The 225,718-nt window shown below is 63.8% G+C and carries 203 protein-coding genes (2 of these 203 only partly in view); 108 read left to right on the forward strand and 95 right to left on the reverse strand.

Annotated elements, in window-relative coordinates; genetic code table 11:
* A protein-coding gene (locus PCE31107_RS03385; protein ID WP_150606503.1) for an MFS transporter crosses the window boundary here: on the forward strand, positions 1-1,286 show its 3' portion. The gene continues 106 nt to the left of window position 1, outside the view; only the last 1,286 of its 1,392 coding nucleotides appear in the window; its start codon lies off the left edge, out of view; its stop codon occupies positions 1,284-1,286.
* Between the two features lie 20 nt (positions 1,287-1,306).
* Here PCE31107_RS03385 and PCE31107_RS03390 read toward each other — a convergent pair whose 3' ends face one another.
* The 3 genes from PCE31107_RS03390 to PCE31107_RS03400 are packed head-to-tail and all read right to left on the reverse strand — an operon-like array spanning position 1,307 to position 3,096.
* The gene (locus tag PCE31107_RS03390; RefSeq protein ID WP_150606504.1) at positions 1,307-1,903 is read right to left on the reverse strand and encodes a DUF2878 domain-containing protein; all 597 of its coding nucleotides are present in this window, start codon (positions 1,901-1,903) and stop codon (positions 1,307-1,309) included.
* A 6-nt stretch (positions 1,904-1,909) separates the two neighbouring features.
* Positions 1,910-2,440, reverse strand: a complete 531-nt coding sequence (locus PCE31107_RS03395) for a chalcone isomerase family protein (RefSeq protein ID WP_150606506.1) — start codon at positions 2,438-2,440, stop codon at positions 1,910-1,912.
* Positions 2,437-3,096, reverse strand: a complete 660-nt coding sequence (locus tag PCE31107_RS03400; protein WP_150606508.1) for a lipocalin family protein — start codon at positions 3,094-3,096, stop codon at positions 2,437-2,439. Before PCE31107_RS03400 ends, PCE31107_RS03395 begins: the two co-directional genes overlap by 4 nt.
* Positions 3,097-3,291: 195 nt before the next feature.
* On the opposite strand from PCE31107_RS03400, the gene PCE31107_RS03405 reads away from it, so the two are divergent.
* Entirely contained in the window at positions 3,292-4,185 is an 894-nt protein-coding gene (locus PCE31107_RS03405) for an alpha/beta hydrolase (RefSeq protein WP_150606510.1), read from the forward strand.
* 46 nt (positions 4,186-4,231) lie between these two features.
* Positions 4,232-4,816, forward strand: coding sequence for a fasciclin domain-containing protein (locus tag PCE31107_RS03410; protein WP_130024809.1), 585 nt, complete (start codon positions 4,232-4,234; stop codon positions 4,814-4,816).
* Positions 4,817-4,961: 145 nt separating this feature from the next.
* Here the strand turns inward: PCE31107_RS03410 and PCE31107_RS03415 are convergent, their stop codons facing one another.
* On the reverse strand, positions 4,962-5,435 hold the full coding sequence (locus PCE31107_RS03415) for an Lrp/AsnC family transcriptional regulator (protein WP_150606512.1): 474 nt from the start codon (positions 5,433-5,435) through the stop codon (positions 4,962-4,964).
* A gap of 180 nt (positions 5,436-5,615) precedes the next feature.
* On the opposite strand from PCE31107_RS03415, the gene PCE31107_RS03420 reads away from it, so the two are divergent.
* The 3 genes from PCE31107_RS03420 to PCE31107_RS03430 are packed head-to-tail and all read left to right on the forward strand — an operon-like array spanning position 5,616 to position 9,383.
* On the forward strand, positions 5,616-6,887 hold the full coding sequence (locus PCE31107_RS03420) for a Zn-dependent hydrolase (protein ID WP_150606514.1): 1,272 nt from the start codon (positions 5,616-5,618) through the stop codon (positions 6,885-6,887).
* A gap of 59 nt (positions 6,888-6,946) precedes the next feature.
* The gene (locus PCE31107_RS03425) at positions 6,947-8,179 is read left to right on the forward strand and encodes a diaminopropionate ammonia-lyase (RefSeq protein WP_150606516.1); all 1,233 of its coding nucleotides are present in this window, start codon (positions 6,947-6,949) and stop codon (positions 8,177-8,179) included.
* Between the two features lie 37 nt (positions 8,180-8,216).
* Positions 8,217-9,383: a M20 aminoacylase family protein gene (locus tag PCE31107_RS03430; protein ID WP_150606518.1), complete on the forward strand. Its 1,167-nt coding sequence runs from the start codon at positions 8,217-8,219 to the stop codon at positions 9,381-9,383.
* Here PCE31107_RS03430 and PCE31107_RS03435 read toward each other — a convergent pair whose 3' ends face one another.
* The 3 genes from PCE31107_RS03435 to PCE31107_RS03445 form a co-directional block, all read right to left on the reverse strand.
* Positions 9,384-10,586: an aminotransferase-like domain-containing protein gene (locus PCE31107_RS03435; RefSeq protein ID WP_150606520.1), complete on the reverse strand. Its 1,203-nt coding sequence runs from the start codon at positions 10,584-10,586 to the stop codon at positions 9,384-9,386.
* 162 nt (positions 10,587-10,748) lie between these two features.
* Positions 10,749-12,248 (reverse strand): L-piperidine-6-carboxylate dehydrogenase, encoded by a 1,500-nt coding sequence (gene amaB, locus PCE31107_RS03440; protein WP_130024815.1) that lies wholly within the window; start codon positions 12,246-12,248, stop codon positions 10,749-10,751.
* Positions 12,249-12,364: 116 nt separating this feature from the next.
* Positions 12,365-13,390, reverse strand: coding sequence for a DUF1338 domain-containing protein (locus tag PCE31107_RS03445; protein ID WP_150606522.1), 1,026 nt, complete (start codon positions 13,388-13,390; stop codon positions 12,365-12,367).
* 167 nt (positions 13,391-13,557) lie between these two features.
* On the opposite strand from PCE31107_RS03445, the gene PCE31107_RS03450 reads away from it, so the two are divergent.
* Positions 13,558-14,466, forward strand: a complete 909-nt coding sequence (locus PCE31107_RS03450; protein ID WP_150606524.1) for a LysR substrate-binding domain-containing protein — start codon at positions 13,558-13,560, stop codon at positions 14,464-14,466.
* A 6-nt stretch (positions 14,467-14,472) separates the two neighbouring features.
* On the opposite strand, the gene PCE31107_RS03455 is transcribed toward PCE31107_RS03450, so the two are convergent.
* The 3 genes from PCE31107_RS03455 to PCE31107_RS03465 all read right to left on the reverse strand — a co-directional run bounded on the left by PCE31107_RS03455 (position 14,473) and on the right by PCE31107_RS03465 (position 17,663).
* Positions 14,473-15,132 (reverse strand): YitT family protein, encoded by a 660-nt coding sequence (locus PCE31107_RS03455; RefSeq protein ID WP_246181693.1) that lies wholly within the window; start codon positions 15,130-15,132, stop codon positions 14,473-14,475.
* Between the two features lie 134 nt (positions 15,133-15,266).
* Positions 15,267-16,364 carry a branched-chain amino acid aminotransferase gene (locus PCE31107_RS03460; protein ID WP_150606526.1) on the reverse strand — a complete coding sequence of 366 codons (1,098 nt, stop codon included), beginning with the start codon at positions 16,362-16,364 and terminating at the stop codon, positions 15,267-15,269.
* 249 nt (positions 16,365-16,613) lie between these two features.
* Entirely contained in the window at positions 16,614-17,663 is a 1,050-nt protein-coding gene (locus tag PCE31107_RS03465; protein WP_130024820.1) for an aldo/keto reductase, read from the reverse strand.
* A gap of 247 nt (positions 17,664-17,910) precedes the next feature.
* Here PCE31107_RS03465 and PCE31107_RS03470 point away from each other — a divergent pair, with 247 nt between their 5' ends.
* Entirely contained in the window at positions 17,911-18,882 is a 972-nt protein-coding gene (locus PCE31107_RS03470; protein ID WP_246181719.1) for an AraC family transcriptional regulator, read from the forward strand.
* Here PCE31107_RS03470 and PCE31107_RS03475 read toward each other — a convergent pair.
* Both PCE31107_RS03475 and PCE31107_RS03480 read right to left on the reverse strand, forming a co-directional pair.
* Entirely contained in the window at positions 18,879-19,181 is a 303-nt protein-coding gene (locus PCE31107_RS03475) for a type II toxin-antitoxin system RelE/ParE family toxin (RefSeq protein ID WP_150606528.1), read from the reverse strand. The two genes, PCE31107_RS03470 and PCE31107_RS03475, sit on opposite strands and share 4 nt — an antisense overlap.
* A complete protein-coding gene (locus tag PCE31107_RS03480; protein WP_150606530.1) occupies positions 19,178-19,489 on the reverse strand; it encodes a type II toxin-antitoxin system RelB/DinJ family antitoxin in 312 nt (103 codons plus the stop codon). The genes PCE31107_RS03475 and PCE31107_RS03480 overlap by 4 nt, the downstream gene beginning before the upstream one ends.
* Before the next feature lie 282 nt (positions 19,490-19,771).
* On the opposite strand from PCE31107_RS03480, the gene PCE31107_RS03485 reads away from it, so the two are divergent.
* Positions 19,772-20,023, forward strand: coding sequence for an MJ0042-type zinc finger domain-containing protein (locus PCE31107_RS03485; RefSeq protein ID WP_017232582.1), 252 nt, complete (start codon positions 19,772-19,774; stop codon positions 20,021-20,023).
* Positions 20,024-20,036: 13 nt separating this feature from the next.
* Here PCE31107_RS03485 and PCE31107_RS03490 read toward each other — a convergent pair whose 3' ends face one another.
* The 6 genes from PCE31107_RS03490 to gtdA form a co-directional block, all read right to left on the reverse strand.
* Positions 20,037-20,945: a 2-hydroxyacid dehydrogenase gene (locus tag PCE31107_RS03490; RefSeq protein ID WP_174966547.1), complete on the reverse strand. Its 909-nt coding sequence runs from the start codon at positions 20,943-20,945 to the stop codon at positions 20,037-20,039.
* A gap of 303 nt (positions 20,946-21,248) precedes the next feature.
* Positions 21,249-22,592, reverse strand: a complete 1,344-nt coding sequence (locus PCE31107_RS03495) for an MFS transporter (protein WP_150606535.1) — start codon at positions 22,590-22,592, stop codon at positions 21,249-21,251.
* A 209-nt stretch (positions 22,593-22,801) separates the two neighbouring features.
* Complete coding sequence (locus PCE31107_RS03500) at positions 22,802-24,019, reverse strand: 3-hydroxybenzoate 6-monooxygenase (protein WP_150606537.1); 1,218 nt, start codon at positions 24,017-24,019, stop codon at positions 22,802-22,804.
* A gap of 40 nt (positions 24,020-24,059) precedes the next feature.
* Complete coding sequence (maiA, locus tag PCE31107_RS03505) at positions 24,060-24,701, reverse strand: maleylacetoacetate isomerase (RefSeq protein WP_150606539.1); 642 nt, start codon at positions 24,699-24,701, stop codon at positions 24,060-24,062.
* Positions 24,702-24,710: 9 nt separating this feature from the next.
* Positions 24,711-25,409 (reverse strand): fumarylacetoacetate hydrolase family protein, encoded by a 699-nt coding sequence (locus tag PCE31107_RS03510; RefSeq protein WP_150606541.1) that lies wholly within the window; start codon positions 25,407-25,409, stop codon positions 24,711-24,713.
* Positions 25,410-25,508: 99 nt separating this feature from the next.
* The gene (gene gtdA, locus PCE31107_RS03515; RefSeq protein ID WP_130024828.1) at positions 25,509-26,546 is read right to left on the reverse strand and encodes a gentisate 1,2-dioxygenase; all 1,038 of its coding nucleotides are present in this window, start codon (positions 26,544-26,546) and stop codon (positions 25,509-25,511) included.
* A gap of 193 nt (positions 26,547-26,739) precedes the next feature.
* Between gtdA and PCE31107_RS03520 the strand changes: the two genes are divergently transcribed.
* The 3 genes from PCE31107_RS03520 (at position 26,740) to PCE31107_RS03530 (ending at position 29,307) form a co-directional block, all read left to right on the forward strand.
* Entirely contained in the window at positions 26,740-27,690 is a 951-nt protein-coding gene (locus PCE31107_RS03520) for a LysR family transcriptional regulator (protein WP_150606543.1), read from the forward strand.
* 73 nt (positions 27,691-27,763) lie between these two features.
* Positions 27,764-28,345: a Holliday junction branch migration protein RuvA gene (gene ruvA, locus PCE31107_RS03525; protein ID WP_150588353.1), complete on the forward strand. Its 582-nt coding sequence runs from the start codon at positions 27,764-27,766 to the stop codon at positions 28,343-28,345.
* Between the two features lie 53 nt (positions 28,346-28,398).
* The gene (locus tag PCE31107_RS03530; RefSeq protein ID WP_150606545.1) at positions 28,399-29,307 is read left to right on the forward strand and encodes a LysR family transcriptional regulator; all 909 of its coding nucleotides are present in this window, start codon (positions 28,399-28,401) and stop codon (positions 29,305-29,307) included.
* Positions 29,308-29,335: 28 nt separating this feature from the next.
* Here the strand turns inward: PCE31107_RS03530 and PCE31107_RS03535 are convergent, their stop codons facing one another.
* Positions 29,336-30,625 carry an MFS family transporter gene (locus tag PCE31107_RS03535; RefSeq protein ID WP_150606547.1) on the reverse strand — a complete coding sequence of 430 codons (1,290 nt, stop codon included), beginning with the start codon at positions 30,623-30,625 and terminating at the stop codon, positions 29,336-29,338.
* Between the two features lie 394 nt (positions 30,626-31,019).
* Positions 31,020-31,892: a LysR family transcriptional regulator gene (locus tag PCE31107_RS03540; RefSeq protein ID WP_150606549.1), complete on the reverse strand. Its 873-nt coding sequence runs from the start codon at positions 31,890-31,892 to the stop codon at positions 31,020-31,022.
* A 200-nt stretch (positions 31,893-32,092) separates the two neighbouring features.
* Here PCE31107_RS03540 and PCE31107_RS03545 point away from each other — a divergent pair, with 200 nt between their 5' ends.
* Genes PCE31107_RS03545 through PCE31107_RS03570 form a run of 6 tightly spaced genes read left to right on the forward strand, consistent with a single transcriptional unit; the run spans position 32,093 to position 36,531 of the window.
* The gene (locus tag PCE31107_RS03545; protein WP_150606551.1) at positions 32,093-32,953 is read left to right on the forward strand and encodes a transporter substrate-binding domain-containing protein; all 861 of its coding nucleotides are present in this window, start codon (positions 32,093-32,095) and stop codon (positions 32,951-32,953) included.
* A 29-nt stretch (positions 32,954-32,982) separates the two neighbouring features.
* On the forward strand, positions 32,983-33,645 hold the full coding sequence (locus PCE31107_RS03550; RefSeq protein WP_150606888.1) for an amino acid ABC transporter permease: 663 nt from the start codon (positions 32,983-32,985) through the stop codon (positions 33,643-33,645).
* Positions 33,635-34,297, forward strand: a complete 663-nt coding sequence (locus PCE31107_RS03555; RefSeq protein ID WP_130024832.1) for an amino acid ABC transporter permease — start codon at positions 33,635-33,637, stop codon at positions 34,295-34,297. The genes PCE31107_RS03550 and PCE31107_RS03555 overlap by 11 nt, the downstream gene beginning before the upstream one ends.
* Positions 34,298-34,329: 32 nt before the next feature.
* A complete protein-coding gene (locus tag PCE31107_RS03560; protein WP_150606553.1) occupies positions 34,330-35,289 on the forward strand; it encodes an agmatinase in 960 nt (319 codons plus the stop codon).
* 14 nt (positions 35,290-35,303) lie between these two features.
* On the forward strand, positions 35,304-36,032 hold the full coding sequence (locus PCE31107_RS03565) for an amino acid ABC transporter ATP-binding protein (protein ID WP_150606890.1): 729 nt from the start codon (positions 35,304-35,306) through the stop codon (positions 36,030-36,032).
* Between the two features lie 58 nt (positions 36,033-36,090).
* The gene (locus tag PCE31107_RS03570; RefSeq protein WP_130024835.1) at positions 36,091-36,531 is read left to right on the forward strand and encodes a RidA family protein; all 441 of its coding nucleotides are present in this window, start codon (positions 36,091-36,093) and stop codon (positions 36,529-36,531) included.
* 108 nt (positions 36,532-36,639) lie between these two features.
* Here the strand turns inward: PCE31107_RS03570 and PCE31107_RS03575 are convergent, their stop codons facing one another.
* A complete protein-coding gene (locus PCE31107_RS03575; RefSeq protein ID WP_150606555.1) occupies positions 36,640-37,203 on the reverse strand; it encodes a hypothetical protein in 564 nt (187 codons plus the stop codon).
* Positions 37,204-37,624: 421 nt separating this feature from the next.
* Here PCE31107_RS03575 and PCE31107_RS03580 point away from each other — a divergent pair, with 421 nt between their 5' ends.
* Positions 37,625-37,942 carry a DUF190 domain-containing protein gene (locus tag PCE31107_RS03580; protein ID WP_130024837.1) on the forward strand — a complete coding sequence of 106 codons (318 nt, stop codon included), beginning with the start codon at positions 37,625-37,627 and terminating at the stop codon, positions 37,940-37,942.
* Positions 37,943-38,000: 58 nt separating this feature from the next.
* On the opposite strand, the gene PCE31107_RS03585 is transcribed toward PCE31107_RS03580, so the two are convergent.
* Both PCE31107_RS03585 and PCE31107_RS03590 read right to left on the reverse strand, forming a co-directional pair.
* Positions 38,001-39,317: an MFS transporter gene (locus PCE31107_RS03585; protein ID WP_150606557.1), complete on the reverse strand. Its 1,317-nt coding sequence runs from the start codon at positions 39,315-39,317 to the stop codon at positions 38,001-38,003.
* A 40-nt stretch (positions 39,318-39,357) separates the two neighbouring features.
* On the reverse strand, positions 39,358-40,512 hold the full coding sequence (locus tag PCE31107_RS03590; RefSeq protein WP_246181694.1) for a M20 aminoacylase family protein: 1,155 nt from the start codon (positions 40,510-40,512) through the stop codon (positions 39,358-39,360).
* A gap of 235 nt (positions 40,513-40,747) precedes the next feature.
* Between PCE31107_RS03590 and PCE31107_RS03595 the strand changes: the two genes are divergently transcribed.
* The 4 genes from PCE31107_RS03595 (at position 40,748) to PCE31107_RS03610 (ending at position 45,169) form a co-directional block, all read left to right on the forward strand.
* The gene (locus PCE31107_RS03595; protein ID WP_246181695.1) at positions 40,748-41,281 is read left to right on the forward strand and encodes a MarR family winged helix-turn-helix transcriptional regulator; all 534 of its coding nucleotides are present in this window, start codon (positions 40,748-40,750) and stop codon (positions 41,279-41,281) included.
* A 231-nt stretch (positions 41,282-41,512) separates the two neighbouring features.
* Complete coding sequence (locus PCE31107_RS03600; protein ID WP_150606559.1) at positions 41,513-42,433, forward strand: alpha/beta fold hydrolase; 921 nt, start codon at positions 41,513-41,515, stop codon at positions 42,431-42,433.
* Between the two features lie 291 nt (positions 42,434-42,724).
* A complete protein-coding gene (locus PCE31107_RS03605; RefSeq protein WP_150606561.1) occupies positions 42,725-44,044 on the forward strand; it encodes an MFS transporter in 1,320 nt (439 codons plus the stop codon).
* A 141-nt stretch (positions 44,045-44,185) separates the two neighbouring features.
* Positions 44,186-45,169 carry a M14 family metallopeptidase gene (locus tag PCE31107_RS03610; protein WP_150606563.1) on the forward strand — a complete coding sequence of 328 codons (984 nt, stop codon included), beginning with the start codon at positions 44,186-44,188 and terminating at the stop codon, positions 45,167-45,169.
* Between the two features lie 3 nt (positions 45,170-45,172).
* On the opposite strand, the gene PCE31107_RS03615 is transcribed toward PCE31107_RS03610, so the two are convergent.
* Entirely contained in the window at positions 45,173-45,589 is a 417-nt protein-coding gene (locus tag PCE31107_RS03615; protein WP_130024842.1) for a winged helix-turn-helix transcriptional regulator, read from the reverse strand.
* 162 nt (positions 45,590-45,751) lie between these two features.
* Between PCE31107_RS03615 and PCE31107_RS03620 the strand changes: the two genes are divergently transcribed.
* A complete protein-coding gene (locus PCE31107_RS03620; protein WP_150562338.1) occupies positions 45,752-46,753 on the forward strand; it encodes an LLM class flavin-dependent oxidoreductase in 1,002 nt (333 codons plus the stop codon).
* A gap of 82 nt (positions 46,754-46,835) precedes the next feature.
* Here PCE31107_RS03620 and PCE31107_RS03625 read toward each other — a convergent pair whose 3' ends face one another.
* Together PCE31107_RS03625 and PCE31107_RS03630 are read right to left on the reverse strand one after the other, a co-directional pair.
* Positions 46,836-48,104, reverse strand: a complete 1,269-nt coding sequence (locus PCE31107_RS03625; protein ID WP_130024844.1) for an NAD(P)/FAD-dependent oxidoreductase — start codon at positions 48,102-48,104, stop codon at positions 46,836-46,838.
* 85 nt (positions 48,105-48,189) lie between these two features.
* A complete protein-coding gene (locus PCE31107_RS03630) occupies positions 48,190-49,023 on the reverse strand; it encodes an aldo/keto reductase (protein WP_150606565.1) in 834 nt (277 codons plus the stop codon).
* 590 nt (positions 49,024-49,613) lie between these two features.
* Here PCE31107_RS03630 and PCE31107_RS03635 point away from each other — a divergent pair.
* Positions 49,614-50,186, forward strand: a complete 573-nt coding sequence (locus PCE31107_RS03635; RefSeq protein WP_130024846.1) for a cytochrome b — start codon at positions 49,614-49,616, stop codon at positions 50,184-50,186.
* Positions 50,187-50,361: 175 nt separating this feature from the next.
* Here PCE31107_RS03635 and PCE31107_RS03640 read toward each other — a convergent pair whose 3' ends face one another.
* The 5 genes from PCE31107_RS03640 to PCE31107_RS03660 all read right to left on the reverse strand — a co-directional run bounded on the left by PCE31107_RS03640 (position 50,362) and on the right by PCE31107_RS03660 (position 55,810).
* The gene (locus tag PCE31107_RS03640) at positions 50,362-51,069 is read right to left on the reverse strand and encodes an OmpW/AlkL family protein (RefSeq protein WP_246181696.1); all 708 of its coding nucleotides are present in this window, start codon (positions 51,067-51,069) and stop codon (positions 50,362-50,364) included.
* 140 nt (positions 51,070-51,209) lie between these two features.
* Positions 51,210-51,839 carry a LutC/YkgG family protein gene (locus PCE31107_RS03645; RefSeq protein ID WP_150606569.1) on the reverse strand — a complete coding sequence of 210 codons (630 nt, stop codon included), beginning with the start codon at positions 51,837-51,839 and terminating at the stop codon, positions 51,210-51,212.
* The gene (locus PCE31107_RS03650) at positions 51,836-53,245 is read right to left on the reverse strand and encodes a lactate utilization protein B (protein ID WP_150606571.1); all 1,410 of its coding nucleotides are present in this window, start codon (positions 53,243-53,245) and stop codon (positions 51,836-51,838) included. Before PCE31107_RS03650 ends, PCE31107_RS03645 begins: the two co-directional genes overlap by 4 nt.
* Positions 53,242-54,024: a (Fe-S)-binding protein gene (locus tag PCE31107_RS03655; protein WP_017232548.1), complete on the reverse strand. Its 783-nt coding sequence runs from the start codon at positions 54,022-54,024 to the stop codon at positions 53,242-53,244. The genes PCE31107_RS03650 and PCE31107_RS03655 overlap by 4 nt, the downstream gene beginning before the upstream one ends.
* 79 nt (positions 54,025-54,103) lie before the next feature.
* Complete coding sequence (locus tag PCE31107_RS03660) at positions 54,104-55,810, reverse strand: lactate permease LctP family transporter (RefSeq protein ID WP_150606573.1); 1,707 nt, start codon at positions 55,808-55,810, stop codon at positions 54,104-54,106.
* Positions 55,811-56,133: 323 nt separating this feature from the next.
* Here PCE31107_RS03660 and PCE31107_RS03665 point away from each other — a divergent pair, with 323 nt between their 5' ends.
* Both PCE31107_RS03665 and PCE31107_RS03670 read left to right on the forward strand, forming a co-directional pair.
* The gene (locus PCE31107_RS03665) at positions 56,134-56,850 is read left to right on the forward strand and encodes a FadR/GntR family transcriptional regulator (protein ID WP_150606574.1); all 717 of its coding nucleotides are present in this window, start codon (positions 56,134-56,136) and stop codon (positions 56,848-56,850) included.
* Between the two features lie 97 nt (positions 56,851-56,947).
* Positions 56,948-59,470, forward strand: coding sequence for a penicillin-binding protein 1A (locus PCE31107_RS03670; RefSeq protein ID WP_425494710.1), 2,523 nt, complete (start codon positions 56,948-56,950; stop codon positions 59,468-59,470).
* Between the two features lie 126 nt (positions 59,471-59,596).
* Here the strand turns inward: PCE31107_RS03670 and PCE31107_RS03675 are convergent, their stop codons facing one another.
* Positions 59,597-60,316: a glutathione binding-like protein gene (locus PCE31107_RS03675; protein WP_130024853.1), complete on the reverse strand. Its 720-nt coding sequence runs from the start codon at positions 60,314-60,316 to the stop codon at positions 59,597-59,599.
* Positions 60,317-60,499: 183 nt separating this feature from the next.
* On the opposite strand from PCE31107_RS03675, the gene PCE31107_RS03680 reads away from it, so the two are divergent.
* The 4 genes from PCE31107_RS03680 (at position 60,500) to PCE31107_RS03695 (ending at position 64,937) form a co-directional block, all read left to right on the forward strand.
* A complete protein-coding gene (locus PCE31107_RS03680; protein WP_150606576.1) occupies positions 60,500-61,393 on the forward strand; it encodes a LysR family transcriptional regulator in 894 nt (297 codons plus the stop codon).
* 156 nt (positions 61,394-61,549) lie between these two features.
* Positions 61,550-62,566 carry a succinylglutamate desuccinylase/aspartoacylase family protein gene (locus PCE31107_RS03685; RefSeq protein WP_150606578.1) on the forward strand — a complete coding sequence of 339 codons (1,017 nt, stop codon included), beginning with the start codon at positions 61,550-61,552 and terminating at the stop codon, positions 62,564-62,566.
* 64 nt (positions 62,567-62,630) lie between these two features.
* Positions 62,631-63,989: an MFS transporter gene (locus PCE31107_RS03690; protein ID WP_150606580.1), complete on the forward strand. Its 1,359-nt coding sequence runs from the start codon at positions 62,631-62,633 to the stop codon at positions 63,987-63,989.
* A gap of 57 nt (positions 63,990-64,046) precedes the next feature.
* A complete protein-coding gene (locus PCE31107_RS03695; protein ID WP_150606582.1) occupies positions 64,047-64,937 on the forward strand; it encodes an MBL fold metallo-hydrolase in 891 nt (296 codons plus the stop codon).
* Between the two features lie 113 nt (positions 64,938-65,050).
* Here the strand turns inward: PCE31107_RS03695 and PCE31107_RS03700 are convergent, their stop codons facing one another.
* From PCE31107_RS03700 to hppD, 3 genes are all read right to left on the reverse strand, one after another.
* Positions 65,051-66,250, reverse strand: coding sequence for an amino acid aminotransferase (locus PCE31107_RS03700; protein WP_130024858.1), 1,200 nt, complete (start codon positions 66,248-66,250; stop codon positions 65,051-65,053).
* 204 nt (positions 66,251-66,454) lie between these two features.
* A complete protein-coding gene (locus PCE31107_RS03705; protein ID WP_130024859.1) occupies positions 66,455-67,843 on the reverse strand; it encodes an amino acid permease in 1,389 nt (462 codons plus the stop codon).
* A 164-nt stretch (positions 67,844-68,007) separates the two neighbouring features.
* The gene (gene hppD, locus PCE31107_RS03710) at positions 68,008-69,081 is read right to left on the reverse strand and encodes a 4-hydroxyphenylpyruvate dioxygenase (protein ID WP_130024860.1); all 1,074 of its coding nucleotides are present in this window, start codon (positions 69,079-69,081) and stop codon (positions 68,008-68,010) included.
* A 290-nt stretch (positions 69,082-69,371) separates the two neighbouring features.
* On the opposite strand from hppD, the gene PCE31107_RS03715 reads away from it, so the two are divergent.
* The gene (locus tag PCE31107_RS03715; protein WP_130024861.1) at positions 69,372-69,845 is read left to right on the forward strand and encodes an Lrp/AsnC family transcriptional regulator; all 474 of its coding nucleotides are present in this window, start codon (positions 69,372-69,374) and stop codon (positions 69,843-69,845) included.
* Between the two features lie 342 nt (positions 69,846-70,187).
* Complete coding sequence (gene leuA, locus PCE31107_RS03720) at positions 70,188-71,900, forward strand: 2-isopropylmalate synthase (RefSeq protein WP_150606584.1); 1,713 nt, start codon at positions 70,188-70,190, stop codon at positions 71,898-71,900.
* A gap of 155 nt (positions 71,901-72,055) precedes the next feature.
* Here leuA and pcaF read toward each other — a convergent pair whose 3' ends face one another.
* From pcaF to PCE31107_RS03735, 3 genes are all read right to left on the reverse strand, one after another.
* A complete protein-coding gene (gene pcaF, locus PCE31107_RS03725; RefSeq protein ID WP_150606586.1) occupies positions 72,056-73,258 on the reverse strand; it encodes a 3-oxoadipyl-CoA thiolase in 1,203 nt (400 codons plus the stop codon).
* Between the two features lie 102 nt (positions 73,259-73,360).
* Positions 73,361-74,011, reverse strand: coding sequence for a CoA transferase subunit B (locus tag PCE31107_RS03730; protein WP_150606588.1), 651 nt, complete (start codon positions 74,009-74,011; stop codon positions 73,361-73,363).
* Positions 74,012-74,036: 25 nt separating this feature from the next.
* The gene (locus tag PCE31107_RS03735; RefSeq protein ID WP_150606590.1) at positions 74,037-74,714 is read right to left on the reverse strand and encodes a 3-oxoacid CoA-transferase subunit A; all 678 of its coding nucleotides are present in this window, start codon (positions 74,712-74,714) and stop codon (positions 74,037-74,039) included.
* 302 nt (positions 74,715-75,016) lie between these two features.
* Between PCE31107_RS03735 and PCE31107_RS03740 the strand changes: the two genes are divergently transcribed.
* A complete protein-coding gene (locus PCE31107_RS03740; protein WP_130024866.1) occupies positions 75,017-75,817 on the forward strand; it encodes an IclR family transcriptional regulator in 801 nt (266 codons plus the stop codon).
* Positions 75,818-75,899: 82 nt separating this feature from the next.
* Here the strand turns inward: PCE31107_RS03740 and PCE31107_RS03745 are convergent, their stop codons facing one another.
* The 3 genes from PCE31107_RS03745 to PCE31107_RS03755 form a co-directional block, all read right to left on the reverse strand.
* The gene (locus PCE31107_RS03745) at positions 75,900-76,133 is read right to left on the reverse strand and encodes a DUF2783 domain-containing protein (RefSeq protein ID WP_150562356.1); all 234 of its coding nucleotides are present in this window, start codon (positions 76,131-76,133) and stop codon (positions 75,900-75,902) included.
* 67 nt (positions 76,134-76,200) lie between these two features.
* Positions 76,201-77,937: an FAD-dependent oxidoreductase gene (locus tag PCE31107_RS03750; protein WP_150606592.1), complete on the reverse strand. Its 1,737-nt coding sequence runs from the start codon at positions 77,935-77,937 to the stop codon at positions 76,201-76,203.
* A 125-nt stretch (positions 77,938-78,062) separates the two neighbouring features.
* Positions 78,063-79,022 (reverse strand): MBL fold metallo-hydrolase, encoded by a 960-nt coding sequence (locus PCE31107_RS03755; protein WP_150606594.1) that lies wholly within the window; start codon positions 79,020-79,022, stop codon positions 78,063-78,065.
* 251 nt (positions 79,023-79,273) lie between these two features.
* Between PCE31107_RS03755 and PCE31107_RS03760 the strand changes: the two genes are divergently transcribed.
* Both PCE31107_RS03760 and PCE31107_RS03765 read left to right on the forward strand, forming a co-directional pair.
* Positions 79,274-80,095, forward strand: a complete 822-nt coding sequence (locus PCE31107_RS03760; RefSeq protein WP_246181697.1) for an IclR family transcriptional regulator — start codon at positions 79,274-79,276, stop codon at positions 80,093-80,095.
* The gene (locus PCE31107_RS03765; RefSeq protein ID WP_246181698.1) at positions 80,092-80,979 is read left to right on the forward strand and encodes an IclR family transcriptional regulator; all 888 of its coding nucleotides are present in this window, start codon (positions 80,092-80,094) and stop codon (positions 80,977-80,979) included. Before PCE31107_RS03760 ends, PCE31107_RS03765 begins: the two co-directional genes overlap by 4 nt.
* A gap of 97 nt (positions 80,980-81,076) precedes the next feature.
* Here PCE31107_RS03765 and PCE31107_RS03770 read toward each other — a convergent pair whose 3' ends face one another.
* The 3 genes from PCE31107_RS03770 to PCE31107_RS03780 all read right to left on the reverse strand — a co-directional run bounded on the left by PCE31107_RS03770 (position 81,077) and on the right by PCE31107_RS03780 (position 85,029).
* On the reverse strand, positions 81,077-81,502 hold the full coding sequence (locus PCE31107_RS03770) for a hypothetical protein (RefSeq protein WP_130024870.1): 426 nt from the start codon (positions 81,500-81,502) through the stop codon (positions 81,077-81,079).
* 257 nt (positions 81,503-81,759) lie between these two features.
* On the reverse strand, positions 81,760-83,139 hold the full coding sequence (locus PCE31107_RS03775; protein WP_130024871.1) for an MFS transporter: 1,380 nt from the start codon (positions 83,137-83,139) through the stop codon (positions 81,760-81,762).
* A 345-nt stretch (positions 83,140-83,484) separates the two neighbouring features.
* Positions 83,485-85,029, reverse strand: coding sequence for a glucan biosynthesis protein G (locus tag PCE31107_RS03780; protein WP_150606900.1), 1,545 nt, complete (start codon positions 85,027-85,029; stop codon positions 83,485-83,487).
* Positions 85,030-85,328: 299 nt separating this feature from the next.
* Between PCE31107_RS03780 and bglX the strand changes: the two genes are divergently transcribed.
* Complete coding sequence (gene bglX, locus PCE31107_RS03785) at positions 85,329-87,659, forward strand: beta-glucosidase BglX (protein WP_174966548.1); 2,331 nt, start codon at positions 85,329-85,331, stop codon at positions 87,657-87,659.
* Between the two features lie 42 nt (positions 87,660-87,701).
* Here bglX and PCE31107_RS03790 read toward each other — a convergent pair whose 3' ends face one another.
* Complete coding sequence (locus tag PCE31107_RS03790) at positions 87,702-88,601, reverse strand: LysR family transcriptional regulator (protein WP_150606902.1); 900 nt, start codon at positions 88,599-88,601, stop codon at positions 87,702-87,704.
* Positions 88,602-88,708: 107 nt separating this feature from the next.
* Here PCE31107_RS03790 and PCE31107_RS03795 point away from each other — a divergent pair, with 107 nt between their 5' ends.
* Positions 88,709-89,818, forward strand: coding sequence for a tartrate dehydrogenase (locus tag PCE31107_RS03795; protein WP_150606598.1), 1,110 nt, complete (start codon positions 88,709-88,711; stop codon positions 89,816-89,818).
* A 107-nt stretch (positions 89,819-89,925) separates the two neighbouring features.
* Here PCE31107_RS03795 and PCE31107_RS03800 read toward each other — a convergent pair whose 3' ends face one another.
* Positions 89,926-90,693, reverse strand: coding sequence for a GntR family transcriptional regulator (locus tag PCE31107_RS03800; protein WP_130024874.1), 768 nt, complete (start codon positions 90,691-90,693; stop codon positions 89,926-89,928).
* 170 nt (positions 90,694-90,863) lie between these two features.
* On the opposite strand from PCE31107_RS03800, the gene PCE31107_RS03805 reads away from it, so the two are divergent.
* From PCE31107_RS03805 to PCE31107_RS03820, 4 genes are all read left to right on the forward strand, one after another.
* On the forward strand, positions 90,864-91,205 hold the full coding sequence (locus PCE31107_RS03805; protein WP_217425179.1) for a UxaA family hydrolase: 342 nt from the start codon (positions 90,864-90,866) through the stop codon (positions 91,203-91,205).
* 49 nt (positions 91,206-91,254) lie between these two features.
* Entirely contained in the window at positions 91,255-92,430 is a 1,176-nt protein-coding gene (locus tag PCE31107_RS03810) for a UxaA family hydrolase (RefSeq protein WP_150562363.1), read from the forward strand.
* A 183-nt stretch (positions 92,431-92,613) separates the two neighbouring features.
* Positions 92,614-93,936: a C4-dicarboxylate transporter DctA gene (dctA, locus tag PCE31107_RS03815; protein WP_130024876.1), complete on the forward strand. Its 1,323-nt coding sequence runs from the start codon at positions 92,614-92,616 to the stop codon at positions 93,934-93,936.
* Positions 93,933-94,964 carry an Ldh family oxidoreductase gene (locus PCE31107_RS03820; RefSeq protein ID WP_150606600.1) on the forward strand — a complete coding sequence of 344 codons (1,032 nt, stop codon included), beginning with the start codon at positions 93,933-93,935 and terminating at the stop codon, positions 94,962-94,964. Before dctA ends, PCE31107_RS03820 begins: the two co-directional genes overlap by 4 nt.
* Before the next feature lie 90 nt (positions 94,965-95,054).
* Here PCE31107_RS03820 and PCE31107_RS03825 read toward each other — a convergent pair whose 3' ends face one another.
* Complete coding sequence (locus tag PCE31107_RS03825) at positions 95,055-95,978, reverse strand: LysR family transcriptional regulator (protein ID WP_150606602.1); 924 nt, start codon at positions 95,976-95,978, stop codon at positions 95,055-95,057.
* Between the two features lie 176 nt (positions 95,979-96,154).
* Between PCE31107_RS03825 and PCE31107_RS03830 the strand changes: the two genes are divergently transcribed.
* Positions 96,155-97,261, forward strand: coding sequence for an NADH:flavin oxidoreductase/NADH oxidase (locus tag PCE31107_RS03830; protein WP_150606604.1), 1,107 nt, complete (start codon positions 96,155-96,157; stop codon positions 97,259-97,261).
* Between the two features lie 88 nt (positions 97,262-97,349).
* On the opposite strand, the gene PCE31107_RS03835 is transcribed toward PCE31107_RS03830, so the two are convergent.
* The 3 genes from PCE31107_RS03835 to PCE31107_RS03845 form a co-directional block, all read right to left on the reverse strand.
* Positions 97,350-98,600 (reverse strand): EAL domain-containing protein, encoded by a 1,251-nt coding sequence (locus tag PCE31107_RS03835; protein WP_017231497.1) that lies wholly within the window; start codon positions 98,598-98,600, stop codon positions 97,350-97,352.
* A gap of 238 nt (positions 98,601-98,838) precedes the next feature.
* On the reverse strand, positions 98,839-100,167 hold the full coding sequence (locus tag PCE31107_RS03840) for an MFS transporter (protein WP_130024879.1): 1,329 nt from the start codon (positions 100,165-100,167) through the stop codon (positions 98,839-98,841).
* Between the two features lie 43 nt (positions 100,168-100,210).
* Complete coding sequence (locus PCE31107_RS03845; protein ID WP_130024880.1) at positions 100,211-101,881, reverse strand: GMC family oxidoreductase; 1,671 nt, start codon at positions 101,879-101,881, stop codon at positions 100,211-100,213.
* Between the two features lie 341 nt (positions 101,882-102,222).
* Here PCE31107_RS03845 and PCE31107_RS03850 point away from each other — a divergent pair, with 341 nt between their 5' ends.
* Positions 102,223-103,095, forward strand: a complete 873-nt coding sequence (locus tag PCE31107_RS03850; RefSeq protein ID WP_150606606.1) for an IclR family transcriptional regulator — start codon at positions 102,223-102,225, stop codon at positions 103,093-103,095.
* Between the two features lie 4 nt (positions 103,096-103,099).
* Here PCE31107_RS03850 and PCE31107_RS03855 read toward each other — a convergent pair whose 3' ends face one another.
* Positions 103,100-103,888 (reverse strand): IclR family transcriptional regulator, encoded by a 789-nt coding sequence (locus PCE31107_RS03855; protein WP_130024881.1) that lies wholly within the window; start codon positions 103,886-103,888, stop codon positions 103,100-103,102.
* Positions 103,889-104,107: 219 nt separating this feature from the next.
* On the opposite strand from PCE31107_RS03855, the gene PCE31107_RS03860 reads away from it, so the two are divergent.
* Positions 104,108-105,094: an AAA family ATPase gene (locus PCE31107_RS03860; RefSeq protein ID WP_150606608.1), complete on the forward strand. Its 987-nt coding sequence runs from the start codon at positions 104,108-104,110 to the stop codon at positions 105,092-105,094.
* The gene (locus PCE31107_RS03865; protein ID WP_150606609.1) at positions 105,091-106,833 is read left to right on the forward strand and encodes a cobaltochelatase CobT-related protein; all 1,743 of its coding nucleotides are present in this window, start codon (positions 105,091-105,093) and stop codon (positions 106,831-106,833) included. The genes PCE31107_RS03860 and PCE31107_RS03865 overlap by 4 nt, the downstream gene beginning before the upstream one ends.
* Before the next feature lie 21 nt (positions 106,834-106,854).
* Here the strand turns inward: PCE31107_RS03865 and PCE31107_RS03870 are convergent, their stop codons facing one another.
* The 5 genes from PCE31107_RS03870 to PCE31107_RS03890 form a co-directional block, all read right to left on the reverse strand.
* On the reverse strand, positions 106,855-107,622 hold the full coding sequence (locus PCE31107_RS03870; protein WP_150606611.1) for a sulfite exporter TauE/SafE family protein: 768 nt from the start codon (positions 107,620-107,622) through the stop codon (positions 106,855-106,857).
* Positions 107,619-108,659 carry a phosphate acetyltransferase gene (pta, locus tag PCE31107_RS03875; RefSeq protein ID WP_150606613.1) on the reverse strand — a complete coding sequence of 347 codons (1,041 nt, stop codon included), beginning with the start codon at positions 108,657-108,659 and terminating at the stop codon, positions 107,619-107,621. Before pta ends, PCE31107_RS03870 begins: the two co-directional genes overlap by 4 nt.
* A gap of 80 nt (positions 108,660-108,739) precedes the next feature.
* Positions 108,740-110,572: a sulfoacetaldehyde acetyltransferase gene (xsc, locus tag PCE31107_RS03880; protein WP_174966534.1), complete on the reverse strand. Its 1,833-nt coding sequence runs from the start codon at positions 110,570-110,572 to the stop codon at positions 108,740-108,742.
* A gap of 177 nt (positions 110,573-110,749) precedes the next feature.
* Positions 110,750-111,139, reverse strand: coding sequence for a nuclear transport factor 2 family protein (locus PCE31107_RS03885; RefSeq protein WP_130024886.1), 390 nt, complete (start codon positions 111,137-111,139; stop codon positions 110,750-110,752).
* A 34-nt stretch (positions 111,140-111,173) separates the two neighbouring features.
* The gene (locus PCE31107_RS03890) at positions 111,174-112,607 is read right to left on the reverse strand and encodes an NAD(P)/FAD-dependent oxidoreductase (RefSeq protein WP_174966535.1); all 1,434 of its coding nucleotides are present in this window, start codon (positions 112,605-112,607) and stop codon (positions 111,174-111,176) included.
* A 300-nt stretch (positions 112,608-112,907) separates the two neighbouring features.
* On the opposite strand from PCE31107_RS03890, the gene PCE31107_RS03895 reads away from it, so the two are divergent.
* The 4 genes from PCE31107_RS03895 (at position 112,908) to PCE31107_RS03910 (ending at position 117,310) form a co-directional block, all read left to right on the forward strand.
* The gene (locus PCE31107_RS03895) at positions 112,908-113,108 is read left to right on the forward strand and encodes a DUF3311 domain-containing protein (RefSeq protein WP_130024887.1); all 201 of its coding nucleotides are present in this window, start codon (positions 112,908-112,910) and stop codon (positions 113,106-113,108) included.
* 130 nt (positions 113,109-113,238) lie between these two features.
* Positions 113,239-114,660 carry a sodium:solute symporter family protein gene (locus tag PCE31107_RS03900; protein ID WP_130024888.1) on the forward strand — a complete coding sequence of 474 codons (1,422 nt, stop codon included), beginning with the start codon at positions 113,239-113,241 and terminating at the stop codon, positions 114,658-114,660.
* Positions 114,660-116,327 carry an amidohydrolase gene (locus PCE31107_RS03905; RefSeq protein ID WP_150606615.1) on the forward strand — a complete coding sequence of 556 codons (1,668 nt, stop codon included), beginning with the start codon at positions 114,660-114,662 and terminating at the stop codon, positions 116,325-116,327. The genes PCE31107_RS03900 and PCE31107_RS03905 overlap by 1 nt, the downstream gene beginning before the upstream one ends.
* Before the next feature lie 5 nt (positions 116,328-116,332).
* Positions 116,333-117,310 carry a CobW family GTP-binding protein gene (locus tag PCE31107_RS03910; protein ID WP_246181699.1) on the forward strand — a complete coding sequence of 326 codons (978 nt, stop codon included), beginning with the start codon at positions 116,333-116,335 and terminating at the stop codon, positions 117,308-117,310.
* A gap of 66 nt (positions 117,311-117,376) precedes the next feature.
* Here the strand turns inward: PCE31107_RS03910 and gabT are convergent, their stop codons facing one another.
* Both gabT and pdxR (PCE31107_RS03920) read right to left on the reverse strand, forming a co-directional pair.
* Positions 117,377-118,660, reverse strand: a complete 1,284-nt coding sequence (gene gabT, locus PCE31107_RS03915; RefSeq protein ID WP_150606617.1) for a 4-aminobutyrate--2-oxoglutarate transaminase — start codon at positions 118,658-118,660, stop codon at positions 117,377-117,379.
* Positions 118,661-118,893: 233 nt separating this feature from the next.
* On the reverse strand, positions 118,894-120,402 hold the full coding sequence (gene pdxR / locus PCE31107_RS03920) for a MocR-like pyridoxine biosynthesis transcription factor PdxR (RefSeq protein ID WP_130024891.1): 1,509 nt from the start codon (positions 120,400-120,402) through the stop codon (positions 118,894-118,896).
* A 171-nt stretch (positions 120,403-120,573) separates the two neighbouring features.
* On the opposite strand from pdxR (PCE31107_RS03920), the gene PCE31107_RS03925 reads away from it, so the two are divergent.
* The 4 genes from PCE31107_RS03925 (at position 120,574) to PCE31107_RS03940 (ending at position 125,057) form a co-directional block, all read left to right on the forward strand.
* Positions 120,574-121,707: an ABC transporter ATP-binding protein gene (locus tag PCE31107_RS03925; protein WP_150606906.1), complete on the forward strand. Its 1,134-nt coding sequence runs from the start codon at positions 120,574-120,576 to the stop codon at positions 121,705-121,707.
* Positions 121,708-121,764: 57 nt separating this feature from the next.
* Entirely contained in the window at positions 121,765-122,799 is a 1,035-nt protein-coding gene (locus PCE31107_RS03930) for an ABC transporter substrate-binding protein (protein WP_130024892.1), read from the forward strand.
* 104 nt (positions 122,800-122,903) lie between these two features.
* Positions 122,904-124,166: an ABC transporter permease gene (locus PCE31107_RS03935; RefSeq protein ID WP_150606619.1), complete on the forward strand. Its 1,263-nt coding sequence runs from the start codon at positions 122,904-122,906 to the stop codon at positions 124,164-124,166.
* A 3-nt stretch (positions 124,167-124,169) separates the two neighbouring features.
* Positions 124,170-125,057, forward strand: a complete 888-nt coding sequence (locus PCE31107_RS03940) for an ABC transporter permease (RefSeq protein WP_246181700.1) — start codon at positions 124,170-124,172, stop codon at positions 125,055-125,057.
* Positions 125,058-125,341: 284 nt separating this feature from the next.
* On the opposite strand, the gene PCE31107_RS03945 is transcribed toward PCE31107_RS03940, so the two are convergent.
* The 4 genes from PCE31107_RS03945 to tauA form a co-directional block, all read right to left on the reverse strand.
* The gene (locus PCE31107_RS03945) at positions 125,342-126,745 is read right to left on the reverse strand and encodes an amino acid permease (protein WP_130024894.1); all 1,404 of its coding nucleotides are present in this window, start codon (positions 126,743-126,745) and stop codon (positions 125,342-125,344) included.
* Between the two features lie 243 nt (positions 126,746-126,988).
* The gene (locus PCE31107_RS03950) at positions 126,989-127,804 is read right to left on the reverse strand and encodes an ABC transporter permease subunit (protein ID WP_130027702.1); all 816 of its coding nucleotides are present in this window, start codon (positions 127,802-127,804) and stop codon (positions 126,989-126,991) included.
* 140 nt (positions 127,805-127,944) lie between these two features.
* The gene (locus tag PCE31107_RS03955; protein ID WP_130024895.1) at positions 127,945-128,769 is read right to left on the reverse strand and encodes a taurine ABC transporter ATP-binding protein; all 825 of its coding nucleotides are present in this window, start codon (positions 128,767-128,769) and stop codon (positions 127,945-127,947) included.
* A 79-nt stretch (positions 128,770-128,848) separates the two neighbouring features.
* The gene (gene tauA, locus PCE31107_RS03960) at positions 128,849-129,907 is read right to left on the reverse strand and encodes a taurine ABC transporter substrate-binding protein (protein WP_150606620.1); all 1,059 of its coding nucleotides are present in this window, start codon (positions 129,905-129,907) and stop codon (positions 128,849-128,851) included.
* A gap of 297 nt (positions 129,908-130,204) precedes the next feature.
* On the opposite strand from tauA, the gene pdxR (PCE31107_RS03965) reads away from it, so the two are divergent.
* Together pdxR (PCE31107_RS03965) and yddG are read left to right on the forward strand one after the other, a co-directional pair.
* The gene (pdxR, locus tag PCE31107_RS03965) at positions 130,205-131,740 is read left to right on the forward strand and encodes a MocR-like pyridoxine biosynthesis transcription factor PdxR (protein ID WP_150606622.1); all 1,536 of its coding nucleotides are present in this window, start codon (positions 130,205-130,207) and stop codon (positions 131,738-131,740) included.
* 83 nt (positions 131,741-131,823) lie between these two features.
* Entirely contained in the window at positions 131,824-132,756 is a 933-nt protein-coding gene (yddG, locus tag PCE31107_RS03970; RefSeq protein WP_150606624.1) for an aromatic amino acid DMT transporter YddG, read from the forward strand.
* Positions 132,757-132,876: 120 nt separating this feature from the next.
* Here the strand turns inward: yddG and mdcH are convergent, their stop codons facing one another.
* The 9 genes from mdcH to mdcA form a co-directional block, all read right to left on the reverse strand.
* Positions 132,877-133,815 carry a malonate decarboxylase subunit epsilon gene (gene mdcH, locus PCE31107_RS03975; protein WP_150606626.1) on the reverse strand — a complete coding sequence of 313 codons (939 nt, stop codon included), beginning with the start codon at positions 133,813-133,815 and terminating at the stop codon, positions 132,877-132,879.
* The gene (locus tag PCE31107_RS03980) at positions 133,812-134,471 is read right to left on the reverse strand and encodes a malonate decarboxylase holo-ACP synthase (RefSeq protein WP_174966536.1); all 660 of its coding nucleotides are present in this window, start codon (positions 134,469-134,471) and stop codon (positions 133,812-133,814) included. Before PCE31107_RS03980 ends, mdcH begins: the two co-directional genes overlap by 4 nt.
* Entirely contained in the window at positions 134,468-135,232 is a 765-nt protein-coding gene (madM, locus tag PCE31107_RS03985) for a malonate transporter subunit MadM (RefSeq protein WP_026132280.1), read from the reverse strand. The genes PCE31107_RS03980 and madM overlap by 4 nt, the downstream gene beginning before the upstream one ends.
* A gap of 13 nt (positions 135,233-135,245) precedes the next feature.
* A complete protein-coding gene (madL, locus tag PCE31107_RS03990; RefSeq protein WP_017235504.1) occupies positions 135,246-135,641 on the reverse strand; it encodes a malonate transporter subunit MadL in 396 nt (131 codons plus the stop codon).
* A 179-nt stretch (positions 135,642-135,820) separates the two neighbouring features.
* Positions 135,821-136,642, reverse strand: coding sequence for a biotin-independent malonate decarboxylase subunit gamma (gene mdcE / locus PCE31107_RS03995; RefSeq protein WP_130024899.1), 822 nt, complete (start codon positions 136,640-136,642; stop codon positions 135,821-135,823).
* Positions 136,639-137,496, reverse strand: a complete 858-nt coding sequence (locus PCE31107_RS04000; protein ID WP_150606628.1) for a biotin-independent malonate decarboxylase subunit beta — start codon at positions 137,494-137,496, stop codon at positions 136,639-136,641. The genes mdcE and PCE31107_RS04000 overlap by 4 nt, the downstream gene beginning before the upstream one ends.
* Before the next feature lie 12 nt (positions 137,497-137,508).
* Entirely contained in the window at positions 137,509-137,811 is a 303-nt protein-coding gene (locus PCE31107_RS04005) for a malonate decarboxylase subunit delta (protein ID WP_130024901.1), read from the reverse strand.
* Between the two features lie 11 nt (positions 137,812-137,822).
* Entirely contained in the window at positions 137,823-138,731 is a 909-nt protein-coding gene (locus PCE31107_RS04010; protein WP_150606630.1) for a triphosphoribosyl-dephospho-CoA synthase, read from the reverse strand.
* Positions 138,731-140,392 carry a malonate decarboxylase subunit alpha gene (mdcA, locus tag PCE31107_RS04015; RefSeq protein ID WP_150606632.1) on the reverse strand — a complete coding sequence of 554 codons (1,662 nt, stop codon included), beginning with the start codon at positions 140,390-140,392 and terminating at the stop codon, positions 138,731-138,733. Before mdcA ends, PCE31107_RS04010 begins: the two co-directional genes overlap by 1 nt.
* Before the next feature lie 150 nt (positions 140,393-140,542).
* Here mdcA and PCE31107_RS04020 point away from each other — a divergent pair, with 150 nt between their 5' ends.
* The gene (locus PCE31107_RS04020) at positions 140,543-141,445 is read left to right on the forward strand and encodes a LysR family transcriptional regulator (protein WP_150606634.1); all 903 of its coding nucleotides are present in this window, start codon (positions 140,543-140,545) and stop codon (positions 141,443-141,445) included.
* A 16-nt stretch (positions 141,446-141,461) separates the two neighbouring features.
* On the opposite strand, the gene PCE31107_RS04025 is transcribed toward PCE31107_RS04020, so the two are convergent.
* From PCE31107_RS04025 to PCE31107_RS04035, 3 genes are read right to left on the reverse strand one after another with little or no spacing between them, the layout of a single operon-like run.
* Complete coding sequence (locus tag PCE31107_RS04025) at positions 141,462-142,526, reverse strand: ABC transporter substrate-binding protein (protein ID WP_150606636.1); 1,065 nt, start codon at positions 142,524-142,526, stop codon at positions 141,462-141,464.
* A gap of 53 nt (positions 142,527-142,579) precedes the next feature.
* Positions 142,580-143,359: an enoyl-CoA hydratase/isomerase family protein gene (locus PCE31107_RS04030; protein ID WP_150606637.1), complete on the reverse strand. Its 780-nt coding sequence runs from the start codon at positions 143,357-143,359 to the stop codon at positions 142,580-142,582.
* Complete coding sequence (locus PCE31107_RS04035; RefSeq protein ID WP_150606640.1) at positions 143,352-144,980, reverse strand: AMP-binding protein; 1,629 nt, start codon at positions 144,978-144,980, stop codon at positions 143,352-143,354. Before PCE31107_RS04035 ends, PCE31107_RS04030 begins: the two co-directional genes overlap by 8 nt.
* 288 nt (positions 144,981-145,268) lie before the next feature.
* Here PCE31107_RS04035 and PCE31107_RS04040 point away from each other — a divergent pair, with 288 nt between their 5' ends.
* On the forward strand, positions 145,269-146,054 hold the full coding sequence (locus PCE31107_RS04040) for an IclR family transcriptional regulator (RefSeq protein WP_130024907.1): 786 nt from the start codon (positions 145,269-145,271) through the stop codon (positions 146,052-146,054).
* A gap of 168 nt (positions 146,055-146,222) precedes the next feature.
* On the opposite strand, the gene PCE31107_RS04045 is transcribed toward PCE31107_RS04040, so the two are convergent.
* On the reverse strand, positions 146,223-147,095 hold the full coding sequence (locus PCE31107_RS04045; protein ID WP_130024908.1) for a LysR family transcriptional regulator: 873 nt from the start codon (positions 147,093-147,095) through the stop codon (positions 146,223-146,225).
* Positions 147,096-147,208: 113 nt separating this feature from the next.
* Between PCE31107_RS04045 and PCE31107_RS04050 the strand changes: the two genes are divergently transcribed.
* On the forward strand, positions 147,209-148,606 hold the full coding sequence (locus PCE31107_RS04050) for an MFS transporter (protein WP_246181701.1): 1,398 nt from the start codon (positions 147,209-147,211) through the stop codon (positions 148,604-148,606).
* Positions 148,607-148,812: 206 nt separating this feature from the next.
* On the opposite strand, the gene PCE31107_RS04055 is transcribed toward PCE31107_RS04050, so the two are convergent.
* Positions 148,813-150,378 (reverse strand): sulfatase-like hydrolase/transferase, encoded by a 1,566-nt coding sequence (locus PCE31107_RS04055; protein WP_150606644.1) that lies wholly within the window; start codon positions 150,376-150,378, stop codon positions 148,813-148,815.
* Positions 150,379-150,412: 34 nt separating this feature from the next.
* Entirely contained in the window at positions 150,413-151,753 is a 1,341-nt protein-coding gene (locus PCE31107_RS04060) for an MFS transporter (RefSeq protein WP_150606646.1), read from the reverse strand.
* Positions 151,754-151,942: 189 nt separating this feature from the next.
* Between PCE31107_RS04060 and PCE31107_RS04065 the strand changes: the two genes are divergently transcribed.
* Positions 151,943-152,926, forward strand: coding sequence for a LysR substrate-binding domain-containing protein (locus PCE31107_RS04065; protein WP_130024910.1), 984 nt, complete (start codon positions 151,943-151,945; stop codon positions 152,924-152,926).
* Positions 152,927-153,200: 274 nt separating this feature from the next.
* Here PCE31107_RS04065 and PCE31107_RS04070 read toward each other — a convergent pair whose 3' ends face one another.
* Positions 153,201-154,166 (reverse strand): LysR family transcriptional regulator, encoded by a 966-nt coding sequence (locus tag PCE31107_RS04070; RefSeq protein WP_150606648.1) that lies wholly within the window; start codon positions 154,164-154,166, stop codon positions 153,201-153,203.
* 343 nt (positions 154,167-154,509) lie between these two features.
* Between PCE31107_RS04070 and PCE31107_RS04075 the strand changes: the two genes are divergently transcribed.
* Genes PCE31107_RS04075 through PCE31107_RS04085 form a run of 3 tightly spaced genes read left to right on the forward strand, consistent with a single transcriptional unit; the run spans position 154,510 to position 157,302 of the window.
* Positions 154,510-155,946, forward strand: a complete 1,437-nt coding sequence (locus PCE31107_RS04075) for an NAD-dependent succinate-semialdehyde dehydrogenase (protein ID WP_130027705.1) — start codon at positions 154,510-154,512, stop codon at positions 155,944-155,946.
* Between the two features lie 13 nt (positions 155,947-155,959).
* Entirely contained in the window at positions 155,960-156,307 is a 348-nt protein-coding gene (locus tag PCE31107_RS04080) for a carboxymuconolactone decarboxylase family protein (protein ID WP_150606649.1), read from the forward strand.
* On the forward strand, positions 156,304-157,302 hold the full coding sequence (locus tag PCE31107_RS04085) for an NAD(P)H-quinone oxidoreductase (protein WP_130024913.1): 999 nt from the start codon (positions 156,304-156,306) through the stop codon (positions 157,300-157,302). Before PCE31107_RS04080 ends, PCE31107_RS04085 begins: the two co-directional genes overlap by 4 nt.
* Before the next feature lie 361 nt (positions 157,303-157,663).
* Here PCE31107_RS04085 and PCE31107_RS04090 read toward each other — a convergent pair whose 3' ends face one another.
* Positions 157,664-159,376 (reverse strand): SulP family inorganic anion transporter, encoded by a 1,713-nt coding sequence (locus tag PCE31107_RS04090; RefSeq protein WP_174966537.1) that lies wholly within the window; start codon positions 159,374-159,376, stop codon positions 157,664-157,666.
* A gap of 280 nt (positions 159,377-159,656) precedes the next feature.
* Between PCE31107_RS04090 and PCE31107_RS04095 the strand changes: the two genes are divergently transcribed.
* The gene (locus PCE31107_RS04095; RefSeq protein ID WP_246181702.1) at positions 159,657-160,268 is read left to right on the forward strand and encodes a TetR/AcrR family transcriptional regulator; all 612 of its coding nucleotides are present in this window, start codon (positions 159,657-159,659) and stop codon (positions 160,266-160,268) included.
* A gap of 176 nt (positions 160,269-160,444) precedes the next feature.
* A complete protein-coding gene (locus PCE31107_RS04100; protein WP_150606651.1) occupies positions 160,445-161,335 on the forward strand; it encodes an alpha/beta fold hydrolase in 891 nt (296 codons plus the stop codon).
* Positions 161,336-161,839: 504 nt separating this feature from the next.
* Here PCE31107_RS04100 and PCE31107_RS04110 read toward each other — a convergent pair.
* Positions 161,840-162,208: a MerR family transcriptional regulator gene (locus PCE31107_RS04110; RefSeq protein WP_130024915.1), complete on the reverse strand. Its 369-nt coding sequence runs from the start codon at positions 162,206-162,208 to the stop codon at positions 161,840-161,842.
* Between the two features lie 104 nt (positions 162,209-162,312).
* Here PCE31107_RS04110 and PCE31107_RS04115 point away from each other — a divergent pair, with 104 nt between their 5' ends.
* A complete protein-coding gene (locus PCE31107_RS04115; protein ID WP_150606653.1) occupies positions 162,313-163,233 on the forward strand; it encodes an alpha/beta fold hydrolase in 921 nt (306 codons plus the stop codon).
* 158 nt (positions 163,234-163,391) lie between these two features.
* Here the strand turns inward: PCE31107_RS04115 and PCE31107_RS04120 are convergent, their stop codons facing one another.
* Together PCE31107_RS04120 and PCE31107_RS04125 are read right to left on the reverse strand one after the other, a co-directional pair.
* Positions 163,392-163,829, reverse strand: coding sequence for a GNAT family N-acetyltransferase (locus tag PCE31107_RS04120; RefSeq protein WP_150606655.1), 438 nt, complete (start codon positions 163,827-163,829; stop codon positions 163,392-163,394).
* Between the two features lie 52 nt (positions 163,830-163,881).
* Entirely contained in the window at positions 163,882-164,766 is an 885-nt protein-coding gene (locus PCE31107_RS04125; RefSeq protein ID WP_150606657.1) for a LysR family transcriptional regulator, read from the reverse strand.
* Between the two features lie 136 nt (positions 164,767-164,902).
* Here PCE31107_RS04125 and argC point away from each other — a divergent pair, with 136 nt between their 5' ends.
* A complete protein-coding gene (gene argC, locus PCE31107_RS04130) occupies positions 164,903-165,832 on the forward strand; it encodes an N-acetyl-gamma-glutamyl-phosphate reductase (protein ID WP_150606914.1) in 930 nt (309 codons plus the stop codon).
* 286 nt (positions 165,833-166,118) lie between these two features.
* Here the strand turns inward: argC and PCE31107_RS04135 are convergent, their stop codons facing one another.
* The 3 genes from PCE31107_RS04135 to PCE31107_RS04145 form a co-directional block, all read right to left on the reverse strand.
* Complete coding sequence (locus PCE31107_RS04135) at positions 166,119-166,532, reverse strand: VOC family protein (protein ID WP_150606659.1); 414 nt, start codon at positions 166,530-166,532, stop codon at positions 166,119-166,121.
* A 284-nt stretch (positions 166,533-166,816) separates the two neighbouring features.
* Positions 166,817-167,740 carry a LysR family transcriptional regulator gene (locus PCE31107_RS04140; RefSeq protein ID WP_246181703.1) on the reverse strand — a complete coding sequence of 308 codons (924 nt, stop codon included), beginning with the start codon at positions 167,738-167,740 and terminating at the stop codon, positions 166,817-166,819.
* Positions 167,741-168,150: 410 nt separating this feature from the next.
* Positions 168,151-169,044 (reverse strand): LysR substrate-binding domain-containing protein, encoded by an 894-nt coding sequence (locus tag PCE31107_RS04145; RefSeq protein ID WP_150606916.1) that lies wholly within the window; start codon positions 169,042-169,044, stop codon positions 168,151-168,153.
* A 166-nt stretch (positions 169,045-169,210) separates the two neighbouring features.
* On the opposite strand from PCE31107_RS04145, the gene PCE31107_RS04150 reads away from it, so the two are divergent.
* The 6 genes from PCE31107_RS04150 to PCE31107_RS04175 all read left to right on the forward strand — a co-directional run bounded on the left by PCE31107_RS04150 (position 169,211) and on the right by PCE31107_RS04175 (position 174,446).
* Positions 169,211-169,756, forward strand: a complete 546-nt coding sequence (locus tag PCE31107_RS04150) for a sugar ABC transporter (RefSeq protein WP_150606918.1) — start codon at positions 169,211-169,213, stop codon at positions 169,754-169,756.
* Positions 169,757-169,763: 7 nt separating this feature from the next.
* Complete coding sequence (locus tag PCE31107_RS23595; protein ID WP_150606662.1) at positions 169,764-170,090, forward strand: hypothetical protein; 327 nt, start codon at positions 169,764-169,766, stop codon at positions 170,088-170,090.
* 21 nt (positions 170,091-170,111) lie between these two features.
* Entirely contained in the window at positions 170,112-170,957 is an 846-nt protein-coding gene (locus PCE31107_RS04160) for an MBL fold metallo-hydrolase (RefSeq protein ID WP_150606664.1), read from the forward strand.
* Positions 170,958-171,461: 504 nt separating this feature from the next.
* Complete coding sequence (locus PCE31107_RS04165; protein ID WP_150606666.1) at positions 171,462-172,031, forward strand: YdeI/OmpD-associated family protein; 570 nt, start codon at positions 171,462-171,464, stop codon at positions 172,029-172,031.
* A gap of 263 nt (positions 172,032-172,294) precedes the next feature.
* Positions 172,295-173,890, forward strand: coding sequence for an MDR family MFS transporter (locus PCE31107_RS04170; protein ID WP_150606668.1), 1,596 nt, complete (start codon positions 172,295-172,297; stop codon positions 173,888-173,890).
* Positions 173,891-173,894: 4 nt separating this feature from the next.
* Positions 173,895-174,446: a MarR family winged helix-turn-helix transcriptional regulator gene (locus PCE31107_RS04175; protein WP_150606670.1), complete on the forward strand. Its 552-nt coding sequence runs from the start codon at positions 173,895-173,897 to the stop codon at positions 174,444-174,446.
* A 190-nt stretch (positions 174,447-174,636) separates the two neighbouring features.
* Here the strand turns inward: PCE31107_RS04175 and PCE31107_RS04180 are convergent, their stop codons facing one another.
* On the reverse strand, positions 174,637-175,908 hold the full coding sequence (locus tag PCE31107_RS04180) for an amino acid deaminase (RefSeq protein ID WP_150606672.1): 1,272 nt from the start codon (positions 175,906-175,908) through the stop codon (positions 174,637-174,639).
* 164 nt (positions 175,909-176,072) lie between these two features.
* On the opposite strand from PCE31107_RS04180, the gene PCE31107_RS04185 reads away from it, so the two are divergent.
* The 5 genes from PCE31107_RS04185 (at position 176,073) to PCE31107_RS04205 (ending at position 180,012) form a co-directional block, all read left to right on the forward strand.
* Positions 176,073-176,954, forward strand: a complete 882-nt coding sequence (locus PCE31107_RS04185) for a MurR/RpiR family transcriptional regulator (RefSeq protein ID WP_150606674.1) — start codon at positions 176,073-176,075, stop codon at positions 176,952-176,954.
* 1 nt (position 176,955) lies between these two features.
* Positions 176,956-178,446 carry an N-acyl-D-amino-acid deacylase family protein gene (locus tag PCE31107_RS04190; RefSeq protein ID WP_150606676.1) on the forward strand — a complete coding sequence of 497 codons (1,491 nt, stop codon included), beginning with the start codon at positions 176,956-176,958 and terminating at the stop codon, positions 178,444-178,446.
* Positions 178,447-178,491: 45 nt separating this feature from the next.
* A complete protein-coding gene (locus PCE31107_RS04195) occupies positions 178,492-178,878 on the forward strand; it encodes a RidA family protein (protein WP_150588797.1) in 387 nt (128 codons plus the stop codon).
* Between the two features lie 193 nt (positions 178,879-179,071).
* Positions 179,072-179,494, forward strand: coding sequence for a hypothetical protein (locus PCE31107_RS04200; RefSeq protein ID WP_150606678.1), 423 nt, complete (start codon positions 179,072-179,074; stop codon positions 179,492-179,494).
* Positions 179,491-180,012 (forward strand): hypothetical protein, encoded by a 522-nt coding sequence (locus tag PCE31107_RS04205; RefSeq protein ID WP_150606680.1) that lies wholly within the window; start codon positions 179,491-179,493, stop codon positions 180,010-180,012. The genes PCE31107_RS04200 and PCE31107_RS04205 overlap by 4 nt, the downstream gene beginning before the upstream one ends.
* A gap of 68 nt (positions 180,013-180,080) precedes the next feature.
* Here the strand turns inward: PCE31107_RS04205 and queF are convergent, their stop codons facing one another.
* The 4 genes from queF to PCE31107_RS04225 all read right to left on the reverse strand — a co-directional run bounded on the left by queF (position 180,081) and on the right by PCE31107_RS04225 (position 184,161).
* Positions 180,081-180,908, reverse strand: coding sequence for an NADPH-dependent 7-cyano-7-deazaguanine reductase QueF (gene queF / locus PCE31107_RS04210; protein WP_150606682.1), 828 nt, complete (start codon positions 180,906-180,908; stop codon positions 180,081-180,083).
* The gene (locus PCE31107_RS04215) at positions 180,895-181,827 is read right to left on the reverse strand and encodes a 5'-nucleotidase (RefSeq protein ID WP_130024935.1); all 933 of its coding nucleotides are present in this window, start codon (positions 181,825-181,827) and stop codon (positions 180,895-180,897) included. Before PCE31107_RS04215 ends, queF begins: the two co-directional genes overlap by 14 nt.
* A 64-nt stretch (positions 181,828-181,891) precedes the next feature.
* Positions 181,892-183,421 (reverse strand): threonine ammonia-lyase, biosynthetic, encoded by a 1,530-nt coding sequence (gene ilvA / locus PCE31107_RS04220; RefSeq protein WP_130024936.1) that lies wholly within the window; start codon positions 183,419-183,421, stop codon positions 181,892-181,894.
* A gap of 119 nt (positions 183,422-183,540) precedes the next feature.
* On the reverse strand, positions 183,541-184,161 hold the full coding sequence (locus PCE31107_RS04225) for a nucleotidyltransferase family protein (protein ID WP_017235558.1): 621 nt from the start codon (positions 184,159-184,161) through the stop codon (positions 183,541-183,543).
* Between the two features lie 142 nt (positions 184,162-184,303).
* Between PCE31107_RS04225 and PCE31107_RS04230 the strand changes: the two genes are divergently transcribed.
* Positions 184,304-184,903: a YqaA family protein gene (locus PCE31107_RS04230; RefSeq protein ID WP_150606684.1), complete on the forward strand. Its 600-nt coding sequence runs from the start codon at positions 184,304-184,306 to the stop codon at positions 184,901-184,903.
* A gap of 217 nt (positions 184,904-185,120) precedes the next feature.
* On the opposite strand, the gene PCE31107_RS04235 is transcribed toward PCE31107_RS04230, so the two are convergent.
* A complete protein-coding gene (locus PCE31107_RS04235; protein ID WP_246181704.1) occupies positions 185,121-187,343 on the reverse strand; it encodes a xanthine dehydrogenase family protein molybdopterin-binding subunit in 2,223 nt (740 codons plus the stop codon).
* A gap of 15 nt (positions 187,344-187,358) precedes the next feature.
* Positions 187,359-187,817, reverse strand: coding sequence for a (2Fe-2S)-binding protein (locus PCE31107_RS04240; RefSeq protein ID WP_150606686.1), 459 nt, complete (start codon positions 187,815-187,817; stop codon positions 187,359-187,361).
* 574 nt (positions 187,818-188,391) lie between these two features.
* On the opposite strand from PCE31107_RS04240, the gene PCE31107_RS04245 reads away from it, so the two are divergent.
* The 9 genes from PCE31107_RS04245 to PCE31107_RS04285 all read left to right on the forward strand — a co-directional run bounded on the left by PCE31107_RS04245 (position 188,392) and on the right by PCE31107_RS04285 (position 200,184).
* On the forward strand, positions 188,392-192,387 hold the full coding sequence (locus PCE31107_RS04245) for a DUF3683 domain-containing protein (protein WP_150606688.1): 3,996 nt from the start codon (positions 188,392-188,394) through the stop codon (positions 192,385-192,387).
* A gap of 52 nt (positions 192,388-192,439) precedes the next feature.
* Positions 192,440-194,131: a Na+/H+ antiporter gene (locus tag PCE31107_RS04250; protein WP_150606690.1), complete on the forward strand. Its 1,692-nt coding sequence runs from the start codon at positions 192,440-192,442 to the stop codon at positions 194,129-194,131.
* A gap of 74 nt (positions 194,132-194,205) precedes the next feature.
* Positions 194,206-194,643 carry an HIT family protein gene (locus PCE31107_RS04255; RefSeq protein ID WP_130027711.1) on the forward strand — a complete coding sequence of 146 codons (438 nt, stop codon included), beginning with the start codon at positions 194,206-194,208 and terminating at the stop codon, positions 194,641-194,643.
* Positions 194,644-194,722: 79 nt separating this feature from the next.
* On the forward strand, positions 194,723-195,136 hold the full coding sequence (locus tag PCE31107_RS04260) for a gamma-butyrobetaine hydroxylase family protein (RefSeq protein ID WP_150606692.1): 414 nt from the start codon (positions 194,723-194,725) through the stop codon (positions 195,134-195,136).
* 59 nt (positions 195,137-195,195) lie between these two features.
* Positions 195,196-195,930, forward strand: a complete 735-nt coding sequence (ubiE, locus tag PCE31107_RS04265) for a bifunctional demethylmenaquinone methyltransferase/2-methoxy-6-polyprenyl-1,4-benzoquinol methylase UbiE (RefSeq protein ID WP_130024941.1) — start codon at positions 195,196-195,198, stop codon at positions 195,928-195,930.
* A 208-nt stretch (positions 195,931-196,138) separates the two neighbouring features.
* On the forward strand, positions 196,139-197,122 hold the full coding sequence (locus PCE31107_RS04270; RefSeq protein WP_150606694.1) for a Tim44 domain-containing protein: 984 nt from the start codon (positions 196,139-196,141) through the stop codon (positions 197,120-197,122).
* Positions 197,123-197,266: 144 nt separating this feature from the next.
* Entirely contained in the window at positions 197,267-197,902 is a 636-nt protein-coding gene (locus PCE31107_RS04275) for a ubiquinone biosynthesis accessory factor UbiJ (RefSeq protein WP_039830728.1), read from the forward strand.
* 3 nt (positions 197,903-197,905) lie between these two features.
* Positions 197,906-199,471 (forward strand): ubiquinone biosynthesis regulatory protein kinase UbiB, encoded by a 1,566-nt coding sequence (ubiB, locus tag PCE31107_RS04280; RefSeq protein WP_130024943.1) that lies wholly within the window; start codon positions 197,906-197,908, stop codon positions 199,469-199,471.
* 14 nt (positions 199,472-199,485) lie between these two features.
* Positions 199,486-200,184, forward strand: a complete 699-nt coding sequence (locus PCE31107_RS04285; protein WP_150606696.1) for a methyltransferase domain-containing protein — start codon at positions 199,486-199,488, stop codon at positions 200,182-200,184.
* Between the two features lie 50 nt (positions 200,185-200,234).
* Here the strand turns inward: PCE31107_RS04285 and PCE31107_RS04290 are convergent, their stop codons facing one another.
* Positions 200,235-200,504: a hypothetical protein gene (locus PCE31107_RS04290; protein WP_150606698.1), complete on the reverse strand. Its 270-nt coding sequence runs from the start codon at positions 200,502-200,504 to the stop codon at positions 200,235-200,237.
* A 54-nt stretch (positions 200,505-200,558) separates the two neighbouring features.
* On the opposite strand from PCE31107_RS04290, the gene PCE31107_RS04295 reads away from it, so the two are divergent.
* The 11 genes from PCE31107_RS04295 to PCE31107_RS04345 all read left to right on the forward strand — a co-directional run bounded on the left by PCE31107_RS04295 (position 200,559) and on the right by PCE31107_RS04345 (position 214,237).
* Entirely contained in the window at positions 200,559-202,004 is a 1,446-nt protein-coding gene (locus tag PCE31107_RS04295) for a high affinity choline transporter 1 (protein WP_150606922.1), read from the forward strand.
* A gap of 220 nt (positions 202,005-202,224) precedes the next feature.
* Positions 202,225-202,566, forward strand: coding sequence for an FmdB family zinc ribbon protein (locus PCE31107_RS04300; RefSeq protein WP_130024946.1), 342 nt, complete (start codon positions 202,225-202,227; stop codon positions 202,564-202,566).
* 103 nt (positions 202,567-202,669) lie between these two features.
* Positions 202,670-203,314, forward strand: a complete 645-nt coding sequence (locus PCE31107_RS04305; RefSeq protein ID WP_017235625.1) for a DUF502 domain-containing protein — start codon at positions 202,670-202,672, stop codon at positions 203,312-203,314.
* Between the two features lie 47 nt (positions 203,315-203,361).
* On the forward strand, positions 203,362-205,164 hold the full coding sequence (gene aspS / locus PCE31107_RS04310; protein WP_130024947.1) for an aspartate--tRNA ligase: 1,803 nt from the start codon (positions 203,362-203,364) through the stop codon (positions 205,162-205,164).
* 176 nt (positions 205,165-205,340) lie between these two features.
* Positions 205,341-205,805: a dihydroneopterin triphosphate diphosphatase gene (nudB, locus tag PCE31107_RS04315; protein WP_130024948.1), complete on the forward strand. Its 465-nt coding sequence runs from the start codon at positions 205,341-205,343 to the stop codon at positions 205,803-205,805.
* Between the two features lie 18 nt (positions 205,806-205,823).
* Entirely contained in the window at positions 205,824-206,981 is a 1,158-nt protein-coding gene (gene clsB / locus PCE31107_RS04320) for a cardiolipin synthase ClsB (RefSeq protein ID WP_130024949.1), read from the forward strand.
* A gap of 209 nt (positions 206,982-207,190) precedes the next feature.
* Positions 207,191-207,784, forward strand: a complete 594-nt coding sequence (locus PCE31107_RS04325; protein WP_130024950.1) for a TetR/AcrR family transcriptional regulator — start codon at positions 207,191-207,193, stop codon at positions 207,782-207,784.
* A 48-nt stretch (positions 207,785-207,832) separates the two neighbouring features.
* Positions 207,833-209,620, forward strand: a complete 1,788-nt coding sequence (locus PCE31107_RS04330) for an acyl-CoA dehydrogenase C-terminal domain-containing protein (RefSeq protein ID WP_130024951.1) — start codon at positions 207,833-207,835, stop codon at positions 209,618-209,620.
* Between the two features lie 17 nt (positions 209,621-209,637).
* Positions 209,638-212,082 (forward strand): 3-hydroxyacyl-CoA dehydrogenase/enoyl-CoA hydratase family protein, encoded by a 2,445-nt coding sequence (locus PCE31107_RS04335; protein WP_150606700.1) that lies wholly within the window; start codon positions 209,638-209,640, stop codon positions 212,080-212,082.
* Positions 212,083-212,099: 17 nt separating this feature from the next.
* Positions 212,100-213,299 (forward strand): acetyl-CoA C-acyltransferase, encoded by a 1,200-nt coding sequence (locus PCE31107_RS04340; RefSeq protein WP_130024952.1) that lies wholly within the window; start codon positions 212,100-212,102, stop codon positions 213,297-213,299.
* A gap of 170 nt (positions 213,300-213,469) precedes the next feature.
* Positions 213,470-214,237: an enoyl-CoA hydratase gene (locus tag PCE31107_RS04345; protein WP_150606702.1), complete on the forward strand. Its 768-nt coding sequence runs from the start codon at positions 213,470-213,472 to the stop codon at positions 214,235-214,237.
* A gap of 100 nt (positions 214,238-214,337) precedes the next feature.
* Here PCE31107_RS04345 and PCE31107_RS04350 read toward each other — a convergent pair whose 3' ends face one another.
* Positions 214,338-214,757 carry an acyl-CoA thioesterase gene (locus PCE31107_RS04350; protein ID WP_017235634.1) on the reverse strand — a complete coding sequence of 140 codons (420 nt, stop codon included), beginning with the start codon at positions 214,755-214,757 and terminating at the stop codon, positions 214,338-214,340.
* A gap of 212 nt (positions 214,758-214,969) precedes the next feature.
* Here PCE31107_RS04350 and PCE31107_RS04355 point away from each other — a divergent pair, with 212 nt between their 5' ends.
* The 7 genes from PCE31107_RS04355 to PCE31107_RS04385 all read left to right on the forward strand — a co-directional run bounded on the left by PCE31107_RS04355 (position 214,970) and on the right by PCE31107_RS04385 (position 222,812).
* The gene (locus PCE31107_RS04355; RefSeq protein WP_150606704.1) at positions 214,970-216,874 is read left to right on the forward strand and encodes an ABCB family ABC transporter ATP-binding protein/permease; all 1,905 of its coding nucleotides are present in this window, start codon (positions 214,970-214,972) and stop codon (positions 216,872-216,874) included.
* Positions 216,875-217,034: 160 nt separating this feature from the next.
* Positions 217,035-217,991, forward strand: a complete 957-nt coding sequence (locus PCE31107_RS04360; protein WP_150606706.1) for a LysR family transcriptional regulator — start codon at positions 217,035-217,037, stop codon at positions 217,989-217,991.
* Between the two features lie 209 nt (positions 217,992-218,200).
* Positions 218,201-219,487: a Glu/Leu/Phe/Val family dehydrogenase gene (locus PCE31107_RS04365; RefSeq protein WP_017235637.1), complete on the forward strand. Its 1,287-nt coding sequence runs from the start codon at positions 218,201-218,203 to the stop codon at positions 219,485-219,487.
* Between the two features lie 164 nt (positions 219,488-219,651).
* A complete protein-coding gene (locus tag PCE31107_RS04370) occupies positions 219,652-220,560 on the forward strand; it encodes a glutamate/aspartate ABC transporter substrate-binding protein (RefSeq protein ID WP_017235638.1) in 909 nt (302 codons plus the stop codon).
* Between the two features lie 109 nt (positions 220,561-220,669).
* Entirely contained in the window at positions 220,670-221,410 is a 741-nt protein-coding gene (locus PCE31107_RS04375; protein WP_130024955.1) for an amino acid ABC transporter permease, read from the forward strand.
* A complete protein-coding gene (gltK, locus tag PCE31107_RS04380) occupies positions 221,410-222,090 on the forward strand; it encodes a glutamate/aspartate ABC transporter permease GltK (protein ID WP_130024956.1) in 681 nt (226 codons plus the stop codon). The genes PCE31107_RS04375 and gltK overlap by 1 nt, the downstream gene beginning before the upstream one ends.
* Positions 222,087-222,812 carry an amino acid ABC transporter ATP-binding protein gene (locus PCE31107_RS04385; protein WP_017235642.1) on the forward strand — a complete coding sequence of 242 codons (726 nt, stop codon included), beginning with the start codon at positions 222,087-222,089 and terminating at the stop codon, positions 222,810-222,812. Before gltK ends, PCE31107_RS04385 begins: the two co-directional genes overlap by 4 nt.
* A 75-nt stretch (positions 222,813-222,887) precedes the next feature.
* Here PCE31107_RS04385 and PCE31107_RS04390 read toward each other — a convergent pair whose 3' ends face one another.
* On the reverse strand, positions 222,888-223,718 hold the full coding sequence (locus tag PCE31107_RS04390; protein ID WP_017235643.1) for a class II glutamine amidotransferase: 831 nt from the start codon (positions 223,716-223,718) through the stop codon (positions 222,888-222,890).
* Positions 223,719-223,912: 194 nt separating this feature from the next.
* On the opposite strand from PCE31107_RS04390, the gene pyrC reads away from it, so the two are divergent.
* Both pyrC and PCE31107_RS04400 read left to right on the forward strand, forming a co-directional pair.
* Positions 223,913-224,950 carry a dihydroorotase gene (gene pyrC / locus PCE31107_RS04395; protein ID WP_150606708.1) on the forward strand — a complete coding sequence of 346 codons (1,038 nt, stop codon included), beginning with the start codon at positions 223,913-223,915 and terminating at the stop codon, positions 224,948-224,950.
* 44 nt (positions 224,951-224,994) lie between these two features.
* Positions 224,995-225,718, forward strand: partial view of a DUF3025 domain-containing protein gene (locus PCE31107_RS04400; RefSeq protein ID WP_150606710.1) — the 5' portion only. It continues 59 nt past the right edge of the window; the window shows 724 of its 783 coding nt (coding positions 1-724); its start codon is at positions 224,995-224,997; its stop codon lies off the right edge, out of view.

The raw sequence follows: 225,718 nt of genomic DNA on the forward strand, positions 1-225,718 counted from the left end.
ACGATCTGTTCAATGCCGCGTACGTCATTCCACTGGTGCGCAAGACGTGGCACCCGTCGCCCGGCATGATCGGCTTCATGCTCTCAAGCGGCATCATCGGCCTGTCGATCGGCTCGGTGCTTCAAGGCCTGCTGTCCGACCGGTTCGGACGCCGCCGTGTCATGCTGCTGGCACTGTGGATGCTGACCATCTCGAGCGGCCTTCTCGCCACCGTCGTGCACGGGCCGCTGGGGTTTGCGATCTTCCGCCTCATCATGGGCACGGCGCTGGGCATGGTGACGCCGCTGGCGCTGACCTGCATCAACGAGTGGGCACCCGCGAAGAACGCGAACACGTTTGCGACGTGGGTGTTCCAACTGGGCTTCTCCGCAGGCGGGATCTTCGCAGGCATCGCGGGGCTCTCGATGACGGCGCACTTCGGTTGGGAGTCGCTGTACTACATCGGTGCCGCATCGCTGTTGGTGGTGATTGCCGCGACACTGTGGTTGCCTGAATCGATTCAGTACCTGATGCTGCGCGGACGGGAATCGGAAGTGCGCGTACTGCTCGCCAAGCTGCGTCCTGAGCGTGAGGCGGTGTATCGCACGGCGACGTTTGCGCCGATGCACAAGCCCCAGACGATCGGCTCGATCGCGGCACTGCTCTCGCCGATGTATCGCCGCAACACGATTGTTCACTGGATCGTTGGGTTCCTCAGTCTGTTCTGCATCCACGGTCTGACGGGCTGGCTGCCGACGCTGGTCGTCGCGAGCGGCGGCGGTGTGTCATCGGCGTTCGCCTACGGCACGCTGGTGATGCTGGCGTCGGTGTTTGGTGGAATCGGCATGGGTTGGCTGGCGGACAGGCTGCGCAGCCGCATCAAGGCGATGATCATTGGCTACACGTTGGCATCGATCTCCATGATCTCGGTCGGCATTGCGCTGGGCAATCTGTGGGCACCGCCGTTCGTCGCAGCGCTGGGCTTCTTCATCTTCGGTGCGCAGGCCGTGCTCAACAACTACCAGGTGATGTGCTATCGCACGGAAGTGCGTGGCACGGGGATGGGGGTGGCCGTGGGGCTGAATCGCGTGGGCGGCATCATGGGACCGATGATCATCGGTATCGTCGCCACGTTCAACCCGTCGCCGAGCTACACGTTCGGTATCTTCGCCGTGGCACTGGCGCTCGCCGCCGCGATCATCTCGCTGGGACGCCAGGAGATCGCATCGGTCGGGCTGGTGCCGGCACCGGAAGCGCGCAGCAATGAGGTCAGTGGCGCGGCCAGCGTGCCGGCCGGACAACGTTGAGGGGCATGACTACCGGATGACTACCGATCGCCATCCCGCATGGCGTCGGTAGGCTTGCCGGAGGCGATCGGCCCCGAACCGATCGCCACCCCCAGCGCGATCAGCCCGGGCAGCATGACTGCCCATCCCGCGCCAATCAGGGCGAGAGCTCGCCAGATATCGATGAACTGGACGGCCCCCAAAGCCGCGCCCGCGCGAAACGACAGTGGACCGCCCACCGCGCCAAGCATGGCGCACAGAAGCCGGCGACGGTGAAGCGACGCGAAGACCGGATTGATCTGCAACGCGAAGAGGGCCCATAGCCCGGCCATCCAATACGGCGCGAATCCGGGGACGAGCACGCCATTCGGGTAGGCGATCCAGCCGGTGCGATAAACGCAGGACTCCCATCCGAAACCCAGCACTGTGACGACGACGAGAAACCCGGCTTCTCGAAGCGGTCGCCGGTCCAGGTACAGATGACCCGCCGCCATGGCGGCCACGAGCGCGACGCCTATCCATCCGTCTCCCTGGGCGGCGCTGAGCACGCACGTGAACCACCCCACCTGGCCGAGTACAACGTAGACCAGGCCGAGGCAACGTCCTGGGTGCGGTGGGTTACATCGTCGCGATGCCACGGCCGGTCACGGGCTTTCGCCCAACAGATGTCTGCGAAGCGAAGGCGCCCGCGTGTTCGGGTCGAGCCAGATGCCGAAGAAGGCCCGCGCGAACGCGATGTCGGGAACGTCGGCCGTCAATGCCCCGTTCGTATAGAACCGTGCGCCGCGCCCAGGCAGATAGACGCCACAGAGCTCGTCTCCGCGCGACACGTCGCCGAACGCACGCCGCATGTCGTCGCGCCAGGCGTTGAGCGTCTCGTTCGCGATCGGACGCGGGGCCAATCGTTGAATCTCGTCGAGGCCCGTCGAGACCATGCGCGCCCCGCTCACGCTTCGTTCGTACTTGAGCACAAGCGCGAAGGGCGCGTCGGCCGAGAGGGGCGTGTGCGGCGACCAAAGCTCAGCCTTGTAGAGACAGAAGCCCAACACGCAAAATTCGCCCGCGCCAATGCGATGGGCCGTTGTCAATGCATCGCGGCATCCCGACCACGCCGCCGCTGTTGTCAGCGCGCCGGCCAGACACACGATCACGCTTGCCAGACGACGCGCTTTCATTCGCTTTTCCCCGGGGTGGCAAATCCCGGCTGACCGAGTTGCTCGGGCACCTGGGGGACGCGCCGGAAGCGCGTGGTGTCGTAGCCCATGGCATCGAAACGCGACAGCAGTGCGCGGTAAGTCGCGTCATCCATCGTCGGCTCGCGGGAAAAGATCCAGCCCAATGACTTGTCGGGATAAGCGAGCAATGTGTACTGATACGCCGGATCGACGTACACGGTGAGCTGCGAGACATAGATGGGCCAGAACAGGCGAACACGCCACTCCCCGCCACCGCTGCCAGGCACCACAGTATCGAGGAACTGGTAATGACGCTCGGGTTGGTCGAACCCGTCCTTGCGGCCATAGAAGTGATCGTCGATCTTGCCGTCGTCGCGCAACTTCCACTCGGCGCGGCTGCCGACGAAGTCGCGTTCGGCGAAGTAGGGGATGTTGGCGATCACATACCACTTGCCCATGTATCGCGGCAGGTCGACCGGCACCGTGTGAAGCGGAACGTCTGCTCGAGGGTTGGGGTTGGGCGGCGCGCCCGTACAACCCGCCAGCAGCACGCTCGCACCGGCGAACACGCCAACCGCAACGTGGCGCCATCGAGAAAGCCACGCGGCATACAGCGCGAGATTCAGTCCGACGAATGCAATGGCGGCGGCAGGCATGATGCAAGCTCCGTAGCGGGTTCAAGACGCGTGTCACGGGTATACGGACGTCGCGATCCCTCGGATGCAGCGGAAACAAAAAAATCCGCCGATTTCCGCTCGGACGTGCATCCGGGCGATCGCCATCCCCGTACTGACGAAGGCAAGCCCGGGGGGCATCGGCCCACCCCGGCCTCTATTCGACAGGAAGGAAACATGACGAATGTCTCGCTCGGCGGCGCGTTGGCCGTGGCGCTCATCAGCGTCGCACTGTGTGCGTGCAGTCCCGTCACACTCGTGAATGCGCTAACGCCGCGGACCACGTATCGTGAAGTCACAAACCTCGCTTATGGCACGTTCGAGCGGCAGCGACTCGACGTCTATGTGCCAACACACCCCGACGCGGGTGCGAGCGGCATGCCGGTGGTCGTGTTCTTCTACGGAGGGAGTTGGCAGAACGGCCAACGAGAGGATTACCGATTTGTCGGCGAGGCGCTCGCCTCGCGCGGCTTCCTGGTAGTCGTGCCTGATTATCGGACCTATCCGGAGGTGACTTTCCCGGGCTTCATGGACGACGCCGCGATCGCGGTGCGCTGGGCGAGCGACCGTGCACAAGCGTTTGGCGGCGACCCCGAACGCCTGTTTCTCATGGGCCATTCGGCGGGCGCGCAAATGGTGGCGCTACTCGCGACCGATGCCCGCTACCTGCATGCCAATGGCATGCGCGAGTGCGATATCGCGGGCGTCATCGGCCTGGCCGGTCCCTACGATTTCCTGCCGCTCAAGAGCGATGTGCTTCGCCGGATATTTCCCGAGCCGGTGCGACTCGCCAGCCAGCCGATTCATTTCGTGACGGGCAGGGAACCGCCGATGTGGTTGGCCGTGGGCGACGCGGACACGGTCGTCGATCCGGGCAACACAACGCGGTTTGCTCGCCGGTTGCAACGGATGAACGATGAGGTGGAAGTGCGTCACTATGATCTTGGGCACGCGATGCTTCTGGGAACCCTTAGCGCACCGCTTCGAGGCTATGCACCCGTGCTGGACGACATTGCCGCCTTCGTGAATTCCGCTCCCGAACGTGCATCCGTTCACCCGGCTTGCTCGTAAGTAGAAGGGCTTCCGTTTTGCGAAGCGCCATCAATGGGGTGAGAAAATGAAGACTCGTTACTCGACCGGATTTCTGCCGGTGCTTGTGGCAACCTGCTGTGTGTTCGGATCGTCGCTCAGCGCATGCGCGGCGTCGATGGACAGCGGTGAGAAGACGGTCATGGTCGGCGGGGCGGCGATGTACCCCTCGAAGAACATCATCGAAAACGCGGTGAACTCAAAGGACCATACCACGCTCGTCGCCGCCGTGAAGGCCGGCGGATTGGTCGACACACTCTCCGGCCCCGGGCCATTCACGGTCTTCGCGCCGACCAACGAAGCGTTCGCGGCACTGCCGGCGGGGACTGTCGATACCCTGCTCAAGCCCGAGAACAAGGCAACCCTCGACAAGGTGCTCACGTATCACGTGGTGCCGGGCCGGCTCTCCGCGCAGGATCTGATGAAGGCTGTCAAGGACGGGGGCGGCAAGGCCATGTTGAAAACGGTCGAAGGCAATTCGCTGACCGTCACGCAGAAGGGCGGGCATCTGATGGTGACGGATGACAAAGGCGGGGTGGCTAAAATCGCCATCAGCAACGTCATGCAATCGAATGGGGTGATTCATGTCGTGGACAAAGTACTGATGCCGTAACATTTCCCCGATCGTTCGCCAGGGCGCAACGCTCTGGCGAACGATCGGGCGTGCGCCGCGTGCCGGCAACACACCACGATCCGACGCGTGCCTTCGCGTCGCCCACACGCGCTTCAGCGCCACCGCGATTGCCTGACTGCTGCGCTCAGCGGCCGACCGCGTCCAGCGGCACTTCCAGTCCGACCTTGACGTTGCTCATCGACACGAGCGTCTTGAAGCGTTTGACGTTGTTGCTCTCGAAGAACAGCGCGCGCGTGAGTTCGGTGTATTGCGCCATGTTCTGTACGACCATGATCACCACGAAGTCGCATTCGCCCGCCACGTAATAACATTGCTGCACCTGCGGGCACGCGAGAAAGCTGCGTCGCATCGCATCGAGCAGATCGAGCCGCTCGTTCTCGACTTCGACCTCGGTAATGATCGTCAACGCATAACCGACGCTCGCCGGATCCACCAGCGAGACGGTCTTGCTTGTCACACCTTCGTCGGCCAGCTTTCTGAGCCGCCGATTCACCGCGGCAGATGACAGATTGATTTGCGCGCCAAGCGCATGCTGAGGCGTCGTCGCGTCTTGCTGGATCGCGGCGAGCAGGGCGACGTCGTAACTGTCCAGGCTCATGTGGCGAAATAAAAATTCGATTTTTCGGTTTAAAACGGGTTAATCGTACGCCCGCCACGGAATATTATTCAGGCAGGCCGATGATACTCCGCTAGCGGTGACGCGAATAACCCGTCGCTGAAAGGGCTTGCGCGAGCGGCTGTCCCATCGACCTCTCCGCCGAAACGACCGAATTTCCCTATGTCCGATACGAACGCCCCCACCGTCCTTCGCCTGGACGGCGCTGTCCTGTTGCAACAGTTGCGTGAACTCGGTGAGATCGGCGCCGATCCCGTTGCGGGCGGCCGCACTCGCGTCGCGCTCACCGACGCCGAGAAAGCCGGGCGAGATCAGGTCGTCGCGTGGATGCGCGAACTCGATCTCGACGTGCGGATCGATCGCATCGGCAATATCTTCGGCACGCTGGCGTCGGCCGCTAACGATGCGTCGGGCGAGATTCCGCGCCCGCTCATGATGGGGTCGCACATCGACACCGTCGTCAACGCGGGTGCGCTCGACGGTTGCTATGGCGTGCTTGGTGGCCTGGCCGTCGTGAGGGCATTTCGCGAAGCGGGCGTGGTGCCGTCGCGGCCGATCACGGTCGCGGCATTCACCAACGAGGAAGGCGCGCGGTTTCATCCGGACATGATGGGCTCGCTGGTTCACGCGGGTGGTTTGCCGCTGGCCGAGGCGCTCGATGCCATCGGCACCGATGGCGCGCGTCTGGGCGATGAACTCGTGCGTATCGGATACGCTGGCGAGATGATGCCGGGCACCCTCGTGCCCCACGAGTATCTCGAACTGCACATCGAACAAGGTCCGATTCTCGAAGCGCAAGGGCTGCAGATCGGCGTCGTCGAGAATCTACAGGGCATTTCGTGGCAGCAGATCACCGTGCAGGGCAACGCCAATCACGCGGGCACCACGCCGACGCGTCTGCGCCACGATGCCGGCTATGCCGCCGCCGCCGCAGTCGCCGAGCTGCGGCGCATCGCCGTCGACTCCGGCACGACGCTCGCGACCGTTGGCACGCTGCGGGTCGAGCCGGGCGTCATCAACGTGATTCCCCGCAAGGCGGTATTCACGGTCGATATGCGCGACCCGAACGAACAACGTCTGGCAGCGAGCGAAGCGCATTTTTCGGCATTCCTGACGAAGCTCGCACAAGACGAGGGCGTGCGCATTTCGGCTGAGCGCCTGGCGCGCTTCTCTCCGGTCGTTTTCGATGCCGAGTTGGCCGACGTCATTGAAGCGAGCGCCAGTCGGTTAGGGCTGTCGTCCATGCGCATGACGTCGGGCGCGGGCCACGACGCACAGATGATCGCGCGCATCGCCCCGGCGGCGATGATCTTCGTGCCGAGCCGGGGCGGCATCAGCCACAACCCGCGCGAGCACACCGACGACGAGCAACTGGTGAACGGCGCGAAAGTGCTGCTCGATGTCGTTGCAAGGCGCCTCAGCGTACGTCGATAGAGCCGTTCGGACATCCCGACATCCCGAAATATCGCAATACCGCAATACCGGAGCCCCCCATGCTGTACGTCAACCCCCACGCCGCTCGCGCGCCATACCCGGCGCACCTTCAGGACATCATGAGCATCGCTCGCGCGCAAGAGAGCCGCGCGTGGCTCGCCCATTGGGATGGGCTGACGCGCGGGAGCACACCGCTGCGCGCGCTGCCCGATCTGGCCGCATCGCTGGGCGTTCGCAGCGTGCTCGTGAAAGACGAAGCGCTGCGCTCGGCGCTGGGCAGTTTCAAGGCCCTGGGCGCGCCGATAGCGCTCGTCCGCCTTCTGTTGCGCGAGTGCGAGACACTCGGCTTCACTGCGCGGACGCTTCTGCGAGGTGAGCATCGCGACGCGCTCGCCACGGTCACGGTCGTCAGCGCGACGGACGGCAACCACGGCCGCGCGCTCGCCGCGGCGGCGCAGAGCATGGGTTGCTGCTGCGTCATCGTGCTGCACGCGCAGGTGAGCGAGGAGCGCGAACAGGCGATCGCCGCGTACGGTGCCGAGATCGTGCGCGTCGAGGGCAATTACGATGCGTCGGTGGACGCGGCGGCGGCGCTTGCCGCGCGTCACGGCTGGCATGTCGTTTCGGACACGTCTTACGAGGGTTACGAGGCCATTCCACGCGACGTCATGCAGGGGTACGGGACGGTGGCGGCCGAAGTCGATGAAGCGCTCTGCGGCGTAGACGCTCCCACGGACGCCGCATGCCCGCTCACGCACGTCTTCCTGCAAGGGGGCGTGGGTGGACTGGCGGCGGGTATCGTGAGCTATCTTTGGGAGCGCTGGGGCGTGTGGCGTCCAACATTCGTTCTCGTGGAGCCGATGCAGGCCGATTGCCTCTACCAGAGCGCCATTGCGGGTAAGGCCGCCTCGGCGTCGGGGTCGGTCGATTCCGTAATGGCCGGGCTGGCGTGCGGCGAGACGTCGCCGCTGGCGTGGCGGTTCCTGCAACCGTCGGTCGACGCGTTCATGACCGTCACCGATGCCGAGGCGTTGGAGGCGATGCGGCGTCTGGCACGCGGCAGCGACAACGACGTGCCGTTTGTCGCAGGAGAGTCGGGGGTGGCGGGTCTGGCGGGCTTGATGCAGGCGGCCGCAACGCCTGCGCTGGCATCGGCCATCGGTCTGAACGCGGATTCCCACGTCCTGCTGATCAACACGGAAGGGGCAACCGCGCCGCTCGTATATGCGCAACTCGTGGGCGAGCCGGACGCGTCGGTGACGCAACGCCAGCACGCTTGGCTGGCCCGCTGACGTTGCCTCGGATCAACAGCATTCACAGGAGTCGGCCATGACGCAGGACCTCTATTTTGCCAAGGCGTTGACCGGGTGGCGGCACGCCTTCCACCGTCAACCGGAAACCGGGTTCGAGGAAGTCGGCACGTCGCAGACGGTCGCGACGATTCTGGAAAGCCTTGGGCTGGACGTGCATCGCGGCATCGGCGGTACGGGGATTGTCGCGAACCTGCGGGTGGGCGACGGGCGCGGCGCGATCGGCATTCGGGCCGACATGGATGCGTTACAGATCGCCGAGCAGGCGCCGGGGCGCGACTATGCGTCGCAAGTACCGGGCAAGATGCACGCCTGCGGGCACGACGGTCATATGTCGATGGTGCTCGGCGCGGCGAAGCTGCTGGCGGCGTCGCGCGATTTCAACGGCACGGTGCGCTTCATCTTCCAGCCCGCCGAGGAGCATGGCCGCGGCGCGAAGGCGATGATTGCGGACGGGTTGCTGGAACGCTTCCCGATCGATGCGATTTACGGCGTGCACAACATGCCGGGCATCGCGGCAGGTCGCTTCGCCACGCGCATCGGCGGCATCATGGCGAGCGAAGACAACTTCGTCATCCGCATTCGCGGCAAGGGAACCCACGCGGCGCGCCCGCACATGGGCATCGATCCGCTCGTGATCGGCGCGCAGATCGTTGTGGCGCTTCAGACCGTGGTGTCGCGCAGTGTCGATCCGGGGCTGTCGGCGGTGGTGTCTTGCACGGAATTCATGACGGATGGCATTCGCAACGCCATTCCGACGAACGTCGTCATCAAGGGCGACACGCGAAGCTATTCGCCGGACGTGCAGTCACTGATCGAGACACGCATGCGTGAGATCTGCCTGGGCGTTTGTGCGATGCACGGCGCGCATGGCGAGTTCGAGTACACGCACGAGTTCGCGCCGACGATGAACTGGGCGGACAATACGGCGCTCGCCGTTCGCGCGGCGCAGGCGGTGGTGGGCGAAGCGCGCGTCGACGCGGACGTTGCGCCGATGATGGCTTCGGAGGACTTCGGGGTGTTCCTTCAGCACGTGCCGGGCAACTTCGCGTTCATCGGCAACGGCAGCGGTAACGCGCCAGGCGCCATCCCGCTGCACAACGCTTGTTACGACTTCAACGACGCGATTCTGCCGCTCGGCGCGCGCTACTTCGCCCGGATCGTGCGCGACAGCCTGCCGCGTTGATCATCGCGTGGCGCCGGTCGCGTGCATTGCACGGGCAAGTCGTGCCACGCCTTGCTCGATCGCCGATACGGCCGGCGCCGCGAACGACAACCGCAGCGAAGCCTCGTCGGCCTGTTCTGCGAAGAACGCCGTGCCTGGCACGAACAACACCTTCTCGGCGATCGCGTGCGGCAGCAGATCGCTCGTCTTCACTGCGGCGAGACGCGCCCACACGAACATGCCGCCCTGCGGGGCATGGAACGCGATGGCGTCGCCCAGCGTCTCGCGCAACGCGTCGCACAGCGCGTCGCATTTGCGACGATAAGCTTCCGTGATTTTCGGCAGATGGCGTGCCAACGCGCCGTCGGCGAGATACTCCGCCGCCACCGCTTGCGTCCACGGCACGCTGCACAGATCGACCGTCTGTTTCGCGACGACGCATCGGCGCGCAATCTCCGGCGGCGCGACCGTCCAACCCACGCGCAACCCCGGGGCGACGATCTTCGACAGGCTCGAGAAGTGCACGACCCAGTCGCGCGATCCCGGTACTTCCGCCGTCAGGCCGAGCAAGGTCGGCACCGCGTCGCCCGCGAATCGCAAGTCGCCATACGGATCGTCCTCGACGATGATGAACCGGTACTCGACCGCCAACTGCAGCAGCGCGATACGACGCTCGCGCGAGAGCGTTGCGCCGGTCGGATTGGCGAACGTCGGCACGGTGTACAGCAGCTTCGGCACGGCAATCTTGCCCTCGCGCAGCAGCACGCCCAGATGGGCGACGTCAAGACCGTGTGCGTCGACAGGCACCGTCACGATCGTCGCTTGCTGCAGTCGCAATGCCTGCAACGTCGCCGGATACGCGGGCTGTTCGGTCACCACGACATCGCCCGGCGCGATCATCACGCGCAGCAACAGGTCCAGACCTTGTTGCGAGCCGGTCGTCACCAGCAGCTCATCGGCGGCGCAAGGCGCGCCACGCGAGGCCATTAGCGCGACAAGCTGCGCCTTGAGTTCGGCCAGGCCGTCGGTCGGGCCGTATTGCAGGCAGCGCGTCGGCTGCGCGAAGGCGCGGGCCTGCGCCGCGGCGAGACCGTCGACGTCGAACAGGTCGCTTGCGGGATAGCCGCCCGCGAACGAAATCATGCCCGGCTCGGACAAGTATTTGAACAGTTCGCGAATCGGCGAGCCGGCCGGGTTGGCGAACACGGAAGTGAAGGCGTACATGGGGGCCTCGCTAAACAAAGCGTGACGGAATTCGGCTATCGGGGAGGGGCGTCGGACGCGCCTGCCGAGGGGGCAAGGCACGTCCGGCATTGGCCAGATGCGTAACCCGTTGCATGACGTCGCGCATGGGCATGGGCGACGTCGGGGCGGGTTATCGCGACTTCACTCGATCGAGAAGTCGATGCCTTGCGCGAGCGGCAGGGCGGACGAGTAGTTGACGGTGTTGGTGGCACGGCGCATATAGCCCTTCCACGCGTCCGAGCCCGACTCGCGTCCGCCGCCCGTTTCCTTCTCACCGCCGAAGGCGCCGCCGATCTCCGCGCCGCTCGGGCCGATGTTGACGTTGGCGATGCCGCAGTCGCTACCCGCCGACGACGTGAAGCGCTCGGCTTCGCGCAGATCGGTCGTGAACACGCACGACGACAGGCCGTGCGAGGCGGCGTTGTTGGCGTCGATGGCTTGTGAGAAATCGCTGTACTTGAGCACGTACAGGATCGGTGCGAACGTTTCGGTGAGCACGATCTCCGTCTGCGACGGCATCTCGACGATGGCCGGCTTCACATAGAACGCGTTCTCCGCGCCCGCGACCGCGTAACGCTCGCCACCCGTGACCTTGCCGCCTTGCGCGCGTGCCTTGTCCAGGGCGTCCTGCATGCGATGGAAGGCACCTTCGTCGATCAGCGGGCCCATGAGCGTGCCGCGCTCCAGCGGGTTGCCGATGGCAACCTTGCCATACAGTGTCTTCAGACGCTCGACGGTCTTGTCGTACACGCTCTCGTGCACGAACAGGCGGCGCAGCGTGGTGCAACGCTGACCGGCCGTACCCACCGCCGAGAACAGGATGCCGCGCGGGGCGAGTTCCATGTCGGCGCTGCCGGTCACGATACCCGCGTTGTTGCCACCGAGTTCCAGGATCGAGCGGCCAAAGCGGCGCGCGACTTCCACGCCGACCTTGCGGCCCATTTCCGTGCTGCCCGTCGCGCTCACGATGGCCGAGCGCGGATCGGCGACGAGTGCTTCGCCCACGTCGCGACCGCCGACGATGAGCGCGGTCAGGCCTTCCGGCGCATCGCCGAATTCGGCGATGACCTCGTTCATCAAGTGGTTGACGGCCAGTGCGGTCAGCGGCGTCTTCTCAGACGGCTTCCACACCACGGCGTTGCCGCACACGAGCGCGAGCGCCGCGTTCCAGGCCCACACCGCGACCGGGAAGTTGAAGGCGGAGATGACCGTGCACACGCCCATCGGATGCCACGTCTCGGCCATGCGGTGGCCCGGACGCTCCGACGCGATGGTCAGGCCGTACAACTGACGCGACAGGCCGACGGCGAAGTCGCAGATGTCGATCATTTCCTGCACTTCGCCCAACCCTTCTTGCAGGATCTTGCCGGCTTCGAGCGTGACGAGCGCACCCAGCGCCTGCTTGCGCTCGCGCAGCTTTTCGCCGAGCAGACGCACCAGTTCACCGCGACGCGGTGCGGGCACGTCGCGCCAGGCGGTGAACGCGGTGTGCGCGCGGGCGAGGGTGGCTTGGGCGTCGGCGACCGAGGCGCTGGCCACGCGGCCGATCAATGCGCCGTCGATGGGTGAATGCACAGCGATGTCGCCCGCTTCGGCCAGTTTGGCAATGCCCAGTTCGTTGAGGATGGAAGTTGCGTTCACGTGGATACCCCTATGGAATTCAGTGTTGGCCGCCGGTGCTGTTCACCGGTGTCGGCGGATTGAGGCGCAGCATCGACGCACGGACCTATTGTGCGCCGGACGCCGAGAACCCTCGATTACTTTGCGTTGGCCGTCATCTTGAAAATACCCTGCGCATTGCCCGCGTCGAAGCGCAGGTCGATCTTCCAGCAACGCTTCTCGGTGTCGTATTCGCGATGCCGCGTAATGAATTCGTAGAACGAACCCGGCACTTCGCGCGTCACGATCTCGCCGTCCTTGTCACGGAATTCGCGACGCACGATGTCGGCGCGATAGGCCGTCTGGAACACGCGGCCCGAGCGCGAGCGTTCGACGTCGGGCTTCATCGGGCGGCCCTTGGCCTTCTCTGCGTCGGACAACGCGAAGACATCGTCGACACGGTCGGTCGCATGATTGAACGCATTGCCTTCGGTCGCGATCCAGGCCATTTCGGCGGACTCCGCCAACAGCAGTTCGTAATCGGCTTCGCTCGGCACATCGTGCTGACGAGCAAACGCGCCAACGATCACCGGCAGCAGCGCTTGTGCGCTTTCGAGCGGCAGCGTGCCGTCGCGCTCCAGTTCCCAAAGCTGGCCGACGGATGCCGGTGTGAGCGGATCCTTCGACGTGCCGACCACACGCGACACGGCTTGCTGGAACGTCTCGGAGAAACGCTCGGGATGCAGCTCGCTCACGAAGAACTGCGAAATCTCTTCGGGGGCGTCTGCGTGCGCATAGGCGCGGCCGGTCATGCCGAGGCGGTCGAGCGGATAGCGACCGTTCAGACGGAAGCCCAGCGGGCGCAAAATGCGCGTGAAGGCCGCTTCGCCCGGCGGCAGCGCGCCGTTCGCGGCCCAGCGCACGGTGCGCAGCGCACCGTGATCGAAGTAGACGCTGCCACCGCCCGCAATCGCTTCTTCAGTGTAGGTGCGGCCGTTCGGCGAACGCGCCAGCAGCCCTTCGAACAGGGCCATGTTCATGGCCTGCGCGAGTTCGGCTCGCGTCACGCATCCCGGCTCGGCATCCGCCAGGATCGATGGCGAATTGAGTGTCGCAAAGAGCGCGTCGGTACGCGCTTGCCCGATCAGGGAAACCAGCAGGGACTGCACATTGGCATTGCGCATCGGATTGTCTCAAAGGGGGACCGCCGTCTCTGGCGGTATCGCAGGGTGTCAGGGCATGGCACGGAACGCCTTACCCCATGCCATCTTGCATTGACAGCATTATTGGAATGGATGCCTCGCTCGTAAAGCGAGATAAAATTGCCACTTGATGCGTTTTTGGAATCAATATGCGCAAATTCAAGACCCCCGGCACAGCGGCGCTGCTGGCATTCGAGGCCGCGGCCCGGCACGAAAGCTTTACGCACGCGGCGCGCGAGCTGTTTCTGACGGAGAGCGCCGTGTCACGTCAGATCGCCACGCTGGAGGCGCAACTGGGGGTGCGTCTGTTCGTTCGCGCCAAGCAGCGCGTGGTGCTCACCCGCGCCGGACGCCTGTACGGCATGCAAGTGCGCCGCACGTTGGAACAACTTGATCGAGACACGCTCTCGATCATGGCGCACGGCAGCGGGGGCGGGTATTTGGAACTGGCGGTGCTGCCGACGTTCGCGTCCGAGTGGTTGATTCCGAGAATGAAGGATTTCGACGAGCGCCACCCCGAGGTTCGGGTGAACATGGGGGTGCACACCGACCTGTTCACGTTCGACGAGACGCACTTCGAAGCGGCCATCCATTTCGGGCAGCCAACCTGGCCGGGCACGTCGTCGGATTATCTGTTCGGTGAGGAGGTGGTGCCGGTATGCCGGCCGTCATTGCTCAAGGGGCCGGTTCGCACGGCCGCCGATCTGCTCGCGTATCCGCTACTGCACTCGACGACGCGCCCCAGTGCCTGGACCCAATGGTTTGCGGAGCAACGCATCGAGGACCATCGGGCGCTCCAGGGAGTGCGCTATGAGCTGCACACGATGCTCATCGCGGGCGCGGCCGCCGGGCTCGGCGTCGCGCTGGTGCCGAAATTCTTCGTCGAGGGACAATTGGCCAACTTCGGCCTGACAGTTCCGGTCGACGTGAAAAGCGTGGCCGAGTCGGCCTACTACCTCGTCTATCCGACCGAACTCACGCACGGGCAGCCACTCAGCGTGTTCCGCGAGTGGCTGTTGACACAGGCCAGTGCCTACCGCCCGGACGCGCCCGTCTGACGCGGCTCAGCGTCCGGTGTAACGGCCCGGCCGGTGCCAGGCGACCACCATGGCGCTCATGGCGAGCGCCGACAGTGCCGACCAGGCAACGCGTCCCGCGGGGATCGTGGTGAGCGAGGTGAGCAGAATCGTCGTGTCGATGCACGCCTGGGTAATGCCCGCGTTGATGCCGCGCTCGCGTTGCAGCCACAGCGTGACGATGCCTGTGCCGCCCACGCCCGCCCCGTGACGCGCAAGCGCCAGAATCCCCATGCCGCACAGCGTGCCGCCGACGAATGCGGCGAACAACGGATTGACGAAGGCGACGTTGAACGTCTGCGGCATGGCCGCGAGGGCAAACGTGATGCCGACGCTCGCGACGGTGGACTTGAGCGCAAAGCGCGGGCCCATCGTGACGTACGCGAAAAGGAAGAACGGAATGTTCACCAGCGTGAAGATGGTGCCCACCGGTAGGGGAAAGACGTAAGAGGCGAGCAGTGCAATGCCGGCCACGCCGCCGGTGACCAACCCGGCTGCCTTGAGCAGCACCAACCCGACCACCACGAATGCCATGCCGATGACGATCGCATAGATGTCTTCGAGCACGGAGTGCGGAACGCCGATTGTGTCGGCTGCCGCGAGGGCGCTGCGGGGGCTGCCCGCCATGGCGCCTGGATTCTGTTCCATGATCTGCAAGTCAAATACAACAAGACGGCGCGCCCGACTCTCCTGGTGTCGTGGCGCGCCGCCGATGATTTCCCGCATCGCTGTCTCGGGCGATGCGCAACTTCACAACTTGTTATATGGACAACGTCCGTCGATCAGGCGACGTGATGTACCCAGCCGAACGGATCAGCCACCTTGCCGCGCTGAATGCCCGTGAGCTGATCGCGAATGCGCTTGGTGACCGGGCCTTCGCCGCCGTCGCCAATATTGAACTCGCCCTTGGCGTGACGCACCTGACCGATGGCGGTGACGACCGCTGCCGTGCCGCACGCGAACGTTTCCTTCACACGGCCGCTGGCCGCGTCGGCTTGCCACTGGGCAAACTCGTACGGCGTTTCGTTGACCGTCATGCCGTCGCGCTTGGCCATTTCGATGATCGACGCGCGCGTGATGCCCGGCAGGATCGTGCCGGCGAGCGGCGGGGTCTGGAGCGAGCCGTCGTCCATCACGAAGAAGACGTTCATGCCGCCCAGCTCTTCGATCCAGCGATGTTGCGCGGCGTCGAGGAACACGACCTGATCGCAGCCCTTGCCGCTGGCTTCGGTCTGCGCGATCAGGCTCGCGGCGTAGTTGCCGCCGCACTTGGCGGCGCCCGTGCCGCCCGGGGCGGCGCGCGTGTATTGATCGGACACCCACACGGTCACGGCCGACTTGCCGGGCTTGAAGTAGGGGCCGACCGGGCAGGCGATCACGCAGAAGATGTACTCATGCGCGGCACGCACGCCGAGGAAGCTTTCCGAGGCGAACATGAACGGGCGGATGTAGAGGCTGCTGCCTTCCGCGCCCGGAATCCATGCGCGATCGATGTCGACCAGCTTTTCCACCGCTTCGAGGAACACGGCTTCCGGCAGTTCGGCCATCGACATGCGCTGGGCCGATTCACGGAAACGCTTGGCATTGGCTTGCGGGCGGAACAGCGAGATCTTGCCGTCTTCGCTGCGATAGGCCTTCATCCCTTCGAAAATTTCCTGCGCGTAGTGCAGCACGGCGCAGGCCGGATCGATCTCGAACGGACGGCGGGCCTCTACCTTCGCGTCATGCCAGCCCGTGCCCTCGGTCCAGCGAATCGTGACCATGTGATCCGTGAATACGCGGCCAAACACCGGGTTCGCCAGCTTGGCGGCGATCTGGTCGGCAGGGGTGGGGTTGGCGTGCGGCTCCACGACAAAACGCAATTGATTATCGGCGCTCATGTTTCTTGAATGTCTCGGCAGAGGGGGCTTCAGTCGTCAGTGCCGTTAACGTAAACGGCAAGGTCGCCATATTTTCCTCCTTTCGCCCCCTGCCTGTCGACTGAATTCACCACCCGCGCCGTCACAACATCATTCAGCGGGCGATGGCGCCGATAAAAATCGGAATTTGGCAGATTTTTAGAAGAAAAGTGCGAAATTTGCCGACATTTCCCGTGGATGGCGTTTGGCGCGGCTCCCTTTCCCGGACGTTTACAGCAGACCGGCCTCGGCGAGTTGGGCGCGGCGCGGGTCGCCCTGGCGCGAGAGCATCCAGCCGGGATACTCGCTCGGCAGTGCGCTAGCCCCATCGATAGCCGACAGTTCGCGCGCGCTCAGGGTGACGCGCGTTGCCGCGATGTTGTCGTCGAGCTGATCGGCCCGCTTGGCGCCGATGATGACCGTCGAGACGACCGGCTGGGCGAGCAGCCAGGCAAGCGCGATCTGCGCGACCGACACGCCTTTCTCGGCGGCGATGCCGCGCATGACGTCGATGGCGTCGTAGGCGCGCTCCACGTTGACCGGCGGAAAATCGAAGCTTTGGCGGCGGCTGCCCGCTTCGACCTGACCGTCGCGGGTGTACTTGCCCGAGAGCAGGCCACCGGCGAGCGGGCTCCACACCATCAGGCCTACGTTCTCGCTGCGCAGCATCGGCACGATTTCGCGTTCCAGATCGCGTCCGGCGACCGTGTAGTACGCCTGCAGCGAAGCGAAGCTCGCGAGGTTCAGCCGCGCCGAAATACCCAGCGCCTTGGTGATTTGCCAGGCTGCCCAGTTCGAGACACCGATGTAGCGCACGTGCCCTTGACGCACCAGCGTGTCGAGCGCGCCGAGTGTCTCTTCGATGGGCGTGACCGGATCGAAGCCGTGCACCTGATACAGGTCGATGTGATCGAGTTGCAGGCGTTGGAGGCTGGCCTTGATGCCGTCCATGATGTGGTAGCGGGACAGGCCGCGCGAATTGGACCCCTGCGCGCCGGTAGCACCGAAGACCTTGGTAGCGACCACGACGTTATCGCGCGGTACCTTGAGGTTGCGCAGGGCCTGGCCGGTGAGGATTTCCGACTGCCCTTCCGAATAGACATCGGCGGTGTCGATGAAGTTGATGCCGGCATCGAGCGCGCGACCCACGAGTGTGTCGACATCATGTTGCTGCAAATGGCCGATCTTGCTCCACAGTTCGCCCTGTCCGCCGAAGGTCATCGTGCCGAGGCACAGTTCCGAGACGAAGAGGCCGGTATTGCCGAGTTTTCTTTGTCGCATTGCATCACTCCGTTGAAATGGCTGCCCGTCGCAGGGGACCGTCAGGGGGAGGGGCGACGGTTTGCACGGGATGGGAGAATTATGCGTCGCTCGGCATCGGGCGAGCAGTACCTGTTCCTGCACATTTCCTGCCTGATCGTGTGAATCCCCGGTCGGAGGATCGGGCAAGCGAATGTGACGAGGGTATGCTGTGCAGCATTGCGGCCGTGACGTGGGGATCGGCCGCCTCTGGAGTGAGGGCATGGTCATGCATTTGGTCAAGACTGAGCCGCGCGAGGCCTCGCTGCGCGGGTTCGAGGGGGATCCGTCGCGCGCCGCGCGTACCGAACTGGTGCATCTGCTGGAGCGTGCGGCGCACGGCTTGGAGGGCACGACGCCGACGGCGGTGGAGGGCCTGTTCGTCCATCGGATCCTTCATCCGGGCGGCCCGAAGCCGGCGCTTCAACAACCGGCGTTCGCCGTCATCGCCCAGGGCGAGAAGCGCTTGCGGATCGGCGACGAGGATTACGCGTATGACCCGATGCACTACCTGGTGTCGTCGGTGCATTTGCCGGTGGTGGCGCAGGTGTCGGGGGCGAGCGAGCAATCGCCGTATCTGGGCATGCGCCTTGACCTGGTGGCCGAGGATGTGACGTCGCTCATCGGCGACGAGCATTTGCCGCCGCCGGCGCCTTCAGAGAGTGGGCGTGGCATGTACGTCAATCGGCTGGACGCGGCGTTGCTCGACGCGGTGTTGCGATTGTTGCGCTTGCTGGACACGCCGCGCGACATTCCGATCCTGGCGCCGATGATCAAGCGAGAGATCGTCTATCGATTGCTGATGAACGGTCAGGGGGTGTTGCTGCGGCAGATGGCGTTGCAGGACAGCCAGATGAATCGCATTGCGCGCGCCGTGCGATGGTTGCGCGAGCATTACGCAAAACCGCTGCGGGTGGAGGCGTTGGCGCAGGAGGTGCACATGAGCGTGTCTTCGCTGCACCACCACTTCAAGCTGGTGACGGCCATGAGTCCGGTGCAGTACCAGAAGCAGTTGCGCTTGCAGGAGGCGCGGCGCTTGATCTTCGCGGCGGACATCACCGTGGCGGCGGCAGCGCAGACGGTGGGATATGAAAGCGCGTCGCAGTTCAGCCGTGAATATGCGCGCGTGTTTGGCGAAGCGCCGCTGCGCGACAAACGCCGTTGGTTGCAGGAGGGAGAGGCCGGGGCGCCGAGAAATTAATGTGGCGACGTTGTTCCCGCAGTGTCGGGCCACATTTGCGCGTTATGCAGAATGCGAAGCACGCGCACACGTGTGGGTAGCGGACGATACGCCGCGATGTATGGGGTGCGCGTGATGACGAGTTCGCGCGTGCCGCGCAATCGCCCGAGGCGACCTGCGGCGGGATACCGCAACAACGTGGTGAGTTGTTGATGAACGCGTGTATCTATCCAGATGGCGGCGTTTGGACTGAATCGCTCGACGTATTCGAAGATATCGCTGCGATCTTGAATCGCGTGTTGGGACCACTCTAATTTCACGGCTTACCTTTTGGGGAGCTGCGTTTGCGTGCGGCGGCACGGCGTGCTACGAAATGGGATTCGACGTCTTCATCCGGAATGGCTGGACGTGTGTCTTCCAGCGCTTCCAGCACCTTTCGCTTGAACCATGCATCGTGAGCGTCAGGATCCGCGACGAAACCAAAAGGTAGCGCACCTTCGTTGGCAATGCGCGTGAGTAAAATCCGAACTACATCGGAGACGGTCAACCCCATCCTGTCGAGGACGTCGGTGGCGCGTTCCTTCAGTTCGGGATCGATGCGGGCTTGCACAAGTGCGCTAGTGGCCATGGTCGGACTCGTTGGCGATTGCAATGTCATTCATTGTATTTCAAATGAATGACAAATGCACCGTGCCACGGCACACTTCCGTCCGATGCCCAGGGGCGTATCGTCAAGCGGGCCGCCGGTTAACGGCGCTGCGCATACCGGCTAAGCGCCCGTCAAATCGGACGAATCCTCCGCGCACAAGAGGATTGATTCCATAGTGAACCCCTCCCGGCTCGCGCCACACTCCGAACCGGCGGGTTGTAAAATCGAGGACGTTGCCGACTTGCCTACAGGAGGCTTGCCATGCTGTCGATCCACACCGGTTTCGTCGTTTGTCCCACCTGTAAAGCCCGCTTTCCCGTCGCGGCGAGCGAGCCGACCGTCCAGGCGATGTATGACTATCTCCATTCGGATGCCGAAGTGAAGTGTCCGACGTGCGAGACCGCCTTCACCACGGGCAGCGCCAACAGCAGCATCGAGTTCGAGCCGGTCAACGACGGCGTCACGCTCTCGCCGTCGCCCGTGCGAAGCATCGACGGGCTCGACAATCACTGACGCCATTCGCCACTCACAGCGGCGTCAACACCGGCTCCCCCGCCTGGAAGCGACGCGTATTTTCGAGGAACAGGGCGAGCGTGGCGGCTTCCGCTTCGGGCGAGCGGCCAGCGACGTGCGGACTGAGCACCACATTCTGCAAATCGATCAGTGCCGCAGGCGGTGACGGCTCGCCTTCGTAGACGTCCAACCCGGCACCGGCGATGGTGCCATCGCGCAATGCGTCCGCCAGGGCGGCTGTGTCGACGACGCTGCCACGCCCCAGATTGACGAGAAAGCCATGCTTGCCCAGCGCGCGCAGCACCTCGGCATTCACTAGGTGGTGCGACTGCGCGCCGCCCGGAGCGGTCACGACGAGGTAGTCCGCCCATTCGGCCAATGCCAGCACGCTGTCGAAATATTGATAGTGCGCGGGCGCATCGTCGCGACGGTTCCGATTCCGGTAGCCGATCTGCATATCGAAGCCCTCACCGCGTTTGGCGAACTGGCGTCCGACCGCCCCCAGCCCCACGATTCCCAACTTCTTGCCCGACACGCCGGGCTGCATCGGCAGCGCGTCGCGCCACACGCCCTTGCGACAGGCGGCGTCGTATGCCGGAATACGACGTACGGCAGCAAGCAGCAGGGCGAAGCCCTGATCCGCTACCGTCGGCGCATTCGCACCGGCGCCGTTCACGGCCACGATATTGCGCGAACGCATGGCGGCGACGTCCAGATTCTCGTAGCCGGCGCCCAGCGCGCTGACCAACACCACGTTCGGCAGATGCGACAGCTCGGCGGCGCTCAGACCACGCGCGCCGTGGGTCAGCACGAAGCGCGCCCGCTCGCCGTCGGGCCCCCAGCCTTGCGGCGCGGGGTGATAGCTCGGGTGGTAAGCCACATCGAAATGGGTTTGCAGTGCGGACAACTGCTCGGGTTGCATCGGGATCAGGACCAGCAATGAGGGCAACGACACCTTCAATCTCCACAGGGGAATGGGGGCTCGCGGCGCAGCGTCGCAATGACGCGGGTGCCGAATGGACACCTCGAATTCGCCGCCAGTCGACACTGTATGCCTATCCGCCACGATTTGCGCGATGCAGCACGCCGCGCGACTTCTTTGCTGTCGGGACTCCCCGGCCGGAAACGCACGCGGGCGCCATCGCCCAATGCGAATGGCGCCCGCTCAAGCCCGAGACCCGCGGCAGTGTGCGTTACGTATGCCTTGTTGCGTGGGCCGAAACGCTTAGGCCGTGGCTTGCACCGCGCGCGCGGCCTGATGGTGACGCAGGCGACCCAGCGTGAGCATCGTCAGACCGGCGAGCACGGCCGGCACGCCGATGGCGGCGAAGAGGGCCGGCATCGACCATCCCATGGCGAGCATCGACGCGCCGCCGACCGAGCCAACCACCGACCCCAGTCGCCCGACGCCGTTGGCCCAGCTCACGCCCGTGGCGCGGCAGTCGGTGGGGTAAAACCCGGCGGACAGCGCATTCGCGCCGACCTGACCGCCCGACACGCAGAACCCGGCCCAGAACACGGCCACCGAGGCGAGCACGGGCGAGCTGGCGACAGGGCCGACAGCGGCGACACATACGCCCGCAAGCACGTAGGCCGCGGCAAGCACGTAGTGCGGGTTGACGCGGTCCATCAACCAGCCGAGCACGATCGCACCGAGCGTGCCGCCCACCTGGAACATCGAGGTGACGATGGCGGCGTTGCGCAGCGTCAGGCCGTTGGTGCGAAGCAGCGTGGGCAACCAGCTCGAGAGCAGATAGATCACGAGCAGGCTCATGAAGAACGTGACCCAGAAAAGCAGCGTGCCGCGCAGCAACTCGGGTTTGAACAGATGCTTCACCGGCGATGTGGTCGACGGCTTCGTCGCGACATTGAATGTCGCGCCACGCAGGTCTTCGTGCGGCGCAATGCGCTGCAACGATGCCGCGATGCGCTCCGGCGACTTGCCCGCCATCACGAGATAGCGCACCGACTCGGGCAGCGCGCGCATCAGGACCACACCGAGCACGAGCGGCATGACGCCGCCCACGATCAGCACGGAGCGCCAACCGAAGGCGTCGATCAACCCGGCCGATGCGAGACCGCCCAGCGCCGAGCCGAGCGTGAAGCCGCAGAACATGGTCGTCACGAGGAACGAGCGGCGCGACTCAGGGCAGTACTCCGACGTCAGCGTGATCGCGTTTGGCATGGCGCCGCCGAGGCCGAGGCCCGTCAGAAAGCGCAACGCGATCAGTTGCCACAATTCCATCGACCCAGCGGACGCGAGACTCGCCAAACCGAAGAACACCACGGAGAAGATGAGAATGGTCTTGCGGCCATATTTGTCGGCGAGCGGCCCGAACAGGAATGCGCCGGCCATCAGGCCCGCGAGCCCGGCGCCGAAAAGGGGCGCGAGCAACGCCGGAGTGAGCGACCATTCGGCGCGAATGGCAGGGGCGATGAAGCCGATGGCGGCCGTGTCGAAACCGTCGATGGCGACGATCAGGAAGCACAGCACGACGATCATCACCTGGAACGGCGAAATGCGATGGCGGTCGATGAACGCCGTCACGTTGATGGGGGTGGCTGGCATGGGTTGTCTCCTCAGGGTTGCCAGAAGCGGCGCGGCAAGTCGGCCGTCGTCGCCAAAACGTGTTGCAGTGATTGTTGTTATTAGTGCTGCCGAGCCCTCGCCTCGCGAGACGCGAGGCGAGGGGGTGCAGCGCGACCGTGTTGGTCCGTCGCGCGGCGGGATGCCCGGATGCCGGGCGGTGAATCCAGGGGTGGAGGTGTGGTTAGGGCTCAGGCCTCAGCCAGCCATGGGGTTTGCGACAGGCAATGCTCGGCGCGCCAGCCGTGCAGCCATTGCAGAGCGTCGTAGAACTGCGTTTGCGTGCGGCCCGTCCATAGCGAGTTGCGCACCCAGCGATCCACCCCCTTGGCGTGGTAGACCCGGCCCATGTCGCGCGCGCCGTAGAGCACGCGGGCGGTGCGGGGAATGCGGGCGTGCTCGTAGCGGCGGAAGGCGTCGACGAAATCGCCGTTCGCGGCCGCATACGCGGCACCGAGCGTGACGGCGTCTTCGAGCGCCTGGCAGGCGCCTTGCGCGATGTACTGCGTCATCGGGTGGGCGGCGTCGCCCAGGATCGTGGCGCGGCCGAAGCTCCACTGCGCGACCGGATCGCGGTCGGCGGTGGCCCAGCGTCGCCACGAGGTCGGACGGTCGAGCATCTGGTGCGGCAGCGCATCGATGCCTTCGAAGTACGACAGCACTTCTTCCTTGCTGCCGTCGCGTACGCCCCAGACTTCCTGCTCGCGGCTGTGGAACGTGACCACGAGGTTGTATTGCGTGCCGCCGCGCAACGGGTAATGCACGAGGTGGCAGTTTGGTCCTGCCCAGACGACCGGCGCGTTGACCTGCAAGTCCTTCGGCATGTGCTCGACGTCGACGACCGCGCGATACACCACGTGACCGGTTACGCGCGGTTCGTCGCCGATCAGCACGGCGCGCACGGCGGACTTCACGCCGTCGCAGCCGATCACGGCGTCGGCCGTATGGCGCTCGCCGTGCTGGTCGACGACGGTGACGTGCTTGTCGTCTTGCGCCAGCGAGACGACACGCGTCGCGGTGCGGAACTGAATCAGGGGATTGCGCTGTACCGCTTCGAGAATCGACAGATGGATGTCGGCGCGGTGGATCACGGCGTACGGATTGCCGAAGCGCTCGCGATACGGCGCGCCAACGTCGACTTGCGCGATGATGCTGCGGTCGATGGCGTCGCGCAGGGTGATGTGGTCGGTGAAGACCGAACGGCCGCGCGCCGCTTCGCCAACGCCGAGGGCGTCGAGTGCCGCGAACGCATTGGCGGCGAGCTGAATGCCAGCGCCGATCTCGCCGATGGTCTCGGCCTGCTCCAGCAGTTCGATTTGCACGCCCTGATTGGCGAGCGCGAGTGCAGCCGCCAGGCCGCCGATGCCACCGCCAACGACCAGCGCTTTGGGTTGAGAGGTTTGATTCATGGTTGTCTCCTGCGGCCTGTCCAGCCGTTCTGGATGGAAATCAGGCCGTGTAATCCGGCTGACGATCGGGCGCTGCCGCGAGGAAGGCCGGATGTGTCTGCGCCTGCGCATAGACCGCTATCGCTCGCGGATACGCCGACAAATCGCAACCCATGCGCCGGGCGTTGGCGATTTGCGGAATCAGGCAGACGTCGGCGAGCGTCGGTGCATCGCCAAAGCACCACGCACCGTGTCCATACTTGACGAGCAATCGCTCCGCGCCAGCCATGCCCTCGTCGACCCAGTGGCGGTACCACGCATTCTTCTGCTCGACGCTCAGGCCCAGCGGGCCTTGCAGATACTTCAGAATGCGCAGGTTATTCACCGGGTGCATGTCGCAACTGACGAGCATCGCCAATTCGAGCACGCGGGCGCGTGCCTCGATGTCCTGCGGCACCAGACGCGGCTCGGGATACTTCGCGTCGAGATAGTCGAGGATGGCGAGCGACTGGCCCAGCGCGATCTCGCCGTCGATCAGGGCGGGCACGCTGGCCGACGGATTGACCTCGTCGACATACGCGCCGGCGCGATGCTCGCCGGCGCGGATATTCACCGGAATAGTGTCGAATTCCAGCCCCTTGAGCGCGAGCGCAATGCGCACGCGATACGACGTCGAGCTGTTGAAGAAGCTATAGAGCTGCATGACGATGCCTCACACCACGCGCACGGTGATCTCGCCGAGCCCTTCTACGGCGGTGACCATCGTCTGCCCGGCCTTGACCGGGCCCACGCCTTCGGGCGTGCCGGTGTAGATCAGATCGCCCGGCTCCAGACGGAAGAACTGCGACAGGTACGAGACCGTTTCCGCCACCGACCAGATCAGATGCGTGATGTCGCTCTTCTGCTTTTGCACGCCGTCGACCGTCAGCGAAATCGCGGCCTTCTCGATATGGCCGACGCTCGACACCGGATGAATCGGGCCGATCGGGGCCGAGGCATCGAACGCCTTGCCGATTTCCCACGGACGCCCCATTTCGCGCATCTTCATTTGCAGATCGCGGCGCGTCATGTCGAGACCCACGGCGTAACCCCAGACATGGTCGAGCGCCTGCTCGAGCGGAATATCCGAACCCGCCTTGCCAATCACGGCGACCAGCTCGGCTTCGTAGTGGTAGTTGGTTGTCTGCGCGGGATACGTCAGCGTGAGCGTCTCGCCATAGGCCACCGGCAGCACCGCATCGGCCGGCTTGCAGAAGAAGAACGGCGGTTCGCGGTCTGGATCGAAGCCCATTTCGCGGGCGTGCGCGGCGTAGTTGCGGCCAACGCAGTACACGCGGCGCACGGCGAACTGGTCGGCGCTGCCGACAACGGGAATGGCAACGGTAGCGGGCGGAGCGAAGACGAAGGACATAGGGTTTGACTCAACGAATAAAGGATAGGTCAGAGGCTGCGCGCGCCGCTCGTGCGGGTGTTCTGCGCGCGGGGCCGACAAGTGAGCGTTGGGGCGGCCTCAGGCGCGCGACTCTCGCAGCAGGTTCAGGGCGGCGAGCACGGGGCGATCCGAGTAGCTGAACAGTACGGCGTCTTCAAGCGCGGCGAGCTGCACCGGTGCCCACGAAGGCACGACGAAGTGATCGCGCGGCTCGAACTGGAAGACCTCGTCGCCAATGCGCACCGTGCCGCGACCCTCGACCACCGAGAAGACCGTTGCATCGGTGCTGCGATAGGTCTTGCCCTGGAAGCCGGCGGGCAGGTATTGCATGAACGTCGCCATCGTCGGCATCGGCCAGCCGCCGGTCGCCGGATTCACATAGCGCAGCTTGATGCCGTCCCACGGATCGAGTTCGCCGTTGCGGTACAGCGTGTCGAGCGCCTCACGCGAGCGGTCGTACGGATAGCTGAAGATCGGCGAGGTCGGATCGCTGACCTTGTGATGCACCGGCAGCATGTTGTGGCCGTAACGCGCGAAGCTGTCGCCTTCGGGGCGCTGCACCGGCTGTTGCGACTCGGGGTAGTTCTCGGCAAAGCCCGCGTCGAAGTACTGCACGAGCGGAATGTCGAGGCCGTCGAGCCACACGACCGGCTCGCCGTCCGCCGGGTTGCCGTGGTCATGCCACGTCCACGACGGCGTGATGATGAAGTCGCCGGGGTGCATCGTGGTGCGCTCGCCGTTCACGGCCGTCCACGCGCCGCGACCTTCCACGATGAAGCGCAGGGCCGATTGCGTATGGCGATGGCTCGGTGCGATCTCGCCCGGCAGAATGAGTTGTAGCCCGGCGTAAAGTGAACCGGTAATGCTCGACGAGCCCGGCGTTCCCGGATTCTGCAAGACCAGCACGCGACGCACGGCCTCTGCGGCGCTGATGACGCGTCCCGCTTCCATCACGAGCGGGCGCACTTCGTTGTACTTCCAGATGGCGGGCACCACACGCGGGCGCGGCTGAGGGGGGACGAGACTGTGCAGCGATTCCCACAGCGGGGCCATGTGGTTGTGCCCGATGTGTTCGTAATAGGCAGCGCGATCGGCGCTGGGGGCGCGTTCGGACATGCGTGTCTCCGTGACGGTATGGGGCCCGGTCAACTCGTCTGACAAGCTCGGCCGACGAGGGCTTGCGGGTCTATGAGTAGCGTTATACTCGGCGAGACATATTATTTGAAATGAATAAATCATCGGATCCATACGAAAAATAGTATGGATTGGGTGATTTTGGGGACGCCCCGAGGGGGCCCGGAGACTTCGTATGGACTGGACCCATCGACTGCGTCTGCGCAATCTGCAAATGCTGCTGACCCTTGCGGAGACCGGCAACATGAGCCAGTCCGCGACATTGCTCAACACGACGCAACCCGGTTTGTCGAAGTGGCTCAAGGATTTGGAGGAGGACATTGGCCTGCCGCTGTTCGAGCGTCAGGCGCGGGGATTGCGTCCGACGGCCTACGGGGAATCCCTGATCCAGCATGCGCGGCGAATCGAGGCGCAGCTCGACACGGCACGCGACGATCTCGATGCCATGCGCGAGGGCGGCAGCGGGTTGGTGGCCATCGGCACTTCGGGGGCATCGTCGGCGGACACGGTGCCGCTCGCGATGTTGTTGCTCCTGCAGCGCATGCCCCGCGTGCAGGCCCGCGTGATCGAGAACACGATGGACCGGCTGATGAATCAGCTCGCGCACAGCGAGATCGATATCGTTGTTGGGCGCTCGGCCCCCGAACTGCAGGATCGCAACGTTCGCGCCGAGGCGCTATATCTGGAGCCGCTGCATTTCGTTGCGCGCGCGCGCCATCCGGTCTTTTCGCTGGACATGGTCGACTGGCCCGATATGCAGCGTTACCGCTGGGTGGTCTGGCCGCGTGGCACACCGATCCGCAACGCGTTGGAGGCGGCGCTCGCGGAGGCCGGTTATCCGTTGCCGAACGACACCATCGAGTCGAACTCCACGATCCTCAATCTCACGTTGCTCAATAACAGCGACATGATCGGCCTGGCGTCGCACCGCACGGCGAGCCGCTTGCAGGCGCTCGGCGCGTTGCGGATCGTGCCGCTGCGGCTGGCGGGGTTTGGGGCGATCTCGATGTACTGGCGCGACGACGGCGCGAATCGGGCCGCGGTGGCGGCGACGCTCGAGTGTTTGCGCAGCGCGGCAAGACGCTCGACGGGCGACGCGGTCGCGGGCATTGAAGGCGACGGATGAGCTTGCCGAGTCCGTTGCCGAGCTGGCGGCTGCTACACTTGCCGCCTGTCGAAGTCACTCTCCCGAGGCGTCAATGATTGGCCGCATCTCCGGCACGTTGCTGGAAAAGAATCCGCCGCACATCCTGGTCGATTGCCAGGGCGTAGGCTATGAAATCTCGGTGCCGATGAGCACCTTCTTCAACCTGCCGAATCTCGGCGAACGCGTGACGCTGCTCACCCAGTTCATTGTGCGCGAAGACGCCCAACTGCTCTTCGGCTTCGGCTCGCCTGACGAGCGCAATACCTTTCGCGAACTGCTCAAGATCTCCGGCGTGGGCGCACGCACGGCACTTGCGATTCTTTCGGGCATGAGCGTCGCGGACATCGCGCAGGCCGTCACGCTGCAGGAGTCGGGACGTCTGACGAAGATCCCCGGCATCGGCAAGAAGACGGCCGAGCGTCTGCTGCTCGAACTCAAGGGCAAGCTCGGCGCGCAACTGGGCACGGTGCCCGGCGCGGTCACACCGCACGACCACAAGAGCGACGTCGTCAATGCATTGCTCGCGCTGGGCTACTCCGACAAGGAGGCACTTGCCGCCGTCAAGAGCGTGCCCGACGGCACAAGTGTGTCCGACGGCATCAAGCACGCGCTCAAGTCGCTCTCCAAGGCCTGAGCGCAACACGAATCGGCCTCGTCGAGGCCGCGGGGACGCCGTGAGGAGACGGTATGCAACTGCGATGGCTTGAAGACTTCGTCGAACTGGCACGCACGCGCAGTTTCACGCGAGCGGCGGAAAACCGTTTCGTCACGCACCCGGCATTCGGGCGACGCATCCGCGCCTTGGAAGAGTGGGTGGGCACACAACTGGTCGAGCGGAGCAAACCGCTTGAACTGACCGCTGCCGGCACCGTTTTTCTCGATGCGGCCACCAATGCGCTCGACATTCTTCACGGCGCTCGCACGCAGTTGCAGGACGCCGCGCCCACACTCGAAAACAATCTGAAGATCGCCACGGGCCGCACCCTGGCGGCGACATTTTTCCCGGATTGGTACGACGACGCGGTCTCGCGCATCGGCTTCTTCACCGCGACGCTGTCCACGGGGGGGGCCGAGGAGGCCATTCTGCGGCTCGCGGCCGGTGAGGTCGATCTGCTTATCGTATATTCGAGCGCGCACACGCGTCTGCTGATCGATCAGGAGCGTTACGACTGGTTGAGTGTCGCGCGTGAAGTGCTGGTGCCGGTGAGTGCGCTCGACGCCAAGGGACGCGCCTCCTATCGGCTTGCCGCCGGGCCGTCGCCGATTCCCTGGCTGGCGTTTTCCCGCACACTGACGTTGCGGGCCGTGCTGGCCCGCCATCTTGCCGAGATGGCAAACCGTCCCACGCTCAAGCCGGTGTATCAGGCCGATTCGTACGAAGCGATTCTGGCGATGGCGCGACGCGGTGCCGGTATCGCGTGGTTGCCGCAACGCCTGGTGGCCGACGACATTGCGCGCGGCACGCTCGCGATCGTGGGTGGCAAGGAATGGCAGATCGGCTTCGATATTGCGCTCTACCGGCGGCGGCACCAACCGCACCCGGTGCTCGACGCGATCTGGCAAAGCGCTCGTCAGGCCTCGGGGGACGACGCCTGAACCGCGCGCCAACCCCCGACGTGCCCGATCAGTGCTCGTGCTGCAGGTACTTCGCCTGACGCGGCAGGCGCAGGCTGACGAGGAACGCCAGCACCATCATGCCGGTCACGTACCAGTAGAACGTGGGTTCCATGCCGGCCTTCTTGAGGCCGAGCGCCACATATTCGGCCGAGCCGCCGAAGATGGCATTGGCCACGGCGTAGGCCAGACCCACGCCGAGCGCACGCACTTCGATCGGGAACATCTCGGCCTTCACGATGCCGCTGATCGACGTGTAGAAGCTGACGATGGCGAGCGCCAGGCAAATGAGCACAAACGCCGCGGTCGGGCTTTGCACCGTCTTGAGCGTCGTGAGGATGGGTACCGTGGCAATGGCGCCGAGCGCGCTGAAGAGCAGCATGTTGGTGCGACGGCCGATCTTGTCCGACAGCATGCCGAAGATCGGCTGCATGCACATGTAGACGAACAGGCAGCCCGTCATGATGTAGCTGGCCGTCTTGATCGGCATGCCGGCTGTGTTCACCAGGTACTTCTGCATGTACGTGGTGAAGGTGTAGAAGATCAGCGAGCCGCCGGCCGTGTAGCCGAGCACCGTGAAAAACGCAGCCTTGTGGTGGCGGAACAACCCGGCGATCGAGCCGGCGTCGCGGCTGTTGCGGCTCGCGCTCGTCGACGTCTCGTGCAGCGTGCGACGCAGCAGCAAGGCAACGACCGCAGTGATCGCGCCGACCACGAACGGAATGCGCCAGCCCCAGGCCTTGAGTTCGGCCTCGCTGAGCAATTGCTGGAGAATCACGACCACGAGCACGGCAAGCAGCTGACCGCCGATGAGCGTCACGTACTGGAACGACGAGAAGAAGCCGCGACGGCCCTTGAGCGCCACTTCACTCATGTACGTCGCCGTCGTGCCGTATTCGCCACCCACCGACAGACCTTGCAACAGACGCGCCACCAGCAACAATGCCGGGGCCCAGTTGCCGATGCTGGCGTGCGTCGGGAGCGCGGCGATCATCAGCGAGCCGAAGCACATCATCATCACCGAGATGACCATCGAGTTCTTGCGGCCGTTGCGATCGGCGATGCGGCCGAAGATCCAGCCGCCGATGGGGCGCATCAGGAAGCCTGCGGCAAACACGCCCGCGGTGTTGAGCAACTGTGCGGTGGGATTGGCACTCGGGAAGAACGCCGGCGCGAAGTAGATCGCGCAAAACGCATAGATATAGAAGTCGAACCACTCGACCAGATTCCCGGACGATGCCGCAACAATCGCGAAAATGCGCTTGCGGATTTCTTCCGGCGTGGGCGGCTTGGTGGCCATGGCGGCGTCGGTAGTAGCTGTGTCTCTCATTTCTACGGGCGATGGTGACATCGCATTAATAACTACGTTTGCAACATGACGCTGATGCGCTCGCCTCACAGGGATCACCTGTCCGGAGGCACAACCCGGCATCGCGTCCCGGGGGCGGGCCAACTATAGCGGGTGTGGGCATGCGCAGACAATGCCCGAGTGCTGAATCGATTATTGTGAATATCGAAACAATTGGCTGGATTGTTGCGTTGCAGCATGGTGATCGGCCCCGTCGGACGGCGATTTGCGGGCAGGTTACGAGCGTTTTGATGGGTGGGACGAGGCGCGGAAAATCGAGAAAATATTTTTCGGATGGCTTGTGCACCGCATCGGCTAGCGCGCCGCGCGGCCGAACCCTCACGCCTCATTCGCGCGGGTGACACTGCGCCAGCAGATCGAGAAACAGCTCCAGCGCGCGCGTCCTGGGCCGCGAGGCCTCGGTGATGGCGCTGATGGCATTCTCATACTCAGGGCCTGTCGGAACCTGCACCAACGCGTGGCGCTTACCAAACAACGCGGCGTAATACTGCGGCAACAGTCCGACGTAATGCCCGGAGAGGACCAGCATGGCGACGGCCTCCAGTCCTGACGCCGTTGGCCCTCGCGTGAGTCCGAGAGAATTGAGCGCTTCATGGACAAACGGCTGGCTCCGGTAGACGAGGGGGAGCGTCGACGCGTCCTTGATCCGATGCCGTGCAACGTATAGGCGGTGACGCTCGATAAACAGCGGCTGGTAGTGAAACCCGGCTTCGCGACGATACATCCCGCGAATTGCGATCTGTACCCGGCGCTCGCGCAACGCGAGGTCGAGCTCGTTGAACGTCATGACCGTGAGTTCGACCTTCACGTCGGGCGCCTGCGCTTTGAGCGCGGCAAGCGCCTCGGGTATGTGGCAGCCGATGTCGGACACGACGTGCTCGACCATGCCGATGGACAACGTGCCCGAGAGCACACCGCGCACCGCATCGATTTCGGGACGTATGCGCTCCAGCGACTTCAGCGCGTCGCGGGCAAGGTCCAGCGCGACCTTGCCCGCGTGCGTGAGAACAAAACCGGACGGTCCACGCTCGCACAAACGAGTACCCAAGGTTTCCTCGACCTCGCGAATGTGCCGGCTGATCGACGCCTTCGACATGTTCAGTTGCTTCTCCGCCGCCGCAAAGCCGCTGGCCTGAGCGACTGCACAGAAGATGCGCAACGAACGCAGATCTCGCTCACTGAAGTCACGACTCGCCACCGCCTCACTCCCGGAAATAGCGCCAAATCCGCTGCGGATGGCGCGTGTCAGAAGGTTTCATTTTTTGGAACCATACCAATAAAAAAATCATTTTTCATGATCTTTTTGCCCGCATACATTGGATTTCACTCGCACCGGGCCGGACCCGACCGAACCGATGCGCCAGCGCAATCCCCTACCCACACCCCGCGAGGCAAGCGATGAAGACCTGGTCCAGACGATCTTTTGTAAAGGCGACGCTCGCATCGAGCGCCGCATTGGCCCTGCCGACCCTGCCGACGATGGCGTATGCCGAAGGCGGCACCCTGGCCGACATCAAGAAGCGCGGCAAGCTGACGGTCGGCACCGAGGCGGCCTACGAGCCGTTCGAGTTCGTGGAAAACGGTCAGGTGGTTGGATATGGGCACGATGTGCTTGAACTGATGGCGGCAAAGCTCGGCGTGAAGCTCGAGCAGATGAACCTGCCGTTCCAGGGCTTGCTGCCAGGCCTGATGTCGCACAAGTTCGACTTTGTCGCCACCAGTGTGGGCATTACGCCGGAGCGCGCCAAGCGCTTCGCCTTCAGCCAGCCGGTCGGCGTGGTGCGTTCGGTTCTGATGGTGCGCGCCGACGACGTAGCGATCAAGCAGGACATGGACATCGCCGGGAAGACCATCGGTACCCAGATGGGGTCGTCTTCGCAGCCGGTGGCCGACGAATTCGAGAAGGAACTGAAGGAGAAGACCGGCAAGGGATACGCCGGCACGCGCCTGTTCCAGGCCTATCCGGATGTGTCGAACGCGCTCGCGAACAAGACGATCGACGTGGCACTGATGCCGTCCAATATCGCCGCCGTCCAGATGCGCAAGCAGCCCAACGTGTTCCGCATTGCCGGGACCATCGGCCAGCCGAAGCTGCTGGCATGGGTCGCCAATCCCAACGATCTGGAGATCCGCAAGTTCATCAACGATTCGCTCGATGAATTCCGCGCGAACGGCAAGCTCGCCGCCTTGCAGAAAAAGTGGTTCGGCGCGTCGATGGACACGCCGCACGCGAACTACCTGCCGCAAGGTGCCATTTGACGCCCGCGACCACGGTCGGCGGGCTAGACATGGGTGGCGTGATCGCACCGTTTCTCGAAGGTGTCGTCTCGGGAACGGCGATCACGCTGGCCGCGTCGGCCGTCGCCTTCGCCATCGGTCTGGCGCTCGGTGTCGTGCTGCTGCTCGCCCGCATCTCGCCGCTCGCGCCATTGCGCTCGCTCGTCGTGCTGTGGGTGAGCCTGATTCGCGGCACGCCGGCGCTCATTCACATGCTGATCGCGTACTACATGGTGCCGGCGCTGTTCGACATCTCGATCTCGCCCATCGCCGCCGGAATTGCGGCGCTGGCGTGTAACACGAGCGCTTATATCGTCGAGATCCTGCGCGGTGCGCTCGGCACGATCTCGCGTGGGCAACGCGCCGCCGCCTACGCCATGGGCATGCGCGTCTCGCAGGTCTGGCGGCACGTACTCCTGCCACAGGTGATCTATCGCGCCATTCCGCCGCTCACCAGCGAGTTCACGATCCTGCTCAAGGCGTCGTCGCTGATGTCGATCATCGCCGTGCCGGAACTGGCGACAGTCGCCCGCAATGCCACGCTGCAGACCGACCTGCCATTACAGGTGTTCGCGATCACCGCGGCCGTGTACTTCGTCCTTCTGTTCTGCATTTCGGCCGCCTCGCGTCTGTGCGAGCGCCGCGTTTCCAGGATGTTGCCCCATGGCCATTGATGTCTCCATCGTCAGGGAAGCGATTCCCGTGCTGCTCGAAGGCCTGCGCGTCACGGCACTGGTCAGCGTCATCGGCATTCCGCTCGGCGTGGCGATCGGCATCGTCGCCGCCTATGCGGCGCAGTCGCGCACGGTCTTGCGACCTGTCGCGCTGGGCTACGTGGAGCTGGTGCGCAACATCCCGTATCTGATCCTCGTTTATCTGTCGTTTTTCGGCTTGCCCAAGCTCGGCGTCGGTGCATCGGCCATGACCGTCGCGGTGGGGTGCACGGCGTTCTACACGGGCGGCTACTTCTGCGAAATCTTGCGCGCGGCACTGCGCAGCGTCGCCCGCGGACAAACGCATGCCGCGCTCTCGCTCGGCATGAGCTATTGGCAGACGCAACGGCACATCATCGCACCGCAGCTCTTCGGCTTCCTGATTCCGCCGACGACGAGCCTCGTGATCATGATGTTCAAGGACTCGGCCATCTTTTCGGTCATGAGCCTGCCGGAGATGACCTATCAGAGCAATCTGCTCACGGCCAACACATTCGCCTACGTTGAAGTGCTTGGCACGACAGCGTTGATCTACTGGGTCAGCAGCGTGTTGCTGGCCAGCGTGGGGCGACGACTGGAAACCGTTGTCGGGCGACGTACCCGGCACGCCTGACGCCCCCGAAACTCCCACCCGAGGACACTCTCATGACGACCTACACCGTGGCGCCCCGTACCGGCCATCCGACCCTGTTGTACTCAGCGCTGGATCTCGACATCGACAACCTCAAGGCCGATATCGCGGTGTTGGGCATGCCGTATGGCGCCCCGTACGCGCCGTCGGATTTCAGCAACGACCAGACGAATGCGCCGTCCGCCATCCGCCAGGCGACGGATCGCGTCGCGCGTCGCCCGAACCACTACGACTTCGATATCGACGGGCCGCTGCTCCAGGGCCGCACGGATATTCGCTTCGTCGATTGTGGTGACATCATCCCGGATCTGACGAAGCCCGGCGAGCACTACGCCCGCGCCGAGGCGGCGGTGCGTCGCATCGTGGCCGGCGGCGCGATGCCCATCGTGCTTGGCGGCGACCACGGCATTACGACGCCCGTGCTGCGCGGCCTGGACCAGAAGGGGCCCATCACGCTCGTGCACATCGATGCCCACCTGGATTGGCGTGACGAGGTGAACGGCGTGCGCGAAGGCCTCTCAAGCCCGATTCGCCGCGCCTCGGAGATGGCGCACGTGGAGCGCATCGTGCAGATCGGCCTGCGCGCGCAGGGGAGCGGCCGTTACGAGGAACTCGTCGCGGCGCGCGCCTACGGTGCCGAACTGGTGACCGCGTACGAACTGCATGACATCGGCATGGACGCCGTGCTCGATCGCATCCCTGACGGCGGCAACTACTACCTCACCATCGACGCGGACGGCCTCGATCCCTCAACGATGCCGGCCGTTGCCGGTCCGGCGCCAGGCGGGGTGACGTTCGTACAGGCGCGCAAGCTGATTCACGGCCTGGTGCGCAAGGGGCGCGTGGTCGGCATGGACATCGTGGAGATTCAGCCCGAGAAGGACGACGCCAACATGATCTCGTGCGTGACGGCCGGTCGTCTGATTCTCAACCTGATCGGCGCATCGATTCGCGCGGGGTACTTCGACAAATGAGCACCGCACAGCCCATCATCGACATCCGGAACGTCGACAAATGGTACGGCGCGCATCACGTGCTCAAGCAGTGCTCAACGCAGGTGGGCGCGGGCGAGATCGTGGTGGTGTGCGGACCGTCCGGGTCCGGGAAGTCGACCCTGATCAAGACGGTCAATGCACTGGAGCCTTTCCAGAAAGGCGATGTCGTCGTCGACGGCACGTCGCTCACGGCCAGGACGACCGACCTGCCAAAGCTGCGCAGCAAGGTCGGCATGGTCTTCCAGCATTTCGAGCTGTTCCCGCATCTGGATCTCACGCGCAATCTCACGCTCGCGCAGCAGATCGTGCTGGGCCGCGGCGTCGACGCGGCCCGCACCAAGGCGCGCGCGCTACTCGATCGCGTCGGTCTGTCGGCGCATGCGCACAAGTATCCCGGGCAGTTGTCGGGCGGTCAGCAGCAACGCGTGGCGATTGCGCGCGCGTTGTCGATGGACCCGATGGCCATGCTGTTCGATGAGCCGACCTCGGCGCTGGACCCGGAGATGGTCAACGAGGTGCTCGACGTGATGGTCGAACTGGCCCGCGAAGGCATGACGATGATGGTCGTCACGCACGAAATGGGTTTCGCGCGACGCGTGGCCCATCGCGTGGTGTTCATGGAAGACGGCGCCATCGTCGAGGACAGTCCGACCGACATGTTCTTCAACGACGCCGCCAGTGCCGCCGCCAAACGCTTTCTCTCGAAGATCCTCACGCATTGAGTGCGTGACGCCATCGCGCGCCGTGCCCACCCACCTCAAGACTCCATACCGAGACATCATGACGCACACCCGAATCCGCAAATTCAACACCCGCGACACTTACCCGGAGCAGAAGCTCGACAATGACCTCTGTCAGGCGGTCGTCGCCGGCAACACCATTTATCTGCGTGGTCAGATCGGCCAGGATCTCGATACGCGCGAATCCGTTGGCATTGGCGATGTTGCCGCGCAAGCCGAAAAGGCCATGGCCAACGTTGCAATGCTGCTCGACGAGTGCGGCAGCCAGCTCGCGGATATCTGCAAGGTCACGGTGTATCTCGTCGATCCGCGCTATCGCGAGGCGGTCTACAACGTCATGGGACGCTGGCTCAAGGGCGTGTTTCCGGTGTCGACCGGCATCGTCGTGCAGGCGCTCGCGCGCCCGGAGTGGCTGGTCGAAATCGATGTGACGGCGGTGAAGCCGACGGCGTCGCTGGCAGAAGCGGCACGGGCGGCATAAGCCGCATAAGTGAAGCAACAACAACGTCGGGCCGGCGTGCAAGCGCCGGCCAGATATCGCGCTGCGCCAAGCGCGGTCAAGCGCACAGAAGCGCACTCAGAAGCCCACTCAGAAGCGGCGTTTGACGTAAATCGTTGCACCGAAGTCGTGTGAGCGCAGCAGCGGCACACGGGCACTTGCCGAAAACGTCCAGTCCTCCGTCTTGAGCGACAGTCCGCGCTTTGGGTCGGAGCCCAGCTTGTCGTCGGTGTTGGCCCACTGCACGAGGGACAACTGCGGCGCCGTGGAAGGTCCGATCTTCAGGTAGCTGTGAGTTGGCCGCGCGGCCGGTTCCGAGGTCGAGGTGTCGATCCAGTCCACATGTCCGTTGTCCGCCGTCGGCGGGGCACTGTTGATCGCTTCGATGCGCGTGTAGAGGAATGCGTTGTCGTCGGCCTGCGCGGTCGGCTCCGGACCCTCGCGACCAAACGGATAAAGGGTGACCCGAACGGCCGGAACGGCAGCGACGGAGACCGGTGGAGGCGGTTGCGGCACTTGTATGGGGAGCGGCCCGGGGCCAACGTTGGCCAGCATCATCTGTTCGGATGAGCCCGAGTTGGCGCCCTCTGCGATCGCCACGCCGCTTAGCGTGACAACACACGCGCCGATCATCCATTTGCCTAGGCACGTCATGGACATGCCTCCCGTGAAGGAATGGAAACGCTACGTCGCCAGCCCCAATTTGTCTTACGTACAACGACCTTCGTATAACGAACCGTCTTGCGTGGTCTCTTCGCGTCGTACGCACTTAGGAAGTGTAGTCAGTCATTTGCGTCCCGCCACCCCAATTTGTACCAAGGTTGATCGTCGTCAGACCGGGACTGGCCGCCCAAGCCCGTCAGACCTGACGCTGGCGTGGGGAGCAACGACGCGGCTCGGGGTTTGTCCCGAGATCGTGACAGCGGTTGCCGACGCAGCGGACCGGAGATCGGTCGGCCCATTGAACGAGTCGCGTTCCCGGCGAAGCGCGATGTGCTAGATTTAAATCAACGGGCGAGGGTATGCCAGTCAGGGGCGCGCGAACGTCGCGAACGCCGCGCCTGGGGAGGTCGTCATGCATGGATGTCAACTCACCTTCTATACGCAGCAGAATCACCGCCATGGCCATCAGCCGGTCGCTCAATGGATCATGAGCGAAGTGCGGCAGCTGGGGATTCGCGGGGCCACCCTGTTCGTGGGCACGGAAGGGATCGATCATGTCGGAAAGCGCCATGCCGCCCGATTCTTCGAACTCGCCGAACAACCGATCGAGGTCGTGTTGGCGATCACGGACGAGGAAGCCGAACGTCTGCTCGACGTGATTCGTGCGCAACGCGTCCACGTCTTCTATACGCGCTTCCCGATTGAATTCGGCATGCTTGGCGATCGTTAGCGCAGGGCGGAGGCGCGACGCCGCCGACCGCCCTGTTCGCGCGTGCGTTGTACGCGGCTCAGGTCGCAAGCGCCGCTGAGGCGCGACGCCCGGCCGACGGCAACACCAACACACCGGCCAGCCCGATGACCACGCTCGTCAGCACGTAGTAGATCGGTGCGAGATTGCTGCCGGTGACATGCACGAGCCACGTATTCAGGAACGGCGCGAGGCCGCCGAACACCAGCACCGCGAGGTTGTAGGTGACGGCGGCGCCGGTCGAGCGCACGCTGACCGGAAAGACCTCGGTCAGCACGATCGGCGTCGGACCCCAGAAGAAGCTCATGAAGAACGACACGCCGATCTGCACCGCCAGCAGCGAGCCCAGGCTCGGCAGGGTGACGAAGTGCTTGAACAGCACGTACGACGCCACGCCATACGCGATGATCGCCGGCAGCAGGACCGCCTTGCGGCCGTAGCGATCCGACAAATAGCCGGCAAGCGGGCAGAACACGAGGATGACCAGGGTGGCGATGAACGTGCTCAGGTTGACGTCGGCGGCCGACATGCCCAGTTGCTTCTTCGCGAAGATCGGCAGGAAGAACACGAACACATAGGCCGACACGGTGCCGACCACCGAGACGCCGAGCGTGCCGAGCACCGCGCGCGGATAGTCGCGGAACACGGTGCGCAGCGGCGTGTTCACGCGCTGAATCTTGCCGCGTTTCACATCGTTCGCGTAATTGAGAAATTCCGGCGATTCGTCGACGTTCGAGCGGATCAGCCAGCCGACCGGCCCGATCAGAATGCCGAGCAGGAACGGCAGACGCCAGCCCCACGACTCGAGATCGTGCGGCGCGAGATTGACCGTGAGCAGATACGCCACCAATGCACCGAGAGAAAACGCCAGCGCCTGCGAGCACATCTGGAAGCTGCCGAAAAAGCCGCGGCGATTCGCGGGGGCGAACTCCACCAGCATCGTGGTCGCGCCACTGAACTCGCCGCCGACCGAGAAGCCCTGGATCAGCCGCGCAAGCACCATCAGCATCGGCGCCGCAATGCCGATAGCCTCATGCGTCGGCAAGATGCCGATCATGCCGGTGCCGACCGCCATCAGCACGATCGTCAGCGACAGCGCTTTCTTGCGGCCGACCCGGTCGCCATAGAGGCCGAGCAGTACGCCGCCGAGCGGCCGTACCGCGAAGCCGACGCCGAACGTCGCGAGTGTGAGCAGCATTGACGCGAACTCGTTACCGCTCGGGAAGAACAGCTTTGCGATCATCACGGCGAACAGGCCGTAGATCGCGAAGTCGAACCATTCGAAGGCATTGCCGAGTACCGAGGCGATGACGACTTTGCGCACCATCGCCGGCGACGGCGTCGGGTTTTCGTTCATTGCGGTTTCTCTCTGATCGTTTGTTGGGAATGAGGCAGGCTTAGCCAAGCCGTTGCCGGACAATTTCGAGGAACACGGCCACGCCAGTGGGCGCCGTATCGTCGTCGAAATCGAATTCGGGGTGGTGACAGGTGAGGCCGTCGTGACCGAGGAAGAAGTACGAGCCCGGGCGCTGTTGCAACATGAAGGCGAAGTCTTCCGAGGCCATCAGCGGGGCGACGTCGACGATCACGTTGTCCGCACCGAGCACGCGCTCGGCCGCACGTCGCACATGATCGGTTTCGGTGGGCGTGTTGACGGTCGGCGGCGAGGTCTGCAGATGCTCGAAGGTGACTTCACAGCCATACATCGTCGCGGCGCCCTCGCAGATCGTGCGCAGTCGCGCCAGCGTGATGTCCTGGGCTTTGACTGACAGCGTGCGTACGGTGCCTTCGAGCACGGCGGTGTCGGGGATGACGTTGATCGCCGTACCCGACAGGAACTTGCACACACTCACCACGGCGGTGTCGAGCGGGTCGATGTTGCGACTCGCGATGCTCTGGATAGACTGCACAAGCGTGGTGCCGACGATCAGTGGATCGATCGACTTGTGCGGCATCGCCGCGTGACTGCCGATGCCCTGGATGGTGATGCGGAACAGGTCGCATGCCGACAGAATGGCGCCGCGGCGCACGCCGACCTTGCCGGCCGGCAGGGCATTGTTGTTGTGCAATGCGTAGATTTCGTCGCAATGGAAGCGCTCGAACAGGCCCTCGTCGATCATGGCCGAGCCGCCGCGCAGCGTTTCCTCGGCCGGCTGGAAGATCAAATGGACGGTGCCCCGGAAATCGCGATTCCGGGACAAGTGTCTGGCGACGCCGAGCAGGATGGCGGTGTGGCCGTCGTGGCCACAGCCGTGGAACACGTTGTCGTGCGTCGAGCGGTGCGCGGCGGTGCCTTTTTCGCTCATCGGCAGCGCGTCCATGTCGGCGCGCAGGCCGATCGACGGCCCTTCGCCGCGCGTGCCGCGGATCGTGCCGACAACGCCGGTGCCGGCGATACCGGTCTCGATGTCGATGGCCCAGTCGGCGAGCAGTCTTGCCACCAGGCCGGCCGTGCGATGCTCGTGAAAGCCCAACTCCGGATGCTGGTGGATGTCCCTGCGCCACGTGCGCATCTGTTCACCAAGATTGCTCAATTCGTCATCCGTCTGCATTGCGCCGACCTCTTTTCCATGAGTGAGTGTGGGGGGTGTCCAGGGGCAGCCCGGACGAATGCTTCTGGTCGAAGGGTAATTCATTAGTTGAATATTTCAACTAATGAATTACCCGGATGTTGTCGGCCATCGATCCGGCTGAGCTATCATCGTCCGTGGCGAAGCGGCTGCGGGCGAGGCTAGGCCGGCGCAACGCGCTTCGATGGGATGCAGACTTCAGACAGGGCGGCAGCACATGCGAGCAGGAACGTCACCGGTGGGGCATGACGAAGGACCGGAGGGCCGTGGCAAAGACGACAAGGCCAAAGCCGAAGGCGGCACGGCCGGTGGCGTGGCCTATTATTTGACGTTCAAGCTGGACCTGATCAAAAGCGAGATGATCAGCCGTGCCAACGCCGAGTACCGCCCCGCGTTCGGGCTCGATGTGCGTTCATTGCGCGTGCTGCGCGTGATCTGCGACGCACCCGGGATTACCGCGAGCGCGCTCAATGCGCAGACGCTCATCGAGAAGACGTTGCTCTCGAAGCTGATTGCGGACCTGATTCAACGCAAGCTGATTCGGCGCTCGATCCATCCCGACGACGCGCGTCACTTTCAACTGTGGCCGACGGCGGCCGGCAAGCGCTTGCGCGTGTCCAGCGACGAGCTCGGGCAGTCGATGGAGACGGAAATGCTGTCGATGCTCAGTGCCGACGAGCGTGGGCAACTCAATAGCATTGTCGACAAGCTGGTCGATGCGTTTCAGAAGGCAGGAAAGGCGCCGGGGTGAACGTCGCGGACGCGCGGGCGAGGTCGTCGGTTCGGCGCGACACGACAGCCCATGAACGTTCTAGAGCGTAGCGCGTCATGGGGATAGAGGGTGTTCGCATCGGCGCCGATTCTTTCATGGAGACAACCAGCACGGGTACGACGCGGTAACGAAGCACGTGGTTCGCGGTAGCGATCGATGGCGCCAACGGTGGCGTTGTGGATCGGTTTTCTCAACCCTCGGAGGTTAGAAATGCGAAAGATGCTCTCTTTTCTGTTGTTGCTTGCCTCGCTGTACGTCTTGCCTGTCGTCCCCGCCTTCTCCGCAGTCGTGCCATTTCCGGCGAGTTTCAAGACGCGGACCATTACGACCAACGGCGCAAGGATTTACGTTCGCGTTGGCGGCCATGGGCCTGCCGTGGTGTTGCTGCATGGCTACGGTGAGACCGGCGACATGTGGGCGCCGCTCGCCGCGAAGCTGGCTGCCACTCACACGGTGGTGGTGCCGGATCTGCGGGGCATGGGGCTTTCCGACCACCCCGCGACCGGCTATGACAAGAAGAATGAAGCGCGCGATATCGCCGGTGTTCTGGACACGCTCCAGATTGGCAAGGTCGACGTGGTCGCCCATGACATCGGCAACATGGTCGCTTACGCCTTCGCGGCCGAGCAGCCCGAGCGCGTGTCCAAGCTCGTGTTGATGGATGCCCCGATACCCGGCGTCGGCCCGTGGGAGGAAATCCTGAAGAGTCCGCTGCTGTGGCACTTCCGATTTGGTGGGCCCGACATGGAGCGGCTGGTGAAAGGCCGCGAGCGCATCTACCTGGATCGCTTCTGGAACGATTTCTCGGCGAATCCGAAAAACTTCGACGAGGCATCGCGGCGGCACTACGCCAAGTTGTACGCCTTGCCAGGTGCCATGCATTCCGGCTTCGAGCAGTTCCACGCTTTCGACCAGGACGCCATCGATAACAAGGCCTTCCTCGCCAAAGGTCCGTTGCCGATGCCGGTACTCGCTATCGGTGGCGAGAAATCCTTCGGCCCCATGATGGAAACGGTGGCGCGTGGGGCCGCCGGCAATGTGCAGGGGGTCGTGATCCCGGGCGCGGGCCACTGGCTCATGGAAGAGCAGCCGAACGCGACGGTGGCGGCCATCGTTCAGTTCCTCCAGTGATGGCGATGCCCACGGCCTGTTGATCGATGGGGCGGCAACGCCGGATCCGGTGCGACGTTGACGTTACCCCGGCCGTTGGGGTCCAGCGGCGGGGCGGCCGGTGTCGTGTCACAAGCGCACCCCCCGATTCCTCAATCAGCACCCGTGCGTGCCGAATCGGCACGAAGCCTTTTTTTCTGCCGCCTACACTCCGCTTCCTGAGACTGGCTGGTGGCCTTGGCGCGCCTTCGTGGCGTGGTGCACGGTCGCCGCACACCTATCCCCAACGCCAGCGATCCAGAGGAGCCGGGCATGACCCACAACGCCAAACCCCACAACCCGTGGCGCGAAATTTGCGCCGCGAGCATCGGTAATGCACTTGAGTTTTACGATCTGCTGATCTATGGCTACTTCGCCATCGTGATCGGGCAGTTGTTCTTCCCCTCGCACGACCCGACGACCTCGCTGCTGCTCTCCGTCGGCACCTTCGGCATCTCCTTCGTGACGCGTCCCCTGGGCTCGATCGTTCTGGGCAGCTACGCTGACCGTGCCGGCCGCAAAGCGTCGCTCACGGTATCCATCGCCCTGATGATGCTCGGCACTGCCATGATCGCATTCGCCCCGACGTATGCGCAGATCGGCATCTTCTCGCCGCTCCTGATCATCGTCGCCCGCATGTTGCAAGGCTTCTCGACGGGCGGCGAGTTCGGCGCCGCCACGGCCTTCATGGTCGAACATGCCGACGCGAAGCGTCGTGGCTTCTTTGCGAGCTGGCAGATGTCGACGCAAGGTCTTGCCACCGTGCTCGCCGCCGGCGTGTCCGCGCTGCTGAGCCTACTGCTCACGGCCGACCAACTGAGCGCATGGGGATGGCGTATCGCTTTCGCCGTGGGCCTGCTCATCGGCCCGGTCGGTCTCTACATCCGCCGCAACATCGACGAGACCGCCGACTTCAAGAAGCTCGGTCAAAAGCAACGCGAAACGTCGCCGCTGCGCGAAGTCTTCGGTCGTGATCGCGCCAACATGTTGCTCGGCGCGGGGGTTGTCGCGGCCGCCACGGCGTTCAACTACGTCCACAAGCTTTACATGCCGACGTATGCCGTCAAGCAACTGCATATTCCGGCGACGTCGTCGTTCATCGGCGCGGTCGTCACCGGCGTGATGTTGATGATCGCCGCCCCGGTCGTGGGCCACCTTTCGGATCGCTTCGGCCGCATTCGCGTAATGCTCTGGGCACTCATTCTCGTGGGCCTCACGACGTACCCCTTGTTCGTGTTGCTCAACAAGTATCCGACCTTCCAGACGCTGCTCATGGTGCAGGCGCTCGTGGGTCTGCTCATCGCCGTGAGTCTCGCGCCGCTGCCCGCCCTGCTGGCGGACATCTTCCCGACGAGCACGCGCGGCACGGGGTTGGCGCTGTCGTATAACTTCTCGGTGACGTTGTTCGGCGGGTTTGCGCCGCTCATCGTGACCTGGCTCATCGATGCCACGCATAACAAGCTTGCGCCGAGTTTCTATGTGATGGCGACCGCCGTACTCAGCGTTACCGCAGTGATATCGCTTGGCCGCCGAGTGCGCGCCGGCAAGATCGCCGGCATGATGCACGGCTCGCCCCGCGTATCCAAGATTTGATCGACGCCCCGGACGATCGGCATGCGATGCACCTTCTGCACCGGCGCCATCGTCCGATGAACTGAATCCCGCCGCAACGACGTCGTTCGCCATTCCCTGCCGAGACGTCGTCGTTCGCGGCATCCTCTGTGGAGCATTTTCATGACCACGCTTGAAGCGATCCGCGCCGCCCTGCCGGCGTACCCCATCGAAGTCTCGTTCCCCGACATCGCCCGCTGGCGCGAGGGCAACACTGGCATCGACTACCTACATTCGTTCGACAGCGGCAAGCCCGGCAAGCACGTGATGATTCTCGCGCTCACGCACGGCAACGAAGTGAGCGGCGCCATCGCGGTCGATACGTTGCTTGCCGCCGGTGTGCGTCCCACGGCGGGCCGTCTGTCGCTCGGCTTCGGCAATATCGGTGCGTACGAGCTATTCAGCGCGGAGAACGCCGACGCCACCCGCTTCCTCGACGAAGACATGAACCGCGTCTGGACCGCATCGACGCTCGACGGAGCGCGTCAGAGCCGCGAGCTCGCGCGTGCCCGTGCGATGCGTCCGTTCATCGACACGGTCGATCTGCTGCTCGACATCCACTCGATGCATGAGGCGTCCGCGCCGTTGATGATGACTGGCCCGCTGGAAAAGGCGATTGCCCTTGCTGCAGAACTCGGCACGCCCGAGCACGTCATCGTCGACAAGGGGCACGCCAATGGCACGCGCATGCGCGATTACGGCGGCTTCGGCGACCCGGCCAGCCCGAAGAACGCACTGCTGATCGAAACCGGTCAGCATTTCGCGGGGAGCGCCCGCGATGTCGCGCTCGATTGCGCGGCGCGTTTCCTGATTCACGCGGGCGTCGTGGCCGAGGCCGATATGGCGCCGTACCTGACGCAGATGCGTCCCGGTCGCCAGAAGTTCGTGGAGATCACACAGCCAGTCGTGGCACGCTCGATGGACTTCCGCTTCTCGCAGCCGTTCACGGGGCTCGAGGTGATCGAGAAGGCCGGCACCGAGATCGCCCGCGATGGCGACGAGGTGATCGTCACCCCCTATGACAACTGCGTCATCGTGCAACCGTCGATGCGGCACCTTGGTGTGAATGTCACGATGATGCGTCTGGGACGGTTACTGGATCGTTGATGCCTATGGGATCGTCGTGTCGGTAGCGAAGCCGGAATCGCCGGAATCGCCAGCCTGCGCCCGCTTGCCGCGGCGCAGGCTCAGTTGGGCGAGTACGTCGGCGTGCTGATTGCCCCAGCGGTAGAGCATCTCGATGGGCTCGATGAACAATTCACCCAGCGGCGTCAGCGAATACTCCACCTTGGGCGGCACGACGGCAAACACCTCGCGGTGAATCAGACCGTCGCGTTCGAGTTCGCGCAACGTCTGCGTGAGCATCTTCTTGGAAATCCCCGGCAAGCGGCGCTGGAGTTCCCCCGTGCGTGTCGTGCCGCACTGCAACGCGTATAACACCATGCTCGTCCACTTCACGCTGAAGAGCTCCAGCACGCGGCGCGGCACGCAGGTTTCCTCGAAAACGAACGGGGCTGGTTTGTTCATGGTTACCAATGGGTGACTATTCAACTGAAAGGTGCCTACTGGGGATTTGGGACCTTCGTCACTATACTTTGTGGCGATAGTGCGCGTCATCCGGTGTGAGGAAGCCAGGAAGCTTGCGGATCGACATGCGGGGTGGGCGCGCGCAGGAACCTGGAGACTCCCATGAGCAGTTTGTCGAAGACGGCCCTCTCGATGCTGGACCTGGTGCCGGTGCGTGCCGGCGGCACGGTGGCCGATGCCCTGAAACAATCCACGGAACTGGCGCAGCACGTTGAACGCTTGGGCTTCACGCGGTTCTGGCTGGCCGAACACCACAACATGGACGGCATCGCGAGTTCGGCGACGGCGCTGTTGATCGGTCACGTTGCGGGCAAGACGTCGCGTATTAGGGTGGGGTCGGGCGGTGTGATGTTGCCGAACCACCCGCCGTTGGTCGTTGCCGAGAACTTTGGCACGCTCGCCGCGCTGTATCCGGGACGTGTCGATCTGGGCTTGGGGCGCGCACCTGGTGCAGACCAGGCCACCATGCGCGCGCTGCGTCGCGACCGATTGTCCGATGGCGACGATTTCCCCGAGCAGGTCGCCGAATTGCGCGCGCTGCTTGCGCCCGCGCAGCCCGGACAGCGACTTGTCGCAACGCCCGGCGCGGGCAGCGATATTCCGGTGTGGTTGCTGGGCTCGTCGTTGTTTTCCGCGCAACTCGCGGCGCATTTGGGGCTACCGTATGCGTTCGCGTCGCACTTCGCCCCGCGGTTTTTGTTCGACGCACTTCGGCTTTACCGCGAGCGATTCCGTCCCTCGGCAGCGTTGGATAAGCCCTACGTGATGGTGGGCGTGCCAGTCGTGGCCGCGCCCACGGACGAGGAAGCGGCATTTCTCGCAACGTCCGCGCAGCAGAAGATTTTGGCGCTCATGCGCGGGCAAAGCCTGAAATTACAGCCGCCCGTGAACGATATGGACGCGCGCTGGGATCCGGCCGAACGGCACTCGGTGGAAGCGTTCCTCGGCGTGGCCGTGGTGGGTGGCCCCGAGCGGGTGCGGGCTGGTCTGTCCGATCTGGTCGAGCGCACGCAGGCCGACGAGCTGATGCTCGTCACCGACATCTACGATCCCGCGCTGCGCCTGCGCTCGTGCGATATCGTCGCGTCCGTCTGCAAGTCATGACGATACGCAGCGCGTCGTGAGGATTGGCGAAGGAGGGGGGGGCAACGATCACGCCCGCTGTCCTCCGCCTGATCCTGCCCCGTCAGCGAAAGCGGCCGATGGAGAAGGGCGAGAGGTCGATGGCGGGCCGCTCGCCGGACACCAGCGCTGCAATCGTGCGTCCCGTCGAGGCGGCGGCGGTCAGACCTACGTGGCCATGGCCGAATGCATAGAAAGCGTTCGGCACCTTCGACGCCGCGCCCAGTACCGGCAGCGAATCGGGCGTGCTCGGTCGGAATCCTTGCCAGCGCGCACCGTCGACCGATTGTGTCGGCTTCGTCCCGTTCACTGCGCCGGGGAACATCTTGTGCAACTGATTGAGCAGCAGATCGGCGCGCCGCCAGTTCGGTGAGGCTTGCAGACCGGCCAGTTCGACCGTGCCCGCACCGCGAAGACGGCCGTTCATCGGTGTGGCGAACAGCTTGCCTTCAGCCCACATGACGGGACGTGAGGGCATCTCGTGCGGCGTCGGAATTTCCACGTGATAGCCGCGCTCGGTGTCGAAGACAACGGTGTCGCCCAATTGGCGCACGAGCGGTGCGGACCATGCACCGGCCGCGATCACCACGGCGCTTGCGCCTTCGCGGCCCCGGTCGGTGTGCACGGCCACGGCCTGCGCGCCATTGGTCTCGATGGCGGTGGCGGCAGCATCGACAACGCGCCCGCCCCGCGCGACCACTTGCGCCGTCAAGCGCGCCAACAGCGCGCCGGGATCAGGCGTGTGGCCGGTCTCGCCGATGTAGCGGGCACCGACGAAGTCATGCGATAGCGTGGGCTCGAACTCGCGCAATGCGCTCGCATCCAGCGTTTCGATGTGCACGCCGTTGTCGCGGCGCAGCGCCATTCCGCCTTCGTCGCCCGTCATACCCTTCTGACTGGAATAGGCGATGAGATAGCCGCGACGCGTGACGAGATCGTTTGCGCCCGCATCGTCAAGCAACGGTTGATAGGCGTCGAGCGCAGGGCCGAGCAGTGCGCGCAACGCGCGCGCCTGCGCGGTGACACGTGCGGGCTGACTGGCGGCGACGAAGCGCATCAGCCATGGCACCATGCGCGGAAGGTACCCCCAACGCAGCACCAACGGACCATCCGGTTGCATCAACCAGCCGGGTACCTGCCACAGCACGCCGGGCATGGCGATGGGCACGACCGACGAGCCATTGATGCAGCCCGCATTGCCAAGCGACGCCGCCTGGCGTGCCGATTGCCGGTCGACGATCACCACCGCGTGTCCGGCGCGTTGAAGATACGCGGCCGTACATACGCCGACCAAACCGCCCCCGATAACGACGACGGGACGTGAATCATTCATGAAGCCGCCCTGCGAAAGCACGAAAGCACCTAGTGTACCGGGTTAAGTACGTACCCCTGAACGCCTTAAAAATTCAGGCGTGAGTTCAGATCATTTCCAACGGACGCTTTCGCGACGGCGCTTCGAACTGATGATCGAGTCGTAATAGTTCCTCGGCCGTCAGATCGATGTCATGGGCAGCACGATTGGCGCGTACGTGAGCGTCCGTGCTCGCCTTGGGAATGGCGACGGCGCCCGGGCGGCTCAGCACCCAGGCAAGCGCAACCTGCAGCGGTGCGACATGGCGCGCGGCGGCGATGTCGCCGAGTGCGCCTTTTGCCGGCAGCCGTCCCTGTTCGATCGGCGAATACGCCATCATCGGCAGACCGCGCGCCGCCAGCCACGGGACAAGGTCATACTCGGGACCGCGCCGCGAAAGGTTGTACAGCACCTGATCGGTCGCACACTGGTCGCCGCCGGGCAGTTCGAACAAGTCTTCCATGTCGTCCGTATCGAAATTGCTCACGCCCCAGTGCCGGATCTTGCCCGCTTCACGCAATGCTTCGAAGCCGGCAATCGTGTCTTCGAGCGGGACGTCGCCGCGCCAGTGCAGCAGGTAGAGGTCGAGGCGATCGGTGCGCAGGCGTTCCAGACTCCGCTCGCAAGCGGCGATCACGCCACGTCGCGAGGCATTGTGCGGGTAGACCTTGCTCACGAGAAATACTTCATCGCGCAGTCCGTCTAGCGCTTCGCCCACTAGACGCTCAGTCGCCCCTTCACCATACATTTCGGCCGTGTCGACGAGCGTCATGCCCAGCGAGACGCCCAGTTGCAACGCCGCGATCTCCTCGCGACGCCGCTCCGGTTTCTCGCCCATCATCCAAGTGCCCTGGCCGAGTACCGGCACGGTGTCGCCCTGGGGCAGCGCGATTTTTCGCATGGTCTGTCCTCCGTAATCCTGGTCACCATTATCGGCCGGCAAGTCGAGCGATGACCAGTGCCGTGAGGGCTTCACGCAACACTTTGCGGTGTCGTCCGATCGTTTGACTCGGACTCGCCTGAAGCATCGTTCGGAAATTGCCGCTTTTGCATTTGTGCACCGATTCTCTCGGATAGTTCACAGCCCTATCGTCGCACTGCCGCGATAAGCTCATTTCACCGATGTACATGGCGATTGTTGCTCCGCAGCGAGACGGCTCGGTGATGGCTCCCGTCGTGTGCATCGGACCTGTGAGGACAGAAGGGTTCGTAAGAATAGGGGGCGAGCGTTCCGGGCAAAAAGAAAGCCCCGCGAGCGGGGCTTAAAGGCCGACCGAGCGTGCGTCGGCCAAGGAGGTTCATCGCAGCGCGGCGCGAACATCGAGTGGGGGCGCGCTTCAGACGTATTGTCGGCATAGTCGATCTGCCTATGGGAAGGAGGATTCCGAATGTCTGGGGGAACGTTGGGTAACAAATGTGACAATTGGCGATCTTTTCTTGTCGCGGGACGAACGCGATAATGGGGGACCCCAATCTTGAGGAACTCCCCAGATGGATAACACGATCAAGTTCCGCTCGCGCGGTTCATCGCTCTTGCCCGGTGAGCGGTACGCGCCGCCCTCGGTTTTCTTTCACTGGGTGATCGCATTGCTGATTGTGATCGCCTATGCCGCCGTCATCATCAAAGGCTATTTGCCGAGAGGGAGTGCGCCACGTGCGTTATCACTCACGATCCACGAATGGGCCGCGCTCGCGGTGTTGGTGCTGGCTGTGCCGCGCTTGCTCATTCGATTGATCAAGGGCGCGCCGGCGGCGCTGCCAGGCCAAGCGTGGTGGGCGCGAGCCGGGTCGTCTGCCGCGCATCTGCTGCTCTATCTGTTCATGTTTGCGCAGCCGGTGCTGGGCTATCTGACGCTCAATGCCCAGGGGCATCCGCTCACGATTCCGGGGCTGGATATCGCGCTGCCGCAGTTCATTGCGAAAGACGAACAGACGGGCCGCTCGATCAAGGAGATTCACGAGACGATCGGCAACGCGTTCTATTGGGTGATCGGGTTCCATGCGTTGGCGGCGCTGTGGCACCACTACTTCCGTCGCGACGATACGTTGCGACGCATGCTTTAAAAGGGATTTGCCGTCACCCGCTCTTAGGGGACATTGCGCGGCGCCTCCCCGGGCGCCGCGTGTGTGCGGGTGCGGTGCTGCCCAGCAAGGCATGGGCGAGCGCGCTGGCCGTTTGTAATGGCCCTCGCGTTTCGGCGTGTGGCCCGAACGTTTCTCTTGCGCGCCCGCCGGGGTATCAGAACGTCACGCCCAGCCCCACGCCAACGATCAACGGATCGATGTGGAGCGTACCCAGGTCGGTGCCGCCAAGCGCGGTATCCGTCTTCATCCAGAGCTTCTTGATATCGATGTTGACGAACAGATGCTTGGTCATTTGAACGTCCACGCCCGCTTGAAGCGCCGGCCCGACGCTGTGGTTCGTGATCGAGATCGGCGTGCCGCCCGCGTGCAGGTTGCTGTTCCAGAAGCGCGAGTAGTTGACGCCTGCGCCAACGTACGGTCGTACCTTGCCCGCGTGATTGAAGTGGTATTGAAGCAGCAGCGTCGGCGGCAATACGTTCACGCTGCCGAGGTTCCCGATGCTGGACGTCAGTTGATGACGTGACATGCCAAGAATCAGTTCAACACCGACGTTGTCGAGAATCATGTAGCTGAAATCCAGCTCCGGCACGATGGCGTTGTTCACGCTCACCCCCAGTGTTGGCAACACGCTGCCGCTTGCATGCGAGTCCGGCAAAATGCCGATGACGCGAACGCGTGCGAGGATGTCGCCGGCGTAAATCCCTTGCGAGCTGTCTTTGATGAAGCCGAAGGGTTTGGCTGACTCGACCGGGAGGGTGTCGGTCGTTTGTGACGTTGCCTGTGCCGCCGCGAATGGGCTGAAGACGGCGGCACAGCTGGCGAATGCTGCGGCGATGGCCGTAGCGCCAAGAGAGAGCTTCATGGTGGTTTCCATAGTCGTGAGTGAGCCCGACCGATGGTAGAAGCCGCCTCCCGTGGCGAACTTGATGCGCGTCAAGTGCGGGAGAACGCACGGGCGCTGTGCGACAAAGCGTCGCGGCGCCGAGCGGCGTTGGGACGCAATCAGTCGCGAGGCAGCAACACGACCGTGAGGGAACGCACGCCCTGGGCACCTTGAATCAGCACGCCTTCGATATCGGCCGTTGCGGACGGTCCGGTGACGAGGACCGCGTAACGCGCCGACGCAAAGTCTGGCAATCGATAGATGTCCTGCAGGCCATCGACGATGTCGCGTGGGTCGAGCAACACCACGAGATGCTGCACGAGATAGCCGAGCGCGTTCACTCCGTACTCCTGCTCGGAGAGCCAGACGGAGCCGGTCTCCGCGACGCCGAAGCGCGCACGCACGATGGCGACGTCGACGTCATGCAGCGACGCCGGCGCGCGCGTGAGGTCGAGCGGTGCCGCCGTAGTGGCTTGCGCTGTCGCGGTGACGGGCGTCACGCCGGGAAACCGCTCGGCAAGCCACGCGGGCAGTTCATGCGCGTGGTCGAGCGTCGCGAGTTTGCCGCCCATCGCAACAAGGTTCAGGCCGAAGCGCTCGCACCGGTCGCCCTCGGGTGTCTCGAAGACAGGCAGTACGGGCAAGGGAAACGGTTCGTACGCCCCGTCGACAGTCCGTTCGTCATCACGCAGCGACACGCGCTGCGCGGCGCGCACGCGCACGAGAAATTCATTGCGGGACGTGCTCATGGCGTCTCCTTGCCTGTCGTGTCGCGCGATGTTCGATGGGCGTCGTACCAGTCGCGGAAGGTCTGGGTGGGGGCGTCGGGCAGGTCGCGCCCCTTGCCCCACGTGTTGAGGGGGTTGTAGAGCACCAGGTTCGGCAGTCGGTGCAGGGCGACGTTCATCGATTTGATCGATGTGCGATACAGCACCGGATTGGCGAGCAGCTTGCCGGCGACCTTGATCAGGCTGCGCTTGACGCGGGGCAATTCACCTTCCTGCGCCACGATCTGTCGCCACTTGTACAACTGCTCGTGAATATTGATGCGCACCGGGCAGACGTTGGTGCAGCTGCCATTCATCGTCGATGCGAACGGCAGCGCGCTGTAGCGCTTGAGGTCGGAGGCGGGATTGAGAATGGCGCCGATCGGCCCTGCATAAGTGCTGCCGTACGACAGGCCACTGCTGCGTCGGTAGACCGGACACGTATTCATGCAGGCCCCGCAGCGAATGCATTTGAGTGAGTACCAGAAGTCGTCCATCGCGAGACGCGCCGAGCGGCCGTTGTCGACGATGACGAAGTGCATCTCCGTACCCGGACGCGGCGCGCGAAAGTGCGACGTGTATTGGGTGATGGGCGACCCGAGGGCACTGCGCGACAACAAGCGAATGAACACGCCGAGGTCGGCCGTGCGCGGAATCAGCTTTTCGATGCCGATGGACACGATGTGCACCGGCGGTACGTTGGCCGACAGATCGGCATTGCCCTCGTTGGTGCACACCACGACCGTGCCCGTTTCCGCGACGGCGAAGTTGCAGCCGGTCATGCCGGCGCCCGCTTCGAGAAACGCCGGACGCGTGGTCTGACGCTGACTCTCGGCCAGATAGTGCACGTCGTCGTTGTCGGGATCGGTGCCGAGCGTGCGGCCGAACAGCTTTGCGACGTCGCCCCGCAGCTTGTGCACCGCAGGCACGACCACATGCGACGGCGGCTGCTTGTCGAGCTGCTGAATGCGCTCGCCAAGATCGGTCTCCATGACTTCGACGCCGCGCGGTTCGAGATACTCGCGCAATTCGCATTCGTCGGTGAGCATCGACTTGCTCTTGACGAGTGTCTTGACGCCATGCGCCGCGAGAATGCCGTGGACGATGGCATTGTGCGCAGCGGCGTCGAGCGCCCAATGAACCTTCACGCCATTGGCTTCGGCTTGTGTCGAGAATTGGTCGAGGTAGTCGCCCAATCGCGAGAGCGTGTGTTCCTTGATCTGCGACGCGAGCGTGCGCAGCGTTTCCCACTCGCCAATGGAGGCGGCCTGCGCGTCGCGCTTCATGCGCAGGTCCCACAGGCGCTTGTCGTGAAATGCCACGTGCGCGGTTTTCGCGAGAAATGCCTCGGCCTGTCTGGCGTGATTCACGCGCTCGGCCCGGCTCATGCCGTCACCTGCGCATGCGCCGCCGGCGCGAGGGTGTCGAGGTCAACGCCATTGAGGACTTGAGCGATATGCAGGAAGCGCATCGGTGTCTGCGCGCGTGCCGCGCAACCTTTCTGATGCATCAGGCAAGACATGTCGGCGGAGACGATGAACTGCGCGCCAGCGTCGAGGTGGTCCTGTACCTTGTCCTGCCCCATCTTGACCGAGACGGCCTGCTCGGACACGGAGAACGTGCCGCCGAAGCCGCAGCATTCGTCGGGACGACGCGGCGCCGCGAAGCGGATGCCGCGCACGCCGTCGAGCAGCGTGCGGGCCTTCGACCATGGCTCGCCGGGAATCTCGCTGGCAGACGCCGCATGCAGGTGGCGGATGGCGCTGCAACTGTTATGCAGCCCGACGGTGTACGCAAACTCGGCCCACGGAAAGTGGCGGACCTTGAGCACATCGTGGAGAAACTCGGTGAGTTCGTAGGTGTTGGCGCGAACGGCGGCCGTGCGCTCCGACTCGCCCGCTGCGCTCAGGTGCTTGCGCACGTGATGCACGCAACTCGACGACGGCGCCACGATGTAGTCGTAACCGGCGAAGTTGTCGACAAAGAGCGACTCGGCGCCCGCGGCGTCGGCTTCGCAGCCGTTGTTGGCCAAAGGCTGTCCACAACAGGTCTGACGGCGCGGGTAATCGACGCTCACGCCGAGTTTCTCCAGCAACTCCAGCGTGGCGATGCCGACTTCGGGAAACAGGGCATCGATGAAACAGGGGACGAACAAGGCCGCTTTCATGGGGTTCTCCAACAGGGGACGACACACTCGCCGTGGCGCACGATCGGCGCCGCGGCGAGTGTCTACAACGACGGCCGACTCAATGCACCAACATCCCCGTGAGCCAGTAAGCCTGCACCAGCGTCATCACACCGGCGAGCAAGACGAACATCAGGCTGTGCCAGACGGTGAAGCGGAACAGATCGGCTTCCTTGCCGATCAGGCCGGTGGCCGCGCAAGCCACCGCGATCGATTGCGGGGAAATCATCTTGGCGGTCACGCCGCCGGTGGTGTTCGCGGCCACGAGTAGCGTGTTCGACACACCGATCTGCTGCGCGGTGGTGCTTTGCAGACTCGCAAACAATGCGTTGGACGACGTATCGGAACCGGTCAGGAACACCCCCAGCCAACCGAGCAGCGGCGAGAAGAACGGGAACGCCGCGCCCGTGTGCGCGAGCAACAGCGCAAGCGTCGTCGACATGCCCGAATAGTTCATGACGAATGCAAACGCCAGCACGAGACCGATGGCCAGCACGGGCTTCTTCAGCGCCATGACGGTTTCGAAAAAGCTTTTCACACCGTCGACGGGTTTCATGCGCAGCAGGGCCATCGAGAGCAGTGCCGCAATGAAGATCGCCGTGCCCGTCGCCGAGAGGGCATCCCACTTGAAGATGGCGTCCATCGGGGTCGTCTTGGCGACGATGGGCGCGGCTTTGGACACCAGGCGGTCGAGCCCGGCCACGTGCAGCGACGGCACGGTCCACGCGAGCGGGCCTTTTGCGGCGAACAGTGCCTTGAAGGCGGGCAGGCTCCAGATCGTGACCATGGCGGTCAGGATCAGGAACGGCGACCAGGCACGCAGGACCTGGCCGGCGGAGTAGGGCGACGCCGTCGCGCTGTGTGCCGATCCGCCGCCAAGGCCACCGAACCCACCCAGCGCTGCGCTGCCGCCCGACATCGACACGCCGGAACGGGCCCGCGCGGCGGACGTCTTCGGCTGCCACACCTTCAGGAAGCTGGCGAGGCACACGAGCGAGAACAGCGACGAGATGATGTCCGGCAGTTCCGGTCCGATATAGTTCGACGAAAAGTACTGCGCGACGGCAAAACTGCCCCCCGCCACAAGCGCGGCAGGCCACGTTTCCTTGACGCCACGCTTGCCGTCCATGATGAACACGAGCCAGAACGGGACGAAGGCGGAGAGCAGCGGCAATTGGCGTCCGGCCATCGCGCCGATATGGAACGCGTCGATGCCGCTCACCTGACCCGCCACGATGATCGGAATGCCCATCGCACCGAAGGCAACGGGCGCGGTGTTGGCGATCAGGCACAGGCCTGCGGCGCGCAGCGGCTCGAAGCCGAGGCCGACGAGCAGCGCGGCGGTGATGGCCACCGGTGCGCCGAAGCCCGCCGCGCCTTCAAGAAACGCGCCGAACGAGAAACCGATCAGCAGCATCTGGAGCCGCTGGTCGTTGGTCAGCGAGACCACCGAGCTGCGAATGATGTCGAACTGTCCGGTCTTGACGACCACACGATAAAGAAAGACCGCAGTGATGATGATCCAGGCGATGGGCCACAGACCGTAAGCGAAGCCATACACGGCGGACATGGCGGCCATTCTGGCCGGCATGCCGAAGTAAGCGACGGCGATGATCAATGCGATCCCGACGGTCAGCGCGCCCGCGACATGCGCTTTCATGCGCAGTCCCGCCAGGGCGACAAAGAATACGATGATCGGTAGCGCGGCCATGAGCGCCGCGATCCATAGCGTGCCACCCGGCACGTAGTTCTGTACCCACACTTCCACTTGCGTCTCCTCGATTTGGTGATCGATTGCTATAAGGCTTGGTCAGGCGGTGTCGCCGTGCGCGCGGCCGCGTCTGAATGGCGGTTGGCACGACGGTTGGCACGGACGTGTCGTCCGGCTGACGCGATGATCGACACCCGTGAAACGTTCGGGCAAACTGGTCGTACCAGTTGCTGTGAATGCGAGCCGACAGGGCAAAATCGCGGCATAGGCAAAACACGCGCCGACGACGCACGCCGAGGCATTGAAGTGCTCGTGTGTCGCAACTTGGGTGCCGCGTCGCCATCGACGCACGCATCTGACCGATTGCAGGAGACGTCACCGTGAGCGGTCCCACTCTGACCGAGCGCATCACACGCGAACTCGAGACCCGTTTGATCGAAGGCGTATGGGCGCCAGGCGAGCGCATTCCGTCCGAGCGGGCGCTGGCGCTATCGCTGGGCGTGGCACGCTCGACGGTGCGCGCAGCGCTTCAGCGTCTCGTTGCCCGCGGCCTGCTCAAGACGCGGGCCGCGTCGGGCGTTTATGTCTCTGATCGTCTGCAGACGGGGTTGATTTCGCCTTGGCGGCAACTCGTGAGCGATCATCCGGAGTTGCGTCCGGACATGCTCGAGTTTCGCCTGATGCTGGAGGGCACCACCGCCTATCTGGCGGCCGTGCGGGCGACCGATGAAGATCTTGCGCGTCTGTCCGAACTGGTCGATGGGCTGGTCGACGCGCACGAGCGCGGCGACACGGTGCGCGAGTCGCGGCTCGACGGTGATTTTCATACGGCGCTTGCGAACGCGTCGCACAACGCCATGCTTCGACACCTGCAAGGCAGCGTGACCAAGATGCTCCACGAGCACATCTCGCTCAACAACTCGGGGTTGTTCGATCTGCGCGAGCAGGCGTCGGAAACTATCCTCGCGCACCATCTTGCACTGTGGGAGGCCATCCGTACCCGCCAGCCCGAAGCGGCGCGCCGCATCATGCGCGAGCATATCGGCTTCGTGTGGCGCAAGCTCGAACCGGACTCGCCGGTGCCGATCGTGCCTTGAGCTTGCCGGGTTCGTTTGTCGGTTTTGGTAGGATGCGGACTTTGCCACGCCATCCCCCATCGTGAAGCGCCCGATTTCGTCGCTGTTCTCGTCGCTGTTGCATGCCATCGCCCAGACGGGGCGGCATGGTCTGCGTCTCGCGCAACCCCTGAAGCCGTATGCGGCCCGTGCGTGGTTTCACGTGCGTCACCCGACACGCCGGGGCGTGCTCATCGCCGTCGCGGCGCTGCCGTGCCTGCTTGTTGCGTACACGCTGATCCTGATTCCATTCACACCGAGCATCCGCGACATCCGGCGCGCCAGGATCGACCGACCGGCGCAGGTGCTGTCGGCCGACGGCAAGCTGCTTGCCGAATTCCGGCCGGCGAACCGTGAATGGGTGCCGTTGAAAGACGTATCGCCGAACGTCGTCAAGGCACTGGTTGCGACGGAAGACCACCGCTTTTACGAGCATCATGGCATCGACCTGAAGCGTACCGCATCGGCGGCGCTGCACACGTTCTCCGGCGACCGGCAGGGCGGGTCGACCCTCACGCAGCAGCTCGCGCGCAATCTGTATCCGGACGAGATCGGCCGGGCGCCCACGCTCACGCGCAAGCTCAAGGAAGCGATCACCGCCCTGAAGATCGAAGCGCTTTACACGAAGCCCGAGATTCTCGAGACATACCTGAACACGGTGCCGTTCCTGTACAACGCGTACGGTATCGAGATGGCCGCGCGCACGTACTTCGACAAGTCGGCCGACCAGCTCGATTTGCTCGAAGCCGCCACGCTCGTCGGCATGCTCAAGGGCAACAGTTACTACAACCCGGTGATCAACCCGGAGCGTGCGCTGCAACGTCGCAATACCGTGCTTGCCCAGATGGTCAAATTCGGAGGGCTCGATGCGTCGAAGCTCCCCGCGTTGCAGAAACGCCCGCTGCGCATCAACTTCGAGCGGCAGACCGAGGAGCCCGGGCCCGCACCGCACTTTGCCCAGCAATTGCGCAAGTGGCTGATCGGCTGGGCCGATCGTCACGATTACAACATTTATTCCGACGGCCTCGTCGTGCATACGACCATCGACTCGCGCTTGCAGACGATGGCCACGCAGGCGCTCACGCATCAGGCCAATCAATTGCAGGGCATTGCCGACGCCAACTGGTCGGCACGCGGTGGCTGGCGCGACAGCGCGGCGCTGGTGCATGCGTTCGTGCGCGAATCGCCGGAGTATCGCAACGCGGTGGCGGGAGGAGAGGCGCCGGACGCGGCGATGAAGCGTCAGCTCGCCGACAAGACATTCATGCAGAATCTGCGCGCGACGAAGACCCGGGTGCAAGCGGGTTTTCTGGCGCTCGATCCGCGCACGGGTGAAATTCGCGCATGGGTCGGTAGCCGCGACTTTACGACCGATCCATTCGATCACGTTCAACAGGCGCGGCGGCAGCCGGGGTCGACATTCAAGGCATTCGTGTATGGCGCGGCGTTCGTCAAGGGCAGAACGCCGGACGACACCATCGTCGACCAGGTCGTCGAGATTCCGCTTGCGGGCGGCGAGATCTGGCGACCGAGCGACGACACCGCGCCGACCAACAAGCCCATGACGTTGCGCGACGCGCTGGCGCAGTCGCGCAACACCGTCACGGCACAACTGATGCAGGACGTGGGGCCGTCGCGCGTGGCCGGACTGGCGCGGGCGATGGGCGTGCGCGAGAGCAAGCTCGATCCGGTGCCGTCGCTGGCGCTCGGCACGAGCCCCGTCTCGCTCAAGGAGATGGTGACCGCTTACGGCACCATCGCGGACGGCGGCGAGTATCGCGAGCCGACGATGGTCACCGAGATCACGAACAGCGATGGCGATGTGCTCGCCACGTTCTCACCTGCGCGCGCCGAGCGTGCGCTTTCCGTGAACGACGACTACACACTGCTCGACACGCTGCGCAGTGTCATCAATCGTGGCACGGGCACTGCGATTCGCACACGCTTCGGCATTCGCGCCGATGTGGCGGGCAAGACCGGCACGACGCAAGACAACGCGGACGGCTGGTTCATCCTCATGCAGCCGCAGTTGGTGGCGGGGGCGTGGGTCGGTTTCAACGACAGTCGCGTGACGCTGCGCAGCGATTACTGGGGGCAGGGCGCGCATAGCGCGTTGCCGATCGTCGGCGATGTGTTTTCGCGAGCCTTGCGCTCGAAGGTGATCGATGCGAACGCGAAGTTCGAAGCACCGGATAACCACCATTGGTATAGCGACGGGTGGACGCGCGTGTCGGATTGGGTGACGGGGCTGTTCGCGAAGAAGGCCCCCGAACCGGCGCACAAGGCGAAAGCCCCGGTGAAGCGTGCGGCGCCTGCACCCGCCGCCGCGGACGCCACGCCTGCCGTCGCGAGCGATAGCGGGCCGTTGCCGGTGCCGGTCGCGTCGGCCGTGCTGGCGCAGCCGGAGTCCGGATTGCCCGCGAGCGCGCCGCATGGCGCCACAATTCCGGGCGTGCCGGGCGAGTGGAACGGCCCGGGCGCGGCGTCGTCGAACGGCACAACTACGCCCTCCGGCTCGGCGGGCGATTCGCCGTCACCGGCGACTCAGTTCGTGACGCCGGCGCACCCGTCACCCGCCGCATCGGGTCCTGCGTCGCCGTAATCCGTTCGCGGCATGGCGAGCTCTCAGGAGCGTCTGACCGACGTCCGGCGTGCGCGTCACTACACGCGTGCTGTCTCGCAGTTACAGGCCGATCGTCGCAACGACGTTCCGGCCTGATCCGGGCGTTCAGGCGGAGCGCTTCGGAATGTCGAGCCCGCGCTTCACGGCGGGCCGCGCGACGAATGCGTCGAGCGCGCGTTGCACGTGCTTGAACTGGTCGAAGCCGACCAACTCTCCTGCCTCGTAGAAGCCGACGAGATTCCGGACCCACGGGAACGTGGCGATATCGGCAATCGTGTACTCGTCGCCCATGATCCACTGGTGTGTCGCCAGACGCGCGTCAAGCACGGCTAGCAGGCGCTTCGCTTCGCTCACGTAGCGGTCGCGCGGACGCTTATCCTCGAAGTCCTTGCCCGCGAACTTGTGGAAGAATCCGACCTGACCGAACATCGGCCCCACGCCGCCCATCTGGAACATCACCCATTGCAGCGTTTCGTAACGCGCGGCCGGATCGGCGGGCAGCAGCTTGCCGGTCTTCTCGGCGAGATACCAGAGGATCGCGCCTGACTCGAACAGCGGCATCGGCTTGCCGTCGGGGCCATTGGGATCGAGGATCGCCGGAATCTTGTTGTTGGGGTTGAGCGTGAGAAACTCGAGCGAGAGTTGGTCGTCGGTCGAGAAGTTCACCAGGTGCACTTCGTAAGGCAGCCCGATTTCTTCGAGCATGATCGAGACCTTCACGCCGTTGGGCGTGGGCAGCGAATACAGTTGCAGACGCTCGGGATGCGCGGCGGGCCACTTGCGCGTGATGGGAAACTGGGACAAATCGGGGGATAGATCGGACATGAGGATCGATGCGTTCGTGTTGGAGCGACGCGCAGCGCCGCGGGACGACCAATATACCGCCAAGTCGCCAGGCTTGCCGGGCGCGGTGGCGTCGGGCTTTTCCGGTAGACTGCTCGCACTTTGACCCGTCGCGCGGAGGCTGTCTGCGCAGGCGAGACACGAAGCACCTTCCTCGGCCGGACCATGGAACTCAGGCATCTCCGATATTTCATTGCGGTGGCAGAGCAGTTGAGCGTGCGCGCGGCGTCCGAAATTCTGCATGTGACGCAACCGGCCGTCTCCCGGCAGATCCGGGATCTCGAAGAGACCATCGGGGCGGCGCTCTTCACGCGCACGGCGCGCGGCCTCGTGCTGACCGCTGCCGGAACGGCCTATCTCGCTGAAGCCCGTGACATCCTCGCCCGTGTCGAAAGCGCGAACCGTACCGCACGGCGCCTCGCGTCGGGCGTCACCGGCCGGTTACGCATCGGTTTTGTCGAGAACGCGTCCTGGGACGGTCTGGTGCCCGCCGCCTTCAATGCCTTTCAGCGCACCACGCCAGACGTGGCGCTCGAACTGATGCCGATGAACACGCCCGAACAGCTCGACGCCATCGCGGCCGGTACGCTGGACGGCGGGTTTTGTTATCGTTTCGGCGCGTTGCGCGAAGGATGCGCCGAAGTGCCCCTGCTCGAACACGATGTCGTCCTCGCGGTGCCGGCAGATTGGCCGATGGGGCGCGAGGGCGACGTGGACATCGCGTCGCTTCGCGCGCACCCCTTCGTGGCCTTTCCGCGCGCGGTTTATCCCGCGTACTACGATCGTTTGATCGCCGCATGTGCCGAGCATGGCTTGACGCTCGACATTCGTCAGGAAGTGTCGACCGAGGCGGCGATCCTGTCGCTGGTGTCTGCGGGTGTCGGGCTGGCGATCGTCAACGATGCGAACCGCGACCGGCCGCCGGCCCGCGTGCGTTTTGCCGCCATTCGCGATCTCTCGGTGCGCTTGCCGTTGGCCTTCTGCCACTCGGCCCAGCATCCGCCACAGCCCGCCCTGCAACGCTTCATCGAGCAGTTGGCCGCCGTACAGGCGGCTTGACGCTCCGACGTGCGATCGGATGCCGTGGCATCCGCCGCCACGTCGGGCGATGCGTTGGAGGCATCACCCCGGTCAATGAACGGCATTGGTCAAGCATTTTTGCGTCTGCGATAGTGAATTCATCCAAGGCATCGCCTGGCTTTTCACTCTCTCGTCATGCAAAACTCTGCGTCCCTGATTGCTTCCGATATCGACTATGAGCGCACCGGTCTCCAGACCGGCACGCTGCGCTTGCCTTATTCTCACGACCGATCCGCTTACGGGCATGTCCCGATTCCGGCCGCAGTGCTGAACGCGGGCCCGGGCACCGGCCCAACGGTGCTGCTGACCGGTGGCAATCACGGCGACGAATACGAAGGTCCGATCGCCCTGATGAAGCTGTTGCAGCGCCTGCCCACCATGTCGATTCGCGGCCGGCTGATCGTGATTCCCGCGCTGAACTATCCGGCGTTCGCGAACGGCACGCGCACGTCGCCCATCGACAAGGGCAACCTGAACCGGCTGTTCCCCGGCGCGCGCAATGGGCAGCCGACCGAGATGATCGCGCACTACGTGGAGACCGAGTTGCTGCCCCGTGCCGACGTCGTGATCGACTTGCACGCCGGCGGGGCGTCGTTCGACCACGCACCGACCTTGCTGGCCGCGCCGCCCGTCGACATCGCGCGCCGCGCTCGCTATCTGCAGTTGGTTCGCGCCTTCGGTGCCCCGTACACGATGGTCATGGATCTGCTCGGCGAAGACCGCACCTTCGGCGCCGCGGCGCAACGTCACGACAAACTATTTCTCTGCGGCGAATTTGGTGGCGGCGCGGGTTGCGACGCCGCCAACCTCGCCATTGTCGAAGCCGGTCTGCAACGCGTTCTGCGCGTGCTGGGCGTTACGTCGGAGGACGGTCCGGCACCGTCGCACGACACCCGCGTCATGGCCGTGCACGGGCCGAGGCATTACGTCTACGCGCCGCATGGCGGTGTCTTCGAGCCGGCGTTCCGGCTCGGCGACGACGTGCGCGACGGGCAACTGGCCGGGCGCCTGTTCGATCCGCACGCCCCGTGGGAGGCACCCCGCGAAATCGCCTTCCGCAGCGACGGCACGGTGATGTGCATGCGCACGTTCGCCCGAGTGGAGCCGGGCGACTGCATCGCATTGCTCGCCAGCGACAGTCCCTGGGACTGACGCGTACTGCGCCGATCGCAGCCTCCGTCATCTCGACACATTGCATGTCAAACAGGACATTCTCATGAGCGCTCAACCCGCCATCATTGCCACGCCGGCAGATGAGCAACACGGACGTGCCGGCTATTACGGTTACGTGGTGCTGCTGTTTTTCGTTTGCTTTGCGTTTTCTTATCTCGACCGTCAGGTCGTCAGCATTCTCGTGCAGCCGATCAAGCAAACGCTTGGGCTCACCGACGTGCAGATCGGTCTGATGCAAGGCATATCCTTCACCATGTGCTATGCCACGGCGGGGGTCTTCGTGGCCCGCTGGGTCGACCGCGCCAATCGCGTGAAGCTGATCGCGGCCTGTGTGGCCATCTGGGGGGCATCGACCGTGCTGTGCGGGTTTGCGACCAACTTTACGGAGCTGTTGTTCGCGCGCGCCGGGACGGCCGTGGCGGAAGCGGCACTCAGCCCTGCCGTGCTCTCGATCTTTAGCGATCTCTTCGCGCCGCGAAAGGTCACCCGCGCCAGCAGCATCTTCATGTTGGGGCCGTATGTCGGCGGCGGGCTGGCGTTGTTCGGCGGCGGCTTTCTGTTCACCCTGAGCAGCGATCACACGGTCAGTGCCTGGCTGGCGACCCAGGGGCTCACGCCGTGGCAGTCCGTTTTCGTTGCCGTCGGTCTGCCGGGCTTCCTGCTCAGCGCCCTGGTGTTCTTTACGGTGCGCGAGCCAACACGCCGCGGCCTCGGACGCGCCGGTGCCGCCGGCGAGGACGACTTGCCGTCGATGCGGGAAGTGATGCGCGAGCTCTTCGTCAGGAATCGCTTTTGCCTGCCATACTTCGCGGCGTATGTGGCGCTGATCACGCTCTTCTACGCCCATGCCGCCTGGTTTCCTGCGCTACTCATGCGCAAGTTTCAGCTCGACGCCCGGACGGTCGGCGAACTTGCGGCGCCCGCGTACATGCTGGGTGGCGTGCTCGGTGTGGTCTGTGCGGGCCTGCTCGCCGCGCGTGCGACGGATCGTAGTGCGCTGCGCCGGGTACTGGGCCTGTCCACCGGCGGCGCGGCCATGCTGATTCCTGCGGCGTTTGCGATGCCGCTGATGAGCCATAGTCTGGCGGCAGTGGTGCTTTATGGCGTGTGTGCGTTCGCCGCAAGCATCGCCATGGCGCTCGCGCCCGTTCCGCTTCAGATCGCGCTGCCGAACCGTATGCGCGGTCGCGCGATCGCGTTGCTCGTCTTCATGACGAATGCCATCAGCGGCAGTGTGGGTCCGTTTGCGGTTGGCGCGATCAACGAGCACCTTGGAAGAACGGCGAGTAGTCTGGGCACGGCGCTTGCGCTGGTGGGGACGGTCGCGGCGATTGCCAGCTTCCTTTGCTATGCGCTTGCCACGCGCCGCGCCGCGGTGGCATTGGCATCCGGTAGCGAGTGATGTGCCGGTCATTGCATGCGTTGCTTATTCTGCTGGATAACGTCCTGGAGTTCGAACATGACGCCGTCTGTCCCCGTCTTTCATGTGGGATCAGCCCGAATCACGGGCATCTTCGAGACCGCGTTTGCGTTGCCCGCGCCGCGACTGTTTCCCGATTGGGCACCCGAGGCCGGGGCTGATCTCGCGACAAGGCTCTCGCCGGCGTCGTTCGATCACTCGAATGGACGCGTCGCGTTGCAAACGCATCTCTGGATCGTGGAGTTCGACGGCTTGACGATCGTCGTCGACACCGGTATCGGCAATGGCAAGACGCGGGCCTTCAGTCCGTTGTTCGACCGCTTGTCGAATCCCGTGCTGGCGCGCCTGAGCGCGGCGGGATTTGATCGCGAACAGGTCGACTACGTGTTCAACACGCACCTCCACGTCGATCACGTTGGTTGGAACACCTTTCGCGAAGGAGAGCGCTGGGTGCCGGTATTTCCCAACGCCACGTATGTCTTCGCCCGGCGCGAGCGTGAGTTCTTTGACACCGGTCCGGGCGCCGCACGTCGAATGGTGTTCGAAGACAGCGTGTTGCCGCTGCTCGACGCCGGCCTTGTGCATGAGGTGCCCGACGGCGGTGAACAGGTGCTTGACGGCGTTCGCTTCCTGCCGACGCCAGGCCACAGTGCGGGTCACATGGCTATCTCGATCGCGTCGCAGGGGGAGACCGCGTTGTTCTCCGGCGATGTCATGCACAGCCCCGTGCAGGTCTATCGTCCCGAGTGGTGTTCGGCGTTCTGTCTCGATCCGGTTCAGGCCGACGTGTCGCGCCGCAGGCTGCTCGGTTTGGCGGCTGACGCCGGAACCACTGTGTTCCCAGCCCACTTTCCCGAGGGCTCGGCAGGCAAGGTCGTGCGCGGTGCGGCAGGGCTGTCGTGGCAGTACCTCGCCTCGGCACCCCGGTGACGAAGCACGCCGGGCAAGCTTACCGTGCAACTCGTTAAGCACGCCGCATTGAATTGAAAAAGGGACGGCGCACGCCGTCCCTTTTTCGTGGGGCTTCCAATACGGAGCAACGCTCAGCCTTGGCTCAACACCTTGGCGATGCTGTCGGCCACCACCGCCACGTTCTTCTCGTTGAGGCCCGCCACGCACATGCGGCCCGAGCGGATCAGATAGACGCCGTACGTATCACGCAGGACATCGACTTGCGTCGCCGACAGCCCCGTGTACGTGAACATGCCGCGCTGCTCGAGGTAGCGCGAGAGCATCGCCTCGGGGATATGCCCGCGCAGGCCGTCGTGAATCGCGCCCCGCATGCGCGCGATGCGCTGGCACATGGCCATGAGTTCGGCTTCCCACGACTTGCGCAGTGCCGGTGTGCTCAATACCTTGGCGACGATCTTCGCGCCGTGCGTCGGCGGGTTGCTGTAGTTTGAACGCACCGCGCTCGTGAGCTGACCGAGCACGCGATCGGCCGCTTCCGCCGACTCGCAGATGACCGACAGGCCGCCACAACGCTCGCCGTACAGCGAGAAGTTCTTCGAGAACGAGTTGGCGACGAAGGCCGGCACCCCTTGACGTGCCAGTTCACGAATCACGAACGCGTCGGCGTCCAGACCCGAGCCGAAGCCTTGATACGCCATGTCGACGAAGGGCAGCAACTCGCGCTTCTTGAGTACGTCGATCAATTGCACCCACTGCGCATCGTTCAGATCTACGCCGGTCGGGTTGTGACAGCACGCGTGCAGCAGCACCACGCTACGCGCAGGCAGCTTGTCGATGGCGTCGACCATCGCGTCGAAACGCAGGCCGCCGGTGGCTTCGTCGTAATACGGATACGTATTCACGGTGAAACCGGCACGCTCGAAGATGAAGCGATGGTTGTCCCACGTGGGATCGCTCACCCAGACCTGCGCGCCGGGGAAGTAGCGCTTGATGAAATCGGCACCCACCTTGAGCGCACCCGAGCCGCCGAGCGTCTGTACCGTAGCGATGCGACCGTCGGCGCGTGCCGGCGAGTCGTCGCCGAACACGAGCGCTTGCACGGCGTCGCGATAGGTGGCCAGCCCCGCCATCGGTAGGTACGGCTTCGGACCGACTTCGCCGAGCAACTGCGCTTCGGCCTCTCGCACGGCCTGCATGACCGGAAGGCGGCCATCGTCGTCGTAGTAGATGCCGATGCTCAGGTTGACCTTGTTGGTACGGGGATCCTTGGCGAAATTCTCGTTGAGCGAGAGGATCGGGTCACCGGGATAGGCATCGATATGTTCGAACATGGCGGTTCCTGGAAAAACGAGAGAAAGTCGGTGGAGTGCGGGCGCCGGGCCGCCGGACCGTCTGTTCGGTCCCGGCGGCCCGGACTGCGCCAAGAAGTTGATGATACCGCTAGTGAGGTGTCGCCGGGTATGCCCCCGGGCGGTTGGCGCCCGAGGCGCTGCGACCGGCTGGCGCCGGTGGTCGTCGGCCTTGGGCGGGGGACCTCAGCGTGCCGCCCTGGCCTGAATCGGGGCTACGCGGTGTGTTTTCTGACGCACCAGATAGCCGATGCCGAGCGCGACCAGCCACACCGGGATCAGGTAGACCGAAATGCGCAGGTCCGGAATCAGGTACATCACGACCAGAATGCCGCCGAGGAACGCCAGGCACAGGTAGTTCGTGAGCGGGTAGCCGAGGCTCTTGAACAGCGTTGTCTCGCCCGCGCGCGCCTTGGCACGACGGAAGACCAGATGGATCACACTGATCATCGCCCAGTTGATGATCAGCGCCGACACGACCAGCCCCATCAACAGTTCGAATGCCTTGCCCGGCATGAAGTAGTTGATCACCACGCACACGGCGGTCGCGGCGGCCGAGACGCCCAGCGCCAGCAGCGGAATGCCACGACGGTTGACCTTGAGCAGCGCACGCGGCGCGTTACCTTGACCGGCCAGACCGTAGAGCATGCGGCTGTTGCAGTACACACAACTGTTGTAGACCGAGAGCGCCGCGGTCAGCACCACGGCGTTGAGCACGTTGGCAACGGCATTGCTGTTCAGTGCGTGGAAGATCAGCACGAACGGGCTGCCGCCCGATACCACCTTCTCCCACGGATACAGCGAGAGCAGCACGCCGAGCGCGCCAACGTAGAAAATCAGAATGCGGTAGATGACCTGGTTGGTCGCGCGCGGAATCGTGTGCGACGGGTTGTCCGCTTCCGCCGCCGTGATGCCGACCAGTTCCAGTCCCCCGAAGGAGAACATGATGACGGCCATCGCCATGACCAGGCCCGATACGCCGTTCGGGAAGAAACCGCCGTGTCGCCACAGGTTGGTCACGCTGGCTTCAGGGCCGGCGTTGCCGGAGAACAGCAGATAGCCGCCGAACCCGATCATGCCGACGATGGCGGCGACCTTGATGATGGAGAACCAGAATTCCATCTCGCCGTACGACTTCACGCTGGAGAGGTTGATGGCGTTGATGACGCCAAAGCACACGAGGGCCGAGACCCAGGTGGGGATGGCCGGCCACCAGTACTGGACGTAGATGCCCACGGCCGAGAGTTCGGCCATCGACACCAGCACGTAGAGCACCCAGTAGTTCCAGCCGGACACGAAGCCCGCGAAATGGCCGCAATACTTGTTGGCGAAGTAGCTGAACGAGCCGGCGACCGGCTCGTCGACGACCATTTCGCCGAGCTGGCGCATGATGAAAAACGCGACGACGCCGGCAATGGCATAGCCCAGCAGCACTGACGGACCGGCGGTCTTGATGGTTTGGGCGATGCCGAGAAAGAGGCCGGTGCCGATCGCGCCACCCAGCGCGATCAATTGGATGTGACGATTCTTCAGGCCGCGGTGGAGCGAGCCTTCTTGTGGTGCGTTGGCGGACATGTCTGTTCCTTACCCTACCTTCGTTGCCATGCGGCGCGCTTCTCTGTTTCGTCCTGTGGGCGAACGAACCGGAACCGTTGAGCCGCCACGGCGCAGCGCTTATGACGCCGTCGCCGTGTCCTTTGGGATCGTCGGCGTGTGCCGACGATCGTGTCTCCCCCGACTCAGACCTTGAGCGTACCTCGCTCGATCTGATCGCGCTCGAGCGATTCGAACAGCGCCTTGAAGTTGCCTTCGCCGAAGCCGTCGTCACCCTCGCGCTGGATGAACTCGAAGAACACCGGGCCGAGCAGCGTCTTCGAGAAGATCTGCAACAGCAGGCGCGGCTTGCCGCCTTCGGTCGTGCCGTCGAGCAGAATGCCGCGCGACTTCAGTTCGCCGATCGGCTGGCCATGACCGGGCAGACGGGTCTCGAGCGCATCGTAGTAGAAGTCGTTCGGCGCGGTCATGAGATCGACGCCGGCCATTTGCAGGTTGTCGATCACCTGGAGCAGGTTGTCGGTGAGGAACGCAATGTGCTGAATGCCTTCGCCGTTGAAGGCCATCAGGAATTCCTCGATCTGGCCGCTGCCCTTGGCGGATTCCTCGTTCAGGGGGATGCGAATTTTACCATCGGGCGCGGTCATGGCCTTGGACGTCAGGCCCGTGTATTCGCCTGAGATGTCGAAGTAGCGGATCTCGCGGAAGTTGAACAGCTTCTCGTAGAAGCTGGCCCAATAAGCCATGCGGCCGCGATAAACGTTGTGCGTCAGGTGGTCGATCAGACGCAGGCCGTGGCCGACCGGATGACGGTCGACGCCCTCGATGAATTCGAAGTCGATGTCATAGATCGACTTGCCTTCCTCGAAGCGATCGATCAGATACAGCGGCGCACCGCCGATACCCTTGATCGCGGGCAGACGCAGCTCCATCGGGCCGGTCTCGATCTCCACCGGCTGCGCACCGAGCGCCAGTGCACGGGCGTAGGCCTTGTGCGAGTCTTTCACGCGGAATGCCATGCCGCAGGCGCTCGGACCGTGCTCGGCGGCGAAGTAGGCCGCTTCGCTGTTCGGCTCGCGGTTCACGATGAAGTTGATGTCGCCCTGGCGGTACAGCACTACGTCCTTCGAACGGTGACGCGCCACCAGCGTGAAGCCCATCTGCTCGAAAATGGGTTCGAGGACGTTCGGGGTAGGCGACGCGAATTCCACGAATTCGAAGCCCATCAGTTGCATCGGGTTGTCAAACAGGTCGGCCATGATCGTCTCGGCTGGGTCAGGTGATGGATAAGGTGTCAGATTCGTCGAACGCCGGGCGACGACGGAAAGTGCAACAAAATTGCGCTTTGCCGACCGTCGGGTTGGGATCAACCGGCAGGCCCGTTCCGCTCGTCGTAATCCCTGAAATGTTGGGAAGGTGGCGCGCATATGCGACGTTTTACCGCGCTCAGTGTAAGGGGGGCACCGCAAAATAGGATTTCTTAACGGTGTTAGGGAAACCCTAGTTTATGCACTAATATTTCGGAAAATGTGTATGAGGAGAGATAAAAGTGCATGATATCGAGATCGATCGAATCGACGTCCGGTTGCTGGGGGTATTGCAGTCGCGCGGACGAATTTCGAATCTTGAGCTGGCCGAGGCGATCAAGCTGTCGCCCGCGCAGACGCTGCGGCGTCACCGGCGGCTCGAGGAGATGGGCGTCATCAAGGGCTACGACACACGGCTCGACGCGCAGCGGCTCGGCTTCGGCGTGGTCGCCTTCGTCCATGTGACGATGGAGCGCGGTCATATCCGCGACCTGTCGAACTTCAAGGCACTGGTGGCGGAGCTGGCACAGATTCAGGAGTGCTTTTCCGTGACGGGCGATATCGACTACGTGCTCAAGGTCGTGGCCCGCGATCTGAAGGCGCTGTCCGAGTTCTTGCTCGATACGCTGATGCGGATTCCCGGGGTGAGTGCCGTCAAGTCAAGCGTTTGTCTCGACGAGATCAAGTGCACCTCGGCCGTGCCGCTCACGGCCTGATGGGGCGGCGGTCTCGTGGCGTCGCCGCTCAACGGCGGCGCGTACTTGCCCACGACGGCAATCTCGCAAAGCAACACATCATGGTTGACAGTGCCTGAAACTCTGTGATTTCATGAGGGCCATGATCACCGCGCAATTCTCCCTCTCGGTACGACTACTAGCCCGCTCCACCGGGCTTGGTCCGTTGCTGCGCGCGTGCATCGTCTGAAGATTTCTCTGAAGCACCGCTGATTTTCCCCAGTTACGCCGATCTGAGCCCCGGTTCCTCCAACCGGCGGTCGTAGCTTATCTGCGTTCATGCGTCGTCCGGTTGCCACTTTTGCTGACCATCGAGACAACGCCATGTTGAAGCACCCCGCCACGAAGTACCGCCCGTTCACCCCGGTCAATATCCCCGACCGACAATGGCCGAGCCGCACCATCACGCGCGCCCCGATCTGGATGAGCACCGATCTGCGAGACGGCAACCAGGCCCTGTTCGAGCCGATGGATGCCCAGCGCAAGATGCGCATGTTCAAGACGCTCGTCGCCATCGGCTTCAAGGAAATCGAAGTGGCGTTCCCGTCGGCGTCCGATACCGATTTCAACTTCGTGCGGGAACTGATCGAAGGCGGGCACATCCCCGACGACGTCACCATCGAAGTCCTCACGCAGGCCCGCGACGACCTCATCGAGCGCACGTTCGCCGCGCTCAAGGGCGCGCCGCGCGCCATCGTCCACCTCTACAACGCGACCGCGCCCGAATTCCGCCGCATCGTCTTCAACCTCGATCAGCCCGGCGTGAAGGCGCTTGCCGTGGCCGCGGCCAAGACGATCAAACGCTGTGCCGACGCCGCGACGGACACGCAATGGACGCTGCAATACAGCCCCGAGACGTTCACCGGCACCGAACTCGAGTTCGCCAAGGACGTGTGCGACGCCGTGTTCGACGTGTGGCAGCCGACGCCGCAGCGCAAGTGCATCGTCAACCTGCCGGCCACGGTGGAAATCGGCACGCCGAACCACTATGCCGACCAGATCGAGTGGATGCACCGTCACCTCGCGCGCCGCGATTCGCTGATTCTCTCGGTCCACCCGCACAACGATCGCGGCACGGCCGTGGCCGCCGCCGAACTGGCCGTGATGGCCGGTGCCGACCGCATCGAAGGGTGCCTCTTCGGCAATGGCGAGCGCACCGGCAACGTCGATCTCGTCACCCTCGGTTTGAACCTGTACACGCAGGGCGTGGATCCGGGCCTCGACTTCTCGAACATCAACGAGATCGCCCGCACGTCGGAAGAATGCACGCAGTTGCCCGTGCATCCGCGACATCCGTACGTCGGCGACCTGGTGTTCACCGCGTTCTCCGGTTCGCATCAGGACGCCATCAAGAAGGGCCTGGCGGCGCAAAAACCTGATGCCGTCTGGGAAGTGCCGTACCTGCCCATCGACCCGAGCGATCTCGGCCGCACGTACGACTCGATCATTCGCGTGAACAGCCAGTCGGGCAAGGGCGGCATCGCCTATCTGCTCGAGCAGTCGTATGGCGTGCAGATGCCGCGTCGGCTGCAGGTCGATTTCAGCTCGGCCGTACAGCGTTACACCGACGAGACGGGGGCCGAAGTCACCGCGTCGCAGATCTGGCAACTGTTCCAGAAGGAATACGTGGCGTCGAACGAGCCGGTCGCTTACGTCGGTCACACGCTGTCCGAGCGAGACGGCCGCCAGCAAATCGCCGTGACGCTCGACATTCACGGTCAGCGCACGACCGTCTCGGGCACCGGTAACGGACCGCTGGACGCTCTGATGCATGCCATGCGCACGCCTGTGCGCGTCCAGCATTACGAGGAGCGCGCGCTCACGCAAGGGGCCGACGCCCGTGCGATCGCCATCGCGGAGATGGCCGGCGACGCCATCGTGGGCAGTGCTTTCGGCGTGGGCATCGATGCGAATCTGACGACCGCATCGATTCGGGCAGTGATCAGCGGCATCAACCGCGCGTATGCCCGCAGCGAAGCGGACGCGCGGGCAACGTTCTTCGACGCCGTCATGCGCGACGTCGCCAAGGCTGTCTGAACGGTCAGGGGAACCTGAGGAAGGACGGAAGGAGATTGAGGGCAGATGCGTCCCGCCCGGCACCGATCGTGCCGGCGGGACCCCGGTGCGGCGTGGCAGGACTTACCCAGTCCCGCACGCGCGCCCGGCCCTGAAACACGGGCGGTGTTGTGGGATTACACCGCTTCGATGGCGATAGCGATGCCTTGGCCGACCCCAATGCACATCGTACACAGCGCAAAGCGACCACCCGTACGCTGGAGCTGGTACATCGCCGTCGTCACCAGACGTGCGCCGCTCATGCCGAGCGGATGGCCCAGCGCAATGGCGCCACCGTTCGGATTGACGCGCAGGTCGTCGTCGGCCACGCCGAGCTGACGCAGCACGGCCAGGCCCTGGCTCGCAAACGCTTCGTTGAGTTCGATCACATCGAACTGATCGATCGACATACCGAGCCGAGCGAGCAGTTTTTTCGTTGCGGGAGCCGGACCGATGCCCATGATGCGCGGTGCCACCCCTGCCGTCGCCATGCCCAGAACGCGGGCACGCGGCGTCAGGCCAAAGCGCGCCGCACTCGCCTCGTCTGCCAACAGCAGAGCGCAGGCGCCGTCGTTGACGCCAGAAGCGTTGCCGGCGGTCACGGTGCCATCCGGGCGTACCACGCCCTTGAGTCTGGCGAGCGCTTCCATGCTCGTTGCACGCGGATGTTCGTCGCGATCCACCACGATCGCCTCACCCTTTTTCTGGGCGATGGACACTGGCGTGATTTCCTGGGCCAGCGTGCCGTCGGCCTGGGCGCGTGCCGCTTTTTCCTGCGAACGCACCGCGAAGCGATCCTGATCTTCACGGCTGATGCCGAACTCGGTCGCAACGTTCTCGCCCGTCTCGGGCATCGAATCCACACCGTACTGCGCCTTCATCAACGGATTGACGAAACGCCAGCCGATGGTCGTATCGTAAATCTCCGCCTGACGCGAAAACGCGCTCGCCGCCTTGCCCATCACGAACGGCGCACGGCTCATGCTCTCCACGCCGCCGGCGATCATCAGGCCGGCTTCGCCCGCCTTGATGGCGCGCGCGGCGGTGCCGATGGCGTCCATGCCCGAACCGCACAGGCGGTTGAGCGTGGCGCCCGGCACGTCTTGCGGCAGGCCGGCCAGCAGCGACGACATGCGTGCCACGTTCCGGTTGTCTTCTCCGGCCTGGTTGGCGCAGCCGAAGATCACGTCGTCGACCTGCGTCCAGTCGACGCCGCCGTTGCGCGCCATGAGCGCCTTGAGGGGCACGGCGCCGAGGTCGTCGGCACGTACGGAGGACAGCGCGCCGCCGTAGCGGCCGATGGGGGTGCGAATCGCGTCGCAGATAAAGACTTCACTCATGGGTCTACCTCAGCCGAATCGAAACTCGCGCAGGGAGTCTCGCAGATGAAAAAACGCCGGGTCACATCAGGCGATGTCCCGGCGGTGGGGGCTTGTACCGCGTCAGGCAACAGCCGGTGAGGGCAGGAGCGTCACACCGGTCACACGTTGGAGTTCGTCGAGCGTGAGGCCGTCGACCATGTCGACGACGCGCAGGCCCTCGGGGGTGACGTCGAGCACCGCCAGATCGGTGTAGATGCGCGTGACGCAACCCACGCCGGTGAGCGGATACGTGCACTGCTCGACGATCTTGCTCTCGCCCTGCTTGGTCTGGTGCTCCATCATCACGAACACCTGCTTGGCGCCGCTGGCGAGGTCCATCGCCCCGCCCACGGCCGGAATGGCGTCGGGAGCGCCCGTGTGCCAGTTGGCCAGATCGCCCGTCTTCGAGACCTGGAATGCGCCGAGCACGCAGAAGTCCAGGTGGCCGCCGCGCATCATCGCGAACGAATCGGCATGGTGGAAGTACGCGCCGCCCGGCTTGAGCGTGACGGGTTGCTTGCCGGCATTGATGAGGTCTTCGTCCTCTTCGCCCTTGGCGGGGGCCGGGCCCATGCCGATCACGCCGTTTTCGCTCTGGAGAATGATCTCTCGCTCGGCGGGCAGGTGATTGGCGACAGCGGTCGGCAGGCCGATGCCGAGGTTGACGTAGGCGCCGTCGGGAATGTCCTGGGCAACGCGGGCGGCCATCTGGTCGCGGGTCAGTCGGTTCATGTCGTGCTCCGAGTTCAGATGGGGATCAGGCGCGTGCGGTGCCAGGCACCGCGACGACGCGTTGAACGAAGATGCCGGGCGTGACCACGGCTTCCGGATCGAGGTCGCCCAGCTCGACGACTTCATCTACCTGAACGATGGCGCACTTGGCCGCCGTGGCCATGATGGGGCCGAAGTTGCGGGCGGTCTTGCGATACACGAGGTTGCCCCAGCGGTCGCCCTTGAGCGCCTTGATGAGCGCGAAGTCGGCGTGGATCGGCAGTTCGAACACATATGGCTTGCCGTCGATGACGCGCGTTTCCTTGCCTTCGGCGAGCAGCGTGCCGTAGCCGGTCGGCGTGAAGAAGCCACCGATGCCGGCGCCTGCGGCGCGAATGCGCTCGGCCAGATTGCCCTGCGGCACCAGTTCCAGCTCGATCTTGCCCGCGCGATAGAGCGCGTCGAACACCTGCGAGTCGGTCTGGCGCGGGAACGAGCAGATGATCTTGCGCACGCGCCCGGCCTTGAGCAGGGCGGCGAGGCCGGTCTCACCGTTCCCGGCGTTGTTGTTGACGATGGTCAGTTCGCGCGAGCCTTGCTCGATCAGCGCGTCGATGAGCGCCGAGGGCATCCCGGCATTGCCGAAGCCGCCAATCATGATCATCGCGCCGTCGTGAACGTCGGCAACCGCGCTGGCGAGCGAATCGTAAATCTTGTTGATCACACGTGCCTCCTGGGCAGTTCCATCGGGCTGGCGGACTCTCGGCCGTGGCCCTTGTTGGGTGTCTCCCGGCGATGGCGTCTTGTCAGGCGGCATCGTCTGGTTCACAATGTTCTTATAGCGAACATGTATTCGCTATAAGAACAGCGTAAGCCTTCTCGTGTCGGCCGTCAAGCGAGGGTCGGCCCGAGGGGGGGGACGCCGGTCTGGCGCAGACGACGCAGTGCCGTGTGTCGTGCGGTGGAACCGGCGACACAAATCCATTACGCTTGCCGTTCCATTGCCTTTCGCCATCCGCCTTTTCCATGACACCCGTGCTCAACGACGCTACCGAACCCACCGACAAGAAACCGGGTGACTCCTACGTGCAGTCGTTTGCGCGCGGGTTGGCTGTGGTCAAGGCGTTCAACGCGACGCGTCCGGCGCAGACGCTCTCGGAAGTCGCACAGGCGTCGGGTCTCACCCGTGCGGGGGCGCGTCGCATTCTGCTCACGCTCGAAGCGCTGGGCTACGTGCGAAGCGAGGGGCGCCTGTTTCGGCTCACGCCGCGTATTCTCGACCTTGGCTTTTCGTATCTGACGTCGATGCCGCTGTGGAATCTGGCCGAGCCGTTCATGGAGGCGCTGGTGCAGCAAGTGCATGAGAGCAGTTCCGCCTCGGTGCTCGATGGCGACGACATCGTCTATGTCCTGCGCGTGCCGGTGCGCAAGGTGATGTCGATCAACCTGTCGATCGGCAGCCGTCTGCCGGCATGGTGTACCTCGATGGGGCGCGTCATGCTCTCGGCGTTGCCCGACGACGAACTCGACGCCGCCTTGCGTCGCGCGGACATTCGTCAGCACACGCGCCGCACGGTGACGGATATCGACACGTTGCGTCAGCGCATTCTCGACGTGCGCGCCCAGGGGTGGGCCATCGTCGATCAGGAGTTGGAAGAGGGGATGATTTCGATCGCTGCGCCAATTCGCAACCGCGCGGGGCAGGTGATTGCGGCGATGAACGTCAGCGGTCAGGCCAACCGCACGTCGGCGGCGGAAATGGAAGCCACATTCCTCGCGCCCCTGCTGGCGGCCGCGCAGAAGATTTCGCAGATGGTGGTGGTGTAACGTCCGCACGCGCGTTGCTTGCGCGGTCTCGCGTCGAACAAAGCGGGGCGCCCGATGGCCGGGCGCCCCGCTTTTGCTTGTGTCACGCGTGCGGACCGTCCGTCGATCCACTCGTCGCGGTGCCCAGTGCGCCAGCGCGCGCCAGCCGAAGCGCCGAAAGCAGCGTGTCGTGATCGCCGATCTGGTTGGCGAGCAGCAGGATCAGTTGCGCGTTGGCCGCCTGACTTTGCGCCTCGTCGAGATCTCGGTGCATGTCGATCAGGGCTTCGTAGAAGTCGTCCGGACGCGTCAGACGCGGTTGTGTATCGAGTGCCATGAAGGGGCTCCTTACTGCGGGATCGATGGGATCGGGATGTGGGTCGATGCGCTTGGCCGGCGGCACCTCAGGCCGCGCATTGCATCGGGGCGACTTCCGGGGCGGTACATCCCAACGCCCGCTCGCGCGCGGCGGCAATCGCCGTCGCGTCGACGCTGCGCCACCGCGCGCACACGTGTTGATCCGGACGAATCAGATACACCGTTCCCGGCGCGGCGTCGTAGCGTTGGGCCGCCAGGCCTTGCGCGTCGTGCCAGACGCTATGGGATTCGCCGCGCGCGTCCTGCGCCGCTTCGGCATCCGGCGTGACGAACAATGACACGACGGGCACGCTGTCGTTCGCGAGCGCGTCGAGGCCCGCGAGCGATGCCGCATCGAGCGACGCCGGTGCACCGAATACGAGCGCGACGAAGCGCCCGCCCAGGCGAGGCAGCAGCCAGCCGTCCTGCCCATGCCGGACGAGCGGTGCGTCGACGCAGGCCGTGCCCGGGACCATGCGTCCCGCAAACGTGTCGCGCTCCGGCGTATTCAGTGTCGACTCGCTCAGCACGGCGGGCACGGACAACCGCCCGCTGTTGACCAACCGACGCGCAAACGCGTGATCGCGGGCGAGCGTCAGCACGGCATCGCGAAAGACCCGCGAGACGGGGCTCTTGGGCGTGATGAAATCGGTGGAACGCGTCGAGTTGCGGATGTTTTCGTCAGCGGCGAATTCGCGCTCACGGGCGTAAGTGTCGAGCAGCGTATCCGGCGCCTGGCCGGCAAGCACCAGCGCCAGTTTCCACGCGAGGTTCTCCGCATCCTGCACGCCGCTGTTAGCGCCGCGCGCGCCGAACGGCGATACACCATGCGCGGCGTCCCCGGTGAACAGCACGTGACCGTGACGGAAGTCGTCCATGCGCAGGCATGAGAACGTATAGACGCTGACCCACTCCAGGGTGAATTTGGCGTCAGGTCCGAGCAAGGCTTGCACGCGTGGGATCACGCGCTCGGGTGTCTTCTCGACGGCCGGGTCGGCATCCCATCCCAACTGGAAATCGATGCGCCACACGTCGTCTGGTTGACGATGCAACAGCACGGATTGATTCGGATGGAACGGCGGATCGAACCAGAACCAGCGCTCGGTCGGAAAGTCTGCCGTCATCTTCACGTCGGCGATCAGGAAGCGGTCCTTGAATGTGCGTCCGTGGGTGTCCACACCGAGCAACTTGCGCACGGGACTGCGCGATCCGTCGGCGGCCACGACGTAACGTGCGCTGGTTTGATAGTTGCCGTCGGGCGTCTCGACCGTGAGCGTGACGCTCGCCTCGGGCGTACCGGGCGTGCCTTGCTGCGTGAGCCCCACGACCTTGTGCTTCCAGCGGATGTCGATGTTCGGCAGTTCGCGTGCGCGCTCGTAGAGATAACCTTCGACGTAGTACTGCTGAAGGTTGATGAACGCCGGACGATGGTGTCCCGTTTCCGGCAGCAGGTCGAAGTTGTAGACCTCCCGATCGCGCAGGAACACGCGGCCGACGTTCCAGCACACGCCCTTTTGCACCATGCGCTCGCCGCAGCCGAGACGGTCGAAGATATCGAGCGTACGCTTGGCGAAACAGATGGCGCGCGAACCTGCCGAGAGCGTGCAGTCGTCGTCGAGCACGATCACGGGCACGCCCTGCTGCGCGAGGTCGATGGCGCTCGCCAGTCCCACCGGCCCCGCGCCGACCACGATGACCGGGTGAATATCACCCGCGGCGTTGCCGGACTGTTCTGCGCAGGGCTGGTAATCGAACGTCAGACGCTGGTAATCGATGCTGCTCATACAATGTCTCCATCGTCGGCACCGCACCGGCGCAAGCGCCCCGGCGGGTTCCGCTTTTTGCTTTTACTCTTGATGTTGCGCCCGGCGCGGCGTCTATCGCCGCGCCGAGGCCGATCTGCGCGACCTCAGTCCTGCAGAGCGGTCCACATTTCCTTGTCGCGCTGCGCCGTCCAGATGCGCGGATGCGTGATGCCGCTCGCTTCGTCGAACGCGCGGGTCACATCGAACGGCAGGCAGTGTTCGTAGATGAAGACCTGACCGAACTTCGGATCCATCGCGCGACGCGTCAGTGCCATCGCCCCCTTCAAATCGAGCTTCTGTTCGACGGCCTGCTTGCCCGCTTCGAACAATGTCGTCACGAAGTCCTTCGTGTACGCCAGGCCCTTGGCGACATCGTCGGGCGTGGTCAGGGCAGGGCCCCGGCCCGGCACGAGCTTTTCGGCGCCGAGCGCGGCCAGCGCGTCGAGCGTGGCCGGCCATTCGGCGAGTTGCGCGTCACCGGTGTAGCATGCGGCGTCGTACTCGACCAGGTCGCCCGAGAACAGCACCTTTTGCGACGGCACCCATACCACCGTGTCGCCCTTGGTGTGACCCGAACCGAGGTGCGCGATCTTCACTTCGAGCTTGCCGAGGAAGAGCGTCATTTCCTTCTCGAAGACGAGCGTCGGCCACGTGAGACCCGGCACCGTTTCGACACCGGCGAACAGACGCGGAAAGCGCTCGATCTCCGACTTCATGTCGGCTTCGCCGCGCTCGACGATCATCTCGTACGTGCCACGGCTTGCGATGATCTGCTGCGCGCCTTCGGCGAAGTAGGCCGACGCACCCAGCACGCGCACGGCGTGATAGTGCGAGAGCACCACATACTTGATCGGCTTGTCGGTGATCGTGCGGATCTTCGCGATGAGATCCTGCGCCATGGCGGGCGTGGCTGTCGTGTCGACGATCATCACGCCGTCGTCGCCGATGATGACGCCGGAGTTCGGGTCGCCCTCGGCCGTGTAGGCCCAGGTGTTTTCCGACAATTGGGTGAATGTGACCTTCTTGGTTTCCAGGTCAGCTTGCGAGGCGAATGCTTTGGCCATGCTTGTCTCTCTCTTATCTCGTCTGCGGGGATGATGCGACTGATGGGGTCGATGAAGCCATCTTACGAAATGCCCTTAATATTTGTCAATGACAAATAGTATCGTTATTTGCTAATGTTGAGTCATGGGCGATGGAATGACGTTCCCGCCTTGGGTTAACCCCGAGGAACATCGGGAACGATGCCATTGCGGGCGTCGACTTGTTTAGAATCTAGGCCATTTTCCTGTGGGAGCCCGCCTCCCTTGATCGCATGAATCGAATTCCGATGGACGGCACGGCCGACGCGAGCGGCCAACCCGGGCGTGCCTCGCGCGGCGTGCAAAGCGTGGACGTAGCGGCGCGCGTGCTTCAGGCGCTGGCGCAGGCGCACCGGGCACTGGGGCCGGGCGATCTCGCCGCGCTCGCCGGGCTGCCGCCTGCGCAAGCGCATCCGTATCTGGTAAGCCTCACGCGGCTCGGCTTGCTCAAGCGCGACCCGATGTCGGGCGACTACACGCCGGGCCCGATGACGTTGCGTCTCGCGTTGCTGCATCTCGAGAACGACCCGGCGTATCGTGCGGCGGTGCCGCGTGTCGTTGCGCTGGCACGGGAGACGGGGCTTTGTGTCGCGATCTGCACGAGTGCGCCGCAGGGCCCGCTCGTCGTGCATTTCGAGCGTGCGGCGTTTCCGTTGCATGTGAATCTGCACGTGGGATCGGTCATGTCGCTCACGACGACGTCGACCGGGCGCGCGTTTTGCGCCTTCACCCCGCAGGCGCAATGGCCGCAGGCGTGGCGTGAGCAGATGCCGACATCCCCGACCGAGCGCGAAGGTTTCGATGCGCTGCTCGACGAGACACGCGCGCACGGTGTGGCGCGTAGCGTGAATACGCCGAGCCCGTCGGTGAGCAGCCTGTGCGCGCCGGTGTTCGATGCGAGCGGGCGGCTGCGTCTTGCGCTCACCGCGATCGGGCCGACGGCGGCCCTCGATGTCGCATGGGACGGCGCGGCGGCGAATGCATTGCGCGCGACGGCGAGCGACATCGCCGCGCAAGTCGATGCTCGTGGCGCAGACGGCAAGGAGGGCGCATGAACGCGACGCAAAGCCGAAAGGAAACGCACGAGGTGCCGGACGACGTGGCATCGATGCCCGCGAAACCGCAGCGCGGCATTCAGGCGCTGGAAAGCACCGGGGCATTGCTCGAGGCGCTGGCGGCGGCGGGGCGTCCGCTGCCGCTCAATGCACTCGCGCGCGACGCGGGGATGGCACCGGCGAAGGCGCATCCGCATCTGGTGAGCTTGCAACGTGCCGGCTTGCTCTCGCGCGATGCGAACGGCAATTTCGAGGCGGGGGCGCTCAGCCTTGAGCTTGGCTTGATGGCATTGCAGCGTCTCTCGCCTACGGGGGAAGCCGAGCCGGAGATTCTCGCGCTGGCTCACGCCACCGGATTGTCGGCCGCGATGGCCGTGCTCGGTCCGGTCGGTCCCACGGTGGTTCGGCTTGAGGAGGCGATGCGTCCGCAGCACGTGAGCCTGCGCATCGGCACAGTGCTCTCGTTGGTGAACACGGCCATTGGCCGCACGTTCGCGGCGTTCCTGCCCGATGCGGTACTCGACGGCATGCTCGCACAGGAATCGGTGCGCATGGCGGGCCTCGGCGCGGAAGGGCGCGCGTCGACGCCACCAGCCGACTTTGCCGCGCGGCTGAAGGCGATTCGCGACCAACGATTCGATACGGCGCAAAGCAATCCCGTGCCGGGTATCGACACAGTGGCAGTACCGGTGTTCGATCACACGGGGGAGGTGACGCTGGTGCTTGCGTTGATGGGGTCGGCGGGCAGTTTCGAGACGGCGCTCGATGCGTCGCCGGCGCAGGCCTTGCAGGCGGCGGCGCGCCGGCTGTCGTGGCGCTTTGGCGCGGTGGGCCGCGCGGACGGCGCGGTAGGTTCGGTTGGCGCGGTTGGTGCTGTTGGGTAAGCGCGCGGCATCGACGCAGTCGCGCGGCGGCCGCACGATCGGTACAGACCGATCCCGGCCGAGACGTGATCCGGCCGGGTGAAGGTTCAGCGAGTCGTCAATGAATGGCCAACGCGTTGGCCTGTGCGTTGGCCACGCCGGCCACCACGTTCACACCGAGATTGCCCGAGGCGCCCATCAGGGCCCGGTCGCCCAGCGACGCGCTCGGCACGCCGGTCAGGATCGTCGTGTTGCGGATCGTCTGACGGGTATCGACCGCAACGCGCGAGGCGTTCGCCAGCACAAGCTGATTCGACTGCAAGTTGAGCGCGCCGGCGGCAACGTTCACGCCGAAGCTGCCGTGCGCGTTGCGCAGCGCGTCGGTGCCGAGGGTGGCGGTCTGGCCGCCACGAAACACGGCGTCGCTGGCGAGGGTTTGTCGGGTGGAGAGATTGACGACGGTGGCGTCGTTCAGCGGGGCGGCGAAGGCCGGCGCGTGGGCGACGGTCAGCACGAGGGCACTCAGCAAAGCAATACGCGGCATATTGATTTTCCCCAGAGAGTCCGTTGGGACGGATATCTGGTTATCGGCGCCTGAGGCGCTCGGGTTGAAGGAAATTTTCATGTGCCGCGGATGCGCCGGACGTTGACGGATTGCCCCGACACCGGCGCGTTGCGTCACTGAAAGCCGCGATCATTCCCATAACCGCCGCGGCGCGCATTTTCGCATGGAGACGCGCGATTGCGTCGCCATGCCGTCGCGTCGGTGATGGTGGGCCGAGCGTGCCTTGACGCGCGAGATTACGCCGGTTCTCCCGCGCCGTTCGCGAGTTTTGCCGCCGTGACGTGCGCTTGCGTTGCCGCCTGCTGCTGCACCGACGCCGATTTCTTGTGGTCGATCAACAACACGGCAACGACCGCGATGACGGCGGGAATGGCGATTGCCATAAAGTTTTGCTGCAAAGGCAGTGACAGGCTCACCAGCATACCGATCGCGATGGGCGCGAGAATGGCGCCGCTGCGTCCCACCCCGGAGGCCCAGCCGATGCCCGTGCCGCGTGCGGCCATTGGGTAGAACTGTCCCGCGTAGGCGTAGGTGACGATCTGCGTGCCGATGGTCGACGCCCCGGCCAACCCCACCAGCACGAAGAGCACCGGCGTCGGTACCTTCACGCCGAGCAGCGTGATGGACACGGCGGCGAGCGTATACATGCCCACAAGTACGTACTTGATGTTGAAGCGGTCAGCGAGCCAGCCGCCGCCGATGGCACCGAGCATCGCGCCAAAGTTCAGCACGAGCACAAACGTGAGCGCCGAGCCGAGGCTATAACCGGCGCTTGCCATGAGCTTGGCGAGCCACGAGCTGAGCGCATACACCATGAACAGGCACATGAAGAACGCGACCCACAGCATGACGGTGCTCATGCCTCGCCCGTCCTGAAACAGACGCGAGAGCGGCGCAGCCTGCTTGCGATCCGTCGAGGGCAGCGCGAACTGATCGCCCGGCTGCGCGACATAATCCGGCGCGAGGCGGGCAAGCACTTGCTTGAGCGCGTCGAGACGGCCCGTGCGGATCAGGAACGGCATCGATTCCGGCAGGGCCTTCATCGCGAACGGCACGAGCAGCGCGGGCAGACCCGCCGCCAGAAAGACGGACTGCCAGCCGTGCGTCTCGATCAGCCCCTTGCCGAGCAGCGCGGCGAGCATGCCGCCTACCGAATAGCCCGAAAACATGAGCGTGACGAGCGTGGCGCGCAGGCGACGCGGCGCGTACTCCGTCATTTGCGCGACCACGATCGGCATCACGCCGCCGATGCCGACGCCCGCAAAGAAGCGTGTCACGGAGAAGCTGATCGGTTCGTGCGTGAATCCGGCCATGGCGGTGAACAGCGAGAACATCAGCACACAGATGGCGATGGCTTTGCGCCGGCCGATGCTGTCGGCCACCATGCCCATCGCAATGGCGCCGAACATCATGCCGAAGAGGGCGGCGCTGACCATGAAACCGGCACTGGTGGCGTCGACGTTCATCGCTTTCATGATCGAGGGCAGCGCAATGCCCGCGACCGCGAGATCGTAGCCGTCGAAGATGATGATGAGCGCGCACCAAAGCAGGATGCGGTAGTGATAGCCGTTCAAGCGGGCGTTGTCAGCCAACTCATGTACGTCGATAGGTCGCATGCGAGTGTCTCCATAACGAATCCGCCCTCCGTCGAAATGCGGAGAGTCTTGGGGATGTCTTGACCGACGCAATCGGCTCCCGGGCCGGGCCTCATGGGCACGGCCAGGAACCGCCGCCAAGGAAGCCGACTGCCTCAACGAACCTCGATGGGCAGCTATTTATGCAATATTGTGCATGCAGTAAACGCGAAATGACGATCCACTGCAAGGACAATTTGCCCGATTCAGGGTTTTACAGGAGGAAACGATGCCCGTAAGTGCTTGTTTAATTGCGGTGGTAACGGGCGTGGAGGGGGAGTGATGTGCGGCGGCAGGACACCGCCGCACGAAGACGCAGGATGCAACTTATTGCTTGGCGACAGAAAACGGCGGGAGCTGATAACTCCAGGTCTCGCTCACGGCCTTGCCGCCGGAGACGAGGGCGGCGCGCAGCTCCACGACCTTGGCCGGGTCCTTGACCATCACGCGCAGGTTCAGGCGCATGCCGTGCGTGACCGGGTTCGGTTGCAGCGTTTGCTCGATGAGAGTGGCGTTATCGCTCACGCTGACCTGTGGCGTGACCGAACCGGCGGGCAGCGTGGCGAGCGGGCCGCCGTCGAAGTCCACGATCAGCCCCGTGCTGCCGTCGAAGTGACGGATCAGGTTGGCTTGTGTAATCTCGCCGGCCGTGCGCAGCGTCTGCTTCACCCAGGCCAGACGTCGATCGACGATGCCGCGCTCGTTCATCGTCCAGTGGATCGTGTAGTCGGCCTGCAGCGGTTGCCCCTTGGGGGGCAATTGGTCAGGCGTCCAGAACGCGCCGATGTTGTCGTTGGTCTCGTCCGGCGACGGGATTTCCACCAGTTCGATATGGCCCTTGCCCCAGTCGCCCTGCGGCTCGATCCAGGCGCTTGGGCGAAGATCGTAACGATCCTTCAGGTCCTCGTATTGCGCGAAATCGCGCCCGCGTTGGAGCAGGCCGAAGCCGCGCGGATTCGTCACCTGGAACTGACTGATGGCGAGATTGCGCGGATTGTTCAGCGGACGCCAGATCCATTCACCATTGCCGGCGTGAATGGCCAGGCCGTTCGAATCGTGCAACGCCGGGCGGAAGTTGTACGGATCGCGCTGCTGATTCGGTCCGAACAGGAACATGCTCGTGAGCGGCGCGATGCCGAGCTTGGTCACCGGGGCGCGCAGGAAGACCCGTGCCTGCACCTTCAGCAGCGAATCCTCGCCGGGCGTCAGATCGAAACGATAGGCGCCGGTGGCGCGCTTCGAGTCGAGCAGCGCGTAGAACACCAGGTGCTTGTCGCCCGCGTTCGGCCGTTCGATCCAGAACTCGCGAAAGGCCGGGAATTCCTCCGCGATGGGCAGGCCCGTGTCGATGGCCAGACCGCGCGCCGACAGACCGTAGACCTGTCCCTTGCCGATCACGCGGAAGTAGCTCGCGCCGAGCACGCTCATGATTTCATCGAGCTTGCCCGGCTCGTTGATCGGGTAGAGCACGCGAAAGCCCGCGTAGCCGAGGTTGTGCGTGGCGCTGCGGTCAAGCTTGAGATCGCCGAAGTCGAAGCGGTGGCTGTCGTACTTGATCTCGTCGATCTTCGCGTTGGCGCCGGTGCCGACGATCTCATTGATCTTCACCGGCGTGCTGAACTGCATGCCCTGGTGGTAGAAACCCAGCTTGAACGGCGAGGGCTGATCGTTCCATTCGAAGGCGTCGCGCCGCGGCTGGATCTTGATGTAGTCGCCGAACGGCATCTTGGCGAGCGCGGGCGTGAGATTGCTCACTGGCGCGACGTAGGGCTTGTCGGCGAGCGTTTTCGCACGGGCGGTGACGTCGTCGAGGGAGAAGGCATACGCATGCGCGGCGCTCAGCAGGGCGGCACCCGTGACAAAGGCGGACACGAACGCATGGGCGCGTCGATGCCAAGATTTGGCGGGGGGAAGCAGAACCACGAAATTCTCCAGTCGTTGGGGGGCGTATCACGTCCGATGGCATCGCGACGTTCGCGAAAGGTGGGACGAACACCTTCGGGAAAAACCAATTGTGGCAAAGTATCGCACTTCACACTTCGCACTTCGAGTTACGCACCCGGATCGTTGCGCCGGTATGGGTAACACCAGTTGATACGACGCAAGGCGCTGCCGCGCGATCTCGCCGGTCATCCAGACGTCGCGCCACATTGGATCGCTATCAGATGAGAATGTTCTCCGCACTGGCGCTCGCGGCCAGTCTCGCGGCCGCGCCGGCCTTCGCCGACGCGCCTGCCGCCCTGGGCAACGGTGCTCAAGGCAATCCCCCGGCGGCCATGCCGTCTGCGTCCGCCAAGCGGGCGTTCATCGATGACCTCATCGCACGCATGACGCTCGATGAGAAGGTCGGCCAGTTGCGCCTGATCAGCATCGGTTCGGACATGCCGCAGCCGATGCTCATCAAGGAGATTGCTGCCGGTCGCGTAGGGGGCACGTTCAACTCGGTCACGCGCAGCGACAACCGCCCGTTGCAGGATGCGGCCGTCAAGCAAAGCCGCCTGAAGATTCCGATTTTCTTCGCCTACGACATTGTGCATGGGCATCGCACTGTGTTCCCGATCAGCCTCGGGTTGGCGTCGAGCTGGGACATGTCGGTCGTAAAGCAAGCCGCACGCGTGGCCGCCATCGAAGCGAGCGCCGACGGGCTGGATGCGACGTTCGCGCCGATGGTCGACATCTCGCGCGACCCGCGCTGGGGGCGCACCTCGGAAGGCTTCGGCGAGGATCCCTATCTGGTCTCGCAAGCGGCGCGCGCGAGCGTGGAGGGGTTCCAGGGCACGTCGCCGGCCAACCCGGACAGCCTGATGGCCTTCGTGAAGCACTTCGCGCTGTACGGTGCCGTCGAGGGCGGACGCGATTACAACGTGGTCGACATGAGTCCGATGCGTATGTACCAGGACTATCTGCCACCGTACCGCGCCGGGATCGACGCCGGCGCGGGCGGGGTGATGATCGCGCTGAACTCCATCAACGGCACGCCGGCCACGTCGAACAAGTGGCTGCTGCGCGATCTGCTGCGTGACGAATGGGGCTTCAAGGGCGTGACGGTGAGCGATCACGGTGCGATCGAGGAGTTGATGCGTCACGGCGTGGCGAAGGACGGCCGGGAGGCCGCGAAGCTGGCCATCGAGGCAGGCGTCGACATGAGCATGGCCGACGTGCAGTACCTCAAACAATTACCGGGGCTCGTGAAGTCGGGCGAGGTGCCGATGCGCGACATCGACGACGCCGTGCGCGAAGTCCTCGGCGCGAAATACGACATGGGCCTGTTTGCCGACCCGTATCGCCGGATTGGCCTCGCGGCGCAGGATCCGAAAGATGTGAATGCACAGAGCCGTCTGCATCGTGACGCCGCGCGCGATGCCGCGCGCAAGTCCATTGTCTTGCTGGAGAACCGGCACCACACACTGCCGCTGGCCAAAGCGGGCAAGGTCGCGGTGATCGGGCCGCTCGCGGACGCGAAGATCGATATCCTGGGGAGCTGGTCGGCCGCGGGCGTGGCGTCGCAGGCCGTCACCCTGCTGCAAGGGGTGCGCGATGCGCTGGGCCCGCAGGCGCAGGTCACTTACGCGCGCGGCGCGAACATCACCGACGACCCGCGCGTGGTGCAATATCTCAACTTCCTCGATTGGGACAATCCGGAAGTCGTGCAGGACAAGCGAGCGCCGCAGCAGATGATCGACGAAGCCGTGCGAGTCGCGCGCAACGCCGACACGCTGATCGTGGCGGTGGGCGAAGCGCGCGGCATGTCGCACGAGGCGTCGAGCCGCACGAGTCTGTCGTTGCCGGGTAGCCAGTTGGCGCTGTTGCAGGCACTCAAGGCGACCGGCAAGCCGCTCGTCGTCGTGCTGATGAACGGTCGCCCGCTCGATCTGAACTGGCCGAAGGCCAACGCCGACGCCATGCTCGAGACGTGGTACACCGGCACCGAAGGCGGCCACGCGATTGCGGACGTGCTGTTTGGCGACTACAACCCGTCGGGCAAGCTGCCGATCTCGTTCCCGCGCTCGATCGGCCAGATCCCGACGTACTACAACCAGTTGCGCATCGGTCGTCCGTTCACACCGGGCAAGCCGGCCAACTACACCTCGCAATACTTCGAGGAAGACTCCGGCCCGTTGTATGCCTTTGGCTACGGCCTGAGCTACACCTCGTTCGCGGTGTCGAAGGTGACGCTATCGAGCAAGACGCTCGCCCGCGGCGGCAAGCTCGATGCGAGCGTGACGGTGCGCAACACCGGCAAGCGCGCGGGCGCGACCGTCGTGCAGCTCTACTTGCAGGACGTTGCCGCATCGATCGTGCGTCCCATCAAGGAGCTGAAGGGTTTCGAGAACGTGAGCCTGAAGCCCGGCGAATCGCGCACCGTTCACTTCGCGATCGATGAAAGCCTGCTGAAGTTCTACAACGCGAAACTGCAATACGTGGCGGAGCCCGGCGACTTCAACGTGGAGATCGGGCTCGATTCGCAACACGTCGAACAGGCGTCGTTCACTCTGCAGTAATGGCACCGCGTGTCGCGGCGTGGTGTCGCGATTTGACGGACCTCACGTCTGCGTCTGGAATTCCTCGCGAAGGAATTCCACGCAGGCACGGACCTTGGCCGACGACGCCACGCGCGACGGATACACGGCCCAGACGTTGGCCGGTTGCGTCACGTCGGGCAGCACCTGCACCAGATCCCCGCGCGCGATAAGTGCGCCCACGTCCCACATCGAGCGCAGCACGATCCCCTGTCCGTCGAGCGCCCACTGCACGGCCACCTCCCCGTGGTTCGTCGACAGCGGCCCCGTCACCTTGAGGGCGACGGCCTCGCCGCGCTGTTGCAGCCGCCACATGCCGAACGGATGATCGCGTTCCTTGATGACGATGCACGCATGCCCGGCCAGGTCGCTCAATTGGCGCGGCGTGCCGTGCGCGTCGAGATAGGCGCGCGAGGCGCACAGCACCCGATGATTGTCCGCGAGCTTGCGGGCGATCAGATGCGGCGCGATGTCGTCGCCGATGCGCACATCGAGGTCATACCCCTCGGCCGCCACGTCGACGATCCGGTCGAACAGGTCGAGGCGCACGTTGAGCAGCGGATGCAGCGCGCGCAGCCGCGACATGGCGGGCGCCACCGCATGCCGTCCGAAGCCGAAGCTGCTCGACACCCGCAGCGTGCCGCGCGGCACCTGCCTCGTGCTGGAGACGTCCTCGATCAGGTGATTCACGTCGTCGAGAATTTTTTCCGCCCAGGCGTACACGCGTTCCCCTGCGTCGGTGATGGCCACGCGCCGGGTCGAGCGATGTAGCAAGCGCGTGCCAAGGTCGGCTTCGAGCATGCCGACGCGCTTGCTCACGTACGCGGGCGAGACGCCCAGCGCTTCGGCTGCCGCCGAAAAGCTGGCACGGCGCGCGACCTGGCAAAACACGCGCAGATCGTCGAGATTCGGGTTGACGGGCAGAGGTTTATTCACGATTCGTGGATAGTGGATTAACCGATTGAGGGATTTTATCCGCGTTGGAATGGAATAACCTAGTGTCATCGTCCAACCCTCAGGAGAGACAGACCATGACCGACACGTCCCAGCGCCCTGCGCGTCCGTTCAAGATCGCCGTGATTCCGGGCGACGGCATCGGTAAAGAGGTGATGCCCGAAGGCCTGCGTGTGCTCGACGCCGCGTGCCGGCGCTTTGGAATTCCCGTCGACTACCAGCACATCGAATGGGCGAGCTGCGACTACTACGCCAAGCACGGCCAGATGATGCCGGACGACTGGAAGCAGCAGCTCGACGGCGTCGACGCCATTCTGTTCGGTGCCGTGGGCTGGCCCGAGACGGTGCCCGACCATATCTCGCTGTGGGGGTCGTTGCTCAAGTTCCGTCGCGAATTCGATCAGTACATCAACCTGCGCCCGGCGCGTCTGTTCGATGGGGTGCCGTCGCCGCTGGCGGGCCGCGAGGCGGGCGATATCGATTTCCTGATCGTGCGCGAGAACACCGAAGGCGAGTACTCGTCGGTCGGTGGCGTGATGTTCGAGGGCACGGAGCGCGAGTTCGTGGTGCAGGAGTCGATCTTCACGCGTCACGGCACGGAGCGCGTGCTGAAGTTCGCGTTCGATCTCGCCCGGCAGCGCGCGCGCAAGCACGTGACCGTGGCGACCAAGAGCAACGGGATTTCGATCTCGATGCCGTGGTGGGACAAGCGCGCGGCCGAGACGGCAGCGAAGTATCCGGACATCACCTGGGACAAGCAGCACATCGACATTCTGTGTGCGCGATTCGTGCTCAATCCGGACCGCTTCGACGTGGTGGTCGCGTCGAATCTGTTCGGCGACATCCTGTCGGATCTGGGGCCGGCCTGCACCGGCACCATCGGCATCGCGCCGTCGGGCAACCTGAATCCGGAAGGTAAATTCCCGTCGCTGTTCGAACCGGTGCACGGCTCGGCGCCGGACATCGCGGGCAAGAACATCGCCAACCCGATCGGCATGATCTGGACGGCCGCGATGATGCTCGACTTCATCGGCCGCGGCGAAGGCCGCACGCGCGAGGCGCACGACGCCATTCTCGCGGCGATCACGCAGGTCATCAAGGACGGGCCGCGCACCGGCGATTTGGGCGGGAGCGCGAACACGACCGAAGTCGGTCAGGCGATTGCCGCCGTGCTCAGCGCGGGCTGAGCGATCGCATGACGCCCGTCGCGCGGGCGCGGTGCGCGACGCGGCGTGCCGGCGGGTCGTGGCCGGCCCGCCAGACAACTCGCGGCAGGCGTCAGTCCGACGCCTGATTACGCGACACCCGTCTCGGCCCCATGTTTCGTCGCGCTTGCGACGTACTCATAGTCCTGCGTGTTCACGTGCGTCAGCCGATATTCGACGGGTTTGAGATTGATGGAATAGGCAATGCGCTCGATTTCCAGCACGGGATCCCCTTCGGGAAGGCCCAGCAGCGTGCTCTCGCTGTCGCTGGCCCGGGCAACGCGCAGTCGCTCGTCCGTGCTGGCGACGTTGATGCCGAACGCATCCTGGTAGAAGTTGTAGAGCGTATTCGGCCTGTCGCGCAGCATCGTTTCGGTCAGCGTTGGAAATATCGACTCGGGTAGCGTGATCGTGTCGACCATCACGACCCGTTCGTGCAATGCCAACGCGTTCGTGAACGTAATGATTCGCGCCCCCGGCTCGATACCGAGCTTCGCCGCAATGGCCGCGGGGGCTTGCGACTTCCGGTAGTTGACCAGGGTTACGACCGGATACGAACGCTCTCCGTCGCGCCGCGCCACGCGGAAGAAGCGAAAGAAGTGACGATCGCGACGATGCTGCGCGACGAATGTCCCCAAGCCCTGGTGACGAATCAGGATGTTCTCGGCGCATAGCTCGTCGATGGCTTTCCTTAGCGTGCCGATCGATACCCCGAAGCGCTCGGCAAGGCGCTTTTCAGACGGGATCACCTCGCCGCCTTTCCATTCCTGTGCCGTCAGCGCAGCCAGCATCGCTTCCTTCACTTCCTTGTAACGCGTGCCGCCCGGGGCGGACGGCATGACCGTGACTGTGCTCACGTTTCCCCCGAATGCTTTGAATATGGCGCCATTGTACGCATCCGATTTGAAAGATGTAACACATATAGATGATATGGTTGACATGGATGAATTCGACGCCTACTATCGGTTTCAACGGCGGGCGCCATCGAGACAGGAGGGCGCTCAACATCGTCAACCAGGAGGCAGACATGAGTCAGGCAGCAGCGGGCGTGGGCGAGGCAACGAAGGTGAAAGCGGGTGAGCGCAAGACCATTCACATCGTCTTGCACGAGGCGAAGGACACGGTGGGGGTCGCGGTGGTGGAGGGCATCAAGGCGGGATCGCAGTTGAACGCCTGGATCATGGACGAGGACGAGATCGTCACGTTCCCGGCCAAGCAGGACATCCCCATCGGTCACAAGGTGGCGCTCAAGGACATGCAGGTAGGCGACACGGTGTTCAAGTACGGCGTGGATATCGGGAAGGTGGTGTCACCGATCAGTGCGGGCGAACACGCGCACGTTCACAACATCAAGACGAAGCGCTGGTGATCGGCGCGTCGGACCTGAGCTTCCCCTACCCCACATCGAGAGAGACATCATGAGCGTGATTCAACTGGACACCACTTTCCGTGGCTATCGCCGTGAGAACGGCCGCGTCGGCGTGCGCAACCACGTCATCATTCTTCCCGTGGACGATCTGTCCAATGCTGCCGCGATGGCCGTGGAATCGGCGATCAAGGGCACCATGGCAATTCCGCACCCCTACGGCCGGCTGCAATTCGGCGCGGATCTGGACTTGCACTTCCGCACGCTTATCGGCGCGGGCAGCAATCCGAACGTCGCCGCGGTGATCGTCATCGGTATCGAAGAGGGCTGGACCAAGCGCGTGGTCGACGGCATTGCGAAGTCGGGCAAGCCGGTCATGGGGTTCGGCATTGAACTGCACGGCGATCACGACACGATCATGCGTGCGTCGAAAGCCGCCAAGGAAATGGTGCATCACGCGAGCACGCTCGAGCGCGAGGAGTGCCCGATCAGCGAGTTGTGGGTGTCGACCAAGTGCGGAGAATCGGATACGACGTCAGGCTGCGGCGCGAACCCCACCGTCGGTAATGCGTTCGACAAGTTGTACGGCCTTGGCAACACGCTCGTGTTCGGCGAGACCTCGGAGCTGACGGGCGGCGAGCAGATCGTTGCTGCGCGTTGTGCGAACGACGGCGTGCGCGAGCGATTCCAGTTCATGTTCGACCGTTACCAGGACATGATCAATCGCTGGAAGACGGACGACCTCTCCGAGTCGCAGCCGACCAAGGGCAACATCGCGGGCGGCCTCACGACGATCGAGGAAAAGGCCCTCGGTAACATTCAGAAGATCGGCAAGAAGTGCATGGTCGACGGCGTGCTCGACAAGGCCGAAGCACCGACGCATTCGGGCCTCTGGTTCATGGATTCGTCGTCTGCGGCGGCCGAGATGGTGACGCTGTGCGCCGCGTCGGGCTTCGCGGTGCACTTCTTCCCCACGGGACAAGGCAACGTGATCGGCAACGCCATCGTTCCCGTGATCAAGATCTGCGCGAATCCGCGTACCGTTCGTACCATGGGCGAGCACATCGACGTGGATGTCTCGGGTCTGTTGCAGCGGGAGCAGAACCTCGACGAGACCGGCGACAAGCTTCTCGAGTGCATGCTTGCGACCGCCAACGGTCGCTGGACGGCTGCCGAAGTTCTCGGCCATCGCGAGTTCGTGCTGACGCGCCTGTTCGAAAGCGCATAATTCGCACCGCAGTCGCGCGCGGCGCCCGGTGCGGCGCTGCGCGTTGCCTTATGGCGTCAATGCAGGAGCAGTACAGAGGTCCCCGTCCGGTGCGCGCACCGGTTCGCCAAACCGCCCCATGAGCGGTGCGAACCGGGCGCCTGTGCCGCATGTCGTCTGTTTGCAAGTGGAGGAGACACCATCTTGCGCGTGCTCAAACATCTCTATGTCCAGGTCCTGATCGGCCTGGCCGCCGGCATTCTCGTCGGCTATTTCGCGCCCGCTCTCGGCGTTCAATTCAAGCCGCTGGGCGACACCTTCATCCGCCTGATCAAGATGCTGATCACGCTTCTGATTTTCTGCACGGTGTCTGTCGGCATCGCGCGAATGGAAAACCTGAAGCAGGTCGGGCGCGTTGGATTCAAGACGATTCTTTACTTCGAAGTGGTCACCACCCTCGCGCTCGTCCTGGGCCTGATCGTGGCGAACGTGTTGCATCCCGGCGCGGGGCTGAACATCGATCCGAAGACGCTCGATCCCGGCGCGGTCTCGCATTTCGTCACCGAAGTCCACGTTGCCGAGCACAAGAGTTTTCTGGAGGCGATCGTACCGAACTCCGTGGTTGGCGCGTTCGCGCGCGGCGATCTGCTTCAGGTGCTGCTGTTCTCGGTGCTGTTCGGCGTTGCCCTGTCGATCATGTCTGATCGCAGCAAATTCCTCTCAATGGCCATCGAGCAATTCGGCGACGCGTTGATGCGCATCGTCGAGATGATCATGCGGCTCGCACCGCTTGGTGCCTTCGGGGCGATTGCGTTCACGGTCGGCAAGTACGGCATCGGCGCGTTGCAGCAACTGGGGTTGCTGATTCTGTGCTTCTACGTGACGAGCATCCTGTTCGTTGTGATCGTGCTGGGGACTGCATGTCGCTGGGCGGGCGTTGGCCTGTGGCCGCTGTTGCGATACCTGCGCGAGGAGTTGTTGATCGTGCTCGGCACGTCGACAACGGAGTCGGTGCTGCCACGCCTGATGGACAAGCTCGAACGCCTCGGCTGCCCGAAAACGGTCGTGGGACTCGTCTTGCCGACGGGCTATTCCTTCAATCTCGACGGCGCAGCCATCTATCTGACGATGACCTCGTTGTTCATTGCGCAAGCCACCAACACCCATCTGACGTTGATGCAGCAGCTCGGGCTGCTCGCGATCCTGCTCGTCACGTCGAAGGGGGGCGCGGGGGTGGCAGGGGCGGCGCTGGTGGCGCTCACGGCAACCCTCTCGTCGCACAACATCATCCCCGTGGCGGGGATCACGCTCATCATCGGCATTGACCGCGTGCTCAACGAAATTCGCGCGCTGGTGAACATGATCGGCAATGCGGTCGCGACGCTTGTCGTAGCGCGCTGGGAGGGCGTGTTCGATGTCGATACGGCGCGCGCCGTTCTCGCCCGACCGGATGCAGGACGCGAGGCGCCGTCGAGCCCGCTGGTCGAGTCGGTGCCGCATCAGGCCATGCAGGACATGAAGCCATGAGCGAGAACGAAAAGCAAAGGGTGATGCCGGCCGACCTGCGTCAGCTCGTGCGCCGCGTGCTGAGCGCGTCGGGCGCGACGCAGGCGACGGCCGATGCCGCCGCGCAGGCGCTTGTGTATGCGGACGAGCGCGGTCTCACGTCGCACGGTGTGGCACGCCTGCCGATGTATGTTGCGCAGTTGCGCAATGGCCGCGTCGATGCGGCCGCGCAGCCCACGATCTTGCGCGACAAGGGCGCGGCGTTTCTCGTCGATGCTTGCGACGGTCTGGCGTTCGCCGCGTGCGACCTGGCCATCCGCACCGGTATTGCACGTGCGCGAGATTTTGGCACGGCCACGGCGAGCGTTGTCCGCAGCCATCATTTCGGTGCGGGCGCTTTTCATCTCGAAGCCGCGGGCGCGGCGGGGCTCGTGGCGCTGGCCTTCAGTAATGCACCGGGCGCCATGCCCGCGTGGGGCGGTACACGGCCCCTGTTCGGCACGAATCCCATCGCAGCCGCATTTCCGCGCGCGAAGGCGCCGCCGCTGATGATCGACCTGTCCATGTCGCAAGTCGCGCGGGGCAAGGTCATGGTCGCGGCGCAGCGTGGCGATTCGATTCCCGAAGGCTGGGCGACCGACGCCGACGGGCAGCCGACGACCAATGCACGTGCGGCACTCGACGGCATGATGCTCCCGTTCGGCGGTGCCAAAGGCGCGATGCTGGCATTGATGGTGGAACTGCTCGCCGCGGCGTTGTCAGGGGCGCAGTTCGGTGCAGAGGCGGGCTCGTTCCTGGTTGCGCAGGGCAAACGCTCACGCGTCGGTCACCTGTTCTGGCTGATCGATCCCGCCGCGCTCGCGGGTACCGAGGCCTACCAGGAGCGAATCGAGACGCTTATTGAGTTGATGCTGATGGATGAAACGGTGCGATTGCCCGGGGCGCGACGTGATGCCATCGCGCAAGAGGCCACGCACGCGGGGATCGCGGTCCCGCAGGATCTGCTGGCGCAACTCGAATCGCTGGCGGCAGGCTGTTCCGGCCAATGATCGACAGTGCGCGCGGTGCATTGGGCGACGGCTTGTCCAATCGCGCGCGAAAGGCGCGGACGTCACTATCAAGACCGGCGAGCTGGTGGCTCAAATGTTCGCGCCCGATAACACCCGTTCGCCGCCGAAGGCACGCGCACGCGGGGCGTCCACACGCTCACGCAGCAGCGCCACCGCCCGCTGCGCGCGCGCCGACAGCGGCCACTCGGCGCGATGGATCAGCCATAGCGTGTCGACCACCGGCGGGCCGCAGTCCACCACGCGGATGGCCGCCTGCGACGCGAAAGCCTGCCGCGCGTATTGCGGAATGATGGTGAACCCCAGCCCCCGCGCAACATATTCGAGAATCAGGCCGATCTGGTTCGTGCACCCCTTGCACGGCAGGCTCTGCACGCCGGGATTGCCCGGAAATCGACGACTCAACAAGCGCGTCGACATCGCCTCGCCATCCGGGTGATCGATGTATCCAATGCGCTTCAAGTCTTCCCATTTGTGCACGTCTTCCCCCGCCGGAACCACGAGTTCGAGTGGCTCCTGCGTGAACGGCGTGGCGGCAAGCCGCGGATCGTCCGGCCGCAACGTCACCAGGCCCAACTCGAAACGATTCTGCAACACGCCTTCGAGCACCTCCCGGTCAGGCGCGAAGCGATGCTGCACGACCATCGCCGGGTTGGCCTTCTGCATGTCGAGCAGGATCGGACACAGGTACAGCCCGATGCTGCCCGGCGTGATGAGCGTGATTTCACCGCAATCGTCGTCCGCATCGTCCAGCCGTGAGCGAAGATGCCGCGCCGCACACTCGACTTCGCGGCAATAGGTCAGCAGCGCCTGGCCGGCGGGCGTGAGTTCAATGGCGCGCGGACGTCGCACCAACAACGGCCCAAACTCCGCTTCGAGATGCTTCACGTGCTGGCTCACGGCCGCCTGCGTCAGGCCCAACCGGTCGGCGGTGCGCGTGAAGTTACCGAGCTCGGCGAGCGTAGCGAACGATTTGAGCCACTGAGGATTTACCATAATGAACTGTTATCAATTCGATAATGTGTGGATGGTTTTCATTATAGCGTTGTGCGACTAACATGGCGTTGGTCGACCTGCGACGGTCGAGGCACTGCGAAATACCGACATCCAACATGGTCTTCAGCGACCGATGTCGTCCGTCAGCGCCGCTCCCCTGACTCCAAGAGAAACCCATGTCCGCCCTGTTTTCCCCGTTTGAATTGAAAAGCGTCAAGTTGCGCAACCGTGTGGCCATTCCGCCGATGTGCCAGTACAGCGCCGTCGACGGTCTTATCAACGACTGGCACCTCGCCCATTACGCCGGACTGGCGCGTGGCGGCGCCGGGCTGGTGATCGTCGAGGCGACCGCCGTATCGCCCGAAGGCCGTATCTCCCCGGGATGCACCGGACTGTGGAACGACGCTCAGGCGCAAGGCATGGCGCGCATTGCGTCGGCCATCAAGGCGCATGGCGCGGTGCCCGGCATTCAGATCGCGCACGCCGGACGCAAGGCCAGCGCCAATCGCCCCTGGGAGGGCGACGATCACATCGGTGAAGACGATCCGCGCGGCTGGCCCACGATCTCGCCGTCGGCGGTCGCTTTCGGCGCGCATCTTGGCAAAGTGCCCAAGGCGATGACGCTGGACGACATCGAACGCGTAAAAGCCGACTTCGTGGCAGCGGCGCGCCGGGCCTTGGCGGCGGGCTTTGAATGGCTCGAATTGCACTTTGCCCACGGCTATCTCGCGCAGAGCTTCTTCTCGGTGCATGCGAACCATCGCGACGATGCCTACGGCGGCGACGTCGCGCGACGCAGCCGCTTCTTGCTTGAGACGCTCGCCGCCGTGCGCGAGGTGTGGCCCGAGCATCTGCCGCTCACCGCGCGTTTCGGCGTGCTCGAATACGACGGCCGCGATGAAGAAACGCTGGCGGAATCGATTGCGCTCACGCGGCAGATGCGTGCAGGCGGTCTCGATCTGCTCAACGTGAGCGTCGGCTTCTCGACACCCACCGCGAATATCCCCTGGGGCTCGGCGTTCCTCGCGCCGATCGCCGAGCGCGTCAAGAAAGAAGCAGGGATTGCCGTGGCGTCGTCGTGGAGCATCGACGATCCGCGTGCGGCCGAGCGTGTGGTGGCCGACGGTCAAATGGATCTCGTGATGATCGGCCGCGCATTGCTCGCCAACCCGCACTGGCCGTATTACGCAGCGCGCGAACTGGATGTGGCGCGTCCGTCGTGGGTGTTGCCCGCCCCGTATGCGCACTGGCTTGAACGCTATCGCGTGCAACGCGCCGCCTGATCACGGCGACGCGCCATGAACAACGCCCCCGTGCATCGGAAGACGTACGGGGGCGTTGGCATTTCAAGCGAGCTTCAAACGGTCGCCGTCACCAGTTGATATCGACGCAGAGCACATGCAGGCCTTGCTTGGCGGGCGTGGCGATGGAGGCGGTCACGCACAGGTGAGCTTCATTGATCGAGAGATAGGGCGATGTGAAGTGCACCTCGCCAGGCGCTCGCATGGCATCGATGAAATAAGGCCGCCGTGCCCAGTTCGCCCCCTCCGAATGCAACAGCGGACGGAAACGCTTGGCGCGCTGTGACGAATGGTTGTGCGGCAGCACGTTGTCGCCGATCTGGCGTCCAGCGGCATCGAGCAGGAAGCATCGCGCGGCATCGGGCAGTGCGAGCAGGTCGTGCGTCGCGTGTCTGAGGTCCTGCCCCTGAGCCAAGTGGGCGGCGGCGGCCTCGATGCCCGCCACATACGGGGCAAGCCGGGCATGCTCGGCCCGCTCCCGCTCGACGAGTTGCGTGCGCAGCGCCGACGACAGCGCGTCCATGCGCTCGGCCGCGACCTTCGGCTGCACGGGGTCGACATCCGGCCCCGCGAAGTACAGCCCCTGCACGAAGTCGACGTTGCACTCCAACGCGATGAGCGCTTCGCGATCCGTCGCGAGGCCGCCCATCATCACCAGTTGTCCCGATTCGTGCAGCAGCGACACGAGCCCGGGCAGTACGCGTGCCAGATGCGATTGCTCGGTCGCCTGCGCGAGAATGCCGCGATCGAGCACCACGATGTCCGGGCGCAGATCCCACACCCGGTCGATGTTCGAATGCTTGGCCCCGAAGCCGCCCAGCGCGATCAGGAAGCCCGCCTTGCGCAGGCTGCCGACGATGGCGCCAAAGCGCGGCGTGTCGCCGCCCGCCTGCTCGGGCACTTCGAGCACCACGCGTTGCGGCGACAGGCCGATGGCCTTGAGCGTGGCGATGAGTGCGTCGCCGTAGACAGTGTCCATCAGGGCGGCGGGGTGCAGGCTCAGGAAGAGCCACGCATCGCGGCCGTCGAATTCATGGAAGTTGCCCAGATGCAGCGATTCGGCCAGTCGGCCCAGTTCGAGCATGTCGCCGTGCCGCGCGGCCAGCGTGAAGACTTCGTGCGACGGGATGTGGCGACCTTGCGCATCGTGCGCGCGCAGGGACGCGTGGTAGCCGATGGCGCGCCGGTGCGAGACAGAGAAGACCGGCTGGAAGACGCTGCAGATCGTGAAGTCGCCGTAGATGACGATGCGCCGGCCGTCTTCGGCCGCCGTCAAACGGGGCGGCAGCAAGCCGGGGGCGTCGAGATCGATCATGGTCATGGTAGGGACGGGCGCGGGGGCAGCAGGGTTAAGTACAGGATAGATGAGCAAGAACCGTGCTCAAAGGCGCCCGGCGGCGCCGGCGCTATTGTCCCTGATTTTCCGCGATTTTTCGCCCGGGAGACGACGCATCGCACCAGCGTGCGTCGCCTTCGCACCAAACTGGGGCCTGGGCGTTAGGGCGCCCGACATCGCGCCGCCGCCGGATGTCCGTCCCGGCGCGGCGGCGCTTGGCCCGTCAATGCTCGGTCACGCCGGCCCCGTGCCATACATTCTGGCGGCGCTGGCGGCTGCCGATCCACGCCGCGGACAGCGCGCTGATGAGGCCGGCGCAGAGTACGTAGATGCAGATCATCCACGGCTCCCCGCCATTCTTCTGCAACAGGTACGTCGCGATGATCGGGCTCAGGCCGCTCGCGAAGATGCCCGAGAACTGGTAGACGAAGGAGATACCGGTGTAGCGGACCTTGGCGTCGAACAGTTCCGAGAAGAGGGCGGCTTCCGGTCCGTAAATCGAGGCGTAGATCACGCCCAGCGGAATCACGATGGACAGCCAGACGAGCATCACGTTGCCGCCGCTCGCCTTCATCAGCCAGAACCCGGCGAACGACGACAGGCCGGTTGCGAGCGAGCCCCAGAAGTAGATACGCGTGCGACCGATGCGATCCGAGAGCTTGCCGAAGAACGGAATGGTGAAGATCATCACGAACGCGGCGGCCATCACGCCGGTAAGCGCTTCGGTCTGTGACAGCTTGAGCGTCTGCGTCAGGTAGGAGATCGAGAAGACACCGAAGACGTTGAAGAACACGCCGTCGATGAAGCGCGCGCCCATGCCGGCCAGTACATTGCCCGGGCTGCGCATGAGGACTTCGGCGATCGGCATCTTGATCTCGGTGCCGGCCTTCTTGATCTTCGTGAACTCGGGCGTCTCCATCACATTCAGGCGAATGTACATGCCGATGGCCACCAGCCCCACCGACAGGAAGAACGCCACGCGCCAGCCCCATGCCAGGAACTGAGCCGTGGTGAGGGTGTATGACAGCAGAGCAACCACGCCAGAGGCCAGGCACAGGCCGAGCGCGAGGCCCACCTGCGGAAGGCTGGCGTAGAAGCCGCGCTTTTCCTTGGGCGCATATTCGAATGCCATGAGCACCGCGCCGCCCCACTCGCCGCCCAGCCCGATGCCTTGCAGCACCCGCAGCACGAGCAGCAGCACCGGCGCCCACAGGCCGATTTGTGCATACGTCGGCACCAGTCCGATGAGCATCGTGGCAATGCCCATGATGGTGAGAGTCATCACGAGCATGCTCTTGCGGCCGAGCTTGTCACCGAAATGCCCGAAGATCACGCCGCCCAGCGGCCGGCTGAGAAAGCCCACGGCGAACGTGCCATAGGCGAGCATCGTCGAGACGAGCGGGTCGCTGCCGGGAAAGTACAACTTGTTGAACACGATGCCGGCGACAACGCCGTACAGGAAAAAGTCGTACCACTCGATGGTGGCGCCGATAAGGCTGGCGACGACGACACGGCGCATCTGCCGGGCGTCGGTCTGCTTCGATGCATTCATGGTTGTCTCCGAATATTTTAATGGTTGGGGCTGACGTGACTGGCTAAATGGCGACGGCAACGCGTGCCGCCTCTGCTGGCGGCGCCTCGCTGCCGCGAATCTCCTGCATGCCCGACGCCTGCTTCCTGTCTTCGAGAATCATGTCGGCCGCTTTCTCGGCGATCATGATGGTCGGTGCATTCGTGTTGCCCGAAACCAGCTCGGGCATGATCGACGCGTCCACGACGCGCAGCGCCGCAAGGCCGTGAACGCGCAGACGGTCGTCGACGACCGACATCGGGTCGTGACCCATCCGGCAAGTGCCCGCCGGGTGATAGATCGATTGGCTGAACTGGCGCGCGGCCTGAAGCAACTCGTCGTCGCTCTGATACTGCGCGCCCGGGATGAACTCGCTGATGATGTGCGGTGCGAGCGACGGGGCGGCGGCAATGCGGCGCGCCACCTTGATGCCGTCGATCACCACGCGATGGTCGCGCTCATCCGACAAATAGTTGGCGTGGATCGCCGGGTATTGCAGCGGATCGTTGGACCGGATCTCGACGCTGCCCCGGCTGAACGGGCGCAGCTGGCACACGGACGAAGTGAACGCCGAGAACCGGTGCGCACCCTTGCCCGGCTTGTCGGCCGAGAGCGGCTGCATGTGGAACTGGATGTCGGGACGCGTGAGTTCCGGGCGCGAGCGCGTGAAGATCGTCACCTGACTGGCGGCGAGCGTGAGCGGCCCCGTGCGGAACATCGCGTATTGCAGGCCGATGAGTGCCTTGCGCAGCGGGTTGTTGACCTCGTCGTTGAGGGTGCGCTCGCGGGTCTTGAAAACCAGGCGCACTTGCAGATGATCTTGCAGATTCCGGCCAACGCCCGGCAGCGCATGTCGCAGCGCGACACCGGCCTTGGCCAGCACCGTCGTCGGGCCGACCCCCGAGTTTTGCAGCAACTGCGGCGACCCGATGGCGCCGGCCGCGAGAATCACCTCGACGCGTGCGCGTGCCCTCTTGCGCTCGCCGTTCTGCAGATACTCGACACCCACCGCGCGCTTGCCTTCGAACAGCACGCGGCAGGTCTGCGCACGCGTTTCCACCACCAGGTTGCGACGCCCGCGAGCCGGCTTCAGAAAGCCCTTCGCCGTACTCCAGCGAAAGCCCCGGAACGCCGTCTGCTGGAAGTAGCCGACACCTTCCTGCGTCGCGCCGTTGTAATCCGCATTGAATGGGATGCCGGTGTCGTTCGCGGCGGCGATGAAGTGCTCCGCGATCGGGCGGCGCAGGCGCAGGTCGGACACCTTGAGCGGGCCACCCACGCCGTGATACTCGTTGGCACCGTGCTCCTGATCTTCGGATTTGCGGAAGTACGGCAGCACGTCGGCATAGCGCCAGCCGCGATTGCCCAGTGCCGCCCAGTGATCGTAGTCTTCGCGCTGTCCGCGCACGTAGAGCAGCCCGTTGAGCGAACTGGAGCCGCCCAGCACCTTGCCGCGCGGCCAGTCGATCTGACGGTTGGCCACGTTGGCGTCGGCCTCGGTGCGATAGCACCAGTCGAGTTCGGGGTCGTGCATCGTCTTGAAATATCCGACCGGGATGTGAATCCACGGATTGCTATCGGGGCCGCCGGCCTCGAGCAGCAGCACCCGGTTTGCCGGGTCCGCGCTCAGGCGATTGGCGAGCACGCATCCGGCGGAGCCCGCACCGACGATCAGATAGTCGACCTCATGTTCCATACCGCTTGTCTCCTGCCTCGCATCTGCTTCGAATTGGGTGAAACGATTTGTTTCGGATTGTTTCGATCCAATGTCGGCGAGCCGTACGCAAATGCCAAGCAAAAAACCGCGTGTGGCGGAAAACTGAAACGGATTTCGCGCTTGGCGTCTCAGAACGAGACGATTGCTGCAGCGCATCTGCGGGGTTTTACTAGGGGTTGGCGCGCGGACTCGATGCGTCGATCGACTGGAGCGCCGCGGGGTCTCTCAGACAGCCCCGGGGTTATCCCGAGGCGGATGATTGTCAAATAATTGGTATATTTTGTTTCTTTTATTGTGTTTGTGACGAGCGAGGAGGTGGAATGCGCGAGACGGTCACGCTGGAGGAGGGAGAGTTGCGCGCGAGCGACGAGGCGCGGAATCTGCGTGCCCTGGCCGTCATTGAACGACTGGCGATGGCCGGACAGCCCTACACGTTGTCGCAGCTCGCCACGCGCCTGTCGATTCCGAAGGCCACCCTCATGCGCCTGATCGAGGCGCTGGAGGTCTGCGGCTATGTCTCGCACGTGCCCGATTCGCGCGGATCGGAGCGAGGTCTGTCGTTGGGGCCGCGCGCGGCGCGACTGGCGCTGGTCACGTTGGCGAACAACAACTTCACACGTGCGGCACGCTCGTTGCTGCGCGCGTTGGTCGATCGTGTCGGCGAGACCGTCAACCTGACAGCGCTCGACGGCGACGAGATTCTTTACATCGAACGGGTGGAGACGAACGAGCCGCTGCGCATGCAGATGCATCCCGGCATGCGTGTGCCACTGCATTGCACGGCGAGCGGCAAGCTGTTCCTGTCTCAGATGCCGGTGGCGGAACGCCGCGCCGTACTCTCGCGCCTGTCGCTCAAACGCATGACGCCGCGCACCATCACCGACGTGAGCCTGTTGGAGGCCGAGCTGGACCGGCTGGCCGCGCGCGGCATCGGTATCGATAACGAGGAATTCGTGCGCGGCATGGTGGCGGTGGGCGTGCCGGTGCGCGCACTCGATGACGGCCACGTACGCGCGGTGCTCGCCGTGCATGGGCCGACGGCGAGAGTGACGCTGGAACAACTGCTGGCGCTGGTGCCCACGCTGCGCGAGACCGCGACGGCGCTCGCACCGCTGCTCGACTGGCAACGGGCCGGCAAGACGGAGGCGTTGGCGAAACTGGCCGACGCCCGGGAGCAGCGCAGAGCGGTCTGACGTGTCAGAACGTCTTGGCGAGTTCCTTCGCGGCTTCCTGCAGGCGCGGCACGAACTCCATGGCCTTGGACAGCGACGTGCGCGAGACCGGGGCATGCACGGCCACGGCGGCGATGCACGTGCCGTCGTCCTTGAGCACCGGCGCGGCCACACAGGCGATGCCCAGCACGAACTCTTCGTTGTCGACGGCAATGCCCTTGTGCGCAATGCGGTCGAGTTCGCTTTCCAGCAGTTCGGGGTCGGTGAGCGTGTTCGGCGTGAAGCGTTGGAGCTTCATGGCGCGCAGGAGGGCGGCGCGTTGCTCGCGCGGCAGCATGGCCAGCATCAGCTTGCCGCTCGCACTGCTGTGCGCGGGGACGTGCGACCCTGGTTTGAGATCGAGACGCAGCGGCCACGGCGCTTCCATGCGGTCGAGATAGAGCACCTCGGTCTCGTGCAGCATCGTGAGGTTGCACGTCTCGCCCAGATCGGCCACGAGACGGCCAAGAATTGCGTGGCGCATGCGTCGAGCACCCGCCTGCATCATCACGCCCAGGCTCAGTTGCGCCAGGCGCGGGCCAATCACATAGGCGTTCTTCTGCCCCGGCTCGCGAATCACCAGTCCGCCCGCTTCGAGCGAGCCGAGCATGCGGTGCAGCGAGGCTTTCGGCATCTGGATGTCGTGCGCCATGTCGGCGAGCGAGACCGGTGCGTCGGCCGCGACGAGATATTCGAGCAACGCAAACGCCCGCAGGGTCGGGGTATCCGCCTTGTTGTCTGCAGGAGAGTCGAGCTGAAGTGCTGCGTCGTTCATATGCGCCGTTCCGGAAAATGGATCAGCGGTATTGTACCCAAACGGGCCATCGAACGGATTGAACGGCATGGGCTGGGTTCCGATGCGTTTCGGTTGGTTCAAATGTAGATGAGCCATCAGGCGTCGTCAATCAGTATTTTTATTTTTCGGAACGAATTGTTTCTAAAAATGGTTAACGTTATGATGCGCCGAATTGGCTTTGAACAGGAGAGGGACGTAATGGAGACCGCAACCCAACAACCGGATCGTCTGGTCGATGCCCGCAGCGTATTCGGCATCGATACGGATCTGCAGGTGCCGGCGTTCGGCGAGCGCGACGACCATGTCCCCGAGATCGACACGGCTTACCGCTTCAACCCCGATGTCACGCTGGCGATTCTGGCCGGCTTCATGCGCAACCGGCGCGTGATGGTGCAGGGCATGCATGGCACCGGTAAATCCACGCACATCGAGCAGGTGGCGGCGCGGCTGAACTGGCCGTGCGTGCGAGTGAATCTCGACGGGCACATCAGCCGTCTCGACCTGGTGGGCAAGGACGCCATCGTCGTGCGCGACGGCCATCAGGTCACGGAGTTTCAGGAAGGCATCGTGCCGTGGGCGCTGCAACGTCCGGTCGCGCTGATCTTCGACGAATACGACGCCGGGCGTCCCGACGTGATGTTCGTGATTCAGCGCATTCTGGAGCGCGACGGCAAATTCACGTTGCTCGACCAGAATCGCGTGATCCATCCGCACCCAGGCTTTCGCATGTTTGCCACGACGAACACCGTCGGCCTCGGCAACCTCAACGGCCTTTACCACGGCACACAGGTGCTCAACCACGCCCAGATCGACCGCTGGAACGTCGTGGCCACGCTCAACTATCTGTCGCGCGAGGACGAAGCGGGCATCGTGCTGGCGCGGGTGCCGGAACTGGACAGCGGCGACGGGCGCACGCTCATCGACTCGATGGTGAGCGTGGCGGAACTCACGCGCAAAGGCTTCGCGACGGGCGATCTGTCCACGCTCATGTCGCCGCGCACGGTGATCAACTGGGCGGAGAACGTGGGTATCTTCCGCGATGCCGGGCTGGCCTTCCAGCTCACGTTCCTGAACAAATGCGACGAGGCCGAACGTGCCGTGGTGGCCGAGTATTATCAGCGCGCCTTCGGTAGCGAGTTGCCCACGAACGACGGCAGCAGGTCGCTGCTGGCCGATGCGTCATGACGATGTCCGAGCGCGAGGCGGCACGTCGCGCCGCGCGTGGCGAGGCGCTGTGCGCCGCGACGGTGCGCGCGCTGACCGGCGACGCCGCGCTGCATTACAGCGGCGCGCGCCTGTGCCGGAACATGCGGCCGTTGCCGTTGCATGCCCCGCATCTGCAAACTCTGCCGGCACCCGCGGATCCGCTCGCGACGCTGCGCGGTGCTGCCGACGGCGCGGCGCTGCGGTTGCGGCACAGCGACGCGGCGTTACATCGCCGTCTGCAACCGGACGCACCGCTCGAGCGGCTGCTCTTCGAGCTGATGGAGCAATTGCGCTGCGAGACGTTCATCCCGGCGGGCATGCCCGGCGTGGCGAAGAATGTGCGCGATCGCTTCGAAGCCTGGTCGCGCGCGATGCACGCCGCGGGCGTGGCCGACAGTCATGTCGGGCTGCTGCTCTATACGGTCGCCCAGATGGGCTGGTCGAGGCTCACCGGCTATCCGGTCATCGAGGATACGGAAGGTCTCATCGAAGCCACGCGAATGGCCATCGCGCCACAGATCGGCGGCGCCCTCGCGGGCATGCGCCGAACGTGTGCCGATCAGGCCGCCTTCGCCGCGTACGCGCGCGCGCTGGCCGCCGATATCGCGGGCCTGATTCGTGCCGCCGGCGCTGACCAGGCCGAGGGCGATGCCAAGGACGACGAGGACGAAAAAGGTGTGCGCAACGCGTTCTCGCTGTTCCTCGATATCGACGATCACGAGGACGATGGCATCACGCTCGCGCATTCGGGCGATAGCCGCGTGCTCAAGGCGTCGGCGCAGGGCTACTGCGTGTTCACCCAGCGTTACGACCGTGAGCTGTATGCCGGCACGCTCGTGCGCCGGGCGCTGCTGACGGAATTTCGCGAACGGCTCGACGAGCGCATCGTCGCGCAGGCGATCAATGTGCCGAGGCTTGCGCGCGCGCTCAAGGCGGCGCTGGCGGTGCCGCAGCGCGACGGCTGGTCGTTCGGCGAAGAGCACGGGCGTATCGACGGACGGCGGCTCGCGCAACTGGTCAGCTCGCCTGCGGAGCGGCGGCTGTTCCGGCTCGAAAAGCACACGTTGATTGCCGAGTCGATGGTGAGCTTGCTGATCGACTGTTCCGGGTCGATGAAGGCCCAGATCGAAGCGGTTGCGATGATTGTCGACGTCCTGTCGCGGGCGCTCGATGCGGCGGGCGTGACCAACGAAATCCTCGGTTTCACCACCGGCGCATGGAACGGCGGACGCGCGCGCACCGATTGGCTCGCGCGCGGCAAGCCCAAGTTCCCGGGGCGCCTGAACGAAGTCTCCCATCTGATCTTCAAGGACGCCGTGACGAGTTGGCGCCGTGCCCGGTCCGACATCGCGTCGCTGTTCAAGGCCGATCTGTTCCGCGAGGGCGTCGATGGCGAGGCCGTTGAGTGGGCATGCGAGCGGTTGCGCTCGCGCAGCGCCAACCGACGTCTGCTGATCGTGATTTCCGACGGCAGTCCGATGGACGCCGCCACCAACCAGGCCAACGACGACCACTATCTCGACCATCACCTGCGCGAAGTCGTGGCGCAACAGCAGGCGCTCGGCGATGTGGAAGTGCTGGGGCTCGGCGTGGGTCTCGATCTCAGCCCGTATTACCGGAACTCGCTGGCGCTGGATCTGACGTCGCCGCCCGACATGACGATGCTCTCGCGGCTCGTCGACTGGATCGGCACCGGTGGTCGTCGCGCACACACGTAACCGCCGCCCGCGTCGTCGTCCCTAAGCCATTTCCATCAACGCGCTCACCATCAAATGGGTGCCCAACAGGATCAACGTGAGGAAGGCGAGACGCCGCGTTGTCACGCTCGAGAGCGGAGGCGGATAACGCCGTGCGAACAGGGTGGCGAACGTCACGACCGGTAGCGCGACGACCGCCTGCCAGATCATCGACACGGGCAACTGTCCCGCGAAGGCACTGTAGAGCGTGCGGATCGACGCCGTGACCGCGAACAACAGAATCAATGCGCAACGAATCTGTACCAGCGTGAGCGGCTGGCGATAGAAATAGAAGATCAGCGGCGGCCCGGAAATGCCGAACATCCCGCTGAGCAAGCCGCCGAAGATGCCGCTGAGGAAGAACCCGGTGTCGCCGGAGCGTTCGGTCTTCGGTGCCGGACGCAATGCCGAGCCAATGCCGCCGTACAGCACGACCGCGCCGAGCAGCAGATGCAGCGCGTTCGACGCGGTGCCGTTCAGGTAATCGAAGAGCAACACGCCAACCACGACCGATGGCAGGATGCCAAGGGTCGCCGCGCCTACCGCTCGCCAGTCGATGTGATGCAGCGTGCCCGGCAGCGCAAGGGCGCTGTTTATCAGTGTGACCAGACTCACCAGAATGGCCACGCTCGCCACCGGCGCCAGCCCGAACCCGCTGGCGCCGCCCAGAACAATCATGCCCAGCCCGAAGCCCGTGACCGTCTGGAAATACGTGGCGAAGCCCAGCAACAGCATCAACGGCAGGTCGGCCGCAATGGCGTGAAGCGTCATGGCCGGGTGGCGAGCGGCGAGGTTCCGGTGAGCTTTGCCTGAGCGGCCTGCGCCTGCACGCAGGTCACGCCGATCACGTAATAGATGTCGTCGGCGCTGCAGCCGCGCGACAGGTCGTTGGCCGGCCGGTTCAGCCCTTGCAGGAGCGGGCCGATGGCCTTCGCACCGCCGATGCGTTCCGCGAGCTTGTAGCCGATATTGCCTGCGTCGAGATTCGGGAAGATGAGCGTATTGGCATGCCCCTCGATTTGCGAGTGCACGACCTTGCGTTGCGCGATCTCGGCGACGATGGCCGCATCGAGCTGGACGTCGCCGTCAATTGCCAGTTCCGGCCTTGCGGCTTGTACGAGATGGGTCGCTTCCACCACCTTGTCCACGGCCGCATGTTTCGCGCTGCCGCTGGTCGAGAACGACAGCATCGCCACGCGCGGCGGCTCCATGAGCAGGGCGCTTGCACTATCGGCGGCGGCGAGTGCAATCTGTGCGAGCTGCGCGGCGTCGGGGTCGACGACCAGGGCGCAGTCGGAAAAGATCAGGCCGCCCTTCATCGTATGGAACGGCTCGCAGAGCATCATCAGGAAGAAGCTCGACACGAGCTTGAACGACGGCTGCACCCCGATGATCTGTATCGCCATGCGCACCACGTCGGCCGTGGTGTTCACCGCGCCGGCGACGGAGCCGTCGGCGTGGCCGAGCCGCACCATCATGTTGGCGAAGCCCAGCGGCGCGCGCATTTCCTCGGCGGCTTGCTCGCGCGTCATTCCCTTTTTCGCGCGCAGGCCGTACCAGGTCTCGGCGAAGGCATCCGTTAGCGGTGAAGTGGCCGGATCGATCAGCTCCATGCCGGACAAGTCGATGTGCGCCGCCTCGGCGGCGCGCTGTGTCTTGCCGATGTCGCCAACGAGCAGGATGCGGGCGATGCCCTCGCGCGTGGCCCGTGCGGCGGCGGCGAGCACCCGCTCGTCTTCCGATTCGCACAGCACGATGCGCATCGGTGCGCGGCGCGCCGTGTCGATAATGCGATGGATGGCTTTCATGATGTCGATGTCAAAAAAAAGAAAGCGCCCCCGGCACCCACAGAGCCGGGAGCGCTGTCATACGAACGACCTCGACGACGTTAGACGTAGTCCTTGTACTTGTCGAGCATGCGCACCGGCTTGGCCAGCGCGTCGCGACGGAACGGGTCGCCCAGCTCGCGGGTACACATGATTTCGATGATCGTCGTCTTGCCGTGGTTCATCTGCAGGTCGATGGCCTTCTTGAGCGCCGGACCCACGTCTTCCAGACGATCGACCACGATGCCCTCCGCGCCCATCGCGCGGGCGATGTTGGCAAAGCTCGGGCTATCGAGTTCGCCCGCCACGAAGCGGCGGTTGTAGAAGTCCACCTGGTTCTTCTTCTCCGCACCCCACTGACGGTTGTGGAAGACCACGGCCGTGACCGGAATGTTGTGACGCACGCAGGTGAGTGTTTCCATCAGGCTCATGCCCCAGGCGCCATCGCCGGCATACGAAATGGCCGGACGGTGCGGCGCGGCGACCTTCGCGCCGATGATCGTCGGGAACGCGTAGCCGCAATTGCCCCAGCTCATGGCCGCGAAGAAGCTGCGCGGCTTGTTGAAGCGCAGGTAGCTGTTGGCCACCGAGTTGATGTTGCCGATGTCGGTCGACACCATGACATCTTCCGGCATGGCCTTTTCCAGCTCGCGCAACACCTGGCGCGGATGCAGATACTCGCCGCCGTTGAACGTGCGCTCGTGCTTCTGCTCTTCGATCATGTCGAGGCTGTACGGGTCGCGCTCGTGGGTCCACTCGTCGAGTTCTTTCTCCCACGCGGCCTTCTCCGTGGCGATCTGGTCGGCGCGGGCGGCACGCGTGGCATCGCACGCGAGGGTGCGCTCGGCCAGACGCTGCGACAGCGCAATGGCGGCAGCCTTCGCATCGCCGCAGATACCGACCGAGATCTTCTTCACGAGGCCGAGCATCTTGTGATCGGCATCGATCTGGATGATCTTCGCGTTCTTCGGCCAGTAGTCCATGCCGTGCTGCGGCAGCGTGCCGAACGGTCCGAGGCGCGAGCCGAGCGCCACGACCACGTCGGCCTGCGCCAGCAGCTTCATGGCGGCCTTCGAGCCTTGATAGCCGAGCGGGCCGCACCACAGCGGATGGTTGGCCGGGAACGAGTCGTTATGCAAATAGCTGTTCACGACCGGCGCGCCCAGGCGTTCGGCGAGCGCCTTGCACTCTTCGATAGCGTCGCCCATGACCACGCCGCCGCCCGAGATGATGACCGGGAACTTGGCTTGTGCGAGCAGTTCGGCCGCTTCGTTCAGGCGTTCGTCGCCGCCTGCGCCACGGTCGAGCCGCTGCGGACGCGGAATCTCGGCCTTGATCTGGCCGTAGAAATAGTCACGCGGAATATTGAGTTGCGTCGGGCCCATTTCGGCCATCGCGCGATCGAAGCAACGGCCGGTGAATTCAGCCATGCGGGCCGGGTGCGTCACGTGGCCCTGGTACTTCGTGAACTCCTGGAACATCGGGAGCTGCTTGGCTTCCTGGAAGCCGCCTAGGCCGATGCCCATCGTGCCGGCTTCCGGCGTCACGATCACGACCGGGCTGTGCGCCCAGTAAGCGGCGGCAATCGCCGTCACGCAGTTGCTGATGCCGGGGCCGTTCTGACCGATCACGACACCGTGGCGGCCCGAGACGCGAGCGTAGCCGTCGGCCATGTGGCCGGCGCCTTGTTCATGCACCACCGGGATCAGACGAATGCCGGCCGGCGCGAAGATGTCCATCGCATCCATGAAGGCCGAGCCCATGATGCCGAACATCTCGCTCACGCCGTTGGCGACCATCGTTTCGACGAAGGCTTCAGACGGCGTCATGGCCTGCGGGCCACCGTCGGAGGCGGTCAGTTGTTGGGTGGCCGTAGCCGAATCTTTGGCGCTCATGGATGTCTCCGGTGAAAAATAAACGGAACAAATAATTCCGATTTAGTTGTGTAAGTGGAAATTTAGGCGAAGTATCTGCCGTGGTCAATCAGTATTTTTATTATTTGGTACGTTTTGTATTGAAAAATGAAATTGACGACGGCGATGCCATAGATCCACGAGATGTCGGGGGCGGTCTCAGAGCGCCGGGCGGTCTTTGCGGAAGGCGTTCTTCACTTCGATCTTGCCGTCGCGCAGGGTGAAGACGTCGACCATGCGGGCCTCGATGCGGGTGCCGTCGGCCTTCGTGCCGCGGAAGGTCGATTCGGACACGCCGCGATTGCCGGTGACGAAATGCACGCCCTCGGTCCACGACGCGTCGGGAAAGGTCTCCCACGCGGACTGGAACGCGGCGCGCACGGCGTCACGGCCTTCGAAGGTGCGGCCCATCATGTCGGGGCCGGCGACGGCGTGGAACACGCAGGTATCGGTCATGCAGGCCATGAGGGCGTCGATGTCGTGCCGGTTCCAGGCGTCATTGAAGGTCGTGAGCAACTGGATGTCGGTGGAGTCGTGTTGAGTCGTCATGGCAAATTCCAAAAAAGGCAGAGAGGCAAAGGGTTCAACGCGCTTCGTCTTGCGCGTGGTATTTCTGATAGAGGAAGCGCTGGCCGATGCGGCGGAACGGCGCGAAGCCCTGCCACTGCACGGCGCCGAACACGTTCGGGTATTGCAGGGCCGAGTCGTAGATCGGTAGGTTCCACGACGGATCGCGCTCTCCGGCAATGCGCTGAGCAAGGCGGCGTCCGGCATGCGCGGAGAACGACACACCATTGCCGCCGTAACCCACCGCATAGAAGAGGCTTTGTCGCGGATCGGGCTGCGTCACGCGCGGCATCATGTCGTGGCTCACGTCGACCCAGCCCCACCACGAATAATCGATGCGAATGCCGCGCAGCGCCGGAAACTTGCGGTGCAGGCCTTCGACGAGCACCGCCATGTGCTTTGGATTTTGCGCGTCGGCACCGGTGATCGAGCTGCGGCTGCCGATCTGCACGCGATTGTCGGGCAACAGACGGTAGTAGTAGCGCAGCGTGCGCGTATCGGTAATGACTTCGTGGGTGCGGAAGTTCGTCGCGGCGAGTTCCTCGGGCGTGAGCACGCGCGTCACCAGCGAGTTCGACAGGATCGGCATGATCTTGGCGCGCAGGGCCTTCGTCACGTCGTTGCGCGTGTAGCCGCCGGTGGCGAAGGCGACGGCCTTGGCGCGCACCACCCCGCGTGGCGTGCGCACGTGATGCACGCCGTTGATCGTCTGCACATCCAGCACGGGTGTGGACGGATGCACGCGAGCGCCGAGGGCGCGGGCCATGCGCAGATAGCCGAACGCGAGCTTGAGCGGGTGCACGCCGATGCCGTCGGGTTCGTGCATCGCGCCGCAGTTTTCCTGGTCGTCGACATACTGCTCGCGAACGTCGTCGCGCGAGAGGATGCGCGTGTCGTAACCGAAAACGTCGTGCATGACCTTGGCTTCGTTGCGCAGAAATTCCATCTTGCGATCGCGGTGCGCGATGTAGAGATGGCCGCCCGGTTGGGGCTCGCACTCGGGCACTTCGGCGATGAGCGACTTGAACGTATTGAAGCCCTCGCGAATTTCGGCATCGAGACGCAGGGCCGTTTCCTTGCCCCAACGCGCGATCCATTGCGAGCGATAGAGTCGTCCGCTGGCGTTTTGTCCCTGGCCGCCGTTGCGGCTGGTACAGCCCCAGCACGTGCGGTTCGCTTCGAGCACCATGGCGCGAATGCCATGCTCGCGAGCGAGGAACAGGGCGGTGGCCAGACCGGTGAACCCGGCGCCGACGATGACCACGTCGACATCGGCGTCGCCGGGCAGCGGGCCGTCGTCTTCGGGGGCGTCGCCCGCGGTGGCGACCCAGTAAGTGGGCGCGTAGTCCATGCCAAGGCCAGGGCTGGCAGAGACTAGCGGATCGTAGAGGGGATCGTATGGCGCAGCTTCGGAGCGACGATCCAGCGCGAAGGTTTCAATCGTACCCACGGTAGGCTCCTGACGGAAATGTGACCATACTGCCAAGAAGATTTTTCCGCGATTAGTACCACCGCCGCTTTGTGATGGTGCCAGGGAAAAGCGGCACCGCTGCGGCGTTTTCGCGCGTTGGTACGTGCGTCTCTGGCACCACATTTTTGTCTCGTGTGGCTCTAAGCCGCGCGAATTTTGGCTGTAGATACTGGGCCAGAAAACCGGCCTCTGATCGCCATTCGGCGATGCGGGCCACGTGTGCGCCGCCGTGGCCGGTGAACGCATGCCGAACCATGCCTCGCGCAGCGGAGAGAGAAGATGCTCAGATGGATCATTGGTCTTGGATTGCCGTATCTCGGTGTCGTGGGAATGCTGCCATGGGCGGCGTCCGTCGATCGCTACGTGCTCGGGGTGCCGTTCATTTACGGCTGGATCTTCCTTTGGTTCGTGCTCACGTCCGGCTGCCTCTGGCTGTGCTGGATGCTGTTCGACCGGCATACCGTCGAGGAGCCGGCCTAACCTCTTGGCGTCCAGATGTCCTGACGTCCCCCTCCTTCGTTCCTGGCGGCCGGCGCACTGCGCCGCCGTGCCCAGACAGCGCGGATAACACGAATCGCGCGTCACTACCGAATCTCCGGAGATTGCGTCGATGGCAACCCTCATCTTTGCCGGCTTCATTTTGTTGTCGGTCTATCTCGCATTGCGGGCGCGCGGTGGACGCGGCCCGCAGAGCGTGCACGATTTCTTCGTTGCATCACGCCAGTTCGGTGCGTGGCTCGTGTTCTTCCTCGCGGCTGGCGAGATCTACAGCATTGGCACGATGGTCGGCTTTCCCGGCGGCATTTACGCCAAGGGGCCGACGTATGGCGTTTGGTTTCTCGGCTACATCCTGCTGGCGTATCCGGTCGGGTATTTCCTCGGTCCGAAGATATGGGATGCGGGCAAACGCTATAACGCGATCACGCTACCCGATCTGTTCAAGGGGCATTTCCAAAACCGTTTTCTCGAACTGGTGGTGGCGGTGACCGCCATCGTCTTCCTGCTTCCCTGGGGCCAGTTGCAGTTCACCGGTCTGGTGGCGGCGCTCAAGGGGCTGGGGTGGAACTTCCAGCCGCTTTGGCTCATCGCTTTTTCGGCGATGTTGGCCTTCATCTACATCGCCATTGCAGGCGTGCGCGCGTCGGCTTATATCGCCGTGCTCAAGGACGTGCTGATGGTGGCCGCCATCGTCATCACCGGGGTCGCGGTGGCGTGGGAAGTCGGCGTGACGCCCGTGTTCGAGGCGGCGAGCCAGCACGTGAGCAACGCGATGAGCACGCAACAGCTCACCTTCGCCATGACGACCATCGTCTTCCAGTCGCTCGGCATGTACGTCATGCCATTTGGCGTGCAGAACTTCTTCACGGCGAAGAGCGCGTCGACGATTCGCCGCACGCAGGTCGCCATGCCGCTGTACATGCTGATGTATCCGTTCCTCGTGCTGGCGTCGTATTACGCGATCAGCCGGAACATCACACTGGCGTCGCCGAACGAGGCGTTCTTCGCCGCCGTGACGCAGTTGCTGCCGTCGTGGCTGGTCGGTCTCGTGGCGGCGGGCGCGGCGTTGTCGGGTCTGCTGGTGCTCGCGGGGATTTGCCTCGCACTGGGCCCCATCGTCACGCGAAACATTCTGTCGGGCATGCCTGAACATCGTCAGAAAGCCAGCTCGAAGGTCGTGATCGTGCTGTATCTGCTGGGCTCCATCGTACTTACGCTGCTCACACCGAACCTCATGCTGACGCTGATCAATATGGCCTATTACGGGGTGACGCAGTTCCTGCCGGGCGTGATCGCCGTGGTCCTGCGAGCGCGTGTCCGAGCGTCGGCGGTCGCGGCCGGCGTGCTGGCCGGTCAGGGGCTGGCGCTCGTCCTTTACTTCAAGAATCCGGACCTTGGCGGCGTGAACCTCGGGCTGATCTGCCTGGTCGTCAACATCGTCGTGATGTCGGTGCTCAACCTGTTGCTTGGCGGCAGTCGCGAGCGTTCGATGGACACGGGGGTCGGTTCGCTTTCCACCTACAAGAAGTCGTGATGACAGACAGAGACAACACCGCAGCCAGCCGCGACGACATTCGCGTCTACGTCGCCCGCAAGATCCTGACGATGAACCCGGCGCAACCGGTTGCGACGCACGTGGCCGTGTGCGACGGCCGCATCCTGGCCGTCGGCGATTTGCAGGACATGCGGCGCTGGACCGACGCGGCACCGATCGACACATTGCGCGACAAGGTGTTGATGCCCGGACTGGTGGAGGGGCACTGCCACCTCATGGAGGGCGCGATGTGGGATGCCGTCTACGTGGGTTACTACGACCGGCGCGGCCCCGACGGACACTTGTGGGAAGGGTTGAAGTCGCCGGCCGCCGTGCTGGAGCGCCTGCGCGAGGCTGAGCAACGCATGACCGGCGACCCCAAGCCGTTGCTGGCCTGGGGCTACGACCCGATCTTCTTCGAGGGCGCGCCGCTCGTCGCGTGCGACCTCGACGCCGTGTCCGCCACCCGTCCCATTGCCATCCTGCATGCCAGTGTGCATCTGATGAATGTGAATTCGGCAATGCTCGCGCTGGCGGGCATCGACGGCGACACCGATGTCGAAGGCGTCGTCATGGGCGCCGATGGCGAGCCGACCGGTGAATTGCAGGAGTTCGCGGCGATGTTTCCGGTGTATCGGGTCATTGGGGAGGGACTATCGATTGCCGCGAGCGAGAGTGTTCGCGCGATCTGGAATTTCGGACGCGTTGCGCAGCTCGCCGGGGTGACGACGGCCACCGACCTCGTCAACGACTTGACGCCGTCGGGCAATGCGAATCTTCGCGAGGCGACAGGTGACCCGACATATCCGATCCGCATCGTGCCCGCGTTTGCGCCGCAACGTTGCTCCGAAGGTGGGCCACAACGCGTATTGAGCGCGCGTGAGGGCAACACGGACAAGCTTCATTACGGGCCGGTCAAATTCATCGTCGACGGCTCGATTCAAGGCTTTACGGCGCGGCTGCGCTGGCCGGGATACCACAATGGCAAGCCCAACGGGCTCTGGCTGATTCCACCGTCGCAACTGGTCGAGACGTTCATGCCGTTCCACGCGGCGGGCCTGCAATTGCATATTCATACGAATGGCGACGAAGCGACCGACGTCGTGCTCGATGCGATCGAGGCGATGCTGGCGCTGCATCCGCGTGTCGACCACCGTCACACGTTGCAGCACTGCCAGATGGCGGATGCCGCGCAACTAACGCGAGCGCAGCGGCTCGGCATGTGTGTGAACTTCTTCGCGAACCACGTCTACTACTGGGGCGACGCGCACTATCAGCAGACGATGGGTCCGGATCGTGCCAACCGGATGGATGCCGCCGAGATTGCCCGCCAGATCGGCCTGCCGTTCGCCTTGCATTCGGATGCGCCGATCACCCAGCTCAATCCGCTGTTCACCGCGTGGTGCGCGGCCAAACGGGAGACGTCGTCGGGACGCGTGTTGGGCGAGTCGCTGCGCTTGCCGATGGCAGACGCCTTGCGCGCCATCACGCTGGGCGCCGCGTTCTCGTTGGGAATGGATCATTTGGTCGGGAGTGTCGAAGTCGGCAAGTACGCCGACTTTGCCGTCCTTGAGGCCGATCCGTTCGAGGTGCCCGTCGACGACCTGCGACAGATGCCGGTGTGGGGCACGGTGCTCGGGGGCGAGGTGTTCCGCGCGCCGGCGTGACGACCATGCAAGACAGTCAATCCTCCGTGCCGGCGGCAGTCGCCGCAGCCGCCCGGACGCCGATCCCGATGGTCGTCCTGGGCGGCTATCTCGGTGCGGGCAAGACCACGCTCGTCAACGCGCTGCTGCAAAATGCCGAGGGTTTGCACGTTACCGTGCTCGTCAACGACTTCGGCTCGATCAATGTCGACGTGTCGCTCATTCGTGAGCGTGGCGACGACGTGATCGGACTCGAGAACGGCTGCGTGTGCTGCACCATTGGCGGACGCCTGGTCGAGACGCTGATCTCGCTGGGCGAACGCGCGCAACGGCCCGACTTGCTGGTGATAGAGGCGAGCGGCGTGTCCGATCCCCTGCGCATCGCGCAGGTGGGCTTGCTCGACAAGGCGTACCGTTTGCACGGCATTGTGGTGGCCGTGGACGTCGACGGCATCGACGCCGCGCTGGACGATCGCTATGTCGGCGACATCGTTCGGCGTCAGATTGCGGCGGCCAGCACGCTCGTGCTGACCAAGACCGATCTGGTGAACGACGCCAGGTTGCAGGCCGTCAGAGAACGGCTGGCATCGCTCGGGGCAACGCAGGTCGTTGTCACGGCGGACCAAGGCGTCGTGCCACCCGCCATTCTCTTTCCCGATGACGTGATGACCTTGCCCGGGTTGCTGAGCCCGCGCCCGATGGGGGCGGTATCACGCGCGTTGCCGCGTGGACTGCGCAGCTTCAGCGTCGAGACCGGTGGCATATTCGACCGGTCTCGACTGAAAGCGGCGCTGGCCCTGTTGGGCGACAAACTGCTGCGCGCGAAGGGCTTCGTGGCGCTGCAGGCCGGTCAGATGAGCGAGCTGCATGTCGTCGGGCGTCGTTCGATGCTCACACGTCGCTCGGATCTCCCTGCCGCGTCGTCGGTCATCGTGTTCATCGGCATTGCTTCGGACGAAGACGAGCGTCGGCTCACGCAGGCGCTCGAAGCCGCCATTCTCTGAGGCGCTCGCGCCGACGAGGCTATGCGATAGGCGGCGTGAATTGCTGTGCGTGGAAACGAGGCGTGGTCAGACCGTTACGTCGCTAAGTTCGAGCAAGGCTGTCTCCAGAATGCCGAGGGCTTCGTCAAACACCGCTTGTTCTATGGTCAGCGGAAACAGGAAGCGAATCACGTTGCCATAGGCACCGCAACTCAGCAATAGCAGGCCCTGTTCCAGTGCGCGGGCCTGGATCCGTTTCACGACTTCCGGTGCCGGCGCTCCGGTCTGGGGATCGTGGAATTCCGCCGCTACCATGGCGCCCGGTCCGCGCACCTCGACAAGCTGCGGCACCGAAGCCTGTAGCTTGCGCAGGCGCGCCTTCAACTGGTTGCCCAAGGTCTCGGCGCGCGATGAAAGCTGCTCTTCCTCGATCACATCCAGTACCGCATGCGCTGCCGCAACGGCCAGCGGATTCCCCGCATAGGTTCCGCCCAGCCCCCCCGGCGCGGCTGCATCCATGATCTCCGTGCGACCGACGACTGCCGACAGTGGCATGCCACCGGCCAAACTCTTGGCTACGGTCATCAGGTCGGGTATCACGTCGTAGTGTTGCATCGCGAAAAGCTTGCCTGTACGAGAAAATCCGCTTTGCACCTCGTCCGCGATCAGCAGGATGCCGTGCTGCGTGCATAACGCTCGCAAGGCACGCACGAACTCCAGCGGCGCCTGGTAGAAGCCACCTTCGCCCTGTACCGGCTCGAAGATGATCGCGGCGACCCGCTGCGGGTCGATATCGCTCTTGAACAGCTGTTCGATCGCCATCAGGCTTTGCGCCGAGTCGATCTCGTGCAGTGCCGATGGGAACGGCACGTGGTACACCTCACCAGGGAACGGCCCGAAACCCTTCTTGTATGGCATGACCTTGCCCGTCAGCGCCATGGTCATCATTGTCCGACCGTGGAATGCGCCGCCGAATGCGATCACACCCGTACGCCCCGTGGCGGCACGTGCGATCTTGATCGCGTTTTCGACAGCCTCGGCGCCGGTGGTGAAGAAGGCAGTCTTCTTCGCATGGTCACCCGGCGTGCAGGCATTCAAGCGCTCGGCCAACGTCACATACGATTCATACGGCACGATCTGGTATGCCGTGTGCGTGAAGCGATCCAGTTGTTCTCGAATCGCCGCTACGATCTTGGGGTGACGATGCCCTGTGTTGAGCACAGCGATGCCGCTGGCGAAGTCAATGAAACGCCGTCCTTCGACATCCCAGAGCTCGGCATTTTTCGCTCGTTCCGCATAGAAATCGCACATGACTCCAATCCCGCGTGGGGTGGCGGCATTTTTGCGCGCGTGAAATTCCGCATTCGACATTTCGACTCCTGAGTGGTCCGGTTGCCGCGCCGAGGTTCGACACGATCTGGCTGATAGTTCGGAATATACTCAGGTCTGGTTCTTAAAAAAGAGCCATTTCATTAACTTTAATGGAGCCGCTTTGTGCGCAAATGAGGTGCGGCTTCGCCTCGCACGGGGATTGGCAGTCGCTGCAGGGGAATCGCGCCCGCCGACACGAATGGCAGAGCATCGGTATTTTCGGCAGCGCTTGTCTACGGCTTAAGGTGCTTTTCGATGACGCGGGCGAGGCTGTCGAAGGCGGGCTCAATACGGTTGTTGGGCACGCACGCATAGCCGAGCAACAGGCCCGATTGTGCCGAGGCCGGGTCGATGTAATAGCGCGTCAGAGGCCGCACCACGATGCCCGCTTCCAGCGCTTCGTCGGTAATTCTCTCATCCGAAATGGGGTTGTCGCGCGGGTCTCGTGACTGCCCATGCAGGCCCAGCACCAAGTGCAATCCGGCTTCGTCGCCCATCACCGGCAGCGCATCGCCGAAGTTGGCGCGAATTGTATCGATCAGCAAGGTGCGCCGCTCGCCGTAAAGCGCGCGCATATGTCGGATGTGCGAGGTCAGGTAGCCATCGATGATGAAGTCGGTCAGCAGCGCTTGCTGCATCAGTTGGCCTTCACGATACAGCTCCGACAGGCCGGTGCGAAAGTGTTCGATCAGGTTCTCGGGCACGACCATATAGCCCATGCGCAAACCCGGGAACATGGTCTTGCCGAAGCTGCCGACATAGATGACCTGACCTGCCGTATCCAGTCCTTGTAGCGATGAGATCGGCCGGCTGCCGTAGCGAAATTCGCTGTCGTAGTCGTCCTCGATCACCCAAGTACGATGCTTGCTCGCGAAATCCAGCAGCATTCGGCGGCGCGACAGGCTCATGACCATCCCCATCGGATACTGGTGCGATGGCGTGACGAGAATCAAGCGCGGTGGTGGGCCCTGCATGTCCTCCACGCTCGGGTTGAGGCCTTCGGTATCGATCGGGATCGGCTTCAGTTCGAGGCCCGACATCCGGAACACGCTGCGCACACCCCAATAGCACGGCTCTTCCAGCCACGCGACGTCGCCAATATCGCTCAGCAGCTTGACCGCCAGGTCGACCGATTGATGCACGCCGGTCGTGATGATGATTTGATCGGGATTGCAATTGACCGAACGTGCCACGCGCAGATAATCCGACAGGGCACGTCGCAACGGACGGTAGCCGCTGCCCGATGCATACGTCAGCAGTTCATGGCTGGGCTGGCGCCAGAGCTTGGCTTGGAGGCGGTTCCATGTCTTGCTCGGGAACTCGGAGGTGTCCGGTACGCCGGGCATGAAAGCGCCCCATTGTCGCTTTGATACGCCCGCCTGATCGATCATTTGCTGCCCCCGCGTCGACAAGCGCCTGTGCGGCTGCTCGTGCGATGCCACCTCTGAGGCGGCCGTATCGACACCGCTCGCGGGCCGCGTATCCGCCACGTAGGTGCCGCTGCCCGTTGACGAAGTGACATAACCCTCGGCAGTCAGTTGGTCATAGACGTGCAGCACGGTATTGCGCGCCACCTGCAAATCGGCGGCGAGCGTTCGCGAGGAGGGCAGCTTCGTGCCGGGCGGCAACTGGCCGCTCAGGATGGCCTGCTGCAGCAGGCTATTGATCTGGCGATATGCCGGCTCGCCGCCCGCCTTGTCGAGATGCTGGATCAGCCAGTCCGACAGAATGATTGCGTCCAAAGTGGTCCCATCGAGAATAAAGAAATGGTTCCCCATTGTAGGGCCAAATCAGTCTATATTCAGATTCAAGTTAAGTTCCACGGCGTCGCAAACGTCGTAACGACCTAAGCGCATTGGGCTTGCCGGGCTTCGGTGCGCGCATATCAACCAGGGATGAAGAGGCCCGCGATGGTGAACAGCAAACAGGTACTGGTGAGTTTTCGTCGCGTGAGCAAGACCTACGATGGCGAGACGTTGGTGGTCAAACAACTCGACCTCGACATCTACCAAGGCGAATTCCTGACCTTGCTGGGGCCGTCGGGATCGGGCAAGACCACGTGCCTGATGATGCTGGCCGGGTTCGAGTACCCCACTGGCGGAGAGATCTGGCTCGACGGTGTGCTGCTCAACACGGTGCCGCCGCATCAACGCAATATCGGCATGGTTTTCCAGAACTACGCACTTTTTCCACATTTGACTGTGGCGCAGAACGTTGAATACCCGCTGAAGGTGCGCCGTGTGCCTGGCGCCGACCGTGCGAGGAGAGTCGCCGCGGCGCTGGACATGGTGCAGATGGGGAGTTTTGGCAAGCGCTATCCGGCGCAGCTGTCGGGGGGGCAGCAGCAGCGTATCGCGTTGGCACGCGCACTGGTGTTCGAGCCGCGTCTAGTGTTGATGGACGAGCCGCTGGGTGCGCTCGACAAGCAACTGCGCGAACACATGCAACTGGAGCTCAAGGCGTTGCACGAGCGGTTGGGGGTGACGTTCGTGTACGTGACGCACGATCAGGGCGAAGCGTTGACGATGTCCGATCGTGTCGCCGTGTTCGATCAAGGTTATGTCCAGCAGCTCGATACCGTGGACCGCTTGTATGAGTCGCCGTGCAATCAATTCGTTGCGAACTTCATTGGCGACAGTAACCGCCTGCGCGGTGTGGTCTCGCAACTCGGGGAAGACTACTGTACGTTGCGGCTCGCGGACGGAAGCGAGGTTCGCGGCATGAGCGTTCGCGCGCCGGCGGCTCGCGACGTCGGCGGTACGGGTCGTCGCGCCCAGATTGGCGAAGTGGTGAGCGCATGCATCCGCCCCGAACGCATGCGCCTGATTGACCCGGCTTCGTCGATCGACGGCGGCGTTAATGGCGTGGTGGGACGCGCAGCCGGCCTGATCTATTTCGGCGACCACGTGCGCATGCGCTGCCAATTGCCGCAGCAGGACGAATGCTTCGTGAAGGTGCCGCTGGGAACGCCGGCGCTCGAGCACTTTGTACCAGGCGTACCGGTTGCGCTCGCATTCGAGCCGGAACATCTGCGCGTATTCACTTGAACAAGATATCCAGTTTCCTTGGCTAGTTGTCCGTTTGACCATCAACAGGAGTTGAAAATGAAGAAGGTTGTGAACACAGTATTCGTCGTTGCCAGCGCAATGCTGTTCGGCGTTGCCCAAGCCGCCGACGTGACCGTTGTCAACTTCGGCGGTGCCAACGGCGACGCCCAGAAAGCGGCTTTCGTGCAGCCGTTCGAGAAGGCCACCGGTCATCATGTGACGAGCGTCGAGTACAACGGCGAGCAGGCCAAGGTCAAGGCCATGGTCGAAGCCAAGCATGTGAATTGGGACTTGGTCGAAGTCGAGTCCGGTGACCTTGGCCGTGGCTGCGACGAGGGATTGTACGAAAAGCTCGACTGGAGCAAGATCGGGCCGAAGAATGGATTCACGCCCGCCGCGGTGCAGACCTGTGGCGCAGGCATCTTCATCTGGTCGACGGTTTTGGCATACAACGCAAGCGCGCTCAAGACCGCGCCGACGGGTTGGGCCGATTTCTGGGATACCAAGAAATTCCCGGGCAAGCGCGCGATGCGCAAGGGCGCGCGCGGCAATCTTGAGTTTGCGCTGATGGCCGACGGCGTCGCGCCCAAGGATGTCTATCGCGTGTTGTCGACCAAGGAGGGTGTCGATCGAGCCTTCAAGAAACTGAGCGAACTCAAGCCGTCGATTCAGTGGTGGGAAGCGGGCGCTCAGCCACCGCAGTTCCTGGTGGCCGGTGACGTTGTCATGTCGACGGCGTTCAACGGCCGCATCGATGCGGCGCAGCGCGAGGGAAAGAACCTGAAGGTGGTCTGGAACGGCAGTATCTACGATCTCGACTACTGGGCGATTCCGAAGGGATCGCCGAAGAAGGACCTGGCACTGCAATACATCGCATATTCGCTGTCGACACCCGCGCAGAGTGCCTATGCCAAGCACATAGCCTACGGTCCGGTCAACAATGAGGCGGTCAAGTCGCTCGATGCCTCCACCCTGAAAGACTTGCCTAACTCGCCGGCTAACGTGACGACTGCCGTGCTTCAGAACATCGACTTCTGGACGGATCGCGGCGATGAACTCGAGCAACGCTTTGCGGCCTGGGCGTCGAAATAAAACGATGTAGCAAGCCTATGTTTCGGGTTCGCGCGGCACCGACGAGCGAACCCGAAACGGTAGTGGAATCGCAAGATTCGACGTCGAGAAAAGAGATCTCCTACATGCAAACCGCAACACTGGCCGTTGCCGAGAACATGCGACTCGTTAAAGACGAGTTGCGTCAGACCCGGAATCGAAAGCGGATCAAGGCGCTGGCTTTGGTTGCGCCGCTGGCGATTTTTCTGCTCCTGATTTTTGTCGTGCCGATTGCGATGCTACTCACTCGCGCGGTCGAGAATCCCGAGGTCGTCGGCGCCTTGCCCACGACGAGCCGCACGCTGCACGACTGGGATCGCAAGCAGTTACCCGGCGACGCCGCGTACGTCGCACTGGTGAGTGATCTGACGGCGCTACAGGACGGCGATAGCCTTGGCGGCCTCGCGCGACGCCTCAACACGGAAGTGCCCGGATTTCACACACTTGTGATGAAGACGGCGCGGGCGTTGCCGTTTACCGATGACGACGGCAAGGCAGTACCGCTCACGCAAGCGCGCGAGCGGCTGGTGAATTTTGATGCGCGATGGGGCGAACTGCCCTATTGGCGGGCGATCGCCAAGAACAGCAGCCGCTACTCTGCGTTCTATGTGCTTGCGGCGCTGGACCATCGGCAGAATGCGTTCGGCGAGGTGGTGCCGGCCGACCCGGACGCGTCGATCTACCTGAACATCTTTGCGCGCACTTTCGGCATCAGCGCCGTGGTGACATGCTTCGCCTTGTTGATCGGCTTTCCGCTTGCCTATTGGATTTCGACGCTGCCGGGGCGGCGCGCGAACTTGATGATGATCCTGGTGTTGATCCCATTCTGGACGTCCATTCTCGTGCGTGTCGCCGCGTGGATCGTGTTGCTGCAAGGGCAAGGCTTGGTCAACAAGGCACTGATGGCGAGCGGCATCACACACGCACCACTCGAGCTGCTGTTCAATCGGGTCGGCGTGTACATCTCGATGACCCACATCTTGTTGCCCTTCATGATCTTGCCGCTGTATAGCGTGATGAAATCGATTCCCTCGACGTATCAGCGCGCGGCCGTCTCGCTGGGGAGTCATCCGTTCGCGGCGTTTTGGCGCGTCTATTTACCGCAAACCTATCCGGGCGTTGGCGCTGGCGCGCTGCTGGTGTTCATCCTGTCGATCGGCTACTACATCACGCCAGCGTTGCTGGGCGGACCCAACGACCAGATGATCAGCTACTACGTGGCCTATTTCACGAACGTTTCCATCAATTGGGGCATGGCGTGTGCATTGGGCGGCCTGTTGCTTGCCGCCACGCTCGTGCTGTATGTGGTCTATGGGCGCCTGACGCGCGCGGAATTGGGCATGGGGTGAGCGATGAGTCAACAAGCAATCAATTCTCATAATGCGTATCAGGAGCCGCCGGCAACCGTGGGTCGTCCATCGCGCTTTCCGCCTTATGTTTCCCTGGTCGAGCGGCTCTGGTACTACCTGCTGCGCGGGGGCAATGCGCTTACGCTGTTGTTCCTCGTGCTGCCGGTTCTGGTGATGGTGCCGCTGTCGTTCTCGGACAGCACCTTCCTCGCGTATCCGATCCCGGCGTACTCGCTGCGCTGGTATCACAACCTGTTCAACTCCGACGAGTGGATGTCGGCGGCTCGCAATAGCTTCATTATTGCGCCGTTGGCCACCGTGCTGGCGACGATACTGGGCACGCTGGCGGCAACGGGGCTGAACCAGGTGCAATTTCGCGGCAAGGCGATCCTGATGGCCGTGCTGATGTCACCGATGATCGTGCCGGTGATCGTGGTCGGCGTCGGCATGTATCTGTGCTTCGCGCCGTTGGGGCTGGCCGGCACTTACCTGGGCATGGTGCTGGCGCACGCCGCGCTGGGCGCACCGTTTGTGGTCACCACGGTGTCGGCCACCTTGCGGGGTTTCAACCAGAATTTGGTACGTGCGAGCCTGTCGCTGGGTGCAGGTCCCCTGGAAACCTTTTTTCGCGTAACGCTGCCGGTGATTGCGCCAGGGGTGATATCGGGGGCGCTGTTCGCCTTCGCAACCTCGTTTGACGATGTGGTCGTGACACTGTTTCTCGCCGGACCGGGGCAGGCGACGCTGCCGCGTCAGATGTTTACCGGGATTCGTGAAAACATCAGCCCGACCATCGCCGCGCTTGCGACCATCCTGATCGTCTTTTCCACTTGTCTGCTACTTGTGCTCGAGTGGCTGCGGGGGCGAGGTGCCAAGCGTAACGCTGCATAAGCGCACGTTGGCCCGTCTGAAGGCATGCCGCATCGTCTCGATGCCAGCGGTAGTCCACGAATGAGGGCGGTGGCAAGCGGCCGTCGGCATTTGAACGTTCGCCCATCGACGTTGATCACCCGAGCATCGAGGCGCGGCGAAAGCGGGGACTTCAGGCAGGCCCCGATGCCTTGTCGGACGGCGAGAAGCGGTGGCGACGACCGGTTGAAGCTGCCATCCCCGATGAACCCAAACAAAGGCCGGCGACAGAATCTCTGCCGCCGGCCTTGTCACCCCGACCTATCTCAGATCTCGAAGCTCGGGTCCGGCGAGCGCAGCTTGCGCCAGATCGAGCGCACGGCGAACGCCACGAGCAGGACCGTCAGGCTGGCCACCCCGAGCGCGAGCGGCGTGCGCTGGTCCGGGATGAAGGCCATTGCCCCGACAATCGACAGCATGCCGATAATCGCGACCCAGGTGAGGTACGGGTAGCCCCACATCCGAATCTTGAGCTTGCCCGGCGCCTCGCGCTCCAGCCGCTTGCGCAGTTTCAACTGCGAGAAGGCGATGAGCACGTACACGAAGATCGCCACCGTGCCGTAGGAGTTCACCAGAAAGGCGAACACCGTATCGGGCGACACGTAAGACATCACCACGGCCGCATAGCCGAACAGCGTGCCGATGAGAATGGCGCGAACCGGCACGCCACGCGCATTGAGCTTGGCCAGCGAGCGCGGGGCATCGCCACGGCGCGTGAGCGCGAAGAGCATGCGCGACGAGGCGTACAGACCCGAGTTCAGTGCCGAGAGCACGGCGGTCAGCACCACGGCGTTCATGATGTGCGCCGCTGCCGGAATGTGCATCGCTTCGAGCGCGCTCACATACGGCGTGGCCATGCTGGCGGAGTTCCAGGGCACGAGCATCACCACCAGCAGGATCGAGCCGATGTAGAAGAACAGCACGCGGCCGATGACCGAGTTGGTGGCGCGCGCCACGGCTTGCTGCGGCTCGGCCGCTTCGGCGGCGGCAATTGTCACGATCTCCGCGCCGAAGTAAAAGCCGGTCGCCGCGACCGCACCGGCCATCACTGGGCCAATGCCGTTGGGCATGAAGCCGCCGTGCGAGAGCAGGTGCCCGGTGCTGGCCACCGCGCCCGGCCACAGGCCGAACACGAAGAGCCCGCCGAGAAACAGGAACACGACGATGGCCGCGACCTTGATCGACGCGAACCAGAATTCGAACTCGCCGTAGGACGCCACCGACACCAGATTCGTCAACGTCAGCACGACCAGCAACACGAGACTGATGGCCCACGCGGGGATGCCGGGGAGCCAGAACTGGATCAGGTTGGCGCCCGCGACCGCTTCGACCGCGACCACGATCACCCAGAAGTACCAGTACATCCAGCCGGTCAGAAAGCCGGCCAGCTCACCGCCGACCGGCTTGTCGTTCCAGGCGAGCCGCGCGTACTCGTAGAACGACCCCACCGCGGGCAGCGCACACGCCATCTCGCCGAGCATGCGCATCACGAGCACCACGAGCGCGCCGGTAATCAGGAACGACAGCACGGCCGCCGGGCCGGCGGCATGCACGACTACGCCACTGCCGACGAAAAGGCCCGCACCGATCACGCCACCCAGCGCGATCATGCTCATGTGCCGCTGCTTGAGGCTCGATTGCAGATGCGTGCCCTGTTCACGATTGGCCATGACGACCTCCCGTGATGGAGCGTGCGATGCGCACGGCGCTATCGGAGACGCTGATGGAACAAGGGGAGAGGGAGAACCGGGGGGGAACCGCCAATGCGACAACGCGCCGCTCACGGGCAACACGCCCGACCTGCAATGTCTCGACTACCACACAACCTCCTGAAGACCTTATCCGACGGCAGGTGCGGCGGGGGGAGCCGCCCTGCGTCTTTTGTAATGACCAACGGACCTGCTTACGTCTTGTCAGACCTTGCCTTTCCAGGGCACCAGCACGCGCTCGAGGTAGCGCATGATCAGATCGAATCCGAACGCGAAAAAGCCGATCACGATGATCCCCATGATCACGATGTCCGACGCGAGGAATTCCGCCGCGTTGAGCACCATGAAACCGAGTCCGCTCGATGCCGCCACCATTTCGGCGGCGACCAGCGTTGTCCAGCCCACGCCGATGCCGATGCGCATGCCGGTGAAGATCTCCGGCAGCGCCGACTTCACGATCACGTGCATGACGATCTGGCGCGGCGAAGCGCCCATCGAATACGCCGCGTGAATCTGCTCCATCGACACCGAGCGCACGCCTGCCCGCGCCGCAATGGCCAGCGGGGCGAAGATAGCCAGGTAAATCAGGAACACTTTCGAGAACTCGCCGATGCCGAACCAGATGATGACGAGCGGTAGGTAGGCCAGCGGCGGCAACGGGCGGTAGAACTCGATCGGCGGATCGAATACACCGCGACCGATGCGCGACACGCCCATCAGAATGCCGACCGGGATGGCGGTCACACAGGCCAGCGCAAAGGCGCCGAAGACGCGATACAGACTCGCGAGCGTGTGTTCCCACAGCGTCGAGCCGGCAAAGCCCTCCGTGGCGACCTGCATGAACTTCTCGATGATGGCGCGCGGTCCGGGCAGGAACAGTGGCTTGATCATGCCCGACGACGTAATGGCGATCCACAGCAGCAACAGGGCAAGCACGGTCACGACGCTGATCGCCAGGCTCGGGCCTTGGCCGGGGGCGCCGAACGACTCACCGGCCTTGACCGGGCGCGGGGCAAACATGCGCGCGAAGAAACCGCGCCGGCGCGGCGTACGGGGCGCTACCGCCGGGCGGCGCGCGCCGGGAACATTGGCGGCAGCGGCGGGCGGCGTGGGGTGAGGGGTGACGGGTTTGGTCATCATGGTGTTCTCTCCTGCGACGATCAGGCTGCGACGGCATTGGCACCGGACGTTGCCGTCTGGCCCGCGCGTTCGTCGCCGTAGATGATGCTGAGCACAGTCTCGCGCATGGCGATGAAATCTGGGCTGGACTTGATGGTGCGCGCGTCACGGCATTCGAGATAGCGCTTGTTGAAGTCGAGTTCGTAGGTGTGCGTGATGCGTCCGGGACGCGGCGACATCACGATCAGGCGGCTGGCGAGGAACAGGGCTTCTTCGACGCTGTGCGTGATGAAGAAGATCATCTTGCCGGTCTCGCGCCACACGTCGAGCAGCAGTTCCTGGATGGTTTCACGCGTGAGCGCGTCGAGTGCGGCCATCGGCTCGTCCATGAGCAGCATCGACGGATTGCAGGTAAGCGCGCGGGCAATGCCGACCCGCTGCTGCATGCCGCCCGAAAGCTGGTAAATCATGTGATTGTGGAAATCCTGCAGCCCAACCAGGGCGAGGTTGCGTGCCGCGATGGCACGTCTTTCGGCTTTCGGCACGCCTTGCAGCTTCAGCCCGAACTCGGTGTTTTCCATCACATTGAGCCACGGCAGCAGCGCGTGCTTCTGGAACACCACGCCGCGATCGGCGCCAGGGCCTTCGATCGGGGCATCGCCCAGCAGCAATTCGCCGGACGTGGGCGCGATGAAGCCAGCCATCAGACTGAGCAGCGTAGTCTTGCCGCAACCCGAGGCGCCGAGCGCCACTACGAAATCGCCGGGTGCGATGGTCAGATCGACGTGAGCGAGCGCCTGCACCTGCTCGCCGGGACGCCGGCCGGGATAGACGACGCTGACGTCGTTGACGATGAGTTGTTCCATGAAGCCCTTCTCCTGTCGATCGAATGATCGGGGAGGGGTGGTCGCGCCTGAACTTTCGGCGTGACCGCCCCGGTACGGCTTACTTCAGTTTAAGCGCGGCGTCGACATAGCGCGACGTGACATACGGCGTGTAGTCGGCCTTGACGGCATCGATCTTCTGCTGGCCCTTCAGGAACTCGGCCGTGTCCTTGAGGGCCTTGGCGGCGCGGCTGTCCTTGCCACCGCCCAGCCATTCGGCCGATGCCTGCTGTTGCGCTGACGGGAAGGCGTAGAGCGCGAGCGCGCCGGGAACGTCTTCCGGCTTGCCGCCGATCATTTTCACGATGGCTTTGACCTGCGGCGAGGTGGCCGTCCAGGCGGCCTGGTGTTCACGGTACGCCGCGTCGGCGTCGGCGATCACCTTGACGAACTTCGCCATGAAGTCGGCGTTCGCCTCCCCCCATTTGCGGTCGACGGCGATGCCGTCAAACGTCGGCTTACCCTGCTTCGACAGTTCTCCGGAGGTGATCAGCACGTGACCGCTCTTCTTGATCTGCGCGAGCGCCGGATCCCAGACGTAGGCCGCATCGATATCGCCGCGCTCCCACGCCGCCACGATCTGGTTCGGCTGCATGTTGAGCACCTTCACCTCGGTCGGCTTGATGCCCCATTGTTGCAAGGCAAACATGGTGTGGTAGTGCGTGGTCGAGACGAACGGCACCCCGATCTTCTTGCCCTTCAGGTCGGCGGGCGACTTGATGTTCGAGGCGTTGCGCACGACCATTGCCTCGGCCTGGTTGATGTCGTCGAGAATCCAGAACAGTTGCAGGTCCAGCCCTTGCGAGACGGCGGCGGCCATCGGGCTGGAACCGAGCACGCCGATCTTGATGTCGCCCGAGGCGAGGGCCGTGGCAACCTTGGCGCCCGACTCGAACTGGCGCCAGTGGATCTTGTAGCCGGTGGCCTTCTCGAACTCGCCGCCGGTAATGGCGACCAGCCACGGATCGACGATTTGCTGGTACGCAATCGTCACCTCTTTTTCCTGCGCCTGCGCCGTCGAGGGCAGCGTAAGCCCGAGCGTCAGCGCCGCGGGGAGCACAGCTGCCGCCAGCGCCGTGGCGGCGAACGCCCGTCGCAGCCGGTTCGGAAGTCCATTCATGGTTCACCTCTAATCGGAGAGTTTTCGGTAGAACACTCGGGTTTGACGCACACGCTGTTAAGAATCGGCGCCAAGTGATTGCATCATTGCCGCCAGCCTTTTTGTTCGTTAGAGCCAGTTGGCCGCATTTGATGATGCCAACTGGTCCAGCGGACCCGAAATCGGCTTGTAAGCCGCATGAATGCTCGAATCCGGCGTGATTTCGCGCGACTGCGGATAAACCCCAACTCGGAATGGATGTCACCGTCACTTGAGTAATAATTGACGTTCTGGAAGCGTGAGTCGAGAGGGGGCGCGATGTCGAGCCGGATTTCCGCGGCGATGTGGAACCAGTTGTTTCAGATGTCGGCGCACGCCGGCATGAGTTTGCAGAGCCAGATTCGGCAGATGCTGGTGTCGGCGATTCTCGACGAGCGGCTGATGCGCGGCGCTGCGGTGCCGTCATCGCGCGAGCTGGCCGAAGGGCTTGGCGTGGCGCGCAACACGGTGGTGCTCGCCTACCAGCAACTGGTCGACGAGGGCTACCTGATTGCGCGGGAGCGGCGCGGGTACTTCGTCAACGGCGATATTCTGGCGCCCCGCGTCGGGTCACAGGTCACGCCGGCGCGCGATGTGCCGGCGTTGGCCGCTGGCACCATCGCGCCACGTGATCCGGCGACACCGGACTGGGAGGGGCGCTACGTGGTGCGTCCGTCGGGGCAACGCAACATCGTGAAGCCCATCGATTGGCAGAAGTATCAGTACCCCTTTATTTACGGCCAGTTCGATCCGACCATGTTCCCGACGGCGGATTGGCGGGAGTGTTGCCACAAGGCACTCACCGTCATGGAGATCCGCGACTGGGCACCGGACATGATCGCGCGCGACGACGAGACACTGATCCAGCAGATCCGCACGCGCGTGCTGCCGCGACGCGGCGTGTGGGCCGACGCCGACGAGATCGTGCTCACCAATGGGGCGCAACAGGCGCTGTATCTACTGGCGGATTTGCTGGTCGGAGCGCACACGACGGTGGGGATCGAAGACCCGGGCTACCCGGACGCGCGCAACATCTTCGCGATACGCACGCCAAAGCTCGTGGGCTTGCCCGTGGACGAGTCGGGTCTGCCGGTCGACGATCGCTTGTCGCAGTGCGACTATGTGTACGTCACGCCGTCGCACCAGTGCCCCACGACGACCACGATGCCGCTGGCGAATCGCGAGGCGTTGCTGCGTCGGGCGGAAGCCGAAGACTTCGTGGTGATCGAGGACGACTATGAGAGCGAAAACAGCTACTCGGACATTCCGATCCCGGCGCTCAAGAGCCTGGATCGCAGCGACCGTGTGATCTATATCGGGAGCTTGTCCAAGTCGTTCGCCCCTGGATTGCGGCTGGGGTATATCGTGGCACCGGCGGCGTTGGTGGCGGAGTTGCGGGCGTTGCGCCGCCTGATGATTCGCCATCCGTCGGCGTTCATTCAACGCTCGTTCTCGATGTTCCTGGCGCTTGGCCATCACGACGCCTTGCTGCGTCGTCTGGCAGACACCTATGCAAAGCGAGCCGAGGTGCTGAGCGCCGCGCTTGCCGCGCATATGCCGGAGGTGTCGTTCGTGCAGGTGAAGGGCGGGGCGTCGTGCTGGGTGCAAGGGCCGCCGACGCTGAACGCGAACGTGCTGGCGGCGCGGGCGAAGGTGCGCGGCATTCTCATCGAGACGGGCGACATTTTCTTCATGGGCGATACGCCGCCGCTCAACCGGTTCCGGCTGGGCTTTTCGTCGATACGGCTCGAGCACATCGAGTCGGGCATCATCGCGCTGGCCGAGGTTCTGCGCGAGACGATGGCGCAGGCGTAGCGTGCGGCCGGCAGTCAGCGCACGGTGCTGGCTTATGATGCGTCGGCAGGCGACATCGTTGAACATGGAGGCAGGCAGGGAGCATGGATAGCAAGTGCAAGAACCGGGCGACGCTCATTGGATTGGCGGCCGTGGTGTTGTGGAGTTCGATCGTCGGGCTGATTCGTGGCGTGAGCGAGAGCTTCGGGCCGACTGGCGGCGCGGCGATGATGTACACCGTGGCCTCGGTGTTCCTGCTGTTCTCCGTCGGCTTCCCACGTCTCAAGACATTCCCGAAGCGATATCTGTATGTGGGAAGCCTGCTGTTCGTGGCCTATGAGCTTTGCCTGTCACTGTCGATCGGCTACGCGAACAGTGCGCAGCAGGCGATCGAAGTCGGCATGGTCAACTATCTCTGGCCGACGTTCACGCTGATCTCCGCCATCGTCTTCAACAAGCAGCGCGCGAATTTCTGGGTGATTCCCGGGTTCTTCCTGTCGATGCTCGGCATCTGCTGGGTACTGGGCGGCGATCATGGCCTCGACGTCGCCGAGATGGCAGCCAACGTGCTTGCCAACCCGCTGAGTTACGGCCTGGCGTTCGCGGGCGCGGTGATCTGGGCGGCGTATTGCACGGTGACGACGCGCTATGCCGAGGGCAAGAACGGCGTGACGTTCTTCTTCATGCTGGTGGCGGCGGCGCTGTGGGCCAAGTATCTGTTGGCGGGCGGTGGGCAGATGCAATTGCGTGTGAGTGGCATCGTCTACCTGGTGTTGGCCGCGAGTGCGATGGGCTTCGGCTACGCAGCATGGAACGTTGGCATTTTGCGCGGCAATGTGACGGTGCTGGCCGGGGCGTCGTATTTCATTCCGGTGTTTTCCGCGGCAATATCGGCGACGTTGCTGCAAGCGCCGCTGTCCTTCGCGTTCTGGCAAGGCGCGGCGATGGTGTGTGGCGGCTCGATACTTTGCTGGACGGCGACGCGACCGCGACGGCAGGAACGCGTGCCGTCGAAGGCGGTGGATGTGAGGGAGTGATGCGTCGACAACGGCACGTGCCGAGCATTCGGTAACCTACTTTTCGGCGGGGGTAGGCACCTGTCGGAACGCGAAGCGTGTGTCCCGATGCCCGGTAAAGTCGGCGAGCGCGGCCCACATTCAAGCGCGATCGGTGCGCCGGCATCGAACGACGCGCGTGACGACGGAACTCACCTTTTCAATGGCACTATCGATGGCGCAGTCATTTCCGAATATCGGACGTGCCAACCGAGTTAGCACGCCGCCCGTCGGCATCTCCACGGCGAGCCGCGCCCCGCGCTCATACGCGTGACGCGCGGTGTCATACCAATTCACCTGACGGGCCATGTTCCAGGCGAGATCGTCGGCGATGTCCTCGGGACGAAAAAGCGCGCGCGCCCGGCAGCAACTTATGTAGGTCACCTTTGGCCGCTGGAACCGCACTTTCGCCGTGGCTTCCGCCAAAGTGCTTGCCTGAGCAGTGAGCAACGCGCAATGCGACGGCACGGTCATCGCCAGGCGAGCCACCTGCGACGCACCGGCCTTCGTGGCAAGCGCCTGCACGTGTGTCAGCGCGGCATCGTTGCCCGCCACCACGACCTGAAGTTCCGCATTCAGATTGGCGACGTACGCGGGCGAGTCGTCTGCGTGCACCGCTTGCACGATGTCCGCCATGGCCACGGCGGACAAGCCGGTAATCACCGTCATTCCGTAGCCGCTGGGGTAGGCCGTTTCCATCAAATGGCCGCGCAAACGGACGAGCCCCAGCGCATCCCTGAAGTCCAGCACTCCCGCTGCCACCGCTGCCGTCCATGCCCCTATCGAGTGGCCCGCCACAAGATCCGGCGTTGCGCCTTGGGCGGCGAGCGTGCGCGTCATGGCGACGCCTGCGATCAGCAGGCTCAACTGCACGGCCGTTGTTGAGCGAAGCGACTCGGCACTACATAGCGTCATCGGTTCGATGCCGATGGTATCGCGCGCTTCCGCCAGCGTCGATTCAACCTCGGGCGTGTCGGGCATTGCACCCAGCATGCCAACGCGCTGCGCCCCCTGACCGGGATAGGTGAACAAGACGCTCACATCGTGTCTCCGAAGTCGCCCCACGGGTCTGCAACCAGCTTTGGACCCCGGTCGGTTTTCACCAGCATGCGAGGCGGCGAGCGTAGCCATTCGCGAAGCGAGAAACCGCCGCGTCCGGTATCAATCTGAATGTCGATCCGGCACGTTCTGTCGCGCGCAATCCATGCGAGCGCATCGTATTGCGCGTCGCATGGCGGAAACGGTAAGCGAATGAGGACATCGAGATCGCTTTGCGGATGCAGGGCCGGCAAGCCGGTGGCCAGCGCAAAGCCGACGCCGCCCGTAGGGCCCCAATGCAATCCCAGCGCATTGAGGGCCGGGGCGAGGTCACGAAGTGCTCTGAGGCACGGCAGCGGTGTCGTGGGCTCGATCCCGGCGACGCGATCGAGCAGCGCTTCGGGCGTAACGATGCGGCGCACCGATCGGCGCGACACGTGCGCCGCGATGCGCTGGTCGCGGGACGTCCCACGCAACCCGACCGGCACGAGGTCAGGTTGCGCCAGCGGCGCCCTGCGCACGACGGCAGGCGTACCGCTTGCCAGTGCGTCAGCCACCCACCCCGGCACCGCCATCCCCTCCGGGAACGCGACATCGTCACACCAGAGAAGATCGTGGGGCCGTAGCGGTGGCCGTTGCACAGCGCCGACAGATGTCATTGCACAAGGGCCTTCGTCGCAAGAAACAGCACCGACGGTCCGAGCAGACATCCCAAGCCGGTATGGAACGTCGCGACGAGCGCGCCGTAGGGCACGAGTCGGCGATCCGTTGCGGCGAGTCCCGCCGACACACCGCTGACCGTGCCTGCCAGTCCGCCGAACACCATGGCGGCGCGGGGGTTGTCCAGCGCCAGCAGGCGGGCGGCAAACGGCGTGCCGACCATGACGATGATGGCCTTGATGAGCCCAGCGGCAATCGACAGGGCCATCACGTCGGAACTGGCGCCGATCGCGGCGCCCGTCACCGGGCCGACGATGTAGGTCACGGCACCTGCGCCGATGGTGGTCATGCTCACGGCGTCGGTGTAGCCGAACGCATGGGCGAGCGATGCCCCAACGATGAAGGGCAGCACCGTGCCGAGCAACAGGGACACCACGCCAATCAGACCGGCCTTGCGGGCTTCCGAGACCTGTACCTCGAACGCGGTGGCAACGATCGCGAAGTCGCGCAGCATCGCGCCGCCCATCAGTCCGATGCCGCTGAACAGCGAGACGTCCGCAAGTCCTTTTTGCCCGCCCGAGGCGGCGCCGCCCCAATAGGCCAACACAAGGCCGATCATGATGGCGATGGCCGAACCGTGTACGCGCCCGAATGTCAGCCGTCGGGACACCCACATGGAAAGTCCCATGATGATGCCCACGAGGGCGAAGGCGGTGACCAATCCGTTGTGGTGCAATATTTTCTCGAACATGGATAGCATGATTGATCCTCTCTCAAGCGTTCTGTGCCGTCTCGGACAACGGCGGTAGCGGCTGCGCGTTGCCCGTTCGGTTGATCAGCGCGATGGCGACGCCGCAGACCAGCACGGCACCCACGGCGGCGAGCAGTGCGACGGGACCGCCTCGCAAGGCGGTGACAACGTCTTGCTGAGCGGCCATGGCGACCACGACAGGGATATACATCGCGCCCCAGAAAGAAACACCGGCTTCGGTCGCAGCGGGCATGAGGCCGCGCCGATGCAGATAGAGCCGAGCGAAGATCAATAGCAGCATGGCAATACCGACGCCGCCGACATTGGCTTTCACGCCAATGGCCTGGCCGAGCAAGTCGCCTAGGAAGATGCCGGCAAGATGGCAAATCGCGAGAAGGGTCGTACCGTAAATAATCACTTGCTGTCTCCTGGTTGAAGCAATGACGAACTGTCTTTTCTGGTGTTATGGCAAGCGTCGAGTCGTCGGATATAAGGGTGAAACGGGAATCGGATATTCGGGCCGGCAATCGCTCTCCAGGCGCGCGGCGGTGAGTCTCGCGGATGGCTCGGCGCTCTCGCCGGGCGGTCGGGAGCGAACTACCAAAGTGCCTTGAGTCGTTCGCGTACCGTCGATGAGGCCTGTCGGGAAGGCGCGCCGAGTCGGCTGGAAAGACCGCGCGACGGATCTCTCTGGATGTCCGCGAGCGCTTGCGCCAGCACGCGCCGCGCTTCACCGACGTCTTCCGGCTCGGGCTGTTGGGCGGAACCGACCTTCAGCAGGCGCCACAGCAGCCCAAGCGACGCAAAGTTGGCGATGTCGTACGCCATTGGGGGAATGGTTTCGGCCAGCGCTTCGAGTTCGTCGACCGAACGCTGCGTAATGCGCGCGGCGGCCTCTTTCCCCATGGCGTGAACCATCACGCCCGCGTCGTCGAGCGCGACCAGACGATTCGCCTGATAACCATGCGCGAGAAACGCGCCGGACATCGCTCGCCCCACGATGAGCCCGATCACCGGGTGTCCGGCCACACGCGCCGCGGCATAGGCATCGGCCGCCGCCGCAAGCGCGAGATGAATGCCATAGGCTTCTTCGCGGCGTCCGTAAGCCTGGCTCGCCACGTCGACGATGGCGACGATGGCGGCTTTGCTCCCGCGGTCCCGGTCGCGTGCGATCACGTCTCGCACGGCGCGCGCCAGTTGCCATCCTTCGATCAATCCGACTTCGCCGTGTCGTGCGCGGGGAAAGCGATTGTTCTCGTCCGGAACCACGGCGATGTAGCGAGCGGGGGATTCCGCGAGCGACGCATCCACAACCTGCAATGTGTCGCCGTAGTCATGGGTGACGGTGCGGTGCGCAGCGTCGCACGTCAAAGCGTGCATCCACACGGCACCTCTTGAGGAACGTTCGGAAAGGCTCATGAGGGGTCTCCTGCGCGGGCGGCGGCGTAAAGCGCGCGCACGTCTTCGGGCGAAGGCTGATTCGTCACATCGACGTGCATCAGCCGCTCAAGGTAGTACTCGATCTGTTCGCTGCGCTGCGGCGTGGGCGCATGGGCGCGCAGCCACGCGAGCACCTGTGCGCGAATGGCCGCGGTATCGTCGTCGAGGCAGGCGTCGACAAGGCCCGTCGCCTTGCGTTGTTCCCCGCCCGTCAGTCCCCAGATGAACGGCCGATCGCGCGAGTCGTATTCCTCGACACCGGCCTCTTGCTCGATGACGGACGGTCCATTCAGTCCAAGCCGTGCTTCGCGCGTGACCAGCAGGTAGCTGCACATGCCGGCGGCGATGCTCATGCCGCCAAAGCAGCCGACCACCCCGGCGGAGATACCGATGACGGGCCCGAACGTTCTGAGTTCGTGGATGGCCGCGTGGATTTCCGCGATGGCGGCGAGGCCGAGATTGGCTTCCTGCAGACGCACGCCGCCCGTCTCGAAGACGAGGACCGCGCGTGTCGGTATGCCTTGCCGGTTGTCTTCGACGGCAAGCTCAAGGGCCCCGGCGATTTTCGCGCCGGAGACTTCCCCCATGCTTCCGCCCTGGAAGGCGCCCTCGATGGCGAGGACGACTGCCGGTTGCGAATCGAGCGTGCCACGGGCGACGACCACACCGTCGTCCGCTTGCGCAACGATGCCTTGCCGGGACAGCCAGGGCGAGGACAATCGTTCGAACGGATCCAGAAGCTCGCGCAACGTGCCGGGGTCGAGCAGGGCGAGGGCGCGACGGCGCGCGTCGCGTTCGATGAAGCTGTCTCGTTGTATCGGAATATTGGTCATCTCGATGTGCCCTTACTGGGGAGATTCGAGGGCTTCGCGCGCTTGCTCGAGGCGAAGGCGAACGACCGCCGGGGTAGCGCCGAAATCGTTGATTTCCACGTTCAGCGCGGGCCAGGCGTGCGATGCGAAGATGCGCTCGAGCTGCGCTTGCCAGATCGCGGACAGGCCATTGACGGAGGTCGTGAGTTCGACGTGGATCTGCCCCGTCTCGCCCGGAGACAGCAGGACTTCCAGGTCGCCCGACCCGACGACACCGACGCAGGCTCGGCCCGCACTGGGTGCGCCGCCGGAGAAATGAAATTGAAGCGTTTCCATGGACGGACTTCCTATAGACTCAGAAACGATGATTTGTTAAGCCGCGAAGACGACCCCTCTGCGGATAGCCGGTCGAGGAACAGGGCGGCGGCCAGCATGTCGGCGGCTCCGCCCGGCGAGATGTGTCGGGCCAGCATGTCGGACTCGAGTTTTCGAAATTTGCGTCGGCCGTCCGGTGTCGACAGGCCGCTCGCCGCGCGAACAGCGCTCGCTCCGGTCTGCATCGCGTGCAGGGCGTCGGGCCCGCCGCGCGCGAGCACGCAGGTGTCGTCGAGCGTGGCCATCACGGCGAGCAGGGCATCGATGCGGGCATGGTCCTCGCGCATGCCTGCCGCGCGGGCTCGCCTGAGTGCGGGCAGCGCGACTTTCGTCACGTGAGGAAAGCCCGCCCATGCCTGACCTCGCGCACCGCCCACGCCATAGTCGAGGCAGGCGCGTTCCCCCTTGTGTCCGGTGGCGCACGGCGCGAAGCGGTCGGGCAGGCGCGCGAGCGTTGCGGCGCGACGCGCAACGGCATTGGCGCTCAGTGCGTTGGGCGCTTGCGCCGCGGCCGTGATCAAGAGGCCCAGCGCCCAGATGGCGCCGCGGTGAGTGTTCACGCCTGCGGTCGCCGACAGCATTGCCGCTTCCCCCAAGCGTCCGAGGCGGCCGATCTGTTCGCGCAGGCGCATTGGGTTTTCGATCAGTACACCCGCTTTGGCCATGGCCTCGAACGTCGGCCGCAACACATTGGCGGACTGCACCATCAAGCTCCACGTGAGGTCGTGATGCGCGCCGCATCCTCGAACGTCGACGAGGCCGGGCTTGGGCGAGAGCGTCACTTCGTCGATCAGCGCGGACTCGACGAGCGTGGCGAGTTTCGTTGCGATCGCGATCGGCTGGGCCGGCGACTCGATCCGTCGAATGAGGGTCTTGTCCATTACCAGCTCCGAAAGCGCGCGGGCGGGTCGTAGAGTCCCCCCGACCATTCCACCAGCTCGCCGATGCTCTTGGCGGCGAGCAACTCGCGGCTCGCGTCCGTGCGACGAATGCCAAGATCCTCCGGCAAGGCGATGAGGCCGTCGCTGCGCATCTTGGCCGTATTGGCCGGGTCGTGCTTCAGTCCGATCGCGGTGACGCCGGCCACTGCCGAGATCATGGCGCGCCGCTCTTCCAGCGAGCGTGCCTTGTAGAGGTAGGCAATGCCATCTTCAGTGAGCAGGTGGGTCACGTCGTCGCCGTAGATCATCACCGGGGCGAGCGGCATGCCGCATTGTTTGGCGACAGCAACGGCGTCCAGCGTTTCGACGAACGTGGGCTTGCCGCCTTCCTGGAACGTCTCCACCATCTGAACGACCAGCTTCTTGCCGCGCTCCAGTAGGGTGTCGGGCTGCGTCATGTCGAGCCAGGCCGGCGTGGCGTGACGGCGCCCGCGCGGATCGTGCCCCATGTTCGGTGCGCCACCGAAACCGGCCAACCGACCACGTGTCACCGTGGACGAGTGTCCGTCGCCGTCGACTTGCAGCGTGGCACCGATAAACAGATCGACCGCGTACTGACCGGCCAGTTGGCAGAGCATCCGATTGGAGCGAAGCGACCCGTCGCGACCGGTGAAGAAAACGTCGGGACGCGCAGCCACATAGCGCTCCATGCCAAGCTCGGTGCCGAAGCAATGCACGCTTTCGACCCATCCCGATTCGATGGCGGGGATCAGGGTCGGGTGGGGATTGAGCGTCCAGTTCCGGCAGATCTTGCCTTTCAGTCCGAGGCGTTCGCCGTAGGTCGGCAGAATGAGTTCGATGGCTGCGGTGTTGAAGCCGATGCCGTGGTTGAGCGACTGAACGTTGTGACGCTCGTAGATGCCGCGAATGGCCATCATCGCCATCAGAACGTGCACGGGTTTGACCAGTCGGGGATCGCGCGTGAACAGCGGCTCGATGAAGAACGGCTTGTCGGCCACGACGACGAAATCGACCCACGACCCGGGAATGTCGACGCGGGGCAGGTCCGTCACGTCGTCGACGAGCTCGTTGACCTGAACGATCACGATGCCGTCGGAGAACGCCGTGGGTTCCACGAGCGCCGGTGTGTCTTCGGTGCTGGGGCCGGTGTAGATGTTGCCGGCGCGGTCGGCCTTGAAGCCGGCGACCAGCGCAATGTTCGGAATCAGGTCCACCACGAGCCGTGCATAAAGCTCGATGTAGGTGTGGATCGCGCCGACCTCCAACTGTCCGTCGGCGAGCAACTGACTGATGCGCAGGCTTTGCGGCCCGGCGAAGGAGAAGTCCAGCTTTCGGGCGATGCCGACTTCAAAGAGGTCGAGGTGTTCGGCGCGGCCGACGCTGGGCATGATCATGTGCAGGTCGTGCACGATGTCCGGATCAACTTGCACCAGCGAGCGCGAAAGGAAGTCTGCCTGCTTCTGATTGTTGCCTTCGAGCACCACGCGGTCGCCCGGTGCGATCAGCGCTTGCAGGGCTGCCACGATGTCGCCGGTCTCGATCACCTTGCCGTGGGCGATCCTGCGGGCGGCCGCGAGGCGGCGCGCCTTCTCGTCGCGCCGGCGGCGCCATTTCGCCGGGATTGTGGGCATCTCTTGCATGTCGGAGGCTCCAGCCATTGAGTCGTCAGTAGCCTCTAACCTATGCGTCAAAACCCGTCGTTTCAATCAACTTAGGTGTCGGTTCATTAGCTTTAGGGTAATAATTGGGCGGTTCGAAGCAAACGTAGCGAAACGAAGTGAGGCGCGAGCATGGCAATTGACGACGGCATCACCCTGAAGAAGCTGGAAGTGTTTCAGGCGTTCATGGCGCTGGGGAATATGGCCCGGGTATCGGAAGTGCTAGGGCAGAGCACGGTGAGCGTGCACCGTGCGCTCCACTCGCTGGAGGCCGGGCTCCGGTGTCCGCTCTTCAAGAAGGACGGTCGAAAGCTGATTCCGTTGGCGACGGCGTACGTGTTCTCCGAGCATGCGGCACGCATGTTGAGCGAGTGCGAGACCGGTGTGCAGCGCACGCGCGAGGCGGCCGGATTCACGTCGACGCGACTCAAGATCGGCGGGCTGTATTCGATGACGGTCGGGACGATTCCGCGATTGCTGGTCGGGTTGAAAATGCGCCGGCCTGCTTTGGATATCGATCTTACGCTGGGGTCCAATCGCGATCTGATGTCCAAGCTGGACGACGGTCTGTTGGACGCGATCGTCATTGCCCTCGGCGCACCGCCGAAGAGTCCGGACCTATTGGTCGTCCCCATGTTCGAGGACGACATTCTCTTCGCGGCGCCGCTGGGCTCGCCGTATGCGAAAGAGACGGCCATCGACCTCAGGGCCGTGCGTCATGAGAAGTTCGTGTCGCTCGGCGACGAATTCGCGACGTATCACGATTTCAAATCGGCCTTCGATCTCGCGGGATTCGCGCCGAACATTGCGATGCAGGTGGGCGATATCTTTTCGCTGATCAATCTCGTGAGCGGCGGCATCGGGTACGCGCTGCTGCCGCGACGCGTTGCGGATTTCAGTCCGAAGGTGCAGTTGATTCCGCTCGCGGAACGCTATGCGCGCAGCCAAAATATTGTGTTGGTGCTTCCGAAAAACCGCGAGCGCGATCCGAATCTGCTCGCCCTGAGCGCGGAGTGCCGCATGCTCAGGGCGTAGGCGTTGCATCGTGTGATCAGGCAATCAACCAGTTGTTGAAGCGCTCGGTGACGGCCCTGCGGTTCTTGTCCCACCACGCCGCGTTTTGATTGACCGCGAGTTTGACGTTGTCAGGCGCGGTCGGCAGCAGGGCCGCACGTGCCGGGTCGATGAACTTGAAGGCATCGCGGTTCGTCGGGCCGGTGGCCACGTATTGGGGCATGACAGATTGGCGAACCGGGTCGGCACAGAACCTGACAAAGGCCTTTGCCAATTCGGCGCGCGGCGAGCCTTTCGGAATCCCCCAACCTTCGATCGCGTAAGTGGCATCGTTCCAGACGATGGCGACCGGAGCGCCACTGTCGATGGACGCCTGTGCGCGTGACGTCCAGGTGATGATCTGGTCCACGTCGCCGTTTTGCAGGAGTTGAGAGGCCTGTGCGCCGGTGCTCCACCAGACCGCGACATGGGGCTTGATCTTGTCGAGGCTGCGAAAGGCGCGGTCGACGTCGAGCGGGTAGAGCTTGTCGCGCGGTACGCCGTCGGCCATCAAGGCCTGTTCGAGCGAGTCGACCGGGCTTCTGCGCAGGGATCGCCGGCCGGGGAAACGGGCCACGTCCCACATATCGCGAAGACTTGCCGGACCCTTGGCGCCGTACTTGTCCTTGCGATATGCGAGAACGGTGCCATACACGTTGACGCCGAGCCAATCGGGGCGCACCGCGTCGGGCAGCAAGCCGGGAAATTGCTTGCTGTCCAGTCCAATCGGTTCGAGAAAGCCTTGTTCTTCGAGGGGCAGCACATCGGCCGACAGTGTGAGTGTCGTGACGTCCCACATGAAGTTCTTTGTCTTGACCATCGCGGAGAACTGCGCCAGCGGTTGCGAGTCTCGTGCAATGTTGATGACTTGAATGCCGGTGGCTTTCTCGAAGGGATCGTAGAAAGCCTTGCGATAGGCGAGGGCATATGGCCCCCCGGGGTCGCTGACGACGATGCGTTTGTCACTTTGCGCCCGCGCCATTGGCGAGAGCGCGCCGGTCGCGACAAGTCCGCCGAGCGACTTGATAATGGCGCGGCGCTTAACACTGTGGATGCTGCTCATGTTGACTCTCCCAGGCGTGAGGCGGTGGATAGGGACAAAGGGGCACCGTTGGGTCAGCGTCCCGTGAATCGAGGCGTGGATTTGTCGCGGAACGATCGCACGGCTTCGCGATAGTCCTCGGAGTTTTCAATTGTGGCGATCTGCGCGTCCACGGCGGCGCGTACGTCGCCGAGCGTATCCGTGCTGATGGCGTTGAGTTGCCTCTTGCTTCCGCGCAACGACAGCGGGGCCTTGTCGAGCATGGGGCCTGCAAACACGAGTGCTGCCTCGACGACGTCCCCGTCGGTCATGAGATCGAAGAAGCCGGCATGCGTCGCCCGCTGGGCATGGACGAATTCGGCTGTGTACAACCAGCGCCGTGCGGCCGACAGGCCAACAAGGTGCACGAGACGCTGAACATGCGCCGTGGGATATACAAGACTCAGCTTGGCCGCAGGAATCGATACGCGCGCCGACGTATGGGCGATTCGGAAATCGCAGCACATCGCAAGACTGACCGCGCCGCCGACGCAGGCCCCCCGTATCGCTGCGAGCACCGGGAAGGGGACATCGAGCAGCGCGGTATAGGCTGCCTCGATGGCATTGCGGTGCTGCTGCGCGTCGCTCGGGGAGGATTTCGAGGCGTTGTAGGCAACGATGTCGTCGCCGGCGCAGAAGTGTTCTCCCGTGCCGGTCAGGATCGCGGCTCGCGTTTCGTCGCGTTGCGCGAGTTCATTGAGGACATCGGCAATGCCTTGCCACACCGCGCGATTGCAGGCGTTGCGTTTTTCAGGGCGATTGATGCGCACGGTGGTGACACCGGGGCAGATCGCTTCGACGATCAGCTCAGGCATGGCGGCCTCTGTCGCGAGCACTGGTGCGCGTTTTTGCCAGCGTGTAGCCGGACAATTCAAGATCCCATACCCCGTCGACCGAGCGCGCGAGATCGTTCTTGCGGATGCGTTGCGTCGGGGTCTTGGGGAATTCGTCGATAAAACTGACGTAGCGCGGAATCTGGAAATATGGCATTCGTGATTCGCACCATTGGATCAAGTCGAGCGGGGCCACGGCGTGCCCTGCCCGGAGTCGCACGAACAACTTCAGCTCGTCCTCACCCAAGGCGGATGGCACGCCGACGAGTGCGGTTTCTTCGATGGCGGGATGTTCTGCGAAAACACGCTCGACCTCCCACGCAGCGATGTTGATGCCGCGACGACGGACCATATCCTTGCGCCGACCCGCGAAGTACAGGTAGCCGTGTGCATCCTGGCGCGCGAGATCACCGGTCAGAAACCACTCGCCACGTCGAGCCGACGATTCTGCGTCGACATTGCGGAAGTAGCCGAGAAAGCCCAGTCCGGGGACGCGTCCCCGCACGGTGATCTCGCCGATCTCGCCCGGCGCCACCGGGTGCCCGCTCTCGTCGGTGAGCGCGACGTCGAAATAGGTGAGGGGCTTGCCGATCGAACCCGCCGGTCCATCGGGATTCACCGTAACGAAGGTGGTCAGTTCCGACAGGCCGTAACCCTCTCGCATCTCGACACCGAAGCGTTGCGCAAACGACGTCCAGAGTTCCGCGGGGCAACCGCCGCCCCAGGCGACACGCACGCCGTGCTGCCGGTCATCGCTTCGCGGTGGCTGGTTGAGCAACATTGGCAGGACGCTGCCCAGGTAGTGGACGTGCGTGACGCCGTAACGCCGCGCGTCGTCCCAGAAGCGCGACGCGCTGAAGCGCTCCACCATCGCGAGTTGTGTGCCGCCGAGCAGCGCGGAAATCGCAACCGCAACCCCGGCGCCATGGTGCAACGCCTCCCAGAGCAGGAACGTGTCGCCCGGTTGCGCGCCCGTCAGTCGCAGGATAGCCATCGCGCCGGCGCGAAGTGTGCGATCCGATTTGAGAACACCCTTGGGGGCGCCCGTGGTGCCGGAGCTTGGCGTGAGGGCAAGGATGTCGTCGGCGACCACGACGGAATGCTTGGGGGCGCTGCGCTTGTCCGTGTCCGCATCGGTATCCGTATTCGTGCGGTTCGCGAATACCTCATCGCGCCAGAGCATCTGATCGACCTTGTCGATGTCGTGCCCGAGAGCTTCGGCATATTGGCGGTCGGCCAACAAGGCCTTGGGCGCCAGATGGTCGAACAGATGAGAGAGGGACGCACCGACGAGGTGGACATTGACGGGCACACGTACCAGCCCCAGCTTGGTCAGCGCGAAGATCGCCACGAGATGATCGGGGTGGCTCGGCAGCATGAGCGCGACCCGGTCGCCATGACTCAGCCCTTGCGCGCTCAGGATATCGGCCAGGCGATCCACGCGTCGTGCCAACTCCCCCAGCGTCATGACATCGTCGTTGAATCGGCAATACACCGCGTCGGGTGTTGTCTCGGCACGGCGGGCGAGGGTGTCCGCGATGGTTTCATCCGGCACCGAAGCGATGTCGACGTGCGTGTGCAAGACGGGTGTGGGCTGGCTCATGGGGCGGTGATAGGAACGATGTCGCGAGTGAATGAACGTGAATGTCGACATCGCTTGTGTTTGACGTCGGAATTCGTATAATTGGGATGTAATTACTAAAATTGCATCCCAATTTCACTAAATCCTAGTCGCGAGAATATTCATCGCAAAGGTGTGGTTTACCCGTGGCTGCACTTGGGCGCGTGTAAGCGTGTGTAAGTGCGTATGAGCGCGACGCGTCTCGCCAGTGGGGGGGACGGCCGTGCCGCCCGATGAAAGTTCTCTCGTTCGTGTCGAGGAGGCGCGATCTTGACCTTGCCCCTGTCTGAAGAAGCCGAGCTGGACGAGCGTCTTTACGTTGCCTCGGTCGCCAAGGCGATGCGTGTGATGGAGACGTTCGATCAGTCGAGCCAGCAACTGTCGATTGCCGATATCACCGAGATGAGCGGTCTTGGGCGAAGCGCAACGCAACGCTTCGTCTACACGTTGCACCGCCTCGGCTATTTGCGACGCGATCCCGCGTCGAAGCTCTATTCCGTTTCCGCCAAGGTGTTCCGGTTCGTGCACAGCATGATCGGCGCGAACGCCGCGCTTGAGCGTAGCTATCCATTGCTGTCTCAATTGGCGAAAGACACACGCGAGACGGTTTCGTGGGTGGAACTGGACGGCGACGAGATCGTGGTCATCGGCAACGTGCCGAGCGTGCATCTGGCGTCGATCACGTTGTCGGTGGGCAGCCGCTTTGCGGCGCTCTCGTCGTCATCCGGTCAGGTGTTGCTGTGCCAACGCAGCGAAGCGGAGGTGCGGTCCCTCATCGCGCACATGCCCGACGCCGCGCGTGAGCGATTCGCGGGTAAGCGTGACGACGATATCGTTGCGATGCTGGCGAAGGTAGCCAGCGCGGGATATTCATTGACGGCGAAGAGCTTCGATGAAGACAGCCTGTCGATCTCTGCACCTGTTTTCGATTTTTCGGGTCGCGCCATCGCTGCGATTAATCTCTCGACGCTGGCATCGCGTTATTCGGAGAAGGCGGCGCTTGCGGAACTTGTGCCGCTTGTTGTTGCTGCAGCGAAGGGGGCATCGGCGGGGTGACCGGCTGACTTCGAGCGGACGCTGTTGTCTGCTTGCGACCCTGAACTGCCCTTCGCCGGTGACGGCGCGATGTCCGGTGTATGGCCCAAAGCGGTCGCCGCACACCGGTATGTGCTATCGCCGCTGGGGCGCCTCGTTCAGCATAAGCGTAGCCCGAACATCCACTTTCTAACTGCTTGCCGTAAAAGCAGCATTTTCCGTAACGATCTTCAGCAGAAAATCCATGACTGCCCGCACTTGTGGTGACCGCCGCAGATCCCGATGCACCGCCATCCAGATATCACGCGCGAACCGTTGACCGTCGTATGGGACGCGTTGCAGGTTCGGATCGAGGTCCGCTAGGAAACACGGTAGACCAGCCACGCCAGCACCCGCTCGCGCCGCAGCGACGTGACCAGTGATATCGCTGATTTCGCAGGCTACGGGTCTCCCATCTGCGACGCTCATTAGCCACTTTTGTTGGGGCATGTCAGCGAATCCAGCGTCGTAGACGATGAACTCCCAGGCGGAAGGATCATGCAGGTGCGGGTAGTCCTTGCTCGCGTACAGATCGAACGACATACGCCCCAGCTTGCGCACCACACTGGTCGCTTCCTCAGGCCGAACCAGTCGCAGGGCAATATCCGCTTCGCGCCGACTGAGCGAAACCTGTCGCGCCTCGCCAGAAACGGACAATTGCACACCTGGATGCGCAAGCCGGAAGTCTCTCAGGTGCTTCACCAGAAAACTTGCCACGAGCACTGGCGGCGCGCTCAGCGTAACTTTGCCGCTCAGCGGGGAAAGGCTGGCGTCCAGGAATCTCTGGATCGCGTAAGCATTCTCTTCCATGCCCTGTGCCAGTTCGAAAACACGCTGCCCAGCCGACGTAAGTTTGCAGGCCCTGGGAAGCCGTTCGACCAGCCGGGTCTTGACTTCGTCCTCAAGCGCGCTCAAGCGACGGCTTACGGTCGCGTGGTCGACCTTCAGTTTGCGTGCGGCTCCCGACAACGTGCCAATGCGAGCCACGGCGAGGAAATGGCGGATATTTTCCCAATCGAACATCTGTGCATTTTCTCAAGGAGAGTGTGCGGTTATATGGAATATTCGCACAAAGCCGAACGACCTAACATCGAAACTCGTTAGGTAGATAAGGGCTATTTCAGATGAGCATCGCCATGAGCCGCAATCAACGCGGCACTCTCGCTGCAGCAGGACTGGGCTTCGTCGTCGTTCTGCTGGATGTCAGTGTGGTCAACGTCGCGCTCGACGCCCTGCGGGGTCGCTTTGCAACGGATGTGACCGGCCTGCAATGGGTCGTCAACGCGTACACGCTGGCGTTCGCTTCTCTCCTTCTGACGACCGGAGTGATGGGCGACCGTTTCGGCGCAAGGCGGATATTCACCGTGGGACTTACGGTCTTTACGGTCGCCTCGATCATGTGCGGGATGGCCAATTCACTGCCGCTTCTGGTGACTGCGCGCGTCGTGCAGGGCGTGGGCGCCGCGCTGCTCGTGCCGAACTCGCTCGCAATGCTGCGCCAGGCGTTCCCGGACACCGAGCAGAGAAGCCGTGCGGTGGGCTGGTGGGGTGCTGCCGGGGGAATTGCGCTTGCCGCAGGCCCCGTGCTGGGGGGACTGCTGGTGACTCATGTGGGTTGGCGCAGCATCTTTCTCATCAATCTGCCTGTCGGCATCGTGGGTGTGGCACTGGCTCTGCGTCATGCTGCTTCTGCCGCGTCAGCGCGTAGTCGAAACATCGATCTCCCCGGCCAGGTGGTGGCAATCGTGGGGCTCATCGGTTTGACCATATGCCTCACTGACGCGGCCCGACTCGGTTGGCAGCACCCGGTAGTCTATGGCGCGCTGCTGCTGTCCGTGGTTGCCACCTTGATATTTGTCATACTGGAGTCACGCAGCGCGGAACCCATGCTTCCACTGGCGTTGTTTCAGACCGCCGCGTTTTCCACCGCAGCAACGGCCGGTGTCATCGTGAACTTTGCCTACTATGGTTTGATCTTTGTTTTCAGCCTGTTTTTCCAGATAGAACAAAAATTTTCTGCCCAGCAAACGGGTCTTGCATTCCTGCCCATGACCGTCGTGCTGATGGCGGTGAACATCCTAGCGGGCCGCCTGCTCAATCGGGTCGGCGCAAGAAAACTGATGACCGGTGGAATGGTGATTGCTGCGTCGGGTTATCTGCTCCTGTTTCCAGTCCGTATCGCTGGCTCGTACTGGTTACTGGTCGTGCCGATGCTCATTGCCGCAAGCGGCATTGCGTTGATGGTTCCCACCATGACAAACATCGCACTGTCTTCCGTCGACGCGTCCCGGTCCGGTATCGCATCGGGCGTGCTGAACTCCGCAAGGCAGGTCGGCGGAATGCTCGGGGTGGCGGTGTTTGGGTTCTTCGTACGGGATACCAGCCCCGACGCGTTTATGCAGGGTATGCATCTCTCCATTGCATGCGCGACGGCACTACTGCTGCTTGGGAGTGTGATGTGCGTGTACGGAATTCGAGTACCGCACGTTACTCATGCCGAGATCACCTCCGAAAAACTGGCATCGGAAAGATAGGTCCTAGGACTTTAGATCTGGGATTTCGCGACGCTGATGATGACTCGTTGCTGCGCACGAGCGGACGCTCGCGAATTTCGACCGGATGGCCGTAGATGGCCGGTATCTGCCCGATGCCGATGGCACTAGCCGACCCACCGTCGCCGCTCGCCTATCCCCACTGCATCGTTGCCTTCGCAGCGCGAGTCGGTCATCGCTTTCGCCTTTCACCACACCCCGTAGAACACCCCGGCCTTCTTGTACTGATGCGTGCCGCGTTCGACGTCGTCATGCGTCACGGTGGTGCGATTGCGCAGGCCGAGAGACCAGGCCAGCAGGCGCTCGCGCATGGCTTGTCGCACGTTGTCAAACACCGGGTCGGTGCCGAGGTCGACGAATTCGTCAGGATCGTTGCGCAGATCAAAAAGCTGCGGCGCGAAGCCGTCCCAGTGAATGTATTTCCACGCGTCGGTGCGCACCATCCAGCCGCGGCAAGCGTCGGGGCGGCGGCCGAGGATCTGGCGTGCCTGACGATAGGCGTAGTCGAGCTCGGAGTACACGGCATCTCGCCAGGGCGTTTGCGTTCCGGCATTGCGCGTAAGGGCAAGCAGCGAACGACCTTCAACGCGGTGATCGGGAATCGGCATGCCAAGTGCGTCCAGTACTGTCGGCACGGTGTCGATGGCCTCGACGAAGCGTGCGTCGCTGTGGCCGCGCGTGGCGTCGGCCTCGGGGGACGGATCGTAGACGATATACGGCACGCGCTGCACGGTGTCGTAGAACAATTCCTTCTCGCCTAGCCAATGATCGCCGAGGAAGTCGCCGTGGTCGGCGGTAAAGACGATGAGTGTGTCCTTCCACCGCCCAAGCCTGTCGAGGGTTTCCCACAGTCGTCCGAGATGATCGTCGAGCTGGCTTATCAGACCCTGATATGCGGGCCGCACCTTGGCGATGACCTCGTCGCGCATGAAATTGGCGCATTCCTCCTGCTGGAAGTACGCACCCGTTACCGGATGTGGCGCATCGCGCTCACGCTCGGCGCGTCGCACGGGCAGGCATTGGTCGAGGGTGTATTTGTTGTGGTAAGGCGCTGGGGCCATATACGGCCAGTGCGGCTTTACGTATGACAGATGCATCGCCCACGGGGTATCGCCCTGGCGCTCGATGAAGCGGATCGCCTGGTCAGTGGTGTATGCCGTTTCGGAGTCGCGTTCGCGCACACGCGCGGGCAGGTGCGCATGGCGCATGTGCCAGCCGCTGACGATGCGGCCCCGCGCATCTTCGGCCGAGATCACAAAGTCCGACCACGGATCGTCGCTTGCGTAGCCTTGTTGGCGAAGGTATTCGGCGTAGCCGCCGGCGGGTTCTGCGTGGTGCCCGTCGTAGCGGTCGACCAGCGTGAAATGCCCCTCGCGCAGCAGCGCGCCGAGCGCATTGCCGCCATCCATATGCAGGCGCTTCAGACCGTGGTTGTCCGGCATCATGTGCGTCTTGCCGACCAGCGCCAGCTTCATATCGCGTGCGGAAAGATATTCCCCTAGCGTGATTTCGTCGATCGACAATGGCACGCGGTTCCACGTCGCGCCATGGCTGGCGACGTAGCGCCCTGTGTAGAACGACATTCGCGATGGACCACACACCCCTGACTGTACGAACGCGCGCTCGAACTTCACGCCACGTCTGGCGAGACCGTCGATGTTGGGCGTGGCGAGATACGGATGCCCATAGCACGACAGGTGATCCGCCCGTAGCTGGTCACACATCACGAAAAGCACGTTGCTGATCGACGACATCGTAGGTATCCGAATTTAATTTAAGAGATGACGTTCAGCGCGAAGTCGTGCCGTTGCTGGTGCCGAATCGCAAGCTGGTCGTGCGGCGTGCCAGGTCGGGCATCGGCCACAACGCGACAAGACCGACAACCATGGCCGTCGTCACGAAGTAGGCCGGCATCATCTTGTCGCCGGTTGCGCTGATGAGCCAGGTGACGAGAAACGGCGAGAAGCCGCCGAACAGCGTGGTGGCCAAATTGTAGGAAATCGAAAGTCCCGTCGCCCGCACCTGTGTGGGGAACAATTCAGCCAGCGCGGTTGACGCGGGGCCCAGTGCGGCTGCCATCAGCACCGCGAACACGACCTCCACCCCGAGCAGTCTCGGCAGGCTCGGCGCGGCGACGAGCCAAAGGAACAGGGGGTAGATGGTCAGCACGTACAGCGCCATCGAGGCGCCCATCACCGGCTTTCGCCCGATGGCATCGGACAGCAACCCAAACAGCGGAATCAGGATCATGCGCAGCGTGCCGGTGACCATCAGCACGATGAACGGTGCGGACACCGGCAGCTTGAGTTGGGTCACCGCGTAGACTGGCAAGTACACATTCAGCACGTATTGAGCGACGGAGCTTGCGACGACCAGCCCGAATGCGATCCACAGTGCCGCCTGGTGCTCGCGCCAGACCGTCGTGAGTGTCGAGGCGGTCTTGCCGGCCGTGGCGGCGCGTGCGCCTTCGCCGGCATCTTCATACGCCGGCACCACTTCGTGAAGGCGCGTCCGGATATAGAACCCGACAGGGCCGATCAGCATGCCGAACAGGAACGGCACTCGCCAACCCCATGCATCGAGCGTGCTTGGACTCAGCCCGCGTGTGACCAAGGCGCCCATCAGCGCGGCCGTCACCGCAGCGACGAACTGACCGAAATTTTGCCAGCTTCCGTAGAAGCCGCGTCGGTGAGGCGGCGCGTATTCGATCAGCATCGCCGTGGCACTGCCGAACTCGCCCCCGGCCGACAGGCCTTGCAGCAGTCGCGCCAGCACTACGATGATCGGCGCGGCGATGCCGATCGTCGCGTAACCGGGGGTGAGCGCCATCATGGCCGAGGACACTGTCATCAGCAGGATGACCAGCGAGAGCGCGGCCTTGCGCCCGGCGCGGTCGGCGTAGATGCCGAGCAGGATGCCGCCGATCGGCCGCATCAGGAACGCACTGCCGAAGGTCGCGGTGGTCAGCAGCATCGATACCGTCGGGTTCGATGACGGAAAGAACTGCCGCGCGATGATCACCGACAGGAAGCCGAAAACGATGAAGTCGTACCACTCGAATGCGTTACCGATGGTGGCGGCGACGATTGCCCGGCGGTTGGCGCGGGGCAGGGCGGGCGTGGTTGGCATGGCGAAATCCTCCTGGCGGCGGCCGGGCTCCGGGGCGGGCGGCTGCCATGTCTCGTGCTTGTGTTGTTATGGCCGCCACCAGAGCGCTCAAGGCTGTCCGTGGGGCAGGCCATCACGATTGTGTGGATTTACTTCGTTACCGTCCAATGAGATATTGCCTCCAAATCATAAAATTAAGGTTATGAATCGATGGCTTCCGCAACCTCCCGCGCATCGCCTGGTGCGTCGCTCGAACGCAGTGCGATAGAAGGGTATTTTTCGCGCCAGTTGAAGCTGCGGCATCTTCAGTTGCTCGTGGCGCTTGCCGATCGCCAGACGGTCGGCAAGGTCGCCGAGGCACTGCACGTGACGCAACCGGCCGTCTCTAAGATGCTCAACGAGATGGAGAAAGGGATCGGTGTGCCGCTGTTCGAGCGTGATGGCCGCCGTATCCGGCCCACGACCTACGGCGAGTGCCTGATTCGCCATGCGCGCGAACTATTGCTGCACGCCCAGCGTGCCAGTGAGGAGTTGCATGCGATGACCAGCGGCGTTGGTGGCCGCGTCGAGGTGGGCGTGCTGTCGGTGGCCGCGCCGATTCTGATACCGGCGGCCGTGGCGCTATTCAAGCAGCGTTCGCCGACGGCTACGGTGTGCCTGCACGAAGGCACGCTGGATCAACTCTTGCCCGCGCTGCGCGTGGGTCAGCTCGATATGATCGTTGGGCGCCTCGCGCGGGGACTGTCCGCGCCGGAATTCACCAGCGAGCCGCTGTTCGACGACCCGACGGTCATCGTGGTGGCGCGCACGCACCCGTTGGCATCGCGCAAGCGCATCAAGTGGGCCGATCTGGCCGGGTTGGCGTGGATCGTGCCAAGTGCCGGCGCGCCCATGCACCGGCATCTGCTGTCGGTACTGGAGGCGCATGGCGTTGGCACCCCGATCAACACCATCGAGTCGGTGGTGATCGACGCGAACGTGGGCATGTTGCAGTCGTATCCGGTGCTGGGCCTGCTGCCGCGCTCGCTGGCGCGGCATCACGAGGAGGGCGGCGCGCTGAAGATTCTGCCATTGAGCCTTGGTGCCGCGCTCGGCCCGGTCAGCACCACATGGCGCGCCGATGCCGACGACACGCCAGCCACCGCGCTGTTTCGTGCCTGCCTTAGTGAAGCGGCAAAGGTGGCGCGGATTTGAGGTTGGCGTGCGTTAGGGCGCTCGCGAGTTGCCGTTGGGTGCCGGTCTGCTGATAAATTGACATGACTGGAGAAGCGAACGAAAAGATCATCGTCACCATCGTTTGGGGGCGGGACGCCCAAACCCTTTGTGTCTTTAAGCCATATCACGCTTCCTGTTGCGGTTTTCCAAAAGCGCTGGGAGTTTGGGCGGTTGGCGAGGTGCGCGCCCACGCGAGCAGAGGTTGCTTGGCGCATTCTCGCGAATACCCGCCTCCAGAACAGTCCCCCCAAGGTTATTCGCGGACGACCTTGGGCTTGGTGGGCAACACTTGCGCAATTTCAAGTTCCTTGGCGTAGGCCTCAAGATGCTCGGCGACGTGCGTCTTCAAAGACTCGACGAACCGTTTGATTTTTGCATCGACGAACTGGCGAGACGGGTAGACAGCGTACACGTTGCGGACATGCGTGTGGTACCGCGGCAGTACGCGAACGAGCGCGCCGCTGCGCAGGTCATCCATCGCTGAGAATGCCGCCAGCAGGCCAATACCTGCTCCGTCCCGAAGCGCTTGTGACATCGAGTCCATATCGTTGACGCTGAAGTGAGGGCCGGTGGGGCGGAAGGTCACATCGCCGGCAGGGCTCTCAAGACGCCATTCGTCTGGCGCGTAGTCGACAGTCCCGAGCAGCACGCATTGGTGGTCGATAAGATCTTCCGGGCCCTCCGGCGCGCGATGGGCTGCCAGATAAGCGGGTGACGCCGCGAGGATGCAATGACTGGTGCCGATGTTCTGGCTCACGTATGCGGAGTCGGGCAACGTTCGCGTAATCACGATACCGACGTCGAGTTGCTCTTCGAGCAGATTCGGCATGCGTTGCGACAGCATGAGCTCGACTGACACCTCCGGATATGACTTGCGGTAGGCCATGACGGCGCGTGTCACCAGATTGCGCCCTAGCCCGGGAACCGAGTGAACGCGCAACGTGCCGCGTGGCTCGAGCAGGGCGTCACGTGCCTCGGCCTCTGCATGCTTCACATCGGTCAGAATGGCCACGCACCGGTCGTAGAACCGCCGTCCAGCATCGGTGATGACAAGGCGGCGCGTCGAGCGCTGGATGAGCCTTGTGTCGAGCGATTCCTCGAGCACCGAAACCGCGCGTGAGATGTTACCCACGGTCGTGTCCAGATGGTTCGCGACGGCAGTGAAACTGCCCATCTCGACGACTTTTGTAAAAACCGACATGTTATATAACTTGTCCATCCCACCTGTCCCATTCGTCTGATTTCATCGTATCGACCCCATGCCATGGCGCACGGGCGTCCGGTCATCATAGGCGATCGCCGCCTTGCGTGTTGGTCAGCGTAACCGAGCGAAGCGCACCGATTTTCTCTCTCACGGAAAGAATCATTCTCTCTTCCCAGGCTATAACCGGCCGGGCTTCCTGCCTAGACTGGGTTCCGCAGACAGGCACTCACTGACACCCGTAAGCCGCGATAGCCTCCATCGGCATCGTTGGACCTGACAACGCCGGATGATGCTCATCCGTTTGGCGAGGCATGCGTGCACATCGATTCGAATTGCTACTTACTTGAGTATGAAAACAATGAACGCTCACTACGACTCACTCTATCTCTTCATTAACGGCGAATGGATTGCAGCCGGCCAACGCGATACTGCCCCGGTCGTCAATCCCGCCACGTTGCAGGAACTGGCGTGCGTTCCGCTCGCGACGGCAGCCGACCTCGACCTGGCGTTGCAGACGGCAAAGCGTGCATTCGACGTGTGGCGCAATACGGTGCCGGCGGAGCGCAGCCGTATTCTGAAAGACGGTGCGAACCTGATTCGCGAACGCGCGGCGCACATCGCCCAACTGCTGACGCTGGAAGAGGGGAAGCCACTTGCCGAGAGCCGCGATGAAGTGCTGCGCGCTGCCGAGTACTTCGAATGGTTCGCTGAAGAGGCGCGCCGCATCGATGGTCGCGTGGTGCCATCCAATCGACCGGGTGTGCAGCAACTGGTGAAAAAGCAGCCCATCGGACCGGTCGCCGCCTTCACGCCTTGGAACTTCCCAGCCATCACGCCGGCTCGCAAGCTCTCGGCGGCGCTGGCCGCAGGCTGCAGCGTCATCATCAAGCCGGGTGAAGAAAGCCCGGCGACGGCACTCGCGCTCGCGCGTGCGCTCGACGATGCAGGTCTGCCAAAGGGCGTACTGCAAGTGGTCTTTGGCGTGCCCGATGAAGTGTCGAAGACGTTGATTGCGTCGCCGATTATCCGCAAGGTGACGTTCACGGGCTCCCTTCCCATCGGCCGACTGCTCGCCGCGCGGGCCGCCGAAGGCGTGAAGCCTATTACGCTTGAACTTGGCGGCCACGGCCCCGTGCTCGTGTTCAAGGACGCCGACGTCGAACGTGCGGCTGTCGAAGGCGCTGCTAACCGCTTCCGCGGCACAGGCCAGGTCTGCATCTCGTCAACGCGCTTCCTGATTCAGCGCGAGGTCTACGATGAGTTCGTTGGTCACTTCGTACCCGCTACCCAGACGCTTAAGGTGGGCGACGGCATGCAGCCCGGCACGCAAGTTGGCCCGCTCGCGAATCCGCGGCAGCTTGCAAAGATGGAAGAACTCGTCGCCGACGCGGTGGCGCGCGGTGCAAAGGTGCTGACCGGAGGAAAGCGCATCGCGGGCGACGGCTACTTCTTCGAACCGACCGTGCTCGCCGACGTACCGGTGGACGCCCGCGTCATGCACGAGGAGCCTTTCGGTCCCATTGCGGTGCTCATGCGTTTCGACCAACTGGAAGACGGTCTCGCCGAAGCGAACCGCCTGCCGTATGGCCTCTCCGCCTATGCGTTCACGAACAACGCCCGCACTGCCATCGACGTTGGTGACGGGTTGGAAGCCGGGATGATTGGCATTAACCAATACCGCATCGTGTCCACCGAGCTTCCTTTCGGCGGGCTTAAGGAAAGCGGAATCGGCTCAGAAGGTGGCGCAGAAGGCATCGAGTTCTACCTCACCAACAAATTCATCAGCCAGGTCTGAGGAGGACTCAACCATGTCAAAAGCCAATTTCGACAGCCCCCGTGAAGCCGCGCGCGCGTTCACGCCGAAGCTCGCTGAACTCGTCGACGACGTGCTGTTTCCGCAGGTCTGGGCAGATCCGGCGCTTTCGTCGCGCGACCGCAGCCTTGTCACCGTCGCCGCCCTGATTGTTGGCGGCCACCAGGACGAGCTTCCGGCGCATCTGCGCCGTGCTGTGAGCAATGGCCTCACGCGGGAAGAACTCGCGGCAACCATTACCCACCTTGCGTTCTATGCAGGATTTCCGGCCGCTATCTCGGCTTCCGCCGTCGCGCAATCGATGCTCGGCGATGTAAAGGCACACCTGGACACCCAATCATGAAAGCCATTACCTTCAACGAATTCGGCGATGCCGATGTTCTCAAACTCGCCGACGTCCCTGACCCGGAACTGCGACCGGACGATCTTCTGGTCCGTGTACACGCGGCTGGCGTGAACCGCGCTGACCTGACACACCGACGCGGCGGATACGGTCGGCCGAATTTCGGCGACTCAACCCTCATGGGGCTGGAAATCGCGGGTGAGGTGCTGGAAGTCGGCGCCTCGGTCGAAGGCTATCAGGTCGGCGACCGCGTGATGGGCGTGGTCGGCGGCGGAGCGTACGCCGAAATGGCCCGCATCGACTGGCGCATGGCAATGCCGATTCCGGAGCAGCTCGATTACGTGCATGCGGCAGCCATCCCCGAAGTGTTCGTCACGGCGCATGAGGCGATGATGCATCTCGGACGCCTCAAGCAGGGTGATTCAGTGCTTATTCATGCGGCGGCTGGCGGTGTGGGTTCTGCGGCGGTCCAGATTGCATATGCGACCGGAGCGACCGTGTTTGCGACCGCCGAGGCGACCAAGCTGGAACGCGTTGTGCAACTGGGAGCCGACCATGTCATCGATTACCGCACTCAGGATTTTGCGGCTGTCGTAGCGCAGAAGACCGAGGGTCGCGGCGTCGATGTGGTGATTGATTTTGTGGGCGAGCCGTATTTCGCGCGCAATATCGCATCGCTTGCGAATGGTGGGCGCCTGGTGCAGGTCGGGATTCTGGGTGGGGGCGGACAGGTGAGTGTCGACCTGGAGACGATTCTTTATCGCCACATCCAGATTATCGGCACGGTCATGAAGTCACGGGATCAGCGGGAGAAGCACGCCATGGTGCGGCGTTTCCGTGAGCATTGGCTCGGCCGCTTTGCGGGCGGCCGGTGCCTCGAGCCCGTCGTGGACAGCACGTTTGAACTTGAGCGTGCGGCGGATGCTCACCGACGCATGGAATCGTCGGCGAACGTTGGGAAGATCATCTTGACGATGGGCCAAGCGTCAAATTGACGTACGGCAGTCGTGACACCGTCCTTTCACGGAAGGCCGGTAGCTTTGTCACCTTTCTCGGGCGCTGCGCAGCATTGGCGCCCGTGGTTCGGGGGCGCGTTGTGCAAGAAAGTCTAGCCTGCAGGACCCGTGACACCTGGCGCACGTTCGACGTGCTTTTGACAAGTCTGTGGACATTCACGCACATCCCGCGTTGCTGAACGTCAATCACCATTCGCCAGATAGACGCGAAACGACCGGTTCAAAATGCAGATCCAACCGATCGAGTCTCATTCCATAAACGCCGCCTCGCGGACGGGCCGAATCCTTACGCCACGGCAGAAAAGGATGCCGTTTGCGAGCCGCGGTTCTGGCGTTTTCGTCAGCCCTTCTGGTCCGTTTCACCCGCAATCGACTGCACGCATTTATCGACGCTCAACTCCCACAGTGCGCTGCGCGGCAGCGTCTCGTCTTCGGCTCGCTCAAGCACGGCCAGCGCGCGCGGCTTGAGCCGCACCAGGAGCAGCCGCTGCCCACGCGATGCCAGTTCGGCAGAGAAGATGCGCAGTGCTTCGATCACTGAACTATCGACATCGGGCGTTTCTTCAAGACTCAGCATCACCGTGTGCACCGGCGTCGACTGCTCCCGCAGCATTAAGCGCACCTTGCTGAGCACAGGTTCGGCATTGGCAAAGAAGAGGGGGACCTCTGGCCGCACGATCGTGATGCCGGGAATGGGTGTCGCGTCCGTGTGTGCGGAGATGTCGACGAAATCGTGGCTATCTCTCAGGCGCCCGAGCACCGAGACCGCCGGCTCCGACAAGTTACGCAAGGTTAGGAGCAGGCTCACCCCGATGGCGACCAGCAAGCCGTGAAGTATGCCAAACACGAGCACAGCCAGCAGCGCCGCGATCACGACCAGTCGGTCACGTTGCCACGTCCAGTACGGCTTGAACACGTCCGGGTGCAGTGAGTGACTGACCGCATAAATGACGATCGCAGCAAGCACCGGTTCAGGCGTGCGAGACAACTGCGGCAACAGCATCAGCACGATCAGCGCAATGACCGCTGCGGCAAATAATCCCGCGAAGCGGGTCTGCGCGCCGGCGGCTTCGTTGGCGGAAGTCGCCGAGTAGCCCGCACCTACCGGCATCCCGTGCAGTAATCCGGAGACGAGATTTGCGCAGCCGAGCGCCATGAGGTCGCGGTTAGCCGACACGACATCGCCATGCTTTAACGCGAAGCTGCGGATCGACCCGTACGATTCCGCATACAGAATCAGCATCAGCGCAAACGCGAGTTCCGCGGTTTGCAGCCACTGTGAGCGGTCGAACCGTGGCAGGCCGACCGTCATGTCGTGAAAATCGATCACGCCAACGGTGCCAATGCCATGTCCATGCCAGTCGATCCGGTACCCCAACGCGATGCCGAGCACAATCACAGCCAGCGTCGCCGGCATGCGGGCACTTCTGCCCAGCCCGAACAGGATGGCCAGCGCAGCCGCCCCCAGCGCCACGCTATAGAAATTCCAACTTGGCGCTTGATGCGCAAGATCGAAAGCGATTCGCAGCGTATCGGTGTAATGCGAGCGCACGCCGAGTATGGCCGGCAGTTGCTTGATGGCAATCGTCAGCGCCAGGCCGAACGCAAAACCGCGCAAGACCGGCTTCGAGACAAAGTCCGACATGGCGCCCAAACGCGACGCGCCGGCCAGCAGAAAAAGAATGCCAGTCGCCGCAACGAGCGCGGCGGCGTAGGCGACCTGCGCACCGATGCCCCCGTCGCCTGCCCCCACCGTGGCGGCGAGCACGGCTGCGGATGAGGATGTTCCCGATACGATCGCGAATCGGCTACTGCCCGTTAGCCCATAGACGACAAGCCCGGTGAGCAGCGCAATCAGGCCCGCCTGCGGTGGAAGTCCAGCGATACCCGCGTAGGCAATGGCCTCGGGCAGCAAGAGGCCTGCTATCGAAACGCCGGCCAGCACGTCACGCCCAATACGAACCCGTCGCGGGGGAGGCGGCTCGACCGAACGCGTATAGGTGGATGGCTTCTGAAGCTGAACGGCGGCGGCATGGCCGGTATCGATAGTCATATCGAGGGGCGTTATCGAATATACGGCGGTTGATAACAGTCAAGGCGTCACACGCCGACGAGCCATTATCGCCGGATTCGTTCGGAACGAGATTCCTTGAGTTCGTTACTGAACTCGCAAGTTGAGTTCTGCCGGCTGCATGCGTCCGTTGTCCCAGCGAATTCGACGCGATAGGTGCCCCGCATGCCCATCCTGCCAGGCCTCGAGATAGCCTGTCTCCCGGCCGATTGACAACATAAGAAAGAAAAATTAGGATGTGATCGTTTCCTAAATAGGCGCGATGAAGATGATCCACGCTGTTGCAAGCCGGCCCCGGGGGCGGCCTAGAGAGTTCGACGAAGAGCAAGTGCTTAGTCGCGCCATCGCGCTATTCAGTGCTTCAGGATATTCGGCCACCGGAATTAGCGATCTCCAGCAGGCAACCGGCCTGACGGCCGGCAGCCTTTACAAGGCGTATCTGGACAAGGAAGGGATCTTTGCCAAAGCGCTCGAGCGTTATATCGCCCGGCGCGAGGCGGAGGTCAGCGTCATGATAAAAGGCGCGGAGAACGCACGCGCCAGCATCACAGCGCTGCTTGGTCTATATGCCCGGCTGAGCCAAGGAAACGAGGGAAAACTCGGCTGCCTGCTGGTGGCGGGCATCGCCGAGCTGCCTCAATTCTCTCGGGTCGGCGATGCGTTGCGGGGCCAGCTTGCGCAGCGTCGAGATCTATTGGCCAGACTGGTCGCCCAAGGTCAGGACGACGGCTCGATCACTACCGCAAGCGATCCCGCGACCGTGGCGGATGTGTTGCTTGCGCTGTTGCAGGGCATGCGCGTGCTCGGAAAAGCCAGTGCATTCAGCCACGATGCGGACGCATTTGTTGCTCTAGCACTCAAAGTCCTGGAGTGACCATGAACCGCTGGATTTTTTGTGCTCGTGCCGGTCGGACTCACCTCCAGTCGCGGCTTACCGCGTAGCGAAGGCAGCACCGACCTTTCCATCTGTTCATACACCGGCAGCGTATGCGGCGTGATCGCACTGACAGCGATAACCGTCGCGCTGCGCTATTCGAAAAGGACTCAGTCATGACACATGGCGTACTGCCGGCCGCCCCCGCCGGTTTTGAACATCGATTTGCTACCGTGAATGGTCTGCGTTTCCACTACGTCGACGGTGGCGCGAAGGCAGAACGTACCGTCGTCCTCATCGCCGGCTTTCCCGAAAGTTGGTACGCGTGGCGTAAGGTCATGCCGTTGCTTGGCAACGACTTTCGTGTCGTCGCCATCGATTTGCCGGGCCAAGGCGATAGTGATCGACCGCTCTACGGCTATGACACGAAAACCGTCGCACAACGCGTGCACGACCTTGTGAATCATCTCGGCATCAAGCGATACAGCATCGCCGCTCATGACGTCGGCGCATGGGTTGCGTTTCCGTACGCGCACCTATTCGGCGAAGAAGTCGAGGCGCTGGCGCTGATGGATGCGGGCATCCCAGGCATCACCCTGCCGGACATGCTGCCGTCGTCTTCCAAGCTGTCGTGGAAGACCTGGCATTTCTCCTTTCACGCCGTCCCGGACCTTCCGGAGATTCTTCTTGCTGGTCGGGAAAGAGCCTATCTCGAATGGTTCTTCTGGAGCAAGGCGGCCAATCCGGCATGTTACGGCGAAGACGAAATTGCCGAGTATCTGAGGACCTACTGCGCGCCCGGCGGAATGCGCGCGGGGCTCGCGTTCTATCGTGCCGCGGCGCTTTCGGTCGAACAGAACCGTGCGCTGTCGCACGACCGGAAGCTCAAGATGCCGGTACTCGGCCTCAGTGCAGACCAGGGGTCGATCCCGGATATGTCGGCTGCACTCCGCCCATTCGCAGATGAGGTGAGCGGGGAGACCATCGTGAATTGCGGACACTTTCAGCCCGAGGAACAGCCTGAGGCCGTAGCGCACGCCTTGGCGAGGTTTTTCGGTTCAGTCTGAATGACGGATGATCTGCCGTTCGTCGCACGCGAATCTGTGTGTTCTCCGCCTGCGCGACGGGCGCCGTTCTGCCTCACCGTTGGCCAAGACACCAGTCGAGTCCACGGCTCGCCCATGTGCCGATGGTCTGCGATGGGGGCGTTGATCGCCCTCTCGCCGTGTGGCCAAGCGCGGAGAGTGATGGATATTTTCCGCTGTTGGCCAGGGGCCCTCGGTAGTCCTTATGCACGCTCGTCTGGCGGTAGGATGGTGAGCAGCAACTCGTCGAGTCGTTCGAGGGTGGCCGTCAGAAGTCGTCATGGCGTAGTGCCAATAGCCGCCTTCCTTGAACTCCATTTGCTTTGTCCGGGTGGTGAGCGTCTTTACCACGCTCGATTACGGTCATTCGTGGAGACATTTTCTGGACGGTGATCCGAAGCATTTGCTCCCACCCTCGATCGAAACAGGTCAACTTGATCGGCCTCGCCCAGCGGCGGTGCATCAATGCTCAAACCAACGCAACTGTTAGAGCGCCAATATCTCGTTGGTATCGACCGCATTGAGCAGTTTCGCAACGACTTCTCGCGTTTCACTGAGTTCGCGCAGCCGAACGTCTAACTTTTCGACTTCACCGCGCAGCAACGCGCGCGCCTCTGCGCATGGATGAAACACCGGCTTCGCACCGAGTACACAAGGCAGCAACAGCCGGATACTGCTGATCTTCAAACCTGCCGCGGTGAGCATGCGGATGCGCTGCGCGGCGTCTACTTCGTCGGGACCGTAATCGCGGTAGCCCGAATCGGTCCTCTTCGGATTGAGGAGGCCTTCGTTCTCGTAATACCGCAGCATCCGCTCACTGACGCCGGTGCGGCGAGCCAGTTCTCCGATACGCATGACATCCCCCGAAAGACACGCTTGACCTTGACAGCGATGTCAAAGTTTAACCTCTTTCGACCGCGCGGATTTCCCGCCGGTCCGTTCGTCAAGAGACCCCCAATATGACACCATCCAATGACACGTTTGACGGAACGTTTCCGTTTTCGCCACGCTTCAGCGATGTTGCCGGCTTTCGCATGCATTACGTTGACGAGGGGCCTGCCGACGGCGCGGTCGTCCTGTGCATTCACGGGGAGCCGACGTGGGGCTACCTGTTTCGTGATCTGATCAAGGCGCTCGCGGGCGACTACCGTGTGATCGCGCCCGACCACATGGGATTCGGCAAGAGCGAGACGCCGGAACATCGCACGTACTGGCTACAGGATCATATCGACAACCTTGAAAAGCTCGTGCTTGCGCTGGATTTAGACGACATCACTCTCGTCATGCACGACTTCGGCGGCCCCGTTGGCATGGGACTCGCCGCGCGGCATCCGGGCCGCATTCGCCGAGTCGTCAGCACGAACGGCCCGACGCCGTTTGGTCAAAGCGCGTTATTCGACCGACTGAATGCGAATGCCGCAGTCTCGCCATGGTTCCAGTGGATTCTCCGCGCCGATTCGCAAGGCCGTCTCGAACCCGTGCTGGACGAACTCGGCTTCAACATCCTGAGTGTCTTGAAGCTTAACGGCTTCGAAAACCACGCGCGTATTGACGATACGTGGCTGCGCGCCTACGGCTCGCGCTTCGCTCTGCCGACCGACAGTGCCGGCGCGATTGGCTGGGCAAAGGGCTTCGCGATCGGGGCACATCGTTTCGAAGTGCCAGACGCGCCAGCACTCGACGCGATCCGTTCAAAGCCAGCGCTTGCCATCTGGGGCGAGGCCGATCGGACGCTGGCAGCTGAACACTTTCTTCCGCTGTTCAGCGAGATCTTTCCCATGGCGCCGGTTCACCGACTCGCCGGAGTCGGCCATTACAGCTTCGAGGATGCGCCGCAAGAGATTACCGAACTGATTGCCGCATTCTTGAAGGCCCACTAACTCGCACCTGGCCGGCCCGCAAAGCCGGCCTGGTGTGTCCGGAGTCGATCATTTCAATCTTCCCACGCAGCTTGGCGTGGATTGAGCGTCGCAACGTCCGAGGAGAATGGCCAGACTTTCGAGCTTTGCCGAAGTCCGTTTATGGCCGGTAACGCTCGTCATTGCGGTTTGCGAACGTAGTAGATATCCCACTCCGATTCTGTCGTCTTCGCGAATCCGTGCCGTTGATAGAAGCGGTTCGAGTCGCTATCGCGGAGTGCGCCCACGGCGACCGCCATCGATTGCGCGTCGGCAGCGCGCAGTAGCTCGGCAATGACGGCCGACCCCATGCCCTTTCCCTGGTGTTCTGGAATGACGTACAGGTGTTCAAGCACCAGATGGTCGTCAGTCAGCCGCGTTTGCATGAACCCGACTGTGACGCCATCGACCACGATGAACTTGCACAACGCGGGGTCGAAGGATGAAACGAAGCGATCCCGCGCTCGTTGCGGATCGAAGCGTCCGATGCGCTCCAAGCTCTCTTTCATCGCATCGATGCGCATTTGAACCAGCGATTCGACGTCGCTGTGCGTTGTGCTTTCGAACGTCACATTCATCCGTCATGCCTCGTTAATGGGGTGTCGATGTGAGGCGCATGCAGAGCAGCGCCTATGCCAATCGCAGATCGCGCAACACATCAAGTACGTGTTGCGTGGAGCGCTCAATATGCCCCGCGCGATGGGCAATGCCGAGCCGACGCCACAACGCCGGCCGCAATGGGCGCATGACAACGCGCTTGTCGGGTAACGGCGCGGTCGCCTCATGGGGTAACAGCGCGGCGCCGTATCCTGCCGCGACCAGACTCTTGATCGCGTCATTGTAGTTAAGCTCGATGCGCGGCATCGGTTGATGCCCCCCGGTCGCGAACCACTCCGCGGTGAGTTGTGAAAGGCGCGTTGTCGCGTCGTTGAGAATGAGCGGTTGGCCAGCGAGCCATGCGGGCGTGACGCGGGCTGGGCACCGCCAATGTGCCGGCACAAAAGCCATCACGGGGTCGCGCCTCCAGGGCGTGATCACGAGTCCAGCCTCGGGCGGCTGAGGCAGTGCAACGAGCCCAACGTCCAGTGTTCCATCCACCAGTCCGGACAACGTTTCCCGCGACGTGAGCACTGCAACCTGAATGTCGATGGCGGGATGGTGCTGGCGCAGCACCTCAAGCGCTTGCGGTAACAGGTGTGCGATCGCACCCGTCGAAGCGCCGATTCGCGCGCGCCCTTCGAGTCCTTGCACCTGGCGTTGAATATCTGCTAACGCCTGCTCCGCATCGGCCAGCAATCGGCGTGCGCGCTCCACCAGCACCTCGCCTATCGCCGACGGCCTGACATGTCCGCGCCTTCGCGACAGCAGTGGCGCCCCAATGCGGTCTTCCAGTTCCGCGATGTGGAGGCTGACCGTTGGCGGTGCCAAATGCAAAGCACGTGCCGCCTCGGCAAATGAGCCGCGGTCTGCGATGGCCACGAGGGTGCGCAAGCGGTCCAGGCTGATTTCTCGCATGTTGGCGTCCAAAGTCAGAAAAACTGAATGATCACGTTGTGAAATTCAACTTTCCCTATTCTATCTGTCCACGGAATATAGGGACTCGTGCTCGCTTTTGCTTCTTACCAATCAAAGTCAACGGAGTATTTCACGTATGAGCTCTCCCGTTGTATTCATCGACGGCGATCAAGGCACCACCGGGTTGCTAATCCAGGAACGGCTTCGTAACCGGACCGACATCAGACTGATGACGCTTGATGCCGCGCAGCGCAAAGATTTGCGGCGTCGCGCGGAATTCATCAACGCCTGCGACATCGCGATCCTCTGCTTGCCTGATGCCGCGGCACGCGAGGCAGTGGCCGCGATTGTCAATCCTGCGGTTCGAGTCATCGACGCAAGCTCCGCGCACCGCACACAGCCGGACTGGGTTTACGGATTCCCGGAGATGGCACCGGCGCAGGCCGAACGAATTGCCAACGCGCGCCGCATCACCAACCCCGGTTGCTATCCGACTGGTGCGCTTGGCTTGCTGGGGCCGTTGGTGCAGGCCGGGCTCATTCCGCGCGATTACCCGATCAGCATTCACGCGGTCTCGGGCTACTCCGGTCGCGGACGGGCGGGCGTGGAGGAATACGAGGGGGCGGGCGCCGCTAACGCGCCGTCATACCAGGTCTATGGCCTGAAACTCGCGCACAAACACGCGCCGGAAATCCAGAAGCACGCTGGGCTCGCGCAGCGTCCCATTTTCGTCCCGGCATACGGAGCGTTCCGTCAGGGCATCGTGCTGACGGTGCCCCTGGCGGTGCGGTTGCTGGCGCCCGGCGTGGACGGTGCTGCGCTACACACCTGCCTTGCACGCCACTACGCTGAGGCGACTCACGTGCGGGTCTTGCCGCTGCACGAATCGAACGCCGTGGAACACCTGGATCCACAAGTGCTGAACGGTACGAACGACATGCACTTGAGCGTGTTTCATAACGAGGACGACGGACAAGTCTTGCTGGCAGCCGTTTTCGATAATCTTGGCAAAGGCGCATCTGGCGCCGCGGTTCAGAACCTGAACCTGATGCTCACGTCGCAATAGGCGTGGCTGGCTCGGGATGACGTTTGGTCACGACCGGATGTGCCAACGACGGTTGGCGCATCTGTTTGTGGCTGTCGAACGTATCGTCCCGGTCGATTGCGACCGATCACAGGCGTCTGCTTGCGACTGTGGATTCAACCGGTCAATGCAACACACTGGAGCTGCCTGAGCAGCGGGGGTGTTGCCATGAAGCAGTGACAGCGGATCTACGCTAAGGAAGCGCAGAAGGCCCTGATGCGGGAGCGCTGGTGCAAAGGCGATTCGCTCCCGCATATCGCTCGGCCCCTTAACCGTGGGGCGGAATGGCTTCCGGGTCCATCCACATCACCTCCCAGATATGGCCGTCCGGATCCTCGAAGCTGCGTCCGTACATGAAGCCGAAATCCTGGACGGGCGTGGGGTCCGCCTTGCCGCCAGCGTCGGTGGCCTTCTGCACGAGTTCAGACACCTCTTCCCGTCCGCCCGCTGACAAACACAGGAGTACCTGTGCCTCCGCGTGCGCGTCGACGATTCGCTTCCCCGTGAACTGGCGCCATTTGTCGTGGGTAAGCAGCATGGCGTAGATCGTCTCCGAGAGCACCATGCATGCCGCGGTTGCATCAGTGAACGCGGGGTTGTTGACCGCGCCAATGGCTTCGTAGAAGGCCTTGGATCGCGGCAGGTCTGTCACGGGCAGGTTGATGAAAATCTGCTTGTTCATGATCTGGCTTCCTGTATGTGAGCGATATATGAACGTTGGTTGTTGATGTGAACCATGAAGAGATTGCCATGGCATCTTACTGACTAACGGTGAACGAAGGCGCTCGACGAGATCTCTTTCGGCCTTCGCCGTTACCAGATCAGCGTGCCGTACTTCCATTGCACGTCACCGCCGCACGGGCCCCGTCGATGCCGAGAACCTTAACGGCTCGCCCCGGTGGCGGGAAGCCGGTGGTTTGCAACGAGGCGTTGCGCAAGTGGAACGGTCCCGCCGGACGCAAGGGATCAGGCGGTGGCCGGATCGGACGGCCACCTTGCGCGCACCAGTTCGAGGAACACACGCACGGCGGACGTCATGCCGCGCCGGCTCGGGTACATGGCGTACAGCGTGGCCGGGCGCGAGCGCACGGCTTGCAGCACGGGCACCAGCGTGCCGTCATCGATGGCGTCCTGGCACAGATAGGCCGGCAACTGTGCCATGCCGGCGCCGCGCAGCGCGAGTTCGCGGATGACCAGCAGGTTATCCACGGCAATGCTCGGCTTGACAGCGATGTCGATCGGCTTGTCGTCTGCGTCGACAAACTGCCACGGCCGCGGATTTGCCAGCGTGCCCTGCGCGAGACAGGGGTAGCCACACAACTCGTCGAGGCGCGCGGGCGGACCGTCGGCTTCCAGCAACGACGGATGGGCCACGACGATCGACGCCGACGTCGCCACCGGCATGGCGATCACGTCCTCCGAGGCGAGGGGCACAACGGCCGCGCGGATGACCAGGTCCAGTCGCTCCTCGGCCAGGTCGACAAAGCGATTCGAGAGCGTCAACTGCACCTGCACGCCCGGGTGCGCGCGCGCAAACTCGGCCAGGATCGGCGCAAGCGTGGTCTCGGCGATCAGCATGGAGGTATGGAGGTGGATCACGCCCGATGGCTCCGCCACGGCGCTGCGCGTGAGGGCGCCGATCTTGTCAACGTGCGCGGCCGCCTGCCGCGCGTGCGCGAGCACCGCCTCGCCAACCGGCGTGAGGCCGAAAACTTGCCCCGACCGGTGCAGCAGTCGCACGCCGAGCGCGCGCTCGAGTGTCGCCACCCGGCGGGACAGCCGCGACTTGGCGATGCCGGTCTGCCGCTCGGCGGCGCTGAATCCGCCGGCATCGACCACGTGGGTGAAGAGCAGCAAGTCGTCGAGATGTGCACCGCTGCTCTGCAGCATGGGGGCGGATTCTCTGTAGACGGCGGAGGCCGCTCGGGGATCTGGCATAGGAGGCGACTGGGAGGCGAAGGCGCGGGGCCGCGAGATTGCGGGAAAAGCAGATGCTACTGTCCTGACGGGCGGCTGGGAAGGTCGTGATCTTCCCTTCTTCAGATTGTGGAGCAATTTCTGCTACGGGGGACCGCTATCGAGTGGCTGTTGCGAATGGCCCCCTTTTGGCCGATTTCGGACGGTCGCGACGGACCGCTTTCGACCCGTTACGGTCTGTCAACCCGATGCGACATTTAGGGCGGCTTTCAAGGTACAACGGCTGTTAATCGATTCGCGACGGTGAATTCGCAGCGACGCGGCCGCCTAGCGAGGGAGACTGCGGAAGCGCGGCTGTTTTGTGATGAGCGTGAGACGCTGCTTTAAGCTTCTATGCCCCGGGCTTCGTGAAGAATCCATTTCGCAAATGCCTGTAATGGCTCTCCACTTAACTCGATAGGCTCAGGAAGAACGAGGCAGAAGTTTTTGGTAATCGCTTTGCCGTCTGGCCAGGGCGCGACCAAACGGCCCTGTTCAAGCTCTGCCCCGATGTAAAGACGCGGCACCAATGCCACACCCAGGCCGGCTAGCGCCGCCTCGATCAGCATCGAATGGAGGTCGTAACGTGCGCCAGCCGCAGAATTGGTTAGCACGAGTCCGGCCTCCTGCGCATAACGCTGCCACGCGTCCGGATTTTGTCGTCTGTGAAGGCGAGGCAGTTCATCTAGCGATATGTTCACACCGGCGTCAGCAAGAAGCGCCGGACTACAGACCGGCACGAGCACCTCTTCCAGCAGACGATGCAGATGCATACCCGCCCACGCGGGATGCTCGAAATGAATTGCTGCGTCGAAACCGCTACCGGCAAGAATGAACGGTTCCATGCATTCGGCGATATGCACGGTGACGTTCGGATGCTTATGTTGAAAGCGTTTCAAACGAGGGATAAGCCAGCGGGTCGCAAAGGTCGGAATGGCGGCGATATCGATGCTCGCGCCGTCGATGGGCTGCCCCATCAGATACAGGCTGTCCCGTTCCAGCCGATCCAGAATCTCGCGAACCTGCACTGCGTATCGCGTGCCGTTGGGCGCAAGCCGAACCCGGTTTCCAACGCGCTCGAACAGCGTGACACCCAAAAACGCCTCCAAGCGTCCAATCTGACGACTGATGGCACCCTCGGTCAGCGCTAGCTCGTCGGCCGCGCGGGCGAAGCTGCCGTGTCGAGCCGCGGCCTCAAAAGCCAGCAGCGCGGAATTGCTTGGAATCTTACGTCGCATCGGAGTCTTGCCGGTGGGTATGCCGTGGACGTCAGCTTGATCAAACATCAATGAAGGCTGACTTTATATCGCTATATACGGGAAAAACATCAGATTAGCATTACGTTACTGCAATGAACATCAATCGTTCGCAGCAACATGCCCAGCCGTTACGAAGGACAATATGATGATCTACACCGTGGAATGCAGCTTCGCCGATCCCAACAGTGAAGCCGAATGGAACGATTTCTACAGCCTTGAAAAACTGCCCGCCCTCATTTCGGTAACCGGCTTTCACACGTCGCAGCGCTTCAAGTCGATAGGCGATGGCTGCCCGGTCTACCTGGCCGTGCACACGATTGACGGTCTCGATGTCCTGACGGGCAACGAATATCGCCGGAAAGGCGGCGGCAATTTTTCGAGGTGGCAGCAACACATTACCGACTGGCACCGAAATCTCTACAGCGATATCGGGCTTGCGCCAGCGGTCGATGCAGACGAACTCCTCGCGCTTTGTGCAAGCGGCCCCGAGCCGCTGATCCAGATGGGCCTCACACCGTTGGCGATGCAAGCCGTTGCGCTGGAGAAGTTTCCGGCACGCCGTTGGCTCGCAAAGCTGCCTAGTCGGAGCGCGCAGCTTGTCGGGAGCCTGTCTGAAGACGTCTACCTTTATTCGCCGATGACGGCGCAACTGACAAGCTCCCGAGCCGCTTCGACAGAACAGGAAAAGTAGACCCGCGATGCCCAACGTCACGTTCTATATCCCGACGGGGCAAATGCCGTCTGACGAGAAACTCGCAGAGCTTTCCCGCGACTGCGTCGAACTCTGTACGGGTGTCCTTCGAGCAGCGCTCGAAAACGTTCATGTCATCCATGTCGAGGTTCGGCACGGGCACGGGCATCCCGTCTTCGCGGAAATCCAATATCGCCTTGAAACGTTTCGCACGCCAGCCGTTATGAACCGGTTCATGGCGTCCCTCGACGACGCCATCGCGCGTTGCACGGGTGTCACGGCGCGTATCCGTTGTTTCGGTTATGCCGCGTCGGACATTCACGCCCGAAATTAGAAAGTCTTCTGGAGAAGAATTGTGTCGACCGTTACCTTTCCAAGTCAGCGAGCCGGGGATTTCACGATCACCGCAATCAGCGACGGCTACCTCACCGCGAGCCTCGACTTCCTGTCGAATATCGACCCGTCCGAGGCCTCCAGGATGCAAAGCGATGCAGCGCAGAAGGAGCCTTCCGCCGTGCATATCAACTGCTACGTGGTACGAGGAGCGGGCCGCACAATTCTTATCGACGGCGGGGCCGGAGGCATCAGGCAATGGGGCGGGCGCCTGAAAACCAATTTGTCGCTTGCCGGCGTCGAACCCGCCGAGATCGACACGATCCTGCTCACCCACGCGCATCCCGACCATGTCGGAGGACTGGTGGACACAGCCGGACACATTGCCTTTCCGAATGCGGAGCTTGTTGCTCATCAGCGAGAGGTTGCATTCTGGCAAGACGACGGCAATCTGAGCCGCGCCAGCGAGCGTGCGCGCGGTAACTTTGCGATAGCGCGTCAGGTGTTCGATGGCTACCGCGACAAGCTTCGCACTTTCGATGAAGGGGAAGTCCTTCCCGGTATTAGCGCGATGCCGCTGCCGGGACACACAGACGGACACTCCGGATATCTTCTCGAATCCCATAATCAGGGCGTCCTTGTATGGGGAGATATCGTTCATTTTCCTCATATCCAGGTTCAACGGCCCGATGTATCGATTGCGTTCGATCAAGACCCTTCCCAAGCAGCCGCCACACGATCACGGCTCCTGGACCTAGTCAGCTCGGAGGGACTTTTGATCGCCGGTATGCATTTGGGGGAACTCGGCTTCGCGCGAATAAAGCGAACGAGCGCGAGCTACGGTCTGCATTACGAGACCGAAGCATGATGCCGAGAACAGATGCGACTATGTCTGATACCACGCCGGGACTCTGCACTGGAGCAAATACGAACACTGCGAGGCCGTGACAACAGCGCTGGCCGCTTCGTGGTTTGAGGCACATTCCAACGGCACTAACAAAGCGGCCGCTTGGGCCGACGAAGGCGCATTATCTCTTTGTCACAAACGGACGGCCGCTTACAGGCTGAAGCCGACGCCTGAACGTCCGGCCGGCGACGCATCTGAACGGCGGGTTGTGGCCGATACCTGCCCGATGGAGATAGCGCTAGCCGCCCCCCGCCGGTTCTCCCGAAACCGATGGCAACGGCGGATATTGGCGGGATGCCCGATCAACGGGATGTTAAGTCAGGAAGACCTCCCTCTTCCCTCGGGCAAGTCCACGCTGGATTGTCGCTGAATCGGGTATTCCAAAATCCGTAAAAATCGTTAGTCTGTGAGGCTTCGGCGAATCAAGGATCCTCGCTGCGTGAATGCAATCATCCGGATCTCTCCATGACTGAACCTCGTTTCACATTCCTTGACCAGCACGAATGGGAAAACTGGTTGACTCAGAACGGCGGTACGTCGACCGGGATATGGTTACGTCTTGCCAAGAAGGGCGCCGGGCGGCAGACATTGACGTATGAGCAGGCGCTGGAAAGTGCCCTTTGTCATGGCTGGATCGACGGTCAGAAAAAGACCGAATGTGATGAATACTGGTTGCAACGCTTCACGCGACGTTCCGCAAAAAGTATCTGGTCCAGGCTCAACAAACAGCGGGCCGAAACGCTGATCGCCGCAGGCAGAATGCTGCCTTCTGGCTTGCGGGAAATCGAGAGAGCCAAAGCGGACGGCCGCTGGGAGGCTGCCTATGCCTCGCCCAGTAACTCGGCCGTGCCGGACGACCTGCAGGTCGCACTGGATGCCAATCCCAAGGCCAGCGAGTTCTTTGCAACACTGAGCGGCCGAAACCGCTACGCGATCCTGTTTCGGCTACAGAACGCCAAAACGCCCGCGACGCGGGGGCGCAGGATCGAGGAGTTCATCGGCATGCTGAATCGCGGTGAAACCATTCATCCCTAAGCCGGGCAGTTCAACATCCAAACAAAGTTGCCGGACGATGCCGCGCAGGGTGGGCAACCCGCTGCGCGCGCCACGCTGCGGCGCTGGCGAGCGTCGAACAATACTGGTGGGAGCCGCCCAGACGTCGGTCCAGCCATAGGCGTTATCGAACGGCTCTCACCGTTGTGCCGTTGCCCGGAGCGGCCGTCTCATCCATAGCAAACACCCCACTCCCCTCCAACGTGTTAAAATCTTTGACTGATCAAACATTGATCCGTCAAAAAATGGCTCCCAGTCCCAATACCCCGCATTCGGCGGGGCAGGTATTGCCGTTCCGGCAATCGATCGTGGCGATGCTTGGCCTGTGCTTCTGTACGATGATGGTGGCGCTCGACCAGACAGTGGTCGGTACCGCGCTGCCGACCATCGTCTCTGAACTCAAGGGTTTCGAGTACTACGCCTGGGTCGCCACCTCGTATCTCCTGACCTCCGTCATCACCGTGCCGATCTTCGGACGCCTCGGCGACTTCTACGGACGCAAGCCCTTCGTCGTTGCGGCCATCATCATCTTCACCGCCGCATCGGTCCTGTGCGGCGCCTCGAACAGCATGTTGTTCCTCGTCATCGCGCGCGCTCTGCAAGGTATCGGCGGCGGCATGCTCGTCGGCACCGCGTTCGCCTGCATCCCCGAGCTGTTCCCCGATCCCCACGTGCGCCTGCGCTGGCAAGTCATGCTCAGCTCCGCCTTCGGGATCGCCAACGCCATCGGGCCCTCGCTCGGCGGTTTCCTCACCGAAGCCTACGGCTGGCGCTCGGTGTTCTACGTCAACCTGCCGGTGGGACTGCTCGGACTGTGGTTTGTCGGCCGTCACCTGCCGCACATGCGCGCCGGCGGGCACGGTAAGGCGAGCCTCGACTGGCTCGGCGCCATCCTGATCACCGCCACGCTCGGTAGCCTGCAAATGCTCGTCGAATGGCTGCCCGCCGATGGCCTCTCGCGCGGCGTGCTCATGCTGCTCGTCTTGTTGGCGATCTCGTCGTATGCGCTTTACTGGTGGGAGCGACGCACGTCGCATCCGATCGTGCCGTTCGAAATGTTCCGCGACAAGAAACTCGCGCCGCTCTTCGTGCTGTCGGCCTTCGCCGGCTTCACCATGTTCGGGGTGCTGTTCTACGCGCCGTTGCTGCTCCAGGGCGGCTTCGGCCTCTCGCCGCGCGAAACCGGTCTGCTGATCACGCCGATGGTCGTGTGTATCACCGTCGGCAGCATCGTGAACGGCCGCCTCATCACCCGTCTGCCGAACCCGAACGTGATGCTTTACGGCGGCTTCTTTCTGCTCGCGCTCGCCTGCGCCGGCGTGATCACCACGCATCGCGGCACGCCGCATGCCCTGATCGCCACCTACATGCTGTTCGCCGGACTGGGCCTCGGTTTCGTCATGCCGAACCTCACCGTCTTCGCCCAGGAAGTTGCCGGGCCCGCGCACCTGGGCATCGCCACCGCGCTCATGCAATCGCTGCGCATGATCGGGGGGATGCTCGGCACGGCCATCGTCGGTACGCTCGTGAACCACAGCTACACCGGTCGCGTGACGGATGCCCTCGCCGCCAACGGTGGCACGCATTGGGTGCCGCAACTCGCCGATCCGCAGATCCTCGTCAATGCGCAATCGCAAAGCGATTTCCTGAGCGCGCTCGCACCCCTGGGGCAGAACGGCGCGCTCTTCATCGAATCGGCTCGCACGTCGCTCGTTGCCGCCATCCACAACGGGCAAATGATGTCGCTCGCGGCAGCGCTCGCCGGTCTGTGGTTCGTCAAGCGCGTGCCGCTCATTCGTCTGACGCGCGGCGCAAAGCCGCAGCCGCCCGTCGGGGAGTGATGCGATGCCCACACCACAGAAACGCAATGTCATCCAGCAACTCAGCCTGACCTATCGCGCCATGATGGCCGCCTTCGACGCTCAGGTCGGACACCCGCTGCCGCGCTGGCGAATCATTCTCGCGCTGGCCGAGCGTGGTACCTGTTCGCAGAAGTTTCTCGCGGAACATTGCCGTCTCGATCCGGCGTCACTCACGCGTCAGTTGAAGGCGATGGAAGCGCTCGGCTGGCTGTCTCGCGCAACCGATCCGCATGACAACCGCCTCACGAACGTCACGCTCACCGCCGCAGGCACGGCCGTGTACGACGAGGCGACGCCGCGCCGCCAGGCGTTCTTCGACGATGCGCTCGAAGGCATGACGCCCGCCGAGATCGCAACGCTGGAAAGCGCGCTCGGCCATCTGGAAGCGCAGTTCAAGTCGGTGGCGTCGCGAGCGAAAGCGACCGATACGGACGCCAAGTCGAGTGGCGAGGCGGCGCGACCCGCGCACGTCGAGACGCCGACGCCGGCGTTAGCCACGTCACCCGGCAAACGCGCGTCGCGCAGTCGAGCGTAGGCGCCTCGTCGCGACGCGCCATTGCGCACATCGCGACCGTGTCGGACGTAAAAAAGCCGCCCATCGTGAGCAGCATCCCAACGGTTGGATTCGCGTCCAACCTCGCGGGGCAGTTCACATCGGGCGGCGTTGTCGTTGTAGCGCGCGCAACAGCGGCTGAAGCGACACGCGTTGCGTTGTCGATGCGCGATCAGAAGAACGTCTGCACGATGTCGACGACGTTGTAATCGCTGTCGATCACCGGCAAATGACGCCATTTGTCGAACGTGAGGCACGGATGCGAGATGTCGAACGCGATCATGTCGCCCACGCGGATGTCGTCGCCCGGAGCGATGCGCAGATACGCGTGCTGATCCATCATGCCCGTGACTTCCCAGTGCGCCGGCGTCGCCGTCGGTGTCTTGCTCTCGCCCGGACGGAACTGCAGCGCCGGTTCCGGCATGCCGGCATCGAATGCCGCGTCGCGCTTGCCTAGCGCGATGATCGCGCGCTCCGGCTCGGGAATCGATTGCACATACGCCCAGAGTTGCAGCGCCGGTTGCAGTTGCGAGCGCATCTGCTTCGCGATGGGATTGCGCGTGGCGATTTGTGCCTGCGCGGCCTTGTAGATGCCGACGTCGTGCGTGAGATAGCAGCCCGGGCGTAACACGACGTCGAGCGGCGCGCCCACGTCCTTGTGCGCGAACTCGTCCGCGACGACGTCGTACCACGCCGAACCTGCACCCGAGAGTACCGCCGGCGTGCGCTCGATACGACCCGCCGCCACCAGTTCGCGCGTGATGCTAACCGCGCGTTGCAGGAACGCACGAATGTCCGCTTCGGTGCTCAGCACCCCCTCGTAGACTTCCACACCCGCGAGCTTGACCGCGTCGTGATACTGCGCCAGAGCGTCGAGCACGGCCTGCTGCTGCGCGGCGTCGCGCACCCCGGTGCGGCCGCCCGTCACGCCCAGTTCGATGAGCACCTGGATCGACTGACCGCGCGCACGGAAGAACTTGCCCAGATGCTCCACCGCGGCGGCGGAGTCCACCAGGCAGAAGAATTCGAAATCGGGATCCGTCAGCAAATCGGCGATCAGCCCCATGTTGCGCTTGCCGACGAGTTGGTTCGCCATGAGCACGCGTCGCACGCCGTGATGATAGGCGGCGTGGGTCTGCTGCGCCGTGGCGAGCGTGATACCCCACGCGCCACCCTCGAGCTGACGGCGGAACAGCTTGGGTGCCATCGTCGTCTTGCCATGCGGGGCGAGCTTCACGCCGTACTCATGCACGAAACGCTGCATCCACGCGAGGTTGTGACGGATCTTGTCCTCATAGAGCACTGCCGTCGGCAGGCTCAGGTCTTCGTCCAGCAAATTCCATCCCAGTCCGGCCGTCGCGGACGGGGCGAGCGGGACTTCCATCGCCCCCAGACCCTTGTTGAGAGTATCGATCATGCCGTGCTGATAGTTTGTATCATTCATTGAGAATCATCTCCGTGACGATGCGGGTGGGGCCGCTGGATGCCTCCTATAATAGCTTTTAATTCCCTGTGTTTGACAATTTTGTTATAAAGTACCAAAAAAGTTGCCAACCTATCAGCAAGGCACCCCGGCATAGCGTCGTGGGGGCCGCATGGACCCGAGAGATGCCCGAAACCTTCGATATCGTGACGCGCGTTGCCGAGCGCGCCGACGCGCTGAGCCAGGCGGAGCGCAAGGTCGCGCAGGTGGTGCTGGACGATGTTGCGGGCGCGGCAGCGGTGTCGATCAACGTGCTGGCCGAGCGCGCGGGCGTGAGCGAGGCGAGCGTGACGCGTTTCGCCAAGGCGATGGGCTGCCGCGACGTACGCGATCTCAAGCTGCGTCTGGCGCAAGCGGCCGTCGTCGGACAGCGTTTTTTCGGCGCGAACGCGGCGAGCGGGCCCGACGGCTCGACGGAAACCATCGACCGCATTGCCGACGATATCCAGACCACGTTGCAGTTGCATCGCAGCCTCATCAAGCCGGACACCGCGCGTTGCGCGGCGGCCCGGCTGTTGTCGGCGCGCATGGTGTACGCGTTCGGAATGGGCGGCGGCTCGTCGCTCATGGCCGATGAGGCGCGTTACCGGCTTGTGCGGCTGGGACGCCCGGTCGCGAGCTATCAGGACGCCGTGCTCGCCCGCATGGTCGCCAGCACGCTCGGGCGCGACGACGTGGTACTCGCCTTCTCCGTGAGCGGCCACACGCCTGAGCTGGTCTCGGCCTGCGAGATCGCCCGCGAGTACGGCGCCCAGGTGGTGGCGATCACGGCGACCGGCTCGCCGCTCGCGGCGCTGGCCGACGAGGTGCTGCCGATCCGTGCCCTGGAAACGGATTTCATTTTCAAGCCGTCGTCGTCGCGCTACGCGATGCTGCTGGCGATGGACGTGCTGGCCACGGAACTGGCGTTGCTCGCCAAGCCGCAGAGCCAAGCGCTGCTGCGGCGGATCAAATACGTACTCGATACGCATCGGGGCGGCGGCGATCGCCAGCCCCTGGGAGACTGACATGACTGACTGCCTCGCGAACCGAACGGTCGACACCCTCATCACCAACGTGCGTCTGGCGGACGGCTCCGGCGCGCCCATGACCGACGCGCGCTTTGACGTCGCGCTGCGCGACGGCCGCATCCATACGATCGCCCCCGCCGGCGCACTTGCGGGCTGGCACGCGGCGCAACAGATTCGTGGCGACGGCCAGGTGTTGAGTCCGGGGTTCATCGACGTGCATACACACGACGACACGAACGTCGTCCGCACGCCGGACATGACGCCGAAGCTCTCGCAGGGCGTGACGACGGTCGTGGTCGGCAACTGCGGCATCAGCGCGGCGCCGGTCACGCTCAAGGGCGATCCGCCCGATCCGATGAACCTGCTGGGCGACGCCGACGCGTTCCAGTATCCGACGTTCGCCGCCTATGTCGAAGCGCTCGAAGCCGCGCAGCCCGCGATCAACGTGGCGGCGCTGATAGGACACACGGCGCTGCGCAGCAACCATATGGACCGGTTCGACCGGCCCGCGACCGAGGCTGAAATCGAAGGCATGCGCGCGCAACTGCGCGAAGCGCTCGAGCATGGCGCATTGGGGTTGTCGACGGGGCTGGCCTACGCGAACGCGAATGCCGCGCCGACCGAGGAAGTGCTCGCGCTCGCCGAGCCGCTGGCCGCGGCGGGCGGTCTCTACGCAACGCACCTGCGCACGGAGTTCGCCGAGATTCTCGAAGCGCTTGATGAAGCCTTCCGCATTGGCCGTCACGCCCGCGTGCCGGTCGTCGTCTCGCACCTGAAGTGCGCGGGCGTCGATAACTGGGGACGCAGCCAGGAGATTCTCGACGCGCTCGATCAAGCGCGGCGCTTCCAGCCGGTCGGCTGCGACTGCTATCCGTACACGGCCAGTTCGTCGACGCTCGACCTCAAGCAGGTGACGGACGACTTCGACATTCTGGTGACCTGGTCGCAACCGCATCCGGATCAGGGCGGCAAGTTGCTCGCGACGATCGCGGCCGACTGGGGCGTCGATCTGTGGGAGGCAGCGCGGCGTCTGCAACCGGCGGGCGCGGTGTATCACTGCATGGAAGAGGACGACGTGCGACGCATTCTGCAGCATCCGGCGACCGTGGTGGGCTCGGACGGGCTGCCGAACGATCCGTTGCCGCATCCGCGTCTGTGGGGCGCCTTCCCGCGCGTGCTCGGTCGCTACAGCCGCGAGCAGCAACTGTTCCCGCTGGCCGAGGCCGTCCACAAGATGACGGGCCTCTCCGCCGAGCGCTTCGGTCTGACGGACCGGGGGCTGGTGCGCGAAGGCTATTGGGCCGATCTGGTGCTGTTCGATCCGGCCACCGTGGCCGATGCCGCGACCTTCACCGATCCCATGCAGCCTGCGTACGGCATTGCGGCGGTATGGGTCAACGGCGTGCTGGCGTGGCAGGATCGCGCGCCTACGCAGAATGCACGAGCCGGACGCTTTGTGCGTCGCGGCACGCCGCAGCCGGTGCTTTGAACAAGTGAAAGTGAAACCGTTTTGTCGAAAGGAGCAATGATGAGTATCAAACGATATGGCGTGGAAGGCGGGCAGGGCACGGGCGGGCAGCGCATGCCGTTCGCACGCGCGACCGAAGCCGACGGCTTCCTGTTCGTCTCGGGCCAGACGCCGATGAAAGACGGCGAAGTGATCGATGGCGGCATCGTTGCCCAGTCGCATCAGGCCATCCGGAACATGTTGGCGATTCTCACCGAAGCCGGTTACGGCACCGAGCATGTCATGCGCATTGGCGTGTGGCTCGACGATCCGCGCGACTTCGCGTCGTTCAACAAGGTGTTCAAGGAGTACTTCGGCGATCATCCGCCCGCGCGTGCCTGCGTGGTGTCGAGCATGGTGATCGACTGCAAGGTGGAAGTGGACTGCGTGGCGTACAAGAAGCCTGCCGCGTAAGCAACGAAGGATCGACGGACCGACCGGCCGCGACATGCGGGCCATGCATTGACGGACACTTCGGTACCCGTTTCACAAAGTTTACGGTTTGACTTCGATGGCGGGCGGCGTCGAGTGCGCGCAGTCTTCAATCTCCCAACCCAAGAGGAGGTGGACTGTGACATTAGGACCAATTTCCGGAAGCGCGCCGACGATGCAAGCACCGCGGCAGGACGTCGACGCGGTCGATGTGCTGCAGGCCGCGATCGACTTTCCGTCAACGCCAGATGACGTGCGTTCGCGGTCTCAAAGCGCGAGCCACGTCAACACGGCAGGATTTACCAGTGGCCTCGCGGGGCTGGCAACGCTCGTCTTCGGATTGGCGGGACTCGCGGCCGCCGTCTACGTCTGCGTCGAGGCCAGTAAGCCGGTCGGTAGCGCCTCTCGCGATACCGGGGTCGGACAGCTCGGATATGGCTTCGGTGGAACGGTGGGCGCCCTGGCGGGCATGCTGGTGACGTATGGTATCGGTCAGGTGTGCTATGCGGCGGCGAAGCATCGTGACGCTCGGGAAGAGCGGTTGGAGCTGAGCGAACAGGCGCGATTCGAGTCGACCATGGGAGGACGCCTCGCGTGAGCACGTTCGAGATTCCCCAGGGCAATCGACCATCGTCGCAGCATATCGCCAAGGAGATCGACGAGGCGCTGGCGGTGGTGCGCGACGCGCAAAAGCAGCAGGCGGCGATGGGCATGCCGAGTCCCGGCGCGTGGGACGCGATGCAGTGCGATGCCGCGTATCGCTGCGGCTATGGGGCTTACGAGCGTGGCGACTACGCGCAGGCGATCGAGTGCTTCGCACCGCTGTTGTCGGCATGCCCGCTCGAAGCCGACTATGCGGTGGCGCTGGCGCTCTCGGTGCAACGGCTTGGTGAACCCAAGGCGGCGCTGTCGCTGTTCATGGCGGCAGCGTTGTTGGACGAGGTGTCGCCCGGCCCGATGTATCGCGTTGGCGAGTGCCTGATCGAGTTACGCCAGTTCGACGCGGCCTATCGCGCCATGAAGGAAACGCTGCACCGCTGCGGCGGTCGACCCCAGTATGCCAACGTGGGCAACGCGGCCCGTCGGATGATGGCCCGCGTGAGCTTCATGCGCTGACTCCCCTCCAGATGTGCGCGGATTGGCGACGGGCCTCATCAGCCCGTCGCTTTTTTTCGCCGTTGGATTTATTGGCGAGCCGTGCGGGCGTTGTCCGGCATCGGCAACGTGAAGTTCGTGCGAAACGGATTGATGTCGAGTCCGCCACGCCGCGTGTAGCGCGCATAGACGGCTAACTGGCTCGGTTGGCACTGGCGCAGGACATCCATGAAGATGCCCTCCACGCATTGCTCGTGAAAACCAGTGTGGCGTCGGTACGAAATCACGTACTTCAGCAGCCCTTCCTGATCGATGGGCGGGCCAACGTAGCGAATCTGCAGACTGCCCCAGTCGGGTTGTCCAGTCACCGGGCAGTTGGACTTGAGCAGATTCGAGACGAGGGTTTCCTCTACGGGCGCTTCACCCTGCGCGGCCTTGAGCAAGGTCGCATCCGGCGAATAGATATCCGTGTCGATATCGAGCCGGTCGACGAGCAGACCGTCGAGTTCGTCGAGTTCGAGCTTGGCGAAGCCGCCCGGCTCGACGAGACGCACCTGCACCGCCGCGCCCGCGGCTTCGGACAAATCCTGCTGAATCAGCGCCCGGGCGGCATCGGCATTCGCCAGCTTGGTCTGGGCGAACGAGCCGAGATACAGCTTGAACGATTTCGACTCGATGATGTTCGGCGAGTCGGCCGGCACGATGGCCGTGAGCAGCGCGATCTGCGGTTTTCCCTTTTCATTGAGCCACGAGAGTTCGTAGCCGTTCCAGATGTCCGCGCCGAAGAACGGCAGGACGTCGGGCACGCCGATGGCCGCGCGCGCCGGGGCGCGGGCGATCGCGAAGAGCAGGGACGGGGCGTATTGCTCGGTGTAGGCAACTTCCTTGCCGAGCGGAGATTGGTCAGGCGTGGTCATGATTGGCTATGCCGCTGATAACGTGTCCGGTCGGGCTCACCCGCGCAGCGGACTCGCAGTGGCGTGTCTGATCGTCAAAGAAGAAATCGGGCTCGAATTCGCGCAGGAACGCGCCTTTGTCGAGCCCACCCAGGAACATCGCTTCGTCGATGTCGATTTTCCAGTCCATCAGCGTCCGGATGGCCCGCTCGTGGGCCGGGGCCGAGCGCGCCGTGACCAGCGCCGTGCGGATTTTGACCGGCACTTCGTGGCCCGCCAGGCTCTGCAGGCGGTGCAGGGCCTGCAACAGCGGCTTGAACGGACCCGGCGGCAGCGGGGTCGCGGCGCGTTCGGTCTCATGCTGCTGGAACGCGTCGAGGCCGTTGCGCTGGAAGACCCGCTCGGCTTCGTCGGAGAAGAGCACGGCGTCGCCGTCGAAGGCGATGCGGATTTCGTCGGGATGCAGCTCGGCCTTTTTCGCCGAGTCGGGATAGACGCGGGCCGAGGGAAAGCCCGCCACCAACGCGCTGCGCACGTCGCGCTCGTTGGCGGAGAGGAACAGGTGCGCGCCCAGCGCATTGAGATAACCGAACGGATCGCGCCCGCGCGTGAACACGCCGCGCTCGATCTTGAGATCGACCTGACGCGCCGAACGAAACACGCGCATGCCGCTCACGGGATCGTTGCGCGAGAGCACGACGACTTCCACGCGGTGGCTGTCGATCTCGTTGCCCTGGTTGAAGGCGAGGAGCTTCTGCACGAGCGGGAAGGCGACGCCGACGCGTGCGGGCACGTCGAGGCGGTCGAGCTGGTACTGCCGGTACGATCGGTCGTCGCCGCCGGCCACCCCGGCCTCGTACACGCGGTTCTCTTCTTCGAAGTCGAACAACGCGCGCGAGGATATCGCGACAACGAGTTTGTTCTCGAGCGTGATCGGCATGGTGGCAGCGAAACTCCTGTCGTGTGGCGGTGAGCGGCGGCGTCGGCCGTATATCGGGGCCGGCTTACGCCAGGAACAGCTTGTAGACCGGGTTGTCGCTCTCGTCCCAGTAAGGATAGCCGAGCGTGGCGAGGAAGTCGCGGAACGCGGCCTTCTCGTTCTCGGGCACCTGGATCCCCACGAGGATATTGCTGTAATCGGCCCCCTGGTTGCGGTAGTGGAACAGGCTGATGTTCCAGTTCGGGCTCATGGCCGAGAGGAATGTCATCAGCGCGCCCGGACGCTCCGGGAACTGGAAGCGGTACAGCACTTCATGGCTGGCGAGTGCGGAGCGGCCACCGACCATGTAGCGGATGTGCTGCTTGGAGAGTTCGTCGTTGGACAGGTCGAGCGTGGGAAAGCCGTGGCGTTCGAAGCCGGCTTTGATGCGCTCGCCTTCGTCGCGGTTGTGCATCTGGATACCCACGAAGATGTGGGCGCTCGACGCTTCGCTGATGCGATAGTTGAACTCGGTCACGTTGCGGTTGCCCACCACTTCGGTGAAGCGCTTGAAGCTGCCGCGCGCTTCGGGAATGGTGACGGCGAACACGGCTTCGCGGGCCTCACCGACTTCGGCACGCTCAGCCACGAAGCGCAGGCGGTCGAAGTTCATGTTGGCGCCGGAGGTGATCGCGACGAGCGTTTCGCCTTTGAGCTTTTCGCGCTCGGTGTAGAGCTTGGCCCCGGCCACGGACAAGGCGCCCGACGGTTCGAGCACGCTGCGGGTGTCCTGGAAGACGTCTTTGATGGCGGCGCAAAGTTGGTCGGTGTCCACGCGCACGACTTCGTCGAGATAGGCCGCGCACAGGCGGAAGGTCTCGGCGCCGACGTATTTGACGGCGGTGCCATCGGCGAAGAGGCCGACGTCGCTCAGCAGGACACGTTCGCCTGCGTGGATCGATTGGGCCATGGCGTCGGAGTCGACGGATTGCACGCCAATGACCTTGATCTCGGGCCGCACGGCCTTGACGTAGGCGGCGACGCCCGCGGCCAGGCCGCCACCACCGATGGGTACGAAGATCGCATGCAGCGGTCCCTGGTGCTGGCGCAGAATTTCCATGGCGATGGTGCCCTGGCCGGCGATGACGTCGGGGTCGTCGAACGGGGGCACGAAGGTCAGGCCGCGCTCTTCTTGCAATGTCATCGCGTGGGCGTAGGCGTCGCTGTAGGAGTCGCCCGCGAGCACGACTTCGACGGCGCGCCCGCCGTGGGTTTTCACGGCTTCGATTTTCACCTGCGGCGTGGTGACGGGCATGACGATGACGGCCTTGCAGCCCAGGCGCGCAGCAGAGAACGCGACGCCTTGCGCGTGATTGCCCGCCGAGGCGGTGAGCACGCCGCGCTCGCGGTCGGCTTCGCTCAGGTTGGCCATCTTGTTGTATGCGCCCCGAATCTTGAAGGAGAACACCGTCTGGTTGTCTTCGCGCTTGAGATAAATTCGATTGTGCAGACGCATGGAGAGCGTGCGTGCGAGTTCGAGTTCGCTTTCTTTGGCGACGTCGTAGACTTTGGCGGTCAGGATCTTCTTCAGATAGTCGGGAGCTGCGTCGGACATGATTTAAGGCGTCTTCAGGTTAGGCACATCGAGGAACGAAAGGACAATGATAGACCAGCACGTCCGCCGGGGCGGTCGCGCTTGGTTTCTCGGGAAAAACGGGAAAGAGAGTGCGCGCCCTAGCGAAGGTCGTCTGGGGTGTCGATGTCGCGCACGATTCCGGCGTCGTCGACATCGACGATCGTAATGTGCCCGCTAATCAACAGGTCGCGCGCGCCGATGTCGCCATCGAGGGCGCTCAGGCGCGGTGTCAGGGCGGAGCCGAACGCGACGGGGTGGCCGCGTTGTCCCTGGTAACTCGGAGCGACGATGGCGTCGGGCGACGTGAGTCCGCCGGCAATCGCGCGAATGGTGTTCGGATGAATGTAGGGCATGTCGGCCAGCGCGATGAGCCAGCCGTCGAGATGTTCGAGCCCCGAGGGCGGCGCTTCGTCGACACCGGACCGGATGCCGGCGGCGAGCGTTGCGCCCATGCCGCGTTGGGTGGCGTGGCTCATGACGACTTCGCAACCGGCTTGCAGCAGCACGCTCTCCAACTCGGCGGAGTCCGGGCGCACGACCGCGATGACGCGCGGCAATACGGCCAGCAGCGCGTGGGCGCTGGCAAGGGCAACGGGTCGGTTCAGGGGATCGCCAGGCAGCGGCGCGAGCAGCTTGTTCCTGCGCCCCGCCGCATCGAAGCGGGTACCGAGTCCGCCTGCCAGTAGAATGGCCACGGGCGGCGTCGAGGGTCGGGTCATGGTCGTGCATTATGCGCCAGACTTTTCGTTTCTGCCAAACGTGTGTGCGTACCCGTCGTGCGGGATGTCCCGACCGTCCGGTCGGTCATGGTGGCAGCGTTACCCGCTTTTCTCAGCCGTTTTTGTCTTTTCCCGGAGTTGCATGGAGTCGTTCATCACCTGGCTGCTCGGCGTGCTGGCCCTGCCCGGCGTCGGCTTGCCGGCCATTTTCCTGGTGTCGTTTCTGTCGGCCACACTTCTGCCCATGGGCTCGGAGCCCGCGCTGTTCGGCTATGTGACGCTCAATCCGCATATGTTCTGGCCCGCCATCGTCGTGGCGAGCGTGGGCAATACCGCGGGCGGCATGCTCGACTGGTGGATGGGCTTCGCCGCTCGACGCGGCTTCGTTCGCCTGAAAGCCCGCCGGCGCGCTCACGCCCGTACCGCCGTACTCGCGGGCGGCTCGATTCCGGAACCCTCCGGCGGGAAGCGGCCCAACGGACAAGCCCCGATGAGCGAGCGTTATCACCGCTGGATGCGCCGCTTCGGCCCACCCCTGCTCCTGCTCTCCTGGCTTCCCGTGGTCGGCGACCCGCTCTGTACCCTCGCCGGATGGCTGCGACTCTCCTGGCGCGAATGCCTCTTCTATATCGCCGTCGGCAAGACGCTTCGCTATGTCGCCGTCACGTTTCTGATGCTGCGCGTGCCCGAGTCGTTTTGGCACGGCATCTTTGCGCCCTTTAAACACCTGCTCATTGGCTGACGACCGGGCTGACGCCCGGACCGACACGCACACACCGGTGGTCATGCCCCGCGCTTCCTTCTTCCTATGCCCGAGAGGCCGGACCGGGGCCCCTTTCCGCCTCTCAGACATAAACCCAACTCGCTGCAGAAAGGGGCCCCGGTCCGGCCAACCGTCACGCTGTCCCAAGCCCAACCCGCCCGACGTGCGCTTGCGCTACGCCTTGCCTCCTTTTCCGTTACGCCTTCGTCAGGTCGAACGGCAACGCCCGCAGCCGCTTGCCCGTCAACGCAAATATCGCGTTCGCATACGCCGGCGCCAACGGCGGCAACCCCGGCTCTCCCATCCCCGTCGGTGCATCCCCCGAACCCACAATGTGCACACTGATGGCCGGCATGTCGGGCAAACGCGCCACCATGTATTGATGGAAGTTGCTCTGCTCAACTTCTCCATCCTTCATCGTGATCGCCGCGCCCGGTATCGTCATCCCCAATCCCATCAAGGCCGCTCCCTCGACCTGCGCCGCCACCGTCAACGGGTTGACCGCGAAATTGCAATGCACCCCCGCCGTCACGCTCACCAAACGCGGTGAATCATTGTGCATCTCAGCCACTACGACGTACGCCACCACGGAATCAAACGACTCATGCACCGCCACACCCCACGCCTGGCCCGACGGTAATGGCGTCTTTCCATAGCCGGAACGTTCAACCGCCAACGCCAGCGCCTCCCGGTGCCGAGGATGCTTATCTCCCATCAGCCCGTAGCGATACGCCACCGGGTCCTGACCCGCTTCCTTCGATAATTCGTCTATCAATGTTTCCATGACGTACGCCGTATGCGTGTTGCCCACGGACCGCCACCACAGCACCGGCACATTGACCTGTGGACTGTGCAAGGTGAGCCGCAACGGCACCGCATATGGGGTGCCCGCAACGCCCTCGACGCTGGTGCCGTCGATGCCGTTCTTGACCATCATCTTTTCGAACGGCGTGCCCTGCAAAATCGACTGACCCACGATGGTGTGATCCCACGCCAGCACGTTGCCCTTGGCATCCAGGCCGATCTCGGCACGATGGACGTACATCGGACGGTAGTAGCCGCCATGGATGTCGTCTTCCCGGCTCCAGATCACTTTCACCGGCTCACGATGCCCCGCACGCCGCCACGCTTTCGCCACCTGGGCCGCCTCGACCCCATAGTCGGACGTCGGCACCGCGCGGCGGCCAAATCCGCCGCCCGCCATGAGCGTGTGCAGTTTGACCTGCTCGGGCTTGAGGTCGAGCGTGCGCGCAATGGCGGCCTGGTCGACAGTCTGGAACTGTGTGCCGGTCCACACTTGCGCGCCCTTGTCGGTAAGCTGCACGGTGCAGTTGAGCGGCTCCATCGGCGCATGCGCCAGGTAGGGGAAATGGTATTCGGCGACGAGGGTCTTGGGCGCACCCTTGAGCTTGGAGATGTCCGCGTCGATCGCGACCGTGCCCGGGGTCTTGGCCATTTCCACGTATTTGGCCAGTTGCGCGGTCGTGTCGACATGCTCGACGCCCGTCGTGTCCCACGTGGCCTTGAGCGCGTCGCGCCCGGTCTTGGCCTGCCAGTAGCCATCGGCAATGACGGCCACGGCAGTGCCGCCTCGATCGTCCGGAATTTCAAGGACATCGCGCACGCCCTTGACCGCCCGCGCAGCTTTGGCGTCGAACTGCTTCACTTTGGCACCGAACACGGGCGGGCGAGCAACGACGGCAACTTTCAGGTTCGGTAGCTTGAAGTCCATGCCGTACATCGGCACGCCCATGGACTTGGCCCGCGCGTCGAGCCGTCCCGTCGGCTTGCCAAGCAGGCGAAACGCCGAAGGTTCCTTGAGCGCGACATCGGCCGGCACCGGCTGCGCCTGCGCGCGGGCGGCAAGACTGCCGTACGTGGCGCGCTGGCCGTTCGGGCCGAGCACGACGCCGTTCTCGGTACGCAACTGCGCCGCCGGTACTTTCCACTGTTGCGCCGCGGCCGCGATGAGCATGGCCCGCGCAGATGCGCCAATGCGCCGGTATTGCAGCCACGAATGCGCGACGGAGCCCGAGCCCCCCGTCATCTGGATGCCGAACACGGGGTCTTTGTAGACGTCGGCCGCCGGCGCCAGCTCGCTGCGCACTTTGGCCCAGTCGCAATCGAGTTCTTCGGCGACGAGCATGGGCAGCGCCGTCTGTACGCCTTGTCCGAAATCGAGGCGGTTGACCTGGATGGTGACGGTGTCGTCCGGGGCAATGCGTACGAAGGCCGAGGGCACGACCGGCGTGGCGGCCGCGCCCTGGGCGCTGGCTGTTCGCATGGCGCCGGGCAGCGACATTTCGAGCATGAGACCACCGGCCGCAAGCGCCGAGGTCTTGAGAAATACTCGGCGCGTCAGGCCGGTGAAGTCGCCCACGGCGACGCCAGGGCGCGGGGAAAAGCGAAGTTCACGCATGCGTATCTCCTCGCTTCAGGCCAGTGACGCCGCAGCGTCTTTGATCGCCGCACGAATGCGGGCGTAGGTGCCGCAACGGCAGATGTTGCCGGACATGGCGGCGTCGATCTGTTCGTCGTTGGGCTGTTTGTTCTCGCGCAGCAAGGCCGTGGCGGACATGATCTGGCCGCTCTGGCAGTAGCCGCACTGGGGCACGTCGTGCTTGACCCAGGCGTTCTGCACAGCACGCCCGACGGCGTCCGCCCCGACGTTTTCAATGGTGGTGATGGCCTTTCCCGCGACGGCGGAGACCGGGGTGACGCAGCTTCGGATGGGCGCGCCGTCGAGATGCACGGTGCACGCGCCGCACAGCGCCATGCCGCAACCGAACTTGGTGCCGGTCATGTTGAGCGCGTCGCGCAGGGTCCAGAGCAGGGGAGTGGCCGGGTCGACATCGACCTGCACGGCACGGCCGTTCAGTTGAAACGAGACCATAGAGACACCTCTTGACGGGTGGAGAGACTGGGGATCGGCAAAACATACTCCCATTCGGTGAAAGTTTCAGCGCAGGCGTGTGTCATAAGTCGTTGTATCCATTCGGATATAGCGACCAGCAAGAAGGGCGGCGATACGGTGGGAATGCGAACGGGCCGGCGCTCGTGTAGGGGCGGTCAACGCGGCAGTGAACGCGCCGGCGCGTCGGGAAGGAGGGGAATCTCGCGCCTCGCGGCGAATTCGGCACGGCGCCGACGTGTTGCGGTGCAATGAAGTACAATTCTGGCTACATTCCCCTACCAACCTGTTCCCAAGCCGGAAGAAAGATCTGGGCATGCGCACGAACTGCCTCACCCCCCTGTGTTTCCACGCGATGATCGGACACGATTCGTCATCGACGTCTTCGCACGGCAGTCGTCGATCTCGTTGACCGCAGATCGTCTGTTGCCGGCCCGCGCGCACCCGTCGCGCCTGCCGCCGGCATCCATTGCGCTTACCCGATTTTGACTTTCGGCGCGTCTCGCGAGACGAACGCCGACGGCGGATGCACCGCCGCATTGACGAGCCCGACAAGATGAACGCACCCTTGCCCGCCTTCGAGCCGCACGACGCCAAGCATGCACTCGCCGCCCAGCCGCCGCGACTGCGCGAGATTCCCTACAACTACACGTCGTTTTCGGACCGCGAAATCGTCATGCGCCTGCTGGGCGCCGACGCCTGGCACATCCTCGACGAACTCCGCGCGGAGCGCCGCACCGGCCGCTCGGCCCGCATGCTCTACGAGGTACTCGGCGATATCTGGGTGGTTCGCCGCAATCCCTATCTGCAGGACGACCTGCTCGATAATCCGAAGCGCCGCAAGCTGCTGATCGACGCGCTGGACCATCGTCTGAACGAGATCGACAAGCGTCGCCGCGCGGATGTGGCCGCGAACGCCGATGCGAATGGCCGCGAACGCGCCGCCCGTGTGGAGCAACTGGAGGTGGCGGCACGCCGTGCCGTGGCGGACTTCGCCGAGGAGTTCGCGAAGATGGCCGAGCTGCGCCGTCGCGCGAAGAAGGTGCTGGGCCGCACGACCGCCCACGACAACATCAAGTTCGACGGTCTGTCGCGCGTCTCGCATGTGACGGACGCGACGGACTGGCGCGTGGAGTATCCGTTCGTCGTGCTCACCCCGGACAGCGAAGCCGAAATGGCGGCGCTGGTGAAGGGGTGCTTCGAGTTGGGACTGACGGTCATTCCGCGCGGAGGCGGCACCGGCTACACGGGGGGCGCGATTCCGCTCACGCCGTTCTCGGCCGTGATCAATACGGAAAAGCTCGAGCAGCTCGATGAGGTCGAGTACTCGGCGCTGCCGGGTGTCGACGAGCCGGTGCCGACGATTTTCTCGGGCGCGGGCGTGGTGACGCGTCGTGTGGCCGAGGCCGCCGAGCGCGCTGGCCTGGTGTTCGCGGTCGACCCGACGTCGATCGACGCATCGTGCATCGGTGGCAACGTGGCGATGAACGCCGGCGGCAAGAAGGCCGTGCTGTGGGGCACCGCGCTCGATAACCTCGCGTGGTGGCGCATGGTCGACCCGCAGGGCAATTGGCTCGAGGTCACCCGTCTCGATCACAATCTCGGCAAGATTCACGACATTCCGGTCGCCCGCTTCGAATTGACGTGGTTCGACGGCAATTACGCGCCGGGCGCCGTGCTGCTCAAGACGGAAAAGCTGGACATCGAAGGCAAGCGTTTTCGTAAGGAAGGGCTTGGCAAGGATGTCACGGACAAGTTCCTCGCCGGTCTGCCGGGCATTCAGAAGGAAGGCTGCGACGGTCTGATCACGAGCGCGCGCTGGATTCTGCACAAGATGCCCGCGCACACGCGCACGGTGTGTCTGGAGTTCTTCGGCCAGGCAAAGGAAGCGATTCCGAGCATCGTCGAGATCAAGGACTACATGTTCGCGCAGACGGCGGCCGGCGGCGCGATTCTGGCGGGCCTGGAGCATCTGGACGAACGCTATCTGCGCGCCGTGGGCTATGCCACGAAGTCGAAGCGCAATGCGTTCCCGAAGATGGTGCTGATCGGCGATATCGTTGGCGACGACGACAACGCCGTCGCACAGGCGACGTCGGAAGTGATTCGCATGGCCAACGGCAAGAGCGGCGAAGGCTTCGTCGCGGTGTCGGCCGAAGCTCGCAAAAAGTTCTGGCTCGACCGTTCGCGTACCGCCGCCATCGCGCGCCACACCAACGCCTTCAAGATCAATGAAGACGTGGTGATTCCGCTGCCGCGCATGGGCGAGTACACGGATCACATCGAACGCATCAACATCGAGCTGTCGCTCAAGAACAAGCTGCAACTGGTCGATGCGCTTGAAGCCTTCTTCGACGCCGGCAATCTGCCGCTGGGCAAGACCGACGACGCCAACGAGATTCCGTCGGCCGAACTGCTGGAAGATCGCGTGCAAACGGCACTCACGCTGCTGCGCGACGTGCGCGCGCGCTGGGTGTTTTTGCGCGATCATTTCGAGCTGCCGCTGGCCGAGGCGATTCCGCTGCTCAACCGTCACGGCATTCGCGACCTTAATGTGGCGCTCAATGATCGCCTGAACGCGCAGCCGCAGACGCGTCTCATCGATCTGCTGCAGGATCGTACGGTGCGTGTGTCGTGGAAGCAGGAGATCCGCGCCGAACTGCGTCAGATTTTCACGGGCGGCGAGTTCACGCCGATCCTCGACGAAGCACAAGCGATTCACAAGCGCGTGCTGCACGGCCGCGTGTTCGTCGCGCTGCACATGCACGCCGGCGATGGCAATGTGCACACGAACATCCCGGTGAACTCGGATAACTACGAGATGCTCCAGGATGCGCACAAGGCGGTGGCACGCATCATGGCCATCGCCCGTTCGCTCGATGGCGTGATCTCGGGCGAACACGGTATCGGCATCACCAAGCTGGAGTTCCTGACGGAGGCCGAGATCGGCGAATTCCGCGCGTACAAGCAACGCGTGGACCCGGAAGGACGCTTCAACAAGGGCAAGCTGCTCGATATGCCGGATCTGCCCGCCGACCTGCGCAATGCCTATACGCCCAGCTTCGGGCTGATGGGGTATGAGTCGCTGATCATGCAGCAGTCGGATATCGGCGCGATCGCGGACAGCGTGAAGGACTGCCTGCGCTGCGGCAAGTGCAAGCCGGTGTGCGCCACGCACGTGCCGCGCGCGAACCTGCTTTACAGCCCGCGCAACAAGATTCTCGCAACGTCGCTGCTCATCGAGGCGTTTCTGTACGAAGAGCAAACGCGCCGCGGGGTGTCGATCAAGCACTGGGACGAGTTCAACGACGTGGCCGATCACTGCACGGTCTGCCACAAGTGCGTGACGCCGTGTCCGGTGAAGATCGACTTCGGCGACGTGACGATGAACATGCGCAACCTGCTGCGCAAGATGGGCAAGAAGAAGTTCAACCCGGGCGCCGCTGCGGGGATGTTCTTCCTGAACGCTACGAACCCGGAGACGATTAACATCACTCGCAAGGTGATGATCGAGTGGGGCTACAAGGCACAGCGTTTCGGCGCGGATATCTTCAAGAAGCTCGCGAAGAAGCAGACGGCGCGTCCGCCTGCGACGGTGGGCAAGCCGCCGCTGCGCGAGGAAGTGATCCACTTCGTCAACAAGAAGATGCCGGGCAACCTGCCGAAGAAGACGGCGCGCGCACTGCTCGACATCGAAGACAACAAGGTCGTGCCGATCATTCGCAATCCGAAGACCACCACGGTCGATTCGGAAGCGGTGTTCTATTTCCCGGGCTGCGGCTCGGAACGCCTGTTCTCGCAGGTCGGGCTCGCCACGCAGGCGATGCTCTGGCATGTGGGCGTGCAGACGGTGCTGCCGCCGGGCTATCTGTGCTGCGGGTATCCGCAGCGCGGCTCGGGGCAGGGCGAGAAGGCCGAGAAGATCGTGACGGACAATCGCGTGCTGTTCCACCGCATGGCGAACACGCTGAACTATCTCGATATCAAGACCGTGGTCGTGTCGTGCGGCACTTGTTACGACCAGCTCGCGGGCTATGAATTCGAGAAGATCTTCCCGGGCTGCCGTATCGTCGACATCCACGAATACCTGCTCGAGAAGGACGTGAAGCTTGAAGGCGTGAACGGTACGCGCTACATGTATCACGACCCGTGCCACACGCCGATCAAGACGATGGACCCGGTCAAGCTCGTGAACCAGTTGATGGGCAGCGAGCACGACGGCTACAAGATCGAGAAGAACGACCGGTGCTGCGGTGAGTCGGGCACGCTGGCGGTTACGCGTCCGGACATCTCGACGCAGATCCGCTTCCGCAAGGAAGAGGAGATGCGCAAGGGCGCGGCGAAGCTGCGCGCGGACGGCAAGGTCCAGGACGTCAAGATTCTGACGAGCTGCCCGTCGTGCCTGCAAGGGCTGTCGCGCTATAACGACGACGCCGACATCACGGCGGACTATATCGTCGTGGAAATCGCCAAGCACGTGCTGGGCGATGAGTGGCTGGTGGACTATGTCAAGGATGCGAACCACGGCGGCATCGAACGCGTGCTGGTCTGATGGCCCGCTCGGGGACGCGGCCGATGCCTGACCGACGGACCATGGAGGCGGCATGGGCGTAGTCCTCACCGCGCTGATCCTGCTGTTTGTGGTGGCGCTGACCGGCGTGCTGGTCAGCTACGTCAAAGTCCTGCCGGTGCCGATCGTGCAGATCGCCGTGGGCGCCGCGCTCGCTTTTCCGGGCGCGGGGCTGCACATCGATCTCGACCCCGAGATTTTCTTCCTGCTGTTCATCCCGCCGCTGCTCTTCGCCGACGGCTGGCGCATGCCCAAACGCGAGTTCTGGCACCTGCGCGTGCCGATCGTCGCGATGGCGCTCGGCCTGGTGATCTTCACGGTGCTCGGCGTGGGCTATTTCATCCACTGGATGATTCCGTCGATTCCGCTCGCCGTGGCATTCGCGCTCGGCGGCGTGCTCTCGCCGACCGATGCCGTGGCCGTCTCCGCCATCACCGCACGCCTGCGGATGCCCACGCGACTCATGCACGTGCTCGAAGGCGAGGCGATGATGAACGATGCGTCGGGCCTGGTCGCGTTCAAGTTCGCCATCGTGGCCGCGACCACGGGACTCTTTTCGATCGGTAACGCCACGTTCTCGTTTTTCGTCATCGCGCTGGGCGGCCTGCTCGCCGGCTGGGCCGTGACGTGGCTGTTCACGCAGTTCCATCGACGCGTGATGGCGGCGTCCACCGAAGAGCCGGCGACGCTCGTGCTGCTGCTGTTGCTCATGCCGTTTGCGGCCTATCTGCTGGCCGAACATTTCGGCTTCTCGGGCATTCTCGCGGCCGTGGCCGCCGGCATGACGGTCAGCTCGACCGATCTGCTCAATACCCGCACCGCCACCCGCATTCTCGGTAACGGGGTGTGGTCGATGCTCGAATTCGTGTTCAATGGCGCAGTGTTCGTGCTGCTCGGCCTGCAATTGCCTGACATTGTGCGTGCCGCGTTGCGGCCCGGCGAGCCGCATTGGGGAACGCTGCTCAATCTCGGCGAACTGATGGCCTACGTCGGCGCGATTTCGGCGGTGCTCATCGTGCTGCGCTTCTGCTGGGTGTGGGTGGCGTGGCGCGTGATGTATTTTCTCGGTATGCGACGTGGCGAAATCACAATGAAGCCCGGCATGCGCTTCACTGGCGTGACGGCCCTCTCGGGCGTGCGCGGCGCGGTGACGCTGGCCGGTGCGCTCTCGGTGCCGCTGGCCCTGCCGGGCGGCGCGCCGTTTCCGGGACGCGATCTGCTGATTTTCCTGGCCGCTGGCGTGATTCTGCTCTCGCTTGTCGGCGGCAGCCTCGGTTTGCCGTTCCTGCTGCGCGGCGTGCGCTGGCCGGTCGAAGACCCGCGCAATCGTGAGATGGGCGAGGCGCGCCTCGCGGCGTCGGAGGCGGCGATCCGCACCGTTGAATCGCTGCAAAAAGTCATTGCGAAGTCGGGCGACGAACTCGACACTGCCGTGTGCGCCGAAGCGGCCGCGCGGGTGATGGGGCGGTATCGCCGCACGCTCAACGCGTCGAACGCTACCGACGACGAGATGCGCGTGCGCGCGGTGCGTGAGGTCGAAGTCGAACGCCGGCTGCGCGCCGCCGCCCTGCAGGCCGAGCGCGGGGAACTGTCGCGTCTGCGCATGGCGCACCGCATCAACGACGAGACGCTGCGCGAACTGATCAGCGAGATTGACTTCGCAGAACTTGCGCTCGGCCCGGTCGACCCGGCCACCGGCAAACGTTACAAGCGCAACAAGCATTGAGAGCACTGACAGCACTGGCCTGAATCGTCTGCGGCGCACACGGAGAGGGCAGGGCAAACGAGGGAAAACGCATGATGGAATGTCCGTTTTGCACCGGAGAGGGCGGCGACGTCGTATGGCGCGACCCGGTGCTGCGCGTGGTGCTGGCGAACGAGATCGGCTACCCGGGCTTCGCTCGGGTGATCTGGCATGCCCACGTCGCCGAAATGAGCGATCTGCCCGCGGCGGCGCGCGAGCATGTGATGCGCGCCGTGTTCGCCGTCGAGACCGCCCAGCGCACGGTCATGTCGCCGCACAAGATCAACGTGGCGAGTCTGGGCAACATGGTGCCGCACGTGCACTGGCACGTGATTCCGCGATATCGCGACGACGTTCACTTTCCCGGCTCGGTCTGGAGCGCGCCGCAACGCGAGGTGCCGGCGGCGGTGCTCGCCGAGCGCGCCGCCTGGACACCCGCCCTGCGCGAGGCCCTGGTGGCGGAATTGAATCGTCTTCCGGCGTGGCCGGCATGACCGTTGAGGCCTGAGCGGCTATACTGCCGGCCGATGTGTCGCATGTCGGCGCACCGACCGATTAATCTGGAGCAAGACCATGGCTGGGCTGGAGAAAGACACGCCGATTCCCGTTTCCTTGACGCTGCATCGCACATCGAAGGTGCTGGAACTGGGCTACGAGGACGGAACACACTACCGCCTGCCGTTCGAATTCCTGCGCGTACTCTCGCCGTCGGCGGAAGTGCGCGGCCACGGCCCGGGGCAGGAGACGCTGCAAACCGGCAAGCGCGACGTCGAACTGAACGGCCTGGAGCCGGTCGGCAATTACGCCGTGCGCCCGGTGTTTTCGGACGGACACGATACCGGCATCTATTCGTGGGATTACCTCTACGAGCTGTGCGTGCGTCAGGACGCGCTGTGGCAGGAATACCTGGACAAGCTCGCGGCAGCGGGTGTCGATCGCGACACGCCGATGTCGTCGCCGGCTGCGGGTGGCTGCCACCACCATTGAGGCCCCCGGCGGGGCGCACGTGCGTGTCGCGCCCGCTTACATGAATCAGGGAGATTGCAATGGGCCAACAGACCCACTTCGGTTATGAAACCGTCGACGAGAAGGAAAAGGCCGGCAAGGTCGCCGAGGTGTTCCATTCGGTCGCGAGCAAGTACGACATCATGAATGACCTGATGTCGGGTGGACTGCACCGCATCTGGAAGGCGTTCACGATCGGGCGCGCCGCCGTGCGCCCCGGCTTCAAGGTGCTCGACATCGCGGGCGGCACCGGCGACCTCTCGAAGGCATTTGCGCGCGCGGCCGGCCCGACCGGCGAAGTCTGGCTCACCGACATCAACGAATCAATGCTGCGCGTGGGGCGCGATCGCTTGCTCGACGCGGGCATCGTCACCCCGACCCTGCTGTGCGATGCCGAAAAGCTGCCGTTCCCGTCGAACTATTTCGATGTGGTCACCGTGGCGTTTGGCCTGCGCAACATGACGCACAAGGATGCCGCACTCGCCGAAATGCGCCGCGTGATCAAGCCGGGCGGCAAGGTCATGGTGCTGGAGTTCTCGAAGGTTTGGCAGCCGCTCGAGAAGGCGTACGACACCTATTCGTTCAAGGTGCTGCCGTGGCTCGGTTCGCGCATTGCGGGCGACGCCGACAGCTACCGCTATCTGGCCGAGTCGATTCGCATGCACCCGGACCAGGAAACGCTCAAGACCCTGATGGAGCAGGCCGGTCTCGAACGTGTGGAATATCACAACCTTACCGCAGGGGTGGTCGCGCTGCATATCGGACGCAAATTCTGAGTCCGCGCTCACTTACCTGACGCGCCCCAGCGCCCCGGACTGCGGAAAAAAGCCGCGCCGGGGCGCTTCTCTAAGAACGAGCTAATTCTGCTGTGGCAGAATCGGCCGTCGCCTCATCTGGTTTCAGTACGTAAAAAAGTGCTGAACCATTCCGGTTGACGCCTGTCAGTAGACAGCAACCTATAAACTCCACGGAGAGACCAGAACGATGTTCCAGTTCCTGAAAAGCAAGCTGTTGTTGGGCGTGGTGGCCGGCGTAGTGGCGGTCGGCATGACGATCGCGGACGCCGATGCCAAACGCGTTGGCGGCGGCCGGAGCATCGGCAAGCAGTCCAGCACCGTGACGCAGCGCCAGCAGGCGCCGCAACAACCGACGCAAGCCACGCCGGGCACGGCACCGCAGCAAGCCGCACCGGCGGCTGCAGGGGCCGGTGCCGCAGGGGCGGCGGCCGCCGCCAAGCCGGCCAATCGCTGGCTCGGCCCGATCGCCGGTCTGGCGGCTGGTCTCGGTATCGCGGCCCTGCTCTCGCACTTCGGCCTGGGCGGCGCGTTCGCCAGCATGATGGCCAACGTCATCGTGATTGCGCTGATCGCCTTCGCCGTGATGTGGCTGATCCGTCGTTTCCGCGGCAATAAGTCGCAGTCCCAGACGCCGGCGTATGCGGGCGCGGGTAACGACGCGTCGAACAACACGCTGCGCCAGTCGTGGGACAGCCAGCCGCAACAACCGGCACAACCGGCGTCTTCGTCGGCCCAGCCGTCGCTGTCGGGCGTGCCCGTCGCCGCGGGGGCCGCTGCCGCAGCCGCCCCGTTCGGCGTGCCGGCCGGCTTCGACGTCGACGGATTCCTGCGCAGTGCCAAGGTGTACTTCAACCGTCTGCAAGCGGCCTGGGACAAGGGCGATCAGGCCGATATCAACGAGTTCACCACGCCGCAGATGTTCGCGGAAATCAAGATGGACCTCGAAGAGCGCGGCAAGTCGGTCAACCGCACGGACGTCGTGCAACTCAATGCCGAACTGCTTGGCATCGAGGAATCGGCCGTCGAGTATGTGGCAAGCGTTCGCTTCTCGGGCCTGATCCGCGAAGCCGAGGGTGCCGCGGCCGAGCCGTTCAACGAAGTGTGGAACCTGACCAAGCCGGTGGCCGGTAGCGGCGGCTGGGTGCTCGCCGGGATTCAACAGGCTAGCTAAGCGCACGACGGTTTTGCCGTAACCTGCCTTACAATGAGAGCCCGCGTCTAAAGCGCGGGCTCTTTTTTTTTGCCGTCCGCCGATCGTTGCCGGGCGGCGTCTTTCGGTACGACCGGCGCGCATCGCCGGCCGACCGCCAAGCTCATGACCGTAGCCGCCAAAGCCTTTGCCGCCACCGTGAACCACTTGCTTGCCCGCGAACCGTGGGCGCGCGACCGTCTGCGCCATCACATCGGGGCGTCTGCCCGGCTGGCGATGTCGGCCATCGACCTGCGTCTGCGCGTGGGCGACGACGGCTATCTGGTCGCCGCCGATGCCAACCTGTCTTGCGACGTCAGCATCGCGGTGCCGCCGGCGGCGCTCGCCGACTTCGCGGGCGGCGGTCAGGCGGCTGTCATGCGACACGTCAAGATCGAGGGCGATGCCGAGTTTGCCAACACGGTCTCCTATCTGGCCCAGCATCTGCGCTGGGAGGTGGCCGAAGACCTGAGCAAGGTGATCGGCGACGCCGCGGCACACCGGGTGACCGAAACCGGCAAGGCGGCGGTGGCCGGCGCACGCCGCACCGGCGGCACGCTGGCGCGCTCGCTCGCCGATTACCTCGTGGAAGAGAACCCGCTGCTGGTCGGGCGTGGGCGTCTCGATGCGATGCGCAGCGGCATCGGCACGCTGCGCGACGATCTCGCGCGACTGGAAAAGCGCCTGGAGAAGCTCGAACGCCAGACGGCCGGGCGCGATGCGGCAGCCGCCTCGGTATCCCGCCCCCTGGGAGGTCGCTGAACGATGCGCCTCCTGCGTCTGATCAAGATCTTTTTCGTCAGCTACCGCTACGGGCTCGACGAACTGGTGCTCTCGAGCATTCCTCATCCCATTGCACGCGGGCTGCTGCGCGTGTTGTCGTTCGGGCGCAGTGGCCTCAAAGCGCCGCGCGGCGAACGCTTGCGCCTCGCGCTTGAATCGCTGGGGCCGATTTTCGTGAAGTTCGGACAAGTGCTCTCGACGCGCCGCGATCTGATGCCGCCCGATATCGCGCAGGAACTGGCGCGTCTCCAGGATCAGGTGCCGCCGTTCGATCCGGCAGTGGCCCGCGCGAGCATCGAGAAGTCGCTGGGTCACCCGCTCGAAGACGTCTTCGTGGAATTCGAGCGCATGCCGGTCGCGAGTGCCTCGATTGCGCAGGTGCACTTCGCCCGGGTTCGCGATGGCGAGCACGCCGGCAAAGAAGTCGCGGTCAAGGTATTGCGCCCGAATATGCTCAACGTGATCGACAGCGATCTGGCGCTCATGCGCGATCTCGCCGGGTGGGTCGAGCGGCTGTGGCCAGACGGCAAACGGCTCAAGCCTCGAGAAGTGGTCGCCGAGTTCGACAAGTATCTGCACGACGAACTCGACCTGATGCGCGAGGCCGCCAACGCCGCGCAACTTCGTCGCAACTTCATCGACTCGGGCATGCTGATGGTGCCCGAGATCTATTGGGAATTCAGTTCCAGCTCCGTCCTCGTGATGGAGCGCATGCACGGGGTGCCGATCAGCCAGATCGACGTGCTGCGCGAGGCGGGCGTCGACCTCAAGAAGCTCGCGCGCGAGGGCGTCGAGATCTTCTTCACCCAGTTCCTGCGCGACGGCTTCTTCCACGCCGACATGCATCCAGGCAATATCCTGGTCAGTCTCGATCCGGCGACGTTCGGCCGGTATATCGCGCTCGACTGCGGCATCGTCGGTGCGTTGTCCGAGTTCGACAAGAACTACCTCGCCCAGAACTTCCTCGCGTTCTTCCGTCGCGACTACCACCGGGTGGCATCGCTGCACCTGGAGTCGGGCTGGGTGCCGGCCGACACGCGGGTCGAAGAACTCGAAGGGGCGATTCGCGCCGTCTGCGAGCCGTACTTCGACCGGCCGCTCAAGGAGATTTCGCTCGGGCTCGTGCTCATGCGCCTGTTCCAGACGTCGCGCCGCTTCAACGTCGAGATTCAACCGCAGCTCGTGCTGCTGCAAAAGACGCTGCTCAATATCGAAGGCCTCGGCCGTCAGCTCGACCCGGATCTGGATTTGTGGAAGACGGCCAAGCCGTTCCTCGAACGGTGGATGGCCGAACAGATCGGCCCGCGCGGCTGGCTTGAACGGCTGAAGGCCGAAGTGCCGCAGTGGAGCAAGACGATGCCGCAACTGCCGCGGCTCATCCACCAGGCGCTCGCCGCGCATGCGCGTCCGCAGGACGACACCGTGCTGCTCGCGTTACTTCAGGAGCAACGCCGCACCAATCGGCTGCTGACGGGCGCGTTCTGTCTGGTGGGCGGCGTCGCCATCGGCGTGTTGACGGCGTTTGTCTGGCTCTACGGCGGATTCTGAAAATGGCGGAGCCTATGGTGCCCATCGTCCGAACGCCTTACGTCGCATTTGCCGCCCCTCGCGAGGATGACCGGCCGGAGACGGGCGGTGCGCCCGCCGCGCCTGCCGGACCTTCCGTCCCGTCTTTCTCCCATCGCGATCCGTCGCGCGCGGAATTCTGGGACGAGCGCTTCGCGAGCGCCTTCATGCCGTGGGATGCGGCCGGGGTGCCCAGGGCGCTGCGCGACTTCGTAGCCGGCGAGGGCGCACCCCGGGCCACGCTGATCCCGGGCTGCGGCTCGGCGTATGAGGCCGCGTGGCTCGACACGCAAGGCTGGCCGGTGCGGGCCATCGACTTCTCGGCGACCGCCGTCGGGTCGGCCAAGGCGCGGCTCGGTCCACACGCGGCGCTCGTGGAACAGGCCGATTTCTTCACCTATACGCCGCCGTTCGCGCTCGAGGTGGTCTACGAGCGGGCGTTTCTCTGCGCCTTGCCCCGCACCCTCTGGCAGGACTACGCACGCCGGATGGCGCAACTGCTGCCCCAAGGTGGACGTCTGGCCGGATTTTTCTTCCTCAAGGAAACGCTGAAGGGCCCGCCGTTCGGCATCGCGCCGGACGCCCTGGATGCTCTGCTCGGTCAAGACTTCGTCTGCGAGACGGACCGGCGGGTCGACGACTCGGTGCCGGTCTTCGCCGGGGCCGAACACTGGATGATCTGGCGCCGGCGCTGAGCGTCAAACAGTCTTTCCGGCGTAACGGCGGTGACTGCGCACAGGCACCATCAGCATGCAACGTCACCCCAGACGCTAGGCAATTCCCGATATTTGCCGTCATCGAACTCGGCCGTCGCGATTTTTCCTCCCCGCGTGGCGCGCGCGCCGCTATAATCGGCCGAAATTTTTTCGCCAGGCGGCACAGCGGGCAGATAAAAGCGCTCCATCGCATCGGCCCCGTCATGCACGACCTGATTTTCTGTTGCCCGGAAGGCTGCGGCCCAAGGCGCGGTATCGTTCGCTTGCGCAGTGGCCTTTTGAGGGCGGACCGGGCGCAAGACTGACGCCGCCACGCCATGACCGACGCCCTGGGGATTGGCGGGGGCCGCGTTATGCTGATCTGGTTTGTCATACTGTATTGGGTCATTTCAGTGGCCATCGGGCTGTTGGCCGCCCTCAAGGTCCGCAATACCAAGGATTTCACCGTCGCCGGCCGTCGCCTGCCCTACGGCATGGTCATCGCCGTGGTCTTCGCCACCTGGTTCGGCTCCGAAGCGGTGCTCGGCATTCCCGCCACCTTCCTCGGCGAAGGGCTGCGCGGCGTGGTCTCGGACCCGTTCGGTTCGTCGATGTGCCTCGTGCTCGTCGGCATGTTTTTCGCCCGCAAGCTGTATCGCATGAACCTCATGACGATCGGCGACTTCTACAAGCTCAGGTACAACCGTACGGTTGAAGTGGTGACGAGTATCGCGATCGTGATCTCTTACCTCGGCTGGGTCGGCGCGCAGATCAAGGCACTGGGTCTCGTGTTTCACGCGGTGTCCGGCGGTGCGATGTCCGAGCCCACGGGCATGATCGTCGGCGCGGTCTCGGTGCTGGCCTACACGCTGCTCGGCGGCATGATCTCGGTGGCCGTGACCGACTTCATCCAGATGATCATCATCGTCGTGGGTCTCGTGTACATCGCCGTGCAAGTCTCCGGCATGGTGCCGGGCGGCGCGAGCGCGGTGATCGCGCACGCGGCGGACGCCGGCAAGTTCGTGTTCCTTCCCGAGTTGAATCCGGCCGAAGTGCTGGCGTTCATCGCGGCGGGCATCACCATGATGTTCGGCTCGATTCCTCAACAGGACGTGTTCCAGCGCGTGATGTCGTCGAAGTCGGAAAACGTGGCGGTCGCCGGTTCGGTCACGGGCGGCGTGCTGTACTTCTTCTTCACGTTCATCCCGATCTTCCTGGCCTACTCGGCGCTGCTGATCGCCCCGTCGATGGTACAGAAGTACATCGGCACCGATCCGCAACAGATCTTGCCGCAGTTGGTGCTCACTAGCGTGCCGATCGTTGCACAAGTGATGTTCTTCGGCGCGCTCCTCTCGGCGATCAAGAGTTGCGCGTCGGCCACGCTGCTGGCGCCGTCGGTGACCTTCGCCGAGAACATCGTCCGCCCGATGCTGCGCGGCCGGATTGACGACAAGCACTTGCTGCGCCTGATGCGCATCGTCGTGCTGTGCTTCACGGCGCTGGTGCTGGTGTATGCGCTCAATTCCACGGCGTCGATCTTCCACATGGTCGAGAGCGCGTACAAGGTCACGCTGGTGTGCTGTTTCGTGCCGCTGGCGTTCGGCTTGTACTGGAAGCGTTCGAGCTCGCTCGGCGGCACGCTCGCCGTGCTCTTCGGCCTGGGCGTCTGGATTGGCTGCGAATGGCTGGCGCCCGAGGCCATAGTCCCGGCGCAGTTGGCGGGCCTGGCGGCCTCGATCGCCGGCATGGTGGTCGGCTCGCTTCTCCAGCCCAACGCAGAACGCACGAAGTCGGCGGAGCCGCAGGTGTCGACGGTCTGACGAACCCACACCGGGCAGCGAAAGGGCGGCAATTGCCGCCCTTTTTCATCGGCGGGCGGTGGGCGTTCCGGCCGGAAAGCCTTCCACTACGCGGACTGCGGCCACGGGCGACCTTGATCTTGGGGCGTTGCGGCCCCATATGTCGCTGGACAAATCCCGAAAGCCTTGTGAAGCGGTTATAATTCAAGGCTTTGCGCGCCTTTTTCCGTCGGAAAGTACCATGCCTATCTATGCCTATCGTTGCGAAACATGCGGTTTCGCCAAGGATGTGCTGCAAAAAATGAGCGATGATCCGCTCTCCCAGTGCCCGGAATGCGGCAAGGACACGTTTCGCAAGCAGGTGACTGCGGCCGGGTTCCAGCTCAAGGGTTCAGGGTGGTATGTGACCGATTTCCGTGGCGGTTCGGGCGGCGCGAGTGCCTCGGGTGCGGCGTCGACCTCGTCGGCGCCGGCAGCGGCGTCGGGCGAGAGCGCGACGTCGCCCGCTTCGGCTTCGTCGTCTGGCGGCGAGTCGTCGAGCGCGCCGGCGGCGAGCTGTGGCGGCGGTTGCGCCTGCCACTGAGATAGACAGAACGATGCGCGTTCGCGCCCGGCGGCCGGATGCGCCGGGACGCGGATTCGCCTGCTGACACACCCCATAGCCGCCCACCTTCGCGAGCCCTGCCATGCGCGTTAAGAAACCCGCGTTGAAGACGATTTTCCTCACCGGCCTGCTGGTGCTGGTGCCGCTCGCCATCACGCTGTGGGTCCTCGGCCTGATCATCGGCACGATGGATCAGACCTTGCTGCTGTTGCCGGACGACTGGCAGCCGTCGCACCTCATCGGCATGCGCGTGCCCGGCTTCGGCGTGGTGGTGACGCTCGCGTTCGTGTTCGTCGTTGGCCTTCTGGCGCATAATTTCATCGGCCAGAAGCTGGTCGGCTGGTGGGAAGCCATCCTGACGCGCATTCCCATCGTTGGACCGCTGTATGGCAGCGTCAAGCAGGTGTCCGACACCTTGCTGTCCAGCAACGGCAACGCGTTTCGCAAGGCGTTGCTCGTGCGATATCCGCACGCGGATTCCTGGACCATCGCTTTCCTGACCGGCGCGCCGGGCGGCGACGTGGTCAATCATTTGCAGGGCGAGTTCGTGAGCGTCTATGTCCCGACGACGCCGAACCCGACGTCGGGTTTCTTCCTGATGATGCGGGCGAGCGACGTGGTCGAACTCGACATGACGGTCGATGCCGCCCTCAAGTACATCGTATCGATGGGCGTGGTGGCGCCCGCCCACAACCCGCGCCAGCAACGTCCCGGTCCGCTCCTCTGAGCCACTGGGAATCGCCGGCGCCATTTTTTGAAAATCGGAACAGCAAAATGTCCATGCGTACCTCCTACTGCGGTCTGGTGACCGAGCAACAACTGGGCCAAACGGTCAAGCTGTGTGGCTGGGTCAATCGCCGCCGCGATCACGGCGGGGTCATTTTCATCGACCTGCGCGATCGCGAAGGTCTGGTGCAGGTCGTGTGCGATCCGGACCGCGCGGAGATGTTCAAGGCCGCCGAAGGCCTGCGCAATGAATTCTGCGTGCAGATCACGGGCCTGGTGCGCAGCCGTCCGGCGGGCACCGAGAACGCCAACCTCACGAGCGGCAAGATCGAAGTGCTGTGCCACGCGCTCGAAGTGCTCAACCCGTCGGTCACGCCCCCGTTCCAGCTCGACGACGAAAACCTGTCGGAAACCACGCGCCTCACGCATCGCGTGCTGGATCTGCGTCGTCCGCAGATGCAATACAACCTGCGCCTGCGCTACAAGGTGGCGATGGAAGTGCGCAAATATCTCGATGCGCAAGGCTTCATCGACATCGAGACCCCGATGCTCACGAAGAGCACCCCGGAAGGCGCGCGCGACTATCTGGTGCCCTCGCGTGTGAATGCGGGCATGTTCTTCGCGCTGCCGCAGTCGCCGCAGCTCTTCAAGCAGCTCTTGATGGTGGCCGGCTTCGACCGCTATTACCAGATCACCAAGTGCTTCCGCGATGAAGACCTGCGCGCTGACCGTCAGCCGGAATTCACGCAGATCGACTGCGAAACCTCGTTCCTCTCGGAGCAGGAAATCCGCGATCTGTTCGAGAACATGATTCGTCACGTGTTCAAGGAAGCCATCGACGTCGACCTCGACGCCAAGGTGCCGGTCATGGAGTACGCGGAAGCGATGCGTCGCTTCGGCTCCGACAAGCCGGATCTGCGCGTGAAGCTCGAATTCACCGAGCTGACCGACGTGATGGGCGACGTGGACTTCAAGGTGTTCTCGGTGCCGGCCACGACCGAGGGCGGTCGCGTGGTTGCGCTGCGCGTGCCGGGCGGTGCGGAGATCTCGCGTAGCGAAATCGACGCCTACACCGATTTCGTGAAGATCTACGGCGCGAAGGGCCTGGCGTGGATCAAGGTCAACGAAGTGGCCAAGGGGCGCGACGGTCTGCAAAGCCCGATCGTGAAGAATCTGCACGACGCCGCCGTTGCCTCGATTCTCGAGCGTACCGGCGCGCAGGACGGCGACATCATTTTCTTCGGTGCGGACAAGGCCAAGGTGGTGAACGACGGTATCGGCGCGTTGCGTCTGAAGATCGGTCACTCGGAATTCGGCAAGAGCCACGGCCTGTTCGAAGCCGGCTGGCGTCCGCTGTGGGTGGTCGACTTCCCGATGTTCGAGTACGACGAGGAAGATGCCCGCTGGGTCGCGTGCCATCACCCGTTCACGAGCCCGAAGGACGAGCACATCGACTACCTCGAGACCGATCCGGGCAAGTGTCTGGCCAAGGCCTACGACATGGTGCTCAACGGCTGGGAAATCGGCGGCGGTTCGGTCCGTATCTTCCAGGAAGACGTGCAGAGCAAGGTGTTCCGTGCGCTCAATCTCGGCGAGGAAGAAGCCCGTGCAAAGTTCGGCTTCCTGCTCGACGCGCTCCAGTACGGCGCGCCGCCGCACGGGGGCATCGCGTTCGGTCTGGACCGCGTCATCACGATGATGGCCGGTGCCGATTCGATCCGCGACGTGATCGCGTTCCCGAAGACGCAACGTGCGCAGGATCTGCTCACGCAGGCACCGTCGTCGGTCGACGAGCGTCAACTGCGCGACCTGCATATCCGTCTGCGCCAGCCGGAAGCGCCCAAGGCCTGACGTGGCTCACGGGGTCGCTCGTCGGCCCCGCACGCAAGGCTGAAAGCCCCCTCTGCCGTCAGGCGAGGGGGCTTTCGTTTTTCGGGGGCATCGCGCATGCCGCAACCCCCGGCGTTTGCCCTATACAATGCGTCATCGGTGCCGGTCTTCGGTGCCGTTCTCGAATCGCCACCTGCATGAAACCCTTCAAGATTCCCGAATCCGTGCTCGTCGTGATCTATACGCCGGCGCTCGACGTTTTGCTCATCGAGCGTGCGGACGCCGAGAACTTCTGGCAGTCGGTCACCGGCAGCAAGGACCGGCTCGACGAACCGCTGCTCGAGACGGCCGTGCGCGAAGTCTTCGAGGAGACCGGTATTCGCGTGGCAAACGGAACCCCGGTACCCGCCGCTGCGCTGACCGATTGGCAGCACGAAATTCAGTACAACATCTATCCGCGTTGGGCCCATCGCTATGCACCGGGCGTGACGCGCAATACGGAACACTGGTTCGGCTTGTGCGTGCCGCAGAACACCGCCGTGACGCTCTCGCCGCGCGAGCATGTCGCCTACGCCTGGCTGCCGTGGGAAGCGGCCGCCGCGCGTTGTTTCTCACCGTCGAACGGCGATGCCATCCGGCAGTTGCCGTTGCGCGTGCGCTAGCCGCGGCACGGCGCGCCGATGAGCAAGTACCTGCCGTTTTCCCGCGATAACGATCTGACGCTGCTCTATCTCGGTCAGCGCTACTTCGCAGCCCTCATCGCCGCCATCGACCGCGCCACCCGCGACGTGGCGCTCGAGACATATATCTTCGAGGCCGACGAGGCGGGGCAGCAAGTCGCCGCAGCGCTGCAACGCGCCGCGCAACGCGGCGTTGCGGTACGCGTCATCCTCGACGGCATCGGCACGAGCCGCCGACTGCCGTTTCTCGCCGACTGGCGCGAGAGCGGTGTGGCGTATCGCATCTACAATCCGAGACTGTTCGGAAAGTTCGGTTTCTCGCGCACGCACCGCAAGCTGGCCATCGTCGATCACACGGTGGCATTCGTCGGCGGCATCAACATCATCGACGACGACAACGCCGGTGGCGACACCCGCATGGACGATCCGCGCTGGGACTTTGCCGTGCAATGCCGCGGTCCCCTCGTCACTGAGATCTCCATCGCGTTTCACATTCAGTGGCTGCGCCTCGCGCCGGGGTATCTGGGGACGCCGTTCCGTCATCGTCGCCGCGGGCAACGTGGGCGTTTGCACGCCCCTTACGCCGGTCAGGCGGCCTTCGTGGCACGCGATAACCTGCACAATCGTCGCGCGGTCGAAAAGGCGTATCTGATGGCGCTGGGCCGCGCGCGCCACGAGGTTTGGCTCGCGAATCCCTATTTCGTGCCCGGCCGCCGGCTGCGACGTGCACTGACGCAGGCGGCCCAACGCGGCGTGGCGGTGCATCTGCTGATCGGCCGCAACGAGTTCCGCCTGCTCGACGCCGCGGTGCCCTGGCTTTACGCGAAGTTGCTCGATGCCGGCGTGCGCATCGGCGAGTACGACGTGCGTCAACTGCATGGCAAGGTGGCTGTCGTCGACGACGTATGGGCGACGGTCGGCTCCTCCAATCTGGATGCGCTGTCGCTGTTCCTGAATCACGAAGCCAACGTGGTGGTGCTCGACGACCCGCTGGTCATCGAACTGCGCGACCATATCCGCCGAGCCTTTGACGAGGCGCGTCTCATCGACCCCGCCCGCTACGGCGCACGCTCGCGCTGGCGGCGCTTCCGCCAGTGGATGGCGTATCGCCTCTATCGCCTGACGATGCGGCTCCTCACGCGCGGCAAATACGACTGATTCTCGGGCGGATGCCGACGGATGATCCGCCATTGCTCATTGCCCTCGGCCCTTTGCCAACGTCGCCGAACCCCCCTCCGACGGCTACCGATTAGGTATTCCGATCTAATAAATTCCTTGTTCGCCCATGGGCGTCCCTCAATAATAGGACGGCCGTTCGATTTTTTGGTTAGCATCGGAGAACGGATAACCAAAGCGATGCCAAACATATGCGAAAGGGTGAACAGACACGAGCCGCCATCCTGAATGCCGCGCTGGAACTTGCGGGGCGCGATGGACTTGAGGGGCTGACGATCGGCTTGCTGGCTGATCGTATGCAGATGAGCAAGAGCGGCGTCTTCGCGCATTTCGGTTCGCGCGAGGACTTGCAGATTGAAGTGCTGCGCGAATATCACCGGCGTTTCGAGGACGAGGTATTCGCCCCCGGGATGGAAGCCCCGCGCGGCTTGCCGCGACTCAGGGCACTGGTGGATCGCTGGATGGACAAGCGCATTCGCGAGGTGACGACGGGCTGTATCTATATTAGCGGTGCCGTCGAGTACGACGATCGCGCGGCCAGTCCGGTGCGCGAGGCCTTGGTGAAGAGCGTGCGGTTGTGGCGATCGGCCCTGCTGCGCGCGATCACGCAAGCGAAGGAGGAGGGGCATCTGCGCGAGGACACCGATCCGCGTCTGATGCTCTTTGAAATGTACAGCCTGACACTTGGCTTGCATCACGACGCGCGGTTCCTCCGGGAGCCGGGGGCAGTCGAGATGACCCGGGTGGCGCTGGAAAAACTGATTTCGTCTTATCAGCGCGGGTGAGGCGCGAGCCGTCCGCGATTCAATTCGATTTGTTCGGAGGAGTAGGTCATGGGACAGTACAACGCGCCGCTGCGCGACATGCAGTTCGTTTTGCACGAGCTGCTGGGCGTGGAAAACGAATTGAAGGCATTGCCGAAACACGCGGACATCGACGCCGACACCATCAACCAGGTGCTCGAAGAGGCCGGCAAGTTCTGCAGCGAAGTCGTCTTCCCGCTGAATCAGGTGGGTGATCGCGAGGGCTGCAAGTACGAAGGCGATGGCGTGGTCACGACGCCGACCGGGTTCAAGCAGGCCTATCAGCAATACGTCGAGGCCGGCTGGCCCTCACTGGCGTGCGACCCCGCGTTCGGAGGCCAAGGGCTGCCGCAGGTCGTCAACAACGCCCTGTATGAAATGCTCAACTCCGCCAACCAGGCCTGGACGATGTATCCCGGCCTGTCGCACGGCGCTTACGAGTGTCTGCATGCGCATGGCACGCCTGAGCAGCAATCCACCTATCTGCCGAAGATCGTATCGGGCGAATGGACCGGTACGATGTGCCTGACCGAGCCGCATTGCGGCACCGACCTGGGCATGCTGCGCACGAAGGCCGAGCCGAATGGCGACGGCTCGTACGCCATCTCTGGTACCAAGATCTTCATCTCCGCCGGCGAGCACGACATGGCCGCCAACATCGTCCACCTTGTGCTGGCCCGCCTGCCGGACGCGCCGCCGGGAACGAAGGGCATTTCGCTGTTCGTCGTGCCGAAGTTCATCCCCGACGCGAATGGCGCACCGGGTGAGCGCAACGGCATCAAGTGCGGCTCGATCGAGCATAAGATGGGCATTCACGGCAACGCCACCTGCGTGATGAACCTCGACGGCGCGCGCGGCTGGCTCGTCGGCGAGCCGAACAAGGGCTTGAACGCCATGTTCGTGATGATGAACGCCGCGCGTCAGGGCGTGGGCATGCAGGGCATGGGCCTGACGGAAGTCGCTTACCAGAACTCGCTGGTGTACGCGAAGGAGCGCATCCAGATGCGCTCGCTCACCGGCCCGAAGGCCCCCGACAAGCCGGCGGATCCGATCATCGTGCATCCGGACGTGCGGCGCATGCTGCTCACGCAAAAGGCCTATGTGGAAGGCGGTCGTGCGTTCTCGTACTGGACCGCGCTGCATATCGACAAGGAACTGTCGCATGGTGACGAAGCCGAGCGCCGCGAGGCGGCGGATCTGGTCGCGCTGCTCACGCCGATCATCAAGGCTTTCCTGACCGACAATGCGTTCGAGTGCACCAACCACGCGATGCAGATCTACGGCGGCCACGGCTTCATCTCCGAGTGGGGCATGGAGCAGTATGTGCGCGATGCACGCATCAACATGATCTACGAGGGCACGAACTCGATTCAGGCGCTCGACCTGCTGGGCCGCAAGGTGCTCGGCGACATGGGGGCGAAGCTCAAGAAGTTCGGCAAGCTCGTGCAGGACTTCGTCGAGGCCGAAGGCACGAAGGAAGAAATGCAGGAGTTCGTCAATCCGCTCGCGGACATCGGCGACAAGGTGCAGAAGCTGACGATGGAAATCGGCATGAAGGCCATGACCAATCCAGACGAAGTGGGCGCCGCCTCGGTGCCGTATCAGCGCGTGGTCGGCCATCTCGTGTTCGCTTACTTCTGGGCACGCATGGCGCGCATCGCGCTTGACAAGCAAGGCAGCGGCGACAAGTTCTACGAATCGAAGCTCGCCACGGCGCGTTTCTATTTCGCCAAGTTGCTGCCGGAGACCGCGTCGCAAATCCGCATGGCCCGTGCCGGTGCGAAGACGCTGATGGAAGTCGACGTCGACCTGTTCTGAGAGCGGAGGAGATCACCGTGAGCCAAACCAACAAACCCCTGGTCGTACGCAAGGTCGCTGTGCTGGGCGCCGGCGTGATGGGTGCGCAGATCGCCGCGCACCTCGTCAATGCGAAAGTGCCCGTCGTGCTGTTCGATCTGCCGGCCAAGGAAGGCCCGAAGAACGGCATCGTCCTGCGTGCCATCGACGGCCTGAAGAAGCTGAGCCCCGCGCCGTTCGCCGACAAGGCCGACGCGCAATACATCGAAGCGGCGAATTACGAGGACGACCTTGCAACCCTCGCCGGCTGCGACGTGGTGATCGAAGCGATCGCCGAGCGCATGGACTGGAAGCATGACCTGTACAAGAAGGTCGCGCCGCATCTGGCCAAGCATGCGATCTTCGCGTCGAACACGTCGGGTCTGTCGATCACCGAACTCTCGGAAGGCTTTGACGCCGACCTCAAGTCGCGCTTCTGCGGCGTGCACTTCTTCAACCCGCCGCGCTATATGCATCTGGTCGAACTGATTCCGACCGCGACCACCGCGCCGGCCATCCTCGATCAGCTCGAAACGTTCCTCACCTCCACGCTCGGCAAGGGCGTGGTGCGCGCGAAGGACACGCCGAACTTCATCGCCAACCGGGTGGGGGTGTTCTCGATCCTGGCGGTGTTCGCCGAAGCGCAGAAGTATGGCATTCCGTTCGATGTGGTCGATGACCTGACCGGCAGCAAGCTGGGTCGTGCCAAGTCGGCCACGTTCCGCACGGCCGACGTGGTCGGTCTGGACACGATGGCACACGTCATCAAGACGATGCAGGACGGGCTCAAGGACGACCCGTTCGCGTCGACGTACGCCACACCGCCCGTGCTCAAGGCACTCGTAGAAAAGGGCGCACTGGGCCAGAAGACGGGCGCGGGTTTCTACAAGAAGGAAGGCAAGGTCATCAAGGTGCTCGACCCGCAATCGGGCGAGTATGTCGAGTCGGGCAAGAAGGCCGACGAGATGGTCGTGCGCATTCTGAAGAAAGCGCCGGCCGAGCGTCTGCGTCTGCTGCGCGAATCGACGAACCCGCAGGCACAGTTCCTGTGGGCGGTGTTCCGCGATGTGTTCCATTACATCGGTGTGTATCTCGAGCAGATCGCCGACAACGCACGTGAAGTCGACTTCGCCATTCGCTGGGGCTTCGGCTGGAGCACCGGTCCGTTCGAGGACTGGCAGGCTGCGGGCTGGAAGGACATTGCGCAGTGGGTGCAGGAAGACATCGACGCCGGTCAGGCGCTCTCGAGCGCGCCGCTGCCCAAGTGGGTGACGAGCGGCAAGGTCGCCGAGGCGGGCGGTGTGCACACGGCGGCGGGCTCGTATGCGCCGGCCAAAGATGCGTTTGTACCGCGCAGCACGCTGCCGGTGTATCAGCGTCAGGTCTTCCCGGCCTCGCTCGTGGGCGATGCCAGCGCCGACCCGCGCAAATTCGGCAAGACCATCGAGGAGAACGACGCCGTGCGCCTGTGGGTCGACGAGACCCCAGGGCAGGACGACGTGCTTATCGTCTCGTTCAAGTCGAAGATGAACACCATCGGGCCGGCCGTCATCGACGGGCTGACCCGTGCGATCGATCTGGCCGAGCAGCAATATCGCGGTGTGGTCGTATGGCAGCCCACGTCGCTCAAACTCGGTGCGCCGGGGGGGCCGTTCTCTGCCGGCGCCGATCTCGAAGCGGCCATGCCCGCGTTCATGATGGGCGGCGCGAAGGGCATCGAGCCGTTCATCAAGAAGTTCCAGGACGGCATGATGCGTGTGAAGTACGCGCAGGTGCCGGTCGTCTCGGCCGTCTCCGGCATTGCGCTGGGCGGCGGGTGCGAGCTGTTGCTGCATAGCGCGAAGCGCGTGGCGGCGCTCGAGAGCTACATCGGTCTCGTGGAAGTCGGCGTGGGCCTGGTGCCGGCCGGCGGTGGCCTGAAGGAAGCGGCGATCCGCGCGGCCGACGCCGCGACCTCGGCGGGGAGCGTGCAGTATCTCCAGTTCGTCACCAAGTCGTTTACCAACGCGGCGATGGCAAAGGTCTCGGCCTCGGCGCTCGACGCCCGCGACATGGGCTATCTGAAGCCGACGGACACCATCGTGTACAACGTGCACGAACTGCTGTCGGTCGCCCGTAACGAAGCGCGTGCGCTGGCCGTTGCCGGCTATCGTCCGCCGCTCAAGCCGGCCGGCATTCCTGTGGCCGGTCGCTCGGGGATCTCGACCATCAAGGCGTCGCTCGTGAATATGCGAGACGGCAACTTCATCTCGGCGCACGACTTCCTGATCGCCTCGCGCATCGCCGAAGCCGTGTGCGGCGGCGACGTCGAAGCGGGCAGCCTCGTGAACGAAGAATGGCTGCTGGCGCTCGAGCGTCGCGCCTTCATCGACCTGCTGGGCACGTCGAAGACCCAGGAACGCATCATGGGCATGCTGCAATCCGGCAAGCCGGTGCGCAACTAAGCCGATCGGAGACTGACATGAGCAAACAACTGCAAGACGCCTACATCGTTGCCGCCACGCGCGCGCCGATCGGCAAGGCACCCAAGGGCAGCTACAAGAACACGCGTCCGGACGACCTGCTCGCGACCATTCTCAAGAGCGCGCTCGCGCAGGTACCGGATCTCGATCCGAAGGTCATCGAAGACGCCATCATCGGTTGTGCCATTCCCGAAGCCCAGCAGGGCCTGAACGTGGCGCGTATCGGCGCGCTGCTCTCGGGTCTGCCGAACACGGTGGGCGGGGTGACCGTCAACCGCTTCTGCGCCTCGGGCCTCACCGCGCTCGCGATGGCGGCGGACCGCATTCGTGTGGGCGAAGCCGACGCAATGTTCGCGGGGGGTATCGAGAGCATGAGCATGGTGCCGATGATGGGCAACACGCCGTCGCTCTCGCCGTCGATCTTCGAGCGCGACGAGAACGTGGGCATCGCCTATGGCATGGGGTTGACCGCCGAGAAGGTGGCGCAGCAATGGGGCGTGACGCGCGACGCGCAGGACGCCTTCGCACTGGCCTCGCACCAGAAGGCGATCCAGGCGCAACAGGCCGGTGAATTCACGAACGAGATCACGCCGATCGAGATCGTCGAACGCTTTCCGAACCTGGCGACTGGCGAAGTGTCGATCAAGACGCGCACGCTGTCGCTCGACGAAGGCCCGCGTCCGGATACGTCGATCGAAGGGCTGGGCAAACTGCGTCCGGTGTTCGCGAACAAGGGCTCGGTCACGGCCGGCAACAGTTCGCAGACGTCGGATGGTGCCGGCGCGCTGCTCGTCGTGAGTGAGAAGATTCTCAAGCAGTTCAACCTCACGCCGCTCGCCCGTTTCGTGTCGTTCGCCGTGCGCGGCGTGCCGCCCGAGATCATGGGTATCGGTCCGAAGGAAGCGATTCCCGCGGCACTGCGTGCGGCGGGCCTGTCGCAGCAGGACATGGACTGGATCGAATTGAACGAGGCGTTTGCCGCGCAGGCCCTTGCCGTCATCAAGGATCTGGATCTCGATACCCGCAAGGTCAACCCGATGGGCGGCGCCATCGCGCTGGGCCACCCGCTGGGCGCAACCGGTGCGATCCGCGCCGCGACCGTGGTGCACGCGCTGCGCCGTCACAACCTGAAGTACGGGATGGTGACCATGTGCGTGGGGACCGGCATGGGCGCGGCGGGGATTCTCGAGCGCATGTAAGCGGGCGCGCCGCAGGCCGTCGGCGGGCAATCGTCAGACATGCGGCGGACGACGGCCCAAGGCGCCGGGGTGCGGGTTCGCAACAGCGTGACCGCCCCCGGCGTTGTCATCTACGACGGGCAGCGACCCGGCGTCGCGAGATGCCTGGAACACCCGAGGAGACCCACGAGATGGAAGACGTATTGGTGCATCGCCAGGGCGCGGTGCAGGTGCTGACCTTCAACCGCGCGCACAAGAAGAATGCGATTACCGCCGCGATGTATCAGGCAATGGCCGAAGGCATTGCCGAGGCGGAGGCCGATCCGTCGTTGCGCGTGATGCTGATCCAGGGGCAGCCTGAGGCTTTTTCGGCGGGCAACGATCTCGAAGATTTCCTGAAGAACCCGCCGAAGGACGAGGACGCCCCCGTGTTCCAGTTCCTGCGTGCGATCAGCCAGGCAACCAAACCCATTGTGGCGGCCGTGGCAGGCAATGCGGTGGGCGTCGGCACGACGCTGCTGCTGCACTGCGATGTGGTGTATGCCACGCAAACCGCACGCTTCTCGCTGCCGTTCTCGCAACTGGCGTTGTGTCCGGAGGCGGCGTCGAGCTGGCTGCTGCCGCGCGTGGCGGGCTACCAGCGTGCCGCCGAAAAGCTGCTTTTCGGTGAGCCGTTCGACGTGAACGAGGCCGTCGCGATGGGCTTCGTCAACCGTGTTGTGCCGGCGGACGAACTGGCCGACTACGCCACGCAGCGCGCCGCGCAACTCGCGGCCATGCCGGCGGGGTCGCTGCGCGTGACCAAGCAGTTGATGAAGGGCGACAGCGCGCAAGCGGTGCAGTCGCGTATTCGCGACGAGGCGTTGGAATTCGGTAAACGGCTCGTCTCTCCGGAAGCGCGTGAGGCGTTCACGGCGTTCTTCGAGAAGCGCAAGCCGGATTTCAGTCAGTTTTCATAACGCCCCCGCCGTCGCCGGGAAGACTCGGAGGCACAGCAGGCGCATTAACGCCGCACGCCTCATTCTGCGAGACGGCGGCGTTTTTTTCGTTGGCGGACGCTCAGCTCGCCGTGTCGAGCTTGGGCAGCGGGCGCGGACGGCGATCTTCGTCGGTCGCCACGTAAGTGACCATCGCCTCGGTGACCTTGACGATCTCGTGCGACAGGCGCATGCGCTGCGCATAGGCCTCGACGTAGACAGTGATCGACGTATTGCCGGTCTTCACGATCGTCGCGTAAAAGCTCAGCAAGTCGCCCACGAACACCGGCTCCTTGAACAGGAACGAGTTGACGGCAATGGTCGCCACGCGACCGTTGGCGCGCTGTGCGGCGGGGATCGAGCCGGCAATGTCGACCTGCGACATGATCCAGCCGCCGAATACGTCGCCGTGGGCGTTGGCGTCGGCAGGCATCGGCAGCACGCGCAACGCCAGTTCTTTTTCTTCGGGCAGGGCCGTGAGGGCAGCAGTCGAGGTACTCATGAGGATCCTTGCGTGAGCCGGGAAGACTGCGAAAGTCGGAAACCGCGATAAAGACGGCGACGGCACGCCGCTGCCGGTCCTTCTTCGGGTTTCCACGGGCGGGAGAGCCGCCCGGCGTCGGCTCAGCATGAGACGCCGGGTTCTGCGAAAATACGCCATCGACGATTTTAGCGGAAAGCCCTCGAACGAGCCGGACGCCGCCCCTCCCCATCATGAGACGTTACTCTTCGGCCGAGCCTGCACCGACGGCCTCCGACGCCGCTCGCCCCCCCCGCGGCGACTGGCAAGTCATCAAATCGCTGTTCCCGTATCTGCTCGAATTCCGCGGACGCGTCACGCTGGCGCTGTCGTGCCTCGTCATGGCGAAGGTGGCCAACCTCGGCGTGCCCATCATCATGAAGCACATCGTCGACGGGCTCGGCCCCGCGGCGACCTTCTCCGCCACGGCGCGCGCATCGGGCGATGCGAGCCTGATCGTCGTGGGCGGGCTAGGTCTGCTGGTCGTGGCATACGGGGTGGTGCGCCTGTCCACGTCGCTCTTCACCGAACTGCGGGAAATGCTGTTCTCGAAGGTGACGGAAAGCGCGGTGCGGCAAATCGCGCTCAAGGTGTTTCGCCATTTGCACGCGCTGTCGCTGCGCTTTCACCTGGAGCGTCAGACGGGCGGCATGAGTCGCGACATCGAGCGCGGCACGCGGGGCATCCAGTCGATGATCTCGTACTCGCTCTACAGCATTCTGCCCACGCTCATCGAGGTGGCGCTCGTGCTCGGCTTCTTCGTCGTGCGCTACGACGCGTTTTACGCCATCGTCACGCTCGTGGCACTGTCGTTCTACATCGTGTTCACGGTGAAAGTCACGGAGTGGCGCACGCATTTTCGTCGCACCATGAACGAACTCGACTCGAAAGCCAACGCGCGCGCCATCGATTCGCTGATCAACTACGAGACGGTGAAGTATTTCGGTAACGAGGCGTTCGAGACGCAGCGTTACGACGAGAACCTCAAGCGCTATCGTGCGGCGGCGATTCGGTCGCAGAACTCGCTCTCGGTGTTGAATTTCGGGCAGCAGGCGATCATCGCGACCGGACTTATCCTGATTCTTTGGCATGCCACCCAAGGCGTAATGAGTGGGCGCATGACGCTCGGCGATCTCGTGCTCGTCAACACGTTCATGCTGCAGCTCTACATTCCGCTGAATTTCCTCGGCGTGATCTACCGCGAACTCAAACAGGCGATGACCGACATGGATCGCATGTTCACGTTGCTCGACGTGAATCGCGAAGTCGCCGATCCGCCGGGTGCGGCGCCGCTCGTCTGTCATGGCGGCACCGTGCGTTTCGAGCACGTGAATTTCGGGTACGAGGCGTCGCGCCAGATTCTGCACGACGTCGATTTCACCGTGGCGGCGGGCACGACCACGGCCGTCGTCGGACACAGCGGCTCCGGCAAATCGACGCTCTCACGCCTGCTGTTCCGCTTCTACGACGTCGGCTTCCCCGGCGCGGCGGCGGGGCGCATCACCATCGACGGGCAGGACATTCGCGACGTTACGCAGGACTCGCTGCGCGCGGCCATCGGTATCGTGCCGCAGGACACCGTGCTGTTCAACGACACGATCTACTACAACATCGCGTACGGCAATCCGTCGGCGTCGCGCGAGCAGGTCATCGCCGCGGCCCGTGCGGCGCATATCCACGACTTCATCGAGAGCCTGCCGGCCGGCTATGAGTCGATGGTCGGCGAGCGCGGGCTCAAGCTCTCCGGCGGCGAGAAGCAGCGCGTGGCGATTGCGCGCACCCTTCTCAAGAATCCGCACATCCTGATTTTCGACGAGGCGACCTCGGCGCTGGACTCGCGCTCCGAGCAGGCGATTCAGGCGGAGTTGCGCAACATCGCCCGTGAACGCACGACGCTCGTCATCGCGCACCGCCTCTCGACGGTCGTGCACGCCGCGCAGATCATCGTGCTCGACAAGGGCCGCATCGTGGAGCGCGGCACGCACGACGACCTGCTGCGTGCCGAAGGACTCTACGCGCAGATGTGGGCGTTGCAACAGCAGCGTCGCGACGGGGAGGGGGATGCCGAGGCGTCGCACTTCGCCACGGTGGTGTCCTGAGGGGCGCGGCGACTCGGCCGTCGGGCGGAAGGCAGGGCGGTTGGGCCGTTGAGCCGTTGGGCAGTTGGGCAGTTGGACGACTGGCGCGGACGCGGGCCTGTGCGCCGGCCGGACGATTGAGTAGACTAGCGCGCTGACATCGCCGACGCGGGAGTGCCGCATGGAAATCAAATGGCTCGAGGACTTCGTGTCGCTCGCCAAGACGAACAGTTTCAGTCGTTCGGCTGAGTTGCGCCATGTGACGCAGCCCGCGTTCTCGCGCCGGATTCAGTCGCTCGAAGCGTGGCTCGGCAGCGAACTGATCGACCGATCGAGTTACCCCACGCGCCTCACCGCGGCCGGCGAAGTGTTCTATGAACAGGCGCTGGCATTGCTCTCGCAAGCGCAGGAAGCGCGCGCCTTGCTGCGCGAACAGCGCTCGGCCGACCATTCGGTGCTCGATTTCGCCGTGCCGCACACGCTGTCGATGACGTTCTTCCCGCGATGGCTCAAGGCGCTGGAGAAGCGTCTGGGCCTGCTGCGCAGCCGTCTGCGTGCGCTCAACGTGCACGACGCGGCGATGTCGCTGACCGATGGAGGCTGCGATCTCCTGATGTGCTACTACCATCCGAGCCAGCCCTTGCAACTCGATGCGGCGCGCTACGAGATGATCGTGCTCGGCAGCGAGCGGTTCAGCCCCTACAGCGCCCCGACGCCGCACAAGCGCCCCCGCTTCAAGTTGCCTGGCACGCCAGACGCGCCGGTGCCCTACCTCGCCTACACGGCGAATGCCTATCTCGGCCGGATGACCGACCTGCTTGCCGGCGACGCGTCGAGCCGGCTGCATCTGGACAAGGTGTACGAGACGGATATGGCCGAGGCGCTCAAGGCGATGGTGCTCGCCGGACACGGTGTGGCCTTTCTGCCGGAAAGCGCCGTGATCGATTCGGTCGCGCGCGGCGAGTTGGTCGATCTCGCGCCCTCGGGCAAGGCGGCGGCCCCATGGCATCTGGACATGGAAATTCGCCTGTATCGCGACCGTCTGGCCTATACCGATGCCAGCAACCGGCGCGAGCTGACCAAGCGCGATGCGGTCGAGGCGTTCTGGCAAGCCGTGCGCGATCAGATCAAAGGCTGACCGGCGTTCGTGCCGGATCGGGGCGATGCGCGTCGATTCGCGGAAGGTCGCGATGATTTCATGCGGGTGGTATAACTATGCACGAATTGCATAGTTGCATGTTTATTCGGCATTGGATTGTTCTCGGGGGTTCTCGGTAAAGTGCCAGCCATTCGTGTCGCAAGCACGGTATGTGCGTGCGGCGCAGATTGAAGCCGGAGAATTCCATAATGTCGCAAACGTCACATATCTTGCCTTCCTACCTGCAGGCCGATGATCTCGGTCCGTGGGGCAACTACCTTCAACAGGTCGACCGCGTCACGCCTTACCTGGGCACATTGTCGCGTTGGGTCGAAACCCTCAAGCGTCCCAAGCGCATCCTGATCGTCGACTGCCCGATCGAACTCGACAACGGCACCATCGCCCATTTCGAGGGCTATCGTGTCCAGCACAATACTTCACGCGGCCCCGGCAAGGGCGGTGTGCGTTTCCACCAGGATGTCACGCTGTCCGAAGTCATGGCGCTGTCGGCCTGGATGTCGGTCAAGAACGCGGCGGTGAACGTGCCTTACGGCGGTGCCAAGGGCGGCATTCGCGTTGACCCGCGAAAGCTCTCGCGCGGCGAGCTCGAGCGCCTGACGCGTCGTTACACCAGCGAAATCAACATCATCATCGGGCCGACGAAGGATATTCCGGCGCCGGACGTCAACACCAATGAGCAGATCATGGCGTGGATGATGGATACCTACTCGATGAACGAGGGGTCCACGGCCACCGGCGTGGTGACCGGCAAGCCGATTTCGCTGGGTGGCTCGCTGGGCCGTCGTGAAGCCACGGGCCGCGGCGTGTTCGTGGTGAGTTGCGAGGCGGCCCGCCGTCTGGGACTCGACGTGCGCGGCGCACGCGTGGTGGTGCAGGGCTTCGGCAACGTGGGGGGCATTGCCGCCCGTCTGTTCCACGAGGCTGGTGCGCATGTCATCGGCGTGCAAGATCACACGGGTACGATCTACAAGTCCGACGGCCTCGACGTGCCGAACCTGCTCAAGCACGTGGCCGAAACTGGCGGCGTGGGCGGCTTCCCGGCGGCTGAGACCATCAAGGACGACGAGTTCTGGTCGCTGGACTGCGAGTTCATGATTCCGGCGGCACTCGAAAACCAGATCACCGAGAAAAACGCCGACAAGATCCGCGCGAAGATCGTGGTCGAAGGGGCCAATGGCCCGACGACGACGGCGGCCGACGACATTTTGCGCAGCAAGAACATTCTTGTCGTGCCGGACGTGGTGGCCAACGCCGGCGGCGTGACGGTCTCGTACTTCGAGTGGGTGCAGGATTTCTCGAGCTTCTTCTGGACCGAGGAAGAGATCAACCACCGTCTGGAGCGCATCATGCGCGAAGCGTTCGATGGCGTGTGGCATGTGGCGCAGGAGCATAAGGTTTCGCTGCGTACTGCCGCATTCATCGTGGCGTGTACCCGGATTCTGCAAGCCCGCGAGATGCGCGGTCTGTACCCCTGATCAGGCGGTGCTGTCCAGCTAAGTAGTAATACGCAATAATGCGTAAAACAGAATGTTCGGGGCGATTTGCGTTAAGAAAGACGTACGTTCCGAACATTCGATAATAAAAAAATGGGCAAATGCGGTGCTAAAATGCATCTGTTTTTTGCCAAGGAGACTAAAGAATGACCCTCTCGAAAATTGCATTGGCGATGTGCTGTGTTGGCTTGATGGCAGGTGCTGCCCAGGCGCAGGAAACCGGTACGCTCAAGAAAATCAAGGACACCGGCGTCATCTCGCTGGGTAACCGCGAATCGTCGATTCCGTTCTCGTTCTATGACAATAACCACAATGTCGTTGGCTATGCCAATGATGTGGCGATGGCCGTCGTGGCCGAAGTCAAGAAGGAGCTCAAGCTGCCGAACCTGAAGGTCACGCAGACGCCGATCACGTCGCAGAACCGCATTCCGCTGGTTCAGAACGGCACGATCGACATGGAGTGCGGTTCGACCACGAACAACGCCGAGCGTCAGAAGCAGGCCGCGTTCTCGAACACGTTCTTCATCATCGGCACGCGTTTGCTGGCGAAGAACAGCTCGGGCATCAAGGACTTCGCCGACCTCAAGGGCAAGAACGTCGTGACCACGGCGGGCACGACCTCCGAGCGTCTGCTGCGCGAGATGAACCAGAAGGACAACATGGGCATGAACATCATCAGCGCCAAGGACCACGGAGAAGCCGCTATCACGCTGCACTCGGGCCGTGCCGTCGCGTTCATGATGGATGACGCCCTGCTCGCGGGCGAGCGCGCCAAGTTCAAGGACGCCAAGGACTACAGCATTGTCGGCAAGCCGCAATCGTATGAAGCCTACGGCTGCATGATGCGCAAGGACGATCCGGCCTTCAAGAAGCTGGTGGACAAGGCCGTTGCCGATTACCAGAAGTCGGGCCAGGCACAGAAGGACTTCGCCAAGTGGTTCCAGCAGCCGATCGCTGCGCTGGGCGGCGTGAATATGGACTTCCCCCCGTCGGCCGAGATGGCCGCGCTGTGGAAGTCGCCGAACGACCACGCTGACGTTCAAGGCGCCAAGTAAGCCTCGCAGGCTTCACGAGTCGCCGAGCACCATCAGTGCGTAATGCCGAAGCGGAAGGAGCCAATCCTTCCGCTTCTTTTTAAGCAAGACAAGTAGAAAAGGGGAGATCATGGCTCTCGGTCTCGATTTCAGTTTTTTCTTCCAGCCTGTGGCAACGGGCGAGGGGACGACCTATTTCGGGTGGTTGCTCTCGGGCTTCAAGCTCACGCTTGAAGTTGGCCTCGGCGGCTGGATCATTGCGCTCATCGTGGGCTCCGTGCTCGGCGTGATGCGCACCATCCCCAACAAATGGATATCCGGCTTCGCGACGGCCTACGTCGAGTTGTTCCGGAACATCCCGTTGCTTATTCAGTTGTTTTTCTGGTACTACGTGGCGCCCGACTTCCTGCCGGAATCGGTTCGCACGTGGTTGTTCGCGCTCAATCCGGCGAACGTCTCGCTGCTCACCGGCGTGGTCGGCCTGGGGCTCTTTACGGCGGCCCGGGTGTGTGAGCAGGTGCGCTCCGGTATCAATTCGCTGCCCAAGGGCCAGAAGAGCGCCGGTCTGGCCATGGGGCTCACGCTGCCGCAGACGTACCGCTTCGTACTGCTGCCTGTGGCCTTCCGTGTGGTGATCCCGCCGGTCACCTCGGAATTCGTCAACATCTTCAAGAACTCGGCCGTGATCTCGACGGTGAACCTGCTCGAACTGACCGGGCAGGGCAAGCAGCTCATCGATTACACGGCGCATAGCTATGAGTCCTTCATTGCTGTGACGATCGCGTACATGATCATCAACGTCGCGGTGCTGGTGCTCATGCGCTTCATCGAAGCCAAGACCCGCCTGCCGGGCTACATCGGGGGCAAATAATGGGTGAGATCTTCGCATGGGGCGGCGCGATCGACGCGATGCCGCTGCTCGTCAAGGGCATGATCACCACGCTGCAGATCACGGTGCTCGCCGTGGTCGTGGGCATCGTCTGGGGTACGATTCTCGCGATGATGCGTCTGTCGGGCGTGACCGTGCTGAAATGGTTTGCGGATCTGTACGTGAACCTGTTCCGCTCGATTCCGCTGCTGATGGTGCTGCTGTGGTTCTTCCTGATCGTGCCGCAGGTGTTGCGTTCGGTGCTCGATGTGCCGCCGACCTGGGACATCCGGATGGTCTCGGCACTCGTCGCCTTCTCGCTGTTCGAAGCGGCGTATTATTCGGAAATCATTCGCGCGGGTATCCAGAGCGTATCGCGGGGCCAGATGTCCGCCGCCTACGCGCTGGGCATGTCGTACTGGCAGGCGATGGCGCTTGTGGTGCTGCCGCAGGCGTTCCGCAACATGGTGCCGTTGTTGCTGACCCAGGGCATCATTCTGTTTCAGGACACCTCGCTCGTATACGCGATCGCCTTGGCCGACTTCTTCGGCATGGCGTACCAGGTGGGCCAGCGTGACGGCACGTTGCCCGCAATGATTGTGTTTGCCGGAGCGGTCTACTTTGTGATCTGCTTCACGGTTTCGATGTCGGTTAAACGTCTTCAGAAGAGGTTGGCGAAATGATTACCCTTAAAAACGTCTCCAAGTGGTACGGCCAGTTCCAGGTGCTCACGGACTGCTCCACTGAAGTCAAGAAGGGTGAAGTCGTGGTGGTGTGCGGCCCGTCGGGTTCGGGCAAGTCCACGCTCATCAAGACCGTCAACGGTCTGGAGCCGATCCAGCAAGGCGAGATCATCGTCGATGGCACATCGGTTGCCGATCCGAAGACGAACCTGGCCAAGCTGCGCTCGCGCGTCGGCATGGTGTTCCAGCACTTCGAATTGTTCCCGCACCTGTCGATCACCGAAAACCTGACGCTCGCGCAGGTCAAGGTGCTTGGTCGCAGCAAGGACGCCGCCCGTGTCAAGGGCCTGAAGTTGCTGGAGCGCGTGGGCCTGACGGCGCATGCCCACAAGTTCCCGGGCCAGCTCTCGGGCGGTCAGCAGCAGCGCGTGGCCATCGCTCGCGCCCTGTGCATGGACCCGATCGCCATGCTGTTCGACGAGCCGACCTCGGCTCTCGACCCGGAAATGATCAACGAAGTGCTCGACGTGATGGTCGAATTGGCGCAGGAAGGCATGACCATGATGGTGGTCACGCACGAAATGGGCTTCGCCAAGAAGGTCGCGAACCGTGTGATCTTCATGGATCAAGGCATCATCGTCGAAGACGACAAGAAGGACGAGTTCTTCGCGAATCCGAAGTCGGACCGCGCCAAGGACTTCCTGGCCAAGATCCTGCACTGATCGTTGGTGCGGGTGGAATGAAAAAAGCGTGCCTTCGGGCACGCTTTTTTTATGCTCGTCGGCGTCGTCGCGGCCTTACTGGCAGGCAGTGTTCTGCTCGTTGCGCAGACGAACGGCTTCGGGAATCGGCACTACGGTGCGCAGCGACGGCCCCCCCTTCTCGAAGAGAATCAATTCACCCGGCGCGAACGTCGTCCAGACTTCGTTGTCGGTGAGCGGTGCCGTGGCGATCACCGCCACGCGATCGGCTGGCGTCGTGAACTTGGAAAAATCGATTTCCCAGTCGGCGTCGATCAGATGCGCCTTCGTGAACGGCCACTGGCGGGCGATGAAGTGCAGCCGTGTCGAGCAGTGCGCGATCAGCGCCTGGCCGTTCGAGAGAACGAAGTTGAATACGCCGTGGCGCGTGATCGTACGCGTGATGTCCTCGACCGCGTGGAACAACTCGTCGAGTGGCGGTTGCGAACCGGGGAAGCGCTTGCGCAGGCCCTGCATGATGTCGCAGAAGGCGCGCTCGCTGTCGGTCGTCCCCACGGGCTGATAGACGCCCGAGAGAAACGGATCGTAGTCGTGCAGATCGCCGTTGTGCGCGAAGATCCAGTGGCGTCCCCACAACTCGCGTTGGAACGGGTGGCAGTTCTCCAGCTCAACGATGCCCTGTGTCGCTTTGCGGATATGCGCGATGACGTTCTTGGACTTGATCGGGTATTTCTTCACCAGCTCGGCGATGGGCGAGTTCGCGGCGGCCTGGTGATCGATGAACAGCCGGCAGGCCTTGTCTTCGAAGAATGCGATGCCCCAGCCGTCCGCGTGGTGATCCGTACCGCCCCCACGCGCCGCGAAACCGGTAAATGAGAACGTGATGTCGGTCGGTTCCGCGCAATTCATTGCGAGCAGTTGGCACATGGGGCGGGTCAATCGAAGATGGGTTGCGCTCGTCGTGTCGGAGCGCCGCAACCAGTACAATATGGGGTTGCACAAGCATAGCACTGGCCCCTGTGTACGTACATTCCCGCCCAATCGGTCCGTCGCGCCGACGCGTCACCGCGCGGCGACGGTCTCATGGGCTAGCCGTCTCCCCCAGCTCCCGGAAAACGCCCATGATCAACGAATTGACTATCACCCGCCCCGATGACTGGCACCTGCACGTGCGCGATGGCGACGTGCTCAAGAGCGTGCTGCCCGACAGCGCCCGCCAGTTCGGGCGCGCGATCATCATGCCGAACCTCAAGCCGCCGGTCACCACGACCGAACTCGCCGCCGCGTATCGCGAGCGTATTCTCGCGGCGCGCCCGGCCGGCAATGCGTTCGAGCCGCTCATGACCCTGTATCTGACCGACAACACGGCCGCCGACGAAATCCGTCGCGCGAAGGCATCGGGCTTCGTGCATGGGGTGAAGCTCTACCCCGCCGGCGCCACGACGAACTCCGACGCCGGCGTGACCGATCTGGCCAAGTGCCGCGGCGCGCTCGAAGCGATGCAGGACGTTGGCATGCCGCTGCTCGTGCACGGTGAGGTGACGAGCGCCGACATCGACATCTTCGATCGTGAGAAGGTCTTTATCGATCGTGTGATGTCGCCGTTGCGCCGCGATTTCCCGGGCCTCAAGGTTGTGTTCGAACACATCACGACCCAGGACGCCGCCGAGTATGTGGCGCAGGCCGACGGCCCCATCGCCGCCACAATCACCGCGCACCACCTGCTATACAACCGCAACGCGATCTTCACGGGCGGGATCCGGCCGCACTACTACTGCCTGCCGGTGCTCAAGCGCGAGACGCATCGCGATGCGCTCGTGAAGGCGGCTACGTCAGGCAGCCCGCGCTTCTTCCTCGGTACCGACAGTGCCCCGCACGCACGCGAGGCGAAGGAAGCCGCCTGCGGCTGCGCCGGTTGCTACACGGCGCTGCACGCGGTAGAGCTGTACGCCGAGGCGTTCGACAAGGCCGGCGCGCTCGACAAGTTCGAAGGCTTCGCCAGCTTCCACGGCCCGGATTTCTACGAACTGCCGCGCAATGCCGACAAGATCACCCTGGTCCGTGAAGACTGGCAGCTGCCGGCGGAGCTGCCGATGGGCGATGCGACCGTGGTGCCGCTGCGCGGCGGCGAAGTCATCGGCTGGAAGCTCAAGGGGTGAGTCCGGAGGACGCGTCGGCGCCTTTGGCGTCCACGTGGACAGGCTTGCCGGCGATCGACTGGCACGCGCCTTGGTTCGACGCGGTCGCCGAGCGGGGGCGGGACGCCTTGGCGGGCGCCGACTGGCGCGAGGCGCTGTCGGCGCAAGCGGCGGCGGCCGGGCAGGTGAGTGGGCGGGGGCGGGCGTTGCGATTCGTCGCCCCGCAGGCGCTTCCCGCCGACACCGCCTACGAGGCCTTCATCGCGGACACAGGCGGGGTGCCGACGCGCCCTAATCTGCATGACTTCTTCAATGCGCTGATCTGGCTGGCCTATCCGCGCGGCAAGGCGGCGCTCAACGCTCGTCAGGCCGCTGCCATCGCCGTCGACGGTGTGCAAGCCACGCGCGGTGCCACGCGCGATGCCGCCACCCTCTTCGACGAAAATGCCGTCCTCTTCGCGTGTAGCGACCCGGCGCTGGGCGGGGCGCTTCGGGCGTTTGACTGGCACACGCTCTTCGTTGCACGGCGTGCCGATTGGGGGCGCGCCTGCGAGGTGCAGCCTTTCGGACATGCGTTGCTGGAGAAGCTCGTTGCCCCGTACCCGGCAGTGACCGCGCACGCGTGGATCGTGGACGTGCCACAAGCCTACTTTGGCTGGACACCCCTCGCGCGCCGCGCCTGGCTCGACGCCCGGATCGCGCCGGGGCTCGCCAGTGGGCCGCTCACAACACGCGACTTCGCGCCGTTGCCGGTGCTGGGCATCCCCGGTTGGTGGCCGGCCAACCACG

Source organism: Pandoraea cepalis (assembly GCF_902459625.1).
Classification (GTDB): Bacteria; Pseudomonadota; Gammaproteobacteria; order Burkholderiales; family Burkholderiaceae; genus Pandoraea; species Pandoraea cepalis.

What these genes read in the sequence shown, in the direction of transcription:
- PCE31107_RS04370 (WP_017235638.1), top strand. Translation starts at nt 219,652, where the DNA reads ATGACCCTCTCGAAAATTGCATTGGCGATGTGCTGTGTTGGCTTGATG.
- mdcE (WP_130024899.1), bottom strand. Translation starts at nt 136,642, where the DNA reads ATGAGCCTTTCCGAACGTTCCTCAAGAGGTGCCGTGTGGATGCACGCT.
- PCE31107_RS03940 (WP_246181700.1), top strand. Translation starts at nt 124,170, where the DNA reads ATGAGTCAACAAGCAATCAATTCTCATAATGCGTATCAGGAGCCGCCG.
- PCE31107_RS03810 (WP_150562363.1), top strand. Translation starts at nt 91,255, where the DNA reads ATGAGCGTGATTCAACTGGACACCACTTTCCGTGGCTATCGCCGTGAG.
- PCE31107_RS03850 (WP_150606606.1), top strand. Translation starts at nt 102,223, where the DNA reads ATGCGCGAGACGGTCACGCTGGAGGAGGGAGAGTTGCGCGCGAGCGAC.
- PCE31107_RS03455 (WP_246181693.1), bottom strand. Translation starts at nt 15,132, where the DNA reads ATGGAACAGAATCCAGGCGCCATGGCGGGCAGCCCCCGCAGCGCCCTC.
- PCE31107_RS03870 (WP_150606611.1), bottom strand. Translation starts at nt 107,622, where the DNA reads ATGACGCTTCACGCCATTGCGGCCGACCTGCCGTTGATGCTGTTGCTG.
- PCE31107_RS04350 (WP_017235634.1), bottom strand. Translation starts at nt 214,757, where the DNA reads ATGAGTACCTCGACTGCTGCCCTCACGGCCCTGCCCGAAGAAAAAGAA.
- pdxR (WP_150606622.1), top strand. Translation starts at nt 130,205, where the DNA reads ATGTCGAGCCGGATTTCCGCGGCGATGTGGAACCAGTTGTTTCAGATG.
- PCE31107_RS03795 (WP_150606598.1), top strand. Translation starts at nt 88,709, where the DNA reads ATGACCGACACGTCCCAGCGCCCTGCGCGTCCGTTCAAGATCGCCGTG.
- PCE31107_RS03615 (WP_130024842.1), bottom strand. Translation starts at nt 45,589, where the DNA reads ATGAACAAACCAGCCCCGTTCGTTTTCGAGGAAACCTGCGTGCCGCGC.
- PCE31107_RS03625 (WP_130024844.1), bottom strand. Translation starts at nt 48,104, where the DNA reads ATGAATGATTCACGTCCCGTCGTCGTTATCGGGGGCGGTTTGGTCGGC.
- PCE31107_RS03755 (WP_150606594.1), bottom strand. Translation starts at nt 79,022, where the DNA reads ATGGCCAAAGCATTCGCCTCGCAAGCTGACCTGGAAACCAAGAAGGTC.
- PCE31107_RS03410 (WP_130024809.1), top strand. Translation starts at nt 4,232, where the DNA reads ATGAAGACTCGTTACTCGACCGGATTTCTGCCGGTGCTTGTGGCAACC.
- PCE31107_RS03705 (WP_130024859.1), bottom strand. Translation starts at nt 67,843, where the DNA reads ATGTCCGCCAACGCACCACAAGAAGGCTCGCTCCACCGCGGCCTGAAG.
- PCE31107_RS03750 (WP_150606592.1), bottom strand. Translation starts at nt 77,937, where the DNA reads ATGAGCAGCATCGATTACCAGCGTCTGACGTTCGATTACCAGCCCTGC.
- ilvA (WP_130024936.1), bottom strand. Translation starts at nt 183,421, where the DNA reads ATGTCCGACGCAGCTCCCGACTATCTGAAGAAGATCCTGACCGCCAAA.
- PCE31107_RS04140 (WP_246181703.1), bottom strand. Translation starts at nt 167,740, where the DNA reads ATGCTGCAGAGCAGCGGTGCACATCTCGACGACTTGCTGCTCTTCACC.
- queF (WP_150606682.1), bottom strand. Translation starts at nt 180,908, where the DNA reads ATGACCACGCCTGACCAATCTCCGCTCGGCAAGGAAGTTGCCTACACC.
- PCE31107_RS04065 (WP_130024910.1), top strand. Translation starts at nt 151,943, where the DNA reads ATGGCTTCCGCAACCTCCCGCGCATCGCCTGGTGCGTCGCTCGAACGC.
- PCE31107_RS03465 (WP_130024820.1), bottom strand. Translation starts at nt 17,663, where the DNA reads ATGCGACAAAGAAAACTCGGCAATACCGGCCTCTTCGTCTCGGAACTG.
- PCE31107_RS04060 (WP_150606646.1), bottom strand. Translation starts at nt 151,753, where the DNA reads ATGCCAACCACGCCCGCCCTGCCCCGCGCCAACCGCCGGGCAATCGTC.
- xsc (WP_174966534.1), bottom strand. Translation starts at nt 110,572, where the DNA reads ATGAGCGCCAAAGATTCGGCTACGGCCACCCAACAACTGACCGCCTCC.
- PCE31107_RS03530 (WP_150606545.1), top strand. Translation starts at nt 28,399, where the DNA reads ATGCAACTGCGATGGCTTGAAGACTTCGTCGAACTGGCACGCACGCGC.
- PCE31107_RS03650 (WP_150606571.1), bottom strand. Translation starts at nt 53,245, where the DNA reads ATGAGCCGGGCCGAGCGCGTGAATCACGCCAGACAGGCCGAGGCATTT.
- PCE31107_RS03830 (WP_150606604.1), top strand. Translation starts at nt 96,155, where the DNA reads ATGTCCGCCCTGTTTTCCCCGTTTGAATTGAAAAGCGTCAAGTTGCGC.
- PCE31107_RS04375 (WP_130024955.1), top strand. Translation starts at nt 220,670, where the DNA reads ATGGCTCTCGGTCTCGATTTCAGTTTTTTCTTCCAGCCTGTGGCAACG.
- PCE31107_RS04000 (WP_150606628.1), bottom strand. Translation starts at nt 137,496, where the DNA reads ATGACCAATATTCCGATACAACGAGACAGCTTCATCGAACGCGACGCG.
- PCE31107_RS03570 (WP_130024835.1), top strand. Translation starts at nt 36,091, where the DNA reads ATGACGCACACCCGAATCCGCAAATTCAACACCCGCGACACTTACCCG.
- PCE31107_RS04010 (WP_150606630.1), bottom strand. Translation starts at nt 138,731, where the DNA reads ATGGACAAGACCCTCATTCGACGGATCGAGTCGCCGGCCCAGCCGATC.
- PCE31107_RS03520 (WP_150606543.1), top strand. Translation starts at nt 26,740, where the DNA reads ATGGACTGGACCCATCGACTGCGTCTGCGCAATCTGCAAATGCTGCTG.
- PCE31107_RS03495 (WP_150606535.1), bottom strand. Translation starts at nt 22,592, where the DNA reads ATGCCAGCCACCCCCATCAACGTGACGGCGTTCATCGACCGCCATCGC.
- PCE31107_RS04035 (WP_150606640.1), bottom strand. Translation starts at nt 144,980, where the DNA reads ATGAGCCAGCCCACACCCGTCTTGCACACGCACGTCGACATCGCTTCG.
- PCE31107_RS03415 (WP_150606512.1), bottom strand. Translation starts at nt 5,435, where the DNA reads ATGAGCCTGGACAGTTACGACGTCGCCCTGCTCGCCGCGATCCAGCAA.
- PCE31107_RS04385 (WP_017235642.1), top strand. Translation starts at nt 222,087, where the DNA reads ATGATTACCCTTAAAAACGTCTCCAAGTGGTACGGCCAGTTCCAGGTG.
- PCE31107_RS04250 (WP_150606690.1), top strand. Translation starts at nt 192,440, where the DNA reads ATGGGCGTAGTCCTCACCGCGCTGATCCTGCTGTTTGTGGTGGCGCTG.
- madM (WP_026132280.1), bottom strand. Translation starts at nt 135,232, where the DNA reads ATGCTATCCATGTTCGAGAAAATATTGCACCACAACGGATTGGTCACC.
- PCE31107_RS04260 (WP_150606692.1), top strand. Translation starts at nt 194,723, where the DNA reads ATGGCTGGGCTGGAGAAAGACACGCCGATTCCCGTTTCCTTGACGCTG.
- PCE31107_RS04295 (WP_150606922.1), top strand. Translation starts at nt 200,559, where the DNA reads ATGCTGATCTGGTTTGTCATACTGTATTGGGTCATTTCAGTGGCCATC.
- PCE31107_RS03950 (WP_130027702.1), bottom strand. Translation starts at nt 127,804, where the DNA reads ATGTTTGCCCCGCGCCCGGTCAAGGCCGGTGAGTCGTTCGGCGCCCCC.
- pyrC (WP_150606708.1), top strand. Translation starts at nt 223,913, where the DNA reads ATGATCAACGAATTGACTATCACCCGCCCCGATGACTGGCACCTGCAC.
- pcaF (WP_150606586.1), bottom strand. Translation starts at nt 73,258, where the DNA reads ATGAGTGAAGTCTTTATCTGCGACGCGATTCGCACCCCCATCGGCCGC.
- PCE31107_RS03645 (WP_150606569.1), bottom strand. Translation starts at nt 51,839, where the DNA reads ATGAGCACGTCCCGCAATGAATTTCTCGTGCGCGTGCGCGCCGCGCAG.
- clsB (WP_130024949.1), top strand. Translation starts at nt 205,824, where the DNA reads ATGAGCAAGTACCTGCCGTTTTCCCGCGATAACGATCTGACGCTGCTC.
- PCE31107_RS23595 (WP_150606662.1), top strand. Translation starts at nt 169,764, where the DNA reads ATGCCCAACGTCACGTTCTATATCCCGACGGGGCAAATGCCGTCTGAC.
- pta (WP_150606613.1), bottom strand. Translation starts at nt 108,659, where the DNA reads ATGAAAGCCATCCATCGCATTATCGACACGGCGCGCCGCGCACCGATG.
- PCE31107_RS03700 (WP_130024858.1), bottom strand. Translation starts at nt 66,250, where the DNA reads ATGTTCGAACATATCGATGCCTATCCCGGTGACCCGATCCTCTCGCTC.
- PCE31107_RS03635 (WP_130024846.1), top strand. Translation starts at nt 49,614, where the DNA reads ATGGATAACACGATCAAGTTCCGCTCGCGCGGTTCATCGCTCTTGCCC.
- PCE31107_RS03835 (WP_017231497.1), bottom strand. Translation starts at nt 98,600, where the DNA reads ATGACCATGATCGATCTCGACGCCCCCGGCTTGCTGCCGCCCCGTTTG.
- PCE31107_RS03560 (WP_150606553.1), top strand. Translation starts at nt 34,330, where the DNA reads ATGACGACCTACACCGTGGCGCCCCGTACCGGCCATCCGACCCTGTTG.
- gltK (WP_130024956.1), top strand. Translation starts at nt 221,410, where the DNA reads ATGGGTGAGATCTTCGCATGGGGCGGCGCGATCGACGCGATGCCGCTG.
- PCE31107_RS03510 (WP_150606541.1), bottom strand. Translation starts at nt 25,409, where the DNA reads ATGTCCTTCGTCTTCGCTCCGCCCGCTACCGTTGCCATTCCCGTTGTC.
- PCE31107_RS04285 (WP_150606696.1), top strand. Translation starts at nt 199,486, where the DNA reads ATGGTGCCCATCGTCCGAACGCCTTACGTCGCATTTGCCGCCCCTCGC.
- PCE31107_RS04270 (WP_150606694.1), top strand. Translation starts at nt 196,139, where the DNA reads ATGTTCCAGTTCCTGAAAAGCAAGCTGTTGTTGGGCGTGGTGGCCGGC.
- PCE31107_RS03690 (WP_150606580.1), top strand. Translation starts at nt 62,631, where the DNA reads ATGAGCGCTCAACCCGCCATCATTGCCACGCCGGCAGATGAGCAACAC.
- PCE31107_RS03630 (WP_150606565.1), bottom strand. Translation starts at nt 49,023, where the DNA reads ATGCGAAAAATCGCGCTGCCCCAGGGCGACACCGTGCCGGTACTCGGC.
- PCE31107_RS03590 (WP_246181694.1), bottom strand. Translation starts at nt 40,512, where the DNA reads ATGCAGACGGATGACGAATTGAGCAATCTTGGTGAACAGATGCGCACG.
- PCE31107_RS04175 (WP_150606670.1), top strand. Translation starts at nt 173,895, where the DNA reads ATGCCCACACCACAGAAACGCAATGTCATCCAGCAACTCAGCCTGACC.
- nudB (WP_130024948.1), top strand. Translation starts at nt 205,341, where the DNA reads ATGAAACCCTTCAAGATTCCCGAATCCGTGCTCGTCGTGATCTATACG.
- gabT (WP_150606617.1), bottom strand. Translation starts at nt 118,660, where the DNA reads ATGTCGAATGCGGAATTTCACGCGCGCAAAAATGCCGCCACCCCACGC.
- PCE31107_RS04330 (WP_130024951.1), top strand. Translation starts at nt 207,833, where the DNA reads ATGGGACAGTACAACGCGCCGCTGCGCGACATGCAGTTCGTTTTGCAC.
- PCE31107_RS03605 (WP_150606561.1), top strand. Translation starts at nt 42,725, where the DNA reads ATGACCCACAACGCCAAACCCCACAACCCGTGGCGCGAAATTTGCGCC.
- PCE31107_RS03860 (WP_150606608.1), top strand. Translation starts at nt 104,108, where the DNA reads ATGGAGACCGCAACCCAACAACCGGATCGTCTGGTCGATGCCCGCAGC.
- PCE31107_RS03575 (WP_150606555.1), bottom strand. Translation starts at nt 37,203, where the DNA reads ATGACGTGCCTAGGCAAATGGATGATCGGCGCGTGTGTTGTCACGCTA.
- PCE31107_RS03770 (WP_130024870.1), bottom strand. Translation starts at nt 81,502, where the DNA reads ATGCCGCGTATTGCTTTGCTGAGTGCCCTCGTGCTGACCGTCGCCCAC.
- PCE31107_RS03765 (WP_246181698.1), top strand. Translation starts at nt 80,092, where the DNA reads ATGAACGCGACGCAAAGCCGAAAGGAAACGCACGAGGTGCCGGACGAC.
- PCE31107_RS04345 (WP_150606702.1), top strand. Translation starts at nt 213,470, where the DNA reads ATGGAAGACGTATTGGTGCATCGCCAGGGCGCGGTGCAGGTGCTGACC.
- PCE31107_RS04180 (WP_150606672.1), bottom strand. Translation starts at nt 175,908, where the DNA reads ATGAATGATACAAACTATCAGCACGGCATGATCGATACTCTCAACAAG.
- PCE31107_RS04030 (WP_150606637.1), bottom strand. Translation starts at nt 143,359, where the DNA reads ATGCCTGAGCTGATCGTCGAAGCGATCTGCCCCGGTGTCACCACCGTG.
- PCE31107_RS04150 (WP_150606918.1), top strand. Translation starts at nt 169,211, where the DNA reads ATGATCTACACCGTGGAATGCAGCTTCGCCGATCCCAACAGTGAAGCC.
- PCE31107_RS04120 (WP_150606655.1), bottom strand. Translation starts at nt 163,829, where the DNA reads ATGAATGTGACGTTCGAAAGCACAACGCACAGCGACGTCGAATCGCTG.
- PCE31107_RS03775 (WP_130024871.1), bottom strand. Translation starts at nt 83,139, where the DNA reads ATGCGACCTATCGACGTACATGAGTTGGCTGACAACGCCCGCTTGAAC.
- PCE31107_RS03910 (WP_246181699.1), top strand. Translation starts at nt 116,333, where the DNA reads ATGCAAGACAGTCAATCCTCCGTGCCGGCGGCAGTCGCCGCAGCCGCC.
- PCE31107_RS03865 (WP_150606609.1), top strand. Translation starts at nt 105,091, where the DNA reads ATGACGATGTCCGAGCGCGAGGCGGCACGTCGCGCCGCGCGTGGCGAG.
- PCE31107_RS04165 (WP_150606666.1), top strand. Translation starts at nt 171,462, where the DNA reads ATGACTGAACCTCGTTTCACATTCCTTGACCAGCACGAATGGGAAAAC.
- PCE31107_RS04090 (WP_174966537.1), bottom strand. Translation starts at nt 159,376, where the DNA reads ATGACTATCGATACCGGCCATGCCGCCGCCGTTCAGCTTCAGAAGCCA.
- PCE31107_RS03840 (WP_130024879.1), bottom strand. Translation starts at nt 100,167, where the DNA reads ATGAATGCATCGAAGCAGACCGACGCCCGGCAGATGCGCCGTGTCGTC.
- PCE31107_RS03895 (WP_130024887.1), top strand. Translation starts at nt 112,908, where the DNA reads ATGCTCAGATGGATCATTGGTCTTGGATTGCCGTATCTCGGTGTCGTG.
- PCE31107_RS04340 (WP_130024952.1), top strand. Translation starts at nt 212,100, where the DNA reads ATGAGCAAACAACTGCAAGACGCCTACATCGTTGCCGCCACGCGCGCG.
- PCE31107_RS03450 (WP_150606524.1), top strand. Translation starts at nt 13,558, where the DNA reads ATGCGCAAATTCAAGACCCCCGGCACAGCGGCGCTGCTGGCATTCGAG.
- PCE31107_RS04190 (WP_150606676.1), top strand. Translation starts at nt 176,956, where the DNA reads ATGACTGACTGCCTCGCGAACCGAACGGTCGACACCCTCATCACCAAC.
- PCE31107_RS04025 (WP_150606636.1), bottom strand. Translation starts at nt 142,526, where the DNA reads ATGAGCAGCATCCACAGTGTTAAGCGCCGCGCCATTATCAAGTCGCTC.
- PCE31107_RS03445 (WP_150606522.1), bottom strand. Translation starts at nt 13,390, where the DNA reads ATGCGCAATGCCAATGTGCAGTCCCTGCTGGTTTCCCTGATCGGGCAA.
- PCE31107_RS04100 (WP_150606651.1), top strand. Translation starts at nt 160,445, where the DNA reads ATGACACATGGCGTACTGCCGGCCGCCCCCGCCGGTTTTGAACATCGA.
- PCE31107_RS03825 (WP_150606602.1), bottom strand. Translation starts at nt 95,978, where the DNA reads ATGGTAAATCCTCAGTGGCTCAAATCGTTCGCTACGCTCGCCGAGCTC.
- PCE31107_RS04125 (WP_150606657.1), bottom strand. Translation starts at nt 164,766, where the DNA reads ATGCGAGAAATCAGCCTGGACCGCTTGCGCACCCTCGTGGCCATCGCA.
- PCE31107_RS03485 (WP_017232582.1), top strand. Translation starts at nt 19,772, where the DNA reads ATGCTGTCGATCCACACCGGTTTCGTCGTTTGTCCCACCTGTAAAGCC.
- PCE31107_RS03955 (WP_130024895.1), bottom strand. Translation starts at nt 128,769, where the DNA reads ATGGAACAACTCATCGTCAACGACGTCAGCGTCGTCTATCCCGGCCGG.
- PCE31107_RS04360 (WP_150606706.1), top strand. Translation starts at nt 217,035, where the DNA reads ATGGAAATCAAATGGCTCGAGGACTTCGTGTCGCTCGCCAAGACGAAC.
- PCE31107_RS03580 (WP_130024837.1), top strand. Translation starts at nt 37,625, where the DNA reads ATGCATGGATGTCAACTCACCTTCTATACGCAGCAGAATCACCGCCAT.
- PCE31107_RS03885 (WP_130024886.1), bottom strand. Translation starts at nt 111,139, where the DNA reads ATGACGACTCAACACGACTCCACCGACATCCAGTTGCTCACGACCTTC.
- PCE31107_RS04115 (WP_150606653.1), top strand. Translation starts at nt 162,313, where the DNA reads ATGACACCATCCAATGACACGTTTGACGGAACGTTTCCGTTTTCGCCA.
- PCE31107_RS04300 (WP_130024946.1), top strand. Translation starts at nt 202,225, where the DNA reads ATGCCTATCTATGCCTATCGTTGCGAAACATGCGGTTTCGCCAAGGAT.
- PCE31107_RS03680 (WP_150606576.1), top strand. Translation starts at nt 60,500, where the DNA reads ATGGAACTCAGGCATCTCCGATATTTCATTGCGGTGGCAGAGCAGTTG.
- PCE31107_RS03620 (WP_150562338.1), top strand. Translation starts at nt 45,752, where the DNA reads ATGAGCAGTTTGTCGAAGACGGCCCTCTCGATGCTGGACCTGGTGCCG.
- ubiE (WP_130024941.1), top strand. Translation starts at nt 195,196, where the DNA reads ATGGGCCAACAGACCCACTTCGGTTATGAAACCGTCGACGAGAAGGAA.
- PCE31107_RS03610 (WP_150606563.1), top strand. Translation starts at nt 44,186, where the DNA reads ATGACCACGCTTGAAGCGATCCGCGCCGCCCTGCCGGCGTACCCCATC.
- PCE31107_RS04235 (WP_246181704.1), bottom strand. Translation starts at nt 187,343, where the DNA reads ATGCGTGAACTTCGCTTTTCCCCGCGCCCTGGCGTCGCCGTGGGCGAC.
- PCE31107_RS03740 (WP_130024866.1), top strand. Translation starts at nt 75,017, where the DNA reads ATGACACCCGTGCTCAACGACGCTACCGAACCCACCGACAAGAAACCG.
- gtdA (WP_130024828.1), bottom strand. Translation starts at nt 26,546, where the DNA reads ATGTCCGAACGCGCCCCCAGCGCCGATCGCGCTGCCTATTACGAACAC.
- PCE31107_RS03900 (WP_130024888.1), top strand. Translation starts at nt 113,239, where the DNA reads ATGGCAACCCTCATCTTTGCCGGCTTCATTTTGTTGTCGGTCTATCTC.
- PCE31107_RS04085 (WP_130024913.1), top strand. Translation starts at nt 156,304, where the DNA reads ATGAAAGCCATTACCTTCAACGAATTCGGCGATGCCGATGTTCTCAAA.
- PCE31107_RS04245 (WP_150606688.1), top strand. Translation starts at nt 188,392, where the DNA reads ATGAACGCACCCTTGCCCGCCTTCGAGCCGCACGACGCCAAGCATGCA.
- PCE31107_RS03470 (WP_246181719.1), top strand. Translation starts at nt 17,911, where the DNA reads ATGCATTTGGTCAAGACTGAGCCGCGCGAGGCCTCGCTGCGCGGGTTC.
- bglX (WP_174966548.1), top strand. Translation starts at nt 85,329, where the DNA reads ATGTTCTCCGCACTGGCGCTCGCGGCCAGTCTCGCGGCCGCGCCGGCC.
- PCE31107_RS04080 (WP_150606649.1), top strand. Translation starts at nt 155,960, where the DNA reads ATGTCAAAAGCCAATTTCGACAGCCCCCGTGAAGCCGCGCGCGCGTTC.
- PCE31107_RS03535 (WP_150606547.1), bottom strand. Translation starts at nt 30,625, where the DNA reads ATGGCCACCAAGCCGCCCACGCCGGAAGAAATCCGCAAGCGCATTTTC.
- PCE31107_RS03745 (WP_150562356.1), bottom strand. Translation starts at nt 76,133, where the DNA reads ATGGCACTCGATACACAACCGCGTCTGACGCGTCCGGACGACTTCTAC.
- PCE31107_RS04240 (WP_150606686.1), bottom strand. Translation starts at nt 187,817, where the DNA reads ATGGTCTCGTTTCAACTGAACGGCCGTGCCGTGCAGGTCGATGTCGAC.
- PCE31107_RS03855 (WP_130024881.1), bottom strand. Translation starts at nt 103,888, where the DNA reads ATGAACGACGCAGCACTTCAGCTCGACTCTCCTGCAGACAACAAGGCG.
- PCE31107_RS04365 (WP_017235637.1), top strand. Translation starts at nt 218,201, where the DNA reads ATGTCGCAAACGTCACATATCTTGCCTTCCTACCTGCAGGCCGATGAT.
- PCE31107_RS04135 (WP_150606659.1), bottom strand. Translation starts at nt 166,532, where the DNA reads ATGAACAAGCAGATTTTCATCAACCTGCCCGTGACAGACCTGCCGCGA.
- PCE31107_RS03490 (WP_174966547.1), bottom strand. Translation starts at nt 20,945, where the DNA reads ATGCAACCCGAGCAGTTGTCCGCACTGCAAACCCATTTCGATGTGGCT.
- PCE31107_RS04110 (WP_130024915.1), bottom strand. Translation starts at nt 162,208, where the DNA reads ATGCGTATCGGAGAACTGGCTCGCCGCACCGGCGTCAGTGAGCGGATG.
- PCE31107_RS03655 (WP_017232548.1), bottom strand. Translation starts at nt 54,024, where the DNA reads ATGAAAGCGGCCTTGTTCGTCCCCTGTTTCATCGATGCCCTGTTTCCC.
- PCE31107_RS03980 (WP_174966536.1), bottom strand. Translation starts at nt 134,471, where the DNA reads ATGACATCTGTCGGCGCTGTGCAACGGCCACCGCTACGGCCCCACGAT.
- PCE31107_RS03395 (WP_150606506.1), bottom strand. Translation starts at nt 2,440, where the DNA reads ATGAAAGCGCGTCGTCTGGCAAGCGTGATCGTGTGTCTGGCCGGCGCG.
- PCE31107_RS03695 (WP_150606582.1), top strand. Translation starts at nt 64,047, where the DNA reads ATGACGCCGTCTGTCCCCGTCTTTCATGTGGGATCAGCCCGAATCACG.
- PCE31107_RS04230 (WP_150606684.1), top strand. Translation starts at nt 184,304, where the DNA reads ATGGAGTCGTTCATCACCTGGCTGCTCGGCGTGCTGGCCCTGCCCGGC.
- PCE31107_RS04390 (WP_017235643.1), bottom strand. Translation starts at nt 223,718, where the DNA reads ATGTGCCAACTGCTCGCAATGAATTGCGCGGAACCGACCGACATCACG.
- PCE31107_RS03600 (WP_150606559.1), top strand. Translation starts at nt 41,513, where the DNA reads ATGCGAAAGATGCTCTCTTTTCTGTTGTTGCTTGCCTCGCTGTACGTC.
- PCE31107_RS04355 (WP_150606704.1), top strand. Translation starts at nt 214,970, where the DNA reads ATGAGACGTTACTCTTCGGCCGAGCCTGCACCGACGGCCTCCGACGCC.
- PCE31107_RS04325 (WP_130024950.1), top strand. Translation starts at nt 207,191, where the DNA reads ATGCGAAAGGGTGAACAGACACGAGCCGCCATCCTGAATGCCGCGCTG.
- PCE31107_RS03805 (WP_217425179.1), top strand. Translation starts at nt 90,864, where the DNA reads ATGAGTCAGGCAGCAGCGGGCGTGGGCGAGGCAACGAAGGTGAAAGCG.
- PCE31107_RS03400 (WP_150606508.1), bottom strand. Translation starts at nt 3,096, where the DNA reads ATGCCTGCCGCCGCCATTGCATTCGTCGGACTGAATCTCGCGCTGTAT.
- PCE31107_RS03550 (WP_150606888.1), top strand. Translation starts at nt 32,983, where the DNA reads ATGGGTGGCGTGATCGCACCGTTTCTCGAAGGTGTCGTCTCGGGAACG.
- PCE31107_RS03480 (WP_150606530.1), bottom strand. Translation starts at nt 19,489, where the DNA reads ATGGCCACTAGCGCACTTGTGCAAGCCCGCATCGATCCCGAACTGAAG.
- PCE31107_RS03820 (WP_150606600.1), top strand. Translation starts at nt 93,933, where the DNA reads ATGAGCGAGAACGAAAAGCAAAGGGTGATGCCGGCCGACCTGCGTCAG.
- PCE31107_RS04305 (WP_017235625.1), top strand. Translation starts at nt 202,670, where the DNA reads ATGCGCGTTAAGAAACCCGCGTTGAAGACGATTTTCCTCACCGGCCTG.
- PCE31107_RS03935 (WP_150606619.1), top strand. Translation starts at nt 122,904, where the DNA reads ATGCAAACCGCAACACTGGCCGTTGCCGAGAACATGCGACTCGTTAAA.
- PCE31107_RS03555 (WP_130024832.1), top strand. Translation starts at nt 33,635, where the DNA reads ATGGCCATTGATGTCTCCATCGTCAGGGAAGCGATTCCCGTGCTGCTC.
- aspS (WP_130024947.1), top strand. Translation starts at nt 203,362, where the DNA reads ATGTCCATGCGTACCTCCTACTGCGGTCTGGTGACCGAGCAACAACTG.
- PCE31107_RS03845 (WP_130024880.1), bottom strand. Translation starts at nt 101,881, where the DNA reads ATGGAACATGAGGTCGACTATCTGATCGTCGGTGCGGGCTCCGCCGGA.
- PCE31107_RS04145 (WP_150606916.1), bottom strand. Translation starts at nt 169,044, where the DNA reads ATGCGACGTAAGATTCCAAGCAATTCCGCGCTGCTGGCTTTTGAGGCC.
- PCE31107_RS04185 (WP_150606674.1), top strand. Translation starts at nt 176,073, where the DNA reads ATGCCCGAAACCTTCGATATCGTGACGCGCGTTGCCGAGCGCGCCGAC.
- ruvA (WP_150588353.1), top strand. Translation starts at nt 27,764, where the DNA reads ATGATTGGCCGCATCTCCGGCACGTTGCTGGAAAAGAATCCGCCGCAC.
- tauA (WP_150606620.1), bottom strand. Translation starts at nt 129,907, where the DNA reads ATGAATGGACTTCCGAACCGGCTGCGACGGGCGTTCGCCGCCACGGCG.
- PCE31107_RS03675 (WP_130024853.1), bottom strand. Translation starts at nt 60,316, where the DNA reads ATGTCCGATCTATCCCCCGATTTGTCCCAGTTTCCCATCACGCGCAAG.
- hppD (WP_130024860.1), bottom strand. Translation starts at nt 69,081, where the DNA reads ATGGCCGACCTGTTTGACAACCCGATGCAACTGATGGGCTTCGAATTC.
- PCE31107_RS04095 (WP_246181702.1), top strand. Translation starts at nt 159,657, where the DNA reads ATGAAGATGATCCACGCTGTTGCAAGCCGGCCCCGGGGGCGGCCTAGA.
- PCE31107_RS04215 (WP_130024935.1), bottom strand. Translation starts at nt 181,827, where the DNA reads ATGCCGATCACGCTCGAGAACAAACTCGTTGTCGCGATATCCTCGCGC.
- PCE31107_RS03500 (WP_150606537.1), bottom strand. Translation starts at nt 24,019, where the DNA reads ATGAATCAAACCTCTCAACCCAAAGCGCTGGTCGTTGGCGGTGGCATC.
- PCE31107_RS04170 (WP_150606668.1), top strand. Translation starts at nt 172,295, where the DNA reads ATGGCTCCCAGTCCCAATACCCCGCATTCGGCGGGGCAGGTATTGCCG.
- PCE31107_RS03545 (WP_150606551.1), top strand. Translation starts at nt 32,093, where the DNA reads ATGAAGACCTGGTCCAGACGATCTTTTGTAAAGGCGACGCTCGCATCG.
- mdcA (WP_150606632.1), bottom strand. Translation starts at nt 140,392, where the DNA reads ATGCAAGAGATGCCCACAATCCCGGCGAAATGGCGCCGCCGGCGCGAC.
- ubiB (WP_130024943.1), top strand. Translation starts at nt 197,906, where the DNA reads ATGCGCCTCCTGCGTCTGATCAAGATCTTTTTCGTCAGCTACCGCTAC.
- PCE31107_RS04275 (WP_039830728.1), top strand. Translation starts at nt 197,267, where the DNA reads ATGACCGTAGCCGCCAAAGCCTTTGCCGCCACCGTGAACCACTTGCTT.
- PCE31107_RS04070 (WP_150606648.1), bottom strand. Translation starts at nt 154,166, where the DNA reads ATGGACAAGTTATATAACATGTCGGTTTTTACAAAAGTCGTCGAGATG.
- PCE31107_RS04255 (WP_130027711.1), top strand. Translation starts at nt 194,206, where the DNA reads ATGGAATGTCCGTTTTGCACCGGAGAGGGCGGCGACGTCGTATGGCGC.
- PCE31107_RS03930 (WP_130024892.1), top strand. Translation starts at nt 121,765, where the DNA reads ATGAAGAAGGTTGTGAACACAGTATTCGTCGTTGCCAGCGCAATGCTG.
- PCE31107_RS04045 (WP_130024908.1), bottom strand. Translation starts at nt 147,095, where the DNA reads ATGTTCGATTGGGAAAATATCCGCCATTTCCTCGCCGTGGCTCGCATT.
- PCE31107_RS03760 (WP_246181697.1), top strand. Translation starts at nt 79,274, where the DNA reads ATGAATCGAATTCCGATGGACGGCACGGCCGACGCGAGCGGCCAACCC.
- PCE31107_RS03730 (WP_150606588.1), bottom strand. Translation starts at nt 74,011, where the DNA reads ATGAACCGACTGACCCGCGACCAGATGGCCGCCCGCGTTGCCCAGGAC.
- yddG (WP_150606624.1), top strand. Translation starts at nt 131,824, where the DNA reads ATGGATAGCAAGTGCAAGAACCGGGCGACGCTCATTGGATTGGCGGCC.
- PCE31107_RS04055 (WP_150606644.1), bottom strand. Translation starts at nt 150,378, where the DNA reads ATGTCGTCGATCAGCAACGTGCTTTTCGTGATGTGTGACCAGCTACGG.
- PCE31107_RS03420 (WP_150606514.1), top strand. Translation starts at nt 5,616, where the DNA reads ATGTCCGATACGAACGCCCCCACCGTCCTTCGCCTGGACGGCGCTGTC.
- PCE31107_RS03585 (WP_150606557.1), bottom strand. Translation starts at nt 39,317, where the DNA reads ATGAACGAAAACCCGACGCCGTCGCCGGCGATGGTGCGCAAAGTCGTC.
- PCE31107_RS03430 (WP_150606518.1), top strand. Translation starts at nt 8,217, where the DNA reads ATGACGCAGGACCTCTATTTTGCCAAGGCGTTGACCGGGTGGCGGCAC.
- PCE31107_RS03405 (WP_150606510.1), top strand. Translation starts at nt 3,292, where the DNA reads ATGACGAATGTCTCGCTCGGCGGCGCGTTGGCCGTGGCGCTCATCAGC.
- PCE31107_RS04005 (WP_130024901.1), bottom strand. Translation starts at nt 137,811, where the DNA reads ATGGAAACGCTTCAATTTCATTTCTCCGGCGGCGCACCCAGTGCGGGC.
- PCE31107_RS04225 (WP_017235558.1), bottom strand. Translation starts at nt 184,161, where the DNA reads ATGACCCGACCCTCGACGCCGCCCGTGGCCATTCTACTGGCAGGCGGA.
- maiA (WP_150606539.1), bottom strand. Translation starts at nt 24,701, where the DNA reads ATGCAGCTCTATAGCTTCTTCAACAGCTCGACGTCGTATCGCGTGCGC.
- PCE31107_RS03685 (WP_150606578.1), top strand. Translation starts at nt 61,550, where the DNA reads ATGCAAAACTCTGCGTCCCTGATTGCTTCCGATATCGACTATGAGCGC.
- PCE31107_RS03595 (WP_246181695.1), top strand. Translation starts at nt 40,748, where the DNA reads ATGCGAGCAGGAACGTCACCGGTGGGGCATGACGAAGGACCGGAGGGC.
- PCE31107_RS04020 (WP_150606634.1), top strand. Translation starts at nt 140,543, where the DNA reads ATGGCAATTGACGACGGCATCACCCTGAAGAAGCTGGAAGTGTTTCAG.
- PCE31107_RS04075 (WP_130027705.1), top strand. Translation starts at nt 154,510, where the DNA reads ATGAACGCTCACTACGACTCACTCTATCTCTTCATTAACGGCGAATGG.
- PCE31107_RS03435 (WP_150606520.1), bottom strand. Translation starts at nt 10,586, where the DNA reads ATGTACGCCTTCACTTCCGTGTTCGCCAACCCGGCCGGCTCGCCGATT.
- PCE31107_RS04200 (WP_150606678.1), top strand. Translation starts at nt 179,072, where the DNA reads ATGCAAGCACCGCGGCAGGACGTCGACGCGGTCGATGTGCTGCAGGCC.
- PCE31107_RS03425 (WP_150606516.1), top strand. Translation starts at nt 6,947, where the DNA reads ATGCTGTACGTCAACCCCCACGCCGCTCGCGCGCCATACCCGGCGCAC.
- PCE31107_RS04050 (WP_246181701.1), top strand. Translation starts at nt 147,209, where the DNA reads ATGAGCCGCAATCAACGCGGCACTCTCGCTGCAGCAGGACTGGGCTTC.
- PCE31107_RS03640 (WP_246181696.1), bottom strand. Translation starts at nt 51,069, where the DNA reads ATGAAGCTCTCTCTTGGCGCTACGGCCATCGCCGCAGCATTCGCCAGC.
- PCE31107_RS03905 (WP_150606615.1), top strand. Translation starts at nt 114,660, where the DNA reads ATGACAGACAGAGACAACACCGCAGCCAGCCGCGACGACATTCGCGTC.
- PCE31107_RS03945 (WP_130024894.1), bottom strand. Translation starts at nt 126,745, where the DNA reads ATGGCCAATCGTGAACAGGGCACGCATCTGCAATCGAGCCTCAAGCAG.
- argC (WP_150606914.1), top strand. Translation starts at nt 164,903, where the DNA reads ATGAGCTCTCCCGTTGTATTCATCGACGGCGATCAAGGCACCACCGGG.
- leuA (WP_150606584.1), top strand. Translation starts at nt 70,188, where the DNA reads ATGTTGAAGCACCCCGCCACGAAGTACCGCCCGTTCACCCCGGTCAAT.
- PCE31107_RS03460 (WP_150606526.1), bottom strand. Translation starts at nt 16,364, where the DNA reads ATGAGCGCCGATAATCAATTGCGTTTTGTCGTGGAGCCGCACGCCAAC.